This window comes from Streptomyces reniochalinae (genome assembly GCF_003323735.1).
In the GTDB taxonomy this organism is placed as follows: domain Bacteria; phylum Actinomycetota; class Actinomycetes; order Streptomycetales; family Streptomycetaceae; genus Streptomyces; species Streptomyces reniochalinae.
The window spans coordinates 113,771-340,541 of sequence record NZ_QOIM01000037.1 but is presented as its reverse complement, the minus strand read 5'-3'; the positions used below and the strand labels follow the sequence as shown (position 1 = coordinate 340,541).

200 protein-coding genes, 3 tRNA genes and 8 pseudogenes (2 of these 211 cut by a window edge) are annotated in these 226,771 nt (G+C 72.0%); 98 read left to right on the top strand and 113 right to left on the bottom strand.

Annotation, left to right across the window (positions count from 1 at the left end; all coding sequences use genetic code 11):
• Positions 1 to 397, top strand: partial view of a hypothetical protein gene (locus tag DQ392_RS19380; protein WP_114016878.1) — the 3' portion only. 194 nt of this gene lie to the left of the window's left edge; 397 of the gene's 591 nt are visible here — the last part of the coding sequence; its start codon lies off the left edge, out of view; it ends in the stop codon at positions 395 to 397.
• Positions 398 to 430: 33 nt separating this feature from the next.
• Here DQ392_RS19380 and DQ392_RS19375 read toward each other — a convergent pair whose 3' ends face one another.
• The 6 genes from DQ392_RS19375 to DQ392_RS19350 form a co-directional block, all read right to left on the bottom strand.
• A complete protein-coding gene (locus DQ392_RS19375) occupies positions 431 to 2,503 on the bottom strand; it encodes a xanthine dehydrogenase family protein molybdopterin-binding subunit (protein WP_114016877.1) in 2,073 nt (690 codons plus the stop codon).
• 5 nt (positions 2,504 to 2,508) lie between these two features.
• Positions 2,509 to 3,516 carry an FAD binding domain-containing protein gene (locus tag DQ392_RS19370; RefSeq protein WP_114016876.1) on the bottom strand — a complete coding sequence of 336 codons (1,008 nt, stop codon included), beginning with the start codon at positions 3,514 to 3,516 and terminating at the stop codon, positions 2,509 to 2,511.
• Positions 3,513 to 4,112: a 2Fe-2S iron-sulfur cluster-binding protein gene (locus tag DQ392_RS19365; RefSeq protein WP_114016875.1), complete on the bottom strand. Its 600-nt coding sequence runs from the start codon at positions 4,110 to 4,112 to the stop codon at positions 3,513 to 3,515. Before DQ392_RS19365 ends, DQ392_RS19370 begins: the two co-directional genes overlap by 4 nt.
• A 103-nt stretch (positions 4,113 to 4,215) precedes the next feature.
• Positions 4,216 to 4,728, bottom strand: a complete 513-nt coding sequence (locus DQ392_RS19360; protein ID WP_114016937.1) for a mycothiol transferase — start codon at positions 4,726 to 4,728, stop codon at positions 4,216 to 4,218.
• A gap of 137 nt (positions 4,729 to 4,865) precedes the next feature.
• Positions 4,866 to 5,033: a DUF5670 family protein gene (locus tag DQ392_RS19355; RefSeq protein WP_114016874.1), complete on the bottom strand. Its 168-nt coding sequence runs from the start codon at positions 5,031 to 5,033 to the stop codon at positions 4,866 to 4,868.
• A 70-nt stretch (positions 5,034 to 5,103) separates the two neighbouring features.
• A complete protein-coding gene (locus DQ392_RS19350; protein ID WP_114016873.1) occupies positions 5,104 to 5,559 on the bottom strand; it encodes a DNA-processing protein DprA in 456 nt (151 codons plus the stop codon).
• A 187-nt stretch (positions 5,560 to 5,746) separates the two neighbouring features.
• Between DQ392_RS19350 and DQ392_RS19345 the strand changes: the two genes are divergently transcribed.
• From DQ392_RS19345 to DQ392_RS19335, 3 genes are all read left to right on the top strand, one after another.
• Entirely contained in the window at positions 5,747 to 7,018 is a 1,272-nt protein-coding gene (locus tag DQ392_RS19345; RefSeq protein WP_114016872.1) for a helix-turn-helix domain-containing protein, read from the top strand.
• Positions 7,019 to 7,137: 119 nt separating this feature from the next.
• Positions 7,138 to 7,527, top strand: a complete 390-nt coding sequence (locus DQ392_RS19340) for a hypothetical protein (protein ID WP_114016871.1) — start codon at positions 7,138 to 7,140, stop codon at positions 7,525 to 7,527.
• Positions 7,524 to 7,718 (top strand): hypothetical protein, encoded by a 195-nt coding sequence (locus DQ392_RS19335; RefSeq protein WP_114016870.1) that lies wholly within the window; start codon positions 7,524 to 7,526, stop codon positions 7,716 to 7,718. The genes DQ392_RS19340 and DQ392_RS19335 overlap by 4 nt, the downstream gene beginning before the upstream one ends.
• Before the next feature lie 10 nt (positions 7,719 to 7,728).
• Here the strand turns inward: DQ392_RS19335 and DQ392_RS19330 are convergent, their stop codons facing one another.
• Both DQ392_RS19330 and DQ392_RS19325 read right to left on the bottom strand, forming a co-directional pair.
• Positions 7,729 to 8,319: a potassium channel family protein gene (locus DQ392_RS19330; RefSeq protein WP_114016869.1), complete on the bottom strand. Its 591-nt coding sequence runs from the start codon at positions 8,317 to 8,319 to the stop codon at positions 7,729 to 7,731.
• A gap of 98 nt (positions 8,320 to 8,417) precedes the next feature.
• On the bottom strand, positions 8,418 to 9,149 hold the full coding sequence (locus DQ392_RS19325) for a FadR/GntR family transcriptional regulator (protein WP_114016868.1): 732 nt from the start codon (positions 9,147 to 9,149) through the stop codon (positions 8,418 to 8,420).
• 185 nt (positions 9,150 to 9,334) lie between these two features.
• On the opposite strand from DQ392_RS19325, the gene DQ392_RS19320 reads away from it, so the two are divergent.
• Together DQ392_RS19320 and DQ392_RS19315 are read left to right on the top strand one after the other, a co-directional pair.
• Complete coding sequence (locus DQ392_RS19320; RefSeq protein WP_114016867.1) at positions 9,335 to 9,931, top strand: gluconokinase; 597 nt, start codon at positions 9,335 to 9,337, stop codon at positions 9,929 to 9,931.
• 60 nt (positions 9,932 to 9,991) lie between these two features.
• Positions 9,992 to 11,392, top strand: a complete 1,401-nt coding sequence (locus DQ392_RS19315) for a GntP family permease (RefSeq protein ID WP_114016866.1) — start codon at positions 9,992 to 9,994, stop codon at positions 11,390 to 11,392.
• 80 nt (positions 11,393 to 11,472) lie between these two features.
• On the opposite strand, the gene DQ392_RS19310 is transcribed toward DQ392_RS19315, so the two are convergent.
• From DQ392_RS19310 to DQ392_RS19285, 6 genes are all read right to left on the bottom strand, one after another.
• The gene (locus DQ392_RS19310; protein WP_114016936.1) at positions 11,473 to 12,117 is read right to left on the bottom strand and encodes a LuxR C-terminal-related transcriptional regulator; all 645 of its coding nucleotides are present in this window, start codon (positions 12,115 to 12,117) and stop codon (positions 11,473 to 11,475) included.
• 23 nt (positions 12,118 to 12,140) lie between these two features.
• Complete coding sequence (locus DQ392_RS19305) at positions 12,141 to 13,448, bottom strand: sensor histidine kinase (RefSeq protein WP_114016865.1); 1,308 nt, start codon at positions 13,446 to 13,448, stop codon at positions 12,141 to 12,143.
• A 119-nt stretch (positions 13,449 to 13,567) separates the two neighbouring features.
• A complete protein-coding gene (locus DQ392_RS19300) occupies positions 13,568 to 14,887 on the bottom strand; it encodes an FtsX-like permease family protein (protein ID WP_114016864.1) in 1,320 nt (439 codons plus the stop codon).
• Positions 14,884 to 15,762, bottom strand: a complete 879-nt coding sequence (locus DQ392_RS19295; RefSeq protein ID WP_245981656.1) for an ABC transporter ATP-binding protein — start codon at positions 15,760 to 15,762, stop codon at positions 14,884 to 14,886. The genes DQ392_RS19300 and DQ392_RS19295 overlap by 4 nt, the downstream gene beginning before the upstream one ends.
• Positions 15,763 to 15,847: 85 nt before the next feature.
• Positions 15,848 to 16,480, bottom strand: a complete 633-nt coding sequence (locus tag DQ392_RS19290; protein WP_114016934.1) for an HAD family hydrolase — start codon at positions 16,478 to 16,480, stop codon at positions 15,848 to 15,850.
• Between the two features lie 17 nt (positions 16,481 to 16,497).
• Positions 16,498 to 17,661 carry a magnesium and cobalt transport protein CorA gene (locus DQ392_RS19285; RefSeq protein ID WP_114016863.1) on the bottom strand — a complete coding sequence of 388 codons (1,164 nt, stop codon included), beginning with the start codon at positions 17,659 to 17,661 and terminating at the stop codon, positions 16,498 to 16,500.
• Between the two features lie 262 nt (positions 17,662 to 17,923).
• Here DQ392_RS19285 and DQ392_RS19280 point away from each other — a divergent pair, with 262 nt between their 5' ends.
• Complete coding sequence (locus DQ392_RS19280) at positions 17,924 to 18,379, top strand: nuclear transport factor 2 family protein (RefSeq protein WP_114016862.1); 456 nt, start codon at positions 17,924 to 17,926, stop codon at positions 18,377 to 18,379.
• A 78-nt stretch (positions 18,380 to 18,457) separates the two neighbouring features.
• Here DQ392_RS19280 and DQ392_RS19275 read toward each other — a convergent pair whose 3' ends face one another.
• From DQ392_RS19275 to DQ392_RS19265, 3 genes are all read right to left on the bottom strand, one after another.
• A complete protein-coding gene (locus DQ392_RS19275; RefSeq protein ID WP_114016861.1) occupies positions 18,458 to 19,798 on the bottom strand; it encodes an NAD(P)/FAD-dependent oxidoreductase in 1,341 nt (446 codons plus the stop codon).
• A 295-nt stretch (positions 19,799 to 20,093) separates the two neighbouring features.
• Positions 20,094 to 22,229, bottom strand: a complete 2,136-nt coding sequence (locus tag DQ392_RS19270; RefSeq protein ID WP_114016860.1) for a PhoX family protein — start codon at positions 22,227 to 22,229, stop codon at positions 20,094 to 20,096.
• A 314-nt stretch (positions 22,230 to 22,543) separates the two neighbouring features.
• Positions 22,544 to 22,795, bottom strand: a complete 252-nt coding sequence (locus DQ392_RS19265; protein ID WP_114016859.1) for a hypothetical protein — start codon at positions 22,793 to 22,795, stop codon at positions 22,544 to 22,546.
• Between the two features lie 337 nt (positions 22,796 to 23,132).
• On the opposite strand from DQ392_RS19265, the gene metG reads away from it, so the two are divergent.
• Entirely contained in the window at positions 23,133 to 24,743 is a 1,611-nt protein-coding gene (gene metG, locus DQ392_RS19260) for a methionine--tRNA ligase (RefSeq protein WP_114016858.1), read from the top strand.
• A 181-nt stretch (positions 24,744 to 24,924) separates the two neighbouring features.
• Here the strand turns inward: metG and DQ392_RS19250 are convergent.
• The 3 genes and pseudogenes from DQ392_RS19250 to aspS all read right to left on the bottom strand — a co-directional run.
• Positions 24,925 to 25,170: pseudogene (locus DQ392_RS19250) on the bottom strand (type II toxin-antitoxin system Phd/YefM family antitoxin); the annotation flags it as partial.
• Positions 25,171 to 25,285: 115 nt separating this feature from the next.
• Complete coding sequence (locus tag DQ392_RS19245; RefSeq protein WP_114016857.1) at positions 25,286 to 25,858, bottom strand: Uma2 family endonuclease; 573 nt, start codon at positions 25,856 to 25,858, stop codon at positions 25,286 to 25,288.
• Positions 25,859 to 25,990: 132 nt separating this feature from the next.
• Positions 25,991 to 27,778, bottom strand: a complete 1,788-nt coding sequence (gene aspS, locus DQ392_RS19240; protein WP_181856490.1) for an aspartate--tRNA ligase — start codon at positions 27,776 to 27,778, stop codon at positions 25,991 to 25,993.
• 119 nt (positions 27,779 to 27,897) lie between these two features.
• Between aspS and DQ392_RS19235 the strand changes: the two genes are divergently transcribed.
• Positions 27,898 to 30,654: a SpoIIE family protein phosphatase gene (locus tag DQ392_RS19235; protein ID WP_114016855.1), complete on the top strand. Its 2,757-nt coding sequence runs from the start codon at positions 27,898 to 27,900 to the stop codon at positions 30,652 to 30,654.
• A gap of 23 nt (positions 30,655 to 30,677) precedes the next feature.
• Here DQ392_RS19235 and DQ392_RS19230 read toward each other — a convergent pair whose 3' ends face one another.
• Positions 30,678 to 31,217, bottom strand: coding sequence for an SseB family protein (locus DQ392_RS19230; RefSeq protein WP_114016854.1), 540 nt, complete (start codon positions 31,215 to 31,217; stop codon positions 30,678 to 30,680).
• Positions 31,218 to 31,333: 116 nt separating this feature from the next.
• Between DQ392_RS19230 and DQ392_RS19225 the strand changes: the two genes are divergently transcribed.
• From DQ392_RS19225 to DQ392_RS19215, 3 genes are all read left to right on the top strand, one after another.
• Complete coding sequence (locus tag DQ392_RS19225) at positions 31,334 to 33,175, top strand: acyl-CoA dehydrogenase (protein ID WP_114016853.1); 1,842 nt, start codon at positions 31,334 to 31,336, stop codon at positions 33,173 to 33,175.
• A gap of 89 nt (positions 33,176 to 33,264) precedes the next feature.
• Positions 33,265 to 34,560, top strand: a complete 1,296-nt coding sequence (locus DQ392_RS19220) for a M18 family aminopeptidase (RefSeq protein WP_114016852.1) — start codon at positions 33,265 to 33,267, stop codon at positions 34,558 to 34,560.
• Positions 34,561 to 34,710: 150 nt separating this feature from the next.
• Positions 34,711 to 34,938: a hypothetical protein gene (locus DQ392_RS19215; RefSeq protein ID WP_114016851.1), complete on the top strand. Its 228-nt coding sequence runs from the start codon at positions 34,711 to 34,713 to the stop codon at positions 34,936 to 34,938.
• Positions 34,939 to 34,980: 42 nt separating this feature from the next.
• Here DQ392_RS19215 and DQ392_RS19210 read toward each other — a convergent pair whose 3' ends face one another.
• Both DQ392_RS19210 and DQ392_RS19205 read right to left on the bottom strand, forming a co-directional pair.
• Complete coding sequence (locus DQ392_RS19210; RefSeq protein ID WP_114016850.1) at positions 34,981 to 36,942, bottom strand: NHL domain-containing thioredoxin family protein; 1,962 nt, start codon at positions 36,940 to 36,942, stop codon at positions 34,981 to 34,983.
• Positions 36,943 to 37,010: 68 nt separating this feature from the next.
• A complete protein-coding gene (locus DQ392_RS19205; RefSeq protein ID WP_181856484.1) occupies positions 37,011 to 37,799 on the bottom strand; it encodes a carbon-nitrogen family hydrolase in 789 nt (262 codons plus the stop codon).
• A gap of 211 nt (positions 37,800 to 38,010) precedes the next feature.
• On the opposite strand from DQ392_RS19205, the gene DQ392_RS19200 reads away from it, so the two are divergent.
• Positions 38,011 to 38,844, top strand: coding sequence for a maleylpyruvate isomerase family mycothiol-dependent enzyme (locus DQ392_RS19200; protein WP_114016848.1), 834 nt, complete (start codon positions 38,011 to 38,013; stop codon positions 38,842 to 38,844).
• 175 nt (positions 38,845 to 39,019) lie between these two features.
• Here the strand turns inward: DQ392_RS19200 and DQ392_RS19195 are convergent, their stop codons facing one another.
• The 5 genes from DQ392_RS19195 to pdhA (DQ392_RS19175) form a co-directional block, all read right to left on the bottom strand.
• The gene (locus DQ392_RS19195; RefSeq protein ID WP_114016847.1) at positions 39,020 to 40,339 is read right to left on the bottom strand and encodes an MFS transporter; all 1,320 of its coding nucleotides are present in this window, start codon (positions 40,337 to 40,339) and stop codon (positions 39,020 to 39,022) included.
• On the bottom strand, positions 40,336 to 41,103 hold the full coding sequence (locus DQ392_RS19190) for a GntR family transcriptional regulator (protein ID WP_245981655.1): 768 nt from the start codon (positions 41,101 to 41,103) through the stop codon (positions 40,336 to 40,338). The genes DQ392_RS19195 and DQ392_RS19190 overlap by 4 nt, the downstream gene beginning before the upstream one ends.
• A gap of 176 nt (positions 41,104 to 41,279) precedes the next feature.
• Entirely contained in the window at positions 41,280 to 42,857 is a 1,578-nt protein-coding gene (locus tag DQ392_RS19185; RefSeq protein WP_114016932.1) for a dihydrolipoamide acetyltransferase family protein, read from the bottom strand.
• Between the two features lie 14 nt (positions 42,858 to 42,871).
• Positions 42,872 to 43,852 carry an alpha-ketoacid dehydrogenase subunit beta gene (locus tag DQ392_RS19180; protein WP_114016846.1) on the bottom strand — a complete coding sequence of 327 codons (981 nt, stop codon included), beginning with the start codon at positions 43,850 to 43,852 and terminating at the stop codon, positions 42,872 to 42,874.
• A gap of 2 nt (positions 43,853 to 43,854) precedes the next feature.
• The gene (gene pdhA, locus DQ392_RS19175; protein ID WP_114016931.1) at positions 43,855 to 45,426 is read right to left on the bottom strand and encodes a pyruvate dehydrogenase (acetyl-transferring) E1 component subunit alpha; all 1,572 of its coding nucleotides are present in this window, start codon (positions 45,424 to 45,426) and stop codon (positions 43,855 to 43,857) included.
• Between the two features lie 394 nt (positions 45,427 to 45,820).
• On the opposite strand from pdhA (DQ392_RS19175), the gene DQ392_RS19170 reads away from it, so the two are divergent.
• Positions 45,821 to 46,546, top strand: coding sequence for a response regulator (locus DQ392_RS19170; RefSeq protein ID WP_114016845.1), 726 nt, complete (start codon positions 45,821 to 45,823; stop codon positions 46,544 to 46,546).
• A gap of 78 nt (positions 46,547 to 46,624) precedes the next feature.
• Here DQ392_RS19170 and DQ392_RS19165 read toward each other — a convergent pair whose 3' ends face one another.
• Complete coding sequence (locus DQ392_RS19165) at positions 46,625 to 47,665, bottom strand: phosphotransferase (RefSeq protein WP_245981654.1); 1,041 nt, start codon at positions 47,663 to 47,665, stop codon at positions 46,625 to 46,627.
• Positions 47,666 to 47,808: 143 nt separating this feature from the next.
• Entirely contained in the window at positions 47,809 to 49,428 is a 1,620-nt protein-coding gene (locus DQ392_RS19160; protein ID WP_114016844.1) for a protein kinase domain-containing protein, read from the bottom strand.
• Between the two features lie 448 nt (positions 49,429 to 49,876).
• On the opposite strand from DQ392_RS19160, the gene DQ392_RS19155 reads away from it, so the two are divergent.
• Positions 49,877 to 51,664, top strand: coding sequence for a protein kinase domain-containing protein (locus tag DQ392_RS19155; RefSeq protein WP_114016843.1), 1,788 nt, complete (start codon positions 49,877 to 49,879; stop codon positions 51,662 to 51,664).
• 260 nt (positions 51,665 to 51,924) lie between these two features.
• Here the strand turns inward: DQ392_RS19155 and paaN are convergent, their stop codons facing one another.
• Positions 51,925 to 53,628, bottom strand: coding sequence for a phenylacetic acid degradation protein PaaN (gene paaN, locus DQ392_RS19150; protein WP_114016842.1), 1,704 nt, complete (start codon positions 53,626 to 53,628; stop codon positions 51,925 to 51,927).
• Between the two features lie 298 nt (positions 53,629 to 53,926).
• Here paaN and DQ392_RS19145 point away from each other — a divergent pair, with 298 nt between their 5' ends.
• The gene (locus DQ392_RS19145; protein ID WP_114016929.1) at positions 53,927 to 54,538 is read left to right on the top strand and encodes a TetR/AcrR family transcriptional regulator; all 612 of its coding nucleotides are present in this window, start codon (positions 53,927 to 53,929) and stop codon (positions 54,536 to 54,538) included.
• Between the two features lie 298 nt (positions 54,539 to 54,836).
• Here DQ392_RS19145 and DQ392_RS19140 read toward each other — a convergent pair whose 3' ends face one another.
• Positions 54,837 to 55,484, bottom strand: coding sequence for an Lrp/AsnC family transcriptional regulator (locus DQ392_RS19140; protein ID WP_342774960.1), 648 nt, complete (start codon positions 55,482 to 55,484; stop codon positions 54,837 to 54,839).
• Positions 55,485 to 55,732: 248 nt separating this feature from the next.
• On the opposite strand from DQ392_RS19140, the pseudogene pdhA (DQ392_RS19135) reads away from it, so the two are divergent.
• The 10 genes and pseudogenes from pdhA (DQ392_RS19135) to DQ392_RS19090 all read left to right on the top strand — a co-directional run.
• Positions 55,733 to 56,995: pseudogene (gene pdhA, locus DQ392_RS19135) on the top strand (pyruvate dehydrogenase (acetyl-transferring) E1 component subunit alpha); the annotation flags it as partial.
• 182 nt (positions 56,996 to 57,177) lie between these two features.
• A complete protein-coding gene (locus DQ392_RS19130) occupies positions 57,178 to 58,266 on the top strand; it encodes an alpha-ketoacid dehydrogenase subunit beta (protein ID WP_114016841.1) in 1,089 nt (362 codons plus the stop codon).
• Positions 58,266 to 59,837, top strand: coding sequence for a dihydrolipoamide acetyltransferase family protein (locus tag DQ392_RS19125; RefSeq protein ID WP_114016840.1), 1,572 nt, complete (start codon positions 58,266 to 58,268; stop codon positions 59,835 to 59,837). Before DQ392_RS19130 ends, DQ392_RS19125 begins: the two co-directional genes overlap by 1 nt.
• 3 nt (positions 59,838 to 59,840) lie before the next feature.
• The gene (locus DQ392_RS19120) at positions 59,841 to 61,010 is read left to right on the top strand and encodes a DUF6457 domain-containing protein (RefSeq protein WP_114016839.1); all 1,170 of its coding nucleotides are present in this window, start codon (positions 59,841 to 59,843) and stop codon (positions 61,008 to 61,010) included.
• Positions 61,007 to 62,617 carry a molybdopterin molybdotransferase MoeA gene (locus tag DQ392_RS19115; RefSeq protein WP_114016838.1) on the top strand — a complete coding sequence of 537 codons (1,611 nt, stop codon included), beginning with the start codon at positions 61,007 to 61,009 and terminating at the stop codon, positions 62,615 to 62,617. The genes DQ392_RS19120 and DQ392_RS19115 overlap by 4 nt, the downstream gene beginning before the upstream one ends.
• On the top strand, positions 62,614 to 63,696 hold the full coding sequence (locus DQ392_RS19110; RefSeq protein ID WP_425470557.1) for a potassium channel family protein: 1,083 nt from the start codon (positions 62,614 to 62,616) through the stop codon (positions 63,694 to 63,696). The genes DQ392_RS19115 and DQ392_RS19110 overlap by 4 nt, the downstream gene beginning before the upstream one ends.
• Positions 63,697 to 63,789: 93 nt before the next feature.
• Positions 63,790 to 64,005: a hypothetical protein gene (locus DQ392_RS19105; protein ID WP_114016837.1), complete on the top strand. Its 216-nt coding sequence runs from the start codon at positions 63,790 to 63,792 to the stop codon at positions 64,003 to 64,005.
• Positions 64,006 to 64,191: 186 nt separating this feature from the next.
• The gene (locus tag DQ392_RS19100) at positions 64,192 to 65,172 is read left to right on the top strand and encodes an NAD(P)H-quinone oxidoreductase (RefSeq protein ID WP_114016836.1); all 981 of its coding nucleotides are present in this window, start codon (positions 64,192 to 64,194) and stop codon (positions 65,170 to 65,172) included.
• A gap of 624 nt (positions 65,173 to 65,796) precedes the next feature.
• A complete protein-coding gene (locus tag DQ392_RS19095; RefSeq protein ID WP_147266549.1) occupies positions 65,797 to 66,702 on the top strand; it encodes a hypothetical protein in 906 nt (301 codons plus the stop codon).
• A gap of 48 nt (positions 66,703 to 66,750) precedes the next feature.
• A complete protein-coding gene (locus DQ392_RS19090) occupies positions 66,751 to 67,314 on the top strand; it encodes a bacterial proteasome activator family protein (protein ID WP_114016834.1) in 564 nt (187 codons plus the stop codon).
• A 112-nt stretch (positions 67,315 to 67,426) separates the two neighbouring features.
• On the opposite strand, the gene DQ392_RS19085 is transcribed toward DQ392_RS19090, so the two are convergent.
• The 3 genes from DQ392_RS19085 to DQ392_RS19075 all read right to left on the bottom strand — a co-directional run bounded on the left by DQ392_RS19085 (position 67,427) and on the right by DQ392_RS19075 (position 70,474).
• A complete protein-coding gene (locus DQ392_RS19085; RefSeq protein ID WP_114016833.1) occupies positions 67,427 to 68,224 on the bottom strand; it encodes a TrmH family RNA methyltransferase in 798 nt (265 codons plus the stop codon).
• A complete protein-coding gene (locus tag DQ392_RS19080) occupies positions 68,208 to 69,575 on the bottom strand; it encodes an HTTM domain-containing protein (protein WP_114016832.1) in 1,368 nt (455 codons plus the stop codon). Before DQ392_RS19080 ends, DQ392_RS19085 begins: the two co-directional genes overlap by 17 nt.
• A gap of 185 nt (positions 69,576 to 69,760) precedes the next feature.
• The gene (locus tag DQ392_RS19075) at positions 69,761 to 70,474 is read right to left on the bottom strand and encodes a DUF5819 family protein (protein ID WP_220182643.1); all 714 of its coding nucleotides are present in this window, start codon (positions 70,472 to 70,474) and stop codon (positions 69,761 to 69,763) included.
• A gap of 323 nt (positions 70,475 to 70,797) precedes the next feature.
• Here DQ392_RS19075 and paaA point away from each other — a divergent pair, with 323 nt between their 5' ends.
• From paaA to DQ392_RS19045, 6 genes are all read left to right on the top strand, one after another.
• A complete protein-coding gene (paaA, locus tag DQ392_RS19070; RefSeq protein WP_114016830.1) occupies positions 70,798 to 71,961 on the top strand; it encodes a 1,2-phenylacetyl-CoA epoxidase subunit PaaA in 1,164 nt (387 codons plus the stop codon).
• On the top strand, positions 71,958 to 72,242 hold the full coding sequence (gene paaB / locus DQ392_RS19065) for a 1,2-phenylacetyl-CoA epoxidase subunit PaaB (protein ID WP_114016829.1): 285 nt from the start codon (positions 71,958 to 71,960) through the stop codon (positions 72,240 to 72,242). The genes paaA and paaB overlap by 4 nt, the downstream gene beginning before the upstream one ends.
• Complete coding sequence (gene paaC / locus DQ392_RS19060; RefSeq protein ID WP_114016828.1) at positions 72,239 to 72,964, top strand: 1,2-phenylacetyl-CoA epoxidase subunit PaaC; 726 nt, start codon at positions 72,239 to 72,241, stop codon at positions 72,962 to 72,964. The genes paaB and paaC overlap by 4 nt, the downstream gene beginning before the upstream one ends.
• On the top strand, positions 72,958 to 73,560 hold the full coding sequence (gene paaD, locus DQ392_RS19055) for a 1,2-phenylacetyl-CoA epoxidase subunit PaaD (RefSeq protein WP_114016827.1): 603 nt from the start codon (positions 72,958 to 72,960) through the stop codon (positions 73,558 to 73,560). Before paaC ends, paaD begins: the two co-directional genes overlap by 7 nt.
• A gap of 3 nt (positions 73,561 to 73,563) precedes the next feature.
• Positions 73,564 to 74,667: a 2Fe-2S iron-sulfur cluster-binding protein gene (locus tag DQ392_RS19050; RefSeq protein WP_114016826.1), complete on the top strand. Its 1,104-nt coding sequence runs from the start codon at positions 73,564 to 73,566 to the stop codon at positions 74,665 to 74,667.
• Between the two features lie 160 nt (positions 74,668 to 74,827).
• Positions 74,828 to 76,003, top strand: coding sequence for an acyl-CoA dehydrogenase family protein (locus DQ392_RS19045; RefSeq protein ID WP_114016825.1), 1,176 nt, complete (start codon positions 74,828 to 74,830; stop codon positions 76,001 to 76,003).
• A 50-nt stretch (positions 76,004 to 76,053) separates the two neighbouring features.
• Here DQ392_RS19045 and DQ392_RS19040 read toward each other — a convergent pair whose 3' ends face one another.
• The 3 genes from DQ392_RS19040 to DQ392_RS19030 all read right to left on the bottom strand — a co-directional run bounded on the left by DQ392_RS19040 (position 76,054) and on the right by DQ392_RS19030 (position 78,192).
• Complete coding sequence (locus tag DQ392_RS19040) at positions 76,054 to 76,401, bottom strand: rhodanese-like domain-containing protein (RefSeq protein WP_114016824.1); 348 nt, start codon at positions 76,399 to 76,401, stop codon at positions 76,054 to 76,056.
• 215 nt (positions 76,402 to 76,616) lie between these two features.
• Positions 76,617 to 77,555 (bottom strand): hypothetical protein, encoded by a 939-nt coding sequence (locus DQ392_RS19035; RefSeq protein ID WP_114016926.1) that lies wholly within the window; start codon positions 77,553 to 77,555, stop codon positions 76,617 to 76,619.
• A 202-nt stretch (positions 77,556 to 77,757) separates the two neighbouring features.
• A complete protein-coding gene (locus tag DQ392_RS19030; RefSeq protein WP_114016823.1) occupies positions 77,758 to 78,192 on the bottom strand; it encodes a winged helix-turn-helix transcriptional regulator in 435 nt (144 codons plus the stop codon).
• A 109-nt stretch (positions 78,193 to 78,301) separates the two neighbouring features.
• Between DQ392_RS19030 and DQ392_RS19025 the strand changes: the two genes are divergently transcribed.
• Complete coding sequence (locus DQ392_RS19025) at positions 78,302 to 78,958, top strand: FMN-dependent NADH-azoreductase (RefSeq protein WP_114016822.1); 657 nt, start codon at positions 78,302 to 78,304, stop codon at positions 78,956 to 78,958.
• Between the two features lie 295 nt (positions 78,959 to 79,253).
• On the opposite strand, the gene DQ392_RS19020 is transcribed toward DQ392_RS19025, so the two are convergent.
• Positions 79,254 to 79,337: transfer RNA gene (locus DQ392_RS19020), tRNA-Leu, on the bottom strand.
• Between the two features lie 470 nt (positions 79,338 to 79,807).
• Here DQ392_RS19020 and DQ392_RS19015 point away from each other — a divergent pair.
• The 6 genes from DQ392_RS19015 (at position 79,808) to pknB (ending at position 87,932) form a co-directional block, all read left to right on the top strand.
• A complete protein-coding gene (locus DQ392_RS19015; protein ID WP_114016821.1) occupies positions 79,808 to 80,647 on the top strand; it encodes an FHA domain-containing protein in 840 nt (279 codons plus the stop codon).
• Between the two features lie 10 nt (positions 80,648 to 80,657).
• Positions 80,658 to 81,170: an FHA domain-containing protein FhaB/FipA gene (locus DQ392_RS19010; RefSeq protein ID WP_114016820.1), complete on the top strand. Its 513-nt coding sequence runs from the start codon at positions 80,658 to 80,660 to the stop codon at positions 81,168 to 81,170.
• A 36-nt stretch (positions 81,171 to 81,206) separates the two neighbouring features.
• Entirely contained in the window at positions 81,207 to 82,865 is a 1,659-nt protein-coding gene (locus DQ392_RS19005; RefSeq protein ID WP_425470561.1) for a Stp1/IreP family PP2C-type Ser/Thr phosphatase, read from the top strand.
• Between the two features lie 14 nt (positions 82,866 to 82,879).
• Positions 82,880 to 84,307: an FtsW/RodA/SpoVE family cell cycle protein gene (locus DQ392_RS19000; protein ID WP_114016925.1), complete on the top strand. Its 1,428-nt coding sequence runs from the start codon at positions 82,880 to 82,882 to the stop codon at positions 84,305 to 84,307.
• Positions 84,304 to 85,794 (top strand): peptidoglycan D,D-transpeptidase FtsI family protein, encoded by a 1,491-nt coding sequence (locus tag DQ392_RS18995; RefSeq protein ID WP_114016818.1) that lies wholly within the window; start codon positions 84,304 to 84,306, stop codon positions 85,792 to 85,794. The genes DQ392_RS19000 and DQ392_RS18995 overlap by 4 nt, the downstream gene beginning before the upstream one ends.
• A gap of 179 nt (positions 85,795 to 85,973) precedes the next feature.
• On the top strand, positions 85,974 to 87,932 hold the full coding sequence (gene pknB, locus DQ392_RS18990) for a Stk1 family PASTA domain-containing Ser/Thr kinase (RefSeq protein WP_114016817.1): 1,959 nt from the start codon (positions 85,974 to 85,976) through the stop codon (positions 87,930 to 87,932).
• Between the two features lie 174 nt (positions 87,933 to 88,106).
• On the opposite strand, the gene DQ392_RS18985 is transcribed toward pknB, so the two are convergent.
• From DQ392_RS18985 to DQ392_RS18960, 6 genes are all read right to left on the bottom strand, one after another.
• Positions 88,107 to 88,892, bottom strand: a complete 786-nt coding sequence (locus DQ392_RS18985; RefSeq protein WP_114016816.1) for a class E sortase — start codon at positions 88,890 to 88,892, stop codon at positions 88,107 to 88,109.
• Positions 88,893 to 88,955: 63 nt separating this feature from the next.
• Complete coding sequence (locus tag DQ392_RS36225; protein WP_425470560.1) at positions 88,956 to 90,338, bottom strand: class E sortase; 1,383 nt, start codon at positions 90,336 to 90,338, stop codon at positions 88,956 to 88,958.
• Between the two features lie 167 nt (positions 90,339 to 90,505).
• Positions 90,506 to 91,240, bottom strand: coding sequence for an aminodeoxychorismate/anthranilate synthase component II (locus tag DQ392_RS18975; protein ID WP_114016815.1), 735 nt, complete (start codon positions 91,238 to 91,240; stop codon positions 90,506 to 90,508).
• Positions 91,237 to 91,452 (bottom strand): hypothetical protein, encoded by a 216-nt coding sequence (locus tag DQ392_RS18970; RefSeq protein ID WP_114016814.1) that lies wholly within the window; start codon positions 91,450 to 91,452, stop codon positions 91,237 to 91,239. Before DQ392_RS18970 ends, DQ392_RS18975 begins: the two co-directional genes overlap by 4 nt.
• A gap of 88 nt (positions 91,453 to 91,540) precedes the next feature.
• Positions 91,541 to 92,338, bottom strand: a complete 798-nt coding sequence (locus DQ392_RS18965; RefSeq protein WP_114016813.1) for a class E sortase — start codon at positions 92,336 to 92,338, stop codon at positions 91,541 to 91,543.
• A 29-nt stretch (positions 92,339 to 92,367) separates the two neighbouring features.
• On the bottom strand, positions 92,368 to 93,096 hold the full coding sequence (locus DQ392_RS18960) for a DUF881 domain-containing protein (protein ID WP_114016812.1): 729 nt from the start codon (positions 93,094 to 93,096) through the stop codon (positions 92,368 to 92,370).
• A gap of 111 nt (positions 93,097 to 93,207) precedes the next feature.
• Between DQ392_RS18960 and crgA the strand changes: the two genes are divergently transcribed.
• Positions 93,208 to 93,468, top strand: coding sequence for a cell division protein CrgA (gene crgA, locus DQ392_RS18955; protein ID WP_114016811.1), 261 nt, complete (start codon positions 93,208 to 93,210; stop codon positions 93,466 to 93,468).
• Between the two features lie 208 nt (positions 93,469 to 93,676).
• Here the strand turns inward: crgA and DQ392_RS18950 are convergent, their stop codons facing one another.
• Both DQ392_RS18950 and DQ392_RS18945 read right to left on the bottom strand, forming a co-directional pair.
• The gene (locus DQ392_RS18950) at positions 93,677 to 94,606 is read right to left on the bottom strand and encodes a rhomboid family intramembrane serine protease (RefSeq protein WP_425470556.1); all 930 of its coding nucleotides are present in this window, start codon (positions 94,604 to 94,606) and stop codon (positions 93,677 to 93,679) included.
• 100 nt (positions 94,607 to 94,706) lie between these two features.
• Positions 94,707 to 95,234 carry a peptidylprolyl isomerase gene (locus DQ392_RS18945; protein ID WP_114016810.1) on the bottom strand — a complete coding sequence of 176 codons (528 nt, stop codon included), beginning with the start codon at positions 95,232 to 95,234 and terminating at the stop codon, positions 94,707 to 94,709.
• 201 nt (positions 95,235 to 95,435) lie between these two features.
• Here DQ392_RS18945 and DQ392_RS18940 point away from each other — a divergent pair, with 201 nt between their 5' ends.
• On the top strand, positions 95,436 to 96,170 hold the full coding sequence (locus tag DQ392_RS18940; RefSeq protein WP_114016809.1) for a DUF5324 family protein: 735 nt from the start codon (positions 95,436 to 95,438) through the stop codon (positions 96,168 to 96,170).
• A gap of 54 nt (positions 96,171 to 96,224) precedes the next feature.
• On the opposite strand, the gene DQ392_RS18935 is transcribed toward DQ392_RS18940, so the two are convergent.
• Positions 96,225 to 96,788, bottom strand: a complete 564-nt coding sequence (locus DQ392_RS18935) for an anti-sigma factor antagonist (RefSeq protein ID WP_114016808.1) — start codon at positions 96,786 to 96,788, stop codon at positions 96,225 to 96,227.
• A 462-nt stretch (positions 96,789 to 97,250) separates the two neighbouring features.
• On the opposite strand from DQ392_RS18935, the gene DQ392_RS18930 reads away from it, so the two are divergent.
• Positions 97,251 to 98,108, top strand: a complete 858-nt coding sequence (locus tag DQ392_RS18930) for a hypothetical protein (protein ID WP_114016807.1) — start codon at positions 97,251 to 97,253, stop codon at positions 98,106 to 98,108.
• 101 nt (positions 98,109 to 98,209) lie between these two features.
• On the opposite strand, the gene DQ392_RS18925 is transcribed toward DQ392_RS18930, so the two are convergent.
• Positions 98,210 to 98,282: transfer RNA gene (locus DQ392_RS18925), tRNA-Ala, on the bottom strand.
• A 128-nt stretch (positions 98,283 to 98,410) separates the two neighbouring features.
• On the opposite strand from DQ392_RS18925, the gene DQ392_RS18920 reads away from it, so the two are divergent.
• Complete coding sequence (locus tag DQ392_RS18920) at positions 98,411 to 98,962, top strand: helix-turn-helix domain-containing protein (RefSeq protein ID WP_114016806.1); 552 nt, start codon at positions 98,411 to 98,413, stop codon at positions 98,960 to 98,962.
• Between the two features lie 173 nt (positions 98,963 to 99,135).
• On the opposite strand, the gene DQ392_RS34830 is transcribed toward DQ392_RS18920, so the two are convergent.
• From DQ392_RS34830 to dnaA, 11 genes are all read right to left on the bottom strand, one after another.
• Positions 99,136 to 99,270, bottom strand: coding sequence for a DLW-39 family protein (locus DQ392_RS34830; protein WP_220182642.1), 135 nt, complete (start codon positions 99,268 to 99,270; stop codon positions 99,136 to 99,138).
• A 125-nt stretch (positions 99,271 to 99,395) separates the two neighbouring features.
• Positions 99,396 to 100,607, bottom strand: coding sequence for a YhjD/YihY/BrkB family envelope integrity protein (locus DQ392_RS18915; RefSeq protein WP_245981649.1), 1,212 nt, complete (start codon positions 100,605 to 100,607; stop codon positions 99,396 to 99,398).
• Between the two features lie 171 nt (positions 100,608 to 100,778).
• Positions 100,779 to 100,852, bottom strand: a tRNA-Ile gene (locus tag DQ392_RS18910).
• 72 nt (positions 100,853 to 100,924) lie between these two features.
• Entirely contained in the window at positions 100,925 to 101,485 is a 561-nt protein-coding gene (locus tag DQ392_RS18905) for a DUF3566 domain-containing protein (RefSeq protein ID WP_114016805.1), read from the bottom strand.
• 43 nt (positions 101,486 to 101,528) lie between these two features.
• Positions 101,529 to 104,144, bottom strand: coding sequence for a DNA gyrase subunit A (gene gyrA / locus DQ392_RS18900; protein ID WP_114016804.1), 2,616 nt, complete (start codon positions 104,142 to 104,144; stop codon positions 101,529 to 101,531).
• A 77-nt stretch (positions 104,145 to 104,221) separates the two neighbouring features.
• Entirely contained in the window at positions 104,222 to 106,330 is a 2,109-nt protein-coding gene (gyrB, locus tag DQ392_RS18895; protein WP_114016803.1) for a DNA topoisomerase (ATP-hydrolyzing) subunit B, read from the bottom strand.
• 376 nt (positions 106,331 to 106,706) lie between these two features.
• The gene (locus DQ392_RS18890; protein WP_114016921.1) at positions 106,707 to 107,252 is read right to left on the bottom strand and encodes a DciA family protein; all 546 of its coding nucleotides are present in this window, start codon (positions 107,250 to 107,252) and stop codon (positions 106,707 to 106,709) included.
• A 32-nt stretch (positions 107,253 to 107,284) separates the two neighbouring features.
• On the bottom strand, positions 107,285 to 108,451 hold the full coding sequence (recF, locus tag DQ392_RS18885) for a DNA replication/repair protein RecF (protein WP_114016802.1): 1,167 nt from the start codon (positions 108,449 to 108,451) through the stop codon (positions 107,285 to 107,287).
• Positions 108,452 to 108,461: 10 nt separating this feature from the next.
• Positions 108,462 to 109,400 (bottom strand): phosphogluconate dehydrogenase (NAD(+)-dependent, decarboxylating), encoded by a 939-nt coding sequence (gnd, locus tag DQ392_RS18880; protein ID WP_114016801.1) that lies wholly within the window; start codon positions 109,398 to 109,400, stop codon positions 108,462 to 108,464.
• Between the two features lie 240 nt (positions 109,401 to 109,640).
• On the bottom strand, positions 109,641 to 110,771 hold the full coding sequence (dnaN, locus tag DQ392_RS18875; RefSeq protein ID WP_114016800.1) for a DNA polymerase III subunit beta: 1,131 nt from the start codon (positions 110,769 to 110,771) through the stop codon (positions 109,641 to 109,643).
• Positions 110,772 to 111,566: 795 nt separating this feature from the next.
• Entirely contained in the window at positions 111,567 to 113,699 is a 2,133-nt protein-coding gene (dnaA, locus tag DQ392_RS18870; protein WP_114016799.1) for a chromosomal replication initiator protein DnaA, read from the bottom strand.
• Between the two features lie 533 nt (positions 113,700 to 114,232).
• Between dnaA and rpmH the strand changes: the two genes are divergently transcribed.
• The 9 genes from rpmH to DQ392_RS18825 all read left to right on the top strand — a co-directional run bounded on the left by rpmH (position 114,233) and on the right by DQ392_RS18825 (position 121,184).
• On the top strand, positions 114,233 to 114,370 hold the full coding sequence (gene rpmH, locus DQ392_RS18865) for a 50S ribosomal protein L34 (RefSeq protein ID WP_016906158.1): 138 nt from the start codon (positions 114,233 to 114,235) through the stop codon (positions 114,368 to 114,370).
• 24 nt (positions 114,371 to 114,394) lie between these two features.
• On the top strand, positions 114,395 to 114,823 hold the full coding sequence (rnpA, locus tag DQ392_RS18860; RefSeq protein ID WP_114016798.1) for a ribonuclease P protein component: 429 nt from the start codon (positions 114,395 to 114,397) through the stop codon (positions 114,821 to 114,823).
• Positions 114,820 to 115,110 carry a membrane protein insertion efficiency factor YidD gene (gene yidD, locus DQ392_RS18855; RefSeq protein ID WP_114016797.1) on the top strand — a complete coding sequence of 97 codons (291 nt, stop codon included), beginning with the start codon at positions 114,820 to 114,822 and terminating at the stop codon, positions 115,108 to 115,110. The genes rnpA and yidD overlap by 4 nt, the downstream gene beginning before the upstream one ends.
• Before the next feature lie 3 nt (positions 115,111 to 115,113).
• Positions 115,114 to 116,355, top strand: coding sequence for a membrane protein insertase YidC (gene yidC / locus DQ392_RS18850; RefSeq protein WP_114016796.1), 1,242 nt, complete (start codon positions 115,114 to 115,116; stop codon positions 116,353 to 116,355).
• 110 nt (positions 116,356 to 116,465) lie between these two features.
• The gene (locus tag DQ392_RS18845; protein ID WP_114016920.1) at positions 116,466 to 116,930 is read left to right on the top strand and encodes a Jag family protein; all 465 of its coding nucleotides are present in this window, start codon (positions 116,466 to 116,468) and stop codon (positions 116,928 to 116,930) included.
• Positions 116,927 to 117,682, top strand: a complete 756-nt coding sequence (gene rsmG / locus DQ392_RS18840) for a 16S rRNA (guanine(527)-N(7))-methyltransferase RsmG (protein WP_114016795.1) — start codon at positions 116,927 to 116,929, stop codon at positions 117,680 to 117,682. The genes DQ392_RS18845 and rsmG overlap by 4 nt, the downstream gene beginning before the upstream one ends.
• Positions 117,683 to 118,031: 349 nt before the next feature.
• On the top strand, positions 118,032 to 119,240 hold the full coding sequence (locus DQ392_RS18835) for a ParA family protein (protein WP_245981646.1): 1,209 nt from the start codon (positions 118,032 to 118,034) through the stop codon (positions 119,238 to 119,240).
• On the top strand, positions 119,237 to 120,460 hold the full coding sequence (locus tag DQ392_RS18830; RefSeq protein ID WP_114016793.1) for a ParB/RepB/Spo0J family partition protein: 1,224 nt from the start codon (positions 119,237 to 119,239) through the stop codon (positions 120,458 to 120,460). Before DQ392_RS18835 ends, DQ392_RS18830 begins: the two co-directional genes overlap by 4 nt.
• A gap of 103 nt (positions 120,461 to 120,563) precedes the next feature.
• Entirely contained in the window at positions 120,564 to 121,184 is a 621-nt protein-coding gene (locus DQ392_RS18825; RefSeq protein WP_114016792.1) for a GNAT family N-acetyltransferase, read from the top strand.
• 140 nt (positions 121,185 to 121,324) lie between these two features.
• Here the strand turns inward: DQ392_RS18825 and trxA are convergent, their stop codons facing one another.
• The 7 genes and pseudogenes from trxA to DQ392_RS18790 form a co-directional block, all read right to left on the bottom strand.
• A complete protein-coding gene (trxA, locus tag DQ392_RS18820; RefSeq protein ID WP_114016791.1) occupies positions 121,325 to 121,654 on the bottom strand; it encodes a thioredoxin in 330 nt (109 codons plus the stop codon).
• 76 nt (positions 121,655 to 121,730) lie between these two features.
• Positions 121,731 to 122,717, bottom strand: coding sequence for a thioredoxin-disulfide reductase (trxB, locus tag DQ392_RS18815; RefSeq protein ID WP_114016790.1), 987 nt, complete (start codon positions 122,715 to 122,717; stop codon positions 121,731 to 121,733).
• A 106-nt stretch (positions 122,718 to 122,823) separates the two neighbouring features.
• Entirely contained in the window at positions 122,824 to 123,957 is a 1,134-nt protein-coding gene (locus DQ392_RS18810; protein WP_114016789.1) for a hypothetical protein, read from the bottom strand.
• The gene (gene sigM / locus DQ392_RS18805) at positions 123,954 to 124,817 is read right to left on the bottom strand and encodes an RNA polymerase sigma factor SigM (RefSeq protein ID WP_114016788.1); all 864 of its coding nucleotides are present in this window, start codon (positions 124,815 to 124,817) and stop codon (positions 123,954 to 123,956) included. The genes DQ392_RS18810 and sigM overlap by 4 nt, the downstream gene beginning before the upstream one ends.
• A gap of 85 nt (positions 124,818 to 124,902) precedes the next feature.
• Positions 124,903 to 126,591: pseudogene (locus DQ392_RS18800) on the bottom strand (protein kinase family protein); the annotation flags it as partial.
• 902 nt (positions 126,592 to 127,493) lie between these two features.
• Positions 127,494 to 129,845, bottom strand: coding sequence for a murein biosynthesis integral membrane protein MurJ (gene murJ / locus DQ392_RS18795; RefSeq protein ID WP_114016786.1), 2,352 nt, complete (start codon positions 129,843 to 129,845; stop codon positions 127,494 to 127,496).
• Between the two features lie 38 nt (positions 129,846 to 129,883).
• A complete protein-coding gene (locus tag DQ392_RS18790; protein ID WP_425470559.1) occupies positions 129,884 to 132,460 on the bottom strand; it encodes a DUF6049 family protein in 2,577 nt (858 codons plus the stop codon).
• 254 nt (positions 132,461 to 132,714) lie between these two features.
• On the opposite strand from DQ392_RS18790, the gene DQ392_RS18785 reads away from it, so the two are divergent.
• The gene (locus DQ392_RS18785; protein ID WP_114016784.1) at positions 132,715 to 134,199 is read left to right on the top strand and encodes a CCA tRNA nucleotidyltransferase; all 1,485 of its coding nucleotides are present in this window, start codon (positions 132,715 to 132,717) and stop codon (positions 134,197 to 134,199) included.
• Here the strand turns inward: DQ392_RS18785 and DQ392_RS18780 are convergent.
• The 3 genes from DQ392_RS18780 to DQ392_RS18770 form a co-directional block, all read right to left on the bottom strand.
• Positions 134,168 to 135,574, bottom strand: a complete 1,407-nt coding sequence (locus tag DQ392_RS18780) for an MFS transporter (protein WP_114016783.1) — start codon at positions 135,572 to 135,574, stop codon at positions 134,168 to 134,170. The genes DQ392_RS18785 and DQ392_RS18780 overlap by 32 nt on opposite strands.
• Positions 135,575 to 135,646: 72 nt before the next feature.
• The gene (locus DQ392_RS18775) at positions 135,647 to 137,242 is read right to left on the bottom strand and encodes a glycosyltransferase family 87 protein (protein WP_114016782.1); all 1,596 of its coding nucleotides are present in this window, start codon (positions 137,240 to 137,242) and stop codon (positions 135,647 to 135,649) included.
• A gap of 310 nt (positions 137,243 to 137,552) precedes the next feature.
• Complete coding sequence (locus tag DQ392_RS18770) at positions 137,553 to 140,246, bottom strand: transglycosylase domain-containing protein (protein WP_114016781.1); 2,694 nt, start codon at positions 140,244 to 140,246, stop codon at positions 137,553 to 137,555.
• A gap of 385 nt (positions 140,247 to 140,631) precedes the next feature.
• Between DQ392_RS18770 and DQ392_RS18765 the strand changes: the two genes are divergently transcribed.
• Both DQ392_RS18765 and DQ392_RS18760 read left to right on the top strand, forming a co-directional pair.
• Positions 140,632 to 141,300: a PadR family transcriptional regulator gene (locus tag DQ392_RS18765; protein WP_114016780.1), complete on the top strand. Its 669-nt coding sequence runs from the start codon at positions 140,632 to 140,634 to the stop codon at positions 141,298 to 141,300.
• Between the two features lie 50 nt (positions 141,301 to 141,350).
• Positions 141,351 to 142,433, top strand: a complete 1,083-nt coding sequence (locus tag DQ392_RS18760; protein ID WP_114016779.1) for an inositol-3-phosphate synthase — start codon at positions 141,351 to 141,353, stop codon at positions 142,431 to 142,433.
• Between the two features lie 209 nt (positions 142,434 to 142,642).
• Here the strand turns inward: DQ392_RS18760 and DQ392_RS18755 are convergent, their stop codons facing one another.
• From DQ392_RS18755 to DQ392_RS18745, 3 genes are all read right to left on the bottom strand, one after another.
• Positions 142,643 to 143,674 carry an alanine racemase gene (locus tag DQ392_RS18755; RefSeq protein ID WP_114016778.1) on the bottom strand — a complete coding sequence of 344 codons (1,032 nt, stop codon included), beginning with the start codon at positions 143,672 to 143,674 and terminating at the stop codon, positions 142,643 to 142,645.
• A gap of 83 nt (positions 143,675 to 143,757) precedes the next feature.
• Complete coding sequence (locus tag DQ392_RS18750) at positions 143,758 to 144,888, bottom strand: lipid II:glycine glycyltransferase FemX (RefSeq protein WP_114016777.1); 1,131 nt, start codon at positions 144,886 to 144,888, stop codon at positions 143,758 to 143,760.
• A gap of 214 nt (positions 144,889 to 145,102) precedes the next feature.
• The gene (locus tag DQ392_RS18745) at positions 145,103 to 145,405 is read right to left on the bottom strand and encodes a hypothetical protein (protein ID WP_114016776.1); all 303 of its coding nucleotides are present in this window, start codon (positions 145,403 to 145,405) and stop codon (positions 145,103 to 145,105) included.
• Between the two features lie 248 nt (positions 145,406 to 145,653).
• Between DQ392_RS18745 and rpsF the strand changes: the two genes are divergently transcribed.
• From rpsF to rplI, 4 genes are all read left to right on the top strand, one after another.
• On the top strand, positions 145,654 to 145,944 hold the full coding sequence (gene rpsF, locus DQ392_RS18740) for a 30S ribosomal protein S6 (protein ID WP_027739433.1): 291 nt from the start codon (positions 145,654 to 145,656) through the stop codon (positions 145,942 to 145,944).
• A 102-nt stretch (positions 145,945 to 146,046) separates the two neighbouring features.
• Complete coding sequence (locus DQ392_RS18735) at positions 146,047 to 146,634, top strand: single-stranded DNA-binding protein (protein WP_114016775.1); 588 nt, start codon at positions 146,047 to 146,049, stop codon at positions 146,632 to 146,634.
• Between the two features lie 21 nt (positions 146,635 to 146,655).
• Positions 146,656 to 146,892 carry a 30S ribosomal protein S18 gene (gene rpsR, locus DQ392_RS18730; protein ID WP_003978893.1) on the top strand — a complete coding sequence of 79 codons (237 nt, stop codon included), beginning with the start codon at positions 146,656 to 146,658 and terminating at the stop codon, positions 146,890 to 146,892.
• Positions 146,893 to 146,910: 18 nt separating this feature from the next.
• On the top strand, positions 146,911 to 147,357 hold the full coding sequence (rplI, locus tag DQ392_RS18725) for a 50S ribosomal protein L9 (RefSeq protein WP_114016774.1): 447 nt from the start codon (positions 146,911 to 146,913) through the stop codon (positions 147,355 to 147,357).
• A gap of 100 nt (positions 147,358 to 147,457) precedes the next feature.
• Here the strand turns inward: rplI and DQ392_RS18720 are convergent, their stop codons facing one another.
• Positions 147,458 to 148,804 carry an MATE family efflux transporter gene (locus tag DQ392_RS18720; RefSeq protein WP_114016773.1) on the bottom strand — a complete coding sequence of 449 codons (1,347 nt, stop codon included), beginning with the start codon at positions 148,802 to 148,804 and terminating at the stop codon, positions 147,458 to 147,460.
• Between the two features lie 460 nt (positions 148,805 to 149,264).
• Here DQ392_RS18720 and dnaB point away from each other — a divergent pair, with 460 nt between their 5' ends.
• Positions 149,265 to 151,763: a replicative DNA helicase gene (gene dnaB / locus DQ392_RS18715; protein WP_114016772.1), complete on the top strand. Its 2,499-nt coding sequence runs from the start codon at positions 149,265 to 149,267 to the stop codon at positions 151,761 to 151,763.
• 369 nt (positions 151,764 to 152,132) lie between these two features.
• Positions 152,133 to 152,942: a PIG-L family deacetylase gene (locus DQ392_RS18710; RefSeq protein ID WP_114016919.1), complete on the top strand. Its 810-nt coding sequence runs from the start codon at positions 152,133 to 152,135 to the stop codon at positions 152,940 to 152,942.
• 66 nt (positions 152,943 to 153,008) lie between these two features.
• Here the strand turns inward: DQ392_RS18710 and DQ392_RS18705 are convergent, their stop codons facing one another.
• A complete protein-coding gene (locus DQ392_RS18705; protein ID WP_114016771.1) occupies positions 153,009 to 153,872 on the bottom strand; it encodes a helix-turn-helix transcriptional regulator in 864 nt (287 codons plus the stop codon).
• 198 nt (positions 153,873 to 154,070) lie between these two features.
• On the opposite strand from DQ392_RS18705, the gene DQ392_RS18700 reads away from it, so the two are divergent.
• Positions 154,071 to 154,763, top strand: a complete 693-nt coding sequence (locus DQ392_RS18700) for a type 1 glutamine amidotransferase domain-containing protein (protein ID WP_114016770.1) — start codon at positions 154,071 to 154,073, stop codon at positions 154,761 to 154,763.
• Between the two features lie 423 nt (positions 154,764 to 155,186).
• On the opposite strand, the gene DQ392_RS18695 is transcribed toward DQ392_RS18700, so the two are convergent.
• Positions 155,187 to 155,921, bottom strand: coding sequence for a dienelactone hydrolase family protein (locus DQ392_RS18695; RefSeq protein ID WP_114016769.1), 735 nt, complete (start codon positions 155,919 to 155,921; stop codon positions 155,187 to 155,189).
• Between the two features lie 186 nt (positions 155,922 to 156,107).
• On the opposite strand from DQ392_RS18695, the gene DQ392_RS18690 reads away from it, so the two are divergent.
• The gene (locus DQ392_RS18690; protein WP_114016768.1) at positions 156,108 to 156,491 is read left to right on the top strand and encodes a VOC family protein; all 384 of its coding nucleotides are present in this window, start codon (positions 156,108 to 156,110) and stop codon (positions 156,489 to 156,491) included.
• A 31-nt stretch (positions 156,492 to 156,522) separates the two neighbouring features.
• Here the strand turns inward: DQ392_RS18690 and def are convergent, their stop codons facing one another.
• Positions 156,523 to 157,188, bottom strand: coding sequence for a peptide deformylase (gene def / locus DQ392_RS18685; RefSeq protein WP_114016767.1), 666 nt, complete (start codon positions 157,186 to 157,188; stop codon positions 156,523 to 156,525).
• A 146-nt stretch (positions 157,189 to 157,334) separates the two neighbouring features.
• Between def and DQ392_RS18680 the strand changes: the two genes are divergently transcribed.
• The 3 genes from DQ392_RS18680 to DQ392_RS34505 all read left to right on the top strand — a co-directional run bounded on the left by DQ392_RS18680 (position 157,335) and on the right by DQ392_RS34505 (position 158,926).
• Complete coding sequence (locus tag DQ392_RS18680) at positions 157,335 to 157,958, top strand: ArsR/SmtB family transcription factor (protein ID WP_114016766.1); 624 nt, start codon at positions 157,335 to 157,337, stop codon at positions 157,956 to 157,958.
• 124 nt (positions 157,959 to 158,082) lie between these two features.
• Positions 158,083 to 158,532 carry a YunG family protein gene (locus DQ392_RS18675; protein ID WP_245981644.1) on the top strand — a complete coding sequence of 150 codons (450 nt, stop codon included), beginning with the start codon at positions 158,083 to 158,085 and terminating at the stop codon, positions 158,530 to 158,532.
• Positions 158,507 to 158,926, top strand: coding sequence for a MarR family winged helix-turn-helix transcriptional regulator (locus tag DQ392_RS34505; protein WP_181856482.1), 420 nt, complete (start codon positions 158,507 to 158,509; stop codon positions 158,924 to 158,926). Before DQ392_RS18675 ends, DQ392_RS34505 begins: the two co-directional genes overlap by 26 nt.
• Here DQ392_RS34505 and DQ392_RS18665 read toward each other — a convergent pair.
• From DQ392_RS18665 to DQ392_RS18655, 3 genes and pseudogenes are all read right to left on the bottom strand, one after another.
• Positions 158,907 to 159,305 (bottom strand): GNAT family N-acetyltransferase, encoded by a 399-nt coding sequence (locus DQ392_RS18665; RefSeq protein ID WP_425470558.1) that lies wholly within the window; start codon positions 159,303 to 159,305, stop codon positions 158,907 to 158,909. The two genes, DQ392_RS34505 and DQ392_RS18665, sit on opposite strands and share 20 nt — an antisense overlap.
• Before the next feature lie 153 nt (positions 159,306 to 159,458).
• A pseudogene (locus DQ392_RS18660) lies at positions 159,459 to 159,839 on the bottom strand (MarR family winged helix-turn-helix transcriptional regulator); the annotation flags it as partial.
• Between the two features lie 28 nt (positions 159,840 to 159,867).
• Positions 159,868 to 160,428: a DUF2269 domain-containing protein gene (locus DQ392_RS18655; RefSeq protein ID WP_114016763.1), complete on the bottom strand. Its 561-nt coding sequence runs from the start codon at positions 160,426 to 160,428 to the stop codon at positions 159,868 to 159,870.
• A 219-nt stretch (positions 160,429 to 160,647) separates the two neighbouring features.
• Between DQ392_RS18655 and DQ392_RS18650 the strand changes: the two genes are divergently transcribed.
• The 3 genes from DQ392_RS18650 to DQ392_RS35990 all read left to right on the top strand — a co-directional run bounded on the left by DQ392_RS18650 (position 160,648) and on the right by DQ392_RS35990 (position 165,187).
• Positions 160,648 to 161,358 carry an HAD family hydrolase gene (locus DQ392_RS18650; RefSeq protein ID WP_114016762.1) on the top strand — a complete coding sequence of 237 codons (711 nt, stop codon included), beginning with the start codon at positions 160,648 to 160,650 and terminating at the stop codon, positions 161,356 to 161,358.
• 210 nt (positions 161,359 to 161,568) lie between these two features.
• Positions 161,569 to 163,089 (top strand): globin domain-containing protein, encoded by a 1,521-nt coding sequence (locus DQ392_RS18645; protein WP_114016761.1) that lies wholly within the window; start codon positions 161,569 to 161,571, stop codon positions 163,087 to 163,089.
• Between the two features lie 70 nt (positions 163,090 to 163,159).
• On the top strand, positions 163,160 to 165,187 hold the full coding sequence (locus DQ392_RS35990; protein ID WP_342774958.1) for a pyridoxamine 5'-phosphate oxidase family protein: 2,028 nt from the start codon (positions 163,160 to 163,162) through the stop codon (positions 165,185 to 165,187).
• Positions 165,188 to 165,197: 10 nt separating this feature from the next.
• Here the strand turns inward: DQ392_RS35990 and DQ392_RS18635 are convergent, their stop codons facing one another.
• Positions 165,198 to 165,698: an NUDIX domain-containing protein gene (locus tag DQ392_RS18635; protein WP_114016916.1), complete on the bottom strand. Its 501-nt coding sequence runs from the start codon at positions 165,696 to 165,698 to the stop codon at positions 165,198 to 165,200.
• A gap of 298 nt (positions 165,699 to 165,996) precedes the next feature.
• Between DQ392_RS18635 and DQ392_RS36220 the strand changes: the two are divergent.
• A pseudogene (locus tag DQ392_RS36220) lies at positions 165,997 to 166,158 on the top strand (BRO-N domain-containing protein); the annotation flags it as partial.
• Positions 166,159 to 166,451: 293 nt separating this feature from the next.
• A complete protein-coding gene (locus DQ392_RS35325) occupies positions 166,452 to 166,832 on the top strand; it encodes a hypothetical protein (protein ID WP_245981642.1) in 381 nt (126 codons plus the stop codon).
• A 180-nt stretch (positions 166,833 to 167,012) separates the two neighbouring features.
• Here the strand turns inward: DQ392_RS35325 and thiC are convergent, their stop codons facing one another.
• On the bottom strand, positions 167,013 to 168,821 hold the full coding sequence (gene thiC / locus DQ392_RS18620) for a phosphomethylpyrimidine synthase ThiC (protein WP_114016758.1): 1,809 nt from the start codon (positions 168,819 to 168,821) through the stop codon (positions 167,013 to 167,015).
• Positions 168,822 to 169,020: 199 nt separating this feature from the next.
• Between thiC and DQ392_RS18615 the strand changes: the two genes are divergently transcribed.
• Positions 169,021 to 170,640, top strand: coding sequence for a YibE/F family protein (locus DQ392_RS18615; protein WP_425470555.1), 1,620 nt, complete (start codon positions 169,021 to 169,023; stop codon positions 170,638 to 170,640).
• Positions 170,641 to 170,708: 68 nt separating this feature from the next.
• Here DQ392_RS18615 and DQ392_RS18610 read toward each other — a convergent pair whose 3' ends face one another.
• Entirely contained in the window at positions 170,709 to 170,930 is a 222-nt protein-coding gene (locus DQ392_RS18610; RefSeq protein WP_114016756.1) for a DUF5326 family protein, read from the bottom strand.
• A 200-nt stretch (positions 170,931 to 171,130) separates the two neighbouring features.
• On the bottom strand, positions 171,131 to 171,448 hold the full coding sequence (locus DQ392_RS18605; protein WP_114016915.1) for a cupin domain-containing protein: 318 nt from the start codon (positions 171,446 to 171,448) through the stop codon (positions 171,131 to 171,133).
• Between the two features lie 93 nt (positions 171,449 to 171,541).
• Here DQ392_RS18605 and DQ392_RS18600 point away from each other — a divergent pair, with 93 nt between their 5' ends.
• The 4 genes from DQ392_RS18600 to DQ392_RS18585 all read left to right on the top strand — a co-directional run bounded on the left by DQ392_RS18600 (position 171,542) and on the right by DQ392_RS18585 (position 174,708).
• A complete protein-coding gene (locus DQ392_RS18600) occupies positions 171,542 to 171,913 on the top strand; it encodes a phage holin family protein (RefSeq protein WP_027739412.1) in 372 nt (123 codons plus the stop codon).
• 5 nt (positions 171,914 to 171,918) lie between these two features.
• Positions 171,919 to 172,413 (top strand): low molecular weight protein-tyrosine-phosphatase, encoded by a 495-nt coding sequence (locus DQ392_RS18595; RefSeq protein WP_114016755.1) that lies wholly within the window; start codon positions 171,919 to 171,921, stop codon positions 172,411 to 172,413.
• Positions 172,413 to 173,408 (top strand): fructosamine kinase family protein, encoded by a 996-nt coding sequence (locus tag DQ392_RS18590; protein ID WP_114016754.1) that lies wholly within the window; start codon positions 172,413 to 172,415, stop codon positions 173,406 to 173,408. The genes DQ392_RS18595 and DQ392_RS18590 overlap by 1 nt, the downstream gene beginning before the upstream one ends.
• Positions 173,409 to 173,475: 67 nt before the next feature.
• Entirely contained in the window at positions 173,476 to 174,708 is a 1,233-nt protein-coding gene (locus DQ392_RS18585) for a cystathionine gamma-lyase (RefSeq protein ID WP_114016753.1), read from the top strand.
• A 3-nt stretch (positions 174,709 to 174,711) separates the two neighbouring features.
• Here the strand turns inward: DQ392_RS18585 and DQ392_RS18580 are convergent, their stop codons facing one another.
• From DQ392_RS18580 to DQ392_RS18570, 3 genes are all read right to left on the bottom strand, one after another.
• Positions 174,712 to 175,680 (bottom strand): hypothetical protein, encoded by a 969-nt coding sequence (locus DQ392_RS18580; protein WP_114016752.1) that lies wholly within the window; start codon positions 175,678 to 175,680, stop codon positions 174,712 to 174,714.
• A gap of 343 nt (positions 175,681 to 176,023) precedes the next feature.
• Positions 176,024 to 177,373 carry a metallophosphoesterase family protein gene (locus tag DQ392_RS18575; RefSeq protein ID WP_114016914.1) on the bottom strand — a complete coding sequence of 450 codons (1,350 nt, stop codon included), beginning with the start codon at positions 177,371 to 177,373 and terminating at the stop codon, positions 176,024 to 176,026.
• Between the two features lie 291 nt (positions 177,374 to 177,664).
• Entirely contained in the window at positions 177,665 to 178,876 is a 1,212-nt protein-coding gene (locus tag DQ392_RS18570) for a LacI family DNA-binding transcriptional regulator (RefSeq protein WP_114016751.1), read from the bottom strand.
• Positions 178,877 to 179,435: 559 nt separating this feature from the next.
• Here DQ392_RS18570 and hisC point away from each other — a divergent pair.
• The 4 genes from hisC (at position 179,436) to cydD (ending at position 186,972) form a co-directional block, all read left to right on the top strand.
• A complete protein-coding gene (gene hisC, locus DQ392_RS18565) occupies positions 179,436 to 180,518 on the top strand; it encodes a histidinol-phosphate transaminase (RefSeq protein ID WP_114016913.1) in 1,083 nt (360 codons plus the stop codon).
• A 255-nt stretch (positions 180,519 to 180,773) separates the two neighbouring features.
• Complete coding sequence (locus tag DQ392_RS18560; protein WP_114016750.1) at positions 180,774 to 182,309, top strand: cytochrome ubiquinol oxidase subunit I; 1,536 nt, start codon at positions 180,774 to 180,776, stop codon at positions 182,307 to 182,309.
• 30 nt (positions 182,310 to 182,339) lie between these two features.
• Positions 182,340 to 183,347 (top strand): cytochrome d ubiquinol oxidase subunit II, encoded by a 1,008-nt coding sequence (gene cydB, locus DQ392_RS18555; RefSeq protein WP_114016749.1) that lies wholly within the window; start codon positions 182,340 to 182,342, stop codon positions 183,345 to 183,347.
• Between the two features lie 19 nt (positions 183,348 to 183,366).
• Positions 183,367 to 186,972: a thiol reductant ABC exporter subunit CydD gene (cydD, locus tag DQ392_RS18550; RefSeq protein ID WP_114016748.1), complete on the top strand. Its 3,606-nt coding sequence runs from the start codon at positions 183,367 to 183,369 to the stop codon at positions 186,970 to 186,972.
• A 320-nt stretch (positions 186,973 to 187,292) separates the two neighbouring features.
• On the opposite strand, the gene DQ392_RS18540 is transcribed toward cydD, so the two are convergent.
• Genes DQ392_RS18540 through DQ392_RS18530 form a run of 3 tightly spaced genes read right to left on the bottom strand, consistent with a single transcriptional unit; the run spans position 187,293 to position 188,902 of the window.
• On the bottom strand, positions 187,293 to 188,138 hold the full coding sequence (locus tag DQ392_RS18540; protein ID WP_114016746.1) for a helix-turn-helix domain-containing protein: 846 nt from the start codon (positions 188,136 to 188,138) through the stop codon (positions 187,293 to 187,295).
• Between the two features lie 22 nt (positions 188,139 to 188,160).
• Complete coding sequence (locus DQ392_RS18535) at positions 188,161 to 188,676, bottom strand: DUF6879 family protein (protein WP_114016745.1); 516 nt, start codon at positions 188,674 to 188,676, stop codon at positions 188,161 to 188,163.
• Complete coding sequence (locus tag DQ392_RS18530) at positions 188,648 to 188,902, bottom strand: hypothetical protein (protein ID WP_114016744.1); 255 nt, start codon at positions 188,900 to 188,902, stop codon at positions 188,648 to 188,650. Before DQ392_RS18530 ends, DQ392_RS18535 begins: the two co-directional genes overlap by 29 nt.
• A 177-nt stretch (positions 188,903 to 189,079) precedes the next feature.
• Here DQ392_RS18530 and DQ392_RS18525 point away from each other — a divergent pair, with 177 nt between their 5' ends.
• A complete protein-coding gene (locus DQ392_RS18525; protein ID WP_114016912.1) occupies positions 189,080 to 189,280 on the top strand; it encodes a hypothetical protein in 201 nt (66 codons plus the stop codon).
• A 753-nt stretch (positions 189,281 to 190,033) separates the two neighbouring features.
• Positions 190,034 to 190,696 (top strand): DUF4232 domain-containing protein, encoded by a 663-nt coding sequence (locus DQ392_RS18520; RefSeq protein WP_114016743.1) that lies wholly within the window; start codon positions 190,034 to 190,036, stop codon positions 190,694 to 190,696.
• A gap of 39 nt (positions 190,697 to 190,735) precedes the next feature.
• On the opposite strand, the gene DQ392_RS18515 is transcribed toward DQ392_RS18520, so the two are convergent.
• Positions 190,736 to 191,617, bottom strand: coding sequence for a Cof-type HAD-IIB family hydrolase (locus DQ392_RS18515; RefSeq protein ID WP_114016742.1), 882 nt, complete (start codon positions 191,615 to 191,617; stop codon positions 190,736 to 190,738).
• 207 nt (positions 191,618 to 191,824) lie between these two features.
• Here DQ392_RS18515 and htpX point away from each other — a divergent pair, with 207 nt between their 5' ends.
• The 3 genes from htpX (at position 191,825) to DQ392_RS18500 (ending at position 194,281) form a co-directional block, all read left to right on the top strand.
• Complete coding sequence (gene htpX / locus DQ392_RS18510; protein WP_114016741.1) at positions 191,825 to 192,730, top strand: zinc metalloprotease HtpX; 906 nt, start codon at positions 191,825 to 191,827, stop codon at positions 192,728 to 192,730.
• A 4-nt stretch (positions 192,731 to 192,734) separates the two neighbouring features.
• The gene (gene pspAB / locus DQ392_RS18505; protein WP_114016740.1) at positions 192,735 to 193,337 is read left to right on the top strand and encodes a PspA-associated protein PspAB; all 603 of its coding nucleotides are present in this window, start codon (positions 192,735 to 192,737) and stop codon (positions 193,335 to 193,337) included.
• A gap of 311 nt (positions 193,338 to 193,648) precedes the next feature.
• The gene (locus DQ392_RS18500) at positions 193,649 to 194,281 is read left to right on the top strand and encodes a hypothetical protein (RefSeq protein WP_114016739.1); all 633 of its coding nucleotides are present in this window, start codon (positions 193,649 to 193,651) and stop codon (positions 194,279 to 194,281) included.
• A 37-nt stretch (positions 194,282 to 194,318) separates the two neighbouring features.
• Here the strand turns inward: DQ392_RS18500 and DQ392_RS18495 are convergent, their stop codons facing one another.
• A complete protein-coding gene (locus DQ392_RS18495; RefSeq protein WP_114016738.1) occupies positions 194,319 to 194,948 on the bottom strand; it encodes a cysteine hydrolase family protein in 630 nt (209 codons plus the stop codon).
• Positions 194,949 to 194,991: 43 nt separating this feature from the next.
• Between DQ392_RS18495 and arsC the strand changes: the two genes are divergently transcribed.
• Positions 194,992 to 195,354 (top strand): arsenate reductase (glutaredoxin), encoded by a 363-nt coding sequence (gene arsC, locus DQ392_RS18490; protein ID WP_114016737.1) that lies wholly within the window; start codon positions 194,992 to 194,994, stop codon positions 195,352 to 195,354.
• 45 nt (positions 195,355 to 195,399) lie between these two features.
• On the opposite strand, the gene DQ392_RS18485 is transcribed toward arsC, so the two are convergent.
• Together DQ392_RS18485 and DQ392_RS18480 are read right to left on the bottom strand one after the other, a co-directional pair.
• Complete coding sequence (locus DQ392_RS18485; RefSeq protein ID WP_114016736.1) at positions 195,400 to 195,639, bottom strand: DUF397 domain-containing protein; 240 nt, start codon at positions 195,637 to 195,639, stop codon at positions 195,400 to 195,402.
• Positions 195,636 to 196,460, bottom strand: a complete 825-nt coding sequence (locus DQ392_RS18480; RefSeq protein WP_114016735.1) for a helix-turn-helix domain-containing protein — start codon at positions 196,458 to 196,460, stop codon at positions 195,636 to 195,638. Before DQ392_RS18480 ends, DQ392_RS18485 begins: the two co-directional genes overlap by 4 nt.
• A 146-nt stretch (positions 196,461 to 196,606) precedes the next feature.
• Between DQ392_RS18480 and DQ392_RS18475 the strand changes: the two genes are divergently transcribed.
• The gene (locus DQ392_RS18475; RefSeq protein WP_114016911.1) at positions 196,607 to 196,813 is read left to right on the top strand and encodes a hypothetical protein; all 207 of its coding nucleotides are present in this window, start codon (positions 196,607 to 196,609) and stop codon (positions 196,811 to 196,813) included.
• Positions 196,814 to 197,172: 359 nt separating this feature from the next.
• On the opposite strand, the gene DQ392_RS18465 is transcribed toward DQ392_RS18475, so the two are convergent.
• Positions 197,173 to 197,769: a helix-turn-helix domain-containing protein gene (locus DQ392_RS18465; RefSeq protein ID WP_114016733.1), complete on the bottom strand. Its 597-nt coding sequence runs from the start codon at positions 197,767 to 197,769 to the stop codon at positions 197,173 to 197,175.
• A gap of 66 nt (positions 197,770 to 197,835) precedes the next feature.
• Between DQ392_RS18465 and DQ392_RS18460 the strand changes: the two genes are divergently transcribed.
• The 3 genes from DQ392_RS18460 (at position 197,836) to DQ392_RS18450 (ending at position 200,899) form a co-directional block, all read left to right on the top strand.
• Positions 197,836 to 198,789 (top strand): alpha/beta hydrolase family protein, encoded by a 954-nt coding sequence (locus tag DQ392_RS18460; protein ID WP_114016732.1) that lies wholly within the window; start codon positions 197,836 to 197,838, stop codon positions 198,787 to 198,789.
• 111 nt (positions 198,790 to 198,900) lie between these two features.
• Complete coding sequence (locus tag DQ392_RS18455) at positions 198,901 to 199,815, top strand: CPBP family intramembrane glutamic endopeptidase (RefSeq protein WP_245981640.1); 915 nt, start codon at positions 198,901 to 198,903, stop codon at positions 199,813 to 199,815.
• A gap of 148 nt (positions 199,816 to 199,963) precedes the next feature.
• A complete protein-coding gene (locus DQ392_RS18450) occupies positions 199,964 to 200,899 on the top strand; it encodes an amidohydrolase family protein (RefSeq protein ID WP_114016730.1) in 936 nt (311 codons plus the stop codon).
• Between the two features lie 80 nt (positions 200,900 to 200,979).
• Here the strand turns inward: DQ392_RS18450 and DQ392_RS18445 are convergent, their stop codons facing one another.
• Positions 200,980 to 201,525 carry a hypothetical protein gene (locus tag DQ392_RS18445; RefSeq protein WP_245981639.1) on the bottom strand — a complete coding sequence of 182 codons (546 nt, stop codon included), beginning with the start codon at positions 201,523 to 201,525 and terminating at the stop codon, positions 200,980 to 200,982.
• Positions 201,526 to 201,625: 100 nt separating this feature from the next.
• The gene (locus tag DQ392_RS18440; protein ID WP_114016729.1) at positions 201,626 to 201,835 is read right to left on the bottom strand and encodes a DUF2180 family protein; all 210 of its coding nucleotides are present in this window, start codon (positions 201,833 to 201,835) and stop codon (positions 201,626 to 201,628) included.
• Positions 201,836 to 201,974: 139 nt separating this feature from the next.
• Here DQ392_RS18440 and DQ392_RS18435 point away from each other — a divergent pair, with 139 nt between their 5' ends.
• Positions 201,975 to 202,433, top strand: a complete 459-nt coding sequence (locus DQ392_RS18435) for a Fur family transcriptional regulator (protein WP_114016728.1) — start codon at positions 201,975 to 201,977, stop codon at positions 202,431 to 202,433.
• 154 nt (positions 202,434 to 202,587) lie between these two features.
• Here the strand turns inward: DQ392_RS18435 and DQ392_RS18430 are convergent, their stop codons facing one another.
• Positions 202,588 to 203,493, bottom strand: coding sequence for an LLM class flavin-dependent oxidoreductase (locus DQ392_RS18430; protein ID WP_114016727.1), 906 nt, complete (start codon positions 203,491 to 203,493; stop codon positions 202,588 to 202,590).
• A gap of 103 nt (positions 203,494 to 203,596) precedes the next feature.
• Positions 203,597 to 203,893: pseudogene (locus DQ392_RS35320) on the bottom strand (NAD(P)-dependent oxidoreductase); the annotation flags it as partial.
• On the opposite strand from DQ392_RS35320, the gene DQ392_RS35315 reads away from it, so the two are divergent.
• Positions 203,808 to 204,146, top strand: a complete 339-nt coding sequence (locus tag DQ392_RS35315) for an IclR family transcriptional regulator domain-containing protein (protein ID WP_245981637.1) — start codon at positions 203,808 to 203,810, stop codon at positions 204,144 to 204,146. The pseudogene DQ392_RS35320 and the gene DQ392_RS35315 sit on opposite strands and share 86 nt — an antisense overlap.
• 90 nt (positions 204,147 to 204,236) lie before the next feature.
• Here the strand turns inward: DQ392_RS35315 and DQ392_RS18420 are convergent, their stop codons facing one another.
• The 3 genes and pseudogenes from DQ392_RS18420 to DQ392_RS18410 form a co-directional block, all read right to left on the bottom strand.
• On the bottom strand, positions 204,237 to 205,442 hold the full coding sequence (locus DQ392_RS18420) for a MerR family transcriptional regulator (RefSeq protein WP_114016726.1): 1,206 nt from the start codon (positions 205,440 to 205,442) through the stop codon (positions 204,237 to 204,239).
• Between the two features lie 37 nt (positions 205,443 to 205,479).
• A pseudogene (locus DQ392_RS18415) lies at positions 205,480 to 207,315 on the bottom strand (SDR family oxidoreductase).
• Positions 207,312 to 208,016 (bottom strand): M24 family metallopeptidase, encoded by a 705-nt coding sequence (locus DQ392_RS18410; protein ID WP_114016725.1) that lies wholly within the window; start codon positions 208,014 to 208,016, stop codon positions 207,312 to 207,314. The pseudogene DQ392_RS18415 and the gene DQ392_RS18410 overlap by 4 nt, the downstream one beginning before the upstream one ends.
• Before the next feature lie 283 nt (positions 208,017 to 208,299).
• Between DQ392_RS18410 and DQ392_RS18405 the strand changes: the two genes are divergently transcribed.
• Genes DQ392_RS18405 through DQ392_RS18390 form a run of 4 tightly spaced genes read left to right on the top strand, consistent with a single transcriptional unit; the run spans position 208,300 to position 211,915 of the window.
• Entirely contained in the window at positions 208,300 to 209,256 is a 957-nt protein-coding gene (locus DQ392_RS18405) for an ABC transporter ATP-binding protein (RefSeq protein ID WP_114016724.1), read from the top strand.
• Positions 209,246 to 210,223 carry an ABC transporter permease subunit gene (locus tag DQ392_RS18400; protein WP_114016723.1) on the top strand — a complete coding sequence of 326 codons (978 nt, stop codon included), beginning with the start codon at positions 209,246 to 209,248 and terminating at the stop codon, positions 210,221 to 210,223. The genes DQ392_RS18405 and DQ392_RS18400 overlap by 11 nt, the downstream gene beginning before the upstream one ends.
• Positions 210,220 to 211,170, top strand: a complete 951-nt coding sequence (locus DQ392_RS18395; protein WP_114016722.1) for an ABC transporter ATP-binding protein — start codon at positions 210,220 to 210,222, stop codon at positions 211,168 to 211,170. The genes DQ392_RS18400 and DQ392_RS18395 overlap by 4 nt, the downstream gene beginning before the upstream one ends.
• A gap of 22 nt (positions 211,171 to 211,192) precedes the next feature.
• Positions 211,193 to 211,915 (top strand): ABC transporter permease, encoded by a 723-nt coding sequence (locus tag DQ392_RS18390; RefSeq protein ID WP_114016721.1) that lies wholly within the window; start codon positions 211,193 to 211,195, stop codon positions 211,913 to 211,915.
• Between the two features lie 170 nt (positions 211,916 to 212,085).
• Here the strand turns inward: DQ392_RS18390 and DQ392_RS18385 are convergent.
• The 5 genes and pseudogenes from DQ392_RS18385 to DQ392_RS18365 all read right to left on the bottom strand — a co-directional run bounded on the left by DQ392_RS18385 (position 212,086) and on the right by DQ392_RS18365 (position 216,916).
• A pseudogene (locus tag DQ392_RS18385) lies at positions 212,086 to 213,454 on the bottom strand (CynX/NimT family MFS transporter).
• An 80-nt stretch (positions 213,455 to 213,534) separates the two neighbouring features.
• A complete protein-coding gene (locus DQ392_RS18380; RefSeq protein WP_114016720.1) occupies positions 213,535 to 214,245 on the bottom strand; it encodes a FadR/GntR family transcriptional regulator in 711 nt (236 codons plus the stop codon).
• Between the two features lie 139 nt (positions 214,246 to 214,384).
• The gene (gene aroQ, locus DQ392_RS18375; RefSeq protein ID WP_245981635.1) at positions 214,385 to 215,011 is read right to left on the bottom strand and encodes a gamma subclass chorismate mutase AroQ; all 627 of its coding nucleotides are present in this window, start codon (positions 215,009 to 215,011) and stop codon (positions 214,385 to 214,387) included.
• A 156-nt stretch (positions 215,012 to 215,167) separates the two neighbouring features.
• Positions 215,168 to 215,995 (bottom strand): hypothetical protein, encoded by an 828-nt coding sequence (locus DQ392_RS18370; RefSeq protein WP_114016719.1) that lies wholly within the window; start codon positions 215,993 to 215,995, stop codon positions 215,168 to 215,170.
• A gap of 243 nt (positions 215,996 to 216,238) precedes the next feature.
• On the bottom strand, positions 216,239 to 216,916 hold the full coding sequence (locus DQ392_RS18365; RefSeq protein WP_114016718.1) for a TIGR03086 family metal-binding protein: 678 nt from the start codon (positions 216,914 to 216,916) through the stop codon (positions 216,239 to 216,241).
• A gap of 149 nt (positions 216,917 to 217,065) precedes the next feature.
• Between DQ392_RS18365 and DQ392_RS18360 the strand changes: the two genes are divergently transcribed.
• Complete coding sequence (locus DQ392_RS18360) at positions 217,066 to 218,238, top strand: helix-turn-helix transcriptional regulator (RefSeq protein WP_425470554.1); 1,173 nt, start codon at positions 217,066 to 217,068, stop codon at positions 218,236 to 218,238.
• Here the strand turns inward: DQ392_RS18360 and DQ392_RS18355 are convergent.
• Complete coding sequence (locus DQ392_RS18355) at positions 218,220 to 219,830, bottom strand: MFS transporter (RefSeq protein ID WP_114016717.1); 1,611 nt, start codon at positions 219,828 to 219,830, stop codon at positions 218,220 to 218,222. The two genes, DQ392_RS18360 and DQ392_RS18355, sit on opposite strands and share 19 nt — an antisense overlap.
• A gap of 84 nt (positions 219,831 to 219,914) precedes the next feature.
• Here DQ392_RS18355 and DQ392_RS18350 point away from each other — a divergent pair, with 84 nt between their 5' ends.
• Positions 219,915 to 220,940, top strand: a complete 1,026-nt coding sequence (locus DQ392_RS18350; RefSeq protein ID WP_114016908.1) for an Lrp/AsnC family transcriptional regulator — start codon at positions 219,915 to 219,917, stop codon at positions 220,938 to 220,940.
• 85 nt (positions 220,941 to 221,025) lie between these two features.
• Here DQ392_RS18350 and DQ392_RS18345 read toward each other — a convergent pair whose 3' ends face one another.
• The 5 genes from DQ392_RS18345 to DQ392_RS18325 all read right to left on the bottom strand — a co-directional run.
• The gene (locus tag DQ392_RS18345) at positions 221,026 to 221,841 is read right to left on the bottom strand and encodes an HAD family hydrolase (protein WP_114016907.1); all 816 of its coding nucleotides are present in this window, start codon (positions 221,839 to 221,841) and stop codon (positions 221,026 to 221,028) included.
• Between the two features lie 86 nt (positions 221,842 to 221,927).
• Positions 221,928 to 223,205 carry a serine--tRNA ligase gene (gene serS / locus DQ392_RS18340; RefSeq protein ID WP_114016716.1) on the bottom strand — a complete coding sequence of 426 codons (1,278 nt, stop codon included), beginning with the start codon at positions 223,203 to 223,205 and terminating at the stop codon, positions 221,928 to 221,930.
• Between the two features lie 535 nt (positions 223,206 to 223,740).
• Positions 223,741 to 224,670, bottom strand: coding sequence for a prephenate dehydratase (gene pheA / locus DQ392_RS18335; RefSeq protein WP_114016715.1), 930 nt, complete (start codon positions 224,668 to 224,670; stop codon positions 223,741 to 223,743).
• A gap of 42 nt (positions 224,671 to 224,712) precedes the next feature.
• Positions 224,713 to 226,194: an iron uptake transporter deferrochelatase/peroxidase subunit gene (gene efeB, locus DQ392_RS18330; RefSeq protein WP_245981633.1), complete on the bottom strand. Its 1,482-nt coding sequence runs from the start codon at positions 226,192 to 226,194 to the stop codon at positions 224,713 to 224,715.
• A gap of 19 nt (positions 226,195 to 226,213) precedes the next feature.
• A protein-coding gene (locus DQ392_RS18325) for a copper resistance protein CopC (protein WP_425470553.1) crosses the window boundary here: on the bottom strand, positions 226,214 to 226,771 show its 3' portion. Its footprint extends 1,476 nt past the window's final position; the window shows 558 of its 2,034 coding nt (coding positions 1,477-2,034); the start codon falls outside the window, past its right edge — the gene reads right to left on this strand; its stop codon occupies positions 226,214 to 226,216.

The window sequence follows — 226,771 nt, the reverse complement described above, 5'->3', positions numbered from 1 at the left end:
CCACGACGTGAGCGGCTGGCAGAAAGTGACGCGGAAGAAGGGTGAGTACAGCTCGCTCTGCCGCATCGACGCCGACGGGGAGCGTGCCCTGCAAGTGAGCGTCAAGCAGCGGAACGCCGCCTCCCCGCTCGACCGCATCACCTCCGACCCGGTGCGGAAGGTGTCCGGCTTCAAGGAGAGCTGGTCCACACAGAGCGGGGCCGCAGCCGCCCTGCCGTGCACCGAGGAGAAGAAGCCGGACGAGAACACCGAACTGCACGTGACGGTGGAGTCCTTCGCCAAGAAGGGTCAGGACGTCCGCAAGGACCTGGAGCGAATCCTCAAGGCCGCGGCCAAGACCAACCATCGCCTGGCCTGCTACGCCGCCCCCATGGAGGACGGCTCGGCCTACGACTGAGGACAGCGCCGCGCCGACCGAGCCGCCAAGCCCTCACCCCAGCACCCCCACCCGGTCGGGCGTCAGCGGAAGGTCGCGGAGACGCCGTCCCGTGGCGTGGTGCACGGCGTTGGCGATCGCGGCGGGGGAGCCGACAATGCCGATCTCGCCGATGCCCTTGCCGCCGACCGGGTTGAGGTGCGGATCGTGCTCCTCGATCCAGTGCGCGTCGATGTCGGGGACGTCCGCGTTCGCGGGGACGTGGTAACTCGCCAGGTCCTTCTGGACGAAACCGCCGAGCCGGGCGTCGAGGCTGCTGTGCTCGGTCAGCGCCATGCCCAGCCCCATCGTCATGCCGCCGATGAACTGGGAGCGCGCCGTACGGGCGTTGAGAATGCGTCCCGCGGCGAAGACGCCCAGCATCCTGCGTACCCGCACCTCGCCGGTGACCGTGTCGGCGGAGACCTCGGCGAAGATCGCGCCGAAGGCGTGCCGCGCGTAGTCCTCCTGCGCCTCCACGTCCGAGGTGGTGTCGACGGTGACGATGCTGCCGTCCGACTCGCGCAGCTCACGGCACGCCTTGTGCACGGCCCAGCCCCAGGAGGCGGTACCGGAGGAGCCGCCGGCCAGCGGCGCCTGCGGCAGGTCGCTGCTGCCGACGTCGATACGGACGGCGTCCAGCGCGACGCCCAGCTCCTGGGCCGCGACCTGGGCCAGCACGGTGCGCGCTCCGGTACCGATGTCGGTGGCGTTGACCCGCACGTGGTAGGTGCCGTCGCCCATGGACTGCACCGAAGCGGTGGAGGGGGCGACGATCACCGGATAGGTGGAGGCGGCCACGCCGGTGCCCAGCAGCAGGTCCCCCTCGCGCCGGGCGGCCGGGCGCGGATCGCGGCGCTCCCAGCCGAAGCGGCGCGCGCCCTCGCGCAGGCAGTCGGCGAGGTGGTGGCTGCTGAAGGGTTTGCCGCTCTCGGGCTCGGTCTCCGGGATGTTGCGCAGCCGCAGCTCGACCGGGTCGAGGCCGAGGGAGAAGGACAGCTCGTCCATGGCGCACTCCAGCGCGTACATGCCGGGGGCCTCGCCGGGTGCCCGCATCCACGAGGGGGTGGGCACGTCGAGCCGGACCACGCGGTGCCCTGTGCGGATGCCGTCGGCGCCGTACATGACGCGGGAGGGCACGGCGGCCTGCTCCACGAACTCCTTGATGGTGGAGGTGTGGGTGGCCACGTCGTGCTGGAGGGCGGTGAGCGTGCCGTCGTCGCGGGCGCCCAGCCGCAGCCGCTGGACGGTGGGGGCGCGGTGCCCGACGACGGCGGGCATCTCGCGGCGCGGCAGCGCGAGCTTGACGGGGCGTCCGGTGTGCTGGGCGCCCATCGCCGCGAGGACGACGGGGGGACGCGGGGTGCCCTTGGAGCCGAAGCCGCCACCGACGTGTTCGGCGACGACGGTGACCTGCTTCTCCTCGATGTCGAACATGGCGGCGAGCACCTGGCAGACCGTGCTGGCGCCCTGGCTGGAGTCGTAGGCGATCAGGTGCCCGGCCTCCCACAGCGCGGTGGAGGCGTGCGGCTCCATGGGGTGGTTGTGCAGCGGGGTGATGCCGTAGGTGGCGTCCAGTTGGTGCGGGGCCGCCGCGTACGCGCTCTCGAAGTCGCCGCTGTGCTGGTCGCCCGGGTAACCCCCGTTGGCCCACTCCGGGTGGTACAGGTCGGGGTGGTCGGCAGCGACGAGCACGTCGTGCGGCTCTTCGTCGTAGCCGACGCGGACGGTCCGCGCCATCTCGCGCGCCGCCTCCAGCGTCTCGGCGACGGCCAGCGCCACGTACCAGCCGCGGTGCGGCACCCGGTCGTTCTGCAACAGGAAGAGCGTGGGGTCGTCGGGCTCGACCAGGCGCGGCGCGTTCTCGTGGGTGAGGACGGCCAGCGCGCCGGGGATCGCCAGCGCCTCCCCGTCCTCGATGCCGGTGACCCGGCCGTGCGCCACGGTCGCGGCCACCGGCCAGCCGTAGGCGCAGGCCGGCGGCGTGTGCTCGGTGGCGTAGCGCGCGGTCCCGGTGACCTTGGCCCGGCCCTCGCGGCGCAGTGCGGGCGCCCCCAGGACGCCCTCGGTGGTCTCGGTCACGGCCATCGTCCTCACGTCCCTGCGGGGCTGGTCGGGTTCTCGGCGAGACGGGTGAAGAGGGTGACCGCCAGGCTGCGGGCCAGCGGCACCTTGAAGGCGTTCTCGGACAGCGGCCTGGCCGCCGCCAGTTCCGCGTCCACGGCGCGCCCCACGCTCTGGGCGTCGGCCCGCGCGCCGATCAGCGCCTCCTCGGCCCTGCGGGCCCGCCACGGCCGGTGCGCCAGCCCGCCGAAGGCCAGCGCGGCGTGCCGGACGGTGCCGCCTTCGTCCACGGCCAGTACCGCGGCGGCGGAGGCCAGCGCGAACGCGTACGAGGCGCGGTCGCGCGCCTTGCGGTAGGCGGCGCGCGCCCCCTCGGGCGGCGGCCCCAGCGTCACGTGGGAGATCAGCTCACCGGGGCGCAGCACCGTGTCCTGCTCGGGGGTGTCGCCGGGCAGCCGGTGGAACTCGGCGGCCGGCACCGTCCGCGCCCCCTCGGGGCCCAGCACCTCGACCTCGGCGTCGTAGGCGGCCATCGCCACGGCCATGTCGGAGGGGTGGGTGGCCACGCAGTGCTCCGAGTACCCCAGCACCGCCATGTCGCGGTTGGCGCCCTCGCGCGCCGAGCAGCCGGTGCCGGGCTCGCGCTTGTTGCAGGGCGCCGAGGTGTCCTGGAAGTAGGGGCAGCGGGTGCGCTGGAGGAGGTTTCCGCCGGTCGTGGCCAGGTTGCGCAGCTGGCCCGAAGCGCCGGCCAGCAGCGCCTGCGAGAGCGCCGGATACGTGCGGCAGACCGCCGGGTGCGCGGCCAGGTCGCTGTTGCGCACGTTCGCGCCGATCCGCAGGCCGCCCTCCTGGGTCGTCGCCACCTCGTTCAGCGGCAGCCTGGAGACGTCGATCAAGTGCTCGGGCGTCTCGACGCCGAGCTTCATCAGGTCCACCAGGTTGGTGCCGCCCGCCAGATAGCGGGCGCGGGGCTGGGCGGCGAACGCGGAGACGGCCTGCTCGGGGCTGGCGGCCCGCTCGAAGGTGAAGGGCCTCACGCCGGCACCTCGCTGCCACGCGGGGCCCGCTGGGCCCGCTGGGCCTGGCTGCCGTCCTCGGCCACGTCCTCCAGCGCCTCCACGATGTGCGGGTAGGCGCCGCAGCGGCAGATGTTGCCGCTCATGCGTTCGCGGATCTCGTCGCGGTTCAGCCGCGCCGGCGCCCCGGTGGAGTGGCCGAGCGCCTCGGCGGGCGTCGCGTGCGACGGATGGCCCTCGGCCGCCTCGCACAGCATGCCGACGCCCGAGACGATCTGTCCCGGCGTGCAGTAACCGCACTGGAAGGCGTCACGCTCGTGGAACGCCTGCTGGAGCGGGTGCGGGCGCTCCTCGTCGCCCAGGCCCTCGACGGTGGTGACGTGCGCGCCGTCGTGGGCCACCGCCAGCAACAGGCAGCTGTTGGCGCGGCGCCCCTCCAACAGCACCGTGCAGGCGCCGCACTGACCGTGGTCGCAGCCCTTCTTGCTGCCGGTGAGATCCAGGTGTTCACGCAGCACGTCCAGGAGGGTGGCGCGGTGGTCGACGGTGACGGCGTGCGCGGTGTCGTTGACGTGCAGGGTGAGGGTCGAGCTGGTCGCGGTGCGCTGGGGGATCACGGGGCGCGCCTCTCTTCTGCTCTTGTCTGTCGCTCGGTTCTGCGCTTGTCTGTCGCTCGGTGTCTTCCGCCGTCGTCGTACTCCCGGCGGCCGGGTGCGGCCGTCAGCCGCGACGCTCCAGCACGCCGCGCAGGAAGGCCGCCTGCCCGACGTGCTGCATCGTGTCGCCGATGACGCTCACGAGGCGTACCCCGAGGGAGACCGGCGGGTCCCACGCGTCATCGACGATCCGGCCCAGCGACTGGGAACTCAAAGTGCCCAGATACTCGCGAGTGCGCTGGTGGACGGCGTCGTGGTAGGCGATCAGAGGCTCCGGCGAATCCACCCGTACGGCCGCCACGTCCTCGGGCGAGTGGCCGAAACCCGTGTCGTCCGCGTCGAGGGGCAGCCCGAACCGCTCCTCGAACCCCTGTGCGTGCCAGACCTGCTCGCTGCCCGCGGCGTCCGCGACGTGGTCGTCCTGCACCCGCGTCAGGTGCCAGACCAGCCAGGCGACGGTGTTCGCGCCCGGATCGATCCGCTCGGTCAGATACGTGTTCCGGATGCCGTCGAGCGCGGCGTGGACCTCGCCGTTCACCCTCGTGAAGGCATCGTCGAGAAGGGCGGTTGTATCCATGTTCGCGACCTTACGACGCGTCATACGTGCGGCATACCTTTTGCCCCGGCCCTGCCGGACCGCCCCGTCCCGGTGACGGGACGGGGCGGGCGGCCCGGCGGGCCGGTAGCTCAGCGCTCCTCAGCGCTCCACGGGCGCTACCAGCGGTACCAGCGGCCGCGCCGTCCTCCCGTCGTGGGCCGGACGACGAAGCCCAGCAGCCAGACCACGAGCACGATCACCGCGATCCACCACAGCGCCTTGAGCGCGAACCCCGCGCCGAACAGCAGCAGGGCGAGCAACAGCACGAGCAGCAACGGTCCCATGTCTATCCACCTCCGCGGCCCGAGTGCCCCGCCTCCCCCACGCCATGCACTCCGCCGCCCGGAACGCGTACTAGATCGGCACGATCAGGCGGGCCTTGTCCTGGCGGGCCGCGTAGTCGAGGGTCTGCCACGTACCGGAGACGGTGCTGGTGCCGACGGGGAAACCGATGACGAGTTCGGAGCGGTCCACCATCCACCGGTTCCGCGCCAGATACGCGGCGTCGTCCAGCGGCTCGGCACCCAACTCGACCAGCTCCGCGACACGGTCCCCGGCCCGGGCGACCGCGTGCCGCGCCTCGGGCGGCTGCTGGTCGAGAACGCCGGGCACCACAACGGTGATCCGGGCCGGCGTCTGCGCAGCCAGCCACGCCAGAGCGAGGCTGTCGATGCCGCGGGCACCGCCGAGATGGAAGTGCGCCTCCGGCCCGAAGGGGGCCAGGTAGTGCGCGAAGAGCCGCGCGTAGTGGGCGGGGTCCCGGTGCCCCGTCGTCCGGGCCCCGGTGATGGTCACGGTGCGCATCGTCATCGGCTCTGCTCCGACTCGCCTGGCAGGGACGGCCATCCACCCGTCAGCGATCCACTCGCACGGCCACCCGCATCCTTCCATGAGGGCACCCCGAGTGGCCCGTCACCCGACGCACGACCTCTCGATTCGCCCGTGGCCGGGTCAGGGGGATGGGCGTACCGTTCCGGTATCGAGGAATGGAGGCCACATGCCGTCCCAGAAGCCCGAGTTCGCAGCAGGGGGCCTCAGCGTCGGTGACCGCGTGCGGGCGCTTCGTGAGGCCCGGGGGATGACGCGGGCCGTGCTCGCCGGACTGTGCGGCCGGGGCCCGGACTGGCTGAAGAAGATCGAGGCCGGGGAGCGGGACCTGGACTCCTACACCCTCCTGCTCCGGCTCGCCGCCGCGCTCCAGCTCTCCGATCTGTCGGCGCTCACCGGCGCCGAAGGCATTGCCCAGCCGGTGCCGCTGGGTCGGCTCAGCCACCCGGCGATGCCGGAGATCTGGTCGGCCGTCATGTTGCGCGGCGTCGTACCTGAGGGGACGCCCCCGGAGGGTGTCGATGTCGCCGCCCTCCGGGGACGTGTCGACCAGACGTGGCGGCTGTGGCACACCTCGGCCCGCAACCGTACGGAGGTCGGGGCGCTGCTGCCCGCGCTGATCCGCGATGCCGAGACGGCCGCGCGGTCGGCCAACGGGGCGGGCCGGCGCCGACCGGCGCTGGTGGCGCTGTCGGACACGTACCGGCTGGTCGGCCAGGCGACGGCCTACGTGGCCCCGGCGGAGCTGGCATGGGTCGTCGCCGACCGGGCGCTCGCGGCGGCGCGGCAGGCGGACGATCCCGTGGCGATCGCGGCGGCCGCGTGGAACATGGGCAACGTGCTGCGGGAGACCTCCTACCCGGAGGAGGCGCTGCGCACGGTCACGGAGGCCGCGGAGCTGCTGAGTCCGCACTTGGACGACGCGTCGGAGGGCACGGGGCCGGAACACGAACGGCGCGGCGTCTACGGGGCGCTTCAGCTGCACGCCGCCGTCACCTGCGCGCGGGAAGGGCGCGAGGGCGACGCCTGGCGGTACTGGGACACCGGTGACCGCGCCGCCCGCTCACTTCCCCCGGCCTACGTGCACCCCTCGACCGTCTTCAGCCGGGCGAACGTCCGCTTCCACGCCGTGTCGGTGGCAACCGACCTGCGCACCTGCGGCAAGGCGCTCTCCCTCGCCGACGACATCGACCCGGACACCATGCCGTCCACGGAGCGCAGGGCACGGCTGTGGGTCGAGGTGGCGCGTGGCCACCTCCAGCGCGGCGACGCGACGGCCGCTCTGCACGTCATGCAGAAGGCGCACGCCATCGGCGCGGAGACCGTGCGGTACACGCCTGCGGCACGCACGGCGACGGCCGAGCTCTGGCGCCGGGCGCCCCGTGCGCTGCGTACCGAAGCGGGCGAACTGGCGTCGGCGGTGGGCGTCGCGGTCGCCTGAGGCCACTCAGGCCGGTGTCCGGGACAGGGCGGGACGGGGGGACAGTCTGTACCCCTGCGCCCGCCCCCACCGGCCTACCGTCAGCGGCTCCTGGCGTCACCCGGAAGGAGCCACACCGCATGCACGACACACCGGCCGCGACTCACGTACAGGAATGGTCCCCTCCGTCGCACGCGCCGTTCACGCTCACGCCCGTGGGGGTGTGGTGGGACGCCGTGCGGGTGCCGTGCGGGCGGGGGCGCAGGGCGATCCGGCGGCTGGGGCAGGCGTGCGGTGGGGTCATCGGGGATCCGTACGGCGCGTGGCTGTACTGGCTGGTGGAGCCGCGGGCGGGGGTGGAGTGGGGGTCTGCGGGGGAGGCAGCGTGTCTGTCGGTGGCGTGCTGGCTGCCTGTACCCGCGCGGGACCGTACCGGGCCGCCGGGCCCGTACTGGGCCGTTCCGTACGAGGCGGGCTCCGCGCTGACGGACCCGGAGCGGCTCCGCGAGGCCCTGCGGGGCGAGCGGTGAGCGGCGGGTACTGCCTGCCGTGCGAGCGGTGGCGGGAGGCGACCGTCGTGGTGGCGGTCGTGGAGGTGAACTCGGGTCCGGGCCGCGTCGTGGAGGCGTGTCTGCCGCACGCGCGCGAGTACGCCGCCTATCCGCTGGCCCCGCAGTGGCTGCGGGACGAGCTCGCCGCGCTGGACGCGCCGGAGGGGTAGCGCGGGCCGCTCACGGGGAAGGTCCGTGCTTGTGTTCGCGGCCGCCCGGGGGGCGGCTGGCGGCGGCGCGGCGGAGCTTGCCGGAGAGCGAGGTGGCCGCGGCGGTGAGGAAGACGAGCGTGTAGAGGATCTGGAGGAGGATGACCATTCGCGCGGACTGGCCGCGCGGCTGGATGTCGCCGTAGCTGACGGTCGCCACTGTCAGCAGCGTGAAGTAGAGGGCGTCGAGGCGGGTGCGCAGGCCCTGGAACTCTCCGGGGTGGTGGGACATCACGAAGTAGGCGGAGGAGAAGACCAGGACGGACAGGCACATCAGCGACATCAGCGCGACCACGGTGCCGGGGCGGTCGAACAGGGCGTCCCTCATGTGCTTGAGGAGCAGGGCGGCGATGGCCGTCAGCGCGAGGATCAGCAGGGCCCAGCTCAGTTCCGGGCGCTCGGGGCCCAGCGTCCGTGCGGGCAGCAGGAAGTAGGCGACGAACAGGCCCGCCACCAGCGGCCCCAGCAGCGGCCACGTCCAGCGGGGCCGGTCGGGCGGCGGGACCGGGGACTGGTGGTCGGGGGACCGCCGGTCCTGGGACGGTCCGGGGGGCTGCGCCATGGGGCCATCGTCGACGCGGCGGTCACCTCGCGCGCTCTGGGAGGCGCCGCCCGGGGGACCGACCGGGACCGGTCAGGGGCAGCCGGTCAGGGGCCGGGTCAGGGAGCGAGGACGTCCAGTTCGGCCATCGCGTCCTCGGTGATCGTGCGCATCGCGGCCTCGGCGCGTGCGCCGTCGCGCTCGCGGACGGCTTCGGCGACGTTGACGTGGAGGGTGACGGCTTCTGGGCGTGGGTCGGTGAACATGACGTCGTGGTGGGTGCGCCCGGCCAGCACGGCGGCGACGACGTCCCCGAGGCGGGCGAACATCTCGTTGCGGGAGGCGCGCAGCACGGTGCGGTGGAAGGCGACGTCGTGCACCAGGTAGTTCTCCAGCTGCTGGCCGCGTGAGGTGGCGACCATGCCCAGGGCGTGCTCGGTCAGGCCCGCGCACTCCTCGGGGGTGGCCAGTTCGGCGGCGAGCCGGGCGGCGACGGGCTCGACGGCGGAGCGCAGCACGGTCAGGGAGCGCAGCTGGCGGCCGCGGTCGGTGCCGGCCAGCCGCCAGGTGATCACCTGCGGGTCGTAGACGTCCCACTCCTCGGGCGGCAGCACCGTCACGCCGACCCGCCTGCGGGATTCGACCAGGTGCATGGACTCCAGCACCCGCACCGCCTCCCGGGCGACCGTCCTGGAGACCTCGTAGCGGCTCGCCAGTTCCTCGGTGCGCAGCACCGTGCCGGGCGGGTACTCGCCCGCGGTGATCGAGGGGCCGAGGGAGGCCAGCAGCCGCGCGTGCAGGCCGCGCTCGCGCGCGGGTGTCTCCTCGCGGCCCGCCCCCTGGCTGGTCATGAGTGGCGCTCTCCTCGTCTTCCCCTGCCGTGTGCACGCTCGGCGAGCGCACCGGGACGTTCAGCCTACGTGCTCATCGTCACCCCAATTAAGTATGACTAATTCGTGTCCGACTATTGAATACGTGTGACCTATGAGGTTGAGTGTGCTCGGCGCCGAGGTCGATGAGGACAGCAGTGAGGCCGATGAACACAGCGGGTGAGTCCACGCAGAGCCAAGTCGTGGTCGTCATGGGCGTGGCGGGCACGGGCAAGACGACCGTCGGCCGGCTGCTCGCGGAGGACCTGGACGTTCCCTACGCCGAGGCCGACGCCTTCCACCCGCCGGCCAACGTCGCCAAGATGTCCGCCGGCACCCCCCTGGACGACGCCGACCGTGCCCCCTGGCTGGACGCGATCGGCGCCTGGGCGCACGGCCACGCGGACCGCGGCGGCGTGGTCAGCTGCTCCGCGCTCAAGCGCGCCTACCGCGACCGGCTGCGGGCCGCGGCCCCCCACCTCGTCTTCGTCCACCTCACCGGCGACCGTGCGCTGATCGGCCGCCGCATGGCCGAGCGCGCCGACCACTTCATGCCCGTCGCCCTACTGGACTCCCAGTTCGCGACGCTCGAACCCCTCCAGGCCGACGAGCGGGGCGTGTCCGTCTCCGTCGCCCCGGGGCCGCGGGCCGTCGCCCGGCGTGCCCTGGCCGCACTGCGGCCGGGGCACGCGCCTGTCCCCTCGCCCGTGGCCACCCCCGAGGCCACGGGCGAGGCCCCCACCGGGGCCGCGTCGCACGCCTGACCCCGGTCCCCGCACCCCCGCCCCCTCCCCACCCCCACCCACAGCGAAGAAGGAAGAGCCGTGAGACATCTCAGCGTGGAGATGCTGGCCGCCGGGTCGCAGCCCGACCCCATCACCTCCGCCGGCAACGCGCAGTTGGGGATCGCCGCCCTCGTCGGCATCGCCGTCATCGTCCTGCTCATCACGCGGTTCAAGCTGCACGCGTTCCTGTCGCTGACCGTCGGCTCCCTCGTCCTGGGCGCCGTGGCCGCGGCGCCCCTGGACAAGGCCATCTCCAGCTTCACCACCGGGCTCGGCGACACCGTCTCCGGCGTCGGCGTCCTCATCGCCCTCGGCGCCGTCCTCGGCAAGCTCCTCGCCGACTCCGGCGGTGCCGACCAGATCGTCGACACCATCCTGGCCAGGGCGAGCAGGCGCACCATCCCCTGGGCCATGGCGCTGATCGCCGGGATCGTCGGGCTGCCGATGTTCTTCGAGGTGGGGCTGGTCCTCCTGATCCCCGTCGTGCTGCTGGTGGCCAAGCGCGGCAACTACTCGGTGATGCGGGTCGGCATCCCGGCGCTGGCGGGTCTCTCGGTGATGCACGGGCTGATCCCGCCGCACCCGGGGCCGCTGGTGGCCATCGACGCCATCGACGCCAACCTGGGGGTGACCCTCGCGCTCGGCCTCGTCGTCGGCATTCCGACGCTGGTCGTCGCGGGCCCGCTGTTCGGCAAGGTCGCCGCACGCTGGGTCGAGACGACCCCGCCCGAAGGCGTCGTCCCCGAGCGCGCCGGCGCCGATCCCGGCAAGCGCCCCGGCTTCGGCATCACGCTCGCCACGGTGCTGCTGCCCGTCGTGCTGATGCTCGCCAAGGCGCTCACCGACATCGTCATCGACGACACCGAGAACACGGTGCAGCGCGTGATGGATGTCATCGGCGACCCGATGATCGCGCTGCTCGTCGCCGTGCTGGTGGCCATGTTCACGCTCGGCCGCTCCGCCGGGTTCACCAGGGACAGGCTCTCGTCCACCGTCGGCGCCTCCCTCGGGCCGATCGCGGGCATCCTGCTCATCGTCGGCGCGGGCGGCGGCTTCAAGCAGACGCTCGTCGACGTCGGCATCGGCCAGATGATCCTCGACGTCTCCCAGGACTGGTCCGTCCCCGCGCTGCTGCTCGGCTGGCTCATCGCCGTCGGCATCCGGCTGGCCACCGGGTCCGCGACGGTCGCCACCGTCTCCGCGGCGGGGCTCGTGGCGCCGCTCGCCGCCGACATGTCCACGGCGCAGGCCGCCCTCGTCGTGCTCGCCGTCGGCGCGGGTTCGCTGTTCTTCAGCCACGTCAACGACGCCGGGTTCTGGCTCGTCAAGGAGTACTTCGGCATGAACGTCGGCCAGACGATCAAGTCCTGGTCGGTGATGGAGACCATCATCTCCGTCGTGGCGCTGGTGCTCCTGCTGCTGCTCTCGTTGGTGGTGTAGCCGCCTTCCCCCCAGCCGACGCCCCCCGCCCCGCCCCCCCCCGGCGGCGGGGGGCGTCCTGATGTGTGCGGGGCGGGGCGTCAGCGTGGGGAGGCGGCGAGGTAGTGCAGTACGGCCTGGACGCGGCGGTGGACGGCGGTGGTGCGGGGGATGCCGAGCTTGTCGAAGAGGGCTGCGGTGTGCTTCTCCACCGCGCGCTGCGAGACGCCCATGCGCGCGGCGATGGCCGCGTTGGTCAGGCCCGCGGCCATGTGGCCGAGCACCTCGTCCTCGCGGGGCGTGAGCGCGGCGCGCCCGGCATCGGCCCGCAGGAGGCGGGAGATGACGTCGGGGTCGAGGGCGGTGCCGCCGGCGACGACGCGGTGCAGCGCTTCGACGAACTCGTCGACGTCGAGCACCCGGTCCTTGAGCAGGTAGCCGATGCCGGCGGGCCCGTCGGCGAGGAGGCTGTGGGCGTGGCTGGTCTCGATGTACTGGGAGAACAGCAGGATCCCGAGCCCCGGGTGGCGCCCGCGCAGCGCGGCCGCGGCGCGCAGGCCCTCGTCGCGGTGGGTGGGCGGCATCCGGATGTCGGCCACGACGGCGTCGGGCCGGGTCCGCTCGACGGCTTCGTGCAGCGCCTCCGGGTCGCCGACGGCGGCGGTCACCTCCAGGCCGCGGTCGGTGAGGAGTCCGACCAGCCCTTCCCGCAGGACGGCGGCGTCCTCGGCGACGACCAGGCGCAGGGGCGGTCGTTCCGTCCTTCCGGTCACGTCGTCTCCTCCTGGGGTGCGAGCGGCAGGCGGACCGTCGCCGTGGTCGGTCCGCCGGGCGGGCTGTCGAGGGACAGTGTGCCGTCCACGGTGCGTACCCGCTCGGTGAGCCCGCGCAGCCCCGAGGAGGTGCCGGGTGCGGCAGGGCGCGGGGCGGCGCCGCCGCGTCCGTCGTCCTCGACGACGAGGAGGAGTGTCCGGCCGTCGTTCTCGGTACGGACGCTGACGGCGACGTGCCCCGCACCGGCGTGGCGGGCGGCGTTGGCCAGGAGTTCGGCCGCGCAGAAGTAGGCGATGGTCTCGACGGCCTCGGGCGGGCGCGGCGTCTTCGGCAGCGCGGTGCGCAGGTCGACGCGGAGGGCGGGGGTCTCGATGCCGGAGCTGAGGGAGGCGAGGGCGGGGGCGAGGCCGTTGTCGAGGACGGGCGGGTGGATGCCGCGGACGAGGTCGCGCAACTCGGCCAGTGCGGTACGGGCGTTGCCGAGTGACTGGTCGAGGAGGTGACGGGCCTTGTCGGTGTCGGCCCGGGACGGCTCGGGCGCGCTCAGGGCTTCGCGGGCGCGGGTGAGCGCCATGGCGAGGGCGACGATGCGCACCTGGGCCCCGTCGTGCAGGTCGCGTTCGATGCGGCGCAGGGTGGTGGCGGCGTCGCGTACGGCCAGAGCGCGGGTCTCCTCCAGGTCGTGGACGCGTTCGGCGAGGCGGAGCGGCGCCAGCAGGGTGCGGGCCAGCAGCCTCACCAGAGCGGTGAGCCTGCGGGCGGCCCAGCCGGCGAGAACCAGCAGGAGGAGCCCGCCGGCGGCGACCGCCCCCACGCGCGGCCAGGTGTCGAGGGGCGTGGCGCCGGTGAGTTCGAGTCCGTCGTGCCCGTTCTGCTGTACGGCACGGAACCACAGCGGGTAGGACAGCAGCGCCAGCCCGTAGAGCCGCACGGGGAGTTGCACGGTGAACAGCACCGCGCCGAGCGGCGCGTTGAGGGCGGCGAACGCCGCGCACCGCCAGGTGGCGCCGTCGTGTGCGGCGCGCAGCGGCCCGGGGCGCGGGGGCGCGGGCACGTCCTCGCCGAGCAGGCGGCGCACGAGCAGGCGTTGGAGGTCGGTGAGGGCGCGGACCGCCGTCAGGACGAGGGAGAGGAGGGGGATCCCCGCCCTGGTCACACAGAGCGCGGCGCCGAGCACCACCAGCGCCAGCGCGGGCAGGCCCAGCAGGGCGGGCACGAGCCCCGCCACCGCGTAGGCGAGGGCACGCAGTGCCTGCCGCGCCGCGGGGGCGCCGGGCGGGTCGTAAGAGGCGGTCGCAGTCACGGGACTCGTCTTCGTGGGTAGGCGTTTTGCGCGGACAATCCTGGCGGGTGCAGCGGGTGCACGGCTCGTCGGTTCCCCGCCGGGCCGCACGGCCGCGCAGGCCCTCGTGCACCGTAGGCTCAACGGGGCAGTGCCCGCCGCAGGTGCCCCGGTACCGGTGCCAGGGTCGCCAGGAGGGTGAGGGTCAGCACTCCGCCGCCGAGGCCCGCCCACGCGGTGGCCGGCAGCGCGGCGAGGGAGGCGTCCGCGGCCGCCCCCAGGGGCAGGGTCACCGCGAGGGCCACGGCGGTGCCCGCGCCGAAGCCCGCGCAGGCGACCGTCACCGCCTCCACGGCTCGCACCCGCACGACCTGCCAGGACGCGGCGCCCACCGACCGCAGCAGTGCGACCTCGCGGCGGCGTTCGGCGCTGAGCATCACCAGCGTGTTGACGGCGGCGAGGGCGGCGAAAGCGGCGTAGAGGACGGTGGCGAACAGGTCGACCCACGACGGTTCCGCCGCGTGCGCCAGCGCCGCCAGCTTGACCAGCGTGAAGGCGACGACCAGCGCCACGGGTGTGACGGCGGAGGACAACCGCCTCGCCTGCGCCCCCAGCTGCGCGAAGGCCAGCTGTGTCGCGGCTCCCCCGCCCAGCACGCGCGGCGCCGTGACCACACGCAGGGGCCAGGCCAGCAGCAGCGCCGCCACCCGCGTCAAGGCCGGGCCCGCGCAGCCGACGGCGACCAGGTGGGCGAGCAGCACGAGCGGCAGGTGCTCGCCGACGTCCTCGCGCGGCCCCGCCGCGGTGACCGCCGTCAACAGCGCGGCACCGCACAGCGCGACGAGCGCCGAGGCGCCCCGCACCACGTCCGTCACCGTCAGCCCGCGCCGCGCCCCCGCCGTCTGGGAGAGGGCGTCGGAGGGGCGGGCACGGGCGGCCCGGTGCGCGGCGAGCACTCCGCCGAGCTGCGAGGTGACGACCAGCACGCCGCAGGCCGCGAGCGCGGGCGGCAGGCCGACGACCAGCGGCACACCGTCCGGTACCAGCCCGTGCGCGGCCATCCCCGCCAGCCAGCCGCGCGCCAGCAGCCACCCCAGGGCGTAGCCGAGAGGCACCGCGGGCAGGGCGGTGCACAGCGCCTCCACGGCGACCGTGCGCCGGATCTGCCACGGCACCGCGCCCACCGCCCGCAGCAGGGCGTGCTCGCGGGCCCGCTGGGCCACCGCGAGCGCCGTCACCAGCGCGATGACGAAGAGCGAGAGGTAGACGGTCACCACCGTGAACCCCGCCCCCATGGCGGTCAGCTGCTCGCGGACGGCGGTCCGGCGCACCCCGGAGGCCGTCCGCAGCATCGCCACGGAGGCCGTCACGACGGTGGCGGACAGCACCAGCACGGAGAACACTCCGGCGAACGCGACGGGCCGCGCCCGTACCGAGGCCCGCGCGAGTCCGTTCGTCATACGGCCACCTCCGACGCGTGCGCCCCGGCCGCGCCCGCCGGCACCCCCGGGCCCGCACCCGGCGCGGCGCCCGCCCCCGCCCGGCCCGCCAGTGCCCGCATACGCGCGGCGATCCGCGCGGCGGCGGCAGCACCGGGCCCCCGCACACCGGCCTCGGCCAGCTCCTCCACCACCCGTCCTTCGGCCAGGAACAGCACGCGGTCCGCGTAGGAGGCGGCCACCGGGTCGTGGGTGACCATCAGCACCGTCGCGCCTGAGGTGTCCACCGAGCGGCGCAGCAGGGCGAGGACGTGCTCGGCGGTGGCCGGGTCGAGGGCGCCGGTCGGCTCGTCTGCGCAGATCAGCTCGGGTTCCGTGATCAGGGCGCGGGCGAGGGCGACGCGCTGCTGCTGGCCGCCGGAGAGTTCGCCGGGGCGGCTGTGGGCGCGGTCGTCCAGGCCGACACGGGACAGCGCTTCGACGGCGCGAGCCCGGTCCGCGCGCCTGGCACCGCCGCCGGCCAGCCGCAGGGGCAGCCGCACGTTCTGCTCGGCCGTGAGGGCGGGGAGCAGGTTGAACGACTGGAAGACGAAGCCGACCCGTTCGCGGCGCAGCCTGGTCAGGGCGCGTCCGCCCATCCTGGTCAGCTCGTCCCCGCCGAGCCGCACGCTGCCCCCGCTCGGCCGGTCGAGGCCGACCGCGCACTGGAGCAGGGTGCTCTTGCCGGAGCCCGAGGGGCCCATCACGGCGGTGAAGCTGCCCCGCGGCAGCGTCACGTCCACACCGCCCAGCGCCCGCACCCTGTGCCGCCGCCGCCCGTAGCAGCGGCTGACCCCCGTCATGACGAGGGCGGGCGCACCGCCGTGGCCGCCGTCGTCGTCTCGCCTGTTCATCATGGGCACGACGCTACGAACGCGCGGGCCGCGCCACGAGGGAGCGGCCACCCGTATCGGGGGTTCGGAATCACCGAACCCCCGCCGCTCACGCCTGAAGCAGTTCCGCCAGCGCGAGCAGGCCCGTGACGCGCAGATCGGGCGCGGGATCGTGGGACGCGGCCCACAGGTGGCCCCACGGGCCCCTGACGAGGTGGCAGGTGCGCAGTCCCGCGGCGCGGGCCGGGCCCACGTCGCGGGAGGGGTGGTCGCCGACGTAGAGGGTGGCGGCCGGTGCGCTGCCCGCGGTGGTCAGGACGCGGGCGAAGAACGCGGGGTCCGGCTTGGCGCAGCCCCACTCCTCGGAGGTGGAGACGGTGGCGGCGGGCAGGTCCATGGCGCGCAGCAGAGCGCCCGCGCGGGCCGTCTGGTTGCCCGCGACGTGCACGGCCTTGCCGGCCGCCGTCAAAGCGGTGAGGGCCGCGCGGACGTCCTCGTACAGGTCGGACTCGTCCAGGTGTTCCCCGCGCCCGGCGGCCTCCCGCGCGGCGCGCTCGGCGTCCACGTCGATCCCGGGCCTGGCCAGGCGCAGCGCCTCCTGGTTGTCCAGCCCCCGCGCGACGACCGCGCCGACCAGCGCGGACAGGGTGTGCCGGGGCACGCCCAGCCAGTCCGCCCACGACCCCCAGTAGCGGTCGTCGCGTACGAGGGTCTCGCCGACGTCGAGGACGACGGTGGTGATGCCGGTCAGGTCGGGTTTCACAGCCAGCCGTTTCTGCGGAACGCGCGGTACATGGCCACGCACGCGGCGGCGATGACGACGAGGATGAGCGGGTAGCCGAACACCCAGTCGAGTTCCGGCATGTGGTCGAAGTTCATGCCGTAGATCCCGCACACCATCGTCGGCACGGCGACGATGGCGACCCACGCACTGATCTTGCGCATGCCCTCGTTCTGCGCCGTGGACACCTGCGCCAGGTGCGCCTGGAGGATGGAGTCGAGGAGGGCGTCGAAGGACGCGATCTGGTCGGTGACGCGCACCAGGTGGTCGGCGACGTCCCGGAAGTACTTGCGTATCTCCGCGTCGATCAGCCGGTTCGGACGGGAGGAGAGCAGCTCCAGCGGACGCGCCAGCGGCTGGGTGGCGCGCTTGAGTTCGAGCAGTTCCCGCTTCAGCTGGTGGATGCGGCCCGTCTCGAACGCGCCGCCGCCCCGCGCGGAGGGGGCCTGCGGCGCGAACACGGCGCTCTCCAGGTCGTCGATGTCGGTCTGCACCTCGTCGGCGACCAGCAGATAGTCGTCGACGACCTGGTCGGCGACCGCGTGCAGCACCGCGGCGGGGCCCTGCGCCAGCCGCTGGGGATCGGCCTCCAACGCCTCCCGCACCGGGCCGAGGGAACCGTGCCTGCCGTGCCGCACGGTGATCACGAAGTCGGCGCCCGCGAAGACGACGATCTCGCCGGTGTCCACCACCTCGCTGCTCGTCGTCAGCTCCTCGTGCTCCGCGTAGCTGACCGTCTTGAAGACCGCGAACATCATCTCGCCGCCGCTGCCGGACTGCGAGGCGAACCACTCGGCCTTCGGCCGCTGGTGCGGCTCGATCGCGTTCTCCACCGCCAGCGGATGCAGCCCGAACAGCTCGGTGATCCCCTCGAACTCCGCTTCCGACGGCTCGTGCAGCCCGATCCACACGAAACCGCCCCCGCCCGCGCCGGAGTCGTCGCGGCCCTTGCGGACGCAGGCCAGCGCCTCCTGGATGCCGCACTCGGCCATCAGCCGCGTGCCCTCGCTGTCGTAGGCGACACAGCTGACCACCGAGGTGCCCAGCGGGGAGCGCACCGGGTGGGAGAGGTCCACCGAGGGACGCGGCAGGCGGGGCCGCACCACCCGGCGCAGGCTGCGCACCACCGGGACCGTGGGCATGTGGGGGCTCCTCGGCTTCCTCGTCGTCGTCGGTCTTCCCCAACTGTGCCCGCAAATCGCTTCCGAATGCGCGGGCCTCGCCCGTACTCCCCCGGGGGTACCGGCGAGTAGGCGGGCGTGCGCCCGGCGGAGTAACCCGCGCTCGTCCTTCCGCCCGACGCGCGCGGGCGCCACCGGGTCCACCCTGGGGGACGCGGGCCACGCCTGCGCGCGAGCGCGCACCCGCGGGGGCAGTCCACGCGCGAAGAAGGGAGGGTTCCGGATGGCCGGGACCACGACACCCACGGTCTCCCGCGACCTGACGACGTTCGGTGCCCGCTGGGCGGACGCCGAACTGCACGGCGACGTTCCCGGGTTGGAAGCCCTGCTGACCGACGACTTCGTGGCCGTCGGCCCGCGCGGCTTCCTGCTGGACAAACGCAGCTGGCTGGCACGGTACGAGACGGGGGCGCTGGTGCACGACCTGTTCACCTGGCGCACCGAACACCTGCGCCGCCACGGCGACGGCGCCGTCCTCCTCGGCGTCCAGAGCCAGCAGTCCGTCTACGAGGGCCGCGACGTCGACGGCCACTTCCGCGCCACCCACCACCTCACCACGGCCGCCTCCGCGGTCCCCTCCGCCACCTCCGCCGCCGTGCGCCCCGCATGGCGCCTGGCCGCCCTCCACCTCTCACCGATCGAGGGAACCCCACCCGAGTCGCTGGCGGGCGGAACCTGACCCGTCACCGGCCGCGGCGACCGAGCGCGCGGACGACCTCCCGGATGACGGCACCGAGGACCGTGCGGAAGAACCACCTCACGCGGTCAGTTCCCGAGCGCGCTCCTGGGTGAGATAGGCGTCGGTGGCCTCCATGTCCTGAAGGGTGGCGGGACGGCGGGAGAGGAACCCGGTCCGCAGGAAGTCGTCACCGGTCAGCGCGTTGAGGTTCCAGTTGGCCACCGTGCGCGCCTTGGCCGTGAAGGTCGGCAGAGCCATCAGATGGTAGCCGCGGGTGATGACCTGGGCGGGAAAGCCCGAGACCTCGTAACCGAACGGCCTGGCGACCGCGTCCGTGCCGCCGAGATCGACGACCAGACCCAGGTCCTTGTGCCGGTAGGGCGTCATCGGCTCCCCGCGCAGGGTGGCGAGCAGATTGCGCGCCATGTGCTTGCCCTGGCGGCTGGCGTGCTGCGCCGTGGGCGGGCAGACCGCACCGCCGACCTTCGTCAGGTCCGGTACGGCCGCCGCGTCACCGAGCGCGTACAGCCCCCGGTGCCCGGGAACGGTGAAGTCGGCGTTCACCACCAGACGGCCCTTCATCGTCTCCGCGTCGAGCGTGCCGATGAGCGGGCTCGCGGCGACCCCCGCCGTCCAGATCAGCGTCCGGGAGGGCAGCACCCGGTTGTCGGTGAGGGTGATCCGCCGCTCCTCCGCCTTGGCGACGGAGACGCCCAGCGACACGTCCGTGCCGCGCTCCCGCAGGATCTGCTGCGCGCGCCTGCCCAGCCGCGCCCCCAGCTCCGGCATCAGCTTCGGGGCGATGTCGAGCAGATGCCATCTGATCAGGTCGGGATCGAGCCGTGGATAGCGGCGGGCGGCGGAGTTGGTGAGCCGCTGGAGGCAGGCCACCGTCTCCGTGCCGGCGTAACCGCCGCCGACGACCACGAACTGCAACCGCTCGGCCTTCTCCTGCTCGTTGGTGCTGGCCGCGGCCAGGTCGAGCTGGGCGATGACGTGGTCGCGCACGTACGCGGCCTCGGCGAGCGTCTTCATGCCGCGGGCCTGCTGGGTGAGGCCGGGGATGTCGAAGCTGCGGGTCACGCTGCCGGGGGTGAGGACCAGGTGGTCGTAGCGGTAGTTCTGCGTCTCCCCGCTGATCAGCCGCACGACGCACACCTTGTCGTGGGTGTCGATGCCGATGACCATGCCCGGGATGATCGAGGTGCGGTGCAGCAGCCTGCGCAGCGGCGGTGCGACGGACTGCGGGGTGAGCACCCCGGCGGCCACCTGGGGCAGCAGCGGCAGGTACAGCTGGTAGCTGGCAGGGGTGACGAGGGCGATCTCCGCCTCTTCGGGCCGCAGGCCGCTCTCCAGCCCGCGTGCGCACTCGACTCCGGCGAAGCCGCCGCCGACGATCAGAACTCTGGTTCGCTCCATGGCTGCACCCGCAACGGTTGGCGTGCGTATGGACATACTTGCCCTTTTCGTCCTCCCGGACAGCCTGGCACGGGGCGCCGGGGGTCGCCACCGCTGCCGACACCGCGCAGGGCGAGGGCCGGCGCAACCCCACGCCGCGCCGGCCCTCACCCGCGCCACCGGCCGTCACGCCGCCGGACTCACCGCCGTCACGTCACCGCACTCACCGCCGTCACGCCGCCGGAGCCGGGCACCGCCCGACGCCGGAGCCGTCACCATCCGACGCCGGAGCCGTCACCATCCGACGCCGGAGCCGTCACCGCCCGACGTCGGAGCCGTCCTCGGGCCACACCGCGACGACCGAGGGCCGCACGTACTTCCCCGGCCCGTCGGGCCAGGTGGACGCGGGCTTCTCGACGGAGGCGCCGTCCACCTCACCCGGGTGCTGGACCGAGACGAGGACGCGGCGGTCCTGCACCAGCGGCCCGCACGTCTCCGCGCCCGTCGGGACCGTCAGGAACTGCCGCACCTGACCGCGCCGCCCCCCGGCGGTGGCGACACCGAACAGCCCGTCGTGCGAACCCAGCTCGTTGCCGTCCGTGGACAGCCACAGGTTGCCGTAGGCGTCGAAGGTGACGTTGTCGGGGCAGGAGATCGGGCTCACCTCGTCCTTGGGGAAGCCACCGAAGTAGGTGCCCGGGTCCTCGGGGTCGCCGCACACCAGGAAGAGGCGCCACGAGAACCGCGGCGAGGGGGGCACCTCCCGGCCGGAGGCCGGGGGAGGATCGTCGCCGCGCTCGGCGAACTCCAGCACCTGCCCGTGCTTGTTGGCCCTGCGCGGATTCGCCTCGTCGGGGCCCGCCTTGCCCGCCGCCCCCCGGTCGGTGTTGTTGGTCAGCGCCACGTACACCCGCCCCGTACGCGGGGAGGGCTCGATGTCCTCGGGGCGGTCCATCTTGGTGGCGCCCGCCTTGTCGGCGGCCAGCCGCGTGAAGACGTACACCTCCTCCGCGCTCATGCCCCCCACGAACGACCTGTCGCCCTCGGCCAGCGGAATCCACCGGCCCGTGCCGTCGAACTCGCCGTCCTCGGGCAGCGTGCCCTTCCCGTCGATCTCGTCGGCCGGGCTGTTCCCCGAGAGCCTGGCCACGTAGAGGGTGCCCTCGTCCAGCAGGGACAGGTTGTGGCGGCGGTCCTCGGCGCTCCGGCCGCGGCGCATCGTCTTCTTCGAGACGAACTTGTAGAAGTAGTCGAAGCGCTCGTCGTCGCCCATGTAGACGACCGCGTGCCCGTCCCGCGTCAGCCTCGGCTGCGCCGCCTCGTGCTTGAAGCGGCCGAGCGCGGTGTGCTTGCGGGGCGTGGAGTCGGGGTCGTACGGGTCGACCTCGACGACCCAGCCGAAACGGTGGACCTCGTTGGGCTCCTTCGTCAGGTCGAACCGGTCGTCGAACCGCTCCCAGCGCCGCTGGCTCGCCCCGCCGACGACGCCGTACCGCTTGAGCGTGGCCGCCCGCTGCGGGTCGGTGACCTTCTCGGCGTGGGCGAAGTACTGGTTGAAGTTCTCCTCACCGGAGAGCACCGTGCCCCACGGGGTGGTGCCGCCCGAACAGTTGTTGAGGGTGCCCAGCACCCGGCGCCCGCGCGGGTCAGCGGAGGTGCGCAGCAGGCGGCTGCCCGCCGCGGGGCCCGTCACCTCGAACGGCGTGGTGGCGGTGATCCGCCGGTTGAGCGGGTGGCGCGGCACGGCCCGCAGCGTGCCGGTACGGCGCTGCCCCGCGACGGCGACCACGGACAGGCCGTGCGCCGCCCAGGCGATCTCCACCTGCTCCCTGGTGGGCTTCTCGGGGTCGTACCCCGCGAACATCAACTCCTCGTTCGTGTACTCGTGGTTGGCCACGAGCAACTGGTCGGCGCCGCCGCCGTGCCCCCTGCCTCCACGGGGATGCAGGGGCAGCAGCGTGAGGAAGTCGTTGTTGTAGCCGAACTGGCCGGCTTGCGCCTCGGCGCTCTGCCGCGTCGGATCGAAAGCGGGGGCCCCGCGCAGAATCGGTTCTCCCCACCGGATCACCACGTTCTGCCCGTACCCCTCGGGAACGGTCACCTCGTCGGCCGTGTTCGGCGCCACCGGCGTGAAGCGCAGGCCCTTGGCGGCCTTGCCGTGCGTGGGGGCCTCGCCGTGCCGGCGGTCCTTGCCCGCCGGGACGGCCGCGGAGGCCGGTGCCGCGCCGGGGCCCGCCACCGCACCGGCGCCCGCCGCCGTCACGGCCCCCACCACGGCACCGGCGCGCAGCACCGAACGGCGCGAGAGGGCGCGGGCGATGACCTCCCCCGCGTACTCGTTCGCACTGGTGTTGGGCACCTCGTGGAAGCAGGCGTCACCGCAGCGGTAGCGGCAGGTCATCGCTGATCTGCCACCCGGGTGCGAGGTGAGCAGCGGCAACGGCTTTCGCATCGTCCATCCTCCGGTCTGTGCGTCCTACGCCGACGAGACGCTAGGCCCGCGGGCACTCCGGCGTGTGACGCCGGAGTGAATCCCGGCTGAACTGGCGACCGGACGCGCCCCGAAGGGGCGCGGGGAACCGCGCGACCGACCACGGACCACCCGCGGACCGCCCACTGCGGACGGTGGACCGAGCGTTCACCCCGTACCGGCCGTACCGGCTTACCGGAACACCGGCTTTCCGGAACGCGATGACCGGACACCAGTCGCGGGAGCCCCTGGCCACGGCGGAGGCGGAGGCGGCGGCGGCCGACAGGGGCGAGGGTCTACGGCGGGGGCGCGGGGTCGCCGTCGTCCTCCTCGTCCCAGGCCAGCCGCATGGCCTCCGCGTGGGCGATCGTCTCGCCGATCCAGTCGGGTGCGAGCGAGGTCTTCGCGTAGTCGCGGGCGCAGGGCAGACAGGCGTACGCGCTGCCACCGGGCCCCGAGCCCGTCTCGATGATCGCGATCAGCGCCCGGTGCCGCACCGGCAGATCGCAGCGGCAACACGTGCCCGAGTTGGGCCCTTCGGCCTGCACCCCGCCACCTCCTTCGCCGTCACTGGCGTCGCTCCGTCGCCACATTGCACACGACGCACCCGGCGTATCACCGTGCGTCACGTCGCGGCGCGGCGGCCTCCGCGGCGGCCGGCTTCCCCCTCACGGGGCCAACGCTCCCCGCACGCCACATCGTGCCCGCCCCGCACCCGCTTTTGTGCGTTGTCGTCGTCTTCGTGCTGACGCGTAGCCGTTTGATGACCGTTGTTCTTCCTCCGCGACGCCCCCCGTCGCGGGTGACACCCGCCGCCCCGCCTTGACGCGGCCCGCCGGGTGCGGGGCGGGAAAAGGGGTGGCGGGCGGCCGATAGGATTCGGGTATGGCGGCCACTGGATCAGAGCAGGCGGGGCCGAAGGCGTACTACGTCTCGACCCCCATTTACTACGTGAACGACGCTCCCCACCTGGGCCACGCCTATACGACCGTCGCGGGCGACGTGCTCACCCGCTGGCACCGCCAGCGCGGCGAGAAGGTGTGGTACCTCACCGGCACGGACGAGCACGGTCAGAAGATCATGCGCACCGCGGAGGCCAACGGGGTCAGCCCGCAGGAGTGGTGCGACAGGCTCGTCGAGGAGTCCTGGAAGCCCCTGTGGGAGCACCTGAAGATCGCGAACGACGATTTCATCCGCACGACGGAGAAACGCCACACCGACCGCGTCCGGGAGTTCGTCCAGGACCTGTACGACCGCGGTGAGATCTACCAGGGCGGCTACGAGGGCCCGTACTGCGTGCCCTGCGAGGAGTACAAGACCTACGGGGAACTCCTCGACGGCGAGGGCGAGTACGAGGGGCTCCAGCTGTGCCCCATCCACAAGAAGCCCGTGGAGATGCTGAAGGAGGAGAACTACTTCTTCAAGCTCTCCGCCTACGGCGAGCGGCTGCTGGCCCACTACGAGGCGCACCCGGAGTTCATCCAGCCCGAGTCGGCGCGCAACGAGGTCGTGCAGTTCGTGCGCCAGGGCCTGGAGGACCTGTCGATCTCCCGCTCCACGTTCGACTGGGGCGTCAAGATCCCCTGGGACGACAAGCACGTCATCTACGTGTGGATCGACGCGCTCCTCAACTACGCCACCGCCGTCGGCTACGGGAGCGACCAGAAGAAGTTCGAGGAGACCTTCCCCGCCGACGTGCACCTGGTCGGCAAGGACATCCTCCGCTTCCACGCCGTGATCTGGCCCGCCATGCTGATGGCGAACGGCCTGCCGCTGCCCCGGCGCATCGCGGCGAACGGCTGGCTGATGGTCGGCGGCGAGAAGATGTCCAAGTCGAACCTGACGGGCATCTCCCCGCACGAGCTGACCGACCACTTCGGGGTCGACGCCTACCGCTGGTACTTCCTGCGGGCCATCGCCTTCGGCCAGGACGGCTCCTTCTCCTGGGAGGACTTCTCCGCGCGCTACACCAGCGAGCTGGCCAACGACTACGGCAACCTCGCCTCGCGCGTGGCCGCCATGGTCGGCAAGTACTTCGACGGAACGCTGCCGGAGCCGGCCGCGCACGGCGAGGCCGAGCAGGCCATCGCCGACGGCCTGGCCACGGCCGTACGGGAGGCGGACGAGAAGCTCGGGGAGCACCTCGACTTCGCGGGCGGCATCGCCGCGGTCTTCGACTTCATCAAGCAGGTCAACGGCTACCTGACCGAGCAGGCGCCGTGGAAGGTCGCCAAAGACACCTCCGCGGAGGCGCAGGAGCGGCTGGCCACCATCCTCTACACCGCCGCCGAGTCGCTGCGCGCCTGCGCGGTGCTGCTCAACCCGGTGATGCCCGAGTCCAGCGCCAAGCTGTGGGAGTCCCTCGGCGCCGAGCCGGCCCTGGGCGCCCTCGCGGACCAGCCCCTCGCCGACGCGGGCCGCTGGGGCCGGCTGCCCGCCGGCACGAAGGTCACCAAGGGCGCGGCCCTCTTCCCGCGGCTGGAGGAGACGAAGTAGAGCTTGCGGGGAGCGCGGGAAGAACCGGGGGTCTGGGGGTCGCCCCCAGAAAACACAGCCCGCGGCTGGAGGAGACGAAGTAGAGCTTGCGGGGAGCGCGGGAAGAACCGGGGGGTCCTCCTTGAGGAACCGCACGGCCGCGTTGGTGGCCCGCGGCTCCCAGATGATCTCGTACGCCACTACGGAGCCCCCGCATCCTTCCCACTTCCTCGTGGGAGGTGCCGCTCTCCGGCGTCCCTTCGGCCTTCCGACGCTCGTATTCGGCCAGCGCCAGCGCGTCTTCGAAGTCCTCTGTCACCTGCGGTGACACGAGCAGCGCGGCCACGTGTCCGTGATCGGTGAGGGCGATGGTCTCCCGCGCGTGCGCCGCGCGGCGCACGAGGTCACCGAGTTGGGATCGGGCGGCGCTGATGGCGATCTCCGTCATGATCACATGATTCCCCCAACATGCCCCTTGTGGTCATTCGGGAAATCAATGACCCCCGTCCGCTCCGGTGCCTCCTCCGCCGATCGGGCAGCACACCGTGGGACCCGGACGCGCGTCAGTCCCCGTAGACCGGCAGGCACGCCGTGTCGACGGGCTGCGTGAAGGGGGCGGGAAGCAGCAGTTCGTCGCCGTACTTGCCGCGCAGCCGGCCCTGGTACTCGCCGTCCCGCGGATGGGTGAAGAGCGCCCAGTCGCCGCCGCGCGGGTCGAGGACGAGCAGGGTGCGCACGCCCGCCGCCGCGTACCAGCCGTTCTTGGCGCTGACGTCTTTCGCCTTCTCCGACTTGGAGATCACCTCGACGGCCAGTTCGACGTCACCGGCCTCGACGAGCCACTCGTCGTCCTCCTCCCACTCGATCGGCAGGACGACGAGGTCGGGGGTGCAGTAGTCCTCCGGGTCGCCGGGCAGGGCGATGGATGACATCTCATAGGCGTCGAGTCCTTCCGGGAGCTGTGAGGAGAGCTGCCGGATAAGCCTCTTGACCGTTCCCGCGTGCTTGCCGCGCGGGGTCGGGGACATCACGAGTTTCCCTCCCAGGATCTCCACGCGCAGGCCGGTCGCCCTCTCGATCTCCTCCGCAACCTCGCGCAGGTTGCCGGGCCGGGGGCTCAGGGCGGGCACCGTCATGGTTGTTCGCCTCCACGTGGTGGCAGGGCGGGCTGCGTACGGGTCCACAGTAGCGGGCACGCCACGGGCCCGGGCCCTCCTCGGTCGAAGGGGGCCCGGGCCCGTGGGACGTCCGTGGGGGAAGGCCGCGCGCTACTGCGCGGGCTTCACCTGCGGGGGCTTGCGCACCGACAGGTGCAGCTCGCGCAGCCGCTTGTCGTCGACCTCGCTGGGGGCCCCCATCATCAGGTCGAGGGCGTTGTTGTTGAGGGGGAAGGCGATGGTCTCGCGGATGTTGGGCTCGTCCGCGAGCAGCATCACGATGCGGTCGACGCCGGGGGCGATGCCACCGTGCGGCGGGGCGCCGAACCGGAAGGCGCGGAGCATGCCGCCGAAGTCGCGCTCGACGTCCTCCTTGGAGTAGCCGGCGATCCCGAAAGCCTCGAACATGATCTCCGGCTCGTGGTTCCGGATGGCGCCCGAGGACAGCTCGACGCCGTTGCAGACGATGTCGTACTGCCAGGCCAGGATGTCCAGCGGGTCCTTGGTGCGCAGCGCCTCCAGGCCGCCCTGCGGCATGGAGAACGGGTTGTGCGAGAACTCGATCTCGCCGGTCTCCTCGTCCTTCTCGAACATCGGGAAGTCGACGATCCAGCAGAAGCGGAAGACGTTCTCCTCGAAGTGTCCTGCCCGCTTGGCGGCCTCGACGCGGACCGCACCCATGATCGTGGAGACCTCGTCGAACTCTCCGGCGCCGAAGAAGACCGCGTGCCCGGGGACCAGGCCGAGCGCCTCCGTCAGCGCCTTGACGTCGTCCTCGGTGAGGAACTTCGCGATGGGCCCCGACAGCGAGCCGTCCTCGGCGACCCGCACCCAGGCCAGGCCCTTGGCGCCCTGCTCGACGGCGAAGTCGCCCAGGGAGTCGAAGAACTTGCGCGGCTGGGACGCCGTGTCCGGCACCGGCAGCGCGCGCACGTGCTTGTCGGCGAACGCCTTGAAGCCGGACCCCGCGAACAGGTCGGAGACGTCGGCCAGCTCCAGCCGGGCGCGCAGGTCCGGCTTGTCGGAGCCGTACTTGACCATGGCCTCGCGGAACGGGATGCGCGGGAAGGGGGAGGTGACCTCGCGGCCCTCGCCCAGCTCCTGGAACAGCTCGGTCATCACCGTCTCGATGACGGCGAAGACGTCCTCCTGCTCGACGAAGCTCATCTCCATGTCGAGCTGGTAGAACTCGCCGGGCGAGCGGTCGGCGCGGGCGTCCTCGTCGCGGAAGCAGGGCGCGATCTGGAAGTAGCGGTCGAAGCCGGCGATCATCAGCAGCTGCTTGAACTGCTGCGGCGCCTGCGGCAGCGCGTAGAACCTGCCCGGGTGGATGCGGGAGGGCACCAGGAAGTCGCGGGCGCCCTCGGGCGAGGTGGCCGACAGGATCGGGGTGGCCAGCTCGTTGAAGCCCTGGGCCACCATCTTCTCGCGGATCTTCGCGATGACCTGCGAGCGCAGCATGATGTTGCGGTGCATGCGCTCGCGGCGCAGGTCGAGGAAGCGGTACTCCAGGCGCCGCTCCTCGTTGACACCGTCCTCGGCGTTGATGGTGAAGGGGATCTGCTCGGCGCCGCCCAGCACCTCCACCTGCGAGACCTCGACCTCGATCTCGCCGGTGGGCAGCTCGGGGTTGACGTTCTCGGCGCCGCGCGCGGTGACCGTGCCGTCCACCCGGACGACGGTCTCCTTGGACAGCGAGCTGAGCTTCTCGTGGATACCGGCGAGCTCGCCCGACTCGTCACGGACGACGAGCTGCACGATGCCGTAGTGGTCGCGCAGGTCGATGAAGAGGATGCCGCCCAGGTTCCGACGATTGTGCAGCCAGCCGCTGAGGCGGACGTCAGTGCCGACGTCCGTGGCGCGAAGCTGGCCGCAGGTGTGGGACCGGTACCGATGCATCATTCATCCAAGTCGTTCGGCGCAGGGGTCACAGTGGAATACCCCTCAGAGTACCGCCCTGGGCTACCCTGCCTCGCCCCCGTTTCCGCTACCCGACGGACTCTGCATAAAGTGGTGCAATGCGCACCGACGACGCCCTGGCAGCCCTGGGCGCGGGCCTGTGGACCTGGGACGACGCCACAGGTCTGGTGACGCTCGACACCCGCGCGGCGCGGCTGCTCGGAGTCGACGACTCCGCGGTCGCGGGACCGGCGGACCCGGCGGTGCCTTCCGGCCCGGCGGCTCCCGCCGGGGCGTCGGGTTCCGACTCGTCGGGGCCCGCCGACTCGGCCGGACCGACCGTAGCGCCCTCGTCGCCCGGGTCCCCGTCCGGGGACGCACGGCCGGCGGCGGAGCCCGCGCCGCGCACCGACACCCACCTCACGCTCCCGGGCAGCGCCGTCCGCTCCCACCTGCACGCCGTCGACTACGTGGGCTTCCAGGGCATCGTCACGCTCGCTCTCGCCGAGGGGACCACCGCCGAGGCGCTGCTGCGGGTGGTGGACTCCGGCGGGGCGGTCGTCGGCACCGTGCGCACCGTCGTACGTCCCGCGCCGCGCGCACCCGCGGACACCGGGCAGCGGGAAGAGGGCGTGCCGGGGCTCGTCGGCCTCCTGTACGCGGTACCGGAGCCGGAGGAGTCCCCCGGGCAGCAGGCAGCTGGTCCGCTGACCCGTGCCGCCCCGGGCGGCCGCAGCGGCCAGGGCAAGGCCGCGGACGGGCCGCAGGGGCGCGGCGCCGCGGACGCGTGGGACTGGCGCCGCAACCGTGAGGCGTTCCTGCTGGACGCGGGGCGGGCGCTGGCCGAGGCGTACACCACCGCGGACGTGCTGCGGGTCGCCGCGTCACTGGCCATGCCGGGCTTCTCGCCCGACGCGCTCGCCGTCTTCTGCCTCAGCGGCGACCAGCTCACCGTCTACGGCGCCTCACCCGGCGCCCCGGCGCGGCCCGGCTACCCCTACGGTCCAGGGCACCCGTACGGGCCCGGCGGCGGCCTCGGCCCGCCCGGCAGCGGAGCCCGCCTGCGGCTGACCGACGACGACCCGGCCGCGGAGGCCGTCCGCACCGGCCGCGCCCTCTATCTGCACGACCCGCGCGAGTACGCGGACCGCTTCCCCGCCGCCCGCCCCACCGAGACCCAGCCAGGACGCGCCGCCTGGGCCTTCCTGCCGCTGACCGTCGCGGGCCGCACCATCGGCGCGTGGATGGCGGCCTTCGGCCGGCCCGTCGCCTTCAACCCGGACGAGCGCGCCGTGCTGACCACCGTCGCCCGGATGCTCGCCCAGTCGCTGTCGCGGGCGCTGCTGAACGAGTCGGAGCGCGAGTTGTCCGCCCGGCTCCAGCGCGCGATGCGGCCCGCGCACTCCCCGGCCGTCCCCGGCATGCACCTGGCGGCGCGCTACGTGCCCACCGGCGGCGGCCTCCAGATCGGCGGCGACTGGTACGACGTGATCCCCCTGCCCTCGGGCAGGACCGCCCTGGTCATCGGCGACGTGCAGGGCCACGACGTGCGGGCCGCGGGCATCATGGGCCAGCTGCGGGTGGCCGTGCGGGCCTACGCCTCCGAGGGCCACCACCCCGACGCGGTGCTCTCCCGCGCCTCCCGCTTCCTGCACGGCATGGGCGCCGGTGAACGCGTCAACGCGCCCCCGCCCTCGGCGCCCGCCGAGGAGGCGGCCGGGTTCCCGCCCGAGGCCGGAGGGGGCCAGGAGGAGCCGGAGGCCGCGGAACCGCGCTTCGCCACCTGCCTCTACGTGGAGGTCGACCCCGCCACCGGCACCCTGGACGTCGCCCGCGCGGGGCACCCCGACCCGGCCGTCCAGCTCCCCGACGGGCCGATGATGGTGCGCCCCACCGCGGGCGGCCTGCCGCTCGGCATCGAACCCGACACCGACTATCCGGTCACCCGGCTCGTCCTGGAGTCCGGTGAACGGCTGCTGATGTGCACCGACGGGCTGCTGGAGGCCGGCGGCCACGACCAGGAGACCGGCTGGGAGCGGATCAACGAGGTCGTCGAGGGGCTGCACACGCGGCCCGGCGACAGCGAGGCGGAGGCCGGCTCCGAATCCGGCCGCGGACCCGACTCGGACGCCGGCCTCGAACAGGTCGCCGACGCGCTGCTCCGTGCGGTGCACGGCGACGGCACACCCGCGCATACGGCGGCGCCCCCGCTCACCCCCCGGCGCGAGGACGACATCGCGCTGCTGCTCCTGGCGCGCGGCACCCGCGCCGAGGGCCTGACGGGCGTCGGGACGCCCGTCTCGGCGCGGCGCACCGTGATGCAGGTCGCGCAGGCCCAGCCCGACCGGATCGCCACCGCCCGGCACCAACTGCGCGACCTGCTGCACGACTGGGCCGACCCCGAGCAGGTGGACGGCGCGGTGCTGATGCTGTCCGAGATGCTGACCAACGTGCTCGTGCACACGGACGGGGACGCGACGCTGGTCGCCCAGATCACCGCGCCGGGCGCCGGCACCGCGACCACCGGGGCCACGGCCGGCAGCGGGGCCACGGCCGGCAGCGGGGCCGCAGAGGGTGACGCCGAGCGCGGTGCGGAGGGCGGTAGCCGGGAGCGCACGCTGCGGGTCAACGTCTCCGACGCCAGCGACGAGCTGCCGCACCGCCGCAGCCCCGGGGAGCTGGCGTCCTCGGGGCGCGGGCTGATGCTGCTGGGCATGCTCGCCGACCGGTGGGGCGTGGACCCGCGGGGCGAGGGCAAGTGCATCTGGTTCGAGATGCAGGAGGCCGACCCGGCGGCGAAGGAGGTCGAGGAGGCGGCGGAGCCGTCCCTGGACCAGTGGGAGGCGTGGGACCTCTCCGCCATCGACGAAGACTGACCCGGGGCCGGTGCGCGGGCTCGCTAGCCGTACATGCGCCGCATCGCGAAGTCCACCATCTCCTCCACCGCCTTGGCGTCGAAGACCACGCGGTGCTCGCCCTCCATGTCGAGCACGAAGCCGTACCCCGACGGCAGCAGGTCGAGGACCTCGGCGCCGGTGATGACGAAGTACTTCGACTCCTTGCCCGCGTAGGCGCGCAGCTCCTTGAGGGTGGTGAACATCGGGATGACGGGCTGCTGGGTGTTGTGCAGGGCGAGGAAGCCGGGGGTGTCGCCGCGCGGGCAGTACACCTTGGAGGAGGAGAAGACGCCCTGGAAGTCCTCCGCGCTCATCGACCCGGTGGTGAAGCCGCGGACCGCCTCCTGGAGGGAGGGCGGGGAGGGCTCGGGGTAGAACGGCTGCTGTTGCTGGGGCCCCGGCTGGCCGTACGGCGGAGGCGCCCCCTGCTGTGCGCCGTAGGGGGGCGGGGGCGGGGCCTGCTGGTATCCGTGCCCGCTGTGCCCGCCATGGCCGCCGTGCCCTTGCCCGGGCGGGGCGCCGGTCTGGTCGTAGCCGTACATACCGAAAGAGTATCCAGTCACAGATGGGTGGCGAGGGGTTGCTTCTTATTACCGACGGGTAGCATCATCTAGGGAGCTACTGATAAGTACGAGCGAGTCACTACGGAGCCGTCGCCATGGGGCATTACAAGTCGAATCTCCGCGACATCGAGTTCAACCTCTTCGAGGTGCTCGGGCGCGATGCGGTGTACGGCACCGGACCGTTCGCGGAGATGGACGTCGAGACCGCCAAGAGCGTCCTCGCCGAGATCGCCCGCCTCGCCGAGAACGAGCTGGCCGCGTCCTACGAGGAGGGCGACCGCACCCCGCCCGTCTTCGACCCGGAGACCAACACCGCGCCGGTCCCGGCCGCATTCAAGAAGAGCTACCAGGCCTACATGGACGCCGAGTGGTGGCGCCTGGGCATCCCCGAGGAGATCGGCGGCACCACCGCGCCGCGCTCCCTGCTGTGGGGCTTCGCCGAGACCGTCCTGGGCGCCAACCCGGCCGTGTGGATGTACGCCTCGGGCCCGGCGTTCGCCGGCGTGCTCCACGAGGAGGGCACCGAGGAGCAGCACAAGATCGCCGCGCTGATGGCCGAGAAGCAGTGGGGCTCCACCATGGTGCTCACCGAGCCGGACGCCGGCTCGGACGTGGGCGCGGGCCGCACCAAGGCCGTCCAGCAGGACGACGGCACCTGGCACATCGAGGGCGTGAAGCGCTTCATCACCTCGGGTGAGCACGACATGTCCGAGAACATCGTGCACTTCGTCCTCGCCCGCCCCGAGGGCCACGGCCCCGGCACCAAGGGCCTGTCGCTGTTCATCGTCCCCAAGTACGACTTCGACTGGGAGACCGGCGAGCTGGGCGAGCGCAACGGCGTCCACGCCACCAACGTCGAGCACAAGATGGGCCTGAAGGTCTCCAACACCTGCGAGATGACCTTCGGTGCCAACACCCCGGCCAAGGGCTGGCTGCTGGGCGAGAAGCACGACGGCATCCGCCAGATGTTCAAGATCATCGAGTTCGCGCGGATGATGGTCGGCACCAAGGCGATCGCCACCTTGTCCACCGGCTACCTCAACGCGCTGGAATACGCCAGGGAGCGCGTCCAGGGCGCCGACCTGGCGCAGTTCACCGACAAGACCGCGCCGCGGGTCACCATCACCCACCACCCGGACGTGCGTCGCTCCCTGCTGACGCAGAAGGCGTACGCGGAGGGCATGCGCGCCCTCGTCCTCTACACCGCCACCGTGCAGGACGAGATCATCGTCAAGGAGGCCGCCGGCGAGGACGCCTCCGCCGCGCACCGCCTCAACGACCTGCTGCTGCCCATCGTCAAGGGCTACGGCTCGGAGAAGTCCTACGAGCAGCTCGCGCAGTCCCTCCAGACGCTCGGCGGCTCCGGGTACCTCCAGGAGTACCCGATCGAGCAGTACATCCGGGACGCCAAGATCGACACACTCTACGAGGGCACCACCGCGATCCAGGGCCAGGACTTCTTCTTCCGCAAGGTCGTCCGCGACCAGGGCCAGGCGCTCACCGCGCTCTCCGAGGAGATCAAGAAGTTCCTCGCCGAGGCCGAGGGCGGCGAGGAGCTGGCCACGGCCCGCGACCAGCTCACCAAGGCCGCCGGCGAGCTGGAGGCCATCGTCGGCACCATGCTGACCGACCTGGCCGCCACCGAGAAGGACGTCAAGTCGATCTACAAGGTCGGCCTGAACACCACCCGCTTCCTGCTGGCCGCCGGTGACGTCGTCGTCGGCTACCTGCTGCTGCGCGGCGCGGCCGTCGCCGCCTCGAAGCTGTCCGGCGCCTCCGCCAAGGCCCTGCCCTCCAAGGACGTGCCCTTCTACCAGGGCAAGATCGCCGCGGCGAAGTTCTTCGCGGCGAACGTGCTGCCGCAGATCGCCGTCCAGCGCGAGCTGGCCGACGCGGTGGACCTGTCGGTCATGGAACTGGACGAGAACGCCTTCTGAGCCGTCCGGCCGCAGGGGCCGCGCGCCCCGCTCCCACCCCCACGGGAGCGGGGCGTCCGCATCGTGAAAGCCGCACGTAAGGTGGGGGCATGAGCGATGCCACGCCGTTCGACCGTTCCCACACCGACGGTCTGCTGTCCTTCCTCGCCGCGAGCCCCTCGCCCTACCACGCGGTGGCCAACGCGGCCGCCGAACTGGAGAAGGCAGGCTTCCGGCAGGTACGGGAGACCGAGGCGTGGGACGCGAGCACCGGCGGAAAGTACGTGCTGCGCGGCGGCGCGCTGATCGCCTGGTACGTGCCCGAGGGGGCGACGCCCGCCACCCCGTTCCGCATCGTCGGCGCTCACACCGACTCGCCCAACCTGCGGGTCAAGCCCGTCCCCGACACCGGGGCGGCCGGCTGGCGCCAGATCGCCGTCGAGGTCTACGGCGGCGCCCTCCTCAACACCTGGCTCGACCGCGACCTGGGCCTCAGCGGCCGGGTCACCCTGCGCGACGGCACCAGCCACCTGGTGAACCTCGACCGCCCTCTGCTGCGCGTACCGCAGCTGGCCATCCACCTCGACCGCCAGGTCAACGAGGGCCTCAAGCTGGAACGCCAGCGCCACATGACCCCGGTCTGGGGCCTGGGGAAGGCCCGCGAGGGCGACCTGGTGCGCTTCGTCGCCCAGGAGAGCGGCCTCGACGCGGACGCCGTCGCCGGCTGGGACCTGATGGCCCACAGCGTCGAACCCCCCGCCTACCTGGGCCGCGAGGAAGAACTGGCCGCGGGCCCCCGGATGGACAACCTGCTGTCCGTGCACGCCGGCGTCGCCGCGCTCACCGCCGCCGCCGCGGGCGAAGGACCCCAGCCCACCACCATTCCGGTCCTGGCCGCCTTCGACCACGAGGAGAACGGCAGCCAGTCCGACACCGGCGCCCAAGGGCCCCTGCTCGGCTCGGTGCTGGAACGCTCCGTCTTCGCCCGCGGCGGCGCCTACGAGGACCGGGCCCGCGCCTGGGCCGGCACCGTGTGCCTGTCCTCCGACACCGGGCACGCCGTGCACCCCAACTACGCCGAGCGCCACGAGCCCGGCCACCATCCCATGCCCAACGGCGGCCCGATCCTCAAGGTCAACGTCAACCAGCGCTACTCCACAGACGGCAGCGGCCGCGCCCTGTTCGCCGCCGCCTGCGAGCGGGCCTCGGTGCCCTGGCAGAGCTTCGTCTCCCACAACGACATGCCCTGCGGCACCACCATCGGGCCCATCACCGCCGCCCGGCACGGCATCACCACCGTCGACATCGGCGTCGCCATCTTGTCCATGCACTCCGCCCGCGAACTGTGCGGCACACAGGACCCCTACCTGCTGGCCAACTGCCTGACGGCGTTCCTGGCCGAGTGACGGCCGCGACCCGGCGTCCGCACCGCCCGGCGCCCGCACGCGAAGTGCCGGTCCCGGAAGGCTGATTGCTCCCCTCGACGCCGGGTACTCGGCGGCGGAACGCGCAGAAGCACGGAAAGCGCGGCCCGACCGAGCTGGGAGGCATCACTCATGGGCATCGTCGTCTGCATCGGCATGATGGCGGTGGGGGCGATTCTGGCCCTGGCCGTCGACCTCGACGTCAGCGGCGTCAACGTCCAGCTGATGGGCGTCGTCCTGCTGATCGTCGGAGTCATCGGACTGTGCACCTACATCAGCATCCTCAAGCGGCGCCGCGTCGAACCGCCGTCCCCCGGGGCGCCGGTGATCGAGGAAGTCAACAAGCACCACTGGGAATGACGACCGGGCCCTGAGGGGCCCTCACGGGGCCCCTCCCGTGGCTCAGCCCTCGTCGCCCGCGTCCAGGCCGGCCAGCACCAGCGGCAGCCGGTCGGCGCCGCCCGCGGTGAGGCGGACCGGCACACCCCAGTCCTGCTGGTGCACGTGGCAGGCCGGGTACTCCCCCTCCTCGTCGCAGGAGGCGGCCATCGCCGAGACGTGCAGCACCCCTTCCGAGCCCTCGGCGCCGGCCAGCCGCACGTCCCGCCGCAGGTCGGTGCCGGCTCCCTCGCCCTCCGCGAGGAGTTCGGGCGGGGTGGCGCTCACCAGCAGCCGGGTCGAGGGGCCGTACCTGGTGTCGAGCTTCTGCCCTGGCGGTGCCTGGAAGACGACGTCGAGGCTCAGCACGCCTGCCGCCACCTCGGTGGCGGCGCGCTGCGTTTGGTGCGCCACGCCCTCGACCCGTGCGGTGTCCTCGGGCAGCCGCAGCCGCGTCAGCCGGTGCCGGGCCGACTCGACGACCACGATCTCGCCCCCGTTCACCGGCACGGCGCCAGAGGGCTCGCGCAGATCGGTCGCCAGCGTGCTGACCTCGCCGGTGGCCGGATCGTAGCGGCGCAGCGCGTGGTTGTAGGTGTCGCAGACCGCGACCGACCCTCCCCCTGGGACTCCGTCCCGAAAGGTGCCGCCAGGCAGCGCGGTGACGCCCAGCGGGTGCTGGAGCAGGGCCTGGCCCGCGGGGCCGTCGCGGTGACCGAAGTCGAAGAGGCCGGTGCCGACGGCGGTACGGACGGCGAAGGTGCCGCCGTCACCGTCCGCCTCCACCCACCGCAGCGCGCTGGTCTCGGAGTCGGCGACCCACAGCCGCGTCCCGTCGGGGGAGACGGCCAGCCCGGACGGCTGGGCGAACCACGCCTCGTCCGCCGGCCCGTCCACCAGCCCCTCGTTCGTCGTCCCCGCCGCGACGCCCACAACGCCGCTGACCGGGTCGTACGTCCACAGCTGGTGCACCCCGGCCATGGCGATCCACACGCGGCCGGCGAAGTAGGCCACGTCCCAGGGGGAGGAGAGCGCGATCTCGCGGGCCGCGCCCTCGGTGGGGGCTCCCTGCCACCACTGCTCACCGGTACCGGCGACGGTCTCGACGGTGCCCGTCGCCACGTCCAGGCGGCGCAGCGCGTGATTGACGGTGTCGGCCACGAGGACGGCGCCGTCGGGCAGCAGCACCATGCCCTGCGGCTCGTTGAACCGGGCGGTCCCCGGCCCCCCGTCGCTCAGCCCGCGCTCCCCCTCGCCGATCCGCCGCACGACGCTCTCCCCGTCGGCCGCCAGCTCCACCAGCTGGTGGCGCGTGGTGTCCGAGACGAGGAAGCCGCCGTCGGGCAGCGCCAGGACCTTTCCGGGGAACCGCAGGTCGGTCGCGACGGGCTCGGGGGGCATGTACGGGCCCTCACCGCGCCGCAGCGTCCCCTTCGCCCCGTGTTCGGCCTCCAGCTGCTCCACCAGCCGTTCGATCGCGTGTACGTGCCCCTCGCCGGCGTGCTGCGCGACGACGTACCCCTCCGGGTCGATCACCACCAGCGTCGGCCACGCCCGCACGGCGTACTGCTTCCACGTGGCGAGCTCCGGGTCGTCCAGCACCGGGTGCTCCACCCCGTACCGCTCCACGGCGTCCACCACGGCCGCGTGCTCCGCCTCGTGGACGAACTTCGGCGAGTGCACCCCTACCACGACGACCGTCTCGGAGTGCCGCTCCTCCAGCTCCCGCAGCTCGTCGATCACGTGCAGGCAGTTGATGCAGCAGAACGTCCAGAAATCGACGATCACGATCTTCCCGCGGAGCGCGGTCAGGCTCAGCTGCTCACCGCCGGTGTTCAGCCAGCCGCCCTTGCCGGTCAGCTCGGGCGCCCGGACCCGGGGGCGGCGGACGGCGGGAGCGGGCGCCGGGTCGGGTTCGGCGGCCGCGGACGCGCCTGCGTCGGTGGGTGTGACGGGGGTGGCGGGTGTGGCGGCGGGGTCGTTCATCCCTCCAGCGTGCCACCTCGCTGCGCGGGCGCGCAGCGCACGGCTCCTGGGCTTCTGGGCTCCTGTGGCTACAGCACCCGGTCCTTGAGGACCGGGAAGGACTCGCGGACCTTTTCGACCTGGGTGAGGTCCAGATCGGCGGTCAGCACCGTCTCCTCCGTGCTGTCCGTCTCGGCCAGTACCTCGCCCCACGGGTCGATGACGGCGCTGCGTCCCGCCTGGGCGACGCCCGCGTGGGTGCCCGCGGTGCCGCAGGCCACCACGAAGCACTGGTTCTCGACGGCGCGGGTGCGGGCGAAGAGGCTCCAGTGGTCGGCGCGCTTGGCGGGCCAGCCCGCGGGGACGACCAGCACCTGGGCACCCGCGTCGACCAGGGCGCGGAACAGCTCGGGGAAGCGGAGGTCGTAGCAGGTGGCCAGGCCGAGCGTGGCCTGCGGGTGGGCGACGGTGACGGGCGTGGTCCCCGCCGTCATCAGCGCCGCCTCGCCCTGGTCGAACCCGAAGCGGTGGATCTTGCGGTAGGTCGCCGCGAGTTCCCCTGAGGGGGAGAAGACCAGGGAGGTGTTGTAGAGGGCGCCGGCCTCCTCGCCCTTCTCCACGACCGAGCCCGCGTGCAGCCACACCCCCGCGTCCCGTGCCGCCGCGGACATGGCCAGCGCGGTCGGGCCCTTCGCCGGGTCGGCCTCCTCCGCCTCGGCGGCGAAACGGTCGTGGGCGAAGGCGCCGACGGGCCACAGTTCCGGCAGCACCACCACGTCGGCGCCCGCCTGGGCGCGGACGAGGGAAGCGACCCGTTCCCTCCGGGATTCGACCGACTCGTCCGGGTCCACCTGAATCTGCAGAATCGAAGCGCGCACCGTACCACCGTCCATGCCATCGAGGGGGGCGATTGGGCCTAGCATCGTCCCAAAAGCCCTGCCGGGGCTCTCGTCCGCAGCGTAACTTGAGAGCACCCAGCACGAGCACCTGCCCTGTCCAGTGTCCAGTCCAGTGCGCGGACTTGTTCGTATCCCGAACGAGCCGCAAGCTCGAACGAGCCAGCCAGCGAACCGCAAGACGAGGGGTCCCGTGACCGACCACCCAAGCCTTCAGCCCTACGTTGACGCGTGGACGCAGTCCATGGAAGCGATATCCGAGCTGGTCACTCCGCTCGTGGAAGGGGAGTGGAACGGGCGGACCGACTGTCCGGGCTGGTCGGTGCGCGACGTGGTCTCCCACATCATCGGCGTCGAGTGCGAACTCCTGGGCGACCCGCGACCGATCCACGCCCTGCCCCGCGACATCCGCCACGTCGTCGACGAGACCAGCCGTCACATGGAGGTCCAGGTCGATGTGCGGCGGCACCACACGGGCCCGGAGATGACCAGCGAGTTCGAGTACACCCTCATCCGCCGCGGGCGGCAGCTGCGGAACGAGAAGCGCGGGCCGGAGGCGGAGGTCAACAGCGTCGTGCCGTTCGGGCCCCGCAAACTGCCCCTGGAGCGCCAGCTGATGCTGCGCGCCTTCGACGTGTGGGTGCACGAGCAGGACCTGCGCCGCGCTCTGGACAAGCCCGGCAACCTGGACTCGCCCGGCGCCCACGTGGCCAGGGACGTGATGCTCGCCGGGCTGCCCAAGGTCGTCGCCAAGGACGCCGGAGCCCCGCTGAACTCCGCGGTCGTCTTCGACGTGAGCGGCCCCGTCGAGTTCATGCGGACGGTGCGCGTGGACGAGGAGGGCCGGGGCAGCGTCGACGGCAGCGTCTCGCTGGGCCCCGCCGCCACCCTCGCCATGGACTGGGAGACCTACTTCCGGCTGGCCGCGGGCCGCGTACGGCCGGACGCCGTCGCGGACCGCGTCAAGACCGACGGGGACGCGGAGCTGGCCGCCGAGATCCTGCGCCACTTCTCGGTGACGCCGTGACGGTGTGACGCCGTGACACCGTGGACTGGTGACGGTGGGGCGTTGTGGAGTCGTCACCCCCTCAGGGGGTGACGGTCGGACACAGCCCCCCGGCGGGGTCGCGGCGGAGCGGGCCGTGGCGCGTGGGCTCCGCCGCGCCGCCGTCACACCGGACCCGCGTCACGCCGGACCCGCGTCATACGGGGACGTGCACTGCCTCCACCCGGCTGGCCACCACGCGCTCGCGTTCGCGCCGTACCGCACGCCCCCGCAGCCGGGCGAACTGCACCAGGCCCAGCGCCTGGAGGACGAAGACGCTCGCGAAGGCGATCCGGTAGTTGTCCCCCGTCAGGTCGAGCAGGACCCCGACGGCGAACAGTGTCGTCATCGAGGCGGTGAACCCGCCCATGTTGACGATGCCGGACGCGGTGCCGTGCCGCTCGGGCGGGTTGGCGGGGCGGGAGAAGTCGAAGCCGATCATCGAGCCGGGGCCGCAGGCGCCGAGCACCACGCACAGCACCACCAGCAGCCACATGGGGTCCTTGCCCGGCCAGGCGATGGCCGCTGCCCACACCAGGGCGGTCGCGGCGACGGTGCCCAGCACCAGCGGGGTGCGCGCGGCGTGGTGACGGGAGATGACCTGCCCGTAGACCAGCCCGCAGCACATGTTGGAGACCACCACGAGAGTCAGCAGCCCACCGGCCGTGCCCTTGTCGAGCCCCTGCGCCTCCACCAGGAAGGGCATGCCCCACAGCAGCAGGAAGACCATGCCGGGGAACTGGCAGGTGAAGTGCACCCACATCCCTGCGCGGGTGCCCGGCTCCCGCCAGGCCGCACCGATCTGCCGGCGGATGAAGCCCGAACCCGTGGCCTCGGCCTTGGGGACGGCCGGCGGCTCGTGGCCCTCCGGATGGTCCCGCAGGAAGAAGACGACGAGCGCCAGGATGACCAGGCCGCCCGCCGCGCTGCCCGCGAACGTCGCCGTCCAGCCCAGACTCGCCAGGATGCGGGCGAGAACCAGTGTCGTCACCAGGTTGCCCGCCATCCCGATCAGCGCCGCCACCTGGGCGATGACCGGTCCGCGGCGGGCCGGGAACCAGCGCGCCCCCAAGCGCAGGACGGCGATGAACGTCATCGCGTCCCCACAGCCCAACAGCGCGCGGGAGGCCAGCGCGGTGCCGTACGAGGCCGACAGCGCGAAGCCGAACTGGCCGGCGGTGAACAGCAGGATGCCCAACAGCAGGATGCGGCGGGTGCCCCAGCGGTCCACCAAAAGGCCCACGGGTATCTGCATCCCCGCGTAGACGAGGAGTTGGAGGATCGAGAAGCTGGAGAGCGCGGAGGCGTTGATGTCGAAGCGGTGCGCCGCGTCGAGGCCCGCCACGCCGAGGCTGGTGCGGAAGGTGACGGCGACGAAGTAGACGGCGACGCCGATACCCCACACCCACCAGGCGCGGGGGCCGCCGGGCGGGTCGCCGGGCAGCCGGACGGCGTGGGGGGAGGCGGTGGTACTCATCGTCCGTCCCCCCGGTCGTCACCCTGGCCGCTCGCCCGGTCGTCCCCCTGGCCGGTGCGGTCGTCGCCGCGCATCAGGTGGCGGACCCGGCTGACGTGCTGGTGGACGGCGCGCGCCGCGGCGTCCGTGTCTCCCTCGCGCAGCGTGCGCAGGATGTCGGCGTGCTCGGCGATGTTCTTCGCCACCCGGTCGGGATGCGCGTGCATCACGGCGACGCCCATCCGCAGCTGCCGGTCGCGCAGCTGGTCGTAGAGGCGGGTGAGGATCTGGTTGCCCGTCGCCTGGACGAGCGCGGCGTGGAAGCCGCGGTCGGCGGCGGAGAAGGCGGGAAGGTCACCGGAGGCCGCGTGGGTCCGCTGCTCGGCCAGCAGCTCTTCGAGCCGGGTCACCAGCGCGTCCGAGACGGGCACGGCGCGGCGGACCGCGTGCTGCTCGACCAGCAGACGGGTCTCGACGACGTCCTCGACCTCCTGCACCGAGACGGGCAGCACCAGCGCGCCCTTCTTCGGGTACAGCCGGATCAGGCCCTCCACCTCCAGGCGGAGCAGGCCCTCGCGGACGGGGGTCCGCGAGACACCGACGGCCTCGGCGAGCTCGCCCTCCGTCAGGAGCATGCCCCCCTCGTAGCGCCGCTCCAGCACCGCCTGCTTCACGTGCGCGTACACGCGCTGCGCGGCGGGCGGTTGCTTTACCTCCCTGAGCTGCTGTTTCGGGGTGCCGGCGTGGGTGGTGGCGCGGTGGGTGGGGGGTGCGGCGGAAGGCATGCACGCATCATAGATACAAGACGGATGCGACGGTTCCCGCTTCCGCGATGTGGGACGGTGCCCTTCGCCGTGCCTTCGGCGGCACAGGGGGCGGGGGCTACCGCGCCCCCGCCCCCCTTGTCTCCGTGCCCGCGTGCCCCCGGCGGGGGCGCCGGCTCAGGCCCGGTGCCGTCCGGTCACTGCCACAGCATCAGCCGCTTGGGGTGTTCGAGGACGGCGGCGATGTCGGCGAGGACCTTGGAGCCGAGTTCGCCGTCGACCAGGCGGTGGTCGAAGGAGAGCGCCAGCGTGGTGACGTGGCGCGGCTTCACCTTGCCCTTGTGCACCCAGGGCTGCTCGCGCACCTGGCCGAAGGCCAGGATGGCGGACTCGCCGGGGTTGAGGATCGGCGTACCCGTGTCCACCCCGAAGACCCCGACGTTGGTGATCGTCACCGTCCCGCCGCTCATCGCGGCGGGGCTGGTCCTGCCCTCGCGGGCGGTGGCCACCAGCTCACCGAGCGCGGACGCCAGTTCGGGCAGGGTCTTGTCGTGCGCGTCCTTGATGTTGGGGACGATCAGCCCGCGCGGGGTGGCCGCGGCGATGCCCAGGTTGACGTAGTGCTTGCGGACGATCTCCTGGCGCTCCTCGTCCCAGGAGGCGTTGACCTCCGGGTGGCGGCGGATGGCCACCAGGAACGCCTTGGCGACCAGCAGCAGCGGGTTGATCCGCACGCCCGCCATGTCGGGGTCCTGCTTGAGGTCGGCGACGAGCTTCATCGTCCGGGTGACGTCCACGGTCACGAACTCGGTGACGTGCGGCGCCGTGAACGCGCTGTCGACCATCGCTTGCGCGGTGGCCTTGCGTACGCCCTTGACGGGGATACGGGTCTCGCGGGCCGCGGCCGCCGAGGCGGACGGCTCCGCGGGAAAGGCGGCGGGCTCGACGGGCTCCCGCGCGGCCGCGGGTGCCGCAGGCGCGGCGGCCCGGGCGGCAGCGGCGTGCACGTCCTCACGGGTGACGATCCCGTCGGGGCCGCTCGGGGCGACCGCCGCCAGGTCGACGCCGAGGTCCTTGGCCAGCTTGCGGACGGGCGGCTTGGCCAGCGGCCGCGAGCCGGCGACCGAAGAGGGCTCCCCGTGGCCGTTCACGCCCGGAGCGCCGTCCACCTCCGAGGCGTTGTCGCCCGGAACCGGCTCGGCCGCCGGCACGGGCTCGGTGGCCGGGGCCGGCTCGGTGGCGGCGCCCCCCGCCGCCGAGCCCTGCCCGGGCGCGGGCTTGCGCGGACGGCGCTTGGTGGAGCTGGTGGCCACGCCGTAGCCGACCAGCACGGGCTGCCGGCCCTCGCCCTCCGCCCCGGCCTCCTCCTGCTGGGTCCCCTCCGGCTGGGCCCCCTCGGTAACGGCGGCCTCCTCGGCCACCTCGGCCGCGGCACCGGCGCCCGTCTCCATCGCGGCCTGCGCCGCGGACGCGTCGCCGCCGCCCGAACCGGCCGCGGGGCCACCGGTGTCGACGGCGATGATGGGGGTGCCGACGTCCACCGTGGTGCCCTCGTCGAAGCGCAGGTCGTGCACCACGCCGTCGAAGGGGATCGGCAGCTCGACGGCGGCCTTGGCCGTCTCCACCTCGCAGACGACCTGGCCGTCGGTGACGGTGTCCCCGGGCTGGACGTACCACTTGAGGATCTCCGCCTCCGTCAGCCCCTCGCCCACGTCGGGCATCTTGAACTCACGGACGCCGGCGGCCGGCTGCGCGGCCTGTGCGCTGTTGGTCATCGTCACGGCTCTCCTCAGTACGCCAGCGCGCGGTCGACGGCATCGAGCACCCGGTCCAGGTTCGGCAGGTACTCGTCCTCCAGCCGCGCAGGTGGGTACGGCGCGTGGAACCCGCCGACGCGCAGCACCGGTGCTTCAAGATGGTAGAAGCACCGCTCGGTGATGCGGGCGGCGATCTCGGCACCGGTGCCGAGGAAGACCGGTGCCTCGTGGACGAGCACGAGGCGGCCCGTCCGCTCGACGGAACGCTGCACGGTGTCGAAGTCGATCGGCGACATGGAGCGCAGGTCCACGACCTCCAGCGAGTTGCCCTCTTCCTCGGCGGCGGCCGCCGCCTCCATGCAGACCTTCACCATCGGGCCGTAGGCGGCCAGGGTGAGCGCGCTGCCCTGGCGGGCGATCTTCGCGGAGTGCAGCGGAGCCGGGATGGCGGAGGGGTCGACCTCGCCCTTGTCCCAGTAGCGCCGCTTGGGCTCGAAGAAGATGACCGGGTCGTCGCTCTCGATGGCCTGCTGCAACATCCAGTAGCCGTCGGAGGAGTTGGAGGGCGAGACGCACTTGAGGCCCGCGACGTGCGCGAACAGCGTCTCCGGCGACTCGCTGTGGTGCTCGACGGCGCCGATGCCGCCCCCATAGGGGATGCGGATGACGACAGGCAGCTTGATCTTGCCCAGGGCCCGCGCGTGCATCTTGGCGAGCTGGGTGACGATCTGGTCGTAGGCGGGGAAGACGAAGCCGTCGAACTGGATCTCGACGACGGGCCGGTAGCCGCGCAGTGCCAGGCCGATCGCGGTGCCGACGATGCCGGACTCGGCCAGCGGCGTGTCCACGACCCGGTCCTCACCGAAGTCCTTCTGCAACCCGTCGGTGACGCGGAAGACGCCACCGAGCTTGCCGACGTCCTCGCCCATGACCAGGACCTTCGGATCGTTCTCCAGCGCGGTGCGCAGCGAGGCGTTGATCGCCTTGGCGAGGGGGAGCTTCTGAACGGCCATGGTCACTTACCTTCCCCCACGGCGGAGACACTCTCGGACTCGAACGAGGCCTGGTAGGCGGCGAACTGGGCGCGCTCCTCGTCCACGAGCGCGTGCCCGTCCGCGTAGACGTTCTCGAACATCGCCATGGTGTCGGGATCGGGCATCGTGCGGATGGCGTCACGCACGTGCCGGCCCATCTCCTCGCTCTCCTCGTCGATCGCGGCGAAGAAGGCCGAGTCGGCCAGCTTCTCGCGCTCCAGGTAGCCGCGCAGCCGCTGGATCGGGTCCTTCGCCTCCCACGCGGCGCGCTCGTCGTCCGCGCGGTAGCGGGTCGGGTCGTCGGAGGTGGTGTGGGCGCCCATGCGGTAGGTGAACGCCTCGATCAGCATCGGGCCCTCACCGCTGCGCGCGCGCTCCACGGCTGCCTTGGTGACCGCCAGGCAGGCCAGCACGTCGTTGCCGTCGACGCGGACGCCGGGGAAGCCGAAGCCCTGGGCACGCTGGTAGATCGGCACCCGGGACTGGCGCTCTGTGGGCTCGGAGATCGCCCACTGGTTGTTCTGGCAGAAGAAGACGACCGGGGCGTTGTAGACCGCGGCGAACGTGAACGCCTCGGCCACGTCTCCCTGGCTGGAGGCGCCGTCGCCGAAGTAGGCGACGACGGCCGAGTCCGCGCCGTCCTTGGCCACACCCATCGCGTACCCGGCCGCGTGCAGGACCTGGGAGCCGATCACGATCGTGTAGAGGTGGAAGTTGTTGCTGTTCGGGTCCCAGCCGCCGTTGTTCACACCGCGGAACATGCCCAGCAGCATCGTCGGGTCCACGTCGCGGCACCAGGCGACACCGTGCTCCCGGTAGGTGGGAAAGACGTAGTCGTCGGGGCGCAGGGCCCGTCCTGAGCCGATCTGCGCGGCCTCCTGGCCGAGCAGGGACGCCCACAGGCCCAGCTCGCCCTGGCGCTGGAGCGCGGTGGCCTCCGCGTCGAAACGGCGCGTGAGCACCATGTCACGGTAGAGGCCCTGGAGCTCCTTCGCACTCAGATCGACGTCGTACTCCGGATGGGTGACGCGCTCGCCCTCCGGAGTGAGCAGCTGGACCAGCTCGGGCTCGACGGGCGCGCCGCCGGTGCCGCGCGCGGAGTCGCCCCCACGGGCCGGACGTGCGGCGGCGGCGCGCGAGGAGGTGGCCTGCGCCTTCGTGGAGCGCTTCGCCGGGGCCTTCGCCCCGTTCGTCGCCGCGCTGCTGCTCGCCGTGCTCCTGGACGCGGCCTTCGACCCGTTCTTCGAGGGGGCCTTCGAAGCCGTCTTCGAGGCGGACTTCGGCGTGCTCCCGGAGGAGGTCTTCGCGGCGCTCCTGGCCGCCTTCTTCACCGGTGCCTTGGCGGAAGCCTTCCCCGGTGCCTTCGCCGCGGCGCTCGCCGAAGCCTTCCCCGCGGGCTTGCGGGACTTGCGGGGCTCGCCGGTGGCGGTGGCCTCGCCGGCCTCCGCCCTGCCGTTCGCGGCGTCGCCGCCGGGAGCGGCCTGGGTGGCGCCCTTTCCTCCGGTGCCGCTGCGGCGCGCGGTGCTCCGCGCGGCAGTGCTCTCCACGGTCACGTGTGCTCCTCCGTCTGTCCGGCCCCCGGGGTTGCCGGTGACCTGGGGCTCCCCCACCCACTGGCGGGGGGAGGCTCGCCCGGTCCCGTGCGGCGCACGGGGTGGGAGCGTCGCGGTCGGCACCGGGTGGTGACTGCATGTCCCGGTCGCGGCCCGCTGTACCGACCCCGTCGGGGCGCCCCAGCCATGGCTGGCATCTCCATAGACGCACGAGGCGGCCCTGACCTGCAACTTTGCTCGGATATCCAAGTAAGAACCCGGAAGTCCAAGTATGTGTGCGATGAGTCGGGACATCACTGGTCACGGCCTCGCGAGCCGCGGACACCCGCACGGTAACCCGGGGTGCGGGAGCCCGGGAAGAGTGAAGAGCCGATCAGTATGTGAGACTGAGAATGTGCCCGAAAACGGACCAACCCGGGTATTCCTGGTCGACGACCACGAGGTCGTCCGCAGGGGCGTGCGCGACATGCTCGCCGCCGACCCCGGCCTGGAGATCGCCGGAGAGGCCGGCACGGCGGCCGACGCACTCGCCGGCATCGCCGCCACCCGGCCCGACGTGGCCATCCTGGACGTACGGCTGCCCGACGGCAGCGGCATCGAGGTCTGCCGCGAGGTCCGCTCCCGCGACGAGACCGTGCACTGCCTGATGCTCACCTCCTACGCCGACGACGAGGCGCTCCTGGCCTCCGTGATGGCCGGCGCCTCCGGATACGTCCTCAAGGAACTCAGCCGCCGCGAACTCGTCCACTCGGTGCACGAGGTGGCGGCGGGCGCCTCGCTGCTCGACCCCGCCGACACCCGGCGCCTGCTGGACCGGCTGCACGGCGCCACCACGGGCGCCGGTCCGGGTTCCGGTTCCGGCTCGGCCACCGGCGCCGCCGCGCGACGGGACGAGAGGCTGGCCACCCTCACCCCCCAGGAGCGCACCATCCTCGGGCTGATCGGCGAGGGACTGACCAACCGGGTGATCGGCCAGCGGCTGCACCTGGCCGAGAAGACGGTCAAGAACTACGTGTCCGGGCTCCTCGCCAAGCTCGGCATGGAACGGCGCACCCAGGCCGCCGCCTACATCGCCAGGCTCCGCGCCTCCGACGGCCACGACGACCCGCACCACGGGTGACACCGCCCCTCACGTGGCCGGGGCGACCTCTCGTCGCCCCCGCGTGGCCGGGGCGACCTCTCGTCGCAGAAGGCGGCGCTAGTCGCAGAAGGCGGCGCGCACCGCCTCGTAGTGCGCCGTCCACCACACCACGAGCGCCGCCGCAGCCGGGAACTGCACATCCACCCGGCCGTCGCTGCGCTCGTAGCGCCAGCGCAGCATCCAGAAGTCGTTCAACCGCTCCCACCACACCCGGTGCACGGCGGCCGCCAGCTCCTCGCGCGGGGCGCGCGCACCGCCCCGGTAGGCGCGCGCGAACGCCCGCACCCTGCGCAGGTCCAAAGTGCCGCCCGGCCGCAGGAAGAAGATCGCCGCGCCCCGCACGGCCTCCTCGGCACGCGGCTGCACACCCAGCCGGTCCCAGTCGAGGATCGCCACCACGCGCGCCGTGGCACCGCCCGGCGCGTACAGCAGGTTCAGCGGGTGGAAGTCCCCGTGCACCCAGCCGTAGAACCGGTCCTGTACGGCGTCGGGCCGCTCCCGCGCATGGTGCCGCAGCAGCGCCCTGCGCTCGGTCAGCCGGTGCTCGGCCAGCTCGTCGAAACTGTCCCGGCGCCGCCGCGCCCGCACCCGCTCCAGCAGAGCGCCGATCGTCTCGTACGTCGCCGCCGGATCGGCGCTCACCGCACCGCGCGGAGCCTTCGGCACGCCCGCCCGCGCCAGCCGGGTGTGCACCCGCCCCAGCAGGGTGCCCAGCCCGGCACACTGCGTCAGGGACAGCTCGCTGCCGTGCCGGTGCCCGCCCTCGATCCAGGGGTGCAGCGCGAAGCAGCGGCCGTCCGCCGCCACCACCACCGACCTGCCCTCCGCGTCCGGCACCGCGGGGACCACGGGCAGCCCCAGCTCACCGAGGCGCGCCGCCGCCCGGTGCCGGCACTCGATGCGGGCGCGCGCGGCCTGACCGTCCAGATGGTGTTTGAGGAAGTAGCGCCCCCGGGTCGTCGTCACCCGGTAACCCCTGTTGAGCAGCCCGTGCGAGACGGGCTCGCACGCCACAGGGTCCCCCATGTCCGCGTACCGCCCCAGCAGGACGTCGAGCGTGCCCTGGGTCAGGGGCCGGGAAAGGGAAGACGGCTGCACGGCGGCATCGTAGGGCCGCACACCGGACCACGCCCCGCGGACGTCAACAGACCGCGCCCCCACCCACTACAAACGTGTGCACGCAGGGCCCGGCCGACGGGCTCAGGGCCGAGCCTCCCGGCGGGCCATCGCCGCCCGCCGGATCACTCGTCGCCGGCACCCTGGTTGCTGCCGATGAGGCCGCCGTCGCCGCCGTCCCCGTTGTCGCCGCCGTCCCCGTTGCCGCCCGGGGGAGGGGAGTCCGTGTTGGACGGCTTCTCACCGCTGTCGCCGCCGTCGCTCGGACCGCCACCCCCGTTGCCGCCGTTGTGCGACTGCGAGGGGTCACCGGTCTCGGACGGCTGCGTGGGGCTCGGGTCGGTGTCGCTCGGCGCCGTGTCCGAGGGCCGGTCGCTGGGCGTCCAGTCGCCGGTGCCGCCGTCGCCGGCGCCCGGCTGGTCCTGCTCGGTCTCCGACGGGGTGGGATCGGGATCGTCGGAGGACTTCTTGTCCTTCGGCTCCGACTTGGTGGTGTCCGGCTTGTCCGGCTTGTTGTCCTTGCCGTCGTTGTCCTGGCCGAGCGCGAAGAAGATGCCACCCGCGATCGCGATGACCGCCAAGAACGCCACCAGCGCGTACTTGAACCCCTTGCTGCCGCCATTGCCACGGCCACCACCGCGGGCTCCACCGTCGTCGTCCCGCGGACCCGCCAGCAGCGGAGCACCCATCTGCGACGTGTCGGAGTGCGAGGGGTGCGCGCGTGCGCCCGCGCCGGGCACGCCCATGGCCGGGGTCGAGCCGCCGTAGTGCGCGGTCGGGCCCGTGTCCCACAGGCCGCCGGTGTGACCGCCCTGCTCGTGCAGCATTTGCAGCGCGTACTGGGTGAGCCCGCGCATCTCCTCGGCCGTCTGGAACCGGTCGTCCGGCTCCTTGGCCAGCGCGCGCATCGTCAGGCCGTCCAGCTCCGGCGGAACCGCGTCCGACACCTCGGACGGGAGCACCGGATCGTCCTGCACGTGCTGGTAGACCACCGACAGCGGGGTCTCGCCCGTGAACGGGGGCCGCCGCGTCAGCAGCTCGTACAGCAGACATCCCGTGGCGTACAGGTCCGAGCGCGCGTCCACGGTCTTACCGAGCGCCTGCTCGGGGGAGAGGTACTGCGGCGTGCCCATCACCATGCCGGTCTGCGTCATGGTGTTCGACGCACCGTGCAGGGCGCGGGCGATGCCGAAGTCCATCACCTTCACCGCGCCGCCCCGCGTGATGATCACGTTCGCGGGCTTGATGTCACGGTGCACGATGCCGTGCTGATGGCTGTAGGCCAGCGCCTCCAGCACCCCGGACACGATGATCAACGCCTGGTCCGGCGGCGGCGCGTCCGCGGTCAGCAGCAGATCCCGGATCGTGCTGCCCTCGACGAGCTCCATCACGATGTACGGCGTGATGTTGCCGCCGATCATCTCCTCGCCGGAGTCGTAGACCGCGACGACGGAGTGGTGGTTGAGGCCCGCGACGGACTGGGCCTCGCGCGTGAAGCGCGCCTTGGAGACCGGGTCCTCGGCCAGGTCGGCGCGGAGCAGCTTGACCGCGACCGTACGCCCGAGACGCAGGTCCTCGGCACCGAAGACCTCGGCCATGCCACCGCGCCCGAGGCGATGCGTCAGGCGGTACCTGCCGTCACCGACCAGGCCGTTGTTGCCCCACAACTCCGGCGAATCGGGCAGGGAGCCGCCGCCCGTCGCGTCGGGGTCCGAAGGGCCCCCGGCGGCTTGCGTCTGTGCCATCAGTCCTCGCCGTCGATTCGAATCCGCGGACTTCGCGCGGTGGATACTCCCCCCAAGGAGGCTACAGGCACGCGGGGGGTGGATGGATGGGACGGAATACCGAGCTACGCCCGTCGCATCCAACAAGCTGACGTACCGGCCCCGCAAGTTGGCTCCGGCACTCCTGCGCCCGCGCCCCTCCCCGGGGGCGGCGCCCCAGCGCACAGCCCGTGAACCGCACCCTCTAGGCTCGGTGGACCGCTCTGGGCCGTGCCCTTGTGAGCCTGTGACGCCGCCCGGCCGGCGGTGTGACACATCGCTCGCGGAGGGCGTATGCGCATTCGGTCACGGAACGGGCAACGAGCTTGACGTGACCGAGGCCCCGGGCAAACTTGGGCCAGTATCACGGTCAAAAGGATCACTCAACGTACCTGCACGGGGGCAGCGCCGCCGAGGGGGAAGCAGTCAGATGAGCGACGACGGCGCACAGGCGGCCGGCAACTACTTGGGCCGCATGGTCGGCGGAGGACGATTCCAGCTTCGCTCACTGCTGGGCGCCGGCGGGATGGCCTCCGTCTACCTCGCCTACGACTCCGTACTCGACCGGCAGGTCGCGGTCAAGACCCTCCACACCGAGCTCGGCCGCGAGCAGTCCTTCCGCGAGCGGTTCCGCCGCGAGGCCCAGTCCGTGGCCAAGCTGACCCACACCAACATCGTCTCCGTCTTCGACTCCGGCGAGGACGAGATCGACGGCGCGATGGTGCCGTACATCGTCATGGAGTACGTCGAGGGCAAGCCGCTGCGCACCGTCCTCGACGAGGACATCGCCCAGCACGGCGCGATGCCCGCCGACAAGGCGCTGAAGATCACCGGCGATGTGCTCGCCGCCCTCGAGGTCAGCCACGAGATGGGCCTCGTCCACCGGGACATCAAGCCCGGCAACGTGATGCTCACCAAGCGTGGCGTGGTCAAGGTCATGGACTTCGGCATCGCGCGCGCCATGCAGTCCGGTGTGACCTCCATGACCCAGACCGGCATGGTCGTCGGCACGCCCCAGTACCTGTCCCCCGAGCAGGCGCTGGGCCGCGGCGTGGACGCCCGCTCCGACCTGTACTCCGTCGGCATCATGCTCTTCGAGCTGCTGACCGGACGGCTCCCCTTCGACGCCGACTCGCCGCTGGCCATCGCCTACGCGCACGTCCAGGAAGAGCCTGTCTCCCCGTCCTCCATCAACCAGTCCATCCCGGCGGCCGTGGACGCGCTCGTCGCCCGGACGCTGAAGAAGAACCCCAACGAGCGTTTCCCCTCCGCCGACTCGATGCACGACGAGGTCACCCGCATCGGCGGCTCCGGACTCGCCTCGGGCGCCTCGCCGATCATCATCAGCGGCGGCCCGGCAGCCAGCGGCGCCGGCGTCGGACAGGCCGTCTTCCCGCCCGTGGACGCCAACTCCCAGCCGCAGCAGGGCGGAGCCGGCGTCCAGACGCCGTACCAGCCGCCGCCCGGGCACGGCCAGGTGCCGGGCCCGGGCCAGATGCCGGGGCAAGGGCAGGGGCTCGGGCAGCCGGGGCCGTACAACAGCGCGGGCTTCGGGCCCTCCACCCCGCCGCCGCACGCGCAGAACACCGCACCCGCGGGTTACGGCTACCCGCAGTCCTCGTACGGCACCGGCGGCCCCTCCACGCCGCCGCCCTACACCATCAACGCCGCCGGCGGCTCCGGCCAGGGCAACGGTGGCGGGCCCGGCAAGAAGATGTCCTCCGGCGCCATGGCCGGATACGGACTCGCCGCCGTCGCCGTCATCGTCGCCCTCGTCTTCGTGATCATCAACCTGACCGGGGATAGCGGCGGCGGCGACGATCCCGAGGCCAAGCCCACCGCCAAGGACAAGCCGACCGCCACCACCGACCCCGGTGGCGGCGAGGGTGGCGACAGCGGTGACAGCGGCTCCAACTCGGGCGGCTTCAAGGGACCGGACAAGAGCCGGACCATCGACAAGGAGAAGTGCACCGACGCCAGCGAGACGTACGAGCACAACGGCAACGTCATGATGCCCGACATGACCTACAAGGACCTCACCTCCGTGAAGGCATGCCTGCGCGCCGCGGGGTGGAAGCTCGGCGACGTGACGATGGAGGACGAGAACGTCTTCGGCAAGAACCAGATCCTCGACCAGAACCCGGGCTCTCTCGACGACTTCAACCCGAAGAAGGACGAGATCGACCTGACGGTCTCCACGGGGCAGCCGGGTAGCTGAGGGACAGCCGCAGCTGAGCGGACCACTTCCGCGGTGGGGGCCGCCCCTTGGTGGGCGGCCCCCTTTCCGCTGGCCGGGGTGTGTCGCGCCACTACCCGGAGTGTGTCCCGCCTGGGGGCAGGGGCTCTCTGTTCAGTTCTTGGGGTGGGAAGCGCGCGTAGGGCTCGCCGCGTTCGGGCGGGTGCACCGCGGTTGGCCGCCGGGTGCGCGGCAGTGGGCCGCGCTCGGTGCACCGCAGGAGAGGCGGGCCCTCAAGGGCGTCACTGCGCCATCCGCCTCACCTCCACCACGCGGAATCGGCCGGAGACGAAGTCACCGTCGCACAGGGTGCAGTTGGCCGCCGGGTTGCCGCCTGAGCCGTGGAAGTCGCTGAAGCCGGCCGTCTGGTTGACATAGACACCGCCCGTGAGGTTGAGCGAGAGCTGGGCCGGCTCGGTGAAGCAGACCTCTTCGACCTGCCGGGCCACCTCGGGCGAGGTGGTGTACGCCGAGACCGTCATGGCGCCCTTGGTCATCAGGGTGTGCCCGAGCAGCTCCAGCGCCTCCTCGGTGGAGCCGACAGCCACCGCGAAGGAGACGGGCCCGAAGCACTCCTCCAGGTAGGGCGCGTCCTCCTCCTGCTTGGTGCCGTCCAGCTTGACGATCACCGGTGTGCGCACCGTGGCTCCGGGAAACTCCGGGTTCTCCACCACGCGGGAGGGCAGGGCGACCTCACCGAGCGCGGAGGCCGTCTCCACGCGTCCGCGCACCTGCTCGTTGACCAGCGCGCCCAGCAGCGCGTTGGCCCGTCCGTCGTCGCCCAGCAGCTTTCCGACGGCCGCGCCGAGATCCGCCACCACCTCGTCGTACCCCTTGTGGCCCGCTTCGGTGCTGATGCCGGCGGCGGGAATCAGCAGGTTCTGCGGGGTGGTGCACATCTGGCCGCTGTAGAGGGAGAGGGAGAAGGCGAGGTTGGCGAGCATGCCGGGGTAGTCGTCCGTGGAGTCGATGACGACGGTGTTGACGCCCGCCTTCTCCGTGTGGACGCGGGCCTGGCGGGCGTTGGACTCCAGCCATGCGCCGAAGGCGGAGCCACCGGTGTAGTCGATCACCCGGACCTCGGGCCGGGTCGCCAGGTCCTTGGCGATGCCGTCGCCCTCCGCCTCGGCGGCCAGCGCCACCAGGTCGGCGGCGAACCCCGCCTCGGTCAGGACCTCGCGGGCGATCCGCACCGTCAGGGCGAGGGGCAGGACAGCCCGGGGGTGCGGCTTGACCAGCACGGCGTTGCCGGTCGCGAGGGAGGCGAAGAAGCCGGGGAAGCCGTTCCAGGTGGGGAAGGTGTTGCACCCGATCAGCAGCGCGATGCCCCGGCCGACCGCAGTGAACTCCTTGACGACGCGGAGCGGTTCGCGCTTGCCCTGCGGCTTCTCCCAGTCGGCCCGCTCGGGGGTGCGCACCTGCTCGGCGTAGGCGTACGCCACCGCTTCCATGCCCCGGTCCTGCGCGTGCGGCCCACCGGCCTGGAACGCCATCATGGACGCCTGACCGCTGGTGTGCATCACGGCCTGGGCGAACTCGTGGGTACGCGCGCTGATCCGCGCCAGGATCTCCAGACAGACCGCCGCCCGCCCCGCGGGCCCCGCCTTCCGCCAGGCCGGCAGACCGCCCCGCATGACGGGCAGCAGCGCGTCGATCGCGCCCTCGTCGGCGCGCGGATAGGAGATGCCCATCTCCATCCCGTAAGGCGACACCTCGGTGGCCACCCATTCGCCGGACACCGGCTGGCCCGGAAGCTCGAACCGGCCGCCCCGGAGCGCGTCGAACGCCGCCTTGCCCTCCTCGGCCGCACCTTCGCCGTACGCCTTGGGGTGCTCTGGGTGCGGGGTCCAGAACTCGCGGGTGCGGATCGCCTCCAGCGCACGGTCCAGGGTGGGGCGGTGTTTGTCGATGAGCTGGGCAGTGGTCGTTCCGGTACCGGTGGTCACGCGGACCAACTCCTCGCTGAGCTGAGCTGGGACGGGATGCGGGTGGCGACGGTGGTGCGGGCTTGCTCGGGCACGCGGCGTTGCCGGTGCCGTTCACGTGAGAGATACTGCTACCGAACGATCGGTCGGTGCAAGGGGGTCCCCCCAACCTGTGGATAACTTCCCCCGGCCCCCTGAACAGGACGCTGACCACACCCTCCGCGCGGATCCGACGGCCCCCGACGAGCCGGCGGCCCGAGGCAGGGGCCCCTTCGACGTCCCGGCCGGCCTCGGCGACGCCCCGGCTAGCATCGGCCGCATGCCCACGGTCAAGCGCGACACCTACACGCCCGACTCGCTGCTCTCCGTCGCCGTGCGGGTGTTCAACGAGCGGGGCTACGACGGCACCTCGATGGAGCACCTGTCCAAGGCGGCCGGTATCTCCAAGTCCTCGATCTACCACCACGTGCGGGGCAAGGAAGAGCTGCTGCGCCGGGCGATAAGCCGCGCGCTCGACAGCCTGTTCGCGGTGCTGGACGAGCCCGCGGCGGGCGAGGGGCGCGCGGTGGCACGGCTGGAGCACGTCACGCGCCGCACCGTCGAGGTCCTGATGGCCGAGTTGCCGTACGTGACGCTGCTGCTGCGGGTCCGGGGCAACACGGACACCGAGGTGTGGGCGATGGGCAGGCGTCGCGAGTTCGACCAGAGGGTGGCCGAACTGGTCAAGCAGGCCGCCGCCGACGGTGATCTGCGTGCCGACGTGGACGCGCGGCTGGCGACCCGGCTGCTGTTCGGAATGATCAACTCCGTCGCCGAGTGGTACCGCCCCGATCGCGCCGTCTCCGGGCACGGCCCGGAGGGCGGCGACACCAGCGCCGAGGTCGCCGAGGCCGTTGTCCGCACCGCCTTCGCGGGCCTGCGCACCCACTGACGCCCTTGCCGGGCATCGTCCACTCTGCCTGGCATCGTCCGGCTTGCCCCGGCGTCGCCCGCCCCTGCCGGGCATTGCCCGCGCCGCTAGGGAGTGTCTTCAAAGTAGCGGCGTCCGCCCGGAGGGCGGGCCTGGCGGTGTCTGGTGCGTGCGCTCGCAAGGCGGAGGAGGGAGTCCCTGCGTGGGGGCACCTCCCGGGGCGAGCGAAGCCGAGCCCTGGGGGAAGCGGCGACCGACGACAACGCCGCGAGCGTGGGTGCCAGGCGCCGCCAGGCAGGCGGGACTTTGAAGACACGACCTAGGGCCCCGGCTCCAGGTCGGTCTCCTCGAACACCAGCAGGGTCCGGGTGCTCAGCACCTCGGGGAAGGACTGGATACGGGTGAGCACGAGGTCCCGCAACGCCCTGGTGTCGGGGGTGTGCACCAGCAGCAGCACGTCGAAGTCTCCGCTGACCAGCGCCATGTGGGCGGCACCCGGAAGTTCCTGGAGTTTTTCGCGGACGCTGCGCCAGGAGTTCTGAACGATCTTGAGGGTGATGTAGGCGGAGGCACCGTGGCCCGCCCGCTCCTGGTCGATGCGCGCGCTGAAGCCGCGGATGACGCCGTCGTCGAGCAGCCGGTTGATGCGCGCGTAGGCGTTGGCACGGGAGACGTGCACACGCTCGGCGACCGACCGTATGGAAGCTCTGCCGTCCGCACGGAGCAGCCGCAGCAGATCCCGGTCGATCGCATCGAGCGGCCTGGCCGGAGGGCGGGCTTCCGGACGCCACTCGGAGCGGGCATCCGGACGCGCCTCGGAGCGGGCTTCCGAACGCGACTCGGGAGGGGGGTCGGGGCGGTCGCCCGTCTGGCGGGACGGCCCGGACCCCTCCTCCGCTCCGTGGACCGCTTCCCGCGCCCCCCGAGCCGCTTCCTCCGACCCGTGGGCCATCTGTTCATCCGGCACGGTCCCCCACCTCCCCTGTGTGGACACCCTGCGGTCATCGAACGGCTCTGCGAGCCGTTTGTCCACAGGCTGGGGCCACCCGTAGCCAAAATGTGCCGACGACCGAACAATCGGTAGGGGTGGCCCACGCGGTCACCGTCCCGGCCTGTCGATGGTTCGGCCATCGGCAGGCCGGCGCGCCAGGTGTGCGGCGGGTGGCGTACCGGCCCGCGGCACGCGTTAGCCCGCCGCACGAGGAGGTGCTCGTCATGACGGTCCTAGAGCAGCCAGGTACCTACGCCCCCGCGCCTCCCCCCTCCTGGCGGCCTCGCGCCGATGCGGCCCCTCTGCTGCCCGATGCCGAGCCCTACCGGGTGCTGGGAGCGCGATCGGACGCGCGGACGGGGGCGAAAACGAAGGCGCCGCGGGCCGGGTCCACGCGGACAGGGGCAGCGCGCACCGGCTCCGCGCGAGGAGGTGCGACGCGGAGGGAGGCGGAAACGTCCGGACGGGCGGCCGAACAGGGGGCCGCGGCCCCCGACGCCGCACTGCTGCACCGGCTGTACGCCGCGGTCGTCCATGGACGCCGGTTCAACGAGCAGGCCACCGCGCTGACCCGCCAGGGCCGGCTGGCCGTCTACCCCTCGTCCCGGGGGCAGGAGGCGTGCCAGGTGGCCGCCGCACTCGCCCTGGCGGAGCACGACTGGCTCTTCCCCAGCTACCGCGACACCCTGGCGGCCGTCGCCCGCGGTCTCGACCCGATGGAGGTCCTGTCGCTGCTGCGCGGTGACTGGCACCACGGGTACGACACGCAGCGCACGCGGGTCGCGCCCCTGTGCACCCCGCTGGCCACCCAGCTGCCGCACGCGGTGGGGCTGGCGCACGCCGCGCGGCTGAAGGGGGACGAGGTGGCCGCTCTCGCCCTGGTGGGGGACGGGGGGACGAGCGAGGGCGACTTCCACGAGGCGTTGAACTTCGCCGCCGTCTGGCAGGCGCCGGTCGTCTTCCTCGTGCAGAACAACGGCTTCGCGATCTCCGTTCCGCTGGCCAAGCAGACGGCCGCGCCTTCCCTGGCGCACAAGGCGGTGGGGTACGGCGTGCCGGGCCGTCTGGTGGACGGCAACGACGCGGTGGCGGTGCACGAGGTGCTCACCGAGGCGCTGGAGCGCGCCCGTGCCGGGGGCGGCCCCACGCTCGTGGAGGCGGTCACCTACCGCCTGGAGGCGCACACGAACGCCGATGACGCGACGCGGTACCGCGCAGACGCCGAGGTCGAGGCCTGGCGCGCGCACGACCCGGTGACGCTGCTGGAGCGCGAGCTGCGGCAGCGGGGCCTGTGGGACGAGGAGGCAGTCCGTCAGGTCGAGGAAGCGGCCGAGCAGCAGGCGGCCGCACTGCGGTCGCGGATGAACCAGGACCCGGCTCTCGACCCCCTGGAGTTGTTCGCCCACGTGTACGCCGAGCCGACCCCGCAGCTGCGCGAGCAGGCCGGCCTGCTGCGTGCCGAACTGGCAGCCGAGGCGACGGCCGGACAGACGAACGAGGACGAGGCCGGACGGACCAACGCGCACGAAGCCGGACGGACCAACGCGCACGAAGCCGGACAGGCGAACGAAAACGTGGACGGACAGACGTCCGAGGCGGCGCACCGGAAGTCGGCGGTGGGCGGGTCCGCCTCCGGTGGCGCCGGTGGGAGGACGGGGGAGGAGACCCGATGAGCACAGCAGTGCGGCAGCCCCCCAAGGCAGGCGGCACCGGCAGGCGCAAGCCCGCCACCCTGGGCCAGGCGCTGGGCCGGGCCCTGCGTGACGCGATGGCCGACGATCCGGACGTGCACGTCCTCGGGGAGGACGTCGGCACGCTGGGCGGCGTCTTCAGGGTGACGGACGGGCTGGCGGCCGAGTTCGGCCCTCAGCGGTGTGCCGACACCCCGCTGGCGGAGGCGGGCATCCTGGGCACGGCGGTCGGGATGGCGATGTACGGGCTGCGTCCTGTTGTGGAGATGCAGTTCGACGCGTTCGCCTTCCCCGGCTTCGAACAGCTGGTCTCGCACGTCTCCCGGATGCGCAACCGCACCCGGGGCCGGATGCCCATGCCGTTGACCGTACGCATCCCGTACGGCGGAGGCATCGGTGGTGTCGAGCACCACAGCGACTCCTCCGAGGCGTACTACATGGCCACGCCGGGGCTGCACGTGGTCACACCGGCAACGGTCGCGGACGCCTACGGGCTGCTGCGCGCGGCCATCGCGTCCGACGATCCGGTGGTCTTCCTCGAGCCCAAGCGGCTGTACTGGTCGAAGGCCGAGTGGAGTCCGGAGGAGCCCGAACAGGTGCCCGGTATCGGCAGGGCCGCCGTCCGCCGCCGGGGCACCTCCGCCACCCTGATCACCTACGGACCTTCCGTTCCGCTGTGTCTGGAGGCCGCCGAGGCCGCGCGGGAGGAGGGGGCCGAGGGCTGGGACCTGGAGGTGATCGACCTGCGCTCCCTCGTGCCGTTCGACGAGGAGACGGTGGTCGCCTCCGTACGGCGCACGGGGCGGGCCGTCGTCGTGCACGAGTCGCCCGGGTTCGCCGGCCCAGGCGGGGAGATCGCCGCTCGCGTCACGGAGCGCTGTTTCCACTACCTGGAGGCGCCGGTGCTGCGCGTCGCCGGTTTCGACATCCCCTACCCGCCGCCGATGCTGGAGCGGCATCACCTGCCCGGCGTGGACCGCGTCCTGGACGCCGTCGCACGCCTCCAGTGGGAGAGCGGCTGGACCCGGCAGCAGGGTGACGCGGGACGGGGCGGGGGTGCGGGCTGATGGGCGAGGTGCGCGAGTTCCTCCTTCCGGACCTCGGCGAGGGACTGACCGAGGCGACGGTCGTCAGGTGGCTGGTCGCGGTCGGCGAGACCGTACGGGTGGACCAACCCGTCGTCGAGGTGGAGACGGCCAAGGCGCTGGTCGAGGTCCCCTGCCCCTACGCCGGCATGGTCACCTCGCACGCCGCCGAGGAGGGCGGCGAGGTGGAGGTCGGCGCACCGCTGGTCACCGTCGCGGTGAGCCCGGCGGACGGTGACCCGCACGGGGATGCCCGCGGGGACGCCGAGGGGACAGTGCCCGGGCACGGCGACATGCGCGGAGAGGCGGAAGGGACGCGGAGCGGAAACGGACGCGGCGGAGGGGAGGGGACGGGCGACGGCGGCCCGGAGCTGGAGCACGTCGGCGGTTCGGGCAACGTCCTGGTGGGCTACGGGACGGCCCCCGCGCCCGGTCGCCGTCCCCGGGTCACCTCGCACACTCCCGAGTCCGCCGCGGTGCGGGCCCCGGACGCGGGAACGAGCGGCACGGGGCAGCATCTCGGAGCGAACGGCACCCGCACGCCCGTGCCCGTCATCTCCCCTCTCGTACGTCGCCTGGCCCGCGAACACGCCGTGGACCTGCGGGAGATGCGCGGAAGCGGTCCCGAAGGTCTCATCCTGCGCGCGGACGTGGAACGCGCCGTACGGGCGTCCCAAACGCACCTCGCGCGGACGGCACAGGACCGGGACGGGCAGGAACGGGACGGGCGGCAGCAGGGCGGGTACAGCGGCGACGACGGGTACGCGCGCGGTGGTCACGGGCGCTGCGCGGCCGAGCAAGGCGAGCGGACCGAGGGGGCCGAGCGGGCCGAGGGGGCCGAGCGGGCCGAACGCCGGATTCCGCTGCGCGGGATGCGCGGCACGGCGGCCGACCGGCTCTCCCGCAGCCGCACCGAAATTCCCGACGCCTCCTGCTGGGTGGATGCCGACGCGACGGAACTCCTCGCGGCGCGACGGCAGATGAACGCCGCCTCCCCCGGGCTCGGCGAGCCGGCGGCGCCGGTCTCCCTGCTGGCGCTGCTGGGCCGCGTCTGCACGGCGGCGCTGGCCCGCTTCCCGGAGCTGAACGCGAGAGTGGACACCGAGGCGCGCGAGATCGTCGTGCTCCCCGAGGTGCACCTCGGGTTCGCCGCGCAGACGGAGAGGGGGCTCGTCGTTCCGGTCGTACGGGACGCGCACACGCTCTCCGCCGAGCAGCTCACCGACCGGATGTCCCGGCTGACGGAGACGGCCCGCGCGGGCACGCTCTCCCCTGCGGAGCTGACGGGCGGCACGTTCACGCTGAACAACTACGGCGTCTTCGGGGTGGACGGCTCGACGCCGATCATCAACTATCCGGAGGCGGCGATGCTCGGTGTCGGCCGGATCGCGCGCAAACCGTGGGTGGTCGGTGAGGAACTGACGGTGCGCAGCGTGGTGCAGCTCTCCCTCACGTTCGACCACCGGGTGTGCGACGGCGGCACGGCGGGCGGTTTTCTGCGCTTGGTGGCGGACTGCGTGGAGCAACCCGCACGGCTTCTCCGTACGCTCTGATGCGTGACGCACGATCCAGGACGACCCTCCGCAGCGGGACCGCCCGACCGCCCCGGCGACCCACCCGGGTGGCCCGGCGATCCTCCGGGGCGCTCGGACGGTCCGTCCGAGCGCGCGGGCGGGGAGGACGACGGCCGCCCGTACGCCGCGCTCGTCCTCGCCGGCGGTGGGGCGAGCCGGCTGGGGGGCGCGGACAAACCCGCTGTCACGGTGGGTGGCAGGACGCTGCTCGACCGGGTTCTGGGGGCGTGCGCCGACGCGGCGGCCACGGTCGTGGTGGGGCCGCGGCGCGCCACCTGCCGCCCCGTCCGCTGGGTGCGCGAGGACCCGCCGGGAGGCGGCCCGCTCGCCGCCCTGGACGCGGGTGTGTGCGCGCTGCACGCGGAGCCCGGTGTTCCCGTGCTCGTCGTCTCGGCCGACCTGCCCTTCCTGACCCGCGAGACGGTGGACACGCTGGTGGCCCTGGACGGCGAAGCCGAGGCCGCCGTGGCGCACGACGGACGGGACCAACCCCTCCTCGCGGCGTACCGTTTGGAGCCGCTGCGGCGTGAACTCGCGCTCCTGCGCACCGAGTACGGTCATCTGTCGGGCCTGCCGTTGCGCCTCGTACTGGAGGGGCTGAGGCTGCGTCGTGTGAGCGCGGCGTCCGCACCCTCCGTCGCCGCGGCCGCGCTGGACTGCGACACCTGGGACGACATCGCCACAGCACGGGCCCGGATCAGGGAGCATGACACCGTGCTGGATGAATGGATGGGTGCAGTCAAGGCGGAACTGGGCATCGATGTCGACGTGGACACCTCCGCGCTGCTCGACCTCGCCCGGGACGCCGCGCACGGTGTCGCGCGCCCGGCCGCGCCGCTCACCACTTTCCTGGTGGGCTACGCGGCGGCGCGCGCCGACGGTTCGCCCGAGGACGTCGCCCGCGCGGCGGCCCGCGCGGGACAACTCGCCAGGCGCTGGGCCGACGAGGCCGCCGACACACCGACAGGCGCCCCGACAAGCGCCCCGAAGAGCGCCTCGGCAACCGCCCCGAAGAGCAGTGAAGCCACAGACGCCGGCTCGCCAGGCGCCGCCGCGGCGAGCGACACCGCAGCGACAGACAACACAACGAGCGACGACACAGCGACCGACAACACAGCGAGCGACAACGCGGAAAACGCAGACGAACGATGAGCGGAGCCGACGAACTCGACGAGGCCATCGCGCTGGCCAACAGCGGTCGGACCCGTCCGGACCCGCCCCCCGCGCCGCGTCTCAAGCGCATCCGGCGTATCCAGTGGAGCGAGCACGGCGAGGACGCCATGGAGCCCGTGGACCCGGCAGGGCAGGCCGAAGACCGTCACGGCCGCTCCGCACAGGCGGGCCACAGCGGCCGCGGTGAGCACGCGGACGGTGCCGGACGCCCCGCCCCGCAGCACCCGGTGGACGCCTCCGGAGCCTCCAGGGAGGCCGAGCGGCCGGGAGACGGGGAGGGGCACCAGAAACGCGCAGCGCACGAGGCGGCGCCCTCCTGGTCCGACGCGGTCGCTCTGGCGGCCTCCGTTGCCACACCGCCACCGCCGACCTCTCTCGGCCTGAACCGGGCGCTGGGCCACACGCTGGCCGCGCCGGTGCGGGCCCTCACGGACCTGCCGCCTTTCGACACCTCCGCGATGGACGGCTGGGCCGTCTCCGGGCCCGGGCCGTGGGAGCTCGCCCGTACAGCGGACGGTGAGGAGCGCCCCGGCATCCTGGCGGGCGACCGCTCCGACCCTCCGCGCCTGGCCGACGGGGAGGCCATTCGCATCGCGACCGGCGCCCGCGTCCCGGCGGGCACGAGCGCCGTCCTGCGGTGGGAGGCGGCCGAGCGGACCGGCGCGGCGCGGCTGCGTACCGCGACGCCGCCGCAGCCCGGTACGGACATCCGCCCGCGCGGTCAGGAGTGCCGTACGGGTGACGCGCTGCTGGGCACGGGTTCGCCCGTCACACCTGCCGTGCTCGGGCTGGCGGCGGCCGCCGGGTACGACGAGTTGGAGGTCGTTGCGCGTCCGCGCGCCGAGGTGCTGGTGCTCGGCGACGAACTGCTGCACAGGGGCCTGCCGCGCGACGGCCGGATCAGGGACGCGCTCGGCCCGATGGTCGAGCCGTGGCTGACGGCGCTCGGTGCCGACGTGACGGCCACCCGGCTGCTGGGGGACGACGCCGAGGCCCTGTTCGAGGCGGTGTCGGGGACGACCGCCGACGTACTGGTCACGACCGGCGGGACCGCCGCCGGACCCGTCGACCACCTCCAGCCGACGCTGCGCCGTGCAGGCGCGCGGCTGCTCGTGCACGGGGTGCGCGTGAGGCCGGGGCATCCGATGCTGCTGGCCGTGCTCGACCCCGACGACGAGGCTCCGGCGGCGCCGGACGCGCGGACACGGCCAGGCGCCGCCGGAGCGGAGACGGGCGCACGCGCGGGAGCGCGCCCCCGGTACCTGGTCGGTCTGCCGGGAAACCCGCTGGCCGCGCTGTCCGGACTGATGACGCTGGCCGGACCGCTGCTGCGGGCCCTCGCGGGCCGGGCGGAGCCCAGGCCGCGCACCGCGACGCTGGGCGCCGAGATGCCGGGCCATCCGCGCGACACCCGTCTTGTGCCCGTACGGCGCGAAGGTTCCGGTGTGCGCTCGCGCGTGCGCCCGCTGCGCTACGCGGGCCCCGCGATGCTGCGCGGGGTCGCCTCCTGTGACGCGCTGGCCGTCGTGCCGCCCGGTGGCGCCGCCCCGGGGGAGGACGTGGCGGTACTGGACCTCCCGTGGTGAGGCGGCTGAGCAGCTCACGCGAGGACGGCGACACCGAGCGGCAGGGTTCGGTGCTGCTGCCGCGCCTTTCCGTGTCGCCCTTGCGGCAGGTCATGCGGCGGCTGCTGGCGGCGCTCCTGGTCCTGTGGGTGACGGTGCTGCTGGTGTACGTGGACCGGGACGGCTACGTGGACGACGTCGACGGCCACATGACGTTCCTGGACTGCCTGTACTACACGACGGTCACTCTCTCGACGACCGGTTACGGTGACATCGCCCCCGGCTCGGACAGCGCGCGTCTGGTCAACGCTCTCGTCATCACGCCGTTGCGCGTGCTCTTCCTGATCATTCTCATCGGCACCACGCTCGAGGCGCTGACGGACCGCACCCGTCAGCAGTGGCGCCTGAACCGCTGGAGGTCCGCGTTGCGCGACCACACCGTCGTCGTCGGGTTCGGCACCAAGGGCCGTTCGGCCATCCAGACCCTGCTGTCCACGGGGCTGGGGCGCGACCAGGTCGTCGTCATCGACGCCTATCCGCAGTCGGTCAAGGCGGCCAACGCGGAGGGCTTCGCGGGTGTGGAGGGCGACGCCACCCGGAGCCAGGTGCTCGTCCGCGCCGAGGTGCAGCGGGCGCGGCAGATCGTGATCGCGCCGCAGCGGGACGACACGTCGGTGCTGGTCACACTGACGGCGCGGCAGCTCAACCCACGCATCAAGATCGTCGCGGCGGTGCGGGAGGAGGAGAACGCGCCGCTACTGCGGCAGTCGGGTGCCGACCAGGTCATCACGAGCGCCAGCGCGGCGGGGCGGCTCCTCGGTCTGGCCATGCTCAGCCCGAACGCCAGCTCGGTCCTGGAGGACCTCATCCAGCGGGGCACCGGACTCGACCTCAAGGAGCGCCCCGTCACCAAGGCGGAGGCGGGCCGCTCCCCGCGCGAGTGCGACGACCTGGTCGTCTCCGTCGTCCGCGGCCACCGGATACTCGCCTACGACGATCCGGAGGCCGCCAGCCTGGCGCTGACCGACCGGCTGGTCGTCATCCACCGGGCGTCACGGGCCCTCCCCGAACCGGACGAGCGCAGGGGCGAGCCGAGGTGACCGGCGCGGCGGCGAGCCCTGGCCCTCACCCCTTCAGGTGACTGTGGGGCGCCCGGCGGTCCGCGCCGTGGCGTCAGGCGTGACGATGACGCGATGGACCCGCCGCCCACCTGCCCCAACTGTCCCGAGCGCCTGCTGTGGAAGGACACCCGCGAGACGGGGCCCGGCAAGCAGGACTCCTGGTTCTGGTTCTGCGCCGGATGCCGGCAGGCGTACGTACCGACCCCCGACCAGAAGCTGCGCTTCACCTACGCGGGAGGCGGCCACCGTAAGCCCGGAGGGGCGGCCCGCGCGTGCGCCGGCGGCTGATCCGAACGCCGCCCGCGGAGGCTGACCCGCTACGGGCGCTGACTCAAGCGGCTGAGGGGACGAGCCGAACGCCTGAGAGGACGGTCCGAACGCCCGCGGAGACGGGCTGAACGCCTGCCAAGGCGAGTCGAACGGCCGTGGGGGCTGACCCGCGCGGGCTCATGCGCCGCCCGGTAGCGTCGGCGTATGCATGCGATCACGATTCCTGAACCCGGCGGTCCCGAAGCGCTGGTCTGGGCCGAGGTCCCCGACCCGGAGCCCGGCGAGGGCGAGGTCCTCGTCGACGTGGTGGCCGGCGCCGTCAACCGCGCCGACGTCCTCCAGCGGCAGGGCTTCTACGATCCGCCGCCCGGCGCGAGCCCGTACCCGGGCCTGGAGTGCGCGGGCCGGATCTCGGCCCTCGGACCCGGCGTGTCCGGCTGGTCGGTCGGTGACGAGGTGTGCGCGCTGCTCGGCGGCGGCGGTTACGCGGAGAAGGTCGCGGTGCCCAGCGGTCAGCTGCTGCCCGTCCCCGCGGGCGTGGGGGTGGCGACGGCGGCCGGGCTGCCGGAGGTGGCCTGCACCGTCTGGTCGAACGTGTTCATGGTGGCTCACCTGCGTCCCGGCGAGACCCTGCTGGTGCACGGCGGCTCCAGCGGCATCGGCACCATGGCCATCCAGCTCGCCAAGGCGGTGGGGGCCCGGGTGGCGGTGACAGCGGGTACGGCCGCCAAGCTGGAGCGGTGTGCCGAGCTGGGCGCCGACATCCTGATCAACTACCGCGAGCAGGAATTCGTGGAGGAGCTGCGCGCGGCGACCGACGGCGCGGGTGCCGACGTCATTCTCGACAACATGGGCGCCAAGTATCTGGAACGCAACGTCAAGGCGCTGGCGGTCAACGGCCGGCTGGCCGTCATCGGTATGCAGGGGGGTGCGAAGGGCGAGCTGAACCTGGGCGCCCTGCTGGCCAAGCGCGGCGCCGTGACGGCCACCTCGCTGCGCGCCCGTCCCCCGGAGGAGAAGGCCGCCATCGTCGCCGCCGTGCGTGAGCACGTGTGGCCGCTGATCGCGGACGGCCGCGTGCGCCCCGTCGTCGACAGCAGCTTCCCGATGTCCGACGCGGCCGGCGCCCACCGGACGCTGGATGAGAGCACCCACATCGGCAAGCTCCTGCTGACGACGGGGTGACCCCGCGTACGGGGTGACCTCGTACGCGGGGAGGGGACTCGCCGCGCGGACGGCGGGCCCCTCCCGGCGGTCCGGACCGCGCCGTCTCCCCCACCGTCCGGGCCGCCTCGCCTCCACCGTCCGGACCTCGACATCTCGGCCGTCCGGGCCGCATCCTCACTCACGTCGGCTTGCCCGAAATGCCGTATTTGTCCCTTTATGTGACGCTGGTGTGGTCTGCGGACCATCCAGGTCGGAAGGGTCACGGTCGTGGGGCACTCTCAGCGGCGGAACAGGGCACTCACCCTGTTGACCTGCTTTTTCCTTGCCCTGCCCGCGCCTGCCGCCCTCGCGCAGGACAGCGCGGAGCCCGATGTCGCCGGCCCGCCCGGCACCACGTCGACCAGCGCCTCTCTGCGGAACGTCACCCTCAGCGCGTCCCCCGGCGTGCTGAGGGGAAGCCCGGCGCCCGCCGGCGCGCCTGCCGACGCCGGAGCGCCGCTGAGCCCCTTCGGCACCGCCCGCCCCACACGGTCGGTACTGCCGTCACACCCGCAGCTGCTTTCACGCGCTCAGTCGCAGTCGGAGATGCAGACACCTGTGCGGTCGCGGTCGCAGTCACGCGCGCAGTCGCACGCGGCGGGCTTGCACGCCGGGCAGCTGAGCGCGGCGGCGCGAGGGGCAGCCAGAACTGAGGCGGAGACCGAGATCACGGAAGCGGTGGCCGACGTCAGGGCGGAAATGGAAGCGGCGGCAGAGGCGACGGAAAAGGCGTTCCGTTCGGACACCGTCTTCCGCGACCACGACGGTTCGGAGGGTGCCCCAAAAACCGGTCCGGGAGAAGGCCCGGAATCCCCCCGGCCGAGGGACTTCGGACAGCCTCCGCGGCGGCCGGGCGACGACGGCCACGGGGACGGCGGCCGGCCGCTGCCGCACCGCTCCGACGGAGCTCCGCACGGCGACGCAGACACTCAGCACGGAAAGCCGCAGCGGCAGCCGGTGCAGCCCCCCGGCACCCCGGGCGAGGGCCAGCGGCCACAGCCCCACCAGGACGACAAGAAGCAGCAGGAACGACAGGAGCAGCACCGGCAGCAACAGCGCGACGAGCGGCACGAGGCCAAGGAACGCGAACAGCAGCGAAAACGCGAAAAGGGCCGGGAGGGAGAGCGGAAACACGAACGGGACGAGAAGCAGGACAGGGAGCGGGAACAGCAGCGGAAACGGAAGCGGGATCAGCAGCGTGAGCACGAGCGGCGGCAAGAGGCGCACGGGCGCGAGGGCAACGGCGAGGACCCCGACCGGCCCGGCCGCCCGGAGGACCAGCCCCCCTCGTCCGGTGATCGCACCGCACCGCACCGCTCCGACGAGGCGATCGGGAAGCACGACCTGTACGCCTCCGAGGGGCCCGTCCCCGAGCGGACCGACGCGCGCGGCAACCGCGTCGCCGCTCAGCCGTCCGGCCAGGTGCTGCCCGTCCTGCCGCTCGGCGCGGGGATGGCACTGATGGGGCTGGGGCTCGCTTTTCTGGCCCTGCGCTTGCGGCGCGGCTGAGCCCTCCCTCGCTCGGCGCCGGATCCGGCACACATGCAGAATGGGGGCATGACGCAGCCGAGCAACGAACAGTCGCAGGAGAGCCCGCAGGTCCTGGTCGTGGGCCCGGACGGAATGGCTCTGGCGGGTACCGGCGCCAAGGGCGACGGTGAGGGCGATGAGCAGGCTGAGGTCCCCGTGACGGAGATGGTCGAGCAGCCGGCGAAGGTCATGCGGATCGGCAGCATGATCAAGCAGCTGCTCGAGGAGGTGAAGGCGGCTCCGCTGGACGAGGCCAGCCGGGCCCGCCTCAAGGAGATCCACACCAGCTCGATCAAGGAGCTGGAGGACGGGCTCGCGCCCGAGCTGATCGAGGAGCTGGAGCGGCTCTCGCTGCCCTTCGCCGACGACTCCACCCCCACCGACGCCGAACTGCGCATCGCGCAGGCCCAGCTCGTCGGCTGGCTCGAGGGGCTCTTCCACGGCATCCAGACCGCGCTGTTCGCCCAGCAGATGGCGGCGCGCTCCCAGTTGGAGCAGATGCGCAGGGCTCTGCCGGCGGGTGCCGTACCGCCGGAGGACGCCGCGCAGGCCAACGAGGAGAACCGCCGCACCGGCGGCCCGTACCTGTAGGCACCCGCGCCGGTACGCGCCCGTACCGGCGGGAAGACATCGGGCGACGACACCGGCCCGGCCTTCCCGACCGCGCTGCTCGGAGCGGTAGGTCAGGAAGGCCGGGCCGGTGTCATCCAGTGGTCCGGAACGGGGTCATCCAGTGGTACAGCGCCATGGCGACACTCGTGGCGAGGTTGTAGCTGGAGACCTGCGGTCGCATGGGGAGCGCGACCAGGTGGTCGGCGCGCGAGCGCAGCGCGTCGGACAGACCGTGCCGCTCCGAGCCGAAGGCGAGCATCGCACCGCCCGGCACCGTCACGGACCGAAGGTCGGCGCCCTCCGGATCGAAGGCGAAAAGCGGCAGGTCCGGCAACTGCGTCACCTGACGTCGTGCGACGGGCACGGCGAAGTGCAGTCCCGCGCCGGCGCGGACGGCCGCGGGATGCCAGGGGTCGGCGTCTCCGGTGGTGAGCACCCCTGCGGCTCCCGCACCCGCCGCCAGCCGTACGACCGCTCCGACGTTGCCCAGGTTGCGCGGGTTGTCGAGCACCACGAGCGGCGCCCCACCACCCGTGCCCGCGCTCGGTGCTCCGCCTCCGCCCTCGCCTCTCTTCTCGCCGCGCTCGACGAACGCGTCGGCAGCGGGGGCGCTGTCCCGCAGCGCGAGCGCCGCGACCCCTGTGGGGTGCGGACGGGGTACGAGACCGCGCAGCGTCTCCACCTGCACCTCGCGCAGCAGCGCCTCCAGGGCGCCGGTCAGGTCAGGGGCGAGCTGCTCGGCCAGCGCGAGGGCGGCGCGCCGGTCGGTGGCCAGCGCGAGGGGCACCCGCGCGCCGAAGCGCAGCGCGTGCTTCAGCGCGTGGAACCCGTCCAGCAGCACGCCGTCCTCGGCGTACCGCGCCCACTCCGCCTCAGCCGTTCCTGTCACCCGGCCACCCTACGGGCGCCGAGGCCGGGACCGCCGAGTCCTCGGGGACGGCCGTCCGCGGCGCAGGGGGCGCCACCGGTTCCCGGTGGCCCGTGCCGCCCGGCAGCCGTCCCCGTACGCGCGTTCTGAAGGCCGTGACATGCCGGCCGATCCAGACGAGGAAAACGGTCGGCAGGAAGACCGCGTCCGCCGCGATCATCGCCATCGAGAAGAACGGCAGTCCCAGCAGGACGGCGATGCCGACATGCTCCATGATCATCATGGTGAGGAGCACGTTTTTCACCCGCCTGTTGAACAGAGTGAAGGGGAACGCGACCTGGGTGATGACCGTCCCGTAGGTGACCAGGAAAATCGTGAGGCCGTTTCCGGCCAGCAGGTGACTCAGCTCGGGCCACGGCGTGAAGTAGTCCAGGTTCATCGGGTAGTAGACGGCCGTGCCGTCCTGCCACCGGCTGCCCTGGATCTTGAACCAGCCGGCCGTCGAGTAGATCAGGCAGACCTCGACCATGATGACCAGCAGCACACCGTTGTGCGCCAGGTTGGCGAGGATGTCGCAGACGGTACGCAGCTCGCGCAGTCCGCTGCCGCCCCTGACGGCGACCGCCTTGTTCAGGCACCACCACACCGCGTTGGCCACCCACAGCGCCCAGAAGAAGAGCGTCCAGCCGATGCTCATCGCACCGGCGATCGTGCCGCCCACCAGGATGGCGCCGAGCACCGCCCACAGCACGACGCCGCCGGATCCCGCCACCGGATCGCCGCCCTTGGAAGCGGCGTCCCCTCCGGCGTCCGTCGGAGCGCCGTCTCCTCTCCCGCGCGCGTTCGCGGACGCGTCCGTCCGGTCGGCGTCCCTACGGGCCGCCCCGGCGCGGGAGAGGGCACGGCGGGCCCGCCGTGCGTCCAGTGACCACACCCGCGAACAACGGGTGAGGATCAGGTACAGCGACATCAGGTGGATGACGTTGTCCCCGCCGTCGCCCATGAAGACGCTGCGGTTTTGCAGCGAGAGAACCCCCACCATGAACAGCACGGTCACCGCGCGCGTGTGCCACCCCAGGACCATCGCCGCCGCGGCCGCCATGGCAACCAGGTAGACGAGTTCGAACCAGCTGTCGCTGCTCGCCCACATCAGCACGGTGAAGGCGTGGTTGGTATCGATCAGCTGTTTGCCGAGCCCGAAGCTCCAGGGGCCGTCGGGGCCGTAGAGCTCGTGCCGGTGCGGCCACTCCCGCAACAGGAAGAACAGCCACGCGGCGCCGAACCCGATGCGCACGATCGCCGTCTGGTAAGGGCCCAGCGCGTACCCGGTGACCTTGCTCAGGCCCCGCGAGACACACCGCTCGACCCGCACCCGAGGCCCCTGGAACCGCGAGCCAGAACCCGCACCCGGGTCCGGTCCCCGGTGCGGTCCCGAGCCCGCACCTGATCCCGGATCCGCGCCTGCTCCCGGGCTTGCGCCCGGCCCCGAAACCGGGGCGGACGACGGCGCGTCCTCGCCGGAGGCCACGTACCGTCCCTCTCCTGTGACGTGCTCCGTCACTTGGCACCTCCCGGCAGGTCGGCGCTGGTGACCTGCCACCAGGGCTGCACCGAGTACTCGGTCTTGCCGTCGGTCTTCTCGTCGCTCCACTCGGGCGGTGCGACGGGAGTGACCACGGCGCGCAACTGGATGCGCTCTACGCTGCCGCCGTTCAGTTTCGTACCGAAGCGCAGCATCACGATCCGCTTGATGTACTGCTCGGAGAGCCGACCGCGCAGCCCGTAGGGCTTGCCCTTCTCGTCATGGTTGTCGGCGTAGAACTCCCAGGCGCGACGCAGCTCGTTCTGCTGGGTGTGGCTGGGCGCCGGGTTGCCGCTGATGGCCGCACCGTCCATGGCGCTCAGGTCGACCCAGCCCGTCGTCTTCGTGCCGCCACCCGGCACGGCGATGCGCGCCCGCGCGTGCACGGCGACGTTCTGCTGGAGGGGGTTGGGGGCGAAGAGTTTCCAGTTGCGTTCGAACTCCGGGTAGACGTAGGAGTCCACGACCTCCGCGTGCCGTTTGCTGACCGTGTTGTCCGGTGCCGTCTGCAAAAAGACCATCGCCACGTGGAACGCGACTCCGACGGTGACGACGGCCACGGCTATCGAGACGAAGATCCGCGCGGGCAATGACAGCGCGGCGATGCCCCGCATGCCGCCCCTTTCCCCCGCGTCCCCCGTTCCCCCCGCGCCGTCCGCCCCGGGCACCTGGTGCGCTGCTGGCTCCATGCCCTCCCTGCTCCCCATTCCTTCATGCCATGCCCATGCCTGGACCGGTCCGCCTCGAAGACTCTCAGAGACTACTGGTGCGCGGGAGCCCCGCCCGAGGGTCCGTGCCATTCGCTGTCCACAGGCGGCCCGGGCTGCTCTTGACAGCTTGGTGGGCCATGCTCATTCTTGAACCGAACGATCGGTCGGTAGGTTGGCTGCGAGAGCCTGACCAGCCGGCAGGCTCGCGGACTCGCCGGCCCGCCGGCTGGTCAGCCGGTCGGCCGGTCGGCCGACCGGGATCGTGCCGGGAATCACCGGCGCCGAGATATCAGGGGGCTCGCATGTCATCGGTGACAACGCCGCCGCTCAGCCGGCGGGCCGGGGAGGGGAAGGACCCTGCCGGGTCCGCGCCGGGTGGCGCCTCGCCGGAGGAGGAGGCCGCACTCCAGGCCGCCTTCGACGCGGCCGTCGCCGCCGAAGAACGCATCGAGCCACGCGACTGGATGCCGGACGCCTACCGCGCCACCCTCGTCCGGCAGATCGCCCAGCACGCCCACTCCGAGATCATCGGGATGCAGCCGGAGGCCAACTGGATCACGCGCGCGCCGTCCCTGCGCCGCAAGGCGATCCTGATGGCCAAGGTGCAGGACGAGGCGGGCCACGGCCTCTACCTCTACGGCGCGGCCGAGACGCTGGGCACGGGCCGCGAGCAGCTGCTCGACAAGCTGCACACCGGCCGCCAGAAGTACTCCTCCATCTTCAACTACCCCACCCTGACCTGGGCGGACGTCGGCGCGATCGGCTGGCTGGTGGACGGCGCGGCGATCACCAACCAGGTGCCGCTGTGCCGCTGCTCCTACGGCCCCTACGCCCGCGCCATGGTGCGCGTCTGCAAGGAGGAGTCCTTCCACCAGCGTCAGGGGTACGAACTGCTGCTGGCCCTCTCCCGCGGCACCGAGGCCCAGCACGCGATGGCGCAGGACGCGGTGGATCGCTGGTGGTGGCCCTCGCTGATGATGTTCGGCCCGCCCGACGAGGAGTCTGCGCACAGCGCCCGCTCCATGGAGTGGAAGATCAAGCGGCACTCCAACGATGAGCTGCGGCAGCGTTTCGTCGACATCTGCGTCCCCCAGGCCGAGGCTCTCGACCTCACTCTCCCCGACCCCGACCTGCGCTGGAACGAGCAGCGCGAGCACTGGGACTTCGGCACGATCGACTGGCAGGAGTTCCGCGACGTCCTGGCGGGCAACGGACCGTGCAACGAGCAGCGGCTGCACCAGCGCCGCGCGGCGCACGAGGACGGCGCCTGGGTCCGCGAGGCGGCGGCCGCCCACGCCGCCAAGCAGGCGGCCCGAGCGACGCCCCCGGACCCGGCGCCAGGGGCCGCGGACACCAAAACGCCGCCCCTCCCAGCCGAGCAGGCACCGCAGTCCCGCCCACCCGAGCACGCCCCGCAGCCCCGAGCAGACGAATCCGCACAGCGAGGAGTTGAGCACAGCTCATGAGCGCCGACTGGCCCCTGTGGGAGGTCTTCGTCCGCAGCAGGCGCGGCCTCTCGCACACCCACGCGGGAAGCCTGCACGCCCCGGACGCCCAGATGGCTCTCCGCAACGCGCGGGACCTGTTCACCCGCCGCTCCGAGGGGGTCTCCCTCTGGGTGGTCCCCTCCGTCGAGATCACCGCTTCCTCTCCCGACGAGAAGGACCCCTTCTTCGCCCCCGCGGCCGACAAGCCCTACCGCCACCCGACGTTCTACGAGGTCCCGGAAGGAGTGCGGAACCTGTGAGCGCCACCACACCCCCCGCCACCCTCGCCGCCCTCCCTCTCGGGGACGACGCGCTGATCCTCTCCCACCGCCTCGGCGAATGGGCGGGCCACGCCCCCGTGCTGGAGGAGGAGGTGGCGCTGGCCAACATCGCGCTCGACCTGCTGGGCCAGGCCCGCGCGCTCTACGCCGAACTGGCCGACGTGCTCGGCAGCGAGGACGAGATCGCCTACCTGCGGGAGGAACGGGCCTTCCTCAACTGCCAACTGGTGGAACAGCCCAACGGGGACTTCGCGCACACCGTCGTCCGCCAGCTGTTCTTCTCCACCTACCAGCAGCCGCTCTACGCCCAGTTGACCCCGTCCCTCCCCCTGGCCGCCAAGGCGGTGCGGGAAGTCGCCTACCACCGCGACCACGCCGAGCAGTGGACGCTGCGCCTGGGTGACGGCACGGAGGAGAGCCACGCCCGCACCCAGCGCGCCGTCGACGCGCTGTGGCGGTACACGGGAGAGCTGTTCCGGCCGGTCGAGGGGGTGGACGCCCGCTGGGAGGAGCTGGAGGAGGAGTGGGACACCGGCATCCGCGCGGTCTTGGGGCAGGCGGGGCTGACGGTGCCCGACAGTCCGCGCCACGGCGCCTGGTCGGCGGGGGCGGGCCGCCAGGGAGTGCACACCGAGCCGTTCGGCCGGATGCTCGCCGAGATGCAGCACCTGCACCGCAGCCACCCGGGGGCGACATGGTGACGGGACACCTCGCCCAAGGCCCGACCGCCGGCTCACGCTCCCGCTCCCCCTCGCGTTCCTTCGCCGAGCTGGCGGGCGCGGTGCCCGATCCCGAACTGCCGGTGGTCACGCTCGCCGAACTGGGCGTGCTGCGGCGGGTGACCGAACCGGAGCCCGGCCACGTCCTCGTCGAGCTGACTCCGACCTACACCGGGTGCCCGGCGATCGAGGCGATGAGCACGGATATCGAGCAGGCACTACGGGAGGCCGGGGCCGAGCGGGTCGAGGTCCGCACCGTGCTCACCCCACCCTGGTCGAGCGACGACATCACCGAGGAGGGCCGCCGCAAGCTCGCCGCGTACGGAATCGCGCCGCCCCGGGAGGGCGCCCGCACCCGCGGACCCGTCCTGGTCGGTCTCTCCCCCACCCACCGCGTCCGGGCCGGCTCCCGGGAAGAGCAGGGGCCCGCGTCCGATCCAGGCCCGGGTCCCGTCCACTGCCCGCACTGCGGATCCGCCGAGACGACCGAACTGAGCCGGTTCTCCTCCACGGCCTGCAAGGCCCTGCGCCGCTGCGAGAGCTGCCGTGAGCCTTTCGACCACTTCAAGGAGGTGTGAGGCGTGCCGGTCTTCCACCCGCTGCGCGTCCAGTCGATCGAACGTCTCACCGACGACGCGGCAGCTCTCACCCTCGCCGTCCCGTCCGAGCTGCGCGACACCTACGGCTACACCGCGGGCCAGCACATCGCGCTGCGGCGTGTGAACGAGTACGGGGAGGAGATCCGCCGCACCTACTCGCTGTGCGACCCGGCCCGCTCCCGGCCCGACACGCTGCGGGTCGGCATCCGGCTGGTGGAGGGCGGGGAGTTTTCCACCTACGCGCTCAAGGAGTTGACCGAGGGCGGCACGGTCGAGGCGCTGCCGCCGACGGGACGCTTCGTTCTCGCGCCGCGACCGGGACGGTTCGCCGCGATCGTCGGCGGCAGCGGCATCACCCCTGTCCTCTCCATCGCCGCCACATTGCTGGAACGTGAGAGCGAGGCCCGGTTCTGCCTGATACGCAGCGACAGGACGGCGGACTCGACGATGTTCCTGGAAGAGGTGGCCGACCTCAAGGACCGCTATCCCGACCGCTTCCACCTGGTCACGACCCTCTCCCGCGAGGAGCAGCACAGCGGGCTGCCCTCCGGCCGGCTCGACCGCGACCGGCTGACCGCGCTGCTGCCCGCGCTCCTGTCACCTCCCGCCGTGCGCGACATGGACGGCTGGTACCTGTGCGGCCCCCTGGGTCTGGTCGACGGCGCGGCCAAGGCGCTGCGCACACTGGGGGTCCCGCGCGCACGCGTCCACCAGGAAATCTTCCACGCGGACGAAGCCGACGCCGCGAACAGCGCGGTCGCCGGCTCCGCACCCCGGCCCTCCGGGGGCGCGCCCGCGGCGATAGCCGGCTCCGCCACCGTGAACGCCACCCTGGGCGGCCGGGGCGGCAGCTGGTTCGCCCGCGAGGGGGAGACCCTGCTGGAGACGGTCCTGCGCAACCGCACCGACGCGCCCTACGCCTGCAAGGGCGGCGTGTGCGGCACCTGCCGGGCTCGTCTCGTCGACGGCCAGGTCACGATGGACCGCAACTTCGCCTTGGAGGAGGAGGAGATAGAGGCGGGCTACGTCCTGGCGTGCCAGTCCCACCCGACCACTCCGGAGGTGGCCCTCGACTTCGACGGGTGACGGCCGGAGACGGGCGCCCCCTTCCCGATGGCCCCATGGCCCCAGGGCCCCCGGCCCTGCCCCTCCCTGGTTCCCCCGTTGTTCCCTCTGGCTAACGACGGGCGCCCGTCGTAACCTGACGAGCCATCAGCTACGGGCGTCGGCCGGAGGGCGGTGCGGCATGGACTTCGGGTTCAGTGAGGAGCAGGAGGCGGCTCGTGAAGCAGCGAAGGGAGCCTTCGCGCACGTGGCGGTCGACACCGTGCCGAGTCCGGCGCTGACGCCCGGCGCGGTCGCCGACGACTTCGACCGGGACCTGTGGGACCGGCTCGCCCGTGCCGATCTTCTCGGCCTCACCGTGCCGGTCCGGCACGGCGGCTCGGGCCTGGACGCGGTGGCGCTGTGCCTGGTGCTGCGCGAGGCGGGCCGAGTGCTGGCCCGCGTCCCTCTGGTGGAGACCGGCGCGGCGGCACTCACCCTGGCCGAGTACGGCAGCGACGAGCTGTGCGCCAGGCTGCTTCCCCGCATCGCGCGGGGCGAACTGGCGCTGACCGTCGCCGGGCAGGGGGCGAGCGGGCACGAGCGGCCGGAACTCGCCGTCTCGGCGCGGCCTTCCGCCGAGCGTCTTTCTGCCGAGCGGCCTTCCGCCGAGCGGCCTTCTTCCGCAGGGAACGGAGACGGGGGCGGCTGGGTCCTGGACGGGGTGCAGACCGCTGTGCCCTGGGGGCGGACGGCTGACCTGGTCGTCGTCCCGGCGCACACGGCGGACGGCCGACCGCTGCTGGCCGTCCTCGCTCCGGGCGCCACCTCGGGCGGCGTCGTCCTGGACGAGCAGGCGTCCACCAACGGCGAGCCCTACGCCCGGTTGCGGCTGGACGCCGTGCGAGTACCGGCCGGTGACGTGATCGAGGACGCCGCTGCGCCGGCCCACCTCTGGCGCCTGCTGACCACGGGGACCTGTGCGCTGGCGCTCGGGCTGGGCAGCAAGGTGCTGGAGATGACCAGCGCGTACGTCAGCGGACGCGAGCAGTTCGGGTTCCCTGTCGCCACGTTCCAGGCGGTGGCCGTACAGTCCGCCGACCGCTACATCGACCTGCGCGCGATGGAGGCGACGCTGTGGCAGGCGGCGTGGCGACTCGATCCGGCGGAGGTGGCGGTCGCCAAGATGTGGGCGTCGGACGGGGTACGTCGCCTCGTGCAGACGGCACAGCATCTGCACGGCGGGATGGGCACCGACACCGACTATCCGCTGCACCGCTTCCACGCCTGGGCCAAGCAGTGGGAGCTGTCCTACGGTTCAGCGGCGGCCCATGAGGAGGCCCTGGGCGAGCTGTTGGCCGCCCGGGAACCCGCCTGAGCCGGCCCTGAGCCGGCGCCGAGCCGACCCCTGACCGGCCGGGGGGTTCGTCAGGCGACGAAGGCGGGGTCGCTGTCGCCCACCAAGGGGCGTCCGGCGCTTTCCCAGGCGAGCATGCCGCCGTCCACGTTGACGGCGTCCACGCCCTGTTGGGCAAGGTAGGCGGCGACCTGGGCCGAACGTCCGCCGACCCGGCAGACGACGTACACCCGCTCGCTCTCACCCAGTCGTCCGGTCAGCTCGCCCTGGCGGGCGACGAATTCGCTCATCGGGATGTGCAACGCACCCTCGGCCCGTCCGGCTGCCCACTCGTCGTCCTCGCGGACGTCGAGCAGCAGTGCCTCGGACGGCACGGATGCGGCGTCGATCTGCGGTACCTGTCCGGGAAGGGCGTTCATCCCTGGTCTCCCTGTTCTTCCTGGCCCGGATCTTTCGGGCGTTTCCCAGTGATGCATCGTGATGCGTTCATCAGCGTTTACGGGGTGCGGCCGCGCTGATCAGCCTCTTGCCGAACGGGCCGAACCGACCGGGCCAGCCGAGCCGACCGGGCCAGCCGAGCCGGCCGAACCGGCCGGGAGAGCGTGCTCGCTGCTGCCGCGAGCGGGCGGCACGCTCACGACTCCCGCAGCCGGGCGAGCTCGCTCTCGCGCTCCGACACCTGTCCGAGCAGTTGTTCGGCGATCTCTTCCAGCAGCGTGTCGGGGTCGTCGGGGGCCAGCTTCAGCATGGCGCCGATCGCGCTCTCCTCCAGTTCGGCGGCCATCTGCGCGAGCACCTCCTTGCGCTGGGCCAGCCACTCCAGGCGGGCGTACAGCTCTTCGCTGCGCAGCAGTTCGGCCAGCGGCTCAGGGAGCGGACCCGCCTCCCACTCCTCGGCGAGCGCGGCGAGCGCGGCCGCGTCACCGTCCGCGTACGCCTTGTTCACCCGTACGAGGAAGGCTTCGCGGCGCTCGCGTTCGGCCTCGTCCTGTGTGAGATCGGGGTGCGCCTTGCGGACGAGGTCGCGGTAGGCCTTGCGGGCCTCCTCGCTGGGCCGCACCCGGCTGGGCGGGCTGACGGGCTGCTCGTTGAGCATCGCCTGCGCCTCGGGGAGCATGCCGCTGGAGTCGATCCAGCCGAAGAAGAGCTCCTCGACCTGGGGCATGGGCAGCACGGCGCCGCGCTTCTCGTCGGCCTTGCGGATGTCGTCCGGATCGCCGGTGCGGGCGGCGACGGCCTCGGCGATCTGCGCGTCCAGTTCGTCGAGGCGGGCGTAGACGGGGCCCAGCCGCTGGTGGTGCAGCCGGGAGAAGTTCTCGACCTCCACCCGGAAGGTCTCGACGGCGATCTCGTACTCGATCAGCGCGTGCTCCGCGGCGCGGACGGCTTTTTCGAGCCGCTCGGTGCCGGGTTCTTCACGCGCGGGCCCCTCACCCGCCGCACCAGCACGCGCCGGCCCTTCACCCGTCTCGGCACCCGCCGCCCTCCCGCGCGAAGACTCCTCGCTCCCGCGCGAAGACTCCTCGCTTCCGGGTGAGGACTCCTCACCCGCCTGCGCGGAGCCAGCGTCCATACGCCCTGGATCGACGCCCGCACCCTTTGGATCCGCGTCCGCACGCAACGCGTCCACGTCCATACGCGACGCGTCCGCGTCCGTACGCACCGGATCCGGGTTCACCTGCGCGGTGTCCTCGTTCGGGTGCGGAGGGTCCTCGTTCGCCTGCGCGGGGGAGTTGGCGTTCATCGCGTCCACCCTACGACCGCCGCGCGCGGCCTCACTCGCGGAACGCCTCCGGGCAACGGTTCTCGGTTCCCGTCAGGTGGGAGTCGGCCCAGCGGGTCAGCTCGACCATGGCGGGCCGCAGGGCGTGCCCGGAGTCGGTGAGGCTGTAGCTGACCCGCAGCGGCGGCCCCTCCTGGACGACCCGGGAGACGAGGCCGAACGCGGCGAGTTCGGTCAGCCGGTCGGAGAGCATGCGCTCACTGATGCCGGGCACGGCGCGGCGCAGTTCCGCGAAGTGTCCCGGGCCGCTCATCAGCGCGGCCAGGATCAGCCCTGTCCAGCGCTTGCCCAGCAGGTGGAAGACGCGCGTGATGGCGCTCTCCGGCTCGGTGCAGGCGGCCGCGGGCGAGCAGTCCGGGGACGGGTCTCGGTCCGGGTCCGGGGACGGGGGTGGGGGCGGAAGATCGAGCTTTCCGGGCTCTGACATGGCTCCATCGTACTGCGTCCACACAAGGTGGTGCAGAAAAGTAAGTGACTGTGCTATACATAGTTACGTCGAAAACTTTCCTCAGCTTACAAAGCGCTAGGAGCTCTCCATGGCCACCCTCCTCCACATCGACTCGTCCCTGCATCCGCACGAGGCCTCCGTCTCCCGTGACGTCGCCGCCTCCTTCCGCAAGGCATGGGAGGCCGAGCACCCGGACGGAAAGGTGATCTACCGCGACCTGGGCACCGACCCGGTCCCGCACCTGGAGGGCCCGGCCGCCGTGGCGGGCTTCATCGCCCCCGCGGACCACACCCCCGAGCAGGCCGACGCCTTCAAGCTCCGTGACGAGCTGGCGAGCGAGTTCGAGCGCGCGGACGCGGTGCTGATCGGCGCCCCGATGTACAACTTCACGATCCCCTCCACGCTGAAGGCCTGGCTGGACCACGTGATCATCATGGGCCGCACCACCGGTTCGCCCTCCAGGACCGCGGCGGGCAAGCCGGCCACCGTCGTGGCCAGCCGCGGTGGCGGCTACGGTCCGGGCACGCCCCGCGAGAGCTTCGAGTTCGTGCTGACCTACCTGGAGAAGGTGCTGGGGGAGTCGGGCTTCGGTCTGGACACCGAGTACATCGTCCCGGAGCTGACCCTGGCCGAGGGCAACCCGGCCATGGCGGACCTGGTGGACATGGCGAAGGCGTCCCGCGCCCAGGCCCACGAGGCGGCGGAGCTGCGCGGCAAGGCGCTGGCGGCCCGGTTCGCCAACTGAGCGGCCGCCCGGCCCGCCTTCACCCCACCGAACGGCCGGCTGCCGTCCCCCACCCGTCGAGCAGCCGGCCGACGGTGCGCCCAACCGTCAACACGGAGCGTGCGACCGCACCTGCGGACCGCACGCTCCGTTCGCGTACGCGGGTACCGCCCCAAAACATGTGACCGACCCGACACAGGCCAACAGACAGCACCGGCTCCGACAGGCCGCCTCCAACAGGCGACATCGGCTCCGACCGACGGAGCCCACACGACGAAGGCCCCATCGGGATCCCGATGGGGCCTTCGTCTCTGTGTGCGCGAGGGGGGAGTTGAACCCCCACGTCCTTTCGGACACTGGAACCTGAATCCAGCGCGTCTGCCTATTCCGCCACCCGCGCATTGGGTGTTGCCGGCTCGCCCGGTGCGGGCGCCTGCCGACATCCAGAAGATTAGCACGTCGAGCGGGGTGGATTCACATCCGTATTCGGGCCCCCTCCCCACCCGTTCCCCGCCTCTTCCCGTGCGCTCCCAGCCATGACGCGGCCGTGGCGCAACCTGGCCGCGCCACGGCGCGGCCTGGCGCGGCCCTGGCGCGGCCGGTGCGGGACTCAGTACGAGAACCCGGCGATCCATGCGACGCTGTAGGGCGGTACGGGCGACTGTGGCGGGGGCCGCGCGCGAACCACTGTGAGGGGCAACACTTGAGCACTGGGCCCCACTGGGGAACCAGTCGATTTCCCCGCGCGTGGATACGATCAGTAAGCAGTACCGCAGGAGCACTGTGCCCGTACTCGGGGGGACACTGGGAAGCGGACTGGAGGCCGACCCGGTCGGCTAGGTCCGAGAGCATCTGGGAAGGAGGTGCGTCGTGGGAGTTCTGAAGCGGTTCGAGCAGCGGCTCGAAGGCCTCGTCAACGGCACCTTCGCGAAGGTGTTCAAGTCCGAAGTGCAACCCGTCGAGATCGCGGGCGCCCTCCAGCGCGAGTGCGACAACAACGCCACGATCTGGAACCGAGAGCGCACGGTCGTCCCCAACGACTTCATCGTCGAGCTGAGCCCGCCCGACTACGAGCGGCTCAGCCCCTACTCCGGCCAGCTCGGGGACGAACTCGCCAGCATGGTGCGGGACTACGCCAAGCAGCAGCGCTACACGTTCATGGGACCGATCAAGGTCCATCTGGAGAAGGCCGACGATCTGGACACCGGCCTGTACCGGGTGCGCAGCCGCACTCTCGCCTCCAGCACCTCCCAGCCGCAGGCCGCCCAGCCCCAGCGCGCTCCGGACCGGCCTGGTGGTGCGGGGAACGGCGGCTACGGCTACCCGCCCCGCCCCTCCTCGGCGCCGCCGTCGGCGCCCCCCGCGCCCTCCTCCCCGCCGCCGTACGCGCCGGGCCCCGCCGGTGCCGCGGGACCGCTGCCGGGCACCGAGACGCGGCGCTGGGTCGAGATCAACGGCAACCGCCACCAGATCTCGGGTCCGACGCTGGTGCTGGGCCGCAGCACGGAGGCCGACGTGCGGATCGACGACCCCGGGGTCTCGCGCCGGCACTGCGAGATCCGGGCGGGCAGCCCCTCCTCCATCCAGGATCTGGGATCCACGAACGGCATCGTGGTGGACGGACAGCACACCCAGCGCGCTACGCTCCGCGACGGCTCACGCATCGTCGTGGGCAGTACGACGATCATTTACCGGCAAGCCGAAGGGTGAAGCGGGGGCAATGTCAGAGCTGACCCTCACGGTCATGCGGTTGGGGTTTCTCGCCGTACTGTGGCTGTTCGTCATCGTGTCCATCCAGGTCATCAGGAGTGACCTGTTCGGCACCAGGGTGACGCAGCGCACCACCCGTCGCGCCGACCAGCGCCCCGCTCAGCGGGCACAGCCGCAGCAGCCACCGCAGCAGGGCGGCGGCAGGCGCGGGCGCGGCGCGGGCCGTAACGCCCCCACCAAGCTCGTGGTGTCCGAGGGGTCGCTCACGGGCACGACGGTGGCGCTCCAGGGGCAGACGATCACCCTGGGCCGCGCGCACGACTCCACGATCGTGCTGGACGACGACTACGCGTCCTCGCGGCATGCCAGGATCTACCCGGACCGTGACGGCAGGTGGATCGTCGAGGACCTCGGGTCGACCAACGGCACGTATCTCGACCGCACCCGGCTCACCACACCGACGCCGATCCCGCTCGAAGCGCCGATCCGCATCGGCAAGACGGTCATCGAGCTGCGGAAGTAGTACCGACATGACGACCGGAGGGTGGGCACCGTGCGGATGTACCCGGAGCCGACGGGCGAGGTGCGCATGAGCCTGTCACTGCGCTTTGCCGCCGGATCACACGACGGCATGATCCGTGAGCACAACGAGGACTCCGGCTATGCCGGTCCCCGGCTGCTCGCGGTCGCCGACGGCATGGGCGGCCAGGCCGCCGGCGAGGTCGCCTCCTCCGAGGTGATCTCCGCCATGGTCCAGCTCGACGAGGACATCCCCGGCTCGGACATCCTCACCTCCCTCGGCACCACGGTGCAGCGCGCCAACGATCAGCTGCGGCTGATGGTCGAGGAGGACCCGCAGCTGGAGGGCATGGGCACGACGCTCACGGCCCTGCTGTGGACGGGGCAGCGCCTCGGGCTGGTCCACGTCGGCGACTCGCGGGCCTATCTGCTGCGCGAGGGGCAGCTCACCCAGATCACGCAGGACCACACCTGGGTGCAGCGGCTGGTGGACGAGGGCCGCATCACCGAGGAGGAGGCCACCACGCACCCGCAGCGCTCGCTGCTGATGCGCGCGCTGGGCAGTGGTGACCACGTCGAGCCCGATCTGTCGATCCGCGAGGTGCGCGCGGGGGACCGCTACCTGCTGTGCTCCGACGGGCTGTCGGCCGTCGTCTCGCACCAGACGATCGAGGAGACGCTGGCCGGCTACCACGGCCCGCAGGACACCGTGCAGGAGCTGATCCAGCTCGCGCTGCGCGGCGGTGGCCCCGACAACATCACCTGCATCGTCGCCGACGTCCTGGACGTCGATCACGAGGACACGCTGCACACCCAGCTCAACGACACCCCCGTCATCGTCGGAGCCGTCGCCGAGACGCAGCAGCAGCTGGCGGGCGGCGCGCTGGGCAGCACTCCGGCGGCCCGCGCCGCCGAGCTGGGCCGCGGCCAGGGCGTGCCCCCGCAGGGACAGCCGGGCTCCCCTGAGGGGTTCGGGCCGCCGAGCGGCGATCCGGCGGCGCCGGCGGGCGCGTTCGGTCCCTTCTCCGACGAGGACTTCACCAAGCCGGGCAAGGGCGGCAAGGGCAGGTGGATCAAGCGTTCGCTGTGGATCGCCCTGGCGCTGGCCGTGGTGGGCGGCGGCCTGTACGGCGGCTACCGCTGGACGCAGACGCAGTACTACGTGGGCGCCAACGGTGATCACGTGGCGCTCTACCGCGGCATCAGCCAGGAGCTGGCCGGCGTCTCGCTGCACAAGGTCGACGAGGACCGCCCCGACGTCGAACTCAAGTACCTGCCGGTCTTCCAGCGCAGCCAGGTCGAGGAGACCATCGCGCTGAACGACCGGGACGAGGCCAAGGACAAGCTCACCGAGCTGGGCGAGCAGGCCGAGGTCTGCCGGATCGTCGCCGAGCAGAAGAAGCAGCCCAAGGACCCCGACAAGGGCGACGAGGGCGGCAAGGGTTCCGAGAAGTCCGAGAAGCAGCGCAAGGACGAGCAGAACCGGCCCGGTGACGCCACCACAGGCGGCGGGGCCGGCAACGGGACCGGCACCGCCGGCGCGGACAAGGGGAACGCCGGCGTCGGCGCGGCCACCCACACCGCCTTCACCTCCGGCTCCACCCACGACACCACTGGCGCCGCCTCCAGCACTCCGTCGCCGAGCCCCAAGCTCACGGAGAAGCAGCAGGGGCTGGCCAAGCAGTGCACCGCGCCGTAGGGGGCGGCACAGGCATGAGCAACCTCACCACCACCACGGGCAGCAACACCACCGTGTCCTCCGGCGGACTGCCGAGCCGCCGCAACACGGAGCTGGCGATGCTCGTCTTCGCCGTGCTGATCCCGGTCTTCGCGTACGCCAACGTGGGTCTGGCGATCAACGACAAGCTGCCCTCGGGCATGCTCGGCTACGGCTTCGGGATGGTGCTGCTGGCCGGTGTGGGGCACCTCGTGGTGCGCCGCTACGCGCCCTACGCCGATCCGCTGCTGCTGCCGCTGGCCACGCTGCTCAACGGCCTGGGCCTGGTGCTGATCTGGCGCCTCGACCAGTCGGAGCGGCTGCACCAGCGCGCCGAGAACCTCTTCGGCTCCTTCACCCCCGACGCCCCCAAGCAGCTGCTGTACTCGGCGATCGGGCTGGCGCTGTTCGTGGCGATCCTGCTGTTCCTCAAGGACCACCGGGTACTCCAGCGCTACACGTACATCTCCATGGCCGTCGGCCTGGTGCTGCTGGTGCTGCCGGTGTTCTTCAAGCCGGTCAACGGCGCGCGGATCTGGGTCAGTATCGGCCCGATCAATCTCCAGCCGGGTGAGTTCGTCAAGATCATCATCGCGATCTTCTTCGCGGGTTACCTGATGGTGAAACGGGACGCCCTGGCGCTGGCCTCCCGCCGCTTCATGGGCCTGTACCTGCCGCGCGGGCGCGACCTGGGGCCGATCCTGGTGATCTGGGGCCTCAGCCTGATGATCCTGGTCTTCGAGACCGACCTGGGCACCTCGCTGCTGTTCTTCGGCCTCTTCGTGATCATGCTGTACGTCGCCACCGAGCGGACCAGCTGGATCGTCTTCGGCCTGCTCCTGTCGGCCGGCGGCGCCTCCCTCGTGGCCACGTTCGAACCGCACGTGCAAGACCGCGTCCAGGCCTGGCTGCACCCCTTCTCGCAGGAGGTCATCCAGACCACGGGCAGCGACCAGATCGCCCAGGCGCTGTGGGCGTTCGGCTCCGGCGGGGTGCTGGGCACCGGCTGGGGCCAGGGCAACTCCGACCTGATCGGCTTCGCCGCCAACTCCGACTTCATCCTCGCCACGGTCGGCGAGGAGATGGGCCTGACGGGCATGATGGCCGTCCTGCTGCTCTACGGGCTGATCGTCGAGCGCGGCGTCCGTACGGCGCTCGCCGCCCGCGACCCGTTCGGCAAGCTGCTGGCCGTCGGCCTCTCCGGCGCCTTCGGGCTCCAGGTCTTCGTCGTCGCCGGCGGCGTGATGGGCCTGATCCCGCTGACCGGTATGACCATGCCGTTCCTGGCCTCCGGCGGTTCCTCCGTGATCGCCAACTGGGCGCTGGTCGGCATTCTGCTGCGCATCAGCGACACCGCCCGCCGCCCCGCGCCGGCCCCGGCCCCCTCACCCGATGCCGAGATGACTCAGGTGGTCCGCCCGTGAACAAGCCCCTGCGCCGGATCGCGATCTTCTGCGGTCTGCTCGTGATGGCCCTGCTCGTGCGGACGAACTGGTTGCAGTTCGTCCAGGCCGACGAGCTGAAGACCGACCCGGACAACAGACGTGTCTCCATCGCCCGGTACGCACAGCCGCGCGGCAACATCATCGTGGACGGCAAGTCGGTCACCGGGTCAGCGGCCACCGACGGCACCGACTTCAAGTACAAGCGCACCTACAAGGACGGCGAGATGTGGGCGCCGGTCACCGGTTACGCCTCGCAGGCGTTCGGTGCCAACCAGCTGGAGAAGCTGTACGACCCCATCCTCACCGGCGACGACGACCGGCTGTTCTTCAACCGCACCATCGACATGGTCACCGGCAAGCCGCAGAAGGGCGGCAACGTCGTCACGACGCTGAGCGCCAAGGCGCAGAAGGCCGCCTACGACGGGCTCGGTGACAAGAAGGGCGCGGTCGCCGCGATCGACCCGTCGACGGGCGCCATCCTGGCGCTGGCCAACAAGCCCTCCTACGACGCGTCCGCCTTCGCCGGCAACGGCGACAAGGACAGCAAGGCGTGGAGCGCCCTGCAGAAGAAGAACAACGAAGACGACCCGATGCTCAACCGGGCGCTGCGGCAGACCTACCCGCCGGGCTCGACCTTCAAGGTCGTCACCGCGGCGGCCGGGCTGGAGAGCGGCGACTACGACGTCGACTCCAAGACGGACTCGCCCGACCCCTACACGCTGCCGAACACCAGCAAGGACCTGGGCAACGAGGGCAACATCCCGCAGTGCAAGGACGCCAGCGTCCGCGTGGCGCTCCAGTGGTCCTGCAACACCGTCTTCGCCAAGATGTCCGACGAGCTCGGCAACGACGAGATGATCAAGACGGCCGAGAAGTTCGGCTTCGAGAAGGACGTCGAGGGCGGCACGCTCGACCCGGACCTGGACACCCCGGTGCGGCCCGCCAAGAGCATCTACCCCAAGGACACCCGCCCGCAGAACGCCCAGGCGGGTATCGGCCAGGCCTCCAACCGCGCCACCCCGCTCCAGATGGCCATGGTCGCCTCGGCGGTCGCCAACGACGGCAAGCTGATGAAGCCCTACATGGTCGACAAGCTGGTCGCGCCCAACCTCAACACCGTCGAGCAGACCAAGCCGGAGGAGCTGAGCCAGCCGGTCTCCGCGGAGAACGCCCAGAAGCTCCAGTCGGCCATGGAGACGGTCGTGGAGAAGGGCACGGGAACCGCGGGCAGGATCCCGAACGTCACTGTCGGCGGCAAGACGGGTACAGCCCAGCACGGTGAGAACAACAAGGACAATCCGTACGCCTGGTTCATTTCGTACGCGAAGACGAGTGACGGATCTCCCGTTGCCGTCGCTGTAGTGGTGGAGAGTTCCGACACACTCCGCAACGACATCGCGGGTGGCAAGCTGGCGGCACCGATCGCGAAGGACGTGATGGAGGCCGTCCTCGACGAGAAGCGGTGACATCGACCGGCGGCCTCGGGTGAGCCCGCTCACCACGACCACACCAGGCACGCAACCAGTGGCGGGTACCGTATGCCGAGCAGCACACCGCCGTGTCGCAAGCCTGGGGGGAGCACCCGGCCTCGGGCCGGGGGAGTCCCACGCGCAGCGGCACGGAAGACCGGAGAGGGCTGGAGACTATGGAAGAGCCGCGTCGCCTAGGCGGCCGGTACGAGCTGGGCTCGGTGCTCGGCCGCGGAGGCATGGCCGAGGTCTACCTCGCCCAGGACACCCGGCTGGGCCGCACGGTCGCGGTCAAGACGCTCCGCGTCGACCTGGCCCGCGATCCGTCGTTCCAGGCCCGCTTCCGCCGTGAGGCCCAGTCGGCCGCCTCACTCAACCACCCGGCGATCGTCGCCGTCTACGACACCGGCGAGGACTACGTCGACGGGGTCTCCATCCCCTACATCGTCATGGAGTACGTCGACGGCTCCACCCTGCGCGAGCTCCTGCACTCCGGGCGCAAGCTGCTGCCCGAACGCTCCATGGAGATGACCACCGGCATCCTCCAGGCGCTGGAGTACAGCCACCGCAACGGCATCGTCCACCGCGACATCAAGCCCGCCAACGTCATGCTGACCCGCACCGGGCAGGTGAAGGTCATGGACTTCGGCATCGCCCGCGCCATGGGCGACTCCGGCATGACGATGACGCAGACGGCCGCCGTCATCGGCACGGCCCAGTACCTCTCCCCCGAGCAGGCCAAGGGCGAGGCCGTCGACTCGCGCTCCGACCTGTACTCCACCGGCTGCCTGCTCTACGAGCTGCTGACCGTACGGCCCCCGTTCGTCGGCGACTCGCCCGTGGCCGTCGCCTACCAGCACGTACGGGAAGAGCCCCAGCCGCCCAGCGCCTTCGACCCGGAGATCTCGCCCGCCACGGACGCGATCGTCATGAAGGCCCTGGTCAAGGACCCGGATTACCGCTATCAGAGCGCCGATGAGATGCGCGCCGACATCGAGGCATGCCTCGACGGGCAGCCGGTCGCCGCCACCGCCATGGGCGCCGGCTACCCCGGCTACCCCGAGGACCAGCCGACCACGGCGCTCCACGCCCAGGAGCCCCAGACCTCCATGCTGCCGCCGATGCGCGCGGACGACGGCGGCTACTACGACGAGCAGCGCGGCCGCCGCAAGGGCAAGAGCCCGCTCTCGACGATCCTGCTGGCGCTCGCCGTCATCCTGGTCCTCGTCGGAGCCATCTTCATCGGGCGGGCGCTGTTCGCCTCGCCCGACAACCAGGCCGAGGTACCCAACGTCGCGGGCCTCTCCCAGTCCGAGGCCACCCAGCAGCTGGAGAACACCGGTCTGAAGGCCGCCAAGGGGCAGAGCGAGTTCTGCGACGAGAAGAAGGGCACCGTCTGCAAGACGGACCCCGGCATGGGGGAGAGCGTCGACGCGGACAGCACCGTCAGCCTCATCATGTCCAAGGGCCCCCGCGACCAGGCGCCCCGCGAGGTTCCCGACGTCAAGGGCGAGGTCTTCGCCGACGCCAAGCAGAAGCTCAACGAAGCCGGCTTCAAGGTCGGCAAGAAGCAGCAGGAGTCCGAGCAGCAGGCCGGCACCGTCCTCTCCCAGGACCCGTCCGGGGGTGAACAGCACAAGAAGGGCACCAAGGTGACGCTGACCGTCGCCACGGAGTCCAGGCCGACCGTGCCCAACGTCGTCGACCAGCCCTTCGACAAGGCCAAGCAGCAGCTCGAATCGCTCGGCTTCAAGGTCTCCAAGTCCGAGGAGGAGAACGAGACCAAGGCCGCCGGTACCGTCGTCCGCCAGGACCCCGGCCAGGGCAAGCAGCCCGAGGGCACGACGATCACCCTGACCGTCGCCAAGGCCCCGGACGACCAGCCCGCCACCGTGCCCGACGTCACCAACCAGAAGCTCGGTGACGCCAAGTCCGCCTTGCAGGACGCCGGCTTCGCCGTCGACAAGGTGACAGGGCCCCAGGACGACGACGCGATCGTGATGGGCACCAACCCGCCGGCCAACACGCAGGGCAAGAAGGGCGACAAGATCACCATCATGACGCGCCCGGGAGGACCCGACGAGGGCGACGACGGCGGCGGCATCTTCGGCGACTTCGGCCGCCGTCACCACTGAGCCGGCGCCCTTGACGCAGCTCTCGGCCGGCACCGACGCGTTCGGTGCCGGCCGTCTGTCACCTGACGGGGATCGCGGGGGCACGGCCCCCACCCCGCTGCCCGCCGCGACGGCGCGCGATCACGACGGCGAGGGTCCGGCGGACGAGCGGGCGGTCCCGGCCCTGACGCGGGCTCAGCGCAACTCAGCGGGGGCCGTACGGTCCTCGTCGACGTCCTGGGTGCGGACGAGCTCGCCCCAGACGATGTAGCGGTACTTCGAGGTGTAGACGGGCGTGCAGGTCGTCAGGGTGATGTAGCGGCCGCGCTCCTTCTTTCCCGAGCCCTCCGGGACCGCGTCGAGCACGTCGACGTTGTACTTCGAGGTCTGCGGCAGCTTCTCGAACACCTTGTAGACGTACCAGGTGTTCTTCGTCTCGAAGACGATCGCGTCGCCCTTGTCTATCTTGTCGATGTCGTGGAACTTGGCCCCGTGCCCGTCGCGGTGCGCGGCGAGGGAGAAGTTGCCCGACTGGTCCTGCGGGAGGGCCGACTTGACGGGCTTGGTGTAGTAGCCGGCGATGCCCTGGTTGAGCTCCTTGGGGTCGGTGCCCTTCTTGACCAGGATGTCCTTCTCCGACATCGACGGTACGTGCAGGAAACCGATGCCGTCCCTGGTGTCGAGGTCGCCGGGCCCGCGGTCGGCGGCCCAGTGCTCCCGCACCCGGTCGCTCTCCTTCTTGGCCTGCCGGTCGGCGAGGACGTTGGTCCACCACAGCGAGTAGACGACGAACAGGGCGAGCACGAGCCCCGCGGTGATGAGGAGTTCACCGACGACGCCGACGGCGACGGCCACCCGCCCCCGTCGTACCGGCCCACCGGCCGCCCCCTCACCCGGCGCCTCGGAGCCCTCCTGAGGCGCCTCAGCGGGCTCTCCCCGGTCCGCGGCCTTCTCCGCGGACTCCCGCTTGCGCTCGCTCACTGTGCCGCCTCCACCGCTCCGCCGCCTCGTTGCCGTTCTTCCACCGGGCCCCGCCCGCCGGTGTCAGTCGACGAGCGCGTCCGGCTTGCCCTTGCCGCGCGGACGCTCGTCCACCATTTTGCCCCAGACGATCAGACGGTACTTGGAGGTGAACTCCGGGGTGCAGGTGGTCAGCGTGACGTACCGACCGGGCTCCTGGAAGCCCGACTTGGGCGGAACCGGGTCGATCACACCCGTGTCGGACGGGGAGGTGGAGGGGAGTTGCCGCGTGACCTTGTAGGTGTAGTACTTCGACTGCGTCTCGACCACGACGGCGTCACCCGGCTCCAGCCGGTTGATGTAACGGAACGGCTCGCCATGGGTGTTGCGGTGCCCGGCGAGCGCGAAGTTGCCCTTGCGCTCCCACGGCATGGCCGTCTTCAGCGGCTCGGTGGCGTAGTGGCCGACCATGCCCTTGTCGAGCACCTTCGTCTTGGAGACGCCCTGGGCGATGGGGGCGGTGACGTCGATCCTCGGGATGTGGATGACGGCGAAGCCCTCACCGGGTTCGAAGGCGCCGGGCTTCCTCTCGGGGTCGTCGACGCCCTTGCCCGGCTCGTGCTTGTCCCACTGCTCGTGCAGCCTGTCGGTCGCGCCGCCGGCCTGCTGGTCGGCCCGGACGTTGCTCCACCACACCTGGTACACGACGAAGAGCATCATCAGCACGCCGCAGGTGATGAAAGCCTCGCCGATGGCGCGGCTGGCGATGATCCCGGGCCCGGGCTTGAGCGCCCGCGCCGCCCTGCGGGCCTCCAGCCGTGAGGGCCCCGGCGGGCGTTCGGTACGCGGCGGACCGCCGCTCTCGCGCCGCGGCGCCCGCAGCCCGAGCGTGCTGGGCCCGTCCTCCCGCGCCTCCGCCCGTCTGTCCACCGGCACCTCCGCCCTGGAGGGCACGGACTGCCCGCCCCACTCGGACGCGGCACGCGCACCGGGCCCGCCAGGCGCAGCGGGCCCAACGGTCCCCGCGTGCCCAGCAGGCGCAACGGGCCCTGAGTGCTTCGCAGGCGCGATGGGCCCCGCAGGCCCCGCAGGCCCCGAGGGCGCAACGGGCCCCGCAGGAGCCGAAGGTGGTGCGGAAGCCGCGTCCGGCGCGGGCCCGGCGTGGAGGGCGTCGCCGTAGGGCGCGGACGCGCGGTCGTACGTGCCGGGCGACGGCGCGGCCGGGCGGCCGTGCGCCGGGCGGCCGTAGGGATCCGGCTGCGGCGGCCCCGCCTGCGGCTGAGGCCCGGGCCGGGGCTGGGAGGGCTGCTGCGGCAGCGGCGGCGGCTGTCCGCCGCCGGGCACCGGGTCCGCGCTCAACTCGCCCGGTCCGGGGGCGAACCACCACGACGCCTCGTCCTGGCCGCTCTCCGCGCCGTACAGCCCCGTCCCGGGCTCAGCCACGGGCTCCGGCGCGGGCTCGGGCACGCGACCCCCCGCAGGGGGTCTCGGGGCCGGCAGCGGGTCGTTGAGCGGGTCCGCGAGGGCGTCGATGGCCGCACGGTACGGGTCGTACGCCGCACCGTGTCCTCCCCCGGCGTCCTGGGTGCCTCCGGCGCTCCCCGCGCCTCGCGCACCCTCGCCGTGGCCGGTCGTCACCCGGTGACCGTCCCCAGGCCGACGGCCCCGGGCCCCCCGCCCCCCGGATGACGTCCGGGAGGTGCCCCCAGCCGTGCCGAGCGCTCCACCGCGTCGGTGTCGCCGCACCGCTCCAGCCAGTTGGCGAGCATGCGGTGGCCCCCTTCGGTGAGGACCGACTCGGGGTGGAACTGGACGCCTTCGACGGGCAGTTCGCGGTGGCGCAGCCCCATCACCAGTCCGGCTCCGTCGACGGCTTCGCCGCCGGGGGCCGTCCACGCGGTGACGTCCAGCGCGTCGGGCACCGTGCCGGGGCGTACGGCCAGCGAGTGGTAGCGGGTGGCGGTGAAGGGGGAGGGGAGGCCGGTGAAGACGCCCGTGCCCGCGTGGGAGACCACGGAGGTCTTGCCGTGCAGGAGTTCGGGGGCCCGCTCGACGACGCCGCCGTAGGCGACGGCCATCGCCTGCATGCCCAGGCAGACGCCGAAGACGGGAAGGCCGCGTTCGGCGCAGTGCCGCACCATGCCGATGCAGACGCCGGCGTCCTCGGGGGCGCCGGGGCCGGGGGAGAGGAGGACGCCGTCGAAGCCCCCCTCCTCGCCGCCCCGCGCGGCGGAGGGGCCCACGGCGTCCCGGGGCTCGATCTCGTCGTTGCGGACGACCTCGCAGGTGGCCCCGAGTTGGTAGAGGTACTGCACGAGGTTGAAGACGAAGCTGTCGTAGTTGTCCACGACGAGGATGCGGGCGCTCACGCGGCACCTCCCGCAAGCGGGGTTTCCACGAGCGGGGTTGCCAGGGGTCCGGCGGCGCCGTCGACGGTCACGTCGTTGAACGGCAGCATCGGCTCCGCCCACGGGAAGACGTACTGGAAGAGCAGGAAGACGACGCCGACCACCAGCACGGTCGAAATGAGTATGCGCACCACCACGTTGCCGGGCAGATGCCGCCAGATCCAGCCGTACATCCCGCGATGCCGTCCTCTCTCCTCCCGCGCCGCCTCGGGCACGCGTGCCTCTCGGCCCACCCCAGAGTAACGGCGCCAGGGTACGGCTTCAGCGGCCTCGGCGGGTGAGCGCGTCCGGCTTTCCCCCGGCGGTGGGCCCGGTGGCGTCCAGCCGTCCCCAGGCGATCAGCCGGTGGCTGCTGCCCCATTCCGGGTCGCAGGTGGTGAGGGTGAGGTAGCGGCCGGAGCGCCGGAAGGGGGTGGCCGCCTCGTCGACGGGTTCCGGCACGGACTCCAGTACGCCGGTGTCGCCGGGCAGCGTGCGGTAGGGCCGCGCGGTGATCGTGTACGTGTACCAGGTGTCGCCGTCGTTGACGACGACGGGATCGCCGGGGCGCAGCCGGGGGAAGTCCTTGAAGGGGTCGCCGTAGGTGCGGCGGTGTCCCGCGACGGCGAAGTTGCCCTTCTCACCGGGGTCCGCGGTGCCGGTGTAGTGGCCCAGGCCCCTGCGCAGGGTGGCCGTGGCGGTGTTCTCCAGCACGGGCTTGGACCAGTCGCCGCCGAAGCGGGGGATGTACATGACGGCGAAGGACTCGCCGGCGCGGTGGCCCGGGGCCGCGGAACCGGTGCCGCCGGCGCCGCCGTCGCCCGCCAGTTCGTCGGCGCCGCCCGGGGTGCCGCCGTCGTGGCCGCCCTCCCGGCTGCCGCCCGCGGTGCCCTCGTCCGCCGGGGTGCTGTCCGTGGGGCCCTGGGCCCACTCCTTGTGGAGCCGGGCGATCTCGTCGTCCGAGGCGTGCTCGGCGCGCAGTCCCGTCCAGTAGAGGAGGTAGACGACGAAGAGCACGATCACGAGGCCGATGGTGATGCATGTCTCACTCAGGGTCCGTACGAGGGCTCGTAACGCCATCCCGCCTCACTCCCCACCGGTCGGCGTGGTCAGTCCACGGGCCGGGCCTGCTGGAGATCCACTGTGCCGGAGTAGCCCGGAAGAGTCATCGCCTTGTGCTCGTCGACTTTCCAGCCGAGGCCGTAGGCGTCGACGTATTCGAGGTAGTTCTGGATGGCGGGCGCCGAGCGGAGGGCCTGCTGCAACGCGTCGCGGTCGCCGACGGCGCTGACGGTGTAGGGCGGGGAGTAGACGCGCCCCTGGAGGATGAGGGTGTTGCCGACGCAGCGCACGGCGCTGGTGGAGATCAGCCGCTGGTCCATGACCTTGATGCCCTTGGCGCCGCCCTTCCACAGGGCGTTGACGACGGCCTGGAGGTCCTGCTGGTGGATGACCAGGTCGTTGGGCTCGGGTTCGGGGAGTCCCGGGACCTTGGCGGTGGCGTTGGTGGGGGCGTCGTCGAGGGTGACGGTCAGCCCTTCGCCCTTCTGCTGCGTCAGGCCCGCGCCCTTCTCCAGGTCCGACAGCTCGCGGTCCTGGCCCTTGGTGCTGCCGTCGTCACGGCGGGCGAGGTTGTCGACCTGGCGGTGCAGTGAGGCGGCCTGACTGTCGAGTTCGGCGTTCTGTCTGCTGCGTTCCTGGATGAGGTCGCTGAGCCGTAGCATCGAGGAGTCACTGCGCAGGTTGGTGCCTTGCGCGGTGTTGAAACTGACCCAGAAGATGAGGCCTGCGAGGGCGAAGACGCCTATGGCGGCCAGCCGGGCAGGTCGGAGATGCATTCTGGTCACCGTACCCTTGTCTCCCTCCGCCCTGGGAAAGCACTACGCTAACGGACCACCGTCCCCGTGGGCCGTGCGGCGGTCAGCAGCGCATCGACAGGAGAGTCTCTCGTGCCGAAGTCACGTATCCGAAAGAAAGCGGACTTCACGCCCCCGCCGGAGAAGAAGGCCACCAGCATCGACCTGCGCGGTGGTGGGCGCCGTTGGGTGGCTCCGCTGATGCTGGCGATGTTCGGGATCGGACTCGCCTGGATCGTCGTGTTCTACGTCACGAGCAGTTCGCTGCCCATCGAGGCGCTGGGGAACTGGAACATCGTGGTCGGCTTCGGCTTCATCGCGACGGGCTTCGTCGTCTCCACCCAGTGGAAATGAAAGTTATCCACAAGCTGATCCACAGCCTTGGATAACTCACAAGATCTGTGGATAACTTTCAGGACGTTGACGCCGGTGTGACCGGTCGCGTGGCGTACGAAGACCCGTTCGGCCAGTACTCCCAAGGGAAACGTACGCCTGAGCGAATCTCGGGCGGGCGTACCACACCGTGCACAAGATCCCGTACACGCTGTGGAAAACCCGGGGCTCAGCTGAGCTGGAGGGTGCGCACCACGAGGAGCGCCACGATCGCCGCGAGCAGCAGCGCCGCCGTCCCGTACTGCACCAGTGCCCGCTTCTCGCGGGGCGCGTGCACCATCGCGTAGGCCAGCACCAGCCCCGTCACCAGACCGCCGACGTGCGCCTCCCAGGCGATGTTCCGCCACGTGAAGGTGAAGACGAGGTTGATCGCCAGCAGGATCAGGATGGGCCGCATGTCGTAGCGCAGCCGCCGCATCAGCACGGCCGTCGCCCCGAACAGGCCGAAGATCGCACCGGAGGCGCCCAGCGACGCCTGCTGCGGGGACGCGAGCAGGAAGGTGACCGCGCCACCGCCGAGCCCGGAGAGCAGATACAGGCCCGCGAACCGCACCCGGCCCAGCGCCGCCTCCAACGGCGGGCCCAAAAACCACAGGCCCAGCATGTTCATGAGGATGTGCCAGATCTCCTGGTGCAGGAACATCGAGGTCAGCAGCCGCCACCACTGGCCCTCTGCGACACCCTCCAGCGGCCCGTACGGCTCCGTGACCGCCTGCCCGAACAGCAGCAGCCGGTCCAGCAGCCGGTTGCCGACCGCCTGCACGGCGATGAAGACCGCCACGTTGAGGCCGAGGAGCACCTTGGTGACCAGCCGGGGATCCGCCGTCACCCGGCCGCCCGCCACCGTCCGCGGCCGGTTCGCACCGGGAGCGTGCCCGGTGCCCGAACCCGATCTGACGCACTCGGGGCACTGGAACCCCACGGAGGCCGGCACCATGCACTCGGGGCAGATCGGCCGCTCACAGCGCGTGCAGGAGATACCGGTCTCCCGATCCGTGTGCCGGTAACAGTGCTTGGGGCCCTGCTGCCCGCCCTGACCGCCGGAACCGCCGTCCCGCTCGGCCCCGCCCCCGGGCTGTCCTTCCTGCGCCACGCTCACCCCTCCGAGTCTCCCCCACGCACGACCCCACCCGCCCTGAATACGGACGGGTGGGGCGTACGGTTCCTGCTGTCGCGTCTGCTCGCGTCCGCTCGCGCGCCTACTGGCGTTCGATCGTGACGGACTCGATCACCACGTCCTGGACGGGGCGGTCGGTGCGCGGGTTGGTCTGGGCGCCGCCGATGGCGTCCACGACCTTCTTGCTCGCCTCGTCGGCGACCTCACCGAAGATGGTGTGCTTGCCCGTCAGCCACGTGGTGGGCGCGAGGGTGACGAAGAACTGCGAGCCGTTGGTGCCGGGCCCCGCGTTGGCCATGGCCAGCAGGTAGGGCCTGGTGAAGGCCAGGTCCGGGTGGATCTCGTCCCCGAACTCGTAGCCGGGGCCGCCGGTGCCGTTGCCCAGCGGGTCACCGCCCTGGATCATGAAGCCGCTGATGACACGGTGGAAGACCGTGCCGTCGTACAGCCGGTCGGTGCTCTTGGCACCCGTCGCGGGGTGCGTCCACTCGCGGGAGCCCTCGGCGAGCTCGACGAAGTTCTTGACCGTCTTGGGGGCGTGGTCCGGGAAGAGCTGGATCCGGATGTCGCCGTGGTTGGTCTTCAGGGTGGCGTGGAGCTGCTCGGCCACGATCTACCTTCCATCTGTCTGCGTTGACTCCCCCGATCCTCCCACGGACGCTGAAGAAGGTCGGCTGACCCGGATGCCCACTCGGGGGTACCCGGTAGCGGTCTGCCAGGCATGATCTTCGAAAGGGGTGGAAAAACGACTTCCTGTCCTCCGTTTTCGGAGAGACTGCCCCACGTCATGAGCCACCGAAGAGGAGGAACCGTGACCGCCAAGGAAAGCGTGCGCGCCGCGACCGGCACCACCAAGGAGAACGTGCGCCACGCAGCGGAGGTGGTGAAGCCCCACGCCGACCAGGCCAAGGACGCCGCCGCGCGTTACGCACAGGAGGCGAGCGCGCGGCTGGGGCCCAAGGTCGCCAAGGCCGCCGAACAGGCACGCCACACCGCACGCGAAGGCTACGAGAGCTACGTCGGACCCCGCGTCGCCCAGGCATGGGACGCCCTGCCCGCCGACGTCGACAAGGCCGCGGGCCGGGCCGCAAAGCGCACCAGGAAGGCGGCCCGCAAGGCGGCCGACTACGCGGGCCCGCGCATCGAGAGCGCCGTGGCGGACGTGCGCACCGCCACCGCGCCCGCCCGTGAGGAAGCGGCGGCGCGCGGCGCCGCCGCGGTGGCCGCGCTGCGCGGCCAGGTGACGGCCGAGGAGATCGAGAAGCTCTCGCGCCGGCGCCGCCGCCGGTCCCGCACCGGCCGCTTCGTCTGGCGCGCGGGGCTGATCGGCCTGGTGGCGGGCGGCGCGTACGCGGCCTGGCGCTGGTGGGACCGGCAGGCGAACCCGGACTGGCTGGTCGAGCCGCCGGCCGCCACCGAGGTCAGCGACCGGGCGCCGCTCACCAGCGTGAACGGCTCGGGTGCCGCCGGCGGTGACGCCGATCTCGACCCCGAGGTGCGGGCCAAGCAGGACGACGCCGAGGCCGGGGAGCGCAAGGAGAAGTAGCCGCGGTGCCGGCCCGCAGGGGTGGCTGCCCAGCGGAAGGGGCGGGAGACCTGATCAGGTCTCCCGCCCCTGGGCGTTCGAGGCGCTGTCCGCCCCCTCGCCCGGCAGGGCGCCGCGGCCCTCCTGCTCCGGGAGGAGGGCGCGGCCGGCCCCTTCCTGGCGGGGTACGCCGTCGGCCCCCTCGTGGCGGGGCGCGATGTCGGCCGTCTCGTGGTGGGGCGTGCCGTCCGGCCCCTCGTCAGGGAGCGTGGGTACGGGTGCCAGGACGTCGGCCAGCCCGGTGATGCGCAGCAGCCGCAGCACGCGTGCGTCCGCGCACACGAGGGTGAAGGTGCCGCCGCCCGCGAGCACCCGGGAGCGGATGTCCACCAGGAGGGCGAGTCCGCTGCAGTCGATGAACGTCACGGGCCGCAGGTCGGCGACGAGGCGGCGTGCGGGGGCCGCGGTGAGCGCGTAGAGCTGCGGCGTGGTGGCCAGGACCACGGCCAGGTCGATCTCCCCGCTCAGCTCCACCACGGTCCGTTCCGCACCGGCACGGGAGCGCACGGTGCCGCCCGGGGGCTCTTCCCCCGCCGCGGATGTCAGCGTGCGGGCGCTCTCGTCCCTGTGCGGTGCCATCGGTGCCCTCGCGTATGACCTTGTGACCGTAGGAGTCCGGGAAATCTGACCGTAGGAGTCCGGGAAATCGGCCCGTAAGCATAGGCAGCGTCCCTGGGGGTGGCGCTGCGCCACCCCCACACCATCACCCGATCGAGTGGAATAAGCGTAAACCGCTTGCAAGTTGGCCGCAGAATACTCCGGCAGGTCCGCGCGGCACGGCGGTTCGTCCCCGGAAAACCGCGAAGTGGCCGCCGGACACACGCGTCGGGGGAACACTTGAAGCCGTGCGGAAAACATCCCTGAGGAGACAACGTCGTTCGTCGGCAGGGCGGGCGAACTGGCGTGGGTACGCGACGCACTCGGGCGGCGGCGGCTGGTGACCCTGGTCGGCGGCGCCGGGGTCGGCAAGTCCCGGCCGGCCCTGCGGGCGGCCTCGGCGCGCACCCCCGAGGCGGACGGCGTCATCTACTGGGCCGGCCTGTGGCCGCTGCCCGGGAAGAACTGCTCGCCGCCACCGTCGCCGACGCGCTCGGCCTCTCGGACCACACCTCCCGGATGCCGCTGGACGCGGTGTGCGCCTGGGTGGCGGAGCGGCCCGTGCTGCTGGTCCTCGACTCGTGTGAACACCTCGTCCCCCAGTGCCGTCACCTGATCGAGCGGATGCTGGCGGCCTGCCCCGGGCTGCGGGTGCTGACCACCAGCAGGGAGGCGCTGGGCGTGGCCGGCGAGACGGTCCTCACCGTGCCGCCGCTGGAGACCGCGACCGACGCGGTGACGCTGTTCGCCCAGCGCGCCGAGGCGGTCGGCGCCCCCGTACGGGACGACGCCCAACAGCGGCTGGCCGCACGCCTGTGCGCCCGCCTGGAGGGCGTTCCGCTGGCGCTGGAGCTGGCCGCGGCCCAACTGCGCCACCACGGCCTCGCCGAAACCACCGCCCGGGCCCGCTCAGGACTCGACCTCCCCCACGCCCCCCCGCACCGCCCAGGGCGGACGAGGCGACGAGACACGCGCGGGACATGCTGGACTCCAAGCGCCGCCTCGGCGACCGCTTTCGGCCTCGCGCTCGGCCTGGAGCTGCTGGCCGCCTCCTGGGCGGAACGCGGCGCCCCGCGGCACGCCGCCCTCGCCTACGGCGCCGGCGCACAGCACTGGGAGATCGTCGGCCACCACCAGCGCGGCACCCCCGAGGTCGCGCCGCTGCGAAAGCGGGGGCAGGCGGCGGCCCGATCGCGCCTGGGCACGACGGAGTACGCCGCCCTGTTCGAACGCGCACTGCGCGCCGACCGCGACCACGTGGTGGCCTGGGCGACCACGCCGGACCCCGCACCCCACCTGTGAGCGGACGTACCGCGGGACCCCGCACCGGAAGGCGCCGGGCGCCGGCCCGGAAAAAAGCTCCCCCGGCCCGCGTTGTCGCAGGTCAGGGGAGCTTGTCGACGTGGAGCCAAGGGGAGTCGAACCCCTGACATCTGCCATGCAAAGACAGCGCTCTACCAACTGAGCTATGGCCCCGTCCGCACCAGGATACGCGCTCCCGCGCACTCCTTCCGACCGGGTATCGCCCGCACCCGTCGCCGTCCGTAGGATGCACGGCAAGTTCGCGCGAGCGAAGTGACACAGGGGAGCCCAGGGGAGACCTCATGGACGCAGCAGCACAAGACGCGACGGCCAAGGCGCGCGAGCTCCAGAGTCAGTGGTACGGCGAGCCGTTGGGGACTCTCTTCCGTCGGCTGATCGACGACCTCGGCCTCAACCAGGCACGCCTCGCGACGGTGCTCGGACTGTCCGCGCCTATGCTTTCGCAGCTCATGAGCGGGCAGCGCGCAAAGATCGGGAACCCGGCCGTCGTCCAGCGCGTGCAGGCCCTCCAGGAGCTGGCCGCCGAGGTGACACGCGGCGACGTGAGCGCGGCCGACGCGACGGGGCGGATGGACGAGATCCGGCGTACCGCGGGCGGCAGCGTGCTCAACAACGCCTCGCAGGCGGCCCCCGCCGGCGGCTCGCAGACCCCCGTCAAGCGCGTCGTACGGGAGATCCAGGCCCTGCTGCGCTCGGTATCGGACGCCGCCGACATCATCGACGCCTCGAACGCGCTGGCCGCCTCGCATCCGGAACTGGCCGAGTTCCTGCGGGTCTACGGCGCGGGCCGCACCTCGGACGCGGTCAAGCACTACGAGGCGCACCAGAACTGAGCCGCTCCGCGCGCCTCCCCGCGCCCGAGCATCCCCCCAGGCCGCGTCGCGGGCGGCCCGCCCCGCCCGTCCGCCCGGCGCGCAGGCCCGTGGCCAGGCCATGACGAAGGCCCTGACCGCTCGGGGCGGTCAGGGCCTCATGAAACTCGTCTGGCGTTCGCTGTCGGCCGGGCTCACACACCCGAACCTGCGGGCACGGAGTCGGTCGCCTCCGTCCACAGGTCCTGCTCGGCGCGGTCCGCCTGGATCTGGCGGTACACGAGGAGACCGCCGACTGCGGCCAGTGCGACCAGGATCAGCTTCTTCACCGCGCTACCTCGTCCTTCATAGACATTCGACTTCCTGGCGGCCGATGATACCCAACGGCCCCGACGGACAAAGGGGTCGGCCCGGCCGGATCCCGGCGCGCCTTCAGCCGGGCCCCGGCGCGCCTTCAGGCCGTGCGCGAACGCTTCTTCCGCTTCGTACGGGACCGCTCCTGGAGCTGGAGTTCCCGCTCGGCGCCCGGCACCCCCTCGGCGAGCTGCCTGCCGCGCTCCCGCTCCGCGTTGAACTCCGCGCCCAGCAGGACGGCCAGGTTGGTCAGCCACAGCCACACCAGGAAGACGACGATCCCGCCGAGCGCTCCGTAGGTCTTGTTGTAGGAGGCGAAGTTGGCCACGTAGAAGGCGAAGCCCACCGAGGCGACCAGCCAGATGACCAGCGCCAGCACCGCGCCGGGGAGCACCGAGGTGACGCCCCGCAGCTTGGCGTTGGGCGAGGCGTAGTAGAGCACGGCGATGATCAGGATGACGACCAGCACCATCACCGGCCATTTGGCCCAGTTCCACGCCGTGACCGCCGCGTCACCGGCCCCCAGCGCGTCTCCGGCCTTCTTCGCCAGCGGCCCGCTGACCACCAGGGCGACCAGCAGGGCCGCCTGGAGCAGCACCGCGATCAGCGTCACCACGAGCTGTACGGGGCGCAGCGTGAAGAAGGAGCGCCCCTCCTCGACCTCGTAGATCACGTTGGAGGCGCGGATGAAGGCCCCCACGTATCCGGAGGCCGTCCACAGTGCGCCCAGGGCGCCGACGATCAGCAGGATGGCCGGGGTGCCCGAGCCGGACGCCATGGACTCGATCGGCTTTTTGAAGGTGTCCACGGCCGAGGCGGGACCGATCGAGCTGACCAGGTCGGTCAGCGTGCTGACGATCTTCTTCGGGCTCATCACGAGGCTGACCAGCGAGATCAGCGCGATCAGCGCGGGGAAGACCGACAGGACCGCGTAGTAGGTGAGGGCGGCGGCCGAGTCGGAGAGGTTGTCCTCCTTGAACTCGGCCAGCGTCCGCTTCAGCGTCGGCCCCAGCCCGCCGCGCCGCTGGTGCGCAGGCCCCTCGGGCCTGCGCCCCGAGGTCTTCTCCCGCCGCGCCCCCTCCCCGGCCCTTGGCCCGGACTCGGCCCCGGCCTCGGACCCGGACTCGGGCCCTGATGCGCGCCTGGGCTCGTCCACGGGCTCACGTCCGCCCTCAGGCGTGCGTTCAGGGCCGCCCCCGGCCGCCGGATCGGCCTCCGGCCGGCCTTTGGAGCCGTTCACCGGCCCGTTCAGCGGCCCGTTCTTCGGTGGGTTCTGCGGCTCCCGCTCCGGCCCGGGCCCGGGACTGGTCATCACAGCACTCCGCTCGCCGAGGAGACGCCGGTGCCCCGACGTCCAGGACGGGCTACCGGTACCAGGCCGGGCGGGGGAGCAAACGTCACCGCGCGAGCGCCGCCCGCCCGGGAGGGTCCCACACGCCGAAGGCCCGGCCCCCTGTGGAGGGGGCCGGGCCTTCGGCTTCGGTGCGGCTACCAGGACTTGAACCTGGGGCCTCTTCCTTATCAGGGAAGCGCTCTAACCGTCTGAGCTATAGCCGCTCGCTGCACCGAAAGATTAGCGCACTCGGGGCCGTGGTCCCAAATCGGTTTCCCGGCCGTCCCGACGAGGGACTACTCGTCCTCCGCGAGGGTCAGCTCGACACCGCCGACGAACCCCGCGGAGAGGTTGTAGATGAAGGAACCGAGGGTGGCCAGGGCCGTGGCCAGCACGACGTTGATCAGCGCGATGAGGGAGGTGAAGACCAGGACGCGGGGCAGCGAGAGGAAGGTCTCCAGATCGAAGCCGCTGCTGCCGTCGGCGCTGGTGGCCTCGCTGACGGTGCCGCCGAGGGTGGAGAAGACACCCATCGCGTCCATCACCATCCACAGCACGGCCACCGCCACCACGGTGCACAGCCCCAGCGCCACGGCCAGCAGGAAGCTGACCTTCATCACCGACCAGGGGTCGGCCTTGGCCACCCGCAGCCGTGCCTTGCGCGTCCGCGGCACCGTGCGGGCCCCGGTGCGGGGCTTGCGCACGGTGCCGGGCTGTCCCGGTCCCTGCTCCTCCTGCGGGGAGGGGTAGGCCTGGGGCGGCCGGTGCGGCTGCTGCTCGGGCTGCGTCGGGGATGGTGGCTTGGCCTGCGGCTGAGGCTGCGGTTGCGCCTTCGGCTGAGGCTGAGCACCACTCACGCCCTGCTCCTCGTCCTCGTCGTCCTGGTCGTCCCAGTCGGTACTAGTCTTCGTCGGAGCCGGGCGCGTTCTGCGGCTCCCCCTCCTCGGGGTCGCCCACCGCGGCCTCCACTTCCTCGGCCTCACGACCGGCCTCGGCGTTGCGTGCGACGCCGACGACCGCGTCCTTCTTGCCCAGGTTGATCAGTTGGACGCCCATGGTGTCACGGCCTGTCTCCCGCACCTCGCTGACCCGCGTGCGGATCACACCGCCGCCGAGCGTGATGGCGAGGATCTCGTCGCTCTCCTCGACCACCAGCGCGCCCACGAGCTCACCACGGTCCTCCACGATCTTCGCGGCCTTGATGCCGAGACCGCCGCGGCCCTGGACCCGGTAGTCGTCCACGTTCGTCCGCTTCGCGTACCCCCCATCGGTGGCCGTGAAGACGAACGTACCCGCCCGCACGACATTCATCGAGAGCAGTTCGTCCTCCTCGCGGAAACTCATGCCCTTGACACCGGAGGTGGCGCGGCCCATCGGGCGCAGCGACTCGTCGGTCGCGGTGAAGCGGATGGACTGCGCCTTCTTGCTGACCAGCAGCAGGTCGTCGTCGGCCGAGACCAGTTCGGCGCCGATCAGCTCGTCGTCCCGGCCGTCGTCCATCTGACGGAGGTTGATGGCGATGACGCCGCCGGAGCGGGGCGAGTCGTAGTCCTTGAGCGGGGTCTTCTTCACCAGCCCCGACTTGGTGGCCAGCACCAGGTAGGGGACGGCCTCGTAGTCGCGGATGGCCAGGATCTCGGCGATCTGCTCGTCGGGCTGGAAGGCCAGCAGGTTGGCCACGTGCTGGCCGCGCGCCTCGCGCCCCGCGTCCGGCAGCTCGTAGGCCTTGGCCCGGTAGACGCGGCCCTTGTTGGTGAAGAACAGCAGCCAGTGGTGGGTGGTGGAGACGAAGAAGTGGTCGACGATGTCGTCCTCCTTCAACTTCGTGCCCCGCACGCCCTTGCCGCCGCGCTTCTGGGCGCGGTAGTCGTCGGTCTTGGTGCGCTTGACGTAGCCGCCACGGGTGATCGTGACGACGATGTCCTCCTCGGCGATCAGGTCCTCGATGGACATGTCGCCCTCGAAGGGGATCAGCTGGCTGCGCCGGTCGTCGCCGAACTTGTCGACGATCTGGCGCAGCTCCTCGCCGATGATCTGCCGCTGCCGCTCGGGCGAGGCCAGGATCGCGTTGTACTCGTCGATCTTCGCCTGGAGCTCGTCGTGCTCGGCGGTGATCTTCTGCCGCTCCAGGGCAGCGAGCCGGCGCAGCTGCATCTCCAGGATCGCGTTGGCCTGGATTTCGTCGATCGTCAGCAGGTCCATCAGGCCGCCGCGGGCGTCCTCGACGGTCTGGCTGCGCCGGATCAGCGCGATGACCTCGTCGATGGCGTCCAGCGCCTTGAGCAGGCCGCGCAGGATGTGGGCCCGCTCCTCGGCCTTGCGCAGCCGGAAGCGGGTGCGGCGCACGATGACGTCGATCTGGTGGGCGACCCAGTGCCGGATGAAGGCGTCCAGCGACAGCGTGCGCGGCACGCCCTCGACCAGGGCCAGCATGTTGGCGCCGAAGTTGGTCTGTAGATCGGTGTGCTTGTAGAGGTTGTTGAGGACGACCTTGGCCACCGCGTCCCGCTTGAGGACGATGACGAGGCGCTGCCCGGTGCGCGAGGAGGTCTCGTCGCGCACGTCGGCGATGCCGCCGATCCGGCCGTCCTTGACCAGGTCGGCGATCTTGAGTGCCAGGTTGTCCGGGTTGACCTGGTAGGGCAGCTCGGTGACGACCAGGCACTGGCGGCCCTGGATCTCCTCGACCTCCACCACGGCCCGCATCGTGATCGAGCCGCGCCCGGTGCGGTACGCCTCCTCGATGCCGCTGCGGCCCACCACCAGGGCTCCGCTGGGGAAGTCGGGGCCCTTGATCCGCTCGATGAGGGCGTCCAGCAGCTCCTCGCTGGAGGCTTCCGGGTGGTCCAGGTACCACTGGGCGCCGGCGGCGACCTCGCGCAGGTTGTGCGGCGGGATGTTGGTCGCCATGCCGACCGCGATGCCGGCGGAGCCGTTGACCAGCAGGTTGGGGAAGCGCGCCGGCAGGACCGTCGGCTCCTGGTTGCGGCCGTCGTAGTTGTCCTGGAAGTCGACGGTCTCCTCGTCGATGTCCCGGAGCATCTCCATGGCCAGCGGCGCCATCTTGCACTCGGTGTACCGCATGGCCGCGGCCGGGTCGTTGCCCGGCGAGCCGAAGTTGCCGTTGGAGTCGACCAGCGGCATCCGCATCGACCACGGCTGCGCCAGCCGCACCAGCGCGTCGTAGATCGAGGTGTCGCCGTGCGGGTGGTAGGTGCCCATGACGTCGCCGACGACGCGGGCGCACTTGTAGAAGCCCTTCTCGGGGCGGTACCCGCCGTCGTACATCGCGTACAGCACCCGGCGGTGCACCGGCTTGAGGCCGTCGCGGATGTCGGGCAGCGCACGGCTCACGATCACGCTCATCGCGTAGTCGAGGTAGGAGCGCTGCATCTCCGTCTCAAGGGCGACGGGCTCGACGCGGGCGCCCGCCTCGGTGTCCACGAGCGCGCTGTCGGGCGCGGGCGCGTTCTCGGGCGTGGGCTCGTCAGGGGTGGTGGGGGTCTCGTCGGCCATGTCTGAAGATCAAGTCCTTCTCTGTGTGCGGCACGCTTCGGGCGCCCCGGGCCCGCCGGGGCCGGGGCGGGCCGACGTCAGATGTCCAGGAAGCGGACGTCCTTGGCGTTTCGCTGGATGAACGAGCGGCGGGCCTCGACGTCCTCGCCCATGAGGATGGAGAACAGGTCGTCGGCGGCGGCCGCGTCGTCCAGCGTGACCTGGCGCAGGACGCGGTGCTCGATGTCCATGGTCGTGACGCGGAGCTCGTCCGCGTTCATCTCGCCCAGGCCCTTGAAGCGCTGCACCGAGTCGTCCTTGATGCGCTTGCCCTGCTCGCGGCCGAGCTGGATGAGGCTGTCGCGCTCGGGGTCGGAGTAGGCGTACTGGTACTCGTCCCGGCTCCACTTGATCTTGTAGAGCGGCGGCTGGGACAAGAACACGTGCCCGGACTCGACCAGCGGCCGCATGAAGCGGAAGAGCAGGGTGAGCAGCAGGGTGTTGATGTGCTGGCCGTCGACGTCGGCGTCCGCCATCAGAATGATCTTGTGGTAGCGGAGCTTCTCGATGTCGAAGTCCTCGTGCACCCCCGTGCCGAACGCCGAGATCAGCGCCTGCACCTCGGCGTTCTGCAGGACCTTGTCGATCCTGGCCTTCTCCACGTTGAGGATCTTGCCGCGGATCGGCAGGATCGCCTGGTACTCCGGGTCGCGGCCCGACTTGGCCGAGCCGCCCGCCGAGTCGCCCTCGACGATGAAGATCTCGCACTTGGCCGGGTCGTTGGACTGGCAGTCCGACAGCTTGCCCGGCAGCGACGCCGTCTCCAGCAGCCCCTTGCGCCGCGTCAGGTCGCGCGCCTTGCGGGCCGCGACCCGCGCCGTGGCCGCCTGGATGCCCTTGCGGATGATGTCCGCCGCCTCGTTCGGGTTCCGGTCCAGCCAGTCCGTCAGGTACTCGTGGACGATCCGCTGGACGAAGGTCTTGGCCTCCGTGTTGCCCAGCTTCGTCTTCGTCTGGCCCTCGAACTGGGGCTCGCCCAGCTTGACGGAGATGATCGCGGTCAGACCCTCGCGGATGTCCTCACCCGTGAGGTTGTCGTCCTTCTCGCGCAGCAGCTTGCGGTCGCGCGCGTACCGGTTGATCAGACCCGTCAGCGCGGCGCGGAAGCCCTCCTCGTGGGTGCCGCCCTCGTGCGTGTGGATCGTGTTGGCGAAGGAGTAGACCCCCTCGCTGTACTGGTTGTTCCACTGCATGGCGACCTCGACCGACAGCATCCGCTCGCTGTCCTCGGCCTCGAAGTCGATCACCGTGTCGTGGACCAGCTCCCCCTTGCGGGAGTTGAGGTAGCGCACGAAGTCCGCGATACCGCCCTCGTAGTGGTAGCGGACCGCGTTCGGGCTGCCCTCCTCGTCGACGTGGCCCTCGCGCTCGTCGGTCAGGGTGATGGTCAGGCCCTTGTTGAGGAAGGCCATCTCCTGGAAGCGGCGGGCCAGCGTCTCGAACGAGTACTCGGTGGTGTCGAAGATGTCACCGTCCGCCCAGAACGTGACGACCGTGCCGGTCTCGTCCGTGGCCTCGTTCTTCGACAGCGGCGCCGTGGGCGTGCCCAGCTTGTAGTCCTGGGTCCAGCGGAACCCCTCGGTCCGCACCTCCACGGCCACCTTCGTCGACAGCGCGTTGACGACGGAGACGCCCACGCCGTGCAGACCGCCGGAGACCGCGTACCCGCCGCCGCCGAACTTGCCGCCCGCGTGCAGCACCGTCATCACGACCTCGACGGCCGGCTTCCCCTCCGAGGGGACGATGCCCACCGGGATACCGCGCCCGTTGTCGGTCACCCGGACCCCGCCGTCGGCCAGCAGCACCACGTCGATGGTGTCCGCGTGGCCGGCCAGCGCCTCGTCCACGGAGTTGTCGACCACCTCCTGCACGAGGTGATGAAGACCACGCTCACCCGTCGACCCGATGTACATACCGGGACGCTTGCGGACCGCGTCCAGACCCTCCAGGACGGTGATCGCGCTCGCGTCGTACGCAGCCGGATCGGCCGTGCCGGCCGGCGGCGCCGCGGCGGCGCCGCCGGCGGGGTCCGGTGCGGCGTCACCGCCGTGCTCGGGGGTTACCTCCGCGGGCTGCGGCGGAGTCGTCTGCTCGTTCTCGTTGAGATCGCCGGAATCGGCCACGAAGCGCCCTTTCTGGCACAGCACAGGCCGTCTCCAGGGCAATGCGGAGCGGCTGCGTCGTTCGACATGTTCCGCAACGGTGCGGTAGTCCCCCAGTGTACCGGTGACTCAGATGTGAGTGGGGGTTTGCCGGTGCCTGAGTTGGCATGTGCCGCCCTGAACTGGCGTCCGTCGACTCCCCATATCTGGACCGGGGGGCGAAGAGCTTCACAGTGGCGCTGAGCGCTTCGACCCGTCTCCGGCTGTCCCGAACCGCGCACACACCGCGACGACCCCGCGGAAAATCCCCACGAACCCACCCGAAACCCCCTCGGTCAGAGGTCCGAAAACCCCGCAGGCGCCACCCGCGCCCCGCCCGGCCCCACACGTCGTCCCCACCGGAGGGCCACACCGGAAGACCTCACCCGTAGGTGTCTCCCGGCCCCTTGCTGCCCGGAGCCCGCAGCGGCCCGTACCCTCTGCGCGGCGCCTCAGGACCCCGCACCTTGATCCTTCTCACGGTGCCCTGCCCCAGATCCTCGTTCAGCCGCGCCACCAGCCGCGGCGCCAGCAGCCGCAACTGCGTCGCCCACGCCGTCGAGTCGCACCGCACCGACAAGGTCCGCTCCTCCTCGTCGTACCGCTGCGGCTCGCAGTGCTGCGCCACCTGCGGCCCCACCAGCTGCGGCCAGCGCCCCATCACCCCGCCGACCGCCGCCGGAGTCTCCCAGCCACGCTCCGCGATCAGCCTGCTGACAGCCGCACCCAACGGCAACGGATCACGCCCGTCCCGACGCGCCCCCGACCGCAGGCCGCCGCCCCGCCTGGCCTGCCGACGCTGCTGCGCCTCGGCCCCCCGCGCCCGCGCCTGCTCCTTGGCGGCCCGCAACGCCACCCGCGCCAGATCCACACCACTGCTCGGCTGCGGCTCCTTCCCCGCCGCGGACTCCTCCTCTGGCCGCTCCACAGAAGGGCCGTCACCCTGCGTCGCACCACCGCTCACAGCGCGTTCACCTCTCCGTCCGCCACCGCGAACCGCGCCCCCCGCAACACCTCAGGAACGTCCTCGGGAACCGCGGCCGTCACCAGCACCTGCTCGGCCGGGGCCACCAGCTCGGCCAGCCGCTCGCGGCGCCGCGCGTCCAACTCGGCGAAGACGTCGTCCAAGACCAGCACCGGCTCATGCCCCTCGCTCTTGAGCAGCTCGTAGGCGGCCAGCCGCAGCGCCAACGCGTACGACCACGACTCGCCATGGCTCGCGTACCCCTTCGCGGGCAGCTCACCCAGCCGCAACAGCACCTCGTCACGGTGCGGCCCCACCAGCGTCACCCCGCGCTCGATCTCCTGCTTGCGCGCCCCCTCCAGCGCCCCCAGCAGCGCCCCGTACAGCTCCTCTGCCCGCCCACCGGACGCGGCCCCGCCCCCGACGGAAAGCCCCTCCTCCTCGGACGCCCCCTCCGCCACCGGGCCCCTGTACGCGAACGCCACGGGGCCGCCCCCCGGAGCCAGCGCCTCGTACGCCTTGTCCGCCAGCGGGCCGAGAACCGCCAGCAGATCCAGCCGCTGCGCCAGCAACTGCGCCCCCGCCCGCGCCAGATGCTGATCCCACACGTCCAGCGTCGACAGATCCACCCCGCGGCCCCCGTGCCGCCGCGCCATCGCCGCCGACTTCAGCAGACTGTTGCGCTGCTTGAGCACCCGCTCGTAGTCCGAGCGCACCCCCGCCATCCGCGGCGCCCGCGCCACCACCAGCTCGTCCACGAACCGGCGCCGCTCACCCGGATCGCCCTTGACCAGCGAAAGATCCTCCGGCGCGAACAGCACCGTCCGCAAAATCCCCAGGAGGTCGCGGGGCCGCACCTGCGAGGAGCGGTTGATCCGCGCCCGGTTCGCCCGGCCCGGGTTCAGCTCCAGCTCGACCAGCTGCTCCCGCTCGCCCTGCCGCACCTGGGCACGCACGACCGCCCGCTCCGCGCCCTGCCGGACCAACGGCGCGTCCGAGGAGACCCGGTGACTGCCCAGCGTGGCCAGATAGCCGACGGCCTCCACGAGGTTCGTCTTCCCCTGGCCGTTCGGCCCGAGAAACGCGGTCACGCCCGGCCCGAGAGAGACCTCGGCCCGGGCGTACGACCGGAAATCGGCCAGCGAGAGATGCCTGACGTGCATCGGTGCGCGCTCAGCCCCCCGTGGGCGGGGTGACGTCGGCACCCGGAGCGTCGGCGCCCATCTCCCCCACCTTGTCGGCAGCCGTCACCGCGTGCCCGCCGAACTGGTTGCGCAGCGCGGCGATCATCTTCATCTGCGGGGAGTCGTCCTGCCGGGAGGAGAACCGGGCGAACAGCGACGCGGTGATCGCCGGCAGCGGCACCGCGTTGTCGATCGCCGCCTCCACCGTCCAGCGGCCCTCGCCCGAGTCGGCCGCGTAGCCGCGCAGCGCCTCCAGGTGCTCGTCGCTGTCCAGCGCCTTGACCGCCAGGTCCAGCAGCCACGAGCGGATGACCGTGCCCTCCTGCCAGGACCGGAAGACCTCACGCACGTCGGTCACCGAGTCGGCGGACTCCAGCAGCTCCCAGCCCTCGGCGAAGGACTGCATCATCGCGTACTCGATGCCGTTGTGGACCATCTTCGCGAAGTGGCCCGCACCGACCTTGCCCGCGTGGACGGAGCCGAACTTCCCCTCGGGCTTGAGCGCGTCGAAGACCGGCTGCACCTTCGCCACGTCCTCGGCGGAGCCGCCGTACATCAGCGCGTAGCCGTTCTCCAGGCCCCACACGCCGCCCGACACACCGCAGTCGACGAAGCCGATGCCCTTGGCCTTCAGCTCCTCGGCGTGCTTCTCGTCGTCGGTCCAGCGCGAGTTCCCGCCGTCGACCACCAGGTCGCCGGGGGAGAGCAGCTCGGCCAGCTCGTCGACGGTCGACTGGGTGGCCGCGCCCGACGGCACCATCACCCACACCACGCGCGGCCCGCTGAGCGACCCCACCAGCTCCTCGAGGCTGCCGACGTCCGCGATGTCCGGATTACGGTCGTACCCGATGACCGTGTGGCCCCCGCGGCGGATGCGCTCACGCATGTTGCCGCCCATCTTCCCGAGACCGACCAGACCGAGCTCCATCACTGCCCCTTAGCTGTGTTTCTTGCGTATCTCGCGTATCCCGCGTTTCCGCAGTTTCGTGCGCATTCGACCCTACGCCTCCACAGGCTGTGGGCAGGGCGCCACCGGGGCGGTCCGCCGGTCACCCGCCGGAAGCCGACTCCGGCGCCAGGCACCGTACGTACGAGACCGCAGGGCAGCGGACGGGCCCGGCTGTCGGCCGCCGGGCCGGTGCCGGGCGCCGGCCCGGCGGCGGAGGCGTCAGCCCGACAGCCGCACCGGCATGATCAGGTACTTGTACGCCTCGTCGGCCTCCGCGTCCTTGGCGGGACGGCCGCTCAGCAGCGCCGGCTTGGTCGAGGTGGTGAACGACAGCTGCGCCACCGGCGAGTCGATCGCGCTCAGGCCCTCCAGCAGGAAGCCGGGGTTGAAGGCGATCGAGATGTCGTCACCGTCCAGATCGGCGTCCACGCGCTCCACAGCCTGTGCGTCGTCGCTCGACCCGGCCTCCAGCGTCAGCACACCCTGCTCGAAGCTCAGCCGCACCGGAGTGTTGCGCTCCGCGACCAGCGCCACGCGCTTGACGGCCTCCACGAACGGCGCCGTCTCGATCACGGCCACCGAGTTGAACTCGGTCGGGAACAGCGTGCGGTACTTGGGCAGATCGCCCTCCAGCAGCCGCGTCGTCGTCCGCCGCCCGGCGCCCTCGAAGCCGATGAGGCCCTCACCGGAGCCCGAGCCCGAGAGCGCCAGCGTGACGCTGTCGCCGCCGCTGAGCGACTTCGCGGTGTCCAGCAGCGTCTTGGCCGGCACCAGCGCCACCGCCGAGGCCTCCGGCGTCTCCGGCTTCCACAGGAACTCGCGGACCGCGAAGCGGTAGCGGTCGGTGGAGGCCAGCGTGACGGTGTCGCCCTCGATCTCGATGCGCACACCGGTGAGCACCGGCAGGGTGTCGTCCCGCCCCGCCGCGATGGCCACCTGCTGGGCGGCGGCGGCGAAGACCTCACCGGGGACGGTGCCGGTGGCCGACGGCATCTCCGGAAGCGCCGGGTACTCCTCCACCGGCAGGGTGTGCAGAGTGAAGCGCGAGGAGCCGCACACCACGGTCGCCCGTACACCGTCTGTGGAGATCTCCACCGGACGGTTGGGGAGCGCGCGGCAGATGTCGGCCAGCAGCCGGCCCGACACCAGGACCGTGCCCTCCTCCTCGACCTCGGCCTCGACCGAGACCCGCGCCGACACCTCGTAGTCGAAGCCGGAGAGGCTCAGTGCGCCGTCGTCCGCCTTCAGCAGCAGGCCCGCGAGCACCGGCACCGGCGGTCGGGCGGGGAGGCTCTTGGCCGTCCATGCCACCGCCTCCGCGAGGACATCCCGTTCAACCCGGATCTTCACCTTCAGCCGCCTCCCGCGCTGCCTTCTTACGTGCTGTTGCCGGAGACCAGTCTGACGCACGGAACCGACAGCGGAAGCGGGTGCGGGTCAAGTCGCGCCGAACCGGCCCGAGGCGCGAGGCGCCGAGTTGTGCACAGCCCCCACTTCGAAGCGAATCCGGGGCTCTCTAGGTGTCGTCGTAGTAGTAGGGGCTGTGGAAACCGTGGAAAAGCCCATCTGCCCAGCTCAGAGCCGGAATTTTGTCCACCGCGCCTGTGGGTGGACCCGTGGACGAAGGGGCCTTCGCTGTGGACGCCGAAAAGTTCCCCACAACCCGCCCACAGGCAGAGGGGGTTTCCCCACAGCGGCGCCCACAGATTTACCCACCTTTCCCACAGCCCAATCCCCGGCCTCGATGTGACGGCTTTCACTCGGACCGGTGAGCGGGCGCGTTGCGTTGCCGAACAGTGGACAGTTCTGTGGAGAAGTGGCTGTTCACTGGGGAAAAGCGGCCTCATCCTGTGGGCGGGCGGTGGACAAGTCGCCGGGCCGCCGACGGCCGCTTCGGCCCTCCACAGCTGTGGACAGCGGCCGCCCACAAATACACAGGGGGGTGACCTCGGCGAACACTCTCCCACGGGCCCGGTTGTGGACGCCCTTGGGACAACGGCGAGGGTCCCCAGGGTGTGGACGCGGTGAACCGGCCACAACTGTGGACCGAGCCGCTCGGCACCCTCCGAATCGAACAGCGAAGGGCCCCCGGGGAGAACTCCCCAGGGGCCTTCGCTGCCCGCAGGCCGCGCGTCAGCTGCTTCGTCAGCCGTTCTTGATGCGGTTGGTCAGCTCCGTGACCTGGTTGTAGATGGAGCGCCGCTCCGCCATCAGCGCGCGGATTTTCCGGTCGGCGTGCATCACCGTGGTGTGGTCGCGGCCGCCGAACTGTCCCCCGATCTTCGGCAGCGACAGATCCGTCAGCTCCCTGCACAGGTACATGGCGATCTGGCGCGCCGTCACCAGCACGCGGCTGCGCGAGGAACCGCACAGGTCGTCCACCGTCAGCCCGAAGTAGTCGGCGGTGGCCGCCATGATGGCCGGCGCGGTGATCTCCGGAGTCGCGTCCTCGCCGCCGGGGATCAGGTCCTTGAGCACGATCTCCGTCAGCCCGAGGTCGACCGGCTGCCGGTTCAGGCTCGCGAAGGCCGTCACCCGGATCAGCGCGCCCTCCAGCTCGCGGATGTTGCGCGAGATGCGGGAGGCGATGAACTCCAGCACCTCGGGCGGTGCGTTGAGCTGCTCCTGCACCGCCTTCTTGCGGAGGATCGCGATGCGCGTCTCCAGCTCGGGCGGCTGGACGTCGGTGATCAGCCCCCACTCGAAGCGGTTGCGCAGCCGGTCCTCCAGCGTCTCCAGCGCTTTGGGCGGCCGGTCGCTGGAGAGCACGATCTGCTTGTTGGCGTTGTGCAGGGTGTTGAAGGTGTGGAAGAACTCCTCCTGCGTCGACTCCTTGTCCGCCAGGAACTGGACGTCGTCGACGAGCAGGATGTCCATGTCGCGGTAGCGCTTGCGGAACGCGTCCGCCTTGCCGTCGCGGATGGAGTTGATGAACTCGTTGGTGAACTCCTCCGAGCTGACGTACCGCACGCGCGTGCCTGGGTAGAGGCTGCGCGCGTAGTGCCCGATCGCGTGCAGCAGGTGCGTCTTGCCGAGGCCCGACTCGCCGTAGATGAACAGCGGGTTGTATGCCTTGGCCGGAGCCTCCGCCACGGCGACGGCCGCGGCGTGCGCGAAGCGGTTCGAGGCTCCGATCACGAAGGTGTCGAAGAGGTACTTCGGATTCAGCCGTGCCGTCGGCTCCCCCGGCCCGGTCGCGGGCGCGGGCTGCGCGGCCAGCGGCCCCGGCGCGCCGCTGGGCGCCGGCAGCTGGGACGGGCTGTCGTAGTGCGGGGCGGGCGGCCGACCCTGCGGCGGCACCTGTGGCCGGGGCCGCTGCTGGTGCTGTGGCTGGTGCTGTGGCTGGTGCTGCGTCTGCGGCTGTTGCGGCGGCTGGCGTTGGTGCTGGGGCTGCGGTTCGTAGGCGTCGTACGACTGCTGGTCGTAGCTCGGCTGGTCGTACGGCTGCTGGTCGTACGTCTGCGGCTCGTAGCCCTGTTGCTCGTAGGACTGCTGCCGGTGGTCGTAGTGCGGGGGCCGCTGGTGCTGCGGGGGGTACGGGTCGCGCCGCTGCTGCCACGAGGACGGTCCGGGCGCGGGGCCCGGGCCGTGCGTGTACTCGGGGTACGCGGAGCGGGCCCCCGGGACCTCCCGGCTCTCATACTGCTCGCGGCCCTCGTACCGCTCGTAGCGTTCCGGCTGGTCGAACCGGTCCTGCTGGTCGTAGCGGTCCTGCGGGGCCTGCTGACCCTGGGGGTCGTGGGCGGCCGGGGCGGACGGGGGACCGTGTTGCGGGCCGCCGTGTTGCGGGCCGCCCTGCTGGGGGCCGCTCTGCTGGGGGCCGCGGTCGTCGTGCTGGTCGTAGCCGTCGTAGGTCTCGCGCGGTGCGTAGCTGTCGTACGCCGGTTCGTAGGCGCTCTCCCGCTGCGCGGGCTGGGGCTGCTGCTCGGGGGCCGGCGTGGGCGACGGGATCGAGGCGGCGGCCGGCGCCGGCGGGGGCGCGGGAGAGGCGGCCTGCGGCATCGGCCCCGTGACCGTGATCGCCAGGCGGATCGGTTGCCGGCACTCCCGGCTCAGCGCTTCGGTGATCGCCGGGGCGAGCCGGCCCTCCAGGACCTGCTTCGCGTACTCGTTCGGTACGCCCAGCAGCGCGGTGCCCGAGACCAGTACGAGGGGCTGGCAGTCCTGCAGCCAGCGCTGGTCCTTCGCCTCGACGCTGCTTCCTTCGCGCCCCTCGCGCAAAAGCTGTTCCAGCACCCGTGGCCACACTGCGGCAAGATCGGCAGGTAGGTCAGCCACAGGGCACGCTCTCTCACTCGCTGGGTGACGGGTCACGCGCTGGGTGACGGTCGTCGTCCGGTGACCGACCAGGTCCCTCGCATGTGTGGTTCCGGGGACGGCCGGGAAGAAAAGGAAGTTCGGCCACGGTAGTCACGCGGACCTGCCCCGTTCAAGTCGTTGTCCACAGGCTGTGCACGAGTGCCGTACGAGTGCGGTAATGGGCGCGGGCGGGCCGCGGGTAGCGGGTAGGACGCGGGGCGGGGGCGGAAGCGGTGCGGCAGGACCGCGGCTCCCGTGCGCGGGGCCCGGGCGCCCCGTCGGCGCGGGTTTGACCGGATGGCGTAAGCGCGCGTACCGTAACCAGGTCGAGTGTCGACGGCTGCTGCCGCCTGCCTCCGATGGGCAAGATCGCCGGGTTCGCCCGATCGATCATGAAGCGGTGCACACTCGGGCGTTGCGAGCTACTCGTGGGCGCACGGTGACAGCCAGTCGACTCCCCACACCCTGTCCTGCGGTGTCCGTGGGACACGAAGCATCCCTGGAGCCCCCGAGTGAGCAAGCGCACCTTCCAGCCGAACAACCGTCGCCGCGCGAAGACCCACGGCTTCCGGCTGCGCATGCGGACCCGCGCCGGCCGCGCGATCGTCGCGAACCGCCGCAGCAAGGGTCGCGCCCGCCTGTCGGCCTGAGCAGCCTGACCACAGGTCCATGACGTGCTGCCTACCGAGAACCGGCTGAGGCGGCGCGAGGACTTCGCGACCGCGGTACGCCGAGGACGCCGGGCCGGACGCCCGCTCCTCGTCGTCCATCTACGCAGTCGAACGGACCCGCACGCGTCGGAGGGGGCAGTCCCTCCGACGCGTGCGGGTTTCGTCGTGAGCAAGGCCGTCGGCAACGCCGTCGTCCGTAACCGTGTGAAGCGGCGTCTGCGCCCCCTGATGCGCGAACGTCTGTGCAAGCTGCCCGCAGGTAGCCTGGTTGTCGTACGGGCGCTGCCCGGCGCGGGAGAGGCGGACCACACGGAGCTGGTCCGTGATCTGGACGCCGCGCTGCGGAAGCTGCTCAAAGGGTCCCCTCGCTCCGCCGCCTCGGGGGACAGCCCCCGCGATCCCGGCCGCGAACCGGGAGGGAGAGCGCCGTGAAGTACCCGCTGCTGTGGTTGATCAAGCTGTACCAGTGGACGATCAGTCCGATGCTCGGCCCCGTGTGCCGGTATTACCCGTCGTGCTCCCACTACGGCTACACGGCCATCCACCGCCATGGCGCCGTGAAGGGGACGGCACTGACGGCCTGGCGCATCCTGCGCTGCAACCCGTGGTCGCCCGGTGGCGTCGACCATGTCCCCGCCCGGAAGCACCCGGTATGGCACCAGCGGATCCGCTCCCGCTGGCAGCAGCACCGGACCCAGTCCAACGCCCAAGGAGCCTGATTCGTGGACACGATCCTGAGTCCTCTCTATACCGCTGTCTCCTGGATCATTGTCCAGTTCCATTCGCTGTTCGGCCTGGTCTTCGACCCGGACAGCGGCTGGGCCTGGGGTCTGTCCATCTTCTTCCTGGTGGTGCTGATCCGGATCTGCCTGATCCCGCTCTTCGTGAAGCAGATCAAGTCGACCCGGAACATGCAGGCGCTCCAGCCGAAGATGAAGGCGATCCAGGAGCGCTACAAGAGCGACAAGCAGCGCCAGAGCGAAGAGATGATGAAGCTCTACAAGGAGACGGGCACCAACCCGCTCTCCAGCTGCCTGCCGATCCTCGCGCAGTCGCCGTTCTTCATCGCCCTCTTCCGGGTGCTCAGCCACATCGCGGACAACAAGCCGGTGGGCGTGCTCAACGCCCAGCAGGTCGACAGCGCCCGTAGCGCGAAGATCTTCGGTGCCCCGATCGCCGCGAAGTTCATGGACGGCGCCGAGCAGGTCAGCGACCTGGCCGCGACCCTCGTCGACGTCCGCATCGTCACGGTCATCATGATCGTCCTGATGTCGGCGTCGCAGTTCTACACGCAGCGCCAGCTGATGACCAAGAACGTCGACCTGACGGTGAAGACGCCGTTCATGCAGCAGCAGAAGATGCTGATGTACGTCTTCCCCGTCATGTTCGCCGTCTTCGGTATCAACTTCCCCGTCGGTGTCCTCATCTACTGGCTGACCACCAACGTGTGGACGATGTGCCAGCAGCTCTTCGTGATCAAGCGCAACCCCACACCCGGCTCCCGCGCCTACAAGGAGCGCCAGGAGCGGCTGCGGGCCGCGGGCAAGCTCAAGGAGGACCCGAAGGAGGTCGAGGCCCGCGAGGCCGCCGAGGCCGCCAGGTCCCGCCGTCAGCAGCCCAAGCGCCAGACGAAGGCACAGCGGCAGGGCGGCCCCCTCGCCGCGGGCTCCAAGCAGGGTGGCGCCTCCTCGGCCACCGCGTCGCTGGAGAAGGACGAGTCGGGCTCCGCCGAGGAATCCGGCTCCGCTGAGAAGTCCGGCACCGCGGGCGGTTCCGCCACCGGCAAGGGCGGCCAGAAGAGCGCAGGCCAGAAGGGCTCGGGCCAGAAGGCGTCGGGCAAGCAGCAGGGCGGCGCCAAGCAGAGCGGTCACAAGCAGGGCGGCGGCCAGGCCAAGTCGGGTCAGAAGAAGACCGGGCAGCAGCGCAAGGGCCCCCAGCGTCCCAAGCACCCCTCCAAGAAGTGAGCACCGAAGGAGTCCCCGCCGTGACGGACACGACCGCCCCCGAGAGCACGGACGCTCCCGAGAGCACGGATGCGACCGGCCTCGAGAGCACCGAGGCCGAGACCGACAGCCTGACCCGTCTGGAACAGGAGGGTGAGATCGCGGCCGACTACCTCGAGGGCGTGCTCGACATCGCCGACCTGGACGGCGACATCGACATGGACGTCGAGGCCGACCGCGCCGTGGTCTCGATCGTCAGCGAGGGCACCTCGCGCGATCTGCAGAAGCTGGTCGGCAAGGACGGTGAGGTGCTGGAGGCCTTGCAGGAGCTGACGCGGCTTGCCGTGCACCGTGAGACGGGCGACCGCAGCAGGCTGATGCTGGACGTGGCCGGCTTCCGTGCCCGCAAGCGCGAGGAGCTGGCGGAGCTGGGCGAGCAGGCGGCCAAGGAGGCCAAGGGCTCGGGCGAGCCGGTGAAGCTGCGTCCCATGACCCCGTTCGAGCGCAAGGTCGTGCACGACGCGGTGAAGGCCGCCGGACTGCGCAGCGAGTCCGAGGGCGAGGAGCCGCAGCGCTGCGTGGTCGTCCTCCCGTGAGCGGGGACGCGGGGGAGCCGCAGGAGCACGCGGCGGACCTGCCGCCCGCTCCCGAGGCGGCACACAAGGCGTTCGGGGACAGTCTCCCCGCCGTGCGGCGGTACGCCGAACTGCTGGCGGACGCCGGAGTACGGCGGGGCCTGCTCGGTCCGCGCGAGGTGCCGCGGCTGTGGGAACGGCACCTGCTCAACTGCGTGGTGCTTTCCGAGGTGGTGCCCGAGGGCGTCTCCGTCTGCGACGTCGGCTCGGGCGCCGGACTGCCGGGGATTCCGCTGGCGCTCGTGCGCCCGGACCTGGAGATCACGCTGCTGGAACCGCTGCTGCGGCGGACGACCTTCCTACAGGAGGTCGTCGAACTGCTGGGGCTCGACCACGTGACGGTGCGGCGTGGGCGGGCCGAGGAGATGCTGGGCACGCTGACGCCGGTGCACGTGGTGACCGCACGCGCGGTCGCACCGCTGGACCGGCTGGCCGGCTGGGGCGTGCCGCTGCTGCGCCCCTACGGCGAGATGGTGGCCCTCAAGGGCGACACCGCCGAGGAGGAGGTCCGCACGGCGCGCGACGCACTGCACAAGCTGGGGGTCGTGGAGACCACGGTGGAGCAGATCGGCCGCGGCGTGGTGGAGCCCCTCTCGACGGTGGTGCGGGCCCGGGTCGGTGAGAGCCCGGGCGGTGTCCGCTTCGCCGCCAGGCGGGCCAAGGCCGAGAAGGCGGCCCGCCGCGCGGCACGCGGCGGGCGGCGCGGCCGCTGAGCCCACGGCCGGGCCGACAGCGGCCCGGCCACCGCGGCCCCGGTCAGGGGAGCCACCGCGCGGTCACGGAAGCCGCCGCGGTCGCGGTCGGCGCTGAAACGCTGATTCGGTTACGCGGTTACTCCATAAAAACGCTTACGGCACCGTGGCGCGGAGTGTCGCGGCGGCACCCGTCAGGGCCGCGTGCATCGTGTTTCACGTGAAACGTCGCTCTCTGTTGCACGGAATCATCAACCGAGGCCGCGCCGCCGCCGGTGCGCGCGGCCGGACCGCACCCACCCCCCAGCCCCGCTCCGACGTGGATTCGTCCGCAACTGAGTGGGGCTCGCTGGTTCGCGACACCGAAAGCATGGGAGGCTCTGTCCATAGCGAGCCTGATGGTGAGGAGAGTGAACCGTTGCGGTCCGACGCCAACATCGCGGGACCGATGGCCGACCCGGTCCCCGGTCCCCGGACAGAGTCGGGGGATACCAGCGTGGGCGGGGGCGCTCCCCGCGGTGACGCGGCACGTGAAACGCCACCGCCCATGGATGACACCCCCATTGGCCGCGCCGCCCAGCAGGCGGTCGAGGCGATGAACAGAGCCGGGGAGGGTCTGCCGCGGCCGGCCCAGACCCGGGTCATGGTGGTCGCCAACCAGAAAGGCGGGGTCGGCAAGACCACGACGACCGTGAACCTCGCCGCCTCGCTGGCGCTGCACGGGGCCCGCGTTCTGGTGGTCGACCTCGACCCGCAGGGCAACGCGTCGACGGCGCTGGGCGTGGACCACCACGCCGAAGTGCCCTCGATCTACGACGTGTTGGTGGAGAGTAAGCCGCTCTCCGAGGTCGTCCAGCCGGTGCCGGACGTGGAGGGGCTCTTCTGCGCCCCGGCGACCATCGATCTCGCCGGTGCGGAGATCGAGCTCGTGTCGCTGGTCGCGCGGGAGAGTCGCCTTCAGCGGGCCATCGAGGCGTATGAGCAGCCGCTCGACTACATCCTCATCGACTGCCCGCCCTCCCTCGGCCTGCTGACGGTCAACGCCCTCGTGGCCGGTGCGGAGGTGCTGATCCCCATTCAGTGCGAGTACTACGCACTGGAGGGGCTGGGCCAACTGCTGCGCAACGTGGAGCTGGTGAGGGGGCATCTGAACCCTCGGCTGCACATCTCCACGATCATTCTGACGATGTACGACGGCCGGACCCGGCTGGCGTCCCAGGTGGCGGAGGAGGTGCGCGGGCACTTCGGTAAGGAGGTGCTGCGTACCAACATCCCACGTTCGGTGCGTATTTCGGAGGCCCCGAGCTACGGCCAGACGGTCCTGACCTACGACCCCGGTTCCAGCGGTTCGCTCTCCTACCTGGAGGCGGCGCGGGAGATCGCGCTGCGGGACCCGCACGTCGAGCAGGCCCAGCAGGCGCAGGAAGCTCAGCAGGCGCAGGAGGCCCAGCAGGGCTACCAGGGGGCACCGGCGCAGCACGCGGTGCCGTTCCAGGCGCCACAGCAGCAGCCACTCGGACAGCCACCAGCACAACCACAACAGGCACAGCAGCACAGCAGCACGGCGGAGGGGCAGTGAGCGAGCGACGTAGGGGCCTGGGGCGGGGGCTCGGTGCGCTGATCCCGGCGGCTCCGACGAGCACGGAGACCGCCGACTCGTCGGAGTCGGGTTCCGAACGGCAGTCGCCGAGCGTCACGGGGGGCTCCACCTCCCCCACCGCCGTTCCGCTGCTCTCTCCGGAGCAGGGGTCGCGCGGGGTGGCAGCCGCGAAGGTCGCCGCGCTCTCCCAGCGGGAGAGCGACGAGTGGGTTTCACGTGAAACGCCAGGCGCTGCGTCCGGCGAGGAGGGCGCCGCCACCGAGGAGGACACCTCCGCGGAGGCGGCGGCCGGAGCGGTGGACGGTGCGTTCTTCGCCGAGGTGCCGCTCGACGCGATCACCCCGAACCCACGGCAGCCCCGTGAGGTCTTCGACGAGGACGCCCTCGCCGAACTGGTCACCTCCATCAAGGAGGTTGGTCTCCTCCAGCCGGTGGTGGTGCGTGAGCTGGAGGCCGGCAGCTTCGAGCTCATCATGGGTGAGCGCCGCTGGCGCGCCTGCCGTGAGGCGGGGCTGGAGCAGATTCCGGCCATCGTCCGGGCCACCGAGGACGAGAAGCTCCTCCTGGACGCGCTGCTGGAGAACCTGCACAGGGCGCAGCTGAATCCGCTGGAAGAGGCGGCCGCCTACGACCAGCTCCTCAAGGACTTCGAGTGCACCCACGATGAGCTCGCCGGGCGGATCGGCCGCTCCCGCTCGCAGGTGACCAACACGCTGCGGCTGCTGCGGCTCTCACCGGCGGTGCAGCGCCGGGTGGCGGCGGGCGTGCTGTCCGCCGGGCACGCGCGCGCCCTGCTGTCGGTGGAAGACGGTGAGGATCAGGACAAGCTCGCTCACCGCATCGTGGCCGAGGGGCTGTCGGTGCGGGCGGTCGAGGAGATCGTCACGCTGATGAGCGGCGCGCCCAAGGGGCGGGCCAAGCCGAAGGGCCCCCGGGCCGGCGCCCGGGTGTCCCCCGCGCTGAACCAGCTGGCGGGCCGCCTCTCCGACCGCTTCGAGACCAGGGTGAAGGTCGACCTGGGGCAGAAGAAGGGCAAGATCGTCGTGGAGTTCGCCTCCATGGAGGATCTGGACCGCATCCTGGGGCAGTTCGCTCCCGGGGAGGGCCGGGTGCTCCAGCAGAAGCTCGCTGAGGGCGACGGCGGCCAGGGCGACGACGAGCCCGAGGACGGCGAGCGGGCCGACGAGGATTCCGTGTAGTCACCGCGCCGGTCAGCGCCGGTCGGTTCGGGCCGACCATCGCACCAGTCACAACAGCGGAAACCTGCCGACGAGCTGTCGCCCCATGGTTACGATGTCTGCCATGGGGCGACAGCTCGTTCCGCTCACGCTGGACAATCTCACGGACCTGCCGGAGCGCTGCCGTGCCTGCGCCTTCTGGGAGCTGGGCCCGGTCAGTGACGAGGAGACGGTCGGCTCGGGCCGCCCGGACCGGGAGAAGGAGGCCTGGATCTCGGCGGTGCTGCTGGAGTGGGGCTCCTGCGGCCGGGTCGTCTACGTCGACGAGGTGCCGGTCGGCTATGTGCTCTACGCGCCGCCCGCTTACGTGCCGCGCTCCTTCGCCTTCCCCACGAGCCCGGTCTCCCCCGACGCCGTGCAGCTGATGACGGCGTATCTGCGCCCCGGGTTCCAGGGGCAGGGCATCGGCCGGGTGATCGTGCAGACGGTGGCGAAGGATCTGCTGCGGCGCGGGTTCAAGGCGATAGAGGCGTTCGGGGACACGCAGTGGAAGGAGCCGGCCTGCCTGCTGCCCGCCGACCATCTGCTGGCCGTCGGTTTCAAGACCGTCCGGCCGCATCCGCGGTTTCCCCGGCTGCGGCTGGAGCTGCGCTCGACCGTCTCCTGGCGGCAGGACATGGAACGGGCGCTGGACCAACTACTGGGAAAGGTGCACAGCAAGGAGCCGGCGCTCCGGCCGCTGTAGAGAGCGAGCCGGAAAACGAGCAGGGGCGCGGTTTCACGTGAAACCGCGCCCCTGCTGCCGTTCGTCCGGAGGCGAGTGCCCCTCCGCCTGCGAAGCGGCCGGCTCTCACGAGGGAGCCGGGCCCTCAGCCGGTCGGACTCTCAGCCGATGAAGTCGGAGAGGTCCTTCTCGATGGCGGCCTTCGGCTTGGCGCCGACGATGGTCTTGACGACCTCGCCGCCCTGGTAGACGTTCATGGTCGGGATCGACATGATGCCGTACTTCGCGGCGACGCCCGGGTTCTCGTCGATGTTCAGCTTGACGACGGTGAGCTTGTCGGCGTGCTCGGCGGCGATGGCCTCCAGGGAGGGGGCGATCTGACGGCACGGACCGCACCAGGCCGCCCAGAAGTCGACCAGCACGGGCTTGTCGCTCTTGAGGACGACGTCATCGAAGTTCGCGTCGGTCGCGGTCACGGTGGCACCGGCCATGGTGCTTCTCCTCGGGTGTGGGGTGTGCGGGTGGGGGTTGAAGCTGGCGAAAGGGGACGGCTGGGGGCCGACGCGGTCAGACGGCGGCGGCTGTCTTCTCCGGCTCGGCGGTCTCCTCGGCTTCCACGTCGGTGAGCGCCGCCAGGAAGCGCTCGGCGTCCAGGGCGGCCGAGCAGCCGGTGCCCGCCGCGGTGATGGCCTGCCGGTAGGTGTGGTCCACCACGTCGCCCGCCGCGAAGACGCCGGGCACGTTGGTGCGGGTGGAGGGGGCGTCCACCTTGAGGTAGCCGTCCTCGTCGAGGGTGAGCACGTCTGTGAACAGCTCCACGCGCGGGTCGTGGCCGATGGCGACGAACAGGCCCGTCACGTCCAGCTCGCGGGTTTCGCCGTTCTCGGTGTCGCGCAGGGTCAGCCCGGACAGCTTGCCGTCCTTGCTGTGGATCTCGGCGACCTCGCTGTTCCAGGCGAAGGAGATCTTCGGGTCGGCGAAGGCGCGCTCCTGCATCGCCTTTGAGGCCCGGAGGGTGTCCCGCCGGTGGACGACGGTGACGGACGCGGCGAACCGGGAGAGGAAGGTCGCCTCCTCCATGGCCGTGTCGCCGCCGCCGACCACGACGATGTGCTGCTCACGGAAGAAGAAGCCGTCGCAGGTGGCGCAGTAGGAGACGCCGCGGCCGGACAGCTCCTCCTCCAGCGGGAGACCCAGCGTGCGGTGCTGCGAACCGGTGGAGACGATCACCGTACGGGCACGGTGGACGGTGCCGGTGGAGTCCGTGACGGTCTTGACCGGCCCCGACAGGTCGACGGCCGTGACGTCGTCGGGGATCAGCTCGGCGCCGAAGCGCTCCGCCTGGGCCCGCATGTTGTCCATGAGCTCCGGGCCGACGATGCCTTCCTGGAAGCCGGGGAAGTTCTCGACCTCGGTGGTGTTCATCAGGGCGCCGCCCGCTGTGACGGAGCCCTCGAACACCAGCGGCTTCAGCGACGCGCGGGCGGTGTAGAGCGCTGCCGTGTATCCGGCCGGGCCCGAGCCGATGATGATGACGTTGCGGACGTCGCTCACGGGAGTCTTCCTTGTCTGCCGACTGCTATCCGGGATCTTGCACCGAGGCTTTCACCCCGTCCAACGGATCCTACGGGGCAGACATTCCCGGGCTCGCGACCCCGTGTCACCCGCGTGGGTAGGTCCCCGTGAACAGCACCTCGCCGGGCTGCGGCGGGTCGGCGCTGACGCAGGAGGAGTCCACCAGGTAGGCGTCCACCTGCTCCGTGTCACCGCCCTGGTGCGGGAGGACGACCAGGTAGCCGGAGCGGTCGGCGAAGGTGGCCTCGGGGTCGACGGCCAGCGGGGTCTCCGTACGGCCGAGGGCGTCGCGGACACAGGAGGGGACGGTCGTGCCGCCGCCTCCCAGGTCGTCCCGCAGCGTGTTCTCACCGGTGCTGGGGCTCTTCTCGGCGTTCAGCGAGGGCGAGTCGCTCGGCTCCGAGGGGGACGGGGCGCTCTCGGTGGGGGAGGACGCCGGCTGGTCGGACAGCAGCCGCTGGACGCGCTTGCGCAACTGATGGTCGTCGCCGCTGCCACCGGAGTCGGTGTCGGGTGTGAGGGAGCCGGTGGGGCTCGGGGGCACGCTCGGTGCCCGGCCCTCGGGGGCCGACTTGGCACCGTCCGAGGTGACCTTGGTGCCGGACGAGTCGGAGAGCGCCTGGAGGGTGACCGCGCCGAGAGCCAGCACGGCGGCGGAGGCCGCGACCACGAGCACGGCCCTCCGGCGGCGGCGGGTACGCCGGGTGCCGGCCGTGGCCGCCTCGCGACCGGGGCCGGTGGCTCCGGGGGCGTGTCCGGAGGGACGGTCGTCTCCCGAGCGGCGGGCGGGCGTCGTTTCACGTGAAACCGCTGCCTTCGCGGTCCGCGGCAGCACGGACGGCTCGTCGGGCGCTGTTTCACGCGCATCCGGCACCGTTTCACGTGAAACAGCGCCTTCCCCGGCAGCGCCTTCCTCCGCCGCGTCGGCTTCGGCCTCGCTCGGCTCGTCCCTGCCGGGCTCCGCCACCGTGCGCGCCTCGGCCGCCAGCGCCGCGTCGATGCGGGCGGCCACGCCCTCGGGCATCCGTACGGGGCCGGGCAGCGTGCCCAGTGAGGCGCGGATCTCCTCCAGGGAGTCCCGCACCTCGGCGCACAGGACGCACTCCCTCAGATGGGCACGGAGGCCGGGCTCGCGGTCGAGGGGCAGGACGCCCTCGCTGAGTGCGGAGATCTCGGCGACGTCCGGGTGCTCGTCGTACGGGAAAGGAGTGGATGTCATGCCTGTCCTCCTCCCTTCGCTGCCCCAGGTCCTGTGGTGCCGTCCACGGTGGTCCGCGGTGGGTTCCGCGGCCCTTCTCTCGGTGGTGGGACGGATGCCCCGCTCGTCGGGTTCCCTCCCTTGGTGCCGTTCGTACCCTCCGTGCTCTGCGCACCCTCTGCGCCGTCCCCGGCTCCGTCGGCGCCCGGGCGCAGGTGCGAGACGAGCGGGAGGAGGCGGGCGCGGCCACGGGCACAGCGGCTCTTGACGGTGCCGACGGCCACATCGAGCACCTCGGCGGCCTCCGCGACGGGATAGCCCTGCATGTCCACCAGGACGAGAGCGGCCCGCTGCTCGGCGGGGAGCTGGGAGAGGGCCGAGACCAGCTCCCTGTGCACGTCGTCACGCTCGACGGGGCCGGCCGCCGACTCCTCCGGCTCCAGCAGCTGCTCCAGCCGCTCGGTGTCGTCGGTCGGCGCCGCCCGGCGCGAGGCCGCCTTGCGGGCGCGGTCCAGGCAGGCGTTGACGGTGATGCGGTGCAGCCAGGTCGTGACGGCGGACCGGCCGCGGAAGGTGTGTGCGGCGCGGTAGGCGGAGATCAGCGCGTCCTGCACGGCGTCGGCCGCCTCCTCCCGGTCACCGAGCGTCCGCAGCGCGACGGCCCACAGCCGGTCCCGGTGCCGGCGGACGAGCTCACCGAACGCGTCGGGATCCCCCGCCACGTGCCGGTCGAGAAGATCCTTGTCGGCTGCCTTGCCGACTTCCTCGCGGGCGTCCTTGTCCGCTGCCTCGCACCGCTGCCCGGCGTCGGGCGGGGCGGCGCCACTGCGCGCGGTACCGCCCGTGTGCGGCGGACGGCGCGTCGCGTCGTCGCTCGCCATCGGCCCTCCCCTCACCCGCCGCCCTCCCCGGGAAGGCGGCACCCGCGGCCTCGGCCGCACCCGTCTCACCCACGGCGGGCCGGCCTCAACTGAGGACCTGGACCTCCGTGACGCGACCACGGTAGTTGCCGTCGTCGGAGAGCGGGAGCTTGGTGAGCCACACCAGTACGTAGCGGGTCTTGATCGGCTTCTTCGCCTTCAGGGTGAGGTGCTCCCCCGAGCCGCTGGAGACCTTGCTGAAGCTCCCCAGGGACGACGGCATGGTGGAGACGCTGCTCGGCGCGGCCAGGAAACTCGCCGAGGTCTTGCCGGCGAAGTCGACCTTGAGCCGGCTGACCTGGCGCACCTTGCCCAGGTCGAGGACGAGCCCGGCACCGGACTTGAGATTGCCGAAGTCGGGGCGGCCGATGTAGTGGCTGGTGACCCACGAGGTCTCGGGCTTGCCGTCGATCGCGTTCGGCGCCTTCTCCGGGTTCTCCGAGCCGTCACCCTGCGGGTCGAAGTCCTTGACGTCCTCGATCTTGACGGGTTTGCCGGTCTGCGCCGAGGTGTCGTGCGCCTGCACCTGCTTGGTGGGCTTCTTCGGCGGCGGCTCGCCCTCCAGCAGCGCGTCCGCGACCTGCCAGCTGCCCAGCCCGAGCGCGGCGATCAGCAACGCGGAGACGCCCCACTTGAGGGCCTTGCCGGTACGGCCGGGAAGCGCGGGCGGAGCCGGGGGCTCGGCGCCCGGCCGGTGCGGCGGAACGCGCGCCGCGGCCGTCCCGACGGCACCGGGAGCGGCGTACGCGCCCTGCTGGTAGGTGGTGCGCTGGTACGGCGGAGGCGGGGTGAAGCTCTGCTCCGGCGGGCGGATGCGGGGCAGCGTGGAGACGGCCTTGGCCAGCTCCTCAGGGGTGGCGCAGGGCTGCTCTTGGCGCGAGGCGGTCGCGCCGTCGTTGACCAGCGCCCGCATGGCCAGCGTCGACAGCCCCCGGTGCACACCCGCGCGCACCTGCTCGGGCGCGACGAGAGTGCTCAGGTCGAGCGAGCCGACACCGGGCAGCCCGTGCGCGTCGTCCTCGTAGGGCCAGCGCTGGGTGAGCGCCGCGTACAGCAGGGCGCCGATGGCCTCGGTGTCGTCGCGCTGAGGGTGATCGCTGGTGACCCCGCGCAGCGCGGCGTTCACGGCCAGCCCCCGGACGCGGTACTGGCCCATGCCGGTGCGCAGCACGCAGGTCGGGTTCAGACGCAGGTGCGCCAGCCCCTCGCGGTGCGCGGCCGACAGCCCCTGGGCGAGCTGGCCGACGAGCTGGTACGCCTCGTACGCCTCCAGGGGGCCGCTGCTGAGCAGCTCGCTGAGCGGCACGGCGTCGGGCAGCCACTCGTGGACGACGTAGACGAGACCGTCCTCCTCGACCGCGTCGAGGACCTGCACGAAGCGCGGGTCGCCCAACAGCGCGGCCGAGCGTGCGGCGGCGAGTACCTGGCGGGCCCGAGAGTGGCCGGCGGGCAGCGCGTGCACGCCCACGGCGCGGCGCAGCTTCTCGTCCACGGCGCGCCAGCTGCTGAACCCGTCGAGGCGGGTGACGCACTCCTCCAGGCGGTAGCGGCGGGCGAGCTTGTGGCCACTGTGCAGGTCGGGTCCGCGGGTCTCCGCGGACCCTTCGGCGGCTCCGTGCACCGCCGCGGCTCCGGCCTCCGGCCCGGTTTCGGCCCCATCTGCGGCTCCGGCCTCCGGCCCGGTCTCGGTCTCCGGCCCGGTCTCCGGCCCGGCGTCCGCGCTCGTTCCGGCCTCCGGCCCGGTGCCCGATCCGCTTCCGGTGTCCGTTCCGGCTTCGGCTTCTGCTCCGGCTTCGGCCTCCGGTCCGGTGTCCGTTCCGCTTCCGGTGTCCGCTGCGGCTCGGGGGTCCGCGCCGGTTTCGGTCTCCGGCCCGGTTTCGCCCCCCGCTGTGGCTTCGGTCTCAGGCCCGGTGTCCGTGCCGGAGCCGGCCTCCGTGCCGGAGGCGGCGGCCGCGCCGGAGTCGGTGGCGGCGCCGGATGCGGCTGCCTCTGCTGCCTCGGTGTCCGTCCCGGGGCCGGGGTCCTCTGCGGGGGTCTCGTCACCGGCGTCCGCGGCGGAGCTCTCGGCGTCGGAGGGGGCCCCTGCCGGGCCTTCCGCGGTGTCGTCGGCTGGTGCGCCGGGGGCGCCGCCTGCCGCGCCGCGGGCCGGCTCAGCCGGGGGGCCGGTGGTGGGGTGGGCCTCCGCGTCGTCGGGCGTCGCGCCGCCCGAGGAGGCAACCTCCTGTGCGCGGCCGGCGTCCTCTTCGGTGGTGTCGCCCTGCTTCGGGGACGCCGCGCCCTGTGTGGGTCTTCCGGGTGGCGTGGTGTCGGAGGATTCCGGCCCGGGAGCCGGGGCGGCGGCCGAGGTGCCCGTGAGAGGGGAAGCCACGGCGTCGCGGCTGTGTCCGTTCGTCGCGTCCGTCGCACCGTCGCTCGTGGCCCCGTCCTGCCGGGCGGTCAGCGGCTTACCGTTCCCGCCGCTGGTCTCGGCCACGTCGACAGCGGCTGTGCTCCGTTCCGCCACCGTCGTTCCTGCCTCCCCATCCGTAGCGCCGTTTTACTGGAAACGGCCAAAAACAATTGTGCCTACACCTCGCCGCTATGCACGACACGCGGGGGCGAATGATGGTTGTATACGCCGGTTTCCCCGTCCGGATTTCATCGGCCGAGTCTGGCGCGCACCATCCCGAGCATCGCCGTCATTTCCTCGACGCGCATGCGCTTCGCCGCTAGGACGAAAACCGCGCCCAGAACGATCCCTCCGCCGGCGAGCGCGGCGATCGAGCCGAGCGTGCCGCTGCCCAGGACGCGCATGATGCCCCAGGCCGCGGCGCCCGCGGCGAGCGTCGCGGGGATGCTGGCGCCGCCGAGCCGGGTGTACGTGCGCACCACGCGCCGCCCGTCCAGGTCGCCGCCCAGCCGGTCGCGCAGCCGGCGCCAGGCGATGCCGACACCGGTGAGGTAGGCGAGCCCGTAGGAGGCGGCCATGCCGACGACGGCCCAGCGGGCGGGCAGCAGCAAGAAGCACAGCGCGGAGGCGGCGGCGTTGACGGCGGCCACTATGACCGTGTTGAAGAAGGGGGTGCGGGTGTCCTCGTACGCGTAGAAGGCGCGCAGAACGACGTACTGGACGGAGTAGGGGATCAGGCCGATTCCGAACGCCATCAGCATGTAGCCCATGGAACGGGCGGCGTCCACGCCCGCCGAGCCGTAGATCATGGTGCACATGGGGATGCCGAGCGCCAGGAAACCGAAGGCGATCGGCACGATGGCGACGGCCGAGTTGCGCAGGCCCTGGGAGATGTCGTCCCGCACGGCTCCGGGGTCGCCGTCGGCCGCCGCCCGGGACAGCCGGGGCAGCAGCGCGGCCATCACGGAGACGGTGATGATGGACTGCGGCATCGTCCAGATGAGCTGGGCGTTGGAGTAGGCGATGTAGCCGGTGCCGGAGTCGCCGCCCTCGGCGGCGGTGTCACCTGCCCAGGTGGACAGCTGGGAGACGACCAGCACACCGGCCTGGTTGGCGAGGACGAACAGGATCGTCCACTTGGCCAGCTTGGCGGCCTTGCCCAGGCCGTGGCCGCGCCAGTCGAAGCGGGGCCGGATGCGGAAGCCCGCAGCGCGCAGGTAGGGGATCATCGACAGCGCCTGGACGACCAGCCCCAGCAGGGTGCCGATGCCCAGTAGCCGCACGCCCTCGGGGGGGATGCTGGCGACGGTCAGCTTCGAGGTCGAGGCGGTCCCGTAGACCCACAGGAACAGGCTGATGGTGGAGATGATGACGACGTTGTTGAGGACCGGCGTCCACATCATCGCCCCGAAGCGGCCGCGCGCGTTGAGCACCTGGCCCATCACCACGTGGATGCCCATGAAGAAGATCGAGGGCAGGCAGTAGCGCACGAAGGTGACGGTGACCTCGTTGGCCGCCGGGTCCCCCGCCAGCTTGACGGACATCAGCCGCACCAGGAGCGGCGCGGCGAAGACGGCCGCGACCGCCAGGATGCCCAGCAGTACCGCGACCAGCGTCAGCAGCCGGTTCGCGTACGCGTCGCCGCCGTCGTCGTCCTCCTTCATCGCGCGCACGAGCTGCGGTACGAAGACCGAGTTCAGGCCGCCGCCGACGCTGAGGATGTAGAGCATCGTCGGAAGGGTGATGGCCAGCTGGTAGCTGTCACCGAGGGCGGAGGCGCCGAGCGCGGCGACGATCATCGCGGAGCGGATGAAGCCCGTCAGCCGGGAGACCATCGTGCCGGCGGCCATGATGGCGCTGGACTTGAGGAGGCCGCCGCCGCCCTTGCCTCCTGAGGGGGCGGGGACTTCTTCCTTGGGGGCGACGGCGTTGAGGTTGACGGTCTGCGCCGACGGCTCCTCGGCGGCCCCCGGCGCACCGGGCTCCGGCGGATACGGCTGCGGCGGCTGGGTGGCCTGGGGCCGGCCGGGCTCCTGCTGAGGGGAGCGCACCTGCTGGGCCTGGTGGCCCTGCTGGGCCTGGTGGGGGTGGTGCGCGTGCTGCCCGTGCTGCCCCTGCTGCGGCTGAGGGTGGCCCTGGTCGCGGTAGAGGTGGGCGAAGGCGTCGCCGGACTGCGGGGCGCCCTGGCCGGTGGGCCGTGCAGCCTGGGGCTGCGGGGGCTGCTCGCCCTGGTAGGCCTGTGCCGCGTGCGGCTGCTGGTGGGGCTGCTGCCCGTACGGCTGCTGGTGCGGCGGTTGCCCGTGGGACTGCTGCCCGTGGGACTGCTGTCCGTGCGGCTGCTGTCCGTGGGGCGGCTGCCCGTAGGGCGACGGATGCTGCTGCCGGCCGTACGGCTGCCCTTCCCGCGGCTGCGCCGCGTACGGGTCCTGGGGCTCCTGGCCTTGGTAGCGCTGCCACGCCTGCGGGTCCGGGTCCTGCGCCGAGGGGTCCGCGGTCGCGTACGGATCACGCGCGTACACGTCCTGCGCGTACGGGTCCTCCGGCTGGCCAGAGCCGTCACCGGGCGTCCGGCCCCGGTCGCCGCCATACGGCGCGTTCATCGTCGCTACCTACCCCTGCCCCTGCTCGCCCGGATGAGTCAACGGTCCACTTTCTCACCCGTGGCCGGGGGGTTGTCGTTTTCCCGGACGGTGTCGTTCCCGTCGCCGTCCGTGTCCCGGTCCGGGGCACCGGAGCCCTTGCCGCCGTCGGCCGAGTCGTCCGTGGAGTCGCCTGCGGCGTCGTCCGTCGAGTCGTCTCCCGCACCGCCCGACGAGTTGTCCGCGGCGCCGCCCGCCGGGCCGTCCGACGGGCCACCCGGCGCGTTGCCGTCTCCCGTGCCATCCGTCGCGCCGCCGTGGCCGCCGCCGCCCGGGTCCTTCAGCGGGGCGTCCGGGTCCGGGGCCGGGCCCGACCGCTTGCGCTGGGTGTACATCCTGATGCCGGCCAGCACGATCAGCAGCACGCCGATCGCGATCACCAGCAGCACGGTGGACGTGATGGAGGTCACGTTCACCTGGAACTTCATGACCTTGCCGTAGCGCTCGCCGTCCTCCGTGTAGAGCTGGGCGTACACATAGGCGCGGCCGTTGTTCTTGGCGGTGGTGTCGAACTTGAGGGACTGGGTGTGTTCGCCGTCGACCTTGACCCGCTTCGCGTCCCCCACGTCCAGGCCGACGCGGCTCGACCTTAGCTCCAGCACGAGCCCGTCGACGCCCTGTGCCAGGTTGTTCTGCACGGTCACGGGGATGGTGGCCTCGCGGCCCGAGAGCGTGATGCCGGACTTGTTGATGAGCTTGACCGCGCCGCGCAGCTCCAGCAGGTAGTCCTCCACCCCGTTGCGGTAGCTCTGCCCGGCGGACGCCCTGCCGCGCCACGCGTTGGAGACCTCGCGGTCTATGGCCGTGCTGAACGGCGGCATCACGCGCTCGGGGTCGCTGAGGATCTCCTTGAAGTCCTCCAGGCCGTCCTTCGTCTTGCGCACCTGCTCGAAGGCGGTGGCCGGCAGCTCGCTCTTGCGGAGCGTCGAAGGATAGGCGGAGGGCGTCGGCATCCGGCGCTGGGCGCCCTGGTCCGGCTTGGCCTTCGCGGCGTCGGCCAGGCTGCCCGGCTCGGCCCAGCCGCTGTCGCTGAGCGCCTCGACGCCCTCGGCCATCGCCTGCGCCTGGGAGACGCTCGGTGTCCGCTGGGGGGCGACGACGACGCTGCGGGTACGGGAGGGCACCTGGCTCGCCAGCGCGAGGGACTGGGCGGTGAACTGCTGCACGGCGCGCGAGGCGGCACCGGCCCGGGACAGGTCGCCCTCGAAGGCGGTGGACAGCCGCTCGTCGGCGACCAGCGCGGTGTTGCCGCTGCCGATCGGGCGGGCCGCCGTCGGGCTGTAGGAGAGGCCGGCGTCCCGGACGCTGTCGCTGCGGGCGATCACGTTGTGGGCGCCCGCCGAGGTGGCCACGCCCACGATGGAGGAGTCGACGGCGCCCTCGTAGGGCCAGGCGAAGTCGGTGCTCGGTTTCACGTGGAGCACTGTCTCGACCGTGTCCTTGGCGAGCCTCGTGGCCTGCCCCAGGGAGCTGAGCGCGCCGGGCACCTTCTGGCCGCGGTGGGCCAGCGAGGCCAGGTCCGGGTCGGCGAACGGGAGGGCGACGACCTCTTTGCCGCGGACGGCCTTCTGCAACTCGTCCAGCCAGCGCTTGGCGTCCTCCTGGCCCTTGCCGGCGACGGTGTCGTCCGGGCCGCCGCCGGGCTTGTGCACCCGGTAGCGGCCCGCCATCATGTCGACGCTCGCCAGCAGGTCGGGGTCAATGACCCAGGTGACGTCGAGGTCCTTGCCGAGTTCCAGCATCTGCTGGAGGCGCCCGCCGGGGGCCAGCTCCTCGGCCAGTTTGTCGTCGCGGAAGACCGGGGTCTGCTGTTCGTCGGACTCCGTGCGCGCGGTCACGTGCGGGGTGGAGATCAGCGGCCACAGGTAGGTGACCCGGGTGTGGGGGCTGTCGGCCTTCTCCTGCCAGGGCAGGAAGGTGCGGCCGATGCCCAGGATCTGCTCGTAGGGGCGGGAGTGGGTCTGCCCGGTGAGGGAGACGCCGAGCTGGTAGACGCCGCCGGGGCCCAGATGGAGGTCGCTGACGGGGATCTTCAGCGTGAACGGCCGGGTGATGCCGGAGGCGAGTCCTGACATGCGGGCGCCGTGCCCGCCGGGGACCTCGGTGCCGTCCGCGCCCGACAGGTATCCCTGGCGGCGGGACGCCTGCTCGATGGCGCTGCGCGAGCCGAGACCCGGGCCGATGCGGGGGACGACCTCCAGGTCGCTCAGCGTGGCGCCGCTGGTGTTGGTGACGGTGCCGCTGACGGTGACGGTGTCGTCGGCGTCGGGGACGGCGGGCGTGACCTCGTTCACGGAGACCCGGGCGCTGCGGGAGCCGCTCCCCTGGGGCGCCGCCGGCGCCGCTGCCGCCGCGGGGGTGGCCGCCCGGGCCGCGGGGCCCGCGGTGGCGGACGTCACGGCGGACGTGTGGGTGCCGCTCGCCGGGGACGCCTGGGGCGCTGCGGTGGCCGTGCCCGCGGGGAGGAGGGGCCCTGCCAGAACGGGGAGGGCGGCGAGGAGCGCCGCTGCCCGGCGCCTCCAGCGGTTCGTCCCCCTACGGGCAGGGGGAGCCTGACTCTCAGCCGCCTCGGCCACGCGCTCGTCCATCCCGTCGTCTGTCGTCGTCGCTTGGTGCTGGGTGGTGCTGGGTGGTGCTGGGTGATGAAGGTGCAGTACTGGGTCGTGCGTTCTGGATCCCTGATGGTAACGATGTCTCACGGACGGAAGTGCCGCGCCGTCCACCACAAGATCACCACGGTGTCCGCAGGGTGTCCGACGGGCGCGGGGACGGCCGCCGCCGGGCAGGCACCCGGTGCGGCAACGTACCCTGTGCTGCTGTGCCGAACGCCATGAGTGACAGCCCCGACCAGCCCCCCGCCACGCCCCTGGCCGCCCCGGAGGACGGCCCGGCAGCCGAGCACCTGAGCGAGGTGCAGCAGCGCGCAGTCAGCGAGCTGCTGCGCGTCTCACCGGTGGCGGACGAGCTCGCGCGCCGCTTCCGCGAGGCCGGCTTCCGGCTCGCTCTGGTCGGCGGTTCGGTGCGCGACGCGCTGCTGGGGCGGCTCGGCAACGATCTGGACTTCACCACGGACGCCCGGCCCGAGGACGTGCTGCGGCTGGTGCGGCCGTGGGCGGACGCGGTGTGGGAGGTGGGCATCGCCTTCGGCACGGTGGGGATCAAGAAGTCGGACTTCGTACTCGAAGTGACGACGTATCGGTCGGAGATCTACGACCGTGCCTCCCGCAAGCCCGAGGTCTCCTACGGCGACACCATCGAGGACGACCTGGTCCGCCGGGACTTCACGGTGAACGCCATGGCGGTCGCGCTCCCCGAGAAGGAGTTCGTCGACCCGCACGGCGGCCGGGAGGACCTGGCGGCCCGCAGGCTGCGGACTCCGGGGACGCCGCAGGCCTCTTTCTCCGACGATCCGCTGCGCATGATGCGCGCCGCGCGCTTCGCCGCCCAGCTCGACTTCGAGGTGGCGCCCGAGGTCGTGGACGCCATGACCAGGATGGCCGACCGCATCGAGATCGTCTCCGCGGAACGGGTGCGGGACGAGCTGAACAAGCTGCTGCTCGGCCGCTGGCCCCGCAAGGGGCTGCGGCTGCTGGTGGAGACCGGACTGGCCGCGCGGGTGCTGCCCGAGCTGCCCGCGCTGCGCCTGGAGCGGGACGAGCACCACCGGCACAAGGACGTCTACGAGCACTCGCTGACCGTGCTGGACCAGGCGATCGACCTGGAGGAGGAGGGGCCCGACCTCACGCTGCGGCTGGCGGCGCTGCTGCACGACATCGGCAAGCCGAGGACGCGCAGGTTCGAGAAGGACGGCCGGGTCTCCTTCCACCACCACGAGGTGGTGGGCGCGAAGATGACGAAGAAGCGGATGACCGCGCTCAAGTACCCCGGCGAGATGGTCAAGGACGTCTCACGGCTGGTGGAGCTGCACTTGCGCTTCCACGGGTACGGCACCGGGGAGTGGACGGATGCGGCGGTGCGCCGCTACGTGCGGGACGCCGGGCCGTTGCTGAGCCGGCTGCACAAGCTGACGCGCTCGGACTGCACGACCCGCAACAAGCGCAAGGCCCAGGCGCTCTCGCGCGCGTACGACGGTCTGGAGGAGCGGATCGCGCGGCTCCAGGAACAGGAAGAGCTGGACGCGATCCGGCCCGACCTCGACGGCAACGAGATCATGCGCGAGCTCGGCGTGGGGCCGGGGCCGGTGGTGGGGAAGGCGTACAAGCACCTGCTGGAGCTGCGCCTGGAGCACGGGCCGCTGGGGTACGACGCCGCTGCGGCGGAGCTCAGGAAGTGGTGGGCCCGGCAGGAGGGCTGACCTGCCGGCCGCCCGGGCCCTGCCCCGGCTCCCGGCGCTCCGCTTCTTCTCCGGTGCCCTGTTCTCGTCCCTCACCCTGTTCCGGTCGGTCGGGCGCCCGTGTTTCACGTGAAACCTGCGAGACGGCCAGCGCGAGGGCCGCGTACAGCACGGCGACCCCGAGGACGACGGCGGCGGAGCGCCCGTCGGGCGGCAGCAGCACCGCGGCCACCGCGGCGGCCCCGACGTAGGCGACGTTGTAGAGCATGTCGTAGAGGGAGAAGACCCGGCCGCGGAAGGCGTCGTCCACCGAGGTCTGGACGGCGGTGTCGGTGGCGATCTTCGCGGCCTGGGTGACGAGGCCCAGCACGAAGGCGGCGGCCAGTATCGGCCCCGGCGTGAACGACAGCCCCAGCGCGGGCTCCAGCACCGCGGCGGCACCCGCGCACAGCGCCATCCAGCCGAAGATCCCCCACCGCCCCACGGCCGCAGGGGTGATCACGGCGGCGGCGAAGAAGCCGAGTCCGGACAGGCCGAGTGCGAGCCCCAGCAGGCCCAGGCCGCCGTCGACGGAGCCGTCGCCGCTCCACGCGTACCGGCACAGCATCAGCACCGTCACCGTCAGCGCGCCGTAGCAGAACCGCATCAGCGTGGCGGCGGTGAGGGCGTAGGCCGCCGTCCGGCGCGCGGCGAGGTGGCGGAGCCCGGCCAGCAGACCGCGGGCCGTACTGGCGACGGCGGCCAGGACGCGGGGCTGCACGGCGGTCGGGTCGGGGCCGAGCAGGTCCCTGGCCATCGGCAGCGAGGCCAGGGCGCCCAGCAGATAGAGGGCGGCCGCGGTCAGCAGCACGAGGCTGTCGGCCTCCCGTCCGGTGCCGGGGGCGAGAGAGCGCACCACGAAGGCGACCCCGCCGCCCAGCGTGGCGGCGAGCGTGCCCGCGGTCGGGGAGAGGGAGTTGGCGATCACCAGACGCTCGCCGTCCACGACACGGGGCAGCGCGGCGGACAACCCGGCCAGCACGAAGCGGTTCACGGCGGTGACGGTGAGGGCCGAGAGGAAGACCAGCCAGTCCGGTACGGCTCCGAGGACGAACGCCGCCGTGAGGGCCGCGAGGGCGGTGCGCAGCATGTTGCCGAAGAAGAGCACCTGGCGACGCCGCCAGCGGTCCAGCAGGACGCCGGCGAACGGGCCCAGAAGCGAGTACGGCAGCAGCAGCACCGCCATGGCGGAGGCGATCGCCGCGGGCGAGGTCTCCTTCTCGGGGGAGAAGACCACGTACGCCGCCAGTGCGATCTGGTAGACCCCGTCGGCGAGCTGGGAGAGCAGCCGTACCGTCAACAGCCTACGGAAGCCGGGGAAGCGGAGCAGAGTGCGCAGGTCGCGGGCGACGGACATGGGGACAGCCTCACACAGCAACGCCGCATTGCGATGGTTTCACGTGAAACGACGGCGCAGGACGCCGCGCCGTCACTCCCGCATCGCCGCCCCCCACCGCACGGTGCGCCGTTGCAGGGCGGTAGTGGCGGTGGTGGAGGAGGACGTGGCGGGGGTGGCGGCGGTGGAGGGGGCTGCGAAGGCGGCGTGGCGGCGTGAGGGGGCGGGCGCGAGCGGGCCGAGGGTGAAGACGTCAGGGGCCCGGTCCAGCACGCCGCCGCCCGGGTCGTCGGAACCGTCGTCCCTGCGTACGGGGTCGTTCTCGGGCCGCAGGACGTCGCGGACGATCATCACGCACAGGTAGAGCGTGCCCAACAGGTGGGCCAGGATGACGAGTTGGTAGCCGTCCTCGGGGAGCCCCTGGCGTTTGTCGCCGCTGGAGGTGTAGGCGAGGTACATCCAGATACCCAGGAAGTAGACGACCTCGCAGCCCTGCCAGATGAGGAAGTCCCGCCACTTGGGGCGGGCGAGGGCCGCCAGCGGGATCAGCCACAGGACGTACTGCGGGGAGTAGACCTTGTTGGTGAGGACGAAGAGGGCGATCACCAGGAAGGAGAGCTGCGCGAACCGGGGCCGCCTGGGGGCGCACAGGGCCAGCGCGGCGATCGCGGCGCAGCCCAGCACCATCAGGACGATGGCGTAGAGGTTGGCTTCTTCGAACTCACGTCCGGTTCGCTGCTGGACGATCAGCCACAGCGAACCGAAGTCCACCGGGCGCTCCTGGCTGAAGGTGTAGAACTTCGCCCAGCCGGCCGGGGCCGCCACCATCACCGGCACGTTCACCGCCAGCCACGAGACGGCCGCACCCGCCGTCACCCGTGCGAATCCACCCCAGCGCCCCGCACGCCAGCACAGCACCAGCAGGGGGCCCAGCAGCAGCGCCGGATAGAGCTTGGCCGCCGTCGCCAGGCCGATCAGCACGCCGGCGGCCAGCGGACGCGAGCGCGCCCACAGCAGCATGCCCGCGGCCGTCATGGCGACGGCCAGCAGGTCCCAGTTGACCGTGGCGGTCAGCGCGAGCCCCGGCGCGAGAGCCACGAGCATGCCGTCCCAGGGGCGGTTGCGGTGGGTGCGCACCACGCACGTGACCAGCGCGGCCGCGCAGACCGCGAGCATCCCCGCGTTGATCAGCCAGTAGGTCTTCTCGTCCTGCACCAGCGAGTCACCGCCGGGCGTCAGCACACCCGCGAACTGCATGAAGGCCCCGGTGAGCACGGGGTACTCCAGGTACTCCATACCGCCGGAGATCCGTTCGGGGATGCGGTCCAGGTAGGGGACGAGCCCCTCGGCGAAGCCGCGCCCGTTGTACAGGTGCGGGATGTCGGAGTAGCAGGCGTGCACGTACTGCGCGGCCTGCCCGGAGAACCAGCCGCCGCTGAAGCAGGGCGCTTTCTGGAGCATCCCGAGCACGAACATCCCCAGCGTGACGACGACCACCGTGCGCAGCGGCGTCCACCAGCTCGCGCCGTGGACGGCGCGCCGCCCGGCGCGCCCCCCGGCCACTTCGCTCGCCGCACCCGCCACCTCGTCCTGGTCCGTGGGACGGACCGCGGGCTCCTCGGTGGGGCGGGCGGCGTGCTGTGGGGGTGGTTTCGGAGCGGGGGTCCGGTCGGTGGGGGCGCTCGTCATGGGCCACATCCTGCCGCACACGCCTCGCCGGAGGGGCAACCCGTCCCTCGTGCGGTTCCCTCTTTCCGAGCGGGGGTTCGCGTGGCACGGCGCACCCTTTCCTGCGCGAGCGTCTCGCGGCACGGCGCACCCTTCCGCGACGGGTCCTCTCGTGGCACGGCGCACCCTCCTGAGACGAGGTCTTCTCGTGGCGCGTGGACCCTGACGCGGAGGGCCTCTCGTGACACGGGCAAGGCCCCGGCTCGGTGTCCGAGCCGGGGCCTTGCCCGTCACTGCCTGGTGGGTCCGGTGGGTCCCGAGGGGGGAGCGCTCACTCCCTGCGGCCGTTGGGGCCCGCGATCCAGTTTCCGGTGTCTCCCGTGTCGCCCGTATCGCCGGAGTCGCCGCCCGGACCCCCGCCGGGCCCGCCGTTGTCGTTGCCCCCGTCGGGCGGATCGCCGCCGCCCCCGTCCTGGCCGTTGTCGTCGTCGCACGTGGGGTCGAGCGGCGGACAGCTGGTGTTGGACTCCGACGGCGACTCGGAAGGCGACTCGGAAGGCGACTCGGACGGGCTCTCGCTGGGATCCTCCGTGGGGGAGGGAGGTGGCGAGGAATGGGTGGGTGTCGGGTCGGGGCTCGCGCCGGGCCCGTACACCTTCTCGCCGATGGGCTCCGCCTTCGGGAAGTTCTTCACGCCCGTGCCCTCGAGCGCGTCCTTCATGTACGAGGTCCAGATCTCGGCGGGGAAGGACGCACCGTGGATCTTCTTCTGACCGCCGGTGCCGAACATCTTCAGGAACTTGCGGTTCTTGACCGAGGCGTCGTCGTTGAGGCGCCACATGCCCACCGCTGTCGACAGCTGCGGGGTGTACCCGACGAACCACGCCGACTTGTTGCCGTCCGTCGTACCCGTCTTGCCGGCCGAGGGACGGCCCAGGCCCTGGGCCACGCTGCCGGTACCGCCCGGCGCGGTGACGTCGGTGAGCACGTCGGTGACGTTGTTGGCCACCTGCGGGGTGAACGCCTGCTCCTTCTTGTGCGTCGGCAGGGAGAGCTTCTCGCCCTTCTGGCCGATGACCTTCTTGACCGAGTACAGGTCGTTGCGCTTGCCCTCGGCGGCGAAGGTGCCGTAGGCGCCCGCCATGCGGATCGCGCTCGGGGTGGAGATACCGAGGGAGAAGGAGGGGCTGTTCGACTGGTTGAGACTGGATCCCAGCAGCCCCGCCTCCTCGGCGCTCGAACGCACGGTGGGGATGCCGATGTCCATGCCGAGTTGCACGTACGGCGAGTTCACCGAGTGCTTCATGGCCTCGCGCAGGTTGATCCGGTAGCCGTCGTCCTTGGCTCCGTAGTCGTGGCCACCGTCGTTGGTCTGGCGCCAGTACTCGCCTTCCTTGTTCTTCCAGATCTCCCCGTTGTAGTCGCGGATCAGCAGCTTGTTGCGGCCGTCGTAGTAGCTGGTGTCCGGGTTGACCAGGTGCCGCGCGTCCGCCGACTGTGTCTCCGGGCCGTTGCGGTCCCGTACGCCCTTGCTCATGGCCGACGCCAGCACGAAGGGCTTGAACGTCGAGCCGACGGGCACACCCGTGTCGTCCGCGTTGTTGGTGAAGTGCTCGATGTAGTCCTTGCCGCCGTAGATCGCGACGATCTTTCCGTCCGCCGGGCTGACGGAGGCGCCGCCGAACTGGACGTGCGAGTCCAGGTCGGGCCGCTTCTTCGGGTCGATGTTCTCCTTGTAGACCTTGTTGACCGAGTCCCGCAGCGCGAACGTCTTCTTCTTGTCGAAGGTCGTGGTGATCTGGTAGCCGCCGCGGTTGAGCTCCTCGCGGGTGAGGACGTCGTTGTTGACCAGGTACCTGTTGGCCAGGTCGATCAGGTAGCCCTTCTGGCCCCGCTTGTCCATCGCCTTCTTCGGCGGCTTGATGGTCGGCAGGCCGTCGGCGATGACCTTCTTCGCCGTCGACTTCTTCATCTTGCCGATCTCCGCCTCGCGGTGGATGACCGAGCGCCACTTCTGTAGCGACCGGGCCTTGTTCGCCCCCTGGTCGCCCTCGTAGGGGTCGTACAGGGCGGCGCCGTTCAGCAGCGTCGTCAGATAGGCGCCTTCCGAGGCGTCGATCTTGTCCACGTCCTTGCCGAAGTACGCCTGGGAGGCCGCCTGGACGCCGAACGCGCCGCGGCCGAAGTAGGCGGTGTTGAGGTAGCCCTCCAGGATCTCGCCCTTGTCCATCGTGGCGCCGGCCTTGATGGAGATGAACAGCTCCGTGACCTTGCGCTTGATGGTCTGGTCCTGGGTCAGGTAGTTGTTCTTGACGAACTGCTGGGTGATCGTCGAGCCGCCCTGGGTGTCACCGCCGGTCGCCATGTTGAAGGCCGCGCGCGCGATGCCCATCGGGTCGATGCCCGAGTCCTCCCAGAACGTCTCGTTCTCCGAGGCGACCACCGCCTGCTGGAGAGGCTGGGGCATCTGGCTCAGCGGGACGTTCTGCCGGTTCTTCTCGCCCTCGGCGCCCGCCACGGCCATCCGGTCGCCGTTGGACCAGTAGTAGACGTTCGTCTGCGAGCGGGCGTCGGCCTTGGCCTGGTCGGGGACCTCCACCATCCACAGCCCGATGGCGAAGGCGACGATGAGGAGCCCGACGAAGCCGAAGAAGGAGCCGGTGACCAGCTTCCAGGACGGCAGCCAGCGCCGCACGCCCGACTTGTTCGCACGCGGGTAGTCGATGAAGCGCTTGCGCTCGGGGCCCCCGCCCCCGCGCCCGCGCCCACCGCCGGCCCTGCGGCCGTTTGGGGCGCCGACCGCGGCCGAGGCGGCGCGCCGCCGTCCGCCGCCCTGGGCGGCCTTGCGGGCCGCCGCACGGCCTTGGTACGCCTGCGGCTCGCTCCGGTCGCCGTGCGCGTCACCAGGGGCGGAGGCCGGCCCTCCGCCGTGGCCGCGCTGAGCCGCCCGGCGTCCGGAGGACGGTGGCGGCTGGGCCGCGCGACGGCCGCGCCCCTGCGGCGGCTTTCGACGGTTTCCGCTCATTGGAACAGCTACTCCTCGGGCAGGCGGCCGTAGCGCCTGAAGGTGGCAGTTGGCTTCTGGTCCCCCCGAGTGCACCGGGCGGACGGTTCCGCCTCACCCGCGCGCACTGCACCCAGGACGAGGACGCGTTCGTACGTCGCACGGTTCCCGGTGGTCTGCACACGCGACAGACTACGCAGCTCCAAAACCTCCCTTACGGCGTATTCGCCTTATTCGACGCAAAGCAGCTGCGGTGAATCGGTGATGTGAGTCCCTTCACGGACCCCCCTCTTGTCGCACCCGAAGGGCCGTTCTATCGTCGTGATGTATCGAGTCGATACATCAGAGCGAGACACGTGCCGCGACGAGCGCGGGACGGCCGGAGACCGGACGGAGGTGGCGGCCTGTGAGCAGACGCTCGGGCGTCCTCGAGTTCGCCGTCCTCGGCCTGCTCCGCGAGTCCCCCATGCACGGATACGAGCTGCGCAAGCGGCTCAACACCTCGCTCGGCGTCTTCCGTGCCTTCAGCTACGGCTCGCTCTACCCCTGCCTCAAGGCGCTCGTGCAGCGCGGATGGCTGGTGGAGGAGCCGAGCGCCCAGCCCGAGGAGCAGCTGAACCCCCGCGCGCAGGCGGGTTCGCTCGCCGGGCGGCGGGCGAAGATCGTCTACCGGCTGACGGCCGAAGGCAAGGAGCACTTCGAGGACCTGCTCTCCCAGACGGGTCCCGATACCTGGGAGGACGAGCACTTCGGCGTCCGCTTCGCCTTCTTCGGCCAGACGTCGCGCGACGTGCGCATGCGCGTACTGGAAGGACGCCGCAGCCGGCTGGAGGAGAGACTCGCGAAGATGCGCGCCTCTTTGGCCCGTACGCGCGAGCGCCTCGACGACTACACGCTCGAACTCCAGCGCCACGGCATGGAATCCGTGGAGCGGGAGGTCCGCTGGCTCACCGAGCTCATCGAGAGCGAACGCAAGGGGAGCGAGCGGGCGGGCCAGGAGAGCACGAGGCGCCCGGCGCGCGAGACCGGTTCGGACCGTCCCTCGTCGGGTCCGTCCGACAACACCGACAGATGAGGTCCGCGCACCGCCGCGGCCTCAGCGAGAACACACAGGGAGCAACCGGAATGGGTTCGGTTCGCGTAGCCATCGCCGGCGTGGGCAACTGCGCCGCATCGCTGGTGCAGGGCGTCGAGTACTACAAGGACGCCGACCCGGACAGCAAGGTCCCGGGTCTGATGCACGTCCAGTTCGGCGACTACCACGTGCGCGACATCGAGTTCGTCGCCGCCTTCGACGTCGACGGCAAGAAGGTCGGACTCGACCTCGCCGAGGCGATCGGCGCCAGCGAGAACAACACGATCAAGATCTGCGACGTGCCGCCGGCCGGTGTGCCCGTGCAGCGCGGTCACACCTACGACGGCCTGGGCAAGTACTACCGCGAGACCATCGAGGAGTCCGACGCCGAGCCCGTCGACGTCGTCAAGGCGCTCAAGGACGCGCAGGCCGACGTCCTGGTCTGCTACCTGCCCGTCGGCTCGCAGTCCGCCGTCGAGTTCTACGCGCAGTGCGCCATCGACGCCGGTGTCGCCTTCGTCAACGCGCTGCCCGTCTTCATCGCCGGCACCAAGGAGTGGGCGGACAAGTTCACCGCCGCCGGTGTGCCGATCGTCGGCGACGACATCAAGTCCCAGGTCGGCGCCACCATCACGCACCGCGTGATGGCCAAGCTGTTCGAGGACCGCGGCGTCATCCTGGACCGCACGATGCAGCTCAACGTCGGCGGCAACATGGACTTCAAGAACATGCTGGAGCGGGAGCGGCTGGAGTCGAAGAAGATCTCCAAGACGCAGGCCGTCACCTCCCAGATCCCCGACCGCGACCTGGGCGCCGACAACGTGCACATCGGCCCCTCCGACTTCGTCGCCTGGCTGGACGACCGCAAGTGGGCCTACGTCCGCCTGGAGGGCCGCGCCTTCGGTGACGTGCCGCTGAACCTGGAGTACAAGCTCGAGGTGTGGGACTCCCCCAACTCGGCCGGCGTCATCATCGACGCGCTGCGCGCCGCGAAGATCGCCAAGGACCGCGGCATCGGCGGCCCGATCCTCTCGGCGTCCTCGTACTTCATGAAGTCGCCGCCGGTCCAGTACTTCGACGACCAGGCCCGCCAGAACGTGCAGGACTTCATCGAGGGCAAGTCCGAGCGCTGACGCGCGCCGCTGTGGCCTGACCGGCACGGGTGAGGGGCTGCCCCGGCTGTCCGCTGCCGCCTGCACCGCCGTCGTGGTCACCCGCGCGGTTCCCCGCGCCCCTTGAAGGGGCGCGGGGAACCGCGCGACAAGCCACAACGCGTCCGCAGTCTGCGACGAGACACACAGGGGCATCCCCTTTCCAGCAGGGGCAGCCTCGAAGCGACCGCTCAGCGGTCCACCGTGCGGTCGACCGTCGTCGTGGTGTGGCGCAGGATCGCCGTCAGCTCCTCGCCGACGTGCGGCTCGGGGGCGTCGGCGGGCACGAAGAGGATGGAGACCTGCATGTGCGGGGGCTCCGCGAACCAGCGCTGCTTGCCCGCCCACACGAAGGGGGACAGGTTGCGGTTCACGGTCGCCAGCCCCGCGCGGGCCACGCCCTTGGCGCGGGAGGTCATGCCGTGCAGCGCCTTGGGGGACTCCAGGCCGACCCCGTGCGAGGTGCCGCCCGCGACGACGACCAGCCAGCCGTCCCCCGGCGCCTTGGCCTGCCGGTAGCCGAACCTGTCGGTCTTGGTCACCCGCGTCACGTCCAGGATGGCGCCCCGGTACTCCGTCGCGTCGTGGTCGCCCAGCCACAGCCGGGTGCCGATCCGGGCGCGGAAGCGGGTCTGCGGGAACTGCTGCTGGAGGATGGCGAACTCCTGCGGCTTGAGGTGGCTGACGAACATCGTCTCCAGCGGCAGCCGGGCGGCCCGCAGCCGGTCCATCCAGCCGATGACCTCCTCCACGGCGTCCGAGCCGTCGGCCCGGTCCAGCGGCAGGTGGATCGCGAAGCCCTCCAGGCGCACCTCGTCGATCGCGGCGTGCAGCCGGGGCAGGTCCTGCTCGGTGACCCCGTGCCGCTTCATGCTGCTCATCACCTCGATGACGACCCGCGCCCCGCGCATGAGGCCCACGCCCTCCACCGAGGAGACCGAGCGGACGGCACGGTCCGGCAGCGGCACCGGCTCCTCGTTCTTGCGGAACGGGGTGAGCACCAGCAGGTCCCCGCCGAACAGGTCCTTCGTGCGGGCCGCCTCGTAGGTCGTGCCGACGGCCAGGATGTCGGCGCCGAACTTGGTGGCCTCGTCGGCCAGCCGTTCGTGGCCGAAGCCGTAGCCGTTGCCCTTGCAGACCGGAACGATCCCCGGGAACTGCTGGATCATCGACTGCTGGTGCGCCCGCCAGCGATCGGTGTCGACGTAGAGGGAGAGCGCCATGGCCGGTAGGGAACCTTTCTCGATCGGGTCGTCGGTCGTCGGGCCCGTCGTCGACGGGGCGGGGTGGCGGACCGCCGGAGGGCTCAGCGTCGCGACATGTACATGTCGAGCGCCTTGTGCAGCAGCTTGTTGAGCGGGAAGTCCCACTCGCCGAGGTACTCCGCCGCCTGCCCACCGGTGCCGACCTTGAACTGGATCAGGCCGAACAGATGGTCGTTCTCGTCGAGGGAGTCGCTGATGCCGCGCAGGTCGTAGACGCTCGCCCCCAGCGCGTAGGCGTCCTGGAGCATCCGCCACTGCATCGCGTTCGACGGCCGCACCTCACGCTTGTGGTTGGCCGAGGCACCGTAGCTGTACCACACGTGACCACCGACGACGAGCATCGTGGCCGCCGAGATCCGCTCGCCCTCGTGCTCGGCGAAGTACAGCCGCATCCGGTGCGGGTCCTCCGCGTTCAGCACGTTCCACATGCGCTGGAAGTACGCCTTGGGGCGGGGCCTGAACCTGTCGCGCTCCGCGGTGATCTCGTACAGGCGCTGCCACTCGTCCAGGTCGTACGGGTTGGCCATGTTGCCCTGGACCACCTGCACGCCGGCCTTGTCGGCCTTCTTGATGTTGCGGCGCCACAGCTGGTTGAAGCCCTTGTGGACGTCCTCCAGCGAACGGCCCTCCAACGGCACCTGAAAGACGTAACGCGGCTGGACGTCGCCGAACCCCGCGCCGCCGTCCTCGCCCTGCTGCCAGCCCATCCTGCGCAGCTTGTCGGACACCTCGAAGGCGCGCGGCTCGATGTGCGTGGCCTCGATGTCGCGCAGCCGCTTGACGTCCTGGTCCTGGATGCCCTTCTTGATCGCGGCCGCGTCCCAGCGCCGGATCACCACCGGCGGGCCCATTTTCACCGAGAACGCGCCCTGCCCCTTGAGGTGGTCCAGCATGGGGCGCAGCCACTCGTCCAGGTTGGGCGCGTACCAGTTGATGACCGGGCCCTCCGGCAGGTACGCCAGATAGCGCTTGACCTTCGGCAGCTGGCGGTAGAGCACCAGCCCCGCGCCCACCATCTGCCCCGTACGCTCGTCGAACCAGCCCAGGCTCTCCGCGCGCCACTCGTTCTTCACGTCCGCCCACGCGGGCACCTGACAGTGGCTTGCCGAGGCCAGGCTCTGGACATACGCCAGATGCTGCTCTCGGCTGATGGTCCTCAGGGTCAGGCTCATGGCGCGACGCTCCTCCGGCGAACTGAGTGATGCTCGCCGGAAGCCTACTGTGCGCCCGGGCGCCCCGTTCGGCCCAGGGCCGCGCCGGATCGGGCGTCCGGCGGCGCTGACGGTGCCCCGGTCGCGCCCCGGCGCCCGCCCGCGAGAGCGCGGCGGCCTCCGCCCCGGCGTGGGGGCCCGCGCTCCGGCGCCGGAACCCCACGTCACGGTGCGGCTACGTCAGGAAACCGCCGTGCATCATGTTGATGTAGAAGCCGACCGCCGCGGCCCCCAGCCCGATGATGGTGACGAACCGTTCACCCGTCGTCGCCGAGATGTACTGACCCCACGCCCCGGTCAGCACGCCGACGATCCCCACCCACGTGCCCGGCACGTGGAGGCCGGGCCACCAGGCGCAGACCACCGAGACGACCCCCAGCACCAGCGCTGCGGTCGCCAGGGAGTTCTCCTTCGGGTGACGTCGGCCGTCGGAGTTCAGATAGGAGAGAGGATGGGTCCACCGGACTGCCTGTGCCATAGGGCACCTCCTGAGGCGAGCTCCTGCTCCTGCGGCGCGCGGCGCGAACTGTAACGCCGCTCACACCTGTGGTGTCCAGATTGCTCCGGGTTGCCCTCGGATTTCAACCGGAAGGGCGCGGGAAGGTAGGCTGGCCCGTCTGTGCCGCTTCCGGAACTCCCTTCCGGCGGGTGGCACGGCACAACGCATCACGACCCTCCTGCCACGGAACGACCGTGGCCGCTGAGTCCAGAGGAGGTGGGTTCCACATGCGTCACTACGAGGTGATGGTGATCCTCGACCCCGACCTGGAGGAGCGCGCTGTCGCCCCCCAGATCGAGAGCTTCCTTTCCGTCGTCCGCGAGGGCAACGGCAAGGTCGAGAAGGTCGACACCTGGGGCCGTCGTCGTCTCTCCTACGAGATCAACAAGAAGCCCGAGGGCATCTACTCGGTCATCGACCTCCAGGCCGAGCCTGCTGTGGTCAAGGAGCTCGACCGGCAGATGAACCTGAACGAGTCCGTCCTGCGGACCAAGGTCCTGCGCCCGTCGACCCACTGAGGCCGACCCCCGAGTAACCGAGCAGCACCTCCACCACGCGGCAGCACCACCGCCGCGTACCCCAGCACCACAGCAGCCAGCAGCACGCCGAGAGGTTCCCCCATGGCAGGCGAGACCGTCATCACGGTCGTCGGCAATCTCGTCGACGACCCCGAGCTGCGCTTCACCCCTTCAGGTGCGGCGGTCGCGAAGTTCCGTGTCGCGTCCACCCCCCGCACCTTCGACCGCCAGACCAACGAGTGGAAGGACGGCGAGAGCCTCTTTTTGACCTGCTCGGTCTGGCGGCAGGCGGCGGAGAACGTCGCCGAGTCCCTCACCAAGGGCACCCGCGTCGTCGTGCAGGGCCGCCTCAGGCAGCGCTCGTACGAGGACCGGGAGGGCATCAAGCGCACGGTCTACGAGCTGGACGTCGACGAGGTCGGCGCCAGTCTCCGCAACGCCACGGCCAAGGTCACCAAGACTAGCGGCCGCGGCGGTCAGGGCGGCGGCTTCGGCGGCGGCGGCGGTGGCCAGGGTGGCGGCTGGGGCGGTGCCTCCGGCGGACCCGGCGGTCCGCAGGGCGGCGGCGCCCCCGCGGGCGACCCGTGGGCCACGGGCGCCCCGGCCGGCGGCGGTCAGGGCGGTGGCGGCGGCTGGGGCGGCGGCCCCGGCGGCAACGGTGGCGGCTACTCGGACGAGCCACCCTTCTGAGCGAACTCATAGGAGTAGACAATGGCGAAGCCGCCTGCTCGCAAGCCGAAGAAGAAGGTTTGCGTGTTCTGCAAGGAGAAGATCTCCTACGTCGACTACAAGGACACGAACCTGCTGCGGAAGTTCATCTCCGACCGCGGCAAGATCCGTGCCCGCCGGGTCACCGGCAACTGCACCCAGCACCAGCGTGACGTCGCCACGGCTGTGAAGAACAGCCGTGAGATGGCGCTGCTGCCCTACACCTCGACCGCGCGCTAAGGAAAGGGTGACCGAATCATGAAGATCATCCTGACCAACGAGGTCTCCGGTCTCGGTGCCGCGGGCGACGTCGTCGAGGTCCGCGACGGATACGCCCGCAACTACCTCGTCCCCCGCGGTTACGCCATCCGCTGGACCAAGGGCGGCGAGAAGGACGTCGAGCAGATCCGTCGCGCCCGCAAGATCCGCGAGATCGCGACGATCGAGCAGGCCAACGAGATCAAGGGCCGGCTCGAGGGCCTGCGCGTCGGCCTGCAGGTGCGCGCCGGAGACCAGGGCCGCCTGTTCGGCTCCGTGACCCCGGCCGACATCGCCGACGCGATCAGGACGTCGGGCGGACCCGACGTCGACAAGCGCCGCATCGAGGTGGGCTCGCCCATCAAGTCGCTCGGCGCCCACCAGGTGTCCATCCGGCTGCACGCCGACGTGGCCGCCACGGTGAACGTGGACGTCGCCGCGTCCTGACAAGAGTCCGGCTCATCGAGAGCGCAGCTCTTCACGAAAGGGCCGCACCCCTTGGGGTGCGGCCCTTTCGCCGTGTTCGCGGTGCTTCCGCCCAGGCGGTTCAGGGCGTGCGGACGGCGCCGGTGACCAGCCAGCGGCCCGAGCGGGTGCGCAGGGCGAGGGTGACCAGGCGGGTGCCCATCATCAGGCCCGCGACGGTCCACCACAGCGCGGTCAGGCCACCGCCGAGAGTGGGGACGAGGAGCGCGATGGGGGCGAAGACGGCGAGGGTCACCAGCATGGCGCCCGCCAGGTAGGGGCCGTCGCCGGCCCCCATGAGGACGCCGTCGAGGACGAAGACCACGCCGGCGACGGGCTGGGTGACGGCGACGACGAGGAGGACAGGCGTCAGCTGGTCGATGACGGCGCCGTCGGTCGTGAACACCGGCATGAACAGGGGCCGCACGAGGGCGACCAGCGCGCCGAGCACCACGCCGGAGACGGCGCCCCACAGGATCATGCGGCGGCAGGCGGCCCGGGCACCGTCGGCGTCGGAGGCCCCGAGGTAGCGGCCGATGATGGCCTGGCCCGCGATGGCGATGGCGTCCAGCGCGAAGGCCAGCAGCGACCACAGGGTGAGGGTGATCTGGTGGGCGGCGATGTCGGCGTCACCCAGCCGGGCCGCGACGGCGGTCGCGATCATGAGGACGGCCCGCAGCGAGAGCGTACGGATCAGCAGGGGGACGCCGGCGCGGCCGCTGGCGCGGATACCGGCGAGGTCGGGGCGCAGGGAGGCGCCGTGCCGCCGGGCGCCGCGTACGACCACGGTGAGGTAGACGAGGGCCATGCCCCACTGGGCGATCACGGTGCCCCAGGCGGAGCCCGCGATGCCCAGTCCTGCGCCGTAGACCAGGAGCGCGTTGAGGGCGGCGTTGGCGCCGAAGCCGCCGACGGCGACGTACAGCGGGGTCCTGGTGTCCTGGAGGCCGCGCAGCACGCCCGTCGCGGCGAGAACGATGAGCATGGCGGGGATGCCGAGGGCGCTGATACGCAGATAGGTGGTGCCGTAGGGGGCGGCGGTGGCGGAGGCGCCGAAGGCGTCGATGAGCCAGGGCGCTGTGGGCACGACGGCGGCGATCACCAGCGCGCCGAGCAGCAGGGCGAGCCAGATGCCGTCCATGCCCTGGCGCAGCGCCGCGGGGAGGTCGTCGGCGCCGAGGCGGCGGGCGACGGCCGCCGTGGTGGCGTAGGCGAGGAAGACGAAGATGTTGACGCCGGTTTGCAGGAGCGCCGCGGCGACGCCGAGGCCGGCGAGTTGGGGGGTGCCGAGGTGGCCGACGATGGCGCTGTCGACCATGACGAAGAGGGGCTCCGCGACGAGCGCGCCGAAGGCGGGGAGGGCGAGCGCGATGATCTCACGGTCGTGGCGTCGCACGTCGGTGCGCGTGGTCGGGGAAGCGGGGCTCATGGGTTCGATCCAAACATCCACAGGTAATGAGTGCAAGGGGCTACTGCCGCTTACCGGGTGGTGTACAGGACAGGCTTGTGCACCCTCGGTGACACTCCTGCGCGCGGAGGGGTGAAGTTTTTTCCCCGCACAGCCGGTGGACGGCAAAACCGCAGGTCATACGGGAAGCCTGGAGGGATCGTACGAGTAATCCACAGCGCTGTCCCCCGACTCGTGCACAGCTTTCGGCGACTTCTCCACAGCTTGGCCCCGACTGTCCACACCACCCTGTGGATAAGGTGATTGGCTGAACCGCGCGGGCCGCCTACGGTGTACCAGCGCGCGCCCGCCGTTCCCCGTTTCTTCACCGGCCGACCGACGTGCCGTAACCCGGGATGAGGCGCTTCGACTGCCAGCCTTTTGTCAGTGCTGTGCCGTAAGACTGTGCCGTACGACGGAGCCGTGGGAGGAGGCGAGGCGGGTGACGCAGCAACCCGAACAGGTGGAGGACCCCTGGGCCGCCGACCTCGCGGCCGAGGAGGGCTTCCCCGTCGCCCGGTCGGGCGGCCGAGGCGGCGACGGGTACGGATACGCGGGCGGCAACGGCTCCCGAGGTCCCCGCGGGGGCCGCGGCGGTGACGAGCGGTCAGGCGGCCTGCCCGAGCAGCACGAGCGCGGCCCCGAAGGCCCACCCGGCGGCTTCGAGCGGGTGCCCCCGCAGGATCTGGAGGCGGAGAAGTCCGTACTCGGCGGCATGCTGCTGTCCAAGGACGCCATCGCCGACGTCGTCGAGACCCTCAAGGGCCCGGACTTCTACCGGCCCGCGCACGAGACGGTCTACCAGGCCGTCCTCGACCTCTACGCCAAGGGCGAGCCCGCCGACCCCATCACCGTCACCGCCGAGCTGACCCGCCGCGGCGAGATCGGCCGCGTCGGCGGCCCCGGCTACGTCCAGTCGCTCGTCCAGGCGGTGCCCACCGCGGCCAACGCGCTCTACTACGCGGAGATCGTCCGCGAACGCGCGGTGCTGCGCCGCCTCGTCGAGGCCGGCACCCGCATCACCCAGATGGGTTATGCCGCGGACGGCGACGTCGACGACATCGTCAACGGCGCCCAGGCCGAGATCTACGCCGTCACCGAGCAGCGCACCTCCGAGGACTACCTCCCCCTCGCCGACATCATGGAGGGCGCCCTCGACGAGATCGAGGCCATCGGCTCCCGCAGCGGCCAGATGACCGGCGTCCCCACCGGCTTCACCGACCTGGACTCCCTCACCAACGGCCTCCACCCGGGCCAGATGATCGTCATCGCGGCCCGCCCGGCCATGGGCAAGGCCCTCGCGCTCGACACCCCGCTGCCCACGCCCACAGGGTGGACCACCATGGGCGAGGTGAGGACCGGTGATCACCTGATCGACGCGGCGGGGAAGCCGACCCGTGTCGTGGCCGCGACCGACGTGATGACGGACCGGCCCTGTTTCAGGATGACTTTCGACGACGGTACTTCCGTCATCGCCGACGCGGACCATCAGTGGCTCACCGGCACCCGGGCTTCCCGCGAGTCGGCGCAAGCGGCAGCAGCCGAGCACGACCGCCACCGCGAGCAGCACACCTCCGCCTCGGTCAGGACGACCAAGGAGATCGCCGCCACGCTGCACTGCGTCACGGGGGACCAGCGCGGGAACCACACGGTGGACAACGCGGACCCTCTCGCTCTCCCGCACCGTGACCTGCCCATCCCCCCTTACACCCTGGGGGCGTGGCTGGGGGGCGGCAACACCGACGCCGCCCGCACGGGGGAGCAGGAGAGCCTTCTCGGCACGCTCGGCGACATCGGCGTTCTGTACGACAAGCACATCCCGCAGGAGTACCTGCGTGGTTCGGTGACCCAGCGAAGGGAACTGCTCGCTGGACTGCTGGAGGCCGACGGAACGGTCACGAACGCCGGATCGGTGCGGTTCACGGCCACGCACAAGGCGCTGGCGCAGGGGTTCCGCGAACTGGCCGTCAGCCTCGGCTATCGCTGCGCTGTGCGAACCGAGCAGGGCAAGGGCGGCTCTGCCGGGTCATCCACCGCCTACCAGGTGACCTTCGAGCCGACCGACGACGTGTTCGGACCGGGACGCAAGCGGCGCGTGCACCGGGAGCGCAGGGGCTCCGGCACCCCGGGGCTCACGCAACGCCTCATCACCGACGTCCAGGAGATCGAGAGCGTTCCGGTCCGATGCGTGCAGGTGGACAATCCGGATCGGCTGTATCTGGCCACCCGCTCCATGATCCCCACCCACAACTCCACCCTCGCTCTCGACTTCGCCCGCGCCTGCTCCATCAAGCACGCCATGCCCAGCGTGATCTTCTCGCTGGAGATGGGGCGCAACGAGATCGCCATGCGGCTGCTGTCCGCGGAGGCGCGGGTGGCCCTGCACCACATGCGGTCCGGGTCGATGACGGACGAGGACTGGACGCGGCTGGCCCGGCAGATGCCCGGCGTCACCGACGCGCCGCTCTACATCGACGACTCGCCGAACCTGTCGATGATGGAGATCCGCGCCAAGTGCCGCCGGCTCAAGCAGCGCAACGACCTCCAGCTGATCGTCATCGACTACCTCCAGCTGATGCAGACGGGCGGCTCCCGCCGCCCCGAATCCCGTCAGCAGGAGGTCTCGGAGATGTCCCGGAACCTCAAGCTGCTGGCCAAGGAGCTGGAGGTGCCGGTCATCGCCCTCTCCCAGCTCAACCGAGGCCCCGAGCAGCGCACGGACAAGAAACCCATGGTCTCCGACCTGCGTGAATCGGGCTCCATCGAACAGGATGCCGACATGGTCATCCTCCTCCACCGCGAGGACGCCTACGAGAAGGAGTCTCCCCGCGCCGGCGAGGCCGACCTGATCGTCGCCAAGCACCGCAACGGCCCGACCGCCACCATCACCGTCGCCTTCCAGGGCCACTACTCCCGCTTCGTGGACATGGCGCAGACCTGACGCCCGGGTTGCAGGACCCTCAGGTCTCGTGCTCGCGTCTCGCGGTCGGTGGCCAGTCGGAGACCGAGGGGGCGAAGCCCTCATGTTCCGCGGGTCCGGGGCTTGAGGAAGCGGCACGTTCCCCAGACGGCAGCCCAGCGACACGGGCTGGGACGACGAGAAGAGGCGGGCGGCCGTGCCGGGAACAGCGGGGCCGGCCGGAAGCGTTGCATCGATCGGGCGAGCGGCGCGGCTCGGGCGCGGAACTCGGAGGCCGCACGTCGTCCGCCTCGACAGAATCCGGGTCCCGGGCTCGCGGTACGCCCGCCGCGCACTCGAACCAAGACGTCGCAGGAGGACTGCTTGAAGACCGACCGGCCCTTGACGCTCATGGCCGTACACGCCCACCCCGACGACGAGGCCACCTCGACCGGAGGAGTCCTCGCCCGGTACGCGGCGGAAGGCATCCGCACGGTGCTCGTGACGTGCACCGACGGCGGCTGCGGTGACGGCCCGGGGGGTGTGAAGCCGGGCGATCCCGGGCACGACCCCGCCGCCGTCGCACTGATGCGCCGTCAAGAACTCACGGCGAGCTGCGACGTCCTCAAGGTCAGCGATCTGGAGATGCTGGACTACGCCGACTCCGGGATGACGGGCTGGCCGAGCAACGACGCCCCCGGATCCTTCTGGCAGACCCCCGTGGAGGAAGGCGCGGCCCGACTCGCGGAACTCATGCTGCACTACCGGCCCGACGTGGTCGTCACCTACGACGAGAACGGCTTCTACGGCCATCCCGACCACATCCAGGCCCACCGCATCACGATGGCGGCGCTGGAGAGGACCGGGCTGACACCGAAGGTGTACTGGACCACGATGCCCCGCTCGGGGATGCGGCGGTTCGGCGAGATCGCGCGCGAGTTCGATCCGGACATGCCGGAGCCGGATCCTGCCGAGGCTGCCGCGATGGCCGAGCTCGGCCTCCCCGACGATGAGATCACCACGTGGGTGGACACCACCGCGTTCAGCGGCCAGAAGTTCGACGCGCTGGCCGCGCACGCCAGTCAGGGCGAGAACATCTTCTTCCTCAGGATGGGCAAGGAGAGGTTCGGCGAGTTCATGGGTATGGAGACCTTCCTACGGGTCCGGGGCGCCACCGGCGCGGCGGTACCCGAGAAAGATCTCTTCGCCGGACTGCGCTGATCCACTCATCCGGACAGGAGCCCCGGGGGGCGCGTGGGCGAGCGCGGGTGGTGGTCTCGGGGCCGCTCAGGGCGAGTGGGTGGCGGTTCGGGGAGAGGTCCAGCTTGCGAGGAGGCCGAGGGCGCGTTTCGAGGGGGAGCCGGGTTCGGCGGTGTAGACGTACAGGGTCGTGTCGGGGTCTCCGGGGAGGGTGAGGGTCTCGTACTCGACGGTGAGGTCGCCGACGAGGGGGTGGCACAGGCGTTTGGAACCGTGGGTGCGTTGATGGACGCGGTGCTGCTCCCACCAGGTGTCGAACGCGTGGCTGCGTGCGCGCAGGTCGGCGATGAGGGCGGCGGTGGCCTGGTCTTCGGGGTCGCGGCCTGCGTCGAGACGCAGACTCTCCACCGCGGCGCGCGCCTGGTCCTCCCAGTCCGTGAACAGCGCGCGGGCGTCGTCGTCGAGGAACATCCAGCGCGCGTAGTTGCGCTCCCGGTGCGGCAGCTGTTCGAAGTCGGCGAACAGGGCGCGCGCCATGCGGTTGGCGGCGAGGATGTCGGTACGGCGGCCGAGGACGAGGGCCGGCTCGCCGTCGAGGGCGTCGAGGAGCTGGTGGAGGCCGTGGCGTACGCGCTGGACGCGTCCTGGGCGCCGGCGGGCCGGGGCAGCGGCCACGCCGAGGAGGTCACGCAGGTGGGCCCTGCCTGCCTCGTCGAGGGCGAGGGCGCGGCCGATCGCCTCGATCACGGCCGGTGAGGGCGTGATGTTCCTGCCCTGTTCGAGGCGGGTGTAGTAGTCGGTCGAGACTCCGGCCAGGCGTGCCACCTCTTCCCTGCGCAGGCCAGGGACGCGACGGACGCGGCTGTCCGAGGGCAGGCCGGACCTGGACGGGTCGCTCTGGCCCCGGGCCCGTTTCAGGAAATCGGCGAGTTCATGGTTCTTGTCTGCCACACCCTCCAGTGTCGGGGACGGTGCCGGCTCGTGGCCGTCCCTGTGCGTCCTGGGTCCGGCCGTCCTGGGTTCGGCCGTCCACGGTTGCGCAGGGCGTGGTATGCGCCCCCGCCGGCGCTGGGCGCGGCACAGGGTGGAGGGGTGCCGAGCGGGTTCTCCGTGCGGCCGTCCCGTCCCCTCAAGAGGAACCGTGTGCCCATGAGCAAGATTCTGATCGTCATGTCCGCCGCCAGTGGCTGGGAGCGTACCGACGGCTCGGTCTATCCGACCGGCTACTGGGCCGAGGAGCTGGCCGCCCCGCACGCGAGGTTCGTCGAGGCCGGTCACACGGTCGACTTCGCTTCCCCCGGCGGGGTCCTACAGCCGCTCGACCGGCACAGTGCCGACCCCGAGGTCGCCGGTGCGGACTGCGCCTCTCACGTGGCACACGCGCAGAAGGCGCTCCGGGAGTTCGGGCCGCTGCTGAAGCTGGACGAGGCCGACATCGACGACTACGCCGCGGTGGTGCTTCCCGGCGGTCACGGTCCGGTCGTGGACCTCCACCAGGACGCTGATCTCGGCCGTCTGCTGACAGCCGCCGACGCGGCGGACAAGCTCGTCGGAGCTGTCTGTCACGGCCCCGCCGCCCTGCTCAGCGCGGTGGACGCGGAGGGGCGGTGGCTGTTCGCCGGCCGTGAGATGGCCGCGTTCACCGACGAGGAGGAACGGCTGTTCGGCACGGCCGAGGGCGCTCCCTGGCTGCTGGCCGCCCGGCTGAGGGAGAGGGGCGCCGTGCACGTCGAAGGGCCTGCCTACGAGCAGTTCAACGTGCGGGACCGCAACCTGTTCACCGGGCAGAACCCGGCCTCCAGCACCCGCATGGCCGAGGACATGATCGCCGCCCTCGGCTGAGCGGGGCGCCGGGCGCCTCGTCGGCGGCCCGCGCGCTGCCCCGGCACGGGGCGGGGCGGGCGCTGCCCCGGCACGGCGGCGGGTCTGCGCGCGGGCCCGCCGCCCACGGACTGTCACGCGACGTCGAGCAGGACATCTCCGACGACGCCTTGTGCGGGCGCGGTGTGGGCACGGCAGCGCGCGCCGGCGCGGCCTCGGCGGGACTGCTGGCCGTGGCGACGGGCCGGCGAGCTGCCGGGTCGCCGGGTTACCGGCTGCCCGTAGTCGTAGTCGGAGCCGGATCCGGACCCGGAGGCCCCGGCGGCACGGGTGCGGTGGGTGTGCCCGGTGTGGCGGGCCGGGTGCGCACCAGCATGATCGCGGACACCGCGGCGAGGGCGAAGAGCACGCCCGCCATCACGGGCAGGCACCTGTCAGCACCTGTCACAGGCAGACATCTGTCACGGGCAGGCACTCGGTGAGCAGGTCGACGATGTCGCGCCAGGCCCGCCGCGCGTGGAGCGGGTGGTGACCGACGCCGGGGACGGCGTCGTGGTCGACCGGCGGATGGTGGAAGGCGTGCAGGGCACCGCCGTACACGACGAGGCGCCAGTCGACGCCCGCGGCCTGCATCTCGGCGGCGAACGCGGCCCGCTGCTCGGCGGACATGATCGGGTCCTGCGATCCGACCCCGGCCCACACGGGACAGCGGATGCGCGCCGCCTCGCCGGGCCGCCCCGTGGTCAGCGCGTTGACCGTACCGATCGCCCGAAGGCCGACGCCCCCGCGCCCGAGCTCCAGTGCGACCGCGCCCCCGGTGCCGTAGCCGATGGCGGCGATCCGGTCGGGGTCGGCCCGCGGCTCGGCACGGAGCACGTCGAGCGCCGCACGGCCGATACCCCGCATCCGGTCGGGTTCTGCGAGCAGCGGCGTGCAACGGGCCAACATCTCCTCGGGGGCGCTCAAGTAGCGTCCGCCGTGCAGGTCGAAGGCCAGCGCCACGTACCCCGACTCGGCGAGCGCGTCGGCCCGGCGGCGTTCGACGTCGCTGAGCCCCATGCCCTCGGGGCCGACCAGCACCGCGGGCCGACGGCCGGTACCGGCGGGGAGCGCGAGGTGCCCGGCCATCGTCAGGCCGTCGGCCGGATACGCGACCGTGCGCGTGGTGATCGCTGCCATGGGAACCGGACCCTAGCGAGTACCGAGCCACCCGGACCGCCCTTTCGCCACGGGCGGACGAGCACGACGGACGAGTACAGGCGGGCGCCTGCGGGTGGGCACGCCTGACACGAGGGCGGTTGGCTGGCACGGTGGTCGCGTCGCACACGGAGGCGGCGCAGCGGCACCCGGAGGGGGCGGAACGACATGGCTGAAGCTCGCGGACCCGCGCTGACGACCGTCAACATCAGCGCGCCGGATCCAGGCAGCCTCGCCCGCTTCTACCAGCGGCTTCTCGACTGGGACATCGAGGCCGAGGAGCCGGACTGGATCCTGTTGCGGGCGGCCGACGGCGGAGTGGGCCTCGCCGTGCAGCGGGAGGAGAACCACGTCCGCCCCCGCTGGCCCGCCGCCGGGCCGTCCGACCAGCAGATGATGATGCACCTCGACATCCGCGTCGACGACCTGGAGAGCGCCGGAGCCGAAGCTGCCGCGCTGGGGGCGGTCCTGGCCGATCACCAGCCGCAGGAAGACGTCCGTGTCTGGCTCGACCCCGCAGGGCATCCCTTCTGCCTCTGGCTGGCCGACTGACCGCCGCGCCTTCGCGTGCCCTCGCGTGGCCTCAGGTCTGGCGCAACTCGGCCGATTTCGCCGTGCGTTGTGCGTGGACGTCTGCGCGGCGGTCCTCCATCTGCCGTAGTGCCTCCTTGCGGTCCCGCTTGGAGAGCCGGTCCAGGTACGTGCGGCCGAAGAGGTGGTCGGTCTCGTGCTGGAGGCACCGGGCGAAGTAGCCCGTCCCCTCGATGACGAGCGGGGTGCCGTCCTTGTCGAACCCGCGAGCGACGGCGCGGTCGGTGCGGGGCACCGTCAGGGAGGCGCCGGGGACGGACAGGCAGCCCTCGGAGTCGTCGAGGAGCCGCCGGTCCGGCGCCTCGGGCAGTTCGAGAGTGGGGTTGACGAGGTGGCCGACGTGCCGCACCCCGTCGTCGTCGGGGCAGTCGTAGACGAACAGCCGCAGGCCGACGCCCACCTGGTTGGCGGCGAGCCCTGCGCCGTCGGCCACGTACATCGTCGCGAACATGTCGTCGATCAGTGCCGACAGGTCGCTGGAGCCGAAGGCGGTCACCTCCCGGCACGGTCGGTGCAGGACCTCCTCACCCACTTCGGTGACCCGGCGCACCGCGCCCCGCTCCGCCTCGGGTGCGCGCGCCGGGTAGGACGCGACCGGCTCGCCCTGGACGTGGACCCGCCGGTCGAGGAACCGGGACCGCTCGCGACGAACAGGCATCGCTGTCTCCCTTTCTGTGCGCGCCCCACGGCGCTGCGCACGCCCCACGGGCCAGGCGGACCTCGCCGCGCCCGATGTCGCCGGCGTGGACCGGACCCCTTGCCCGCCACTTGCCAGCGATTTTGCAAAGTAGCAGACTTTGCAAAGTGACTGAAGACGACCTCGCCCCCACACCCCGGCACGCACCCGGCGCCGGCGACCAACTGCGCGAGCACGAGGTCCGCACGGCCCTGCTGGAGCTCCTCGCCGAGGTGGGCGCCGTCACCGCGACCGAAGCGGCCGGGCGGCTGGGCTACAGCTCAGGGCTCTGCTCCTTCCATCTACGCCAGCTCGCGCGCCACGGACGCATCGAGGAGGCCCCGCACACGGGCGGCCGCGCCCGGCCCTGGCGCCTGCGGCGAGAGCCGCGGGCCGCCGGCACCTCCCCCGCCCAGTCCGGCGCTTCTCACGCCGAGTTCGGCGCTCTGGCCCGGGGCTTGGAGGACGAGAGCTGGCAGCGGTGGCTCGCCCAGCGGGACCTGGCGCCGGACGCATGGCGCCAGGAGGAGGCCTTCAGCGCCGTCGCCTACCTGACCCCCGAGGAGATGACCCGGGTCGCGGACGCCGTGCGACGGGCACTGGCCCCCTACCAGGACCGCGAGCAGCGTCCGCTGGCCCGCCCGGAGGGCGCCCGCCCCGTCGCCCTCATCACCCGGCTCTTCCCCCTCCTTCCCCATGGGACGGACGAGGGGGAGCGCGGGCTGGACGGCCGACCGGATGCCACGTCCTGAGCCGGGTGTTTCCTTCGCTTGTGTCTGGCTGTGGGGTAAAGGCTCCCCGGAGTGTGGCGGGATCGTGCCGTCCCGTTGCGATCTCCAGGGGTCGTTGTCAGTGGCGTGGGGCATGCTTGCTGGCATGAGTGTGGATGCGGTCGAGGTTGCCGGTGTGGGCGTGGGCGCGGGGGAGTTGGGGCGGATAGACGGTGGGCTGGGCCGGCTCGAGTGGGCCCTGCGGGAGTCCTGGGGCGCGGACACGTGCTCGCCGGACGACCTGGCCCGCGCCGGCTGGAGCCCGGCCAACCCCTCCTGGGGCCAGTGCGATGTCACCGCCCTGGTGGTGCACGATCTGCTGGGCGGCGAGCTGATGTGCGGGGAGGTGTACGCGGCCAACGGCGAGCAGCAGGGATTCCACTGGTGGAACCGGCTGCCGGGCGGGCGTGAGATAGACCTCACGCGGGATCAGTTCCGTGCCGGCCAGGTCGTCACGGAGGGCGTCACCGTGCCGCGCCCGGTGGGCCGCCCGCTGCGCCGGGCCGCGGAGTACACGCTGTTGCGCGGTCGTGTGCGGGCCCGGCTCGGCAGGTGACGGCGAAGCGGCGGGGCGGTCCTCACCCGGCGGCGACGCGGCGGAGCCGGCGCGCAGCGTCGCGCTCGGCCCCAAGGACGTTGTCGGCATCCTCGACGACCTGGAGGGTGACGGCTACGTGCGCCGCGAACCGCACCCGGCGGACCGGCGCAAGAACGCCGTACGGCTGACCGAGGACGGCGAGCGACTGCTCGCACGGTGCGCCGTCGCGGCCGAGCGGGCGAACGACCTTCTGCTGGAGGGCTTCAGCGCACGCGAGCGCGCCGTGTTCCTGTCGATGCTTAAGCGCGCGCCAGGGTGTGAGTGCCGGCACGCCGCCTGGGCGCCGTCCGTACCGGCGTACCGGCGTACCGACGCCGGCTACCGGACCGGCGTCAGACCAGCGGCATCTTGAAGCCGAGGTGCGAGGCCTCGAAGCCGAGCCGCTCGTAGAAGCGGTGCGCGTCGACGCGGGTGGCGTCGGAGGTGAGCTGCACCAGTACGCAGTCCTGGCGGCGTGCCTCGGCGATCGCCCACTCGATGAGCCAGGTGCCCAGGCCCTCGCCCCGGGCGTCGGCGTGGACGCGTACGGCCTCGATCAGCGCGCGGGCGGCTCCGCGGCGGGACAGGCCGGGGATGACGGTCAGGTGCAGCGTGCCGACAGGCTTGCCGTCGCGTTCGGCGACGACCAGGTGCTGCCGCGGGTCGGGGTCGATGCGGCTGAACGCGGCGCGGTAGGGGGCCATGTCGGCAGGCGTCTCGCGAGCGGCCCCGAGCGGGTCGTCGGCGAGCATGGCGACGATCGCGGGGAGATCCTCGGCTGTGGCCCTGCGCACGGTGAACCCCGCGTCGGGCGACTCGGTGGGGGACTCGGCGGGCGCGGCCGAGCCGGTGGATGCGGTGCTCATCCTCCGCACTTTACGCCCCGTGCGGCGCCGGTCGACCGGTTACGCCGGTGCCGGGGCGAGTTCGCGGACGGCGGCGACCAAGGGGGCGAGTTCGGGCCGCTCCTCGGCTGAGTTGAGGGCTTCCTCGAGCGCCGCGTCGTGCGTGGGGCGGGCGGCTTCGAGGAGGGTGTGCCCCTCTTCGGTGACGTCCGTGTAGATGCCGCGCCGGTCCTCGGGGCACAGGCAGCGGCGCAGCAGGCCGCGGTCCTCGAGCCGGGTGACGAGCCGGATGGTCGCGCTCTGGCTCAGGACGACGGCTTCGGCCAGGTGGTGCATGCGGAAGTGGCCGCCGTCCCCGTCGTGCTGGACGCTGAGGACGTTCAGCAGGGAGAACTCGCGGACGCCCAGCTCGTGTCCGGCCTGGAGGGCGCGCCGATGATGACGCAGGCCGCCGGATACGCCAGGGGGGTCAGCCGTCCCCGCGTGCCCCTGCGCCGGTACCCGCCAGGGCTGAGCGCGCCACGCGACGCGTGGGGGCGGCGGCCCGGTGGCGCCGCCCCCGCGCCGTCAGTCCCCACGGCTTGAGGACGGAGATCACCGTCATGAAGACGTACGCGCTCAGGGAGATGGCGGGCGGGATCACCAGCTCCAACGGCAGTACGGGCCGCCCCGCCACCACGTCGGCCACCGTGCTGTCGATCCGTACGCGGAAGGCCAGCACGCTCGCCAGCGCGGCGGCGGTGGTGAGCCAGAACTTGATCCACACCCACCAGTGCCGGGCCAGCCCCCACTTTGTGCCCAGGGAGAGGAGGACCCCGGTGCCCAGGGTGAGCAGGGCGAGCGGGCCGACGAGCCAGTCGCCGTACACCTTCATGGAACGGTAGGAGGCCTCCGTCACCGCCGGGGAGCCGGTGAGCGCCGCGGTGAGGCCGAGTGCCAGCAGGCACAGCGTCATGCCCAGCCAGCCGGCCGAGGCGCAGACATGGAGAGCGAGGGTGCCTCTTCGGGCACGTCGGGTCAGTCGCCGCATACCGCCGAGTCTGTGCACGGCGGGCCCCGGCGGCGTCTGACGGCGGGAGTATCCGCGGCTACTCGCGGCCGAGTACGGCGGGGCGCCCGCCGCGTTCGCCGGGCAGGGCGGGGCGCCCGCCGCGTTCGCCGGGTACGGCGACGCGTTCGCCGGGTACCGCAAGGCTCGCTCGCCGCCTCGGGTGCGGTACGCCGGTGGCGGGCTCGTACGATCGCGGGTATGGACCCGGCTGAGTACGTGAGCGCACCACAGGCGCCGGGACGACGGCGCCCCCGACTCCACCTCTTCGACCTCGACGGCACTCTGCTGTACGGCTCAGCGGCCGCCGTCGAGATCGCGCAGCAGCTCGGCGTCGAGCGGGAGATCCGGGCACTGGAACTCGCCTTCGCGCAGCGCGAGCTGACCGCGCCGCAGTTCGCCGCGCGGGCGTGCGCGCTGTGGGCGGAGCTGACCGACGAGATCGTCGAGGCGGCCTTCACGGGCGCACCGTGGCTGGCGGGAATCCGGGAGGTCTGGGAACAGATCAGGGCGAAAGGGGAGCACTGCGCGGTGATTTCCCTCTCGCCGGATTTCTTTGTGCGGCGACTACGGGATTGGGGGGCCGACGCTACGCACGGTTCACGCTGGCCGGAGGTCCCCCGCGCAATGCCGAACGGAAGTGCGAGGTATCCCACGCGGCCCGTGGATCCCGCCGGGATTCTCTCTCCGTCCTCGAAGGTGAAGATCGCGCAGGAACTCTGTGCCCAATTCGGGGTGGCGCCCCGCGACTGCGTGGCCTACGGCGACTCCCTCTCCGACGCCGAGCTGTTCGCCACCGTGCCCGTCTCGGTCGCTGTGAACGCCGATGAGCATGTGCGTTCCCTCGCGTCGTACCACTATGCGGGACGCGATCTGCGCGAGGCGTACGGACTGGTTCCGCCGCCACGGTAATTCACTTCGGTGTTCCGAATGGCGGAATTCGCCGGAACGGCGAACGGGGGTTGTGGAGCGAAGCCTTCACGGTATGGTCGGGTCCCTCCCGCATCGTGCCGGAGAACTGCGAAGGTTTCCACGCGCGATGTTCACAGGGGGCGGATTGCCGAAACTTTCGGAACGCGGATGTGCACGCAACATCCGGCAGATGTACAAGGCGAGGCGAGCATGACCACCATGTCGGGCAGCGACGGTGCGTCCGCCGGTGGCAGCGGCGGGCGGGGCTGGTTCACGCCCCCGCCGTCCGATGCCGCACCCGCGGAGCACACCGCGCCGACCAGCAACGGCACCACGCCGGCAGCGCCCGGAGCGGCAGCGCCGGCCCAGCAGGCGCCCCCGGCCGAGCGGGGCGCTCCGGCCCGGCAGGGGCCCGGTGCACGGCAGGCGGCCCCCGTGCACCAGGCGGCGGCCCCCGCCCGGGCGGAGACCCCCGCGTACGCGGAAGCCCCCGTCCGCACGGAAACCCACCCGGCCTCCGCCGCCCAGGCGGCCGCGCACACGGCAGCCGGGGGCACGCATCCGGCAGCCGTGGGCGAACCCGGGGGCACCGAGCCGGGCGACGCCGAGCTGATACGCGCGAGCATGGAGGAGCTGGAACGTTCCTCCGACGCCGCGACCGCGTACTTCTACGCACTGCTGTTCGTCCAGTACCCGCACCTGCGTGAGATGTTCCCCGCCGCCATGGACGGCCAGCGCGACCGGCTCTTCCGCGCGCTGCTCACCGCCGTCCGCCTCTTCGACGACGGCAGACTCCTCGGCGACTACCTCGCCAACCTGGGCCGCGGACACCGCAAGTACGGGACGCTGCCCACCCACTATCCGGCCGTCGGCGAATGCCTCATGGCGGCGCTCGCCCGCTACGCGCCCCACAGTTGGGGTCCGCGCACGGAGGCGGCCTGGGTGCGCGCCTACACCGCGATCTCCCAGAAGATGATCGACGCCGCGGCCGAGGCCGAACGCCACTCCCCCGCCTGGTGGGACGCCGAGATCGTCTCCCACGAGCGCCGCACCCCGCAGGTCGCCGTGATCACCGTGCGGCCCGACCAGCCGTACCCCTTCCGCGCCGGCCAGTACACCAGCCTGGAAACCCCCTGGTGGCCCCGCGTGTGGCGGCACTACTCCTTCGCTTCGGCACCCCGCACCGACGGACTGCTGACCTTCCACGTCAAGTCCGTACCCGCGGGGTGGGTCTCCTCCTCGCTGGTGCAGCGCGCCCGCCCTGGCGACGTGCTGCGGCTCGGCCCCCCGGCGGGCTCGATGACCGTCGACCACCGCGCCGACAGCGGCCTGTTGTGCCTGGGCGGCGGCACCGGCATCGCCCCCATCAAGGCCCTGGTCGAGGACGTGGCCGGGCGGGGCACGGGCCGCCCCGTCGAGGTGTTCTACGGCGCCCGCACCAACCACGACCTCTACGACCTCGACACCATGCTGGGGCTCCAGGACCGCTACGACTGGCTGTCCGTACGCCCCGTCGTCGCCACGGGCGGAACACTGGCGGTACCCGACGCGCTCGCCGGTGAACTCCCCGACGCCGTACGCCGCTACGGCCCCTGGCCCGCGTACGACGGCTACCTCTCCGGGCCGCCCGGAATGATCCGCAGCGGGGTCGAGGCGCTGGTGGGACTCGGTATCCCGACCCACCGCATACGCCACGATTCCCTCGAAGAACTGGTCGCGCAGGGGGCGTAAGTGATGAGGTGTTGCGTCGGTGACGCGGGAAACCGGTCGAGGACGCTGTGGAAGGGGACGAGTGTCGGCGGTGAGTGAGGCGAACGGAAGCGGGGAAGGACCCGCCGGGGACACGACGCCCGCCGCCGCGCGAACCGGAGCGCGTACCGAAGCGCACCTCGGTGCGCACGCCGGCTCCCCCGCGCATGCGCGGACCGAAGCGCGGGTCGGCGCCCCGGAGGGCTTCCCCGGCGGCTTCCCGTCCGACGCCGACGGTGCCCCGGCGCGGCGCCCCGGCAGCGCGGGCGAACACGCGTTGCAGGAACGTATCGGCTCGCAGAAACGCGCGAACCGCTTCTACGACGACCAGGTGCTCGACCACCTCAACGAGCGGATGCGCGAGTTCGTCCGCCAGCAGGAGATGTTCTTCCTCGCCACGTCCGACCGCGACGGCGAATGCGACAACAGCTTCCGCGCAGGACCCCCCGGGTTCCTGCGCGTGCTCGACGAGCGGACCCTGATCTTCCCCGAGTACCGCGGCAACGGCGTCCACGCCAGCCTCGGCAACATCCAGGAGAACCCCCATGCGGGCCTCCTGCTGGTCGACTTCATCCGCGCGCGCATCGGACTGCACGTCAACGGGCGCGCCGAGGTCCTCGACGACGCCGAACTGCGCCCCTGGATCCCCGACCTGCCCGAGGACCCCATACCGGGGCGGCGCGCCGTCCTGTGGGTGCGGGTCGACGTCGAAGAGGCGTACATCCACTGCGCGAAGCACATCCCCCACCTCCAGCGGGCCCCCCGCCGCCCGGCCCGTGAGTGGGGCACCGACGACTACAAGCGCAAGGGCGGCGACTTCTTCGGCGCCGCACGGGACGCCCGCGCCGCCCGCGCGGCCCGAGTGGAGGAGACCGGAGAGCCGGCGGCGCGGGCCGGGACCGGCGCCGCGCCGCACGGGACGCCCGCGCCGGGCGGATCCGGCGAACAACTTGGCGGACCCGGTGGACCCGGGGAACCAGGGGAGCAGAGTGGTGAGGCGTCCGCCCACGCGAGGACGCCGGCCCAGGGCGGCGACGAGGCGCACGGCCTAGCGGCGGAGCAGTTCCACGAGCGCGGCGGCGGTGACGCGGCCGCCGACCCCGGGAGGACCGCACCGGGCCCGGCCGCCCACCCCTCGGACGGCCTCGCCGACGACCTCACCGACAGCCTCACCGGCGGGCCTTCCGACGCGTCGACCGGACGTCCACCCACCCGCCCGAACACCGTCACCCGCCAGCCGTCCGCCCGAGCGGTCGTCCCCGCACACCGATCCGTCGAGGACGCCCAGCGGTCGGCCGAGGGCGGCCCACGCTCGGCCGACGCCGGCGAGTACGCCGCGGATGCCCCAGGGCAAGCGGCGGACGCCGGCCGGCGACCGGACGAGGCCACACAGCGCTTGGCCCTCCTCACCCGCCGCCCGGGCGACGCCGGAGAGAGACCGCGGGAGAAGGGTCAGGAGCAGGCGGGTGCCGGCCGGCAGTCCGACGACGGCCCCGTGGGGCGGGGACTGCCCGCCGGATATCCGGCACCGCCGACGCAGCCGCCTCACGTGCCGCCGATGCCCCGGATGCCGGCGGCCCCACCCGTGGCGGGACCGGTCTCGGAGCTGGAGCCGGCGGCCTGGTACCCGGCGTCCGGCGACACGGCGGGCGCCCCCTCGGGCCCGCCCGGGACCGGCTCCGCACAGGCGCCCTCACCGGCACCCGTCCCCCCGGACGCGAGCCCCGCGACGTACGCGTACGCCACCCCGTCGCCGTCCGCGGACGGCGACGGGGGCGTGGGCGGCGGTGCCGTCGGGGAGACCGACTACACCATTCCGCCTCCGTCCGTACCGGCCCCGCTGCCCAGGCGGCGGCGGCACGCTGCGCCGACACCGCCGGCCGTACCGTCCGCACCGTCCGGCGTCTCCGCCGCCATCTCGGCGCGTTCCGGGCCCGGTTCGGTGGACGACGACGAGTACGCACGGGACATCTCGGCCTGGCGCCAGGAGGCCGAGCGGGCGCTGGCCGAGGCACAGCGCAGGGGCGCGGAGACCGAGGAGCCCGAGCCGGACTCGGCGTTCCAGGGATGGTTCGGCTAGAGCCTCTCGTTCACCGGAGGTCGGGCGCGAGCAGCGCCCGTACCCCTTCGATGTTGGCGGCCAGATAGGTCTGTAGCGCCGGGGGCACGACGTCGACGGAGGTGACGCCCTCGGGCGTGAAGGGGAGCCGGGTGATCTCGTAGCGGCCGCACGGGTCGTCCACTTCGGGCCCGTGGCGCAGCGCGGGGTTCATCGAAACGAGACGGCACACGAAGAAGTGCTGAATTTTCACACCACCCGGAGTCTCCTCAGGGTCACTCACCGTGTCCACGAAGGCGGGCACCACGTCGGTGATCTCCGCCCCCAACTCCTCGTGGACCTCGCGGTGCAGGGCGTCGGTCACGGTGCGGTCGACGTCCGGCTCGACGCCGCCGCCCGGCGTGATCCAGTACGGCTCCCGGCCAGGCTTGGTGCGCTTGATGACGATCAGGTCCTCGGGGCCCTGTTCTTCCCCGGGGGCGAGGAGGATGGCGCGGGCGGTCCGCTTGACCACTGGGCGTGCGACGAACATGCAGGAGGTCTGGCCCAAGTGGGCCTTGGTCAAACCCTCCGCTTTGGTGACTGTGCGTGTCCGGGCGAGCAAATCTCTCGATACGCCTATATCGATAAGTGATTGGACACTGACGCTAAGTCAACTATTGTGGATCCCCCGCGCAGCTTCGCGCGTAGAGCCGGGCGGTTCGTGGCAAGAGGGGGGAGCCACGAACCGCCCTTTGTGTGCGCGGTACTTCACTCGTTCGAGTTAACGAACGCTAACCGGGCGCCGGTTCGGACGGCACTGGTTCCCGGCCGCCGACGTCGCCCGTGAGCTGGGACACACGAACCCCAGCGAGGCGTTGCGGCGACACGTGCCCGAGGACATGCGAACCACACTCGAAACCCTCATTTCCCGTGAGGGTTGGCTTGTTCCTCCAGGTCAGGGGCTCAAGAAGTCGATGACGATGTTGAGCCTCGGCGGCCTCATCCGCCTCGTCAACGGCTGCGTGAAACGCGAGTGCGAGCCGTTCAAGAACTGGATCACCGAAGTCGTCGTCGAAGTACAGCGCGAGGGCTTCTACACCCTCGAGAAGGCGGAGGTCCAACCGCGGGAGCCCGACGCGCCGACGGCCTACGCGATGCCGGCGGAGGTCGCGGACGCCATCGTGCGGCTGGAGGAGCACAACCTCCGCATGGACGAGGAGTGGCTGGCGCAGCGGCGCGAGGAGCGGCGGTTCGAGAGCGGGGTGACGGCCGCGCATCAGGAGATGCTCGTGCAGCACCCGAGATGCTCGCGCAGCACCGGGAGATCATCGGCTTGCTGGGCCGGCTCGTGGAGAACACGGATCCCGGGCGCGGGGAGGCGCAAGCGCGGCCCACGCCTGCCCCCGCCCCGCAGCGCTCGGCGGGCGCCGTCTCGTTGCTGTCGCTCTGGGAGCGGAACCAGTTGGCGATCACCAAGGACGTGTGGCCGGTGGCCGCGTTGATGGCGGGGATGCTGACGGCGCAGGGCGAGGCGCGGGTCCGTATGGAGGAGGTGGTGGGCCGTACGGGTCTGCCGCAGGAGAAGGTGCTGGCGGCGCTGCGGTTGCTGCTGCGCCACAACTGCGTGCGGCAGCGGGGGGTGGACGCGGAGGGCGCGCAGGTCTACGTGCTCCCCGGCGCCTAGCCTCCCGTGTGCGGGTGTACGTGCGCGCGGGCGGGGCGCCTGGCGTCCCGTGCACGCACGTGTGCGTGCGCTCCGGCGCCCGGCGTCCGGCGCGCGTGGGTGGGGCCCGAAGTCGCACCTCCAACGTGCGGCTTCGGGCCCCGGGGGGACTCTACACAGCCGTCCAGGGTGTCCGGGTGGTCATTCGGCCATCGGCAGGTACACGCGGTTGCCCGCGGCGGCGAACTCCCGGGACTTCTCGGCCATTCCGGCCTCGACCTCGTCCATGGTGGCGCCGTGTCGTTCGCGGATCTCCTGGGAGATCTTCATGGAGCAGAACTTGGGGCCGCACATGGAGCAGAAGTGGGCGGTCTTGGCGGGTTCGGCGGGGAGGGTCTCGTCGTGGAAGGAGCGGGCGGTGTCCGGGTCGAGGGCCAGGTTGAACTGGTCCTCCCAGCGGAACTCGAAGCGGGCGTCGGACAGGGCGTCGTCCCAGTCCTGTGCTCCGGGGTGGCCCTTGGCGAGGTCCGCGGCGTGGGCGGCGATCTTGTAGGTGATGACGCCTGTCTTGACGTCGTCCTTGTCGGGCAGTCCGAGGTGTTCCTTGGGGGTGACGTAGCAGAGCATCGCGGTGCCCCACCAGCCGATCATCGCGGCGCCGATGCCGCTGGTGATGTGGTCGTAGGCGGGTGCGATGTCCGTGGTGAGGGGGCCCAGGGTGTAGAAGGGGGCCTCTTCGCAGACTTCCTGCTGCCGGTCGACGTTCTCCTTGATCTTGTGCATGGGGACGTGGCCCGGGCCCTCGATCATGGTTTGCACGTCGTGCGCCTTGGCGATGCGGTTGAGCTCGCCGAGGGTGTCCAACTCGGCCATCTGCGCGGTGTCGTTGGCGTCGGCGATGGAGCCGGGGCGCAGCCCGTCGCCGAGGGAGAACGTCACGTCGTAGGCGCGCAGGATCTCGCACAGTTCGCTGAAGTGCTCGTAGAGGAAGCTCTCCCGGTGGTGGGCCAGGCACCAGGCGGCCATGATGGAGCCGCCGCGCGAGACGATGCCGGTCTTGCGGCGTGCTGTCAGCGGCACGTACCGCAGCAGGACGCCGGCGTGGACCGTCATGTAGTCGACGCCCTGTTCGCACTGTTCGAGGACGGTGTCCTTGTACACGTCCCAGGAGAGTTCCTCGGCCTTGCCGTCCACCTTCTCCAGCGCCTGGTAGAGCGGCACGGTGCCGATGGGGACGGGGGAGTTGCGCAGTACCCATTCCCGGGTGGTGTGGATGTTGCGCCCCGTGGACAGGTCCATGACGGTGTCGGTGCCCCAGCGGGTCGCCCACGTCATCTTCTCGACCTCCTCCTCGATGGAGGAGGTGACGGCGGAGTTGCCGATGTTGGCGTTGACCTTCACCAGGAAGTTCTTCCCGATGATCATCGGTTCGGTCTCGGGGTGGTTGACGTTGGCGGGGAGGACGGCCCGGCCGCCGGCGATCTCGTCCCTGACGAACTCGGGCGTCAGGCTCTCGCGGAGTGCGACGTACTCCATCTCCGGCGTGATCTCGCCCCGCTTGGCGTAGGCGAGCTGGGTGACGGCCGTGCCGTCGCGGCCCCGGCGCGGCTGGCGTGGCCTGCCGGGGAAGACGGCGTCCAGGCCGGCCAGGTCACTCGATCCGCTCCGCAGCAGTCCGCCGCGTGGGCTGGTGTGCTTGAGGCCGTCGTCCTCGGGCCGCAGTGCGCGGCCCGGGTACTCCTCGGTGTCCCCCCTCTGGATGATCCAGTTCTCGCGCAGCGGTGCGAGACCGCGGCGTACGTCGGTGTCGATGGCGGGGTCGGTGTACGGCCCGGAGGTGTCGTAGAGCGTCACGTCCTTGCCGTTGGTGAGATGCACGCGTCGGACGGGCACCCGGATGTCCGGGCGCGGTCCTTGCAGATATCCCTTGTGCGAGCCGATGGCGTGCTGCGCGGGTTCGGTGGCGTCCGAGGTGTTCTCGGGGCGCGCGTGTGCATCCTGCGTGGTCATGAGACCCACTCCCTACGCCGGCATTACCCGGTAACAGGTTCGGCGGTCGGCGCAGCGGCTTCCGTGGTTCCCTCCACGGAGGTCAGCGCCCTCTCAGCCCCGTGCTCGGAGCTCCCGCGATGTGCAAAGGCGTCTCTACGCTAACGGCACACCGCCCGTACTGAACACCCCGCATGGACGTTCTTGCGATGATCGGTCGGTGACCCACTCGCACTCGCCGGACCAACCGACGCCCCACCGCGGCCCCGCGCCCGGCTCGGCCCACCCCCAGGGGCCTGGCCACCCTCCCGCGCCCGGCCACCCGCCCGCTCAGGGCCCTCCTCCTGTGCAGACAGGAGGGGAGGCGTACGGCCACGCGCCCGCGCAGGGCCAACCCCCTGCGCAGGGCCACACCCACGGCGGCCACGGGCACGGGCACGGCCACGGGCCGGCGGCGCCGGTCTCCCGTCATCTGCGGAAGGTGATCGCCGCCGTGCTCGTGCCGTTCGCGGTGGCGGTGCTGGCGGGGCTGGTGGTGCTGTGGCCCGGCGGGACGCCGGGGCACCACCACGATCACTCGGGTGTCGGCTTCGACCGGCCGACGTTCGGCGCGAAGGTGACCAAGCTGGTCGAGGTCGACTGCGGTGACGTCAACGTCCGCCAGCCGCCGTCCGGTTCGGGTGGGGGCTCCGCCGGGCAGTCGGGCGGCGGTGCGCAGGACGGGGGAGGCGGGGCCGGGGGTGCGGCGCACGGTCCGTGCCGCAAGGCGACGGTGAAGGTCACCGAGGGCAAGGACGCGGGCCGGACGTTCACGGAGGTCGTCACCCCGGATGCCACCCGTACCTACGAGGTCGGTCAGAAGGTCGTGGTCGGGTACTCCGAGAAGGCGCCGCGCGCGTTGCAGTACAGCGTCGTCGACACCAATCGCGACGTGCCCATGGTGCTGCTCGCCGGCGTGTTCGCGCTCGTGGTGGTGCTGGTGGGGCGGCTGCGCGGGGTGTTGGCGCTGGTGGGGCTGGTCATCAGCTTCGCGGTGCTGACGCTGTTCATCCTGCCGGCGATACTCCAGGGGTCGAACCCGCTGGTGGTGGCGGTGATCGGGGGCAGCGCCATCATGCTGGCGACGCTCTACCTGTGCCACGGTCTGTCGGCCCGCACCTCGGTGGCGGTGCTGGGGACGCTGGTGTCGCTGCTGCTGATCGGGGTGCTGGGGTCGCTGTTCATCGACTGGGCCCAGTTGACCGGGAACACCGACGACCAGACGGGGCTGGTGCACGGGCTGTATCCCGGCATCGAGGTCAAGGGGCTGCTGCTGGCCGGGGTGCTGATCGGCTCGCTCGGCGTGCTGGACGATGTGACGGTCACCCAGACGTCGGCGGTGTGGGAGCTGCGGGAGGCGGATCCGGGCGCGAGCTGGCACAAGATCTACCGCTCCGCCATGCGCATCGGGCGGGATCACATCGCGTCCGTCGTCAACACGCTGGTGCTGGCGTACGCGGGTGCCGCGCTGCCGCTGCTGCTGCTGTTCTCCATCGCGCGCAGTGACGTGACGATGGTCGCCACGAGCGAGGTGGTCGCCGAGGAGATCGTCCGGACCCTGGTCGGCTCCATCGGTCTTGTCGCCTCGGTGCCGGTGACGACGCTCCTGGCGGCCCTGGTCGTCTCGGCCGACCGCTCGCGCGCCGCGTCCGCGACCGTGCCGGCGTCCGCATCGGCGTCCGCGTCCGCCGACGGATATCGGGGCGGAGGCGGAGCCGGGCACTCCGCACCGGGCAGGGCGCCGTCGCCCGGCGTACCCGCCCCCAACCGCCGGGGTGGCCGCCGCCGCAAGCCGAAGTGACGCCGCTCGGTGGCGCCGCTCCGGGTGACGAGCACGTGGGGTCGCTCGTCACCGCGGAACGCGGGCGGTCACCAGTCGCTGCGGGACGAGGAGGAGCCCGACTTGAAGCGGCGGACGAGGTAGACGACACCGCCGACCAGGGCGACGAAGATCAGGACCTTGAACAGCAGCCCGATCAGGAAGCCGACCAGGCTGGCGATCAGGCCGCCGAAGACGACGAGCGCGATCACCGGTATGACGATCCAGGTGACCCACCAGGGGAGGGAGGCGAGGCTGCCTTTCGTGTCCATGACTGTGTGCTCCGTCTCTGGGTGTGTGTGAAGGCGGCGTGCCCTCTGACGTCGATGCTAGAGGGGTCCGCAAGGCGGTGGGGCCGCTCGTGCCCCGGTCCTCCCCTGAACCCGACCCTGACGCAACCCTGAAACGGCGGCGGCCCGCGAGGGGGGAGAGCCCAGGAACCGGCCGCACGGTCCCGGTGGTGAGCGGCCGCTCAGCCCTCGGGGGGTGAGAAGACCACGAGCACGCGCAGGTCCTCGGTGATGTGGTGGAACTTGTGCGGCGTCCGCGCGGGTACGTGGACGACGCTGCCCCGCGCGACCTGCGTCGTCTCCGCACCGACGGTGAGGGCGCCGCGGCCGCTGACGACGAAGTAGATCTCGTCCTGCTCGTGCGGCTGCTGCGGGTCGACGGTGCCCGCGTCGAGCGCGTAGAGGCCGGCGGACATGGTCCTCTCCCGCAGGAACCTCAGGTACGCGCCGTCGTGCGCGGCCCGCTCCGCGTCCAGGTCCTCCAGCCGGAAAGCCTTCACGTCGTCCCTCTCTCCGGGCCGTTTCGCCGCCCGGTCCGCTTCCACCGGCCACCGGCCGTACGCTCCGGCGTCGATCTCTGCCACGATCTGGGTATGAACTTCCTCATCAAGACGCTGGCCAACGCCGCGGCGCTCGCCGTGGCGACCTGGCTGCTCAGCGATATCGAGCTGACCGGCGGGTCGGGGGGCGAGAAGGCGCTGACGCTGGTCGTCGTCGCCCTGATCTTCGGCGTCGTCAACGTTGTGGTCAAGCCGGTGGTCAAGCTGCTGTCCCTGCCGCTACTGGTGCTGACGCTGGGCCTGTTCACGCTGGTGATCAACGCGCTGATGCTGATGCTGACCTCCTGGGTGGCGGACAAGCTGGACGTCAGCTTCCACGTGGACGGGTTCGGCACGGCGTTCCTCGGCGGCCTGATCATCTCGGTGGTCTCCTGGGCGCTGAACATGGTTCTGGACCGGGACTGAGGCGCATGTACCGCGTCTGTTTCGTGTGCACGGGCAACATCTGCCGCTCGCCCATGGCCGAGGCCGTCTTCCGCGCGCACGTGCGGGACGCGGGGCTGGACGCTCTGGTGGAGGTCGGCAGCGCGGGGACGGGCAGCTGGCATCTGGGCGAGGCGGAGGACTCCCGAACGACGGCGGTGCTGCGGGAGGCGGGCTACCCGCTCAGCCACACCGCGCGCCAGTTCGAGGCCGAGTGGTTCGAGCGGTACGACCTGGTCGTCGCCCTCGACGCGGGCCACGCCGCCGAGCTGCGCGCCCTCGCCCGCACCACGGACCAGGCCGCGCGGGTACGGCTGCTGCGCTCCTACGACCCCGAGGCCGAGCCCGACGACCTGAGCGTTCCCGACCCCTACTACGGCGGCGAGCGCGGCTTCACGGCGTGCCTGGAGATGGTCGAGGCGGCGGTGCCGGGGCTGCTCTCGGAGGTCGGTGCGGCCCTCGAGGCGCGGGAGGCGGGCTGATGGCCCCGGCCGACGGCGGGGCGCCCGGCACGGGCGCCCCCGACGGGGCACGCTCCGGCGCCGCGCGGCCCGGCGCCGCCCCGCCGCCGCGCCCCGTCGCCCGTACGGCCGCACTGCTCGGGCGGCCCGCGACGGCCGCCACCCCGACGGGCGGCGGCTCGATCTGCGACGCCTACCGGGTCGAACTCGGCGAGGAAGGCGGGGGTACGCCCGGGCCGGAGGGGTCCGGCCCCGTCACCGTCTTCGCCAAGGCGCTGGACGCCGCGCCCGCGGACTTCTTCGCCGCCGAGGCGGCGGGGCTGGCCCGGCTGCGGGCGACCGGCACCGTCCCGGTGCCCGAGGTGGTGGCCGTCGCGCGGGACGTGCTCGTCCTGGAGTGGCTGGAGCCGGGCCCTCCGGACCGCGCGGCGGCCGAGCGGCTGGGGCGGGGGCTGGCAGCCCTGCACGCGAGCCCCGCGCCCTCGTGGGGCACGCCGGGGGAGCCCTGCTACCTGGGCCCGCTGCCGCTGACCTCGCCGCCCGAGCCGGTGGCCGAACCGGACGCCTGGCCCCGCTTCCACGCCGAGAGGCGGCTGGAGCCGCTGCTGCGGGCCGCCGTCGACAGCGGCCACCTCACGCCGTCGGACGCGCGGGACGTCGAGCGGCTGTGCGAACGGCTGGGGGACGAGGCCGTGTCAGGGCCGCCGCAGCCGCCCGCCGTCATCCACGGCGACCTGTGGTCGGGCAACGTCCACTGGACGGCGGACGGGCAGGCCCGGCTCATCGATCCGGCGGCCCAGGGCGGCCACCCCGAGACCGACCTGGCGATGCTCCAGTTGTTCGGCTGCCCCGAACTGCCCCGCATTCTCGCCGCCTACGAGGAGGTACGGCCGCTTCCCGGCCGCCAGGCGCGGGTACCGCTGCACCAGTTGCAGCACCTGCTCGTCCACGCGGTCCTCTTCGGTGGCGGATACGGTGCACAAAGCGGCGCCGCGGCCCGCGCGGCCCTGGGCTGAGCACCTGCGGAGACGGGTAAGGCGCCGGGCACGAACGAGCGGGTGAGCGCCACCAGGAGGCACCACGATGACCCCGACCCCACCGGACGACACGCGGCCCCTGACCGGGTCAGACCTCGACTACGGGCCCGCAGGCGACGCCGACGGCACCCGCGTGGTCCGCGCCGGACTCCCGGCCGAGGAGCCGTACGAGCCGCCGCTGCCCGGCCCCGTCTTCGCCGCGCACTACCACCTGCCGGGCGAGGTCGAGGGCGCGCCGTACGCCTACGGGCGGGACGCCAACCCGACCTGGACGCGGCTGGAGCGGGCCATCGCCGACCTGGAGGCGCCCGAGGACCCCGAGGCGGAGGTGGTCGTCTTCTCCTCCGGCATGGGCGCGATCTCAGCGGTGCTGCTCTCCCTGACGCGGCCGGGACAGACGGTGGTGCTGCCCTGCGACGGCTACAACCTGCTGGCCGCTCTCCACGAGCGCCTGGAGGGCTTCGGCGTCCGGGTGCGGACCGCCCCGACGGGCGGCGACGCGCAGCTCGACGAGGTGGAGGGCGCGCGCCTGCTGTGGCTGGAGACGCCGTCCAACCCCGGTCTCGACGTGTGCGACATCCGCAGGCTCGCGCAGGCGGCGCACGAGCAGGGCGCGCTGGTGGCCGTCGACAACACGCTGGCCACGCCGCTCGGTCAGCGGCCGCTGCTGCTGGGCGCCGACATCTCCGTGGCCAGTGGCACCAAGGCGCTCACCGGCCACGGCGACGTGCTGCTCGGCTATGTCGCCACCCGTTCGCCCGAGGTCGCCGCGGCGGTGCGGGCCTGGCGCAAGACGGTCGGCGCGATCCCGGGGCCGATGGAGGCGTGGCTGGCGCACCGTTCGCTGGCGACGCTCGAGGTGCGCACGCGGCGCCAGGCGGGCAACGCGCTGGCGGTCGCCGAGGCGCTGGCTGCGCGCCCCGAGGTGAGTGACGTCCGCCATCCGGGGCTGACCGACGATCCGGCGCACGCGCTGGCCTCCCACCAGATGAGCCGCTACGGCTGCGTGGTCTCCTTCACCCTGCCGGACCAGGCGCACGCCAACCGTTTCCTCGCCCGGCTGCGGCTGGTGGGCGACGCCACCAGCTTCGGCGGTGTCCGCTCGACGGCCGAGCGCCGCGGGCGCTGGGGCGGCGACCCGGTCCCCGAGGGGTTCGTGCGGCTGTCGGTCGGCGTGGAGGACAGCGCGGACCTGGTCAGGGACATCCGCCGCGCGCTGGACGCCTCGGCAGCACCCGAGTCAGGGGCCGTCGCGGACGGTCTCGGCGGGGGTGTGTGAGGGTCAGGCGGGCGGGGTGTCGGGGCCGCCGTACTCGGGGCTGGAGTAGTCGGGGCTGCTGAAGCGCGGTCGCGCGGGGGTCTCCTCGGCGGTGGGCGCCTCGGACGCGGGGCGGCTGGAGAACCCGGGGTGCGAGTAGCCGAGCCGGCTGGGGCGCGGCACGAACGCGGCGGGGGCCTGCTCGGCACCGTCCGGATCGGCCAGGGCGTCCCGCAGGAACGGCAGGATGCCGTGTTCGAGCAGCGCCTCGCGCCAGGCGGTACGCGCCAGCGCCACCTCCTGGGCCAGCTCGCCGCCGCCTGGATCGCCGCCCGCGCCACCCGACGGCGTACGGGCCGAACTCGCCCCGTTGCGCAGGGCCATCAGCAGCAGGCCCGCCAGCGCCAGCACGATCCCGGCCGCGGCGAGCGCGGCGAAGATCCAGCCGACGCCGCGCATCGGTCCCGCGACCGCGGGCTCGGGGGAGAGCAGGCGCAGCGAATAGCCCAGCAGCAGGAAGATGACGGCCGCCGTGGCCGCGAGGACGGGGGCCAGCACCGAGACCATGGCCACGAGACCGGCGCCGGACGCCTCCGCGAGGGTGTCGCCGCCCATCGCGCCGACCAGCCGCTCCCCCACGCTCGCCCCGCCGCCCTGTGCAGGCTCCCGGAGTTCGGGGCCCGCGCCGCCCGCCGCGGTTTCGCCGTCCGAGCCGGTCGCGGGCGGTGTGCGGGGGCTGGGGACGGCGGGCGCGGTGTGGGAGTGGCGCAGTTCTTCGCGCAGGCGTACGAACTGCTGGTACTCGGCTTCGGCGCACGCGGCTATGGCCGTGGCGGCGCTGAGCGCCATCGTGCGCAGTTGGTCGGCGTTGAGCCGCCGGCCGATCGCCGCGAGGTCGGGGCGGCGGTGAGCGGTACGCAGTGCCTCGTCGAGGACCCGCTCGAACTCGGGCCGGTCTTCACGCAGCAGGTGCGGAGCGCTGTTCATGTGCATCCCCCGATGCTCCGTAGGGCGTAGGGCCTAGGTGGCCGGTCGAGGGGCGGGGCAGGTCTGTTCAGCGAGCGGAGAATCTCTTCCATGTGCCACGCCGATGGTAGAGCTGTTGCCGCACTCCGTGACAGAGAGTTTCCAGAATTGACCCGCTACAGTGACGCCCCCCAGCCGATCACTTCGGAGAAACACCTGCCCGGGAATCGGCGCGCGAATCACAAGGGGTGCCGCACCGTGTGCCGTGCGCCCCTCGCGTCCACAGCCGCACCACCGCGCACTCTCCCCACGCCCCCCGGTCCCGCGCCGGGCGGACTCGGCGCGCGACCGGCAGACGTGGGGCCCCGGCTCACTGCACGAGGGGCAGTTGCGCGATGAGGAGCTTGGCCCCCATCGTCACGCCGCCGTCCATCGCGATGGCGAGCCCGTCCGCGTAGACGTGCGGCCCCGTCACGGCCGGCGCGCTCTCCTTGTCCTCGCTGTCGACCTCACCCAGCAGGTAGGGGATCGGGCTGTGTCCGTGCACGATGCGGGTGCCGCCGAAGGTGTCCAGCAGCTCGCGCACGGCGGCGGGGCCCGCGGTCTCCTCGCGGAAGGCGAAGCGCTTGGTGAACTTGCGGAACAGGTCCCAGGTCTCCTCGGCGTCGTTGCGCTGGAGCGCCTCGGTGATCGCGTCGTTGACGTCCTCGATCGTCGAGCCGTGGTCCAGGTAGCCGGAGGCGTCGGAGTGCACCAGCAGGTGGTTGTCGGCCAGTGCCATGGCGTCCAGCCGGGAGATCCACTGCACGTGGTGGTCCGCCAGGCGCTCCATGTCGGTGCGCTGGCCGCCGTTGAGGAGCCAGGCCGCCTGGAACGAGGCCGTGCCCGCCCCCGAGTTGACCGGGGTGTCGCCGAACCGCTTGGCGCCCAGCAGCAGCAGTTCGTGGTTGCCCATCAGCGCCTTGCAGTAGCCGCCTGCCGCGGCGGCCTCGGCGGACAGCTGCATGACGAGGTCGATGACGCCGATACCGTCGGGGCCGCGGTCGGTGAAGTCGCCGAGGAACCACAGGCGCGCGTTCCCGGCGATCCACCGGTTGTCGGTGTCGATGATCCCGAACTGGCGCAGCGCGGCGCGCAGTTCCTCCAGGTACCCGTGGACGTCGCCGACGACGTAGAGCGGGCCCTCGCCCTCGTTCTCGGACGAGGCGGGCGCGGGCACGTCCACCATGGTCGGCTCGGGGCCCGTCTCCACGGCTTCGGCCGCCCCGACGACCGGCAGGTCACGGGCGGTCGGCGTGTACTCCTCGGGCATCCCGCCCTCCTCGGCGGAAGCGCCCTCCTCGGCGGAGCCGCCGGCCTCGACGGAGCCGCGGCTCTCGGAGGCGCCCACCGCCGCCGTGCTCGCCGTGTTAGCCGTGCCCGGCACGGTCCCCGCGCCGGCGCGGGGATCGGCCGGCCGCCGTACCTCGGCCGGTCCCTGGGGCTCCGCCGGTCCCTGGGGCTCGGCCGTGCGCGGGTCGCTGCGGGTGGTGGGCCCCGCGGGGTCCGGGCGGCCGCCCTCGGGGACGGGCGCGGCCGGTTCCGCCGCCTGTGGAGGCACCGGTGAGTCCGGGGCAGGACTCGAGAGCGCGCGTGCGCTGCCCGCACCGTGTGTTGTCGCCCCGCCGTGCCATACGTCGGGTCCCTGACCGGCCCCCTGAGTCATCGACCCCTCCACCATCGCGCCGCCGCCGTGCACCGCAGGACCCTGTCCTTGTCCCGTGGGGGCCCGGTCGGTGGTCCTTCGGCCGGGGTGCCGCCCCAGGTCGGGAGCAGGTCGGCGGTGTCGTCCTCCCCCGGCCTGAGGCCAGGAGTGCCCCCAATCATAGGAACGCTGGTCGCGGCTTGTGACGCACCTGGGGGCGCCCATGTGGCGAGGTGCCCCGAACCGGTGTCCATTCCTCCCGTATTCTCCGCTGACGTACCTTACGGAATCCGTGGACGGCACCCGTACGGCACGCCAGTGGGCCGCTCAGTCGGCGGCGGGAGCGCGTGGCGGACCGACCGTGGTGCGCCTCCCCGCGCGCTGCGAGGACGTTCGTACGATCAACTCCGTGGGCATCACCCGCTGCACCGGGCGGGCGGGGCCCGTGCCCTCGATGGCGTCGATGAGCAGCTGGGCGACGGCGTTGCCGATCCGTCCCGGCTTCAGCGACAGCGTGGTGATCGGCGGTGCGGTCGTGGCGTAGTACGCGGACTCGCTACAGCAGACCAGCAGCAGGTCCTCCGGCACCCGCAGCCCGTAGCGGCGGGCGGCGGCCAGCAGGTCGGTGCCGCCCGGGTCGAAGAGGCCGTAGACCGCGTCGGGTCTGTCGGGGCGGGCGAGCAGCCGGTCGGCGGCGATGGCGCCCGCGCACGGGTCGTGGGCCGGATACCGCTCGTAGACGGGCTCCTGGCCGACGCGTTCGCACCAGCGCTGGTAGGCGGTGGTGGAGACCCGGGTGTAGGTGTCGGTACTGGTGCCGGTCAGCAGCCCGATGCGGCGGGCGCCGTTCTCCGCGAGGTGGTCGAGGATGCCACGGACGGCGGCCTCGTGGTCGTTGTCCACCCAGGCCGCGACCGGCAGCGACGGGCTGGGGCGCCCGTCGGAGACGACCGGCAGCCCGGAGCGGACGAGTTCGCCGACGACCGGATCATGGTCGGAGGGGTCGACGACGATGGTGCCGTCGAGGGCCACATTCGCCCACACGTCGGGCCCGTAGGGATCGGGCCCGGCGCCCGCTCCTGCGTCCCCGCCCGGTGTGCCGGGGCCGCGCCGGGCGGGGGCGGGGAGGATGACCAGGGCGTAGCCGCGGGCGAGCGCGGCAGAGGTGGCGGCCCTCGCCATCTCGGCGAAGTAGGCGAACTCGGTGAAGGTGAACGGTTCTTCGCCGTACGTGGTGACCGTGAGGCCGATGAGGCCGGACTTGCCGGTGCGCAGGGTCCGTGCGGCGGCCGAGGGACGATAGCCCAGCCGCTCGGCGACTTCGCGGACGTGGCTGCGCGTGGTGTCGGGGAGACGGCCCTTTCCGTTGAGGGCGTCGGAGACAGTCGTGATGGAGACACCGGCTGCGGCGGCGACATCTCTGATGCCGGCGCGCCCGTTCAGCCGTCCACCGCCGCGGGGCTGAGGACACCTCCCGGCCGGTGGCTGGGGGACAGCGGCCGGGTTACGGCCTGCCTGATGCTTCTCTGCTGCTGTCATGGCGAGCCGATCGTAGGCCCGCACGGTGCTGACGCGCCGGAGGCCGCGATGACCCTTCGCGGGGCGGCTCCCGTGGGCCCCGCTTTCCGCCGCGGCGAGCGAAAGCGCAGCTCAACGGGGGGTCGCGTCTGGGTGCTCCGCCTTGTTGCACACCTCTCGCAGCAGCGGCGGGCGGGGTGCGGGACGCCCGCACGTCACCGCCACGGGCGATGCGCGCCACCGCGCCCGCCACCCGCGCGCAGCGCGCGCGGGGGAGCGCGTACCCGCGCCGGGCGCGCGGGGAAGAGCGGGCGGGAAGGTGCGTGCGGACGCGCGGGAAGACGGGGCGAGGGGCGCTCGCCGGGACGCGGCGCAAGGATGGGCCGGATGCCGGGGCGGCGCTCGCCGGGGCGGTGGTCCGAAGCGGCGGGTGCCGGGGCAAGGGGCGAGGGGCGCTCGCCGGAGGCGACGCCGCGGGGGCCTCGGAGGCCCTCGGGGGTCTACGCCGTGCGGGTGAATCCTCTTAGGGTGAAGAGCATTGGCCCGCGACGGAGGAGGAGCAGCGGTGAGTGACGAGAAGGTGCCAGGCCCGCGATTGCGCGGGGTGATCGAGGGGATTCCCAGCTACAAGCCGGGGCGGCCGGCCGTGGCGGGCGGCCCGGTGTCCTACAAGCTGTCCTCCAACGAGAACCCCTATCCGCCGCTGCCGGGCGTGCTGGAGTCGGTGGCCGAGGCGGCCGGCTCGCTCAACCGCTACCCCGACATGAGCTGCTCCACGCTGTACGCCGAGCTGTCCGAGCGGTTCGGGGTGCCCGCGGCCCATCTGGCGACCGGCACGGGCTCGGTCGGTGTCGCGCAGCAGCTCCTCCAGGCCACGGCAGGGCCCGGCGACGAGGTGATCTACGCCTGGCGTTCCTTCGAGGCCTATCCGATCATCACGCAGATCTCCGGTGCGGCCTCGGTGCGGGTGCCGCTGACCGGGGGTGCCGGCGCTGAGGCGCACGACCTGGACGCGATGGCGGACGCGGTCACCGACCGCACCCGGCTCATTTTCGTCTGCAACCCGAACAACCCCACGGGCGCCTCGCTCACCGGTGCGGAGCTGGAGCGTTTCCTGGACCGGGTGCCCGGCGACGTGCTGGTGGTGCTGGACGAGGCCTACCGCGAGTTCGTGCGGGACGAGGCGGTGATCGACGGCCTGGAGCTCTACCGCGACCGGCCGAACGTGTGCGTGCTGCGCACCTTCTCCAAGGCGTACGGGCTGGCGGGGCTGCGGGTCGGTTTCGCCGTCGCGCACGAGCCGGTGGCGGCGGCCCTGCGGAAGACCGCGGTGCCCTTCGGTGTGAGCGAACTCGCACAGGAGGCCGCCATCGCCTCGCTGCACAGCGAGGACGCGCTGCTGGAGCGGGTCGAGGCGCTTGTGAAAGAGCGCACACGCGTGCTGGCCGAGCTGCGTTCCCAGGGCTGGACGGTGCCCGAGTCGCAGGCCAACTTCGTGTGGTTGCGACTGGGTGAGCGGACCTCCGCGTTCGCGGCGAGGGCCGAGGAGGCGGGCGTCACGGTGCGTCCTTTCGAGGGCGAGGGCGTGCGGGTCTCCATTGGCGAGACCGCGGCGAACAGCATCTTTTTGCAGGTCGCGGCCGCTTTTCTGAAGGAGCTGTAGCTCCTTTGGGCGGTGGGCGAGCGGTTCGCGGGGCGCGGGGATCTTCCCCGCGCCCCGCGGCGTAGAGGCGCGCGCTCCGCGAAAGGTGCCTGTCCCGGCGGGTGGCCCGGAGTGTCCGTGGACTGTTCCGGCACCCCCCTGACATGTCCGAAATGGGGGTGCCGTACGGTGGTGCTTGTGAATGTGAACGCATTCACGAGCCCTAACCCGAACGGGTGCCGTGCCCGACGGGTGCTGCCTGAAGGAGTGAGCGACGTGAACCTCGCGTTGGCGCCTGAGACACTGGCGCGCTGGCAGTTCGGCATCACGACCGTCTACCACTTCCTCTTCGTCCCCCTCACGATCTCGCTCGCCACCCTCACGGCGATCCTTCAGACGGCCTGGGTGCGGACGAACAAGGAGAAGTACCTCAAGGCCACCCGCTTCTGGGGCAAGCTCTTCCTGATCAACATCGCCATGGGCGTGGTCACCGGCATCGTGCAGGAGTTCCAGTTCGGCATGAACTGGTCCGCCTACTCCCGCTTCGTCGGCGACATCTTCGGCGCGCCGCTGGCCTTCGAGGCGCTGATCGCCTTCTTCATGGAGTCGACGTTCATCGGGCTGTGGATCTTCGGCCGCGACAAGCTGCCCAAGAAGCTCCACCTGGCCACCATCTGGCTGGTCGCGTTCGGCACCGTCGCCTCGGCCTACTTCATCCTGGCCGCGAACTCCTGGATGCAGCACCCGGTCGGCTACCGGATCAACCACGAGAGCGGCCGCGCGGAGATGACCGACTTCTTCGGCATCCTCTTCCAGAACACCGCGCTCGCCCAGTTCTTCCACACCATGACCGCCGCGTTCCTGACCGGTGCCGCGTTCATGGTCGGCATATCCGCGTACCACCTGCTGCGCAAGAAGCACATACCCGTGATGCGCACCTCGCTGCGGCTCGGCCTGGTCACGCTCGTGGCCGCCGGGATGCTCACCGTCGTCAGCGGCGACCGGCTCGGCAAGATCATGTACGAGCAGCAGCCGATGAAGATGGCCTCGGCGGAGGCGCTGTGGGAGACCCAGGCACCCGCGCCGTTCTCCGTCTTCTCCTACGGCGACGTCGACAAGGGGCACAACAAGGTCGCCATCGAGATACCCGGCGTCCTCTCCTTCCTCGCCCACGACAACTTCTACGAGGCCGTCCCCGGCATCAACGACACGAACGCGCACCTGAAGGAGAAGTACCGGGACACGGTGGGCCTCGACGACTACCGGCCCAACATCCCGGTCGCCTACTGGTCGTTCCGCTGGATGATCGGCTTCGGGATGGCCTCCTTCGCGCTCGGCGCCGCCGGCCTCTACCTCACCCGCCGCAGGTTCTGGCTCAGCGAGAAGCTGCGCACCGGCGAGGACGAACGCCCGCGCCTGGCGCTCACCAACCACCGCGAGCTGCATCCGAGGCTGGGCACCTGGTACTGGCGGCTGTCCGTCCTCACGCTCGGCTTCCCGCTGATCGCCAACGCGTGGGGCTGGATCTTCACCGAGACCGGCAGGCAGCCCTGGGTCGTCTACGGCGTACTGCCCACCGCCTCCGCCGTCTCCCCCAGCGTCTCCCAGGGCGAGGTGCTCACCTCGCTGATCGTCTTCACCTCGCTCTACGCGATCCTCGCCGTCGTCGAGGTCAGGCTGCTGACCAAGTACGTCAAGGCCGGGCCCCCCGAGCTGACCGAGGCCGACCTCAACCCGCCCACCCGGATCGGCGGTGGCGGCGGCGACACCGACGCCGATGCCGAAGACCGGCCGATGGCCTTCTCGTACTGAGTTCGCAACGACAGACAGGGGCGCTGAGCCGTGCAACTGACCGACGTCTGGTTCGTCGTCATCGCGATCCTGTGGATCGGCTACTTCTTCCTGGAGGGCTTCGACTTCGGGGTCGGCATCCTCACCAGGCTGCTCGCCCGTGACCGGGCCGAGCGGCGCGTACTGATCAACACCATCGGGCCGGTCTGGGACGGGAACGAGGTGTGGCTGCTCAGCGCGGGCGGCGCCACCTTCGCCGCGTTCCCCGAGTGGTACGCCACCCTCTTCTCCGGCTTCTACCTGCCGTTCCTGCTGATCCTCGTCTGCCTGATCGTGCGCGGGGTCGCCTTCGAGTACCGCGCCAAGCGCGAGGAGGAGCGCTGGCAGCGCAACTGGGAGCACGCGATCTTCTTCACGTCGCTGCTCACCGCGTTCCTGTGGGGCCTGGTGTTCGCGAACATCGTCCGCGGCGTGAAGATCGACGCCGACCTGGAGTACGCCGGGAACCTGACGGACCTGTTCTCCCCGTACGCGCTGCTCGGCGGCCTCGTCACCCTGGCGCTGTTCACCTTCCACGGCGCCGTCTTCACCGCGCTCAAGACCCTCGGCGACATCCGCGCCCGGGCCCGGCGCCTGGCCACCGGGCTCGGCGTCGCCACCGCCGTACTGGCGGCCGGGTTTTTGCTGTGGACGCAGGCGGATGGCGGCGGCAGCGCCTCCCTGGTCGCGCTCGTCGTCGCCGTGGCGGCCCTTGTGGCCGCCCTCGCCACCAACCTCGCCGGGCGCGAGGGCTGGTCGTTCGCCTTCTCGGGGCTGACCGTCGTCGCCGCGGTCGCGATGCTCTTCTGCTCCCTCTTCCCCGACGTCATGCCCTCGACGCTGAACCCCGAGTGGAGCCTGACCGTCGACAACGCGTCCTCCACGCCCTACACGCTCAAGATCATGACCTGGTGCGCGGCCTTCGCCACCCCGGTCGTCCTCCTCTACCAGGGCTGGACCTACTGGGTCTTCCGCAAGCGCATCGGCACCCACCACCTCGCCCCCTCCGGCGGACACTGAGGAAGGAAGGGACTTGCCGATGAAGCCCGTCGACCCGCGGCTGCTGCGGTACGCGCGCACCACGCGGCTCTTCCTCCTCGCCTCCGTAGCGCTCGGAGCGGCCGGGGCCTTGCTGGTCGTCGCGCAGGCCGTGCTCATCGCCGACATCGTCGTCGACGCCTACCGGCGCGAGGAGTTCGCCCGCGAGGCGCTGCTGCTGCTCGCCGCCGTCACCCTCGCCCGCGGCCTCGTCTCCTGGCTGACGGAGCTGGCCGCGCACCGCTGCGGTGCCGCGGTCAAATCCCAGCTGCGCGTCCAGCTGCTCCAGCGGGCCACTGCGCTCGGCCCCGGCTACCTCACCGGGCAGCGCACCGGCGAGCTGACCACGCTGGCCACCCGCGGCATCGACGCGCTCGACGACTACTTCGCCCGCTACCTGCCGCAACTGGGCCTCGCCGTCGTCGTCCCCGTCGCCGTCCTGGCCCGCATCGTGACCGCCGACTGGATCTCGGCCGCCATCATCGTCGTCACCCTGCCGCTCATCCCGCTGTTCATGGCGCTCATCGGCTGGGCCACCCAGGCGCGCATGGACCGCCAGTGGAAACTGCTCGCCCGCCTGTCGGGGCACTTCCTCGACGTCGTGGCCGGGCTGCCCACCCTCAAGGTGTTCGGGCGCGCCAAGGCGCAGGCCGACAACATCCGCGCCATCACCGGCGACTACCGCCGCGCCACCCTGCGCACCCTGCGGCTCGCCTTCCTCTCCTCCTTCGCGCTGGAACTCCTGGCGACGATCTCCGTCGCCATCGTCGCCGTCAGCATCGGCACCCGGCTCGTACACGGCGATCTCGACCTGCACACGGGCCTGATGGTGCTCGTCCTCGCCCCCGAGGCGTACCTGCCGCTGCGGCAGGTGGGCACCCACTACCACGCCGCCGCCGAGGGCCTGGCCGCCGCCGAGTCCGTCTTCGACGTGTTGGCAAGGCCCCTGCCGGCGAACGGAACCCGGCGGGTCGACGCGCGCGGCGCCTCCCTCGTCCTGGACGGTGTCGCCGTGCGCTACCCCGGGCGCGCCGGGTACGCGCTGCCGCCCACCGACCTGACCGTGCGCCCCGGTGAGACCGTCGCACTGACCGGACCCTCCGGCGGCGGCAAGACCACGCTGCTGTCCGTCCTCCTCGGCTTCACCCCGCCAGGCGAGGGCCGGGTGACCGCCGGCGGCGTCCCGCTGGCCTCCCTCGATATGGCCGCCTGGCGGCAGCAGATCGCCTGGGTGCCCCAGCACCCCTACCTGTTCGCGGGCACCGTGGCGGACAACGTCCGCCTGGCCAGGCCCGAAGCGGACGCCGCCGCGGTGGCGTCCGCCCTCGCCGACGCGGGGGCGCCGGATCTCGACCCGGCACGCGAACTGGGCGAGGCCGGGGCGGGGCTCTCGGCGGGCCAGTGCCGCCGCGTCGCCCTCGCCCGTGCGTTCCTCGCCGACCGGCCCGTCGTCCTGCTGGACGAGCCGACCGCCGCGCTGGACTCCGCGACGGAGACCGCGGTCCTGGCGGCGGTACGCCGCCTCGCCGAGACCCGCACGGTCCTCCTCGTCACCCACCGCCCCGCCCTCCTCGCCACGGCGGACCGCGTCCTCAACCTCTCCCTCGCCCCCGCGGGTCCCTCCCCCGCCCCGGGCCAGGCCGCCACCGCAGCCTTGGGGCAGGCTGCCGCCAGGGGCGGCAGTGGGGGCACCCGCGGGCCGAGGTCGGGGGAGGGCCAAGGCGACCCGCACCCGCACACCGGCGGCCACCGGCCACACAGCGTGGGCGCCCCCCAAGCGCCGCAGGCGACAGGCAGCGCGGCCACAACCCAGCACCCCCTGACCCGTGTGCGCGAAACCGCCCGCGGACTGGGCGGCACGTTCACCCTGGCGCTCACCTTGGGCGTGCTCGCGCTCGCCAGCGCGGTCGGCCTCATGGCGACCTCCGGCTGGCTGATCTCGCGGGCGGCGCAGCAGCCGCCGATCCTCTACCTGATGGTCGCGGTCACGGCGACGCGCGCGTTCGGCATCGGAAGGGCCGTCTTCCGCTACGCGGAGCGCCTGGTCTCGCACGACGCCGCGCTCCGCGTCCTGGCGGCGCTCCGCGTGAGCGTCTACCGGCGGCTGGAGCGCCTGGCCCCCGCGGGCCTGCGCCACCGCCGCCGCGGTGACCTGCTCACCCGCCTGGTCGCGGACGTGGACGCGTTGCAGGACTACTTCCTGCGCTGGCTGCTGCCCGCGACCGTCGCGGGGACGGTCGGCCTCGCGGCCGTGGCCTTCACCGCGTGGCTCCTTCCCGCCGCGGGCGTGGCGCTGGCCGTGGGTCTGGCGGTGGCGGGTATCGCCGTGCCGGCGCTGACCGCGGTGCGCTCCCGCCGCACCGAGAGCCGTCTCGCTCCGGCGCGCGCGGACCTGGCGACGCGCACGGTGGACCTGTTGAGCGGTACGGCGTCCGGTGAGCTTCCCGTCACGGGCGCCCTCGCGGCCCGGCACCGCGAGGTGGCGGACGCGGACGCGGCTCTCACCCGGATCGCCGCGCGCTCGGCGTCCCGCACGGCGCTGGCGGCGGGACTGAGCACGCTGGCGACGGGGTGGACCGTGACGGCCGCGGCGTGGGCGGGCGCGAGCGCGGCCACGGGCGGCGCGCTGGACGGTCTGCTCCTGGCGACGGTGGTGCTGACGCCGCTGGCCGCGTTCGAGGCGGTCACGCCGCTTCCGCAGGCGGTGCAGTTCCGGCAGCGGGTGCGGCGTTCGGCGCAGCGGGTGCAGGAGGTACTGGACGCGCCGGCGCCCGTGGCGGAACCGGAGCGGCCCGCCGCGCTGCCCGAGGATCCGTTCCCGGTGCGCGTGGAGGGGCTGACCGTCCGCTACCCGGACGCGCCGGACGGGGCGCCTCCTGCGCTCGTCGACGTGGGGCTCACGTTGCCGCGCGGGCGCCGCGTGGCGGTGGTGGGCGTCTCGGGTTCGGGCAAGACGACGCTGGCCAACGCGCTGCTGCGGTTCGTGGACCCGGAAGCGGGCTCGTACACCTTCGGGTCAGGGGCGGTGCCGGCGTACGACGCCGAGACGGACGCCGTCCGCCGCCGGGTCGGGCTCTGCGCCCAGGACGCCCACGTTTTCGACAGCTCGTTGCGCGAGAACCTGCGGCTGGCCCTCCCCCGAGCGGTGGCCGAGGACGCGTCGGCGGCTGACGGGGAACTGCACGCGGCCTTGGCCGCCGCCCGCCTCGACGACTGGGTGGCGACGCTGCCCGACGGCCTCGACACCCTCGTCGGGGAGATGGGCGCCAAGTTGTCCGGCGGCCAGCGGCAGCGCCTGGCTCTGGCGCGCGCGCTGCTGGCCGACTTCCCCCTCCTCGTCCTGGACGAGCCCGCCGAGCATCTCGACCTGCCGACGGCCGACGCGCTGACGGCGGACCTGCTGACGGCGACGGAGGGCCGGACCACGGTGCTGATCACCCACCGCCTCCAGGGGCTCGACCGGGTGGACGAGATCGTCGTCCTCGACCGCGGCCGCGTCGTCGAGCGCGGCTCCTTCGACGGGCTGGCCCGGGCGGAAGGACCGTTCGCGGCCATGCTGCGGCGCGAGGCGGAGGCGGCGGGCGCAGCGCCCGTGGCGGCGGGCTGACACCTCCCGGTTCGCCACCGGGAGGGCGGGCCGGCCGAATCCGGGAGTGCGGCCGGCCGAACCCGGGGTCCGCGCCCAGGGGCGCGGTTCTCAGCCGGCCGAAGGCACCAACCCCCTTCGCGGAGTCTCCGCACCCCGTCTCAGCATCCTCACCGGCGAGGCCACGATCCCCGACCGGCAGCGGGAAGCGAACGGAACCGCCGCCGCAGCACTCGATTTCACCGACTCCCCTGAGGCGTGCTGAATGCCATTCGACGGCCACAAAGCCCCTGTCACATGACCAGAGATGCTCCTGGCTGGGTGGCGGGACTTTCGCCGTTTCAGCCCGCCGCATCAATGGCCGCTGAGATGAGCGAGCGAGCCTCAGAACCGAAGGCGGCAATGTCCTTCAAGTTGCCGAACGCTTTAAGGTACAGCGCAACGTCACTCGGCTGAGTCTCCTTGATGGCTGCCGCCAAGGTTTCCACGTGCACGCGTTGACGATCAAAGACGGTGAACGTTTCCAATGGCCACGCTTGCCGGGGTGCCGTAAAAGGAAGGATGCCCAACGAGACTGACGGCAACGCCATAACGGATAGCAGGTGGCCAAGCTGAGCGGCCATCACTTCGGCGCTGCCAATCCGGTAACGCAATACAGACTCCTCGATCAACACGGCAAACCGGTGGTCGCCTTCCCGGATGACATGCGAGCGGTCCATTCGCGCTTTCACGGCGTCGGTCACGTCGTCGGGTGTCCCGCGAAACTGTGCAATGGAAGTCAGCAAAGCGTTTGCGTAGCCGGGGGTTTGAAAGAAGCCGGGCACGACATTGGAACAGTAGACATGGAATTGACGCGTCTGTGCGTAGAGAGGTACGCCCGACTCCTGTAGACGTTTCAGCCCTGTTCGCTCCAGTCGCTTCCATTGGACGTACATTGAATCCGCTTGGCGATTGGCGGCAATCAAGTCATCAGCTTGTTCCGGTACCTCACAAGCGTCACACCAGGCTCTTATGTCTGCATCGCTTGGTGGGGTCTTAGCATGCTCAATCCGAGATGACTTGCTTTCACTCCACCGGCACCGGGCAGCCAACTCACGCCCTGTGATTCCTGCGTCACGCCTCATGTCCCGCAACCGACTGGCTACGGCCTCCCTGGCTTCTTGGGCTCTGGGCGACGGTGATGACATAAATTGGCTGTCCGGTTCGTACTCAGATGGTGTATGCGTTGTGCGGGATGGCGTGCTGCCAGATGGTCTCGAATGCTGAAGCGCAGAGTTTCAGCGTCTCAGCGTCTGTGCTGATCTCATCTGCGACGTGACTTCCGTCCCCCGCGAAGTGGTGCACACGGAGTAGGTTGCCGTCGAATAGCCAGAAGTCGTTAGCGGGCACCAGGAATCCCGTTGCCTGACTCCTCGGAAGCCATCGGACGTGTTCCCCAGCAGAGATGTTGCCTTGTGTGGCGTCGTGTTCCCATCGGATGTATTCGCTGGCAGGCTCCGACACCACGCGTGCCCGCCGAATGACCACGCCTCGTGCGACAGCGTCCGCAATGGTCTGGTGGAAGGGATGCCACCAGGATTCACGGTTTTTCCAGTCAACGCGTTCCCCGCGTCGCCACGCTTCCAGCCGGGGGTTGGTGCCGTAGTCATCCCGCATTTCAAGGTGAACGGCGGATCCGCGGGTGTCGGCCAGTAGCTCACTGAACGGCGGAACGCTCAACTGCATCGCACGCTTTCCGGATCACCGGCACCATGCGCGCCGGAACCCTGATGACTTCTTCGCTGTCCGGGATCGGCCCGTTGGCCGGAGTGTTCGACTCACAGGCCGTTCGGAGTGCAGGACTGGCTTTCCAGCCCTGCATTACCAACTCTCCCGCCTCTTCGTCGGCCCAGACGGTAGGGCAGTGGTCATGGTCGGTGTCCGGGTCTATCCCGACGAACCGTAGCGCCATGTCAGCCTCATTCCGTGTGCGGTTTGCCTGAACTTGCACGGCCATCCTCCTGCTACAGCCTGGACAGTCAAGACCGCCTGTGACGAATCAGCGTGCAAGTCCGTGCAAGCCAGTGGAACGCCCTGCGTGACCGGTCGTTGACTGCTCATCAGGCAGAAGCGAACCAGGGGGTTGGACGTGAGCGAGCCGAACACCTACCCGAGTGCTCCGGTTGAACTTCCTTTGGGGCTCGACCAGCCGGAGCCCGCGCCGGTCGAAGGCTGTGCGGGCTGCGCTGAACTTGCGAAGGTCCGTGACTGGGCGCGCGCCAGCGGAGACGGGACGACGGTCAGCGACTGCAACGTGTTCATCCGCAGGCACCCGGAGGGGCACCAGTGACCGTCGCCCCGGAAGCACCTCCCCCTGGGCCCGTGCGGTCGAACTGCGGGTGCTGTGCCGGGTGGCGGGAGATCTGGTGTTCCGACTGCTGTGGATTCTTCGGCTGCACCACGTGCCGCAACACGTTCAGGGTCCCGTGCCCCGTGTGCGCGGGCGGGAAGAGAGAGCCACTCCGATGGTGATACGCCTTGCGGGCCGGATCGCGTGGCCGGCGTTCGTGTTCACCTCAGCGGCGCTGTGCGGGCTCATCATCGCGGGCGCGCCGACAGGGAACATGTGATGACGAAGCCGGGCCGGAAGCGTCCGCCGAAGGGCAGCGCGAAGGGCGGGAGCCTTGCCGACAAGGACGACGCTGCCACGCGGAAGCAGGGGCGCGATAAGGCTGACCTACTGGCCAGGATGCGCGCCAAGCTCAGCGCGGAAGCCATCCCTCGTGACCGCTGACGGACAGCCCAGCCGTGAGGGGTACGAGTCGTCCTGTCCGTGCGTTGCCGCCCGCGGCGCCGGCGCGCTGACGCCTGCCGCGGAGCCGGCCGAACACGGGGGCGCTGTTCTCAGTCCGTAGCAGGGAAGCCGTGCGGGGCACTGTCAGGTGGCCCGGCGCCCGGTGCCACCGGGTTTCGTTCCGCGGCGCGTGTAACAGGCGTGTAAGACGGGCGGTCGGCCGTGAACATTTTCCGGCGCGGGCGGATCCAAGTGATCAGTAACGCTCACTCGTGCCGCGCGGCGGCACCGACTGCGAAGGAAGAAACGATGCGCGCCAAGAAGCTCACTCTCGCCGCCCTGGCCCTCGCCGCGGGCCTGTCGATGACCGCCTGCCAGCAGGACGAGGACTCCAACGCGAGCGCCAACGTGGCCGACTCCTCCTCGTCCTCGTCCTCGTCCGGCACCTCCGGCGGCAGCGGCGGCAACAGCGGCGGCGGCGACGGCGGCACGTCCGGGGGCAGCGCCTCGTCCTCCGACAACGACACGGCCGCCACCGACGCCCCGGGCAGCGGCGGCGGGAAGATCACCACCGGCGCCTGCAAGACGGCGAACCTGGACTTCCGCTCCTCGCACGGCATGGGTGAGGGCGACATCGTCGTCACGATGAAGAACACCGGCGGTGACGCCTGCTCGCTCAAGGGCTTCCCCGGTGTGGACCTCAAGTCCCAGGACGCGGGGCGGCCGCTGAACGCCAAGCGGAGCGACCTGGAGTCCCCCATCGTCAACCTCCAGTCCGGTGACGAGACCCGCTTCACCCTGCACTACCCGCCGAACAACACGGGCGGCAGCGGCGTGGACGTGAGCACCATGGTCGTCACTCCGCCCAACGAGACGCACTCCAAGAGCCTGCCGGTCAGCATCAACCTCCCGGTCGAGGAGAGCGCCGACCAGAAGGTCACGGTCGACCCCGTCGGCACCGGCAAGCAGTGAGGACGTGACGACGTGGCGCAGCGGCCTCGTACCGGTTCCTCAGAGCAGGTCTTCGATCACCTTGGCGACACCGTCGTCCTCGTTGGAGGAGGTGGTGTGGGTGGTGCACATGAGGACGTCGGGGTGGGCGTTGGCCATCGCGTAGGAGGTACCGGCCCAGCTGAGCATGGCCAGGTCGTTGGGCATGTCGCCGAAGGCGACGACCTGCTCGGGGGAGATGCCGCGCTCCTGGCAGGCGAGGGCGAGGGTGCTGGCCTTGCTCACGCCGTGCCCGGAGATCTCCAGGAGGGCGCTGGGGCTGGAGCGGGTGAACTCGGCGTGGGCGCCGGCGGCCTTGCTGCCGAGCGCGAGGAACTCGTCGGGGTCCATCGTGGGGTGGTGGGCGAGCAGCTTGACGACGGGCTCGGCGAAGTGGCCCTCGTCGCTGTCGGTGAGCAGTTCCTCGACGGGGGCGTAGGAGGCGCCGGGGTCCCCGGGGAAGTGGGGGTAGTGCGGCTCGTAGTGGATGCCCCGGGTGCGTTCGACGGCGAAGCTGAGGCCGGGGGTGACGGTGCGCAGGGCTTCGACGACGGCGACGGCGTCGGTGCGGGTCAGTTCCCGTACGCGGACGACGCGGCGGCCCGCGTGCAGGTCGACGACGGCGGCGCCGTTGGCGCAGATGGCGAGCCCGTGGCCGTGGACGTGGTCGCTGACGACGCCCATCCACCGGGCGGGGCGTCCGGTGACGAAGAACACCTCGATCCCGGCGGACTCCGCGGCGGCGAGTGCCGCGACGGTGCGGTCCGAGACGGTCTTGTCGTTGCGCAGCAGGGTGCCGTCCAGGTCGGTGGCGATCAGGCGCGGGGCGGGGCGCGCCCCCTCGGACGGGGCGCGCGGGCTTGTCGGTGCGGGGCGTTCAGGCGGATGCGTCACAGGCACCATCTTCGCGCATATGCCTGAACATGCGTGCGAAGCGACGCCCAGATGAGAGCACACCGCACGTGCGGAGAAGCACACCAGGCGCACGAGGGGGCGCGTGGCGGAGCACCGGAGCACAATCGAAGAGAGGGCCCTCACACGCCGGGAGTGCAGCGCTGTGCTTCCGGCCCGGCTCCGAGGGGCCCCGCGCTTCGGGAAGGAGCGGTCGTCATGGCACGTCACTCGCGCTATGTCGCCGACCGTGGCCTGACCACCCGGATGGTCACCACGATGTTCTTCATCGGCCTGCTCTACGTCGTCCTCGTCGGTGTGCTGGTGGTCGCGCTGGGGAACGCCTGGCCTCTCGTGCTGGTGATCGCGGGAGCGCTCTTCGTCGCCCAGTTCTGGTTCAGCGACAAGATCGCCGCGTTCAGCATGGGGGCCCGCGAGGTCACCCCGCAGCAGGCGCCCGCGCTGCACGGTGCCGTCGACCGGTTGTGCGCGCTGGCCGACATGCCCAAGCCACGGGTGGCCATCGCCGACAGTGACGTCCCCAACGCGTTCGCCACGGGACGTAACCAGCAGAACGCGATGGTGTGCGCGACCACGGGGCTGATGCGCCGCCTGGACGCCGACGAACTGGAGGGGGTCCTGTCGCACGAGCTGTCGCACGTCGCGCACCGTGACGTCGCCGTCATGACGATCGCCTCGTTCCTCGGTGTGCTGGCCGGGATCATGACCCGGGTGGCCCTGTGGAGCAACCTCGGCCGCAGCGCCGGCAACAACAACAATCCGGCGGGCCTGCTCCTGCTGGTCGTTCCGCTGGTCAGCGCCCTCGTCTACATCGTCAGCTTCCTGCTGACCCGGCTGCTGTCCCGCTACCGCGAGCTGTCGGCCGACCGCGCCGGCGCCCTGCTCACCGGGCGCCCCTCGACGCTGGCCGCCGCCCTCACCAAGATCAGCGGTGACATGGCGCGCATCCCCACCCGCGACCTGCGCAGGGCCGAGCCGTACAACGCCTTCTTCTTCGTGCCCGCCTTCTCCGGCGAGAGCCTCGCGACGCTGTTCTCCTCGCACCCGTCGCTGGACAAGCGGCTGGAGCAGCTCCGCGGCATCTCGGCGCAGCTGGGACGGTGACGCCGTGGGCCTCCTCGACGCGCTCCTGGGCCGCAGCAAGCCCAAGCGGCCGGACCTCGACCAGCTCTTCGCGCTGCCCTCCGCCGCGCTGACGCTCAAGGCGGCGACCGGGTTCGCGCCGACGGGGATCGGCGCGGTGTGCTTCGCCAGCGTGGAAGGCGCCGCGTTCACGCGCTTGCAGAGCGACGTACGGCAACTGCTGGACGCCGACACCGGGCGCGGCGGCGTTCCCGTCGAGTTCTCCCGCGACTCCTACGGCTACACCTGGCTCACCGCACGCCAGCCGGCCGACGACCTCGCGGCCCTCGTCAACGACCTGCACGCGGTGAACACGCTGCTGGCCGAGGGCGGGTTCGGCCCGCAACTGCTGTGTTCGACCGTCGGCTTCCGGGAAGAGAGCGATCAGGCAGCGGCCCCGCTCCGTTCCCTCGCTCTGATCTACCTCTACAAGCGCGGCACCTTCTACCCGTTCGCCCCCGCGCCCGGTGGCGCGGAGAAGCGGGACAACGCGCTGGAGCTCCAGGTGAGCGGGTTGCTCGGCGACGACCTGCCGGTCGAGGAGGAGCTGGGCCGCTGGTTCCCGGTGTGGGGCGCGCCGGGGCTGTGACGGGGCCCCTGTGCGGGGCGTACCGGGGCTGTGACGGGGCCCCTGTGTGGGGCGTACCGGGGCTGTGACAGGGCCGCTGTCCCGCCGGTCCGCCGGTCCGCCGGTCCTCCGAAGAATGTGACAGGTGTGGCGGCTGTGACGCCGTTGGCGACACTTGCTCGCACTCTTGTGACATGCCTCTGGCAACATCTTGGCCCTGATGAGCTCCGGTCGCCGGGCCGCTGTGTCCCCTTTTTGACGTGCGCGCGGCAACCGCTCATCCGGTAGGTCCGACGGGATCCAACGGGGATCACGGGGAAAGTGAGGAAGACATGCGTACGTGGACTCGCGCCGTGCCGGTCACGGCAGGCGCGCTGGTGCTCGCCCTGGCACTGACCGGGTGTGACGGCGGAGGCAAGAAGGGCCACAAGTCCGGCTCCGACTCGGACCACTCGTCGTCCTCGTCGTCCTCCTCCGGCGGTTCTGGCTCCGCCAAGGAGAAGACCTCCTACCGGCTCGGCCAGACCAGCCCGACGCAGAAGAGCGACGACGACGAGACCAAGGGCGCCACGTTCACGGTCACGCCGACGAAGGTGCAGACCGGCACCAAGGCCGACATGGCCAACTCCGGTCTGGAGAAGGACAAGAAGGACGAGCCCAAGGTCCCCGTCTACGTGTGGTCGACGCTCAACCACAAGAGCGGCAAGCCCATGGAGCTCGGCGACATGGACGACGACCTGGTCGTACGGACCGACCAGGGCCAGCGCACCCGCGCCCTCATCGTCATCATGGGCGAGGCCAAGTGGCCCAACTGCCCGGCCATGGACCGCGACAAGAAGCTCAGCCCGGGCCAGTCGGAGAAGATCTGCACCGCCTTCCTCATCCCCGAGGGCCAGAAGGCGGAGGCCGTCGAGATCAACCGCGGCTACAGCAAGAAGCCGCTGGAGTGGCGCGCCACCAGCTGACACGTTTCACCCGCTGAGGGGCCCCGCGCGGGGCCCCTCAGCCATGAGGAGGGCTGCTGCCTCGGCCCCGTTCCGTTCCGCCCGCGAAGCGGACGTCCGCCGCGAACGGGACGATCTCGACCTCGTCTCCCAGCGCCCACTCCGCCGCCCGCGCCGCCATCGCCGCCGGGACGACCCCGCTGATGTCCGGCGCCGCCGGCACGTCGTACGTGCCGTGCGCGTCGTGCGGCAGCACGACGCGGTAGCCCAGCCGCAGCGCGGTGCGCGCGGTGGCGCTCACGCACATCTCCGACAGCACCCCGCACACGGCGAGCGAGCGCGCCCGTTGCTCGTCCAGGTGGGCGCGCAGGCCGGTCCCCTCGAACCCGTCGTCCGCCTCCTTGCGGACCACGCGCTCACCGGGCTCGGGCCGCACGCACAGCTCCCAGCCGGCCGTTCCTGGCTCGTCGGGGGCGCCCTCCTCGCCGTCATTCTGCACGTGCACGACGGGCGCGCCCACCGCGCGGGCGGCGGCCAGCAGCCGCCGCGTGCCGGACAGGACGCGGGCCGCGTCCGGCACGGCCTCGGCGCCCGTCACGAACGCCGTCTGCATGTCGACGACGAGCAGCGCGTCGACGGGGGCGACCCCCGCCCCCGGCCTTCTCGACTCATCCGACTCATCCCTCATGCAGCCGATTGTGTCCCGGCCCCCGGCTCCTACGATGACCCCCATGTCCCCCAAGGCGAAGACCGCGACGATTTACCACAACACCCGCTGCGGGACCTCCCGCACGGTCCTGGCCCTGCTGGAGGAAGCCGGGTACGAAACCGAGATCGTCGAGTACCTCAAGACCCCGCCCGACGCGGGGACGCTGCGCGCGCTGATCACCGACGCGGGGGTCACCGTGCAGGATGCGGTACGCACGAAGGAGTCCGAGTACGGGGAACTCGGACTCGACCGGCCCGACGTGACCGACGACGAACTGATCGCCGCGATGGCCGCGCACCCTGCGCTCATCCAACGGCCCTTCGTCGTCACGGAGAAGGGCACCCGCCTGGCCCGCCCGGCGGACGTCGCCTCCGAGATCCTGTGACCCCTTCACAGGGGATGATTGTGAAGGGGCCCGCGGCTGGGATGCCTACCGCACGCCGTCGAGCAGTGCGCTCCACGCCTTCGGCGTGACGGTGAGGGTGGGGCCGGTGGCCCCTGCCTTGGAGTCGCGTACGTGGATGACGTGCGGGCAGGTGGCGACCTCCACGCACTGGCCGCCTCCACCGTCGCTGTGTGTGGACTTACGCCAGGACAGGGCGACTTCGAGGCACTGGCCGCCTTCTCCGCTGCTGTAGCTCGACTTGAACCAGCTGAGTTCGCTGCTCACAGTTCCTCCAGACGGCGTCGGATGAGGCATGCGGAGTCCGCAGGCCGCAGGGCGTTCACCTGGATCATGTCAAAGCGCTGCCGCAAGGCGCTGACTGTTTCCTTGTCCGACAGCAGCGTGCCCTGTTCCTGGACCTCGACATACCCCAGCGTGCGCCGCTCGGGAGTCTCCAACAGCGTCAGAGGGCCAATCGCCCCGACTGGTTCCTCGCAGTCGAATGGGAGCACGAGAATATGGATGTGCTTGAGCTGACCGAGCTCCAGTAGCCACTCGAGCTGGGCCTGCATGATCGCTCTGCTGCCTGTGCGGCGGCGCACGACGGCTTCGTCCAGGATGAAGACGAGAGTCGGCGTCGGAACACGGGCGAGCAGCTTCTGGCGTTCGAGCCGCTCAGCGAGCAGCTGCGTCGCTTTGCCCTCGCCGTGGTGAGGTACGCGCGTCTCGAATAGCGCACGCGCGTACGCCTCAGTTTGAAGGAGCCCGTTGACGACGTTCGTGTCGTAGATGCTGAGGCTGAGGGCTTCGGCTTCCAAGCGAAAGAGCTGGTCGAACTTGCGCGGGTACTGCTCTTTCTCCAGGTCCTCGCCCACGCAGGCGAGGACCTGGTGGGCGTTGAGGGCCGCGTCGAGGGCGCAGGCGCTGCGCTGGTCCGGGATGCGTTCGCCGCGTTCGAAGGCGCCGATGGTGGAGGCCGAGAATCCGGCTCTCTTGCCGACGCTCTCGCGGGAGACCTGCCGGTGCTCCCGGAGCGCGCGGAGCTGTTTGCCGAAGCCGGCGACCAGGGGGGACGGTTCGACCGGAGAGAGGTCGGATTCGGACATGTGCGGTCCCGAGGGGCGAGGGGTGAACGCTTGGGTACGTGCCAGATTGACAGGTTCGTTCCGTTCGTGTCGGGGAAACCTCACAACTGCTCTCTGTGAGTGGGTGACTACTTCCCGTGTGGCTCGGGAGGGGTCACCGTATGGGCATGGATGCACAGTCGAGTCCCGAGAGTGCGCTGGCCATCGGGCGCAGGGCGGCCGATGAGCTGGCGGAGGCGCTGGCGATGGCAGGGTGCAAGTTGCCCTCCCTCAGCGGGGGTTTCCCCGTCATGGGGAGGCCGCACGTGGAGCTGGGAGGGGCGTCCGCCGACGCGGTCTTCGCTCTGGCGCGCTGGATCAGGGAGCGGGCGTGAGCGACGAGACGGCTCCCCGGCCGGAGACGCACCGGATGACGCTCCGCGTCTACCGGGTGGCGGCGGATACCGGGCGGCGTACGCCCGTTCGGTCGGTCACCGTGATGGAGAAGGGGCCGTGGCTCGGTCCGCCGGGCGGGTTCAGTCCGGGCGCCTTCCCCCCGTGCGAGTGCCCTGAGCATCGGCGGGAATAGCCGGGACGGGGGCGGGGTGTGCGCCCGGGCCCAGGTGCCGCCGTTCCGCGATCCACGTCGGGCCGTCCGGCCCTGCGGGCCCGTGGAGATGCCGACGAGCCCGCGCGCCGCGCCGTCGTGCCCGTCGACATCGATCAGTCGGCATCGCGGATGCCGGTCGGTCCCTCACGTCTCCGCGCCCGGGCGCGGAGACGGCCCGCTCGCCGTGTCGGTTCCGGGCTCGTCCGGGTTCCCCGCGGCTTTGTCGGGCACGAAGACGAGGCTGAGGAGGTGGCGGGTGCGCCCGTCGCCCGGGGTGGTGTGCGTGCGGCGGGCGACGGCCGCTTCGATCTCGTCGACGAGTGAGGCGAACTCCTCGTCCGTCACCCACACGGCGCCCTGCCGGTAGAGGACGTTCTCCCGCGCGGGTTCGGCGTCCTCGTGCGAGAGGTACCGCTCGAAGTCGCCCATCACGGCCGCGGAGAAGACGGTGAAGGCCCGCCGGTGGTCTTCCGTGCCCATGGCGTCGCGCGTGTCGGGGTCGACGAGGGCCCGGTCCTGGCGGACCCGGTAGCTGCGCTCGACGGTGCCGCGAACGGGCCGCTCGCCGACCACCTCGATGACGCCGGCCTGCGCGAGGGCCGCGACGTGCCGGTACATGGTGGCCGACGCCACGTCGGGCAGCCGGTCGCGCAGTTGCGCCGTGGTCAGTTCGTCGGCGCCGAGCAGGGTTTGCAGGATGCGCATCCGCACGGGGTGCAGGAGCTCGTTCGCGTTTGCCATGTCTCCATGCTCTCATGTTTGATAACGTTCTCGTAGTTGAGAACGGAAACGAGGAGAGGCGGAGCCATGCCCGACACTGCGATGACGGTCACCGCGAACGACGGGACCGACCTGGCGGGATCGCTGACCCTGCCGTCGGGGCCAGGACCGCACCCCGCCGTCCTGCTGCTGCACGGCTCGGGGCCCCTCGACCGCGAAGGCAACTCGAAGAAGCTGAAGACGAACCTCGGCGGGCCGGTGGCCGAAGCGCTCGCGGCAGCGGGCATCGCCACACTGCGCTACGACCGGCGCGGCACCGGCGCCACCCCGGGCGACTGGCGCGCCTGGGGCTTCACCGACAACTGCGACGACGCCATCGCCGCCGCGCGCGCCCTGGCGGCCCACCCCGCGGTCCGCTCGGACGCGGTCGCCGTCATCGGCCACAGCGAAGGGGCGCTGCACGCGATGGCCCTCGCCGCGCGCCGGGAGGTGCGGGCCGCGGTGCTCCTGGCCGGATACGCCCGCACCGGGGAGGAAGCCGTGCGCTGGCAGGCCCGCTCGCTCCTGAGCGGCATGCCCGCACCCGTGCGCCTGCTCCGGCGCCCTCTGGGAGCATTGGGCGAGCGCGCCCTCGCCCGGATACGCCGGACGCGGACTGACGTGGCCCGGATCGCCGGAATGCCGCTCAACGCCCGCTGGATGCGCGAGAACCTCGCCCACGACACCCGTGATGACCTCGCCGCGATCGAGGTTCCCGTGCTGGCCGTCACCGGTGCCAAGGACGTCCAGGTCGACCCCGGAGACCTGGACGAGATGCGCCGCGTCGCCCCGGGCGGCGCCGTCGAGACCCACCGCGTGCCCGACCTCACCCACCTCCTGCGCCGGGACCCGGGCCGCCACACCGTCCGTTCCTACGGCCGCCTGCTGAGCCGCCCGGTCGACCCCGATCTCCTCACCCTCGTCACCGGCTGGCTCACCCCCCGACTGGACGCCCCGGCAGGGCACGAGGAGCCCGCCGACGCCTGCGCGGACCGGCCCTGAGGACAGCGGACCGGCCCTGAGGGCGGCGCGTCCGACGACTCCCCGAGGGCAGCGCGCCCGGCACCGCACGGAAGAACTCGTCACGCTCACACTCACAGAGAAGAACATGTCATGGCTGTGTCATCGATGGCACCGACGTCGAACCCGCTCGCCGGGGCCCCCGCCGGCAGGCACCGCGGCGACCTGGGCCTCTTCGTGGCGCTGGCCTTCGGCCTCAGCTGGGCGTCGTGGGGCGCGGCGATGGGCCTCGGCGGATCCGCGATGACCCCGCCCACCGCGCTGCCCTACCTCTTCGGCGCCTTCGGACCGCTGATCGCCGCTCTGGTGGTCCGCGTACGCCGCCGTCGGCGCGGCGAGCCCGTACCCGAGCACGCGGTGCGCTTCCGGAGCAGGGCACTGGCCTGGCTGCCGCTGTTCCTCGTCGCCACCTCGGCGACGGTGCTGGGCGCCGCCCTGCTGGCGCAGGCGGCGGGCGGGCCGGCGCTGAGCCTGGACGGCGCCCGGGACGTGATGGCGGACGCGGGCGGCCCCGCCGCGTTCCTCGTCAGCATGATCGTCTCGGGACCGCTGTCGGAGGAGCCGGGCTGGCGGGGCACCGCCTACCCGAGGATGCGCGCGTCGATGGGCCGTCTCCAGGTGGGCCTCCTGCTCGGCGTCGTCTGGTCCGTGTGGCACCTGCCGCTGTTCTTCATCGACGGCACCGTCCAAAACGAGCTCGGACTCGCCACCCCGAGCGGCATGCTCTTCGCCGTCAGCGTCGTCCCCATGGCCATGCTGACCGCCTACGCCTACGAGCGGGCTGGCGTCGTCGCCTCGATGGTCACCCACTTCGCCGCGAACACGACGATGATCCTGCTCGACGTCCACACCCCCGTCACGCTCGCCCTTGTCGTCGGCCTCATGGCCGTCGTCGCCGCGTTCCTGCTGACCGTCAGCCGCTCGACGTCCGGACCGGCCCCCTCTGCGGGCCCCGCTCCCGCTCCCGCTCCCGCGTACGCCGAGCCGGGTGCCCCCGCCCCGCGCTGACTCCCCTCCCGCACCACGCCGCGAGCCCGGCGCACCGGTCCCCTCGGACACCGGTGCGCCGGGCTCCTCTCCGTATCGGCCCCCGCCGACGAGTCCTCGGCCGACCGGACCATCGGCTCGGCCGAGCAGCATCACTAGGGTGACCCGCATGGGCACGGACACAGGCGCGAGCGCGGGCGCGGGGGCGGACATACCGGCGGAGCCGGCCGAGCGGGCGCGGGTGGCGGCGTTCCGCGCGCGCATCGGCGTGACCTCGCTGATCGACGTCCACACCCACTTCATGCCCGAACGCCTGCTCGCGAAGGTGTGGGCGTACTTCGACGCCGCCGGGCCCCTCGTCGGCCGCCCCTGGCCGATCGGCTACCGGGAGGACGAGGACCGGCGCCTCGCGCTCCTGCGGGGATTCGGCGTCCGCGCGTTCACCTCCATGCTCTACCCCCGCAAGCCGGGCATGGCCCGCTCCCTCAACGACTGGTCTGCCGACTTCGCCGCCCGGACACCCGACTGCCTGCACACCGCCACCTTCCACGCCGAACCCGACGCGGCCGGCGACGTGCGCCACGCCCTCGAACAGGGCGCCCGCGTCTTCAAGAGCCACGTACAGGTCGGCGACTACGACCCGCGCGACCCGCTGCTGGACCCGGTGTGGGGCCAACTCGCCGACGCCGGCGTCCCCGTGGTCACCCACTGCGGTTCGGGCCCGGTGCCCGCCACCCACACGGGCCCAGGGCCCATCGGCGCCGTCCTGGCCCGGCACCCCCGCCTCCGCCTGATCGTCGCCCACCTGGGCATGCCCGAGTACGCCGGTTTCCTCGACCTGGCGGAGCGCTATCCGGGCGTCCTGCTGGACACGACGATGGTCTTCACCGGCTTCGCCGAGGCCGCCGCCCCGTTCCCCCGCGCGGAACTGTCCCGGCTCGCCGACCTCGGCGACCGCGTCCTGCTGGGCACCGACTTCCCCAACATCCCGTACGCGTACGCCCACGCCCTCGAAGCCCTGGAGGAGCGCACCGGGCTCCCACCTGCCTGGCTCCGCGCGGTCTGCCACGACAACGCGGCCCGGCTCTTCGGCCTGCGTCACTGACCGCGGCCGGGCGCGGGGGCGGCTTCAGGAACGCGGTTCCAGGAACGCGGTTTCAGGCAGGCGGCTTCTCGGACGCGGCTTCAGGAACGGAGGCTGTTCAGCCACCGGGAGAGCCCGCCGTACGCCAGGGGAACGACTTCCTTGTACGAGAGCTCGCCGTCCAGCGTCACCACGAGCCGGCAGAACGGCGGATACCACGTCGTACGCAGATGGGCCCGCCCGTCGAAGACCGCCTCCAGGAAGGCGGGGGTGGACTCGCGGGGCAGGTCGTGGAAGGTGACGCCGTCGAGGGTGATGTGTGCGTCACCCTCCTCGAAGAGTTGCACGGCGATCCTCGGCGTGCGCGGCGTGCCGTCAGGACCGTCGGTCGCCGGGATCTCCAGCAGCGCCTCGTGCGGCAGGGAACCGTCCTCGTCGGTCACGGCGAACGCCCCGGCCGCCGTACGCCGCGACGACTCGTCCGCGCCGATCGCGTGCTCGACCGTCACCTGCAGACCCCGGCGCTCCGCGAGCGCCGACAGCACCCCCACCGCCGCCTCCGTGCTGGGGAGCGGGGGCTGGTGGGGCCGGTGAGGCGGTGGCGGCGTCCGGTGGCCGTCGGGTGGCGGGGGAGGCGTGCGGTCCATACCACCGAGCATGCCCGCCGACCACTCCGCGAGGGCGGCGACACTCGACACTCGAAGCGGGCAGGGAGGGAGAGGCGAGGGCGCCACGAGGGCGCGGGGGTCAGTGGGGGCGTTCCGCGCCGTGGCAGGGGCTGCACAGCACGCGCCGGGCGGGCCGGTCGCTGGTCGCCTTGCCCACGCCGTTGGCCCGGTGGACGAGGACCTGGGTGACCCGTCCGTGGTCCGCGCACACCACGAGACCGCAGCGGCGGCAGACACCGATGGCGACCGTTTCCTCGATGCCGGTCACGTCGCAGTCGTAGCACTTCATGGATGCGAGAGTAGCTGGCCAGTTTTGACTAGGTCAATTTTACTTGAAGGCCGGGTCGACCTGTGCCCCCGCGTCGCGGCTGACGGGGACGGGGGCGGCGTGGCTAGACTGGATGGAATCAAGAAGGGGCGTGACTGCCATGGATCAGCCGGTGGGCGAGCTGCTCAAGGCCAGGGGGCTGCGCAGCACCGCACAGCGCCGCGCCGTCCTGACCGCCCTGCACGGGCACGCGCACTCCACCGCCGCCGAGCTGGAGCACCGCATCCAGTCCGCGGACGACGGGGAAGGTGCCTCCCGGTGTCTCTCGCGCCAGGGGCTCTACAACGTGCTGGAGGACCTGTCGCGGGCCGAGCTGATCCGCTGCATCGAACCGGCCGGCTCACCCGCCCGGTACGAACTGCGCGTCGGCGACAACCACCACCACCTCGTCTGCCGGAGCTGCGGCCGCATCAAGGACGTCGATTGCAGCGTCGGCCGGGCCCCCTGCCTCGAACCGGGCGACGACGCGGGGTTCAGCGTCGACGAAGCCGAGATCACCTGGTGGGGCCTGTGCGCCGACTGCCGGCCCGCCAGCGCGCAACGCCCACCCCGCCACTGATGCGCCCCGGCGGAGGATCGGGCGGTGCTGAGCACGCCGGTGGTCGGTGCCGATTACGCCGGTGGCCGGTGGCCGGTGGCCGGTGGTCGGTGGCCGGTGCCGATTACGTCGGTGGTCGGTGGTCGGTGCCGGTTACGCCGGCGGCCGGCGTCGGTCATGCCAGTTGGGCGGCGGCCTCCGTGGCGACCTTCTCGAACACGGCCTCGTCGGCGGCGAAGACCGAGTCCGGGATCGGGGCGTGCACGACCAACTCGGTGAAGCCCAGCTCGGCGTGTCGGCCCGCGAAGTCGACGAACGCGTCGACGGACTCCAGCAGGCCGGCTCCCTCCGGCGTGAACCCGGTGAGCAGCACCTTGTCCACCTCCGCCACCTCTCGGCCGACCTCGGCACACGCCCGGCCGAGCCCCGCGAGCTGCCCGCGAAGCGCCGCACGCGACTGCTCCGGCGTTCCCGTCGCGGACAGCCGCGGGTCACCCGTCGTCACCCACGCCTGCCCGTGCCGCGCCGCGAGCCGCAACCCGCGCGGCCCCGTCGCGGCCACCGCGAACGGAAGCCGGGGCCGCTGGACGCACCCGGGGATACCGCGTGCCTCGTCGGCGGAGTAGTAGGTGCCCTCGTACGTCACCGCGTCCTCGGTGAGCAGCCGGTCGAGGAGCGGAACGAACTCCGCGAAACGGTCCGCCCGCTCCCGCGCCGTCCACGCCCGACGGCCCAGCACGGTCGCGTCGAAACCGCTGCCGCCGGCGCCGATGCCCAGCGTGACGCGCCCCTCGGAGATGTCGTCGAGGGAGAGCAACTCCTTGGCGAGCGTGACGGGGTGGCGGAAGTTGGGCGAGGTCACCAGTGTGCCGAGCCGCATCCGCCCTGTCACCGTCGCGGCGGCGGTCAGGGTGGGCAGCGCGCCGAACCAGGGGCCGTCCCTGAAGGGCACCCGCCACGAGAGGTGGTCGTAGGTGTACGCGGTGTGGAAGCCCAGTTCCTCGGCGCGCTCCCACTGGCCGCGCCCGCCCTCCTGCCAGCGGCGCACGGGCAGAATCACGGTGCTCAGACGCAAACTCACACCTGGGAGCGTACGGGGCCGCCGGGGCCCGGAGCGAGACCCGTGGCCCGCCTCCCCTTGCCTCTTGGCCGGTCTCCGTCCTCGGCCGGGGTACCGGGTTGAGCAGTTCGCCGCCCGCGCCCCAGCGACGTATCTGTTCCACGACCAGCCGCTCGGCCCGCGGCCTGAAACTCGCGGAACCGCCCGCGACGTGCGGTGTGATCAGCACGTCAGGCGCCTGCCGCAACGGGTGCTCGGCGGGCAGCGGTTCCGGGTCCGTCACATCCAGCGCGGCCCGCAGCCTCCCCGCGCGCGCCTCGGCGAGGAGCGCGCCGGTGTCCAGCGTCCGGCCCCGTCCCACGTTCACCACGAGGGCGCCGTCCGGGAGAGCCGCCACCCCCCTCGCGTCCGTCACCCCCCGAACCCGTAACGATCCCGGGCTCCTGCGCGAGGAACTCCACCGGGTGCGCGAACAGGGCTGGGCCGAGGTGGACGAGGAGAACGAGATCGGCGTCCGCTCCGTAGCTGTCACCGTCCCCCGTGCCTCGGGAACGCCCTCCCTCGCCGTCTCTCTGGGGGCGACCGTGGTCCTCACCAGCACCGAGGAGCTGCGCTCGCACCTGCCCGCCCTGCGCGACTGCGTGGAGGACGTGGGCGCTCGCATGCACGCCTGAGGCCCGCGCCTTGCCTCGACCGCGCCGCGCCGCGTCTTGCCTTGACCGCGCCGCGACTCCACCGCTCCGCTTCTTCACCGCTCCGCGTCTTCACCGTGCCTCGGTCACCATCGCGTCCATCCGCCGGGATCTCACCTCCCGTTCCGCCGCCGCAGCGACGAACTCCGGGATGCGGGCCTCGCCGACCAGCGCCCGCACCGCCTCCACCGTCTCCGCAGGCAGCGACACCGTCTTCCCGGGCAGTGACACCGCCTCCGACCGCGGGGCACCGGGCAACGGGGAGTCCCGCGAGGAGGAGCAGGAGCCTTGTGGGGTGGAGCCCCGCGGGGAGGAGTCCTGTGCGGGGGAGCCCTGTGGGGAGCGCCCTGGCGAGTGCGGAACGGGTTCTTCCCCCGCCATGGCCGTGCCGGCTCCTTCCCCCGCCGTCGCCGTGCCGGATCCGTCCTCGTCCTCGCCCGCGGCGGCGACCGCGACCTGGGCCGCCGAACGCAGGTGCGCGCGCAGGTTGCGGGCTGCCAGCTTCTGCATGGCCCGTGCCAGCTCCGCCTCCATGGTCTGCTGGGCCAGCGGTCGCAGCCTGCGCACCAGAGCGGCGGCCTCCGAGGCGTCCGCCTCGCACAGGCGCACACCGGCGTAGCGGACGAAGACGTGCTCCTCGGTGAAGTCCAGGAAGCGGGTGGCTATGTGCTCGACCTGACCGCGCAGCTCCCGTAGCTGCCCGGTGATGGCAGGCAGCGGCACCCCCGCCCTGTGCAGCTCCGCCGCCACCGCCAGCTCCCGTGGGCTCGGTACCCGGAAGCCCTCCTGGCCGCCGGGCAGCGGCTCCAGCACCCCGAGCGCCACCGCCTCGGCGACAGCCGACTCGGCGACCGCCGTCTCCTCCTGCTCGCCGCCGAACAACTCCGCCAGCTCCGTGCGCGAGATGTGGCCCGACTGCTCGCTCGTCCACGGCCCGTCCACCTCCGCCACCAGTCCGAGCACCCCGCCGAGGCCCCGGCCCTCGTCCCAGGCCCGGAGCAGCTCCTTTATCGAGGCCAGGGTGTAGCCACGCTCCAGCAGGCCGACGATCTGACGCAGCCGCGCCAGGTGAGAGGCGCCGTACACGTTGGCCCGGCCTCGCCGCTCCGGTCTGGGCAGCAGGCCCTTGTCCTGGTAGGCCCGGATCGTGCGCACCGTGGCACCACTGCGGTGCGCCAGATCCTCGATGCGGTACTCCACCGCGGCGTCCGGGACGGCAGGCGGCGGCTGTGCGGGGGCCGGCAGCTCGGGTGCCGGCGGGTGGGGGGACGGAGCCATGGCGCTCACTCCTTCATCGCTGCGGGAACCTGGCAGGTCAGGCCGGGGGCTGGAGGCGGGCTATGCCGCGCAGGGCGCGCGGTGCGAGGCGGGAGAGCAGCCGTATCCCCCGGGCCTCGGGCGTCACCGGCACCACGGCGCGGTTGCCGACGACCGCGCGCAGGACGGCCTCGGCGACCTTCTCCGGCGGGTAGTTCCGCAACCCGTACAGCCGCGAGGTGCGGTCACGGAAGCGCCGCAGCTCCTTCTCGTCCATCCCCGCGAACCGTGCGGTGCGGGCGATGTTGGTGTTGACGAAACCGGGGCAGACGGCCGTCACGCCGATGTCCTGCCCGGCCAGCTCGGCGCGCAGGCACTCGCTGAGCATGAGCACGGCCGCCTTGGAGGTGCAGTACGCGGGCAGGGCGCGGGAGGGCTGGTAGGCGGCGGCGGAGGCGAGGTTGACGATGTGGCCGCCCTGGCCCCGCTGCGCCATCTGCCGTCCGAAGAGCCGGCAGCCGTGCAGGACGCCCCACAGGTTCACATCCAGCGTCCGCTTCCACTCCTGCGTGGTGGTGTCGAGGAAGGCGCCGGCCACGCCGATGCCCGCGTTGTTGACCAGCACGTCCACGGTGCCGTACTCGGTGGCGACCTTCGTGGCCAGCTTCTCCATCGCCTCCTCGTCCGCGACGTCGACCTCCTCGGCCCACGCCTCGGGTGCCCCCGCCAGGCGGGCCAGCTCGGCCGTGCGGGCCGCGCTGCGCGCGTCGCGGTCCACGGCGACCACGCGGGCGCCCGCCTCGGCGAACGAGAAGGCCGTCGCCCTCCCGATGCCGCTGCCCGCGCCGGTGACCAGGACGAGCTGCCCCGCGAACCGGTCGGCGTGCGCTCCTGCGGGCGAGGGCTGCGCGGTGGGCACAGGCGACTCGTTCCGGTTGACGAATCCGCTGATCCAGGCGGCGAGTTGGTCGGGCCGGGTGCGCGGGACTCAGTGCTTGGCCGGCAGGGTGCGGCGGGTGAGCTGCGGCGCCCACCGGTCCAGGTCGTCGTAGAGGTGCTCGCTGAGGAAGGCGTCACCGGTCGGGGTGATGAGCTGCACCGGGACGTGGGCGTAGGCGTCGGTGCGCGGGCGGCGCATCCGGGCGCGCACGTTGTCGCGGTACAGCCAGGCGCCGTGCGCCGCGTCCTGCGGGAGGGAGGCCGTGGGGTAGCCGTCCCCCGGCACCTTTTCGGTCAGCTCCAGAAGGCGCGGCCAGCGCTTGCCCAGCGGGCCCCGCCAGGCCAGCTCGGGAAGGACCGGTGTGTGCAGCGCGTACACATACCAGGACTTGGCGCTCTGGCCGAGCAGGTGGGCGGCACCGCGCGGGGTGGGCCGGGTCATCCGCCGCTTGATCCAGTGGCCGAAGTGGTCAAGGGACGGTCCCGAGATCGAGGTGAAGGAGGCGATCCTGCCCTCCGTCCTACGCACCGTGGCGAACTCCCATGCCTGCACCGAGCCCCAGTCGTGCCCCACCAGGTGGACCGGCGCGTCGGGGCTGACGGCGTCCGCGACCGCGAGGAAGTCGTCGGTGAGCTTCTCCAGCGTGAAGCCGCCGCGCAGCGGCACGGGCGCCGTCGAGCGGCCGTGGCCCCGCACGTCGTAGAGCACCACGTGGAAGCGGTCCGCGAGGAGCCCGGCCACCTTCGACCAGACCTCCTTGCTGTCCGGGTAGCCGTGCACCAGCATCACCGTCGGCTGCTGTGCGTCCCCCAGCTCGGCGACGCACAGCTCGATCCCTCCGGTGGCCACGCGGCGCTCCCGCGCCCCCTCCAGCAGGCCGCCCCGCTGCCGGGCCGTTTCTGGGCGCGGGGCGCGCCCGCCGCCGCCCCACAGGTTGCGCTTTCCGCCGTTCATACCGCCTGTGCCTCCTCCTGCCAGCGCCGCACATGCGGCAGATCGTCCTCCAGCCAGAACGCGCTCTCCTGCGGATCCCGGGAGTCGGTCACCACCAGGATCTCCTCGAACTTCGCGCCCGTGCCCCGGAACCCCAGACGGGCTTCGACCTCCCACAGCCCCGTCCGCGGCGGGTGGTCGGCGCGGCGGGACGGGCTCCACCGCGGCAGCCGGCCGTCCCCGTGTCCGCGTAAGACGCCCCGGGCCCGCCCCTTGAGGGCGCCGGTGCCGCGGCCGCGGACCGCGGGGGGCCGGCCGCGGTGCGGGGCGCGGGCCACCCGGTGCGCGCGCACGCCGAACGGGTGGGCGCGGTGCCGTCCTGCGTAGCCCTGGGTGCGCATGAGCCGGTCCACCTCGGCGGAGATCTCCCGCAGCGGGCGGCGCTCGCGCACCCGGGCCAGGATCAGCTCGCGGTGCGCGCGCAGGTCCGCCGTCAGCCGCTCGTGCACGGGGTGGGGGCCCAGGCAGCCGGAGTAGCCGGCCTCCGCGGTCCGGCCGCCGCGCTCGCGCGGCCACTCGCGCGGCATCCGCGCCGCTTCCCGCTCGGTCATCCCCGGCTTCAGCCTGGCGGCCACCGACTCCGCGCAGGCGTAGGCGAGTTGCTGCACTTTTCGATATCCCCGCAGGTCAGCTGCGGCGTCTTCGCTCGTTGCCGGGCGCATCGCCACCCTTTCGTCCGTGCCGGGCCCACCGGCGAGAGCACGTTGACACCGACGAATGTGACATCGGCCCATGGCGTGGTCAAGGCTGCCTCCCAGCCTGTGGATAACTTCGCGCTCGGTCCTGACCGGAGCCCGGACCATGACCTTGGTGCAGTGCCCCTACGGGCCTCTCCGACCTGAGGCGTACGGCCCCACGCACCTGAGAAGTACGGGCGGCGGCCGGGAAACCGACACCGCGTCTGACGCGGACGCGACGAGCCGTTCGTACCGTCGAAGGGTGACTGTGATCGCGATCGAAAGCCTCAGCAAGCGGTACCCCAGGGTGACCGCACTGGACCGGCTGACCGTCGGCGTCGAGCCGGGGGTCACCGGCCTGGTCGGCGCCAACGGGGCCGGAAAGTCCACCCTGATCAAGATTCTGCTCGGGCTGGCCCCCGCCACCCAGGGCACGGCCTCCGTGCTCGGCATGGACGTGGCCACCCAGGGCGGCGCGATCCGGGAGCGCGTCGGCTACATGCCCGAGCACGACTGCCTGCCACCGGACGTGTCCGCTACCGAGTTCGTCGTCCACATGGCGCGGATGTCGGGGCTGCCCACGACGGCGGCCCGCGAGCGCACCGCGGACACGCTGCGCCACGTCGGCCTGTACGAGGAGCGCTACCGCCCCATGGGCGGGTACTCGACGGGCATGAAGCAGCGGGTCAAGCTCGCCCAAGCCCTCGTCCACGACCCGCGCCTCGTCCTCCTGGACGAGCCCACCAACGGCCTCGACCCCGTCGGCCGTGACGAGATGCTCGGCCTCATCCGCCGCGTGCACACCGACTTCGGCATCTCCGTGCTGGTCACCTCGCACCTGCTGGGCGAGTTGGAGCGCACCAGCGACCACATCGTCGTCATCGACGGCGGCAAGCTGCTGCGCTCCTCCTCCACCGCCGACTTCACCCAGCGCACCGCCGTCCTCGCCGTCGAGGTCACCGACACCGACGCGCACCCGGACGGCACCGCGGCGCTGCGCGAGGCGCTGCGGCAGGCGGGATGCGCCCCGCACGAGCCGGGTCCCGCCGGCGCCCTGGCGCCCGGCGCCGGCCACCTGGTCACCCTCGACCTCGCCGACGAGTCGGTCTACGACACCGTGCGGGACACCGCGGCCCACCTCGGCCTCGGGCTGGTCCGCATGGAACAGCGCAGGCACCAGATCTCCGAGGTCTTCACGGAAAGGAGCGCCGGCGATGTCGCCTGACCGCACCCCCGCACACGCCACACCGGCCCACGCCCCCGCACCCCCCGGCAGCGCGGGCTCCGCCCCCGCGGGCGGCGGCAGCAGGCCAGGGCGCGGCCAGGACGTCATCCACAACATCGGCTACCGCGGCTACGAGGGCCCCCGTCTCGGCCGCTCCTACGCGCGGCGCGCGCTGTTCAGCCAGACGCTGCGCGGCGCCTACGGGCTGGGACGCTCGGCGAAGTCGAAGGTTCTGCCGATGCTGCTGTTCGCCGCGGTGAGCGTGCCGGCCGCGATCGTCGTCGCCGTCAGCGTCGTGGCCAAGAGCGACGACCTGCCGGTCGGCTACTCCGAGTACGTGCTGATGATGCAGCCGCTCATCGGCATCTACCTCGCCGCCGCCGCGCCCCAGGCGTTCTCCCTCGACCTGCGGTTCAAGACGACACCGCTGTACTTCTCGCGGCCGATGGAACGCGGCGACTACGTGGTGGCCAAGTTCGCGGCACTGTCCGCGGCGCTCTTCGTCTTCACCGCAGCGCCTGTGTTGATCATGTACGCCGGAGCGCTGCTGGCGAAACTCGGCTTCGCCGAGCAGAGCGGGGCGGCGGCCCAGGGCCTCGTCTTCTGCGCGCTGTTCGCGCTGCTGCACGCCGCGATCGCCGCATGGATCGCGGCCCTGACCCCGCGCCGCGGCTTCGGCATCGCGGCGATCATCGTCGCCGTCACGGTGCCGTTCTTCCTCATCACCGCGCTCCAGGGGATCGCCTGGACCTCCGACAGCAAGGAGGCCGTCGGCTGGCTCGGTGTCGCCTCGCCCGGCACGCTGCTGGACGGCATCCAGTCCACGTTCCTCGGCGGCTCCTCCCAGTTCCCCGGCGGGCAGGACCTCACCGGCGCGCAGGGCGCCGTCTACCTCGTCGTCCTCGCCGCGCTCCTGGTCTGCTTCTACGCCCTCTTGCAGCGCCGCTACCGAAAGGCCGGACTGTGACCGAGATCCACATCGACCGCGTCTCCCGCTGGTTCGGCAACGTCGTCGCGGTCAACGACATCACCATGGACATCAGCCCCGGTGTCACAGGACTGCTCGGCCCCAACGGCGCGGGGAAGTCCACGCTCATCCACATGATGGGCGGATTCCTCGCCCCCTCCAACGGCAGCGTCACCCTGGAGCCCACCCCAGGGCCGGACGGCAGCCGCAACGCGGCCACACCGATCTGGCGCAACGAGGACTCCTACCGGCACATCGGCCTGGTGCCCGAACGGGAGGGAATGTACGACTTTCTGACGGGGCACGAGTTCGTGCTGGCCAACGCCGAACTCCACGGCCTGCCCGACCCCCGTGCGGCCGCCGCCGAGGCGCTGGCCACCGTCGAGATGGAGTACGCGCAAGAACGCCGCATCTCCACCTACTCCAAGGGCATGCGGCAGCGCGTGAAGATGGCCTCCGCCCTGGTGCACCACCCCTCCGTGCTGCTGCTGGACGAGCCGTTCAACGGGATGGACCCGCGCCAGCGCATGCAGCTGATGGAGCTGCTGCGCCGGATGGGCGACGAGGGGCGCACCGTGCTGTTCTCCTCGCACATCCTGGAGGAGGTCGAACAGCTCGCCTCCCACATCGAGGTCATCGTCGCCGGACGGCACGCGGCCAGCGGCGACTTCCGCAAGATCCGCCGCCTGATGACCGACCGTCCACACCGCTACCTGGTGCGCTCCAGCGACGACAGGCGGCTCGCCGCGGCGCTCATCGCGGACGCCTCCACGGCAGGCATCGAACTGGACAGGACAGAGGACGCACTGCGCATCCAGGCCGTCGACTTCACGCGCTTCACCACCCTGCTCCCGCGCGTCGCGAGGGAGCACGGAATCCGGCTCTACACCGTCTCGCCCTCCGACGAGTCCCTGGAGAGCGTCTTCTCGTACCTCGTCGCGGCCTGAGCGGCGGAAAGGAGCTGACCTGATGTTCAACCCGACGGTCGCGCGGCTCACCTACCGCGCGCTCCTGGGCCGCCGCCGCGCCCTCATCCTGTGCGCGCTGCCGGCCCTGCTGCTCGTGGTGTCCGCCGCCGTCCGCGCCATGAACGGCGCGGACGACGCGGTCGCCAGCCAACTTCTGGGCGATTTCGCCCTCGCCACCCTGGTGCCACTGGTCGGCGTGATCGCCGGAACAGGCGCCATCGGCCCCGAGATCGACGACGGTTCTGTCGTCTACCTGCTGTCCAAGCCGGTACCGCGCCCCTCCGTCATCCTCACCAAGTTTCTCGTCGCCTCCGGTGTGACCGCGGTGTTCTCCGCCGTCCCCGTGCTGGTCGCCGGCTTCGTGCTCAACGGCAACAGCCAGCAGATCGCCGTCGCCTACGCGCTCGCCGCCGTGGTCGCCTCGGTCGCCTACAGCGCGCTGTTCCTGCTGCTGGGAACGGTCAGCAGGCACGCCGTGGTGATCGGCCTTGCGTACGCGCTCATCTGGGAGGCGCTCATCGGCAGCCTCGTGGGCGGTGCCAAGACGCTCAGCGTGCAGCAGTGGGCACTGGCGCTGGCCGAGAAGGTCGCGGGCAGCGGAGCCGACATCAGCTCCGCCGTCGGACTGCCGACGGCGGTGGTGCTCCTCGTCGTGGTCACCGTGGGCGGCACCCTCTTCGCCGGGCAGAAGCTGCGCACCCTGACGCTGGCGGGCGAGGAGTGAGCGAGGGGGCTGCTGGGCGACAGAGTGTCCGAGGGGGAGTACCCGGCGTTCCAGTACGGTGAAAAAACGGCGGGTGGGAGCGCGATTTCCGCTCCCACCCGCCCACTTCTGACAGGCCGGTGGCTCGCCTGTTCCCGACAGGCCGGTGGTGTTTCCGACAGGTCGGTGGCTCAGCCCGCCGAGGCGCCGATCCTGCGGTCGCGGCCCGCACCGAGGCCGAGCAGCACGAGCGCACCGCACACGCACAGCAGCAGCACGACCGGGACCGTCCAACCGCCCGTCATCTGGTGCACGGCGCCGAGCACGAGCGGACCCGCGGCAGCCAGCAGATAGCCCCACGTCTGCGCCATGCCCGACAGCCGTGCGGCGGTGTGCGCGTCGCCGGAGCGCAGCACCATCAGCGTCAGGGCGAGACCGAGCGCACCGCCCTGGCCGAGGCCCAGCAGCGTCGCCCACACCCAGGCGCCGCCCACCGGCGCGATCAGCAGACCGGCGATGCCCAGTGCCATGAACAAGCGCCACCACGGCGCACAGCAGACGCTGCCCGCGCATCCGCCCGGCCAGCGTCGGCACCACGAAAGAGCCGCCCATCTGCACCAGCGTGCTGAACGCGAAGACCAGGCCCGCGCTCGCCTTGCTCATACCGTGGTCGGTGAAGAGCGTCGGCAGCCAGGCGATCGTCACGTAGGCGATCAGCGACTGGGAGCCCATGAAGAGGGTGATCTGCCAGGCCAGCGGCGAGCGGGTCAGCTTCGGCCCGTCCGTGGCGACCGGGGCCGGCGCCGCGGAACCCGACGGCCCCGACCGCCTCGCCGGCACGGCCGCGGCCTCACCGTGGGGGGTACCGCGCCGCGCGAGGACGGCCTGCGGCAGCCACGCGCACGCCGCGATCGCCGCCAGCAGCGCCCAGGAGACCAGCGAACCGCGCCAGCCGCCCAGCGCGTGCTCCAGCGGAACGGCGGCGGCCGCCGAGACGGTCGCGCCCAGGATCATCGCCGTCGAGTACAGCGCCGTCATGCCGGCGGCCTTCTCGGGGAAGTCCCTCTTGATCAGGCCCGGCATCAGCACGTTCAGCAGCGCGATCCCGGAACCGACCACCGCGCACCCGCCGAACAGCGCGACGCCCGCCGGCGCGATCCGCAGCACTATGCCGCCCGCGAGCAGCACGAGGGCGCCGAGGAGCACCGTCTCGGTGCCCCAGCGCCGCGCCAGCTTCGGCGCCAGCGGCGAGACCACGCCCATGAAGATCAGCGGAATGGTGGTGACCAGGCTGCTGACCGTCGAGGTCATGTGGAAGTCGTCGCTGATCTCGCTCAGCACGGGAGAGACCCCCGCGAGCGCGGCGCGCATGTTGAGCGACGCCAGGACGATACCGACGAACAGCAGCAGCGGATGCGCACGCAGCCGCCTGCGGGCCGCCGCCACCGGTGGCGCCGGTGCCAGGTCCTCCTCCGCGTCGATCAGTTCGGCCGAAAGGAGCTCCTCGGTGGTGAGCCCTTCCGCGGTGGGTGTGAGTCCTTCCCTGGGGGACGGGGACATGCGGTGGTGCCTTTCTGACGAACGGTGGCGCGCGGGGGACGCCGGCAGGCGCACCCTCACGCCGAAAGGGGAGTGGACATTCACTCCGCGCCGAGGAGCGTGTCGACGGCCTGCTTCGGCTTGGCGAGCAGCTCCCTGGCGGCCCGCTCCGCGACCTCGGGGTCGCCGGTCGCGATGGCGTCGACGAGGTCGTGGTGGTCGGTCTCGTGGATGCGGGGCATGTGCCGGTCGTGCAACGAGGCGACCAGCGCGTCCCGTACCGAACTGCTGAACCAGGCGTACGTCGCGCTCAGCGCGGCGTTGTGCGCCGCGTCCACGACGGCGACGTGGAACTCGATGTCGTGTTCCGCGTACAGCTCGTACTGGCCGTCCGCCGGCTGCCCCCGGCTGTCCCGGAAGGCCGCCTGCGCGGCCAGCGAGGCCCGCATCCGCTCCAGATCGGACGGCTGATGCCGCAGGGCGGCCAGCCGGGCGCCCTCGGCCTCCAGCGCGATGCGCAGCTCCAGCACGTCGCGTACGTCGGCGCGCTGCACCCCGCGGACGATCTCGCCCGGGTCGGCCGTGGCCACGACGAACGTGCCCTCGCCCTGCCGTGAGCGCAGCATCCCGGAGTGCACCAGGACGCGCACCGCCTCCCGCACGGTGTTGCGGCCGACCTGGAGCTGCTCGGCCAGCGCGTGTTCCGTCGGGATGCGCTCACCCACCGCCCACTCACCCGCGGTCAGCTGCGCCCGCAGCTCACCGACGACCGTGTCGACGAGCGACTGCCGTCCGGCGGCACGCAACGCCATGCCCTGGCTCCTGTCGGTTCCGCGATCCGGATGTCTGGGCAACCGGACTTCCGCGAGAGCCTCACGCGATTCGCCCGGTTGCCCAGTCATCCTACAACCGCCTCGCGCGGGTCCGAACACCTGGGCGAGGAGACTCCCCTCACGCCTCGCAGACGGAGGGCAGCGCCCTGAGCAGGCCCCGGGCGTGCAGCGCGTCGAAACGGCGCTCCCCCGCCTCGCGGACCGCGCCGGCCATGAGCCGCGGCGCACACGAGGGCCGGTTCCGCGGCCGCCCGGCGGCGGCGAGCCCGTCCAGCAGCCGGACGGTGATCCGGTCGAGCCGCGGACGCACCTCCCCGGCCAGCTCCGGCCGCCGCGCCGGGCGCTCGGACGGATACCGGGCCCACCGGTTGAACAGTCCCCGCTGGACGTCCTTGCTCGCCTCGATCTGATCGCGGAAGACGGCCGTGGCCAGGCGCCGGTCCACCCCGCTGGCCGCGGACCGCTCGGCCACGTCGTCCAGCACCGCGCGCTCGCGCGCCGGATCGCTGATCGGCTCACCCGTGCCGTACTTCGCCGCTGCCACCAGGTCCGCCAGCGCCAGCCGGTCGGCGGACACCTTCGCGACGGCGGTGAGCGCCCCGCCGCGGACCGACGGCGGAGGCGGCGTCCGGACCGCCTGCGCCGTGTGTCCGGGCGCCGCCCCCGAGGCCGGAGCGCACATCAGGGCCGCCGTCGCCAGGGCGGCGGCAGCGGCTACAGCCGTCCGGCGTTTCCGTGTGCGCATGGGTGAGCTCCTTGAGCGATGCGGGCCGGTGGCTTCCGTGTGTCCGGGGCGCTGTGTCAAACGGGACGGCGCCCCCGGCGGTTGCGGGCCGCGAGCCGGGGGCGCCGTGCGTGTCACATTGCTCCGCCTGTCACGTTGCCTGGCGTGTCACGCCTGTCACTGCTCGCGCGGGCGGGGCGGGGTCTGCCGGGGCAGCAGCAGCTGTGGCGGTACGGGCCTCGCGTCGATGGCCCGCATCACCGAGCGCAGGTCCTGGCGCATCTCGCGCATCTCCTCGCCCATGTCGGCGAGGCGCTGACTCATCGCGCACACCACCTGCTCGGTGCGCTCGGTGCGCCGGTCGGTCTCCGCCAGCCGGTGGTCCACCCGGTCGACCCGCGCGGACATCCGTCCGAGCACGGGGCCCAGCTCCCGCAGGACGGTGCCCAGCTCGGTCCCGGAGGTCTCCAGGCGGGTGACCCTGCGGTCGAGCGAGCCGTACCCCGCCGCCAGTGTGCGGACCGTCTGACGCAGCTCCTCCGTCGCCCGCCGCACCGCTTCCACGCCGGGGTGGACGGTGTCGGTACGGGCGCTCTCCTCGGCATCGAGAAGGTAGGTGCGGACCCGCTGCGCGATGACGCTGTCCCGCAGCAGCATCGCCACGGTGAGGACGGCGCGGCGGTCGAAGACGGTCAGGCTCCGCACGCGCTGTGGATAACTCGGCCCTTCGAGTTTTGTGACCGACAACTTGTCGGTCACAAATTCTTCCAGGTCAGAGCCCCGGAGCACGGTCATCCCGTTGTGTGTGAGCTCTTCGCGGTGCCGCTCGGCGAGTTTTTCCACAGTTTTCGGAGGCACTTCGAAGTAGTTGGCCACATCCCGGGTGGTGGCCTGTGCACTGCCTGTGGAAAACGCCAGTGCCTTCACTTTGTCGAGGACTTCGACCTTGTGCGCGAGCCCGAAGCGCGCGCTGCGCGACTCCAGGAGGACGGAATCGGTGTACATGGGTGACCCCCTCGGGTCTTGGTTGCGGACATGTCCGGAAGACCCCGATCGCCTGGGGGTCGGCAGGTGTCCGTATCCAGGAACCAGGAGCGGAGATCAGCTCATGTCTTCCCACGTACCGCACTACCGGCAAGGGGCCCTGTGGGCTGCGCCTCAGCCGGCCACCACCACTTCACGCACTTTCGTCGCCTACTGCTCCAGTCGCCTCCGCGCATCCTGCCCAACGAGGCGTCTTTCGTACGGTTACGCGATGGGAGGATTTTCGCTCGAATTCCTCCCGGCCCGTCCCCTCACGCCTCCCGGCCGGCCCTCCACAGAGGGAATCCTCCACTCCGGGTCCCGGCCCAGCCACGCCGCGAGTCGCACGTACACGCCGGCGTCCTCGGGCACCTGCCGCGCCTCACCGAACGGGGCTCCCTCACGGCCCTCGGCCGGCAGCGCCCGCCGAGCGGCCGCCAGGGCGAAGTGGGCCGGACCCTCGTCCAGCGTGTCGTCCCGCTCCAGCGCGCGGGCCAGGTCCCAGGTGTGCGTGACGGTCTCCATCACCGAGCCGGCCATGGCGATGCGGCCCGGCATGCTGCCCCAGGGGACGGTCACGACCGCGTCCATGACCGCGTCGTTCGACCAGGCGGCGTTCACCCGGGCCCGGCCCTCGTCGTAGAGCTTTGCCCAGCGTTCTGCGGGCACCTCGCCGATCCACTCGGGGACTTCCTCTCCGACGCCGTCGCCGCCCCCCGGAACGGTGGCGATCCGCCGCGCACCGGAGACGACGTGTCCCAGCAGCGCGCGTACGTCGTACGCGTCGCAGGGGGTGGGGAGGTCCAGATGGCCGGGCCGGACGGTCGAGATCAGCTGGAACAGCTGCTCGGCGGCTGCGGCGTACACGGGGCGGGGGTCGGGCGTCTGCGGTGTGCTGTTCACGGGGATGAGCTCCTCGGTCGGATCGAAGGGAGGCCACGCGGGAGCTGGGACGCAGCCGGTGTGCGATGCTCCGCGGCGCGGGACCGGGAAGGAGTCTGCCGTCAAAACTCGCCATCGACCGTCAACATTTTCTGCGGCACTGTGGGGACGTGAAATCCGACCGCCTGCTGTCCGTCCTGCTGCTCCTCCAGACGCGTGGCCGTGTGCCGGCCGACCAGCTGGCAGCGGAGCTGGAGGTCTCCGCGCGCACCATCTACCGCGACGTGGAGGCGCTCTCGGCCGCCGGGGTGCCGGTGTATGCCGAACGGGGGCGGCACGGCGGCATCCGGCTGCTGCCGGGGTATCGCACGGACGTCACCGGTCTGACCGGTGACGAGGCCCGCGCCCTGTTCGTCCTCGCCGCGCAGGACGCGCACGCGGCCCTCGGACTCGACAGCGCGCTGGTCTCCGCGCTCCGCAAAGTGATGGCGGCGCTCCCCGCACCGCACCGTCCGGCGGCCGAACTGACCAGCCGCCGCATCCTGGTGGACCCCGACAGGTGGCTGAGCGGGCCCCGCGCGGACATCGAACTCGACGCGCTGCACGACGCCGTCTTCGCCGACCGCAGGCTGCGCATCCGCTACCGGCACGGAGGCGAGCGGGAGCTGCGCACCTACACCGTCGACCCCTACGGCCTCGTCAGCAAGGCGGGCGTCTGGTACCTGGTCGCGGACCGGCGGCGCGCCCCCGCGCTCTTCCGTGTGGACCGGATGGCCTCCGCGAAAGTGCTCCCAGAGCCCGTGCGGCGCAGGCCCGGCGTCGAACTCGCAGACGTCTGGCAGCCGCTGCGCCGCCGCGTGGAGGAGCGGCCCATGCCGGTGCGCGTGACGGCACGGGTGCACAGACCCCGCTTCGACATGTTCGCCCGCATCGTCGGCCCCGTGCTGGTCGCCGTCCCGGAACCGCCCGGGGCCTCCGCGGATCCCGCCGCCGAGGGGGACGACGAGTGGGTGACCGTCCGCCTCGCCTTTCCCGTCCTGGCCGCCGTCAGCCAGCTCCTCCAGTTCGGCCCCTGGCTGGAGGTCCTCGACCCACCCGAGGCCCGCGCGGAACTGGCCCGCCGGGCGCAGGAGGTGACGCGGCTGTACACCGACGGAGACGACACCGCGCACCCCCACGACACCACCACGAACGTCGACCCGAGCGGGGGTCACGCCGCCACGAACGACGACCCCCCGGGCGGGGGCCGTGGCGCCGCCGCGTATGACGAGGCCCGGCGCGGCGGCGGCCACCGCGCCTCCGCGGACGACGGCGCAGCCGGGGACTACGGCGTCGCCGAATGAGCCTCCTCCCGTGCGCGCTCGGGAGCCGCCCCCGAACCCCGCGCAGATTCCGGGGCCGCCTCCGGCCCCGGACCCCGATCCGGCGCGTGCGCCGTCGCCGCGCGCCCCCGGACGAAGAGCAGCACCGCGACCCCCGCGGCGAGTGCCGCGACGCCGCACACCACGAACACGCGGTCGAGCCCGGCCGCGAACGCCTCCCGGACGAGCCCCATCGGCACCCCCGCCTCCTGGGCACGGCCACTCCCCGCGGCCTCGGCGGCCGCACGCGGCACCCCCAGACCGGTCAGCACCTCGCGTATCCGGGTCGCGAACAGAGTGCCGAGCACGGCGACCCCCAGCGCGTAGCCCAACTGCCGGAAGGTGTTCACGGCGCCGCTCGCCAGCCCCGCCCGCTCGGGCGGTACGGCGCTGAGCGCGGCGGCGATCAGCACGGTGAGCGCGAGACCGACGCCGACCCCGATGAGCAGGCACCCGGGCAGCAGCGCCGTCCAGGACGAGCCGGGCGCCACCAGCGTCTGCGCCAGCACGCCGACGCCGATCACGAGCACGCCGACCCCCAGCGGGTATTGCGGGCGCATCCGCTGAAGCCGCCCGCCGAACACAGCGGCGACGAGGAAGGAGACCCCCGACATCGGCAGCAGGGCGAGACCCGCGCCCAGCGGGCTCATGCCCAGCACCGACTGGGCCCACAGCGCGCTGTAGACGAAGTGCGCGAACGCGGCGGCCTGGGTCAGCAGCGCCGCCCCCATCAGCACGGTGAACGACCGGTTCCGCAGCAGCGACAGATCCAGCAGCGGCGCCGCGGCCCGGCTCCGGCGCGCCCCCGCGGCACCCAGCGCGCGCTCCACCAGCGCGAATCCCACGGCGGCGAGCCCGGCGACGACCAGTGAGGCCACCGTCAGCCGGTCGCTCCAGCCCGCGTCGCCGCCGCGCACCAGCCCGTACGTCAGCGTGCCCACGCTCACGGTGAACAGCGCGGCGCCCGCCCAGTCCACGCGCGCCCCCGCGCCCCGCGGGGGACGGGAGGCGGGCACCGTGCGGTAGGTGATCCACAGAGCCAGCGCCGTCAGGGGTACGTTGACGAAGAAGATCGCGCGCCAGCCGACGTACTCGGTCAGCACGCCGCCGAGCGCGAGTCCGCACCCTGCGGCGGCGCCGTTGACCGCGCCCCACACACCGAACGCGATACCCCGTGCCCGCCCGTGGTAGGTGGCGGTGATCAGAGGGGCGTTCGCCGCGAAGACCGCCGCGGCTCCGACGCCCTGGACGGCGCGCGCCGCGATCAGCCGGCCGGCGTCGGGGGCGAGCCCGCAGGCCAGCGAGGCGAGCGCGAAGATCACCAGGCCTGCGGTGAACACCCGCCGCCTGCCGTGCAGGTCGGCCAGCGAGCCGGCGGCCAGCAGCAGCGCGGCCAGCGCGACCGCGTAGACGTCCACCACCCATTGCAGGGAGGTGAACGAGGCGTCCAGCGCCGTCGCCATCCTCGGCAGCGCCGTGTTCACGATCGTCACGTCGATCAGCAGCATGAAGGCGCCCAGCGACAGGGCGACGAGCGGCCACCAGCCCGGGCCGCTTCCGGTTCTTTTCGTCATGCCGCCAGGCTCGGAGAAACCGGCTGCCGGGCCGAGCCAGTGGGCGTCAGGCGGCGGATTCCGACATCCACTACCGTTTGTGTGGTGCAAACCGACACGGCTGCCGCCCGTACGCCTCCGCCGCTGGACGATCTCGACCGGCAGCTCGGACACGCCCTACAGCTCGACGGGCGGGTGTCGTTCTCCCGGATCGCCGAGGTCCTGGGCGTCTCGGACCAGACGATCGCCCGCCGCTGGGCGAAGCTGCGCGGCGGGCGCACCATGCGCGTCCTGGGCCTGACGGAACCCGCGGCGCTGGGGGAGACCGTCTGGATGGTGCGGGTCTCGACCACGCCCGATGCGGCCGTGCCGCTCGCCGAGGCGCTCGCGCGCCGGACGGACACCTCGTGGGTGGGGCTGATGGCGGGCGGCACCGAGGTCAGCGCGGTGGCGCGGTCCAGCGGTGACTGGGCGAGGGAGGGCGGCGGCGAGGCGCTGCTGTTGCGCGAGCTGCCGCGCACCCCGCGCGTGCTGGGCGTCAGGGCCTACTGCCAGCTGCACCAGTTCTTCGGGGGCGCGGAGGGGCTGATCCTCAAGTCGGGGACCCTCTCGTCGCAGCAGGTGGCGGCGCTCTCCCCGCCCCCGGCCCGGCTGCCCGACGAGCCCGTCAGGCTGACCGCCGACGACCGCAAGCTCCTCGCCTGCCTCGCGCGCGACGGCCGCGCGCCCGTGCCGGAGCTGGCCGCCGCGACGGGCTGGTCGCCGTCCACCGTGCGGCGCCGCATGGCGGAGCTGCGGGCGAGCGGGGTGCTCTACTTCGACCTCGACTACGGTCCCTACCTGTTCGACCACGGGCTGCGGGCCACCATCTGGCTGTCCGTACCGCCCGCCCGGCTGCACGCCGTCGGGCAGGCGGTGGCCGCGCACCCGCAGGTGGCGTTCGCGTGCGCCACCACGGGCGCCGCGAACCTGTTCCTGACGGTCGTGTGCAAGAACTCGGCGGCCCTGTACGCCTATCTGACAGGGCCGCTTGCCCGGCTGCCCGGGGTGAGCGGCCTGGAGACGTACCCGATGGTCCGCAGCCTCAAGGGCCCCGGACCGTTCTGGTGGGGCCCCCTCCGGGGCGGATAGAGTCCGGTCTGGCGGGCCCCCTCCGGGGCGGACAGAGCACGGATCCAGGGGGCGCGTCCGGTTCGTACGGGCGGGACAGCAGCCGTTACGGGCGGGACAGCAGCCGTTCCAGGACGACGGCGATACCGTCCTCGTCGTTGGCCGCGGTCACCTCGTCGGCGACGGCCAGCAACTCCTCGTGGGCGTTGGCCATGGCGACACCGTGTCCGGCCCAGGCGAACATCGGAAGATCGTTGGGCATGTCACCGAAGGCGATGGTCTCGGCCGCACGGATCTTCAGGCGGCGGGCCGCCAGCGCCAGCCCCTTGGCCTTGCTGAGCCCCAGCGGCAGCAGCTCCACGATGCCCGCGCCGGCCATCACCACGCCCACCAAATCGCCGACGGCGGCGCGCGCCGCCTTGGCCAGCCCGTCGTCGTCGAGCTGGTCGTGCTGGATGTAGAGCTTGTTGAGCGGCTGCTGCCAGATCGCCTCCCGGTCCTGGATGGGGACGTAGGGCAGCGGCCCGTCGTGCACGCGGTAGCCGGGCCCGGCCAGCACCTGGCCGTCGAGACCGTCGCAGGAGGCGGCCACCGCGACGGCGCCGACCTCTTTCTCCAGCAGGTCGAGGGCGTGCCGGCCGACTCGGCGGTCGAGCGTGACGGAGGTCAGCAGCTTGCCCGCGCCCGCGTCGTAGACCTGCGAGCCCTGCGCGCACACCGCCAGGCCCCGGTAGTCCAGGTCGGTCAGTATCCGCTTCGTCCACGGCACGGCGCGCCCGGTCACCACGATGTGGGCCGCGCCCCGCCCGGCGGCGGCGTCCAGCGCGGCCCGGGTGCGCGCGGAGATGGTGTCGTCGGAGCGCAGGAGCGTGCCGTCGAGGTCGGTGGCGATCAGCCGGTAGGGAAACGGAGCCGAGGGCATGGGCGCGTCCGCGGCTTCCGCGGTGTGGGTTCCCGCGGCGCTGGCGCCCGCGGCGGCGTCTGTGGCCTCGGCGTCTGCGGCGGTGCTCACTTGGCGATCGGCTCCAGCGCCTCACGTCCGCCCAGGTAGGGGCGGAGCACCGGCGGCACCCACACCGAGCCGTCCTCCTGCTGGTGGTTCTCCAGCAGCGCGACGATGGTGCGCGGTACGGCGCACAGGGTGCCGTTCAGCGTGGCCAGCGGCTGCACGTGCTTGCCGTCCCGCATGCGCACGGACAGACGCCGCGACTGGAACTGGGTGCAGTCCGAGGTGGAGGTCAGCTCGCGGTACTTGCCCTGGGTGGGGATCCAGGCCTCGCAGTCGTACTTGCGCGCGGCCGAGGCGCCCAGGTCGCCGGTGGCCACGTCGATCACCTGGAACGGCAGCTCCAGGGAGGAGAGCCACTGCTTCTCCCACTCCAGCAGTCTGCGGTGCTCGGCCTGCGAGTCCTCGGGGTCGACGTAGGAGAACATCTCCACCTTGTCGAACTGGTGGACGCGGAAGATGCCCCGGGTGTCCTTGCCGTACGAGCCGGCCTCCCGCCGGAAGCACGGGGAGAAGGCGGCGTAGCGCAGCGGCAGCCGGTTCGCCTCGATGATCTCGTCCATGTGATATCCGGCCAGGGCCACCTCGGAGGTGCCGACGAGGTAGAGCTCGTCCTTCTCCAGCTGGTAGACGTCCTGGGCCGCCTGGCCGAGGAACCCGGTGCCGTCCATGGCCTGCGACTTGACCAGCGCGGGCGTGAGCATCGGCGTGAAGCCCGCCTCGGTCGCCTGGGCGATGGCCGCGTTGACCAGCGCCAGCTCCAGGAGGGCGCCGACACCGGTGAGGAAGTAGAAGCGCGAGCCCGACACCTTGGCGCCGCGCTCGACGTCGATGGCGCCGAGCCGCTGGCCCAGCTCCAGGTGGTCCTTCGGCTCGAAGCCCTCGGCGCCGAAGTCGCGAGGGGTGCCGAGGGTCTCCAGGACGGTGAAGTCCTCCTCGCCGCCCACCGGAACGTCCGGGTGCACCAGGTTGCTCAGCCGGCGCAGCAGCTGCTGTGTCTCGGCGGCGGCCTCGTCCTTCTCGGCGTCGGCGGCCTTGACCGCGGTCGCCAGCTCGCCGGTGCGGCGCAGCAGCTCCGCCTTCTGTTCGCCCTCGGCCTTGGGGATGAGCTTGCCGAGCTGCTTCTGCTCGGCGCGGAGCTCGTCGAAGCGGACGCTGGAGGACCTGCGCCGTTCGTCGGCGGAGAGCACCGCGTCGACGAGGTCGACGTCCTCTCCACGGGCACGCTGCGAGGCGCGCGCACGGTCGGGGTCCTCACGGAGCAGGCGAAGGTCAATCACCCCGCCAGGGTACCGGTGACCTCCGACGGCTCTCGATCCGAAATCCCTTTGCGTGTAATTTGTCCGAATTGGCGGGTTTGCGAGGTGCGTATTGCCCTCACCTCCCGGGAATTCCGTCCCTCCCCCGGGGGAAGGGGCCCGCAGGGGTGATTCCGGGGCCGGGCAGGGCAGTTGGGCATCGCCCTCACCAGGTTTATCCACAGCGATCACCGGCGCGGAGCGACTTTTCCACAGGCGGGGAAGCCGGGCTGTGGAAATGGAAGAGATCCCTTCCGGTGCCTGCTCGGTCCTCCGGGAATTCCCGCCGTAAACCCGAAATTCCCACTCTTTTGAGGGGGATCAGCTCACACCGAAGGGTTCATGAAGGGAATTGTGCTGACGAGGCGGGTGTTGGCGGCTGTGGACGGCGATGCGGTATCCATGCCGTTTTGTCGACAGAGTCCGTTTCGCCTGTCGACTTGTTCACAGGTCGCCACCCGCCCCTGTGGATAACTTCGCCGAGGCTGTGCACAGTGTGAACAGCCGCGCCCCGACCTCAGTCCCGCCCGTCCAGGCACCGCGTCAGCCAGTCCGCCGCCGCCACGAAGTCCTCGTCCGCCATACCAGGGCGCAGCGTCGGCGGCTGCTCGTCGGCGCGCGGATACGAACCCAGGAAGCGCACCGCACGGCACGAGCGCTTCAGCCCCATGAGCACGTCCGCCACCCGACGGTCCTCCACGTGCCCCTCGCAGTCCACCGAGAAGCAGTACTGCCCGATGCCCTCGCCCGTCGGCCGCGACTCGATCCGCATCATGTTCACCCCCCGCGAGGCGTACTCGTGCATGACCTCCAGCAGCGCGCCCGGCTGGTCCCCCTGGAGCCAGAAGACGACCGACGTCTTGTCCGCACCCGTCGGCGCCGCGGGGCGCGCGGGACGGCCCAGCAGCACGAACCGCGTCGTCGCGTTCTCCGCGTCGTGGACGTCGGTGACCAGCGGCTGAAGCCCGTACCTCGCCGCCGCGAACTCGCCCGCGAAGGCCGCGTCGTACCGGCCCTCCTGCACCAGGCGGGCGCCGTCCGCGTTGGAGGCGGCCGACTCCCACACGGCGTCCGGGAGCTGCGCGGCGAGCCAGTTGCGCACCTGCGGCTGGGCGACCGGGTGCCCCGTCACCGTCTTGACCGTCTCCAGCGTCGTCCCCGGCCGCACCAGCAGCGCGAACGCGATCGGCAGCAGCACCTCGCGGTAGATCATCAGCCGGCCGCCGCCCGCCAGCTCGTCCAGCGTGGCGGTCACCCCGCCCTCCACCGAGTTCTCGATCGGCACGAACGCCGCCTGCGCCTCCCCGTTCCGCACGGCGTCCAGCGCCGCGGGAACCGACACCATCGGGGTGAGCTGGCGGGTGGCGGCCTCGGGGAGCGTGTGCAGCGCGGCTTCGGTGAACGTGCCCTCGGGACCGAGGTAGGTGTAGCGGCTCGCAGATGACATGCCGCCACGGTAGCCGCGCCCGGCACCCGCCGAGTGCCGGTCTCAGCCCTCGAGCAGCCGCTGGCCCACGTACTCGCCCCGCGCCGGACCGCCCGGAACGGCGAACAGCCCGCTCGCCTCGTGCCGCAGGAAGTCCGAGAGCGCGTCCCCCCGGTCGAGCTTGCGCTGCACGGGTACGAAGCCGCGCAACGGGTCCGCCTGCCAGGCCAGGAACAGCAGCCCGGCATCCGGCGCGCCGTCGTCCCGGAAGCCGTCGTGGAAGGAGAAGGGGCGGCGCAGCATCGCCGCGCCCCCGTTCGTCTCCGGCGAGGCGACACGGATGTGCGCGTCGGCGGCGATCACCGGCAGCCCGTCCCTGCCGCGCTTGTCGAGGTCGGGCGCGGTGTGCTCGTGCCCCCCGGACAGCGGTGCGCCGTCCGACTTGCGCCGCCCGATGACCCGCTCCTGCTCGCCGAGCGCGCGCTCGTCCCAGCTGTCGAGCAGCATCCGGATGCGCCGCTGCACCACGAACGAGCCGCCCGCCATCCAGGACGGCTGGCCCGAGGACGGCACGAAGACGCGCTCGGCGAAGTCGTCGTCCGCGGTCTTCGGGTTGTTGCTGCCGTCCACCTGGCCCATCAGGTTGCGCACCGTACGGGGGCGGTCCGTGGCCCCGGGCGAACGGTTGAAACCCGACATCTGCCAGCGCACCCGCGCCACCCCCGCCGCCTCCCGCTGGAGCGCCCGCAGCGCGTGGAAGGCGACCAGTGCGTCGTCAGCGCCGACCTGCACCCACAGATCGCCGTCGGAGCGCTTCTTGTCCAGCGCGTCGGCGGAGAAGTCCGGCAGGGGAGCCAGCTGCGGCGGCAGCTCCTTCTTCATACCCGTACGGGTGAAGAACGTGCGGCCGAACCCGAACGTCACCGTCAGCGACGAGGGCCCCGCGTCCAGCGCGATCCCGGTGTCCCGCTCGCCGCCTGCCGGCGGCTCGCCCGCCATCATCCGCCGCGCCGCGTCCGACCAGCGCCGCAGCAGCGCCGCCGCCTGCCTGCGCCCAGCGTCGGACACCAGGTCGAACGCCGCCAGATGGCCGTGTGCCTGCGCCGGCGTGACGATGCCCGCCTGGTGCGTGCCGTGGAACGCCACGCCGGTGGAGCCCAGCGACGTCAGCGCCGTGGGCGGCTCGTCCTGCGCCGCCGCGTGCCCCCACGCGCCCCCCGCGGCGCCCAGCACCAGCCCGCCCGCGCCGGCGGCGGAGGCGGTGCCCAGCAGCCGCCGCCGCGACAGCGACGCACCGCTGCCGGACGACGCGGCGTCAGCGGACGGCGCGCCGCTGCCGGGCGACGTGCCGCGCTCCTCCTCCGCGGCGGTCGTCGGGGAAGGGACGGAGTCCCGGGACGGAGGAGCCCCCCGGCGGCGTTCCCGCCGCTTACGAGGGGCGTTGACGGCGGTCACGCGGGAACCGCCGCGTACGGGCTCGCCGCCCCGCTCGGGGGCGCCGTCCGTGGCGCGGTCCGCGGATTCGTGGTCGCTGTGCGTACTCATCGTGTGGTTCGGTTCCGGCTCAGCCGATGGTGGCGGTCTTGTAGGTGGTGACCTGGTCGATGTCCGAGGTGCGGACGGTGACCGCGAGCTTCCATTTTCCGGCCATGGGAAGCCGGACATCCGCGGCCTTCCAGTGGCCCTTCTTCCCCGCGACCGGTTTCAGGGTGACAGGCAGCGGCCCGAGGTCCTTCGCCGGGAGGGTGAAGGTGACCTTCACCTCCGGTGCGTCGAGCGGCCGGCCGCCGGGCGTGGTGGTGTGCAGATGGAGGGTGTTGCGGCCGCGGGAGCCCGGGTCGAGCTCCAGTGCGGCGGTGCCCTTGCCGCCGGGGCCGCCCGTGTCGAACGGCACCTTCGCCTCCACAGGACCGGCGGAGGCGCTCTTTCCCGTGTCCCCCGCTGCCTGTGCCTGCGCTTCGGTGCGTCCCGGCTCGGTGTTGGTCAGGACCGTGGTGACGGCCAGCAGGACGACGGCGATGGCGGCCTCCGTCAGCACCGAGCGGCGCAGCCCGCTGCGCTCCGGATCGGCCTCGCGCCGCTTGCGCTGCCGCGCGGCGTCGGCGGCGTCCCGCTGCCGCGC

Bases quoted from the DNA above. Each gene is read 5' to 3' on its own strand.
- DQ392_RS19190 (WP_245981655.1), bottom strand. From the start codon at position 41,103: ATGCCTTCCGCCGCACCCCCCACCCACCGCGCCACCACCCACGCCGGC.
- DQ392_RS19285 (WP_114016863.1), bottom strand. From the start codon at position 17,661: ATGCCCACGGTCCCGGTGGTGCGCAGCCTGCGCCGGGTGGTGCGGCCC.
- DQ392_RS18755 (WP_114016778.1), bottom strand. From the start codon at position 143,674: ATGGCGCTCTCCCTCTACGTCGACACCGATCGCTGGCGGGCGCACCAG.
- DQ392_RS18580 (WP_114016752.1), bottom strand. From the start codon at position 175,680: ATGCACATGAACAGCGCTCCGCACCTGCTGCGTGAAGACCGGCCCGAG.
- DQ392_RS18540 (WP_114016746.1), bottom strand. From the start codon at position 188,138: ATGTCATCACCGTCGCCCAGAGCCCAAGAAGCCAGGGAGGCCGTAGCC.
- DQ392_RS18570 (WP_114016751.1), bottom strand. From the start codon at position 178,876: ATGACAGCAGCAGAGAAGCATCAGGCAGGCCGTAACCCGGCCGCTGTC.
- DQ392_RS18345 (WP_114016907.1), bottom strand. From the start codon at position 221,841: ATGCCCTCGGCTCCGTTTCCCTACCGGCTGATCGCCACCGACCTCGAC.
- rplI (WP_114016774.1), top strand. From the start codon at position 146,911: ATGAAGATCATCCTGACCAACGAGGTCTCCGGTCTCGGTGCCGCGGGC.
- DQ392_RS18410 (WP_114016725.1), bottom strand. From the start codon at position 208,016: ATGCGCCCGGCAACGAGCGAAGACGCCGCAGCTGACCTGCGGGGATAT.
- DQ392_RS19155 (WP_114016843.1), top strand. From the start codon at position 49,877: ATGAGCGACGACGGCGCACAGGCGGCCGGCAACTACTTGGGCCGCATG.
- DQ392_RS18535 (WP_114016745.1), bottom strand. From the start codon at position 188,676: ATGCAGTTGAGCGTTCCGCCGTTCAGTGAGCTACTGGCCGACACCCGC.
- DQ392_RS18450 (WP_114016730.1), top strand. From the start codon at position 199,964: ATGGGCACGGACACAGGCGCGAGCGCGGGCGCGGGGGCGGACATACCG.
- DQ392_RS18810 (WP_114016789.1), bottom strand. From the start codon at position 123,957: ATGACATCCACTCCTTTCCCGTACGACGAGCACCCGGACGTCGCCGAG.
- DQ392_RS19105 (WP_114016837.1), top strand. From the start codon at position 63,790: ATGGACCCGCCGCCCACCTGCCCCAACTGTCCCGAGCGCCTGCTGTGG.
- DQ392_RS19115 (WP_114016838.1), top strand. From the start codon at position 61,007: ATGAGCGGAGCCGACGAACTCGACGAGGCCATCGCGCTGGCCAACAGC.
- DQ392_RS19195 (WP_114016847.1), bottom strand. From the start codon at position 40,339: ATGAGTACCACCGCCTCCCCCCACGCCGTCCGGCTGCCCGGCGACCCG.
- DQ392_RS18920 (WP_114016806.1), top strand. From the start codon at position 98,411: ATGGACGCAGCAGCACAAGACGCGACGGCCAAGGCGCGCGAGCTCCAG.
- DQ392_RS19145 (WP_114016929.1), top strand. From the start codon at position 53,927: ATGCCCACGGTCAAGCGCGACACCTACACGCCCGACTCGCTGCTCTCC.
- DQ392_RS18500 (WP_114016739.1), top strand. From the start codon at position 193,649: ATGCGTACGTGGACTCGCGCCGTGCCGGTCACGGCAGGCGCGCTGGTG.
- DQ392_RS19025 (WP_114016822.1), top strand. From the start codon at position 78,302: ATGGCCACCCTCCTCCACATCGACTCGTCCCTGCATCCGCACGAGGCC.
- DQ392_RS19160 (WP_114016844.1), bottom strand. From the start codon at position 49,428: ATGGCACAGACGCAAGCCGCCGGGGGCCCTTCGGACCCCGACGCGACG.
- trxA (WP_114016791.1), bottom strand. From the start codon at position 121,654: ATGGCCGGTGCCACCGTGACCGCGACCGACGCGAACTTCGATGACGTC.
- DQ392_RS18695 (WP_114016769.1), bottom strand. From the start codon at position 155,921: ATGGCAGCGATCACCACGCGCACGGTCGCGTATCCGGCCGACGGCCTG.
- DQ392_RS18835 (WP_245981646.1), top strand. From the start codon at position 118,032: ATGGGAGGCTCTGTCCATAGCGAGCCTGATGGTGAGGAGAGTGAACCG.
- DQ392_RS18390 (WP_114016721.1), top strand. From the start codon at position 211,193: ATGTTCAACCCGACGGTCGCGCGGCTCACCTACCGCGCGCTCCTGGGC.
- DQ392_RS18780 (WP_114016783.1), bottom strand. From the start codon at position 135,574: ATGTCCGTCGCCCGCGACCTGCGCACTCTGCTCCGCTTCCCCGGCTTC.
- aspS (WP_181856490.1), bottom strand. From the start codon at position 27,778: ATGCATCGGTACCGGTCCCACACCTGCGGCCAGCTTCGCGCCACGGAC.
- DQ392_RS19375 (WP_114016877.1), bottom strand. From the start codon at position 2,503: ATGGCCGTGACCGAGACCACCGAGGGCGTCCTGGGGGCGCCCGCACTG.
- DQ392_RS19075 (WP_220182643.1), bottom strand. From the start codon at position 70,474: ATGGAGCCAGCAGCGCACCAGGTGCCCGGGGCGGACGGCGCGGGGGGA.
- DQ392_RS18530 (WP_114016744.1), bottom strand. From the start codon at position 188,902: ATGGCGCTACGGTTCGTCGGGATAGACCCGGACACCGACCATGACCAC.
- DQ392_RS19245 (WP_114016857.1), bottom strand. From the start codon at position 25,858: ATGACGGTGCCCGCCCTGAGCCCCCGGCCCGGCAACCTGCGCGAGGTT.
- DQ392_RS19100 (WP_114016836.1), top strand. From the start codon at position 64,192: ATGCATGCGATCACGATTCCTGAACCCGGCGGTCCCGAAGCGCTGGTC.
- DQ392_RS18750 (WP_114016777.1), bottom strand. From the start codon at position 144,888: ATGAGCCTGACCCTGAGGACCATCAGCCGAGAGCAGCATCTGGCGTAT.
- paaB (WP_114016829.1), top strand. From the start codon at position 71,958: ATGAGCGCCGACTGGCCCCTGTGGGAGGTCTTCGTCCGCAGCAGGCGC.
- DQ392_RS19030 (WP_114016823.1), bottom strand. From the start codon at position 78,192: ATGTCAGAGCCCGGAAAGCTCGATCTTCCGCCCCCACCCCCGTCCCCG.
- DQ392_RS19235 (WP_114016855.1), top strand. From the start codon at position 27,898: ATGCGCACCGACGACGCCCTGGCAGCCCTGGGCGCGGGCCTGTGGACC.
- DQ392_RS18735 (WP_114016775.1), top strand. From the start codon at position 146,047: ATGGCAGGCGAGACCGTCATCACGGTCGTCGGCAATCTCGTCGACGAC.
- recF (WP_114016802.1), bottom strand. From the start codon at position 108,451: ATGCACGTCAGGCATCTCTCGCTGGCCGATTTCCGGTCGTACGCCCGG.
- DQ392_RS18480 (WP_114016735.1), bottom strand. From the start codon at position 196,460: ATGTCCGAATCCGACCTCTCTCCGGTCGAACCGTCCCCCCTGGTCGCC.
- DQ392_RS18745 (WP_114016776.1), bottom strand. From the start codon at position 145,405: ATGGCACAGGCAGTCCGGTGGACCCATCCTCTCTCCTATCTGAACTCC.
- DQ392_RS19220 (WP_114016852.1), top strand. From the start codon at position 33,265: ATGAGCGATGCCACGCCGTTCGACCGTTCCCACACCGACGGTCTGCTG.
- DQ392_RS18520 (WP_114016743.1), top strand. From the start codon at position 190,034: ATGCGCGCCAAGAAGCTCACTCTCGCCGCCCTGGCCCTCGCCGCGGGC.
- DQ392_RS18645 (WP_114016761.1), top strand. From the start codon at position 161,569: ATGACCACCATGTCGGGCAGCGACGGTGCGTCCGCCGGTGGCAGCGGC.
- DQ392_RS18440 (WP_114016729.1), bottom strand. From the start codon at position 201,835: ATGAAGTGCTACGACTGCGACGTGACCGGCATCGAGGAAACGGTCGCC.
- gyrA (WP_114016804.1), bottom strand. From the start codon at position 104,144: ATGGCCGACGAGACCCCCACCACCCCTGACGAGCCCACGCCCGAGAAC.
- cydD (WP_114016748.1), top strand. From the start codon at position 183,367: ATGAAGCCCGTCGACCCGCGGCTGCTGCGGTACGCGCGCACCACGCGG.
- DQ392_RS19350 (WP_114016873.1), bottom strand. From the start codon at position 5,559: ATGACGATGCGCACCGTGACCATCACCGGGGCCCGGACGACGGGGCAC.
- DQ392_RS18400 (WP_114016723.1), top strand. From the start codon at position 209,246: ATGTCGCCTGACCGCACCCCCGCACACGCCACACCGGCCCACGCCCCC.
- DQ392_RS19270 (WP_114016860.1), bottom strand. From the start codon at position 22,229: ATGCGAAAGCCGTTGCCGCTGCTCACCTCGCACCCGGGTGGCAGATCA.
- DQ392_RS18650 (WP_114016762.1), top strand. From the start codon at position 160,648: ATGGACCCGGCTGAGTACGTGAGCGCACCACAGGCGCCGGGACGACGG.
- rpsF (WP_027739433.1), top strand. From the start codon at position 145,654: ATGCGTCACTACGAGGTGATGGTGATCCTCGACCCCGACCTGGAGGAG.
- DQ392_RS19280 (WP_114016862.1), top strand. From the start codon at position 17,924: ATGGCCGGGACCACGACACCCACGGTCTCCCGCGACCTGACGACGTTC.
- arsC (WP_114016737.1), top strand. From the start codon at position 194,992: ATGTCCCCCAAGGCGAAGACCGCGACGATTTACCACAACACCCGCTGC.
- gnd (WP_114016801.1), bottom strand. From the start codon at position 109,400: ATGGAGCTCGGTCTGGTCGGTCTCGGGAAGATGGGCGGCAACATGCGT.
- DQ392_RS19225 (WP_114016853.1), top strand. From the start codon at position 31,334: ATGGGGCATTACAAGTCGAATCTCCGCGACATCGAGTTCAACCTCTTC.
- DQ392_RS19360 (WP_114016937.1), bottom strand. From the start codon at position 4,728: ATGGATACAACCGCCCTTCTCGACGATGCCTTCACGAGGGTGAACGGC.
- DQ392_RS18635 (WP_114016916.1), bottom strand. From the start codon at position 165,698: ATGTTCGTCGCACGCCCAGTGGTCAAGCGGACCGCCCGCGCCATCCTC.
- DQ392_RS18960 (WP_114016812.1), bottom strand. From the start codon at position 93,096: ATGCATCTCCGACCTGCCCGGCTGGCCGCCATAGGCGTCTTCGCCCTC.
- DQ392_RS19320 (WP_114016867.1), top strand. From the start codon at position 9,335: ATGAACACAGCGGGTGAGTCCACGCAGAGCCAAGTCGTGGTCGTCATG.
- DQ392_RS18970 (WP_114016814.1), bottom strand. From the start codon at position 91,452: ATGTACGGCTGGATCTGGCGGCATCTGCCCGGCAACGTGGTGGTGCGC.
- DQ392_RS18675 (WP_245981644.1), top strand. From the start codon at position 158,083: ATGAGTGTGGATGCGGTCGAGGTTGCCGGTGTGGGCGTGGGCGCGGGG.
- DQ392_RS19210 (WP_114016850.1), bottom strand. From the start codon at position 36,942: ATGAACGACCCCGCCGCCACACCCGCCACCCCCGTCACACCCACCGAC.
- DQ392_RS18495 (WP_114016738.1), bottom strand. From the start codon at position 194,948: ATGAGGGATGAGTCGGATGAGTCGAGAAGGCCGGGGGCGGGGGTCGCC.
- DQ392_RS18515 (WP_114016742.1), bottom strand. From the start codon at position 191,617: ATGGTGCCTGTGACGCATCCGCCTGAACGCCCCGCACCGACAAGCCCG.
- pheA (WP_114016715.1), bottom strand. From the start codon at position 224,670: ATGTCATCTGCGAGCCGCTACACCTACCTCGGTCCCGAGGGCACGTTC.
- DQ392_RS19005 (WP_425470561.1), top strand. From the start codon at position 81,207: ATGTACCCGGAGCCGACGGGCGAGGTGCGCATGAGCCTGTCACTGCGC.
- htpX (WP_114016741.1), top strand. From the start codon at position 191,825: ATGGCACGTCACTCGCGCTATGTCGCCGACCGTGGCCTGACCACCCGG.
- DQ392_RS18575 (WP_114016914.1), bottom strand. From the start codon at position 177,373: ATGGTGGAGGGGTCGATGACTCAGGGGGCCGGTCAGGGACCCGACGTA.
- DQ392_RS18720 (WP_114016773.1), bottom strand. From the start codon at position 148,804: ATGAGCCCCGCTTCCCCGACCACGCGCACCGACGTGCGACGCCACGAC.
- DQ392_RS18445 (WP_245981639.1), bottom strand. From the start codon at position 201,525: ATGGACCGCACGCCTCCCCCGCCACCCGACGGCCACCGGACGCCGCCA.
- DQ392_RS35325 (WP_245981642.1), top strand. From the start codon at position 166,452: ATGCTCGCGCAGCACCGGGAGATCATCGGCTTGCTGGGCCGGCTCGTG.
- DQ392_RS18460 (WP_114016732.1), top strand. From the start codon at position 197,836: ATGCCCGACACTGCGATGACGGTCACCGCGAACGACGGGACCGACCTG.
- DQ392_RS18700 (WP_114016770.1), top strand. From the start codon at position 154,071: ATGAGCAAGATTCTGATCGTCATGTCCGCCGCCAGTGGCTGGGAGCGT.
- DQ392_RS18370 (WP_114016719.1), bottom strand. From the start codon at position 215,995: ATGTACACCGATTCCGTCCTCCTGGAGTCGCGCAGCGCGCGCTTCGGG.
- DQ392_RS19090 (WP_114016834.1), top strand. From the start codon at position 66,751: ATGACGCAGCCGAGCAACGAACAGTCGCAGGAGAGCCCGCAGGTCCTG.
- DQ392_RS19325 (WP_114016868.1), bottom strand. From the start codon at position 9,149: ATGACCAGCCAGGGGGCGGGCCGCGAGGAGACACCCGCGCGCGAGCGC.
- DQ392_RS19130 (WP_114016841.1), top strand. From the start codon at position 57,178: ATGAGCACAGCAGTGCGGCAGCCCCCCAAGGCAGGCGGCACCGGCAGG.
- DQ392_RS19180 (WP_114016846.1), bottom strand. From the start codon at position 43,852: ATGGCCGTTCAGAAGCTCCCCCTCGCCAAGGCGATCAACGCCTCGCTG.
- DQ392_RS18825 (WP_114016792.1), top strand. From the start codon at position 120,564: ATGGGGCGACAGCTCGTTCCGCTCACGCTGGACAATCTCACGGACCTG.
- murJ (WP_114016786.1), bottom strand. From the start codon at position 129,845: ATGAACGCGCCGTATGGCGGCGACCGGGGCCGGACGCCCGGTGACGGC.
- DQ392_RS19000 (WP_114016925.1), top strand. From the start codon at position 82,880: ATGAGCAACCTCACCACCACCACGGGCAGCAACACCACCGTGTCCTCC.
- paaD (WP_114016827.1), top strand. From the start codon at position 72,958: ATGGTGACGGGACACCTCGCCCAAGGCCCGACCGCCGGCTCACGCTCC.
- metG (WP_114016858.1), top strand. From the start codon at position 23,133: ATGGCGGCCACTGGATCAGAGCAGGCGGGGCCGAAGGCGTACTACGTC.
- DQ392_RS18775 (WP_114016782.1), bottom strand. From the start codon at position 137,242: ATGACGAGCGCCCCCACCGACCGGACCCCCGCTCCGAAACCACCCCCA.
- DQ392_RS19345 (WP_114016872.1), top strand. From the start codon at position 5,747: ATGCCGTCCCAGAAGCCCGAGTTCGCAGCAGGGGGCCTCAGCGTCGGT.
- DQ392_RS18770 (WP_114016781.1), bottom strand. From the start codon at position 140,246: ATGAGCGGAAACCGTCGAAAGCCGCCGCAGGGGCGCGGCCGTCGCGCG.
- DQ392_RS18760 (WP_114016779.1), top strand. From the start codon at position 141,351: ATGGGTTCGGTTCGCGTAGCCATCGCCGGCGTGGGCAACTGCGCCGCA.
- DQ392_RS19215 (WP_114016851.1), top strand. From the start codon at position 34,711: ATGGGCATCGTCGTCTGCATCGGCATGATGGCGGTGGGGGCGATTCTG.
- DQ392_RS18915 (WP_245981649.1), bottom strand. From the start codon at position 100,607: ATGACCAGTCCCGGGCCCGGGCCGGAGCGGGAGCCGCAGAACCCACCG.
- DQ392_RS18465 (WP_114016733.1), bottom strand. From the start codon at position 197,769: ATGGCAAACGCGAACGAGCTCCTGCACCCCGTGCGGATGCGCATCCTG.
- sigM (WP_114016788.1), bottom strand. From the start codon at position 124,817: ATGGCGAGCGACGACGCGACGCGCCGTCCGCCGCACACGGGCGGTACC.
- efeB (WP_245981633.1), bottom strand. From the start codon at position 226,194: ATGAGTACGCACAGCGACCACGAATCCGCGGACCGCGCCACGGACGGC.
- DQ392_RS18380 (WP_114016720.1), bottom strand. From the start codon at position 214,245: ATGGCGTTGCGTGCCGCCGGACGGCAGTCGCTCGTCGACACGGTCGTC.
- DQ392_RS18785 (WP_114016784.1), top strand. From the start codon at position 132,715: ATGAGTGACAGCCCCGACCAGCCCCCCGCCACGCCCCTGGCCGCCCCG.
- DQ392_RS18455 (WP_245981640.1), top strand. From the start codon at position 198,901: ATGGCTGTGTCATCGATGGCACCGACGTCGAACCCGCTCGCCGGGGCC.
- DQ392_RS18655 (WP_114016763.1), bottom strand. From the start codon at position 160,428: ATGCGGCGACTGACCCGACGTGCCCGAAGAGGCACCCTCGCTCTCCAT.
- DQ392_RS19185 (WP_114016932.1), bottom strand. From the start codon at position 42,857: ATGACCAACAGCGCACAGGCCGCGCAGCCGGCCGCCGGCGTCCGTGAG.
- DQ392_RS19295 (WP_245981656.1), bottom strand. From the start codon at position 15,762: ATGATGAACAGGCGAGACGACGACGGCGGCCACGGCGGTGCGCCCGCC.
- DQ392_RS18420 (WP_114016726.1), bottom strand. From the start codon at position 205,442: ATGGCTCCGTCCCCCCACCCGCCGGCACCCGAGCTGCCGGCCCCCGCA.
- DQ392_RS18435 (WP_114016728.1), top strand. From the start codon at position 201,975: ATGGATCAGCCGGTGGGCGAGCTGCTCAAGGCCAGGGGGCTGCGCAGC.
- DQ392_RS18665 (WP_425470558.1), bottom strand. From the start codon at position 159,305: ATGCTCGCCGACGACCCGCTCGGGGCCGCTCGCGAGACGCCTGCCGAC.
- DQ392_RS18600 (WP_027739412.1), top strand. From the start codon at position 171,542: ATGAACTTCCTCATCAAGACGCTGGCCAACGCCGCGGCGCTCGCCGTG.
- DQ392_RS18355 (WP_114016717.1), bottom strand. From the start codon at position 219,830: ATGACGAAAAGAACCGGAAGCGGCCCGGGCTGGTGGCCGCTCGTCGCC.
- DQ392_RS19300 (WP_114016864.1), bottom strand. From the start codon at position 14,887: ATGACGAACGGACTCGCGCGGGCCTCGGTACGGGCGCGGCCCGTCGCG.
- paaA (WP_114016830.1), top strand. From the start codon at position 70,798: ATGTCATCGGTGACAACGCCGCCGCTCAGCCGGCGGGCCGGGGAGGGG.
- DQ392_RS18610 (WP_114016756.1), bottom strand. From the start codon at position 170,930: ATGGACACGAAAGGCAGCCTCGCCTCCCTCCCCTGGTGGGTCACCTGG.
- DQ392_RS18590 (WP_114016754.1), top strand. From the start codon at position 172,413: ATGGCCCCGGCCGACGGCGGGGCGCCCGGCACGGGCGCCCCCGACGGG.
- DQ392_RS19045 (WP_114016825.1), top strand. From the start codon at position 74,828: ATGGACTTCGGGTTCAGTGAGGAGCAGGAGGCGGCTCGTGAAGCAGCG.
- DQ392_RS19230 (WP_114016854.1), bottom strand. From the start codon at position 31,217: ATGTACGGCTACGACCAGACCGGCGCCCCGCCCGGGCAAGGGCACGGC.
- pknB (WP_114016817.1), top strand. From the start codon at position 85,974: ATGGAAGAGCCGCGTCGCCTAGGCGGCCGGTACGAGCTGGGCTCGGTG.
- DQ392_RS19010 (WP_114016820.1), top strand. From the start codon at position 80,658: ATGTCAGAGCTGACCCTCACGGTCATGCGGTTGGGGTTTCTCGCCGTA.
- DQ392_RS19275 (WP_114016861.1), bottom strand. From the start codon at position 19,798: ATGGAGCGAACCAGAGTTCTGATCGTCGGCGGCGGCTTCGCCGGAGTC.
- rpsR (WP_003978893.1), top strand. From the start codon at position 146,656: ATGGCGAAGCCGCCTGCTCGCAAGCCGAAGAAGAAGGTTTGCGTGTTC.
- DQ392_RS19340 (WP_114016871.1), top strand. From the start codon at position 7,138: ATGCACGACACACCGGCCGCGACTCACGTACAGGAATGGTCCCCTCCG.
- DQ392_RS18710 (WP_114016919.1), top strand. From the start codon at position 152,133: ATGGCCGTACACGCCCACCCCGACGACGAGGCCACCTCGACCGGAGGA.
- DQ392_RS18935 (WP_114016808.1), bottom strand. From the start codon at position 96,788: ATGGCACCGCACAGGGACGAGAGCGCCCGCACGCTGACATCCGCGGCG.
- DQ392_RS18585 (WP_114016753.1), top strand. From the start codon at position 173,476: ATGACCCCGACCCCACCGGACGACACGCGGCCCCTGACCGGGTCAGAC.
- DQ392_RS19040 (WP_114016824.1), bottom strand. From the start codon at position 76,401: ATGAACGCCCTTCCCGGACAGGTACCGCAGATCGACGCCGCATCCGTG.
- aroQ (WP_245981635.1), bottom strand. From the start codon at position 215,011: ATGCGCACACGGAAACGCCGGACGGCTGTAGCCGCTGCCGCCGCCCTG.
- thiC (WP_114016758.1), bottom strand. From the start codon at position 168,821: ATGACCACGCAGGATGCACACGCGCGCCCCGAGAACACCTCGGACGCC.
- DQ392_RS19125 (WP_114016840.1), top strand. From the start codon at position 58,266: ATGGGCGAGGTGCGCGAGTTCCTCCTTCCGGACCTCGGCGAGGGACTG.
- DQ392_RS18475 (WP_114016911.1), top strand. From the start codon at position 196,607: ATGGATGCACAGTCGAGTCCCGAGAGTGCGCTGGCCATCGGGCGCAGG.
- DQ392_RS19330 (WP_114016869.1), bottom strand. From the start codon at position 8,319: ATGGCGCAGCCCCCCGGACCGTCCCAGGACCGGCGGTCCCCCGACCAC.
- DQ392_RS19035 (WP_114016926.1), bottom strand. From the start codon at position 77,555: ATGGACGCTGGCTCCGCGCAGGCGGGTGAGGAGTCCTCACCCGGAAGC.
- DQ392_RS18965 (WP_114016813.1), bottom strand. From the start codon at position 92,338: ATGGCGTTACGAGCCCTCGTACGGACCCTGAGTGAGACATGCATCACC.
- DQ392_RS18595 (WP_114016755.1), top strand. From the start codon at position 171,919: ATGTACCGCGTCTGTTTCGTGTGCACGGGCAACATCTGCCGCTCGCCC.
- def (WP_114016767.1), bottom strand. From the start codon at position 157,188: ATGCCTGTTCGTCGCGAGCGGTCCCGGTTCCTCGACCGGCGGGTCCAC.
- DQ392_RS19355 (WP_114016874.1), bottom strand. From the start codon at position 5,033: ATGGGACCGTTGCTGCTCGTGCTGTTGCTCGCCCTGCTGCTGTTCGGC.
- DQ392_RS18690 (WP_114016768.1), top strand. From the start codon at position 156,108: ATGGCTGAAGCTCGCGGACCCGCGCTGACGACCGTCAACATCAGCGCG.